This is a genomic window from Polaromonas sp. Polasp52 (genome assembly GCF_059491565.1).
In genome coordinates, this window is record NZ_CP168513.1 from 445428 (window position 1) to 668706 (window position 223279).

216 protein-coding genes and 1 pseudogene (2 of these 217 only partly in view) are annotated in these 223279 nt (G+C 65.7%); 138 read left to right on the plus strand and 79 right to left on the minus strand.

From position 1 onward, the window contains the following. The 6 genes from tpiA to ACEN9P_RS02215 all read right to left on the minus strand — a co-directional run. A protein-coding gene (tpiA, locus tag ACEN9P_RS02190; protein WP_495622124.1) for a triose-phosphate isomerase crosses the window boundary here: on the minus strand, positions 1 to 281 show its start. 448 nt of this gene lie to the left of the window's left edge; 281 of the gene's 729 nt are visible here — the first part of the coding sequence; it begins with the start codon at positions 279 to 281; the stop codon falls past the left edge of the window. A 37-nt stretch (positions 282 to 318) separates the two neighbouring features. Beyond that, the gene (locus tag ACEN9P_RS02195) at positions 319 to 1305 is read right to left on the minus strand and encodes an NAD(P)H-quinone oxidoreductase (RefSeq protein ID WP_495620951.1); all 987 of its coding nucleotides are present in this window, start codon (positions 1303 to 1305) and stop codon (positions 319 to 321) included. Between the two features lie 76 nt (positions 1306 to 1381). Further along, positions 1382 to 3499, minus strand: a complete 2118-nt coding sequence (gene pnp / locus ACEN9P_RS02200; RefSeq protein WP_007864483.1) for a polyribonucleotide nucleotidyltransferase — start codon at positions 3497 to 3499, stop codon at positions 1382 to 1384. A gap of 220 nt (positions 3500 to 3719) precedes the next feature. Then, on the minus strand, positions 3720 to 3986 hold the full coding sequence (gene rpsO / locus ACEN9P_RS02205) for a 30S ribosomal protein S15 (protein WP_007864491.1): 267 nt from the start codon (positions 3984 to 3986) through the stop codon (positions 3720 to 3722). Positions 3987 to 4148: 162 nt separating this feature from the next. Further along, positions 4149 to 5339: a pyridoxal phosphate-dependent aminotransferase gene (locus ACEN9P_RS02210; RefSeq protein ID WP_495622125.1), complete on the minus strand. Its 1191-nt coding sequence runs from the start codon at positions 5337 to 5339 to the stop codon at positions 4149 to 4151. Between the two features lie 58 nt (positions 5340 to 5397). Continuing rightward, positions 5398 to 6675: a branched-chain amino acid ABC transporter substrate-binding protein gene (locus ACEN9P_RS02215; RefSeq protein ID WP_477662548.1), complete on the minus strand. Its 1278-nt coding sequence runs from the start codon at positions 6673 to 6675 to the stop codon at positions 5398 to 5400. A 141-nt stretch (positions 6676 to 6816) separates the two neighbouring features. Here ACEN9P_RS02215 and ACEN9P_RS02220 point away from each other — a divergent pair, with 141 nt between their 5' ends. After that, on the plus strand, positions 6817 to 7218 hold the full coding sequence (locus ACEN9P_RS02220; protein WP_495620952.1) for an Hsp20/alpha crystallin family protein: 402 nt from the start codon (positions 6817 to 6819) through the stop codon (positions 7216 to 7218). A 16-nt stretch (positions 7219 to 7234) separates the two neighbouring features. Here the strand turns inward: ACEN9P_RS02220 and tsaD are convergent, their stop codons facing one another. Then, positions 7235 to 8278, minus strand: coding sequence for a tRNA (adenosine(37)-N6)-threonylcarbamoyltransferase complex transferase subunit TsaD (gene tsaD / locus ACEN9P_RS02225; RefSeq protein WP_495620953.1), 1044 nt, complete (start codon positions 8276 to 8278; stop codon positions 7235 to 7237). 86 nt (positions 8279 to 8364) lie between these two features. Between tsaD and ACEN9P_RS02230 the strand changes: the two genes are divergently transcribed. From ACEN9P_RS02230 to ACEN9P_RS02265, 8 genes are all read left to right on the plus strand, one after another. Further along, positions 8365 to 8997, plus strand: a complete 633-nt coding sequence (locus ACEN9P_RS02230; protein ID WP_074577098.1) for an ANTAR domain-containing response regulator — start codon at positions 8365 to 8367, stop codon at positions 8995 to 8997. A 364-nt stretch (positions 8998 to 9361) separates the two neighbouring features. After that, positions 9362 to 10606, plus strand: a complete 1245-nt coding sequence (locus ACEN9P_RS02235) for a CmpA/NrtA family ABC transporter substrate-binding protein (protein WP_477662551.1) — start codon at positions 9362 to 9364, stop codon at positions 10604 to 10606. Between the two features lie 60 nt (positions 10607 to 10666). Continuing rightward, positions 10667 to 11632 carry a nitrate ABC transporter permease gene (gene ntrB, locus ACEN9P_RS02240; protein ID WP_495620954.1) on the plus strand — a complete coding sequence of 322 codons (966 nt, stop codon included), beginning with the start codon at positions 10667 to 10669 and terminating at the stop codon, positions 11630 to 11632. 18 nt (positions 11633 to 11650) lie between these two features. Continuing rightward, the gene (locus ACEN9P_RS02245) at positions 11651 to 12460 is read left to right on the plus strand and encodes an ABC transporter ATP-binding protein (RefSeq protein WP_495620955.1); all 810 of its coding nucleotides are present in this window, start codon (positions 11651 to 11653) and stop codon (positions 12458 to 12460) included. A gap of 95 nt (positions 12461 to 12555) precedes the next feature. Continuing rightward, the gene (locus tag ACEN9P_RS02250; protein ID WP_495620956.1) at positions 12556 to 14679 is read left to right on the plus strand and encodes an ATP-binding protein; all 2124 of its coding nucleotides are present in this window, start codon (positions 12556 to 12558) and stop codon (positions 14677 to 14679) included. 72 nt (positions 14680 to 14751) lie between these two features. Beyond that, complete coding sequence (locus ACEN9P_RS02255; RefSeq protein WP_477662555.1) at positions 14752 to 15123, plus strand: response regulator transcription factor; 372 nt, start codon at positions 14752 to 14754, stop codon at positions 15121 to 15123. A gap of 11 nt (positions 15124 to 15134) precedes the next feature. After that, complete coding sequence (locus ACEN9P_RS02260; protein WP_007864517.1) at positions 15135 to 15593, plus strand: chemotaxis protein CheX; 459 nt, start codon at positions 15135 to 15137, stop codon at positions 15591 to 15593. Between the two features lie 161 nt (positions 15594 to 15754). Next, positions 15755 to 16969: an MFS transporter gene (locus ACEN9P_RS02265; protein WP_477701178.1), complete on the plus strand. Its 1215-nt coding sequence runs from the start codon at positions 15755 to 15757 to the stop codon at positions 16967 to 16969. Between the two features lie 726 nt (positions 16970 to 17695). On the opposite strand, the gene ACEN9P_RS02270 is transcribed toward ACEN9P_RS02265, so the two are convergent. Together ACEN9P_RS02270 and ACEN9P_RS02275 are read right to left on the minus strand one after the other, a co-directional pair. Then, complete coding sequence (locus ACEN9P_RS02270; RefSeq protein WP_495620957.1) at positions 17696 to 19444, minus strand: bifunctional protein-serine/threonine kinase/phosphatase; 1749 nt, start codon at positions 19442 to 19444, stop codon at positions 17696 to 17698. Positions 19445 to 19508: 64 nt separating this feature from the next. Next, entirely contained in the window at positions 19509 to 20792 is a 1284-nt protein-coding gene (locus tag ACEN9P_RS02275; RefSeq protein WP_495620958.1) for a type IV pili methyl-accepting chemotaxis transducer N-terminal domain-containing protein, read from the minus strand. 391 nt (positions 20793 to 21183) lie between these two features. Here ACEN9P_RS02275 and nirB point away from each other — a divergent pair, with 391 nt between their 5' ends. The 7 genes from nirB to ACEN9P_RS02310 all read left to right on the plus strand — a co-directional run bounded on the left by nirB (position 21184) and on the right by ACEN9P_RS02310 (position 30990). After that, positions 21184 to 23619, plus strand: a complete 2436-nt coding sequence (gene nirB / locus ACEN9P_RS02280) for a nitrite reductase large subunit NirB (RefSeq protein ID WP_477662560.1) — start codon at positions 21184 to 21186, stop codon at positions 23617 to 23619. A 14-nt stretch (positions 23620 to 23633) separates the two neighbouring features. Further along, positions 23634 to 24020 (plus strand): nitrite reductase small subunit NirD, encoded by a 387-nt coding sequence (gene nirD, locus ACEN9P_RS02285; protein ID WP_477662561.1) that lies wholly within the window; start codon positions 23634 to 23636, stop codon positions 24018 to 24020. Between the two features lie 29 nt (positions 24021 to 24049). After that, on the plus strand, positions 24050 to 26983 hold the full coding sequence (locus ACEN9P_RS02290) for a nitrate reductase (RefSeq protein WP_495622126.1): 2934 nt from the start codon (positions 24050 to 24052) through the stop codon (positions 26981 to 26983). 43 nt (positions 26984 to 27026) lie between these two features. Next, the gene (gene ybiB / locus ACEN9P_RS02295) at positions 27027 to 27935 is read left to right on the plus strand and encodes a DNA-binding protein YbiB (protein WP_477662562.1); all 909 of its coding nucleotides are present in this window, start codon (positions 27027 to 27029) and stop codon (positions 27933 to 27935) included. 5 nt (positions 27936 to 27940) lie between these two features. Beyond that, positions 27941 to 28708 (plus strand): uroporphyrinogen-III C-methyltransferase, encoded by a 768-nt coding sequence (gene cobA, locus ACEN9P_RS02300; RefSeq protein ID WP_495620959.1) that lies wholly within the window; start codon positions 27941 to 27943, stop codon positions 28706 to 28708. Positions 28709 to 28776: 68 nt separating this feature from the next. Further along, positions 28777 to 29769, plus strand: a complete 993-nt coding sequence (locus ACEN9P_RS02305) for a hypothetical protein (RefSeq protein WP_495620960.1) — start codon at positions 28777 to 28779, stop codon at positions 29767 to 29769. A gap of 96 nt (positions 29770 to 29865) precedes the next feature. Further along, on the plus strand, positions 29866 to 30990 hold the full coding sequence (locus ACEN9P_RS02310; RefSeq protein WP_477701176.1) for a sterol desaturase family protein: 1125 nt from the start codon (positions 29866 to 29868) through the stop codon (positions 30988 to 30990). A 49-nt stretch (positions 30991 to 31039) separates the two neighbouring features. Here the strand turns inward: ACEN9P_RS02310 and ACEN9P_RS02315 are convergent, their stop codons facing one another. Continuing rightward, positions 31040 to 34753: a M48 family metallopeptidase gene (locus ACEN9P_RS02315; RefSeq protein WP_495620961.1), complete on the minus strand. Its 3714-nt coding sequence runs from the start codon at positions 34751 to 34753 to the stop codon at positions 31040 to 31042. 278 nt (positions 34754 to 35031) lie between these two features. Between ACEN9P_RS02315 and ACEN9P_RS02320 the strand changes: the two genes are divergently transcribed. Beyond that, positions 35032 to 36264, plus strand: a complete 1233-nt coding sequence (locus tag ACEN9P_RS02320; protein WP_495620962.1) for a BaiN/RdsA family NAD(P)/FAD-dependent oxidoreductase — start codon at positions 35032 to 35034, stop codon at positions 36262 to 36264. Here the strand turns inward: ACEN9P_RS02320 and ACEN9P_RS02325 are convergent. After that, positions 36261 to 37049 (minus strand): cupin domain-containing protein, encoded by a 789-nt coding sequence (locus ACEN9P_RS02325; RefSeq protein ID WP_495620963.1) that lies wholly within the window; start codon positions 37047 to 37049, stop codon positions 36261 to 36263. The two genes, ACEN9P_RS02320 and ACEN9P_RS02325, sit on opposite strands and share 4 nt — an antisense overlap. Before the next feature lie 163 nt (positions 37050 to 37212). On the opposite strand from ACEN9P_RS02325, the gene ACEN9P_RS02330 reads away from it, so the two are divergent. The 3 genes from ACEN9P_RS02330 to ACEN9P_RS02340 all read left to right on the plus strand — a co-directional run bounded on the left by ACEN9P_RS02330 (position 37213) and on the right by ACEN9P_RS02340 (position 39262). Beyond that, on the plus strand, positions 37213 to 38157 hold the full coding sequence (locus tag ACEN9P_RS02330; protein WP_495620964.1) for an alpha/beta fold hydrolase: 945 nt from the start codon (positions 37213 to 37215) through the stop codon (positions 38155 to 38157). A 321-nt stretch (positions 38158 to 38478) separates the two neighbouring features. After that, positions 38479 to 38691, plus strand: coding sequence for a 30S ribosomal protein S21 (gene rpsU, locus ACEN9P_RS02335; RefSeq protein ID WP_007872347.1), 213 nt, complete (start codon positions 38479 to 38481; stop codon positions 38689 to 38691). A gap of 121 nt (positions 38692 to 38812) precedes the next feature. After that, the gene (locus tag ACEN9P_RS02340; RefSeq protein ID WP_477663828.1) at positions 38813 to 39262 is read left to right on the plus strand and encodes a GatB/YqeY domain-containing protein; all 450 of its coding nucleotides are present in this window, start codon (positions 38813 to 38815) and stop codon (positions 39260 to 39262) included. A gap of 15 nt (positions 39263 to 39277) precedes the next feature. Here the strand turns inward: ACEN9P_RS02340 and ACEN9P_RS02345 are convergent, their stop codons facing one another. Both ACEN9P_RS02345 and pmbA read right to left on the minus strand, forming a co-directional pair. Beyond that, on the minus strand, positions 39278 to 40177 hold the full coding sequence (locus ACEN9P_RS02345) for a DMT family transporter (protein ID WP_477663829.1): 900 nt from the start codon (positions 40175 to 40177) through the stop codon (positions 39278 to 39280). Between the two features lie 8 nt (positions 40178 to 40185). Beyond that, positions 40186 to 41601 carry a metalloprotease PmbA gene (pmbA, locus tag ACEN9P_RS02350; protein ID WP_477663830.1) on the minus strand — a complete coding sequence of 472 codons (1416 nt, stop codon included), beginning with the start codon at positions 41599 to 41601 and terminating at the stop codon, positions 40186 to 40188. A gap of 25 nt (positions 41602 to 41626) precedes the next feature. On the opposite strand from pmbA, the gene yjgA reads away from it, so the two are divergent. The 3 genes from yjgA to ACEN9P_RS02365 all read left to right on the plus strand — a co-directional run bounded on the left by yjgA (position 41627) and on the right by ACEN9P_RS02365 (position 43239). Next, positions 41627 to 42235: a ribosome biogenesis factor YjgA gene (gene yjgA, locus ACEN9P_RS02355; protein WP_477663831.1), complete on the plus strand. Its 609-nt coding sequence runs from the start codon at positions 41627 to 41629 to the stop codon at positions 42233 to 42235. Continuing rightward, entirely contained in the window at positions 42232 to 42825 is a 594-nt protein-coding gene (gene mog, locus ACEN9P_RS02360; RefSeq protein ID WP_477663832.1) for a molybdopterin adenylyltransferase, read from the plus strand. The genes yjgA and mog overlap by 4 nt, the downstream gene beginning before the upstream one ends. Before the next feature lie 75 nt (positions 42826 to 42900). After that, complete coding sequence (locus ACEN9P_RS02365) at positions 42901 to 43239, plus strand: DUF4870 domain-containing protein (protein ID WP_477663833.1); 339 nt, start codon at positions 42901 to 42903, stop codon at positions 43237 to 43239. Positions 43240 to 43303: 64 nt separating this feature from the next. Here the strand turns inward: ACEN9P_RS02365 and cysE are convergent, their stop codons facing one another. Continuing rightward, a complete protein-coding gene (gene cysE, locus ACEN9P_RS02370; protein WP_477663834.1) occupies positions 43304 to 44077 on the minus strand; it encodes a serine O-acetyltransferase in 774 nt (257 codons plus the stop codon). 9 nt (positions 44078 to 44086) lie between these two features. Continuing rightward, positions 44087 to 44887 carry an RNA methyltransferase gene (locus ACEN9P_RS02375; RefSeq protein ID WP_477663835.1) on the minus strand — a complete coding sequence of 267 codons (801 nt, stop codon included), beginning with the start codon at positions 44885 to 44887 and terminating at the stop codon, positions 44087 to 44089. Positions 44888 to 45028: 141 nt separating this feature from the next. On the opposite strand from ACEN9P_RS02375, the gene ACEN9P_RS02380 reads away from it, so the two are divergent. The 14 genes and pseudogenes from ACEN9P_RS02380 (at position 45029) to fabG (ending at position 59887) form a co-directional block, all read left to right on the plus strand. Further along, positions 45029 to 46015 carry an inositol monophosphatase family protein gene (locus ACEN9P_RS02380; RefSeq protein WP_477663836.1) on the plus strand — a complete coding sequence of 329 codons (987 nt, stop codon included), beginning with the start codon at positions 45029 to 45031 and terminating at the stop codon, positions 46013 to 46015. 73 nt (positions 46016 to 46088) lie between these two features. Beyond that, complete coding sequence (locus tag ACEN9P_RS02385; RefSeq protein WP_495620965.1) at positions 46089 to 48374, plus strand: FUSC family protein; 2286 nt, start codon at positions 46089 to 46091, stop codon at positions 48372 to 48374. Positions 48375 to 48503: 129 nt separating this feature from the next. Further along, positions 48504 to 48800 (plus strand): phosphopantetheine-binding protein, encoded by a 297-nt coding sequence (locus tag ACEN9P_RS02390; RefSeq protein WP_074577154.1) that lies wholly within the window; start codon positions 48504 to 48506, stop codon positions 48798 to 48800. Then, the gene (locus tag ACEN9P_RS02395; protein WP_495620966.1) at positions 48797 to 49465 is read left to right on the plus strand and encodes a COG4648 family protein; all 669 of its coding nucleotides are present in this window, start codon (positions 48797 to 48799) and stop codon (positions 49463 to 49465) included. The genes ACEN9P_RS02390 and ACEN9P_RS02395 overlap by 4 nt, the downstream gene beginning before the upstream one ends. Next, positions 49462 to 51124, plus strand: a pseudogene (locus ACEN9P_RS02400) (AMP-binding protein). The gene ACEN9P_RS02395 and the pseudogene ACEN9P_RS02400 overlap by 4 nt, the downstream one beginning before the upstream one ends. Further along, complete coding sequence (locus ACEN9P_RS02405; protein WP_495620967.1) at positions 51121 to 52089, plus strand: lysophospholipid acyltransferase family protein; 969 nt, start codon at positions 51121 to 51123, stop codon at positions 52087 to 52089. The pseudogene ACEN9P_RS02400 and the gene ACEN9P_RS02405 overlap by 4 nt, the downstream one beginning before the upstream one ends. Positions 52090 to 52096: 7 nt before the next feature. Continuing rightward, positions 52097 to 52717 carry a LolA-related protein gene (locus ACEN9P_RS02410; protein ID WP_495620968.1) on the plus strand — a complete coding sequence of 207 codons (621 nt, stop codon included), beginning with the start codon at positions 52097 to 52099 and terminating at the stop codon, positions 52715 to 52717. A 23-nt stretch (positions 52718 to 52740) separates the two neighbouring features. Beyond that, complete coding sequence (locus ACEN9P_RS02415) at positions 52741 to 55059, plus strand: MMPL family transporter (RefSeq protein WP_495622127.1); 2319 nt, start codon at positions 52741 to 52743, stop codon at positions 55057 to 55059. Beyond that, entirely contained in the window at positions 55052 to 55861 is an 810-nt protein-coding gene (locus ACEN9P_RS02420; RefSeq protein WP_495620969.1) for a polysaccharide deacetylase family protein, read from the plus strand. The genes ACEN9P_RS02415 and ACEN9P_RS02420 overlap by 8 nt, the downstream gene beginning before the upstream one ends. After that, complete coding sequence (locus tag ACEN9P_RS02425; protein ID WP_495620970.1) at positions 55858 to 56529, plus strand: phosphatase PAP2 family protein; 672 nt, start codon at positions 55858 to 55860, stop codon at positions 56527 to 56529. The genes ACEN9P_RS02420 and ACEN9P_RS02425 overlap by 4 nt, the downstream gene beginning before the upstream one ends. 81 nt (positions 56530 to 56610) lie before the next feature. Next, positions 56611 to 57804: a beta-ketoacyl-[acyl-carrier-protein] synthase family protein gene (locus tag ACEN9P_RS02430; protein WP_477701210.1), complete on the plus strand. Its 1194-nt coding sequence runs from the start codon at positions 56611 to 56613 to the stop codon at positions 57802 to 57804. An 8-nt stretch (positions 57805 to 57812) separates the two neighbouring features. Then, positions 57813 to 58640 (plus strand): beta-ketoacyl synthase chain length factor, encoded by an 828-nt coding sequence (locus ACEN9P_RS02435; protein ID WP_495620971.1) that lies wholly within the window; start codon positions 57813 to 57815, stop codon positions 58638 to 58640. Between the two features lie 18 nt (positions 58641 to 58658). After that, positions 58659 to 59156 (plus strand): hotdog family protein, encoded by a 498-nt coding sequence (locus tag ACEN9P_RS02440; RefSeq protein ID WP_495620972.1) that lies wholly within the window; start codon positions 58659 to 58661, stop codon positions 59154 to 59156. Continuing rightward, positions 59153 to 59887 carry a 3-oxoacyl-ACP reductase FabG gene (gene fabG, locus ACEN9P_RS02445; RefSeq protein WP_477663845.1) on the plus strand — a complete coding sequence of 245 codons (735 nt, stop codon included), beginning with the start codon at positions 59153 to 59155 and terminating at the stop codon, positions 59885 to 59887. Before ACEN9P_RS02440 ends, fabG begins: the two co-directional genes overlap by 4 nt. Here fabG and ACEN9P_RS02450 read toward each other — a convergent pair. Both ACEN9P_RS02450 and ACEN9P_RS02455 read right to left on the minus strand, forming a co-directional pair. After that, positions 59884 to 60657, minus strand: a complete 774-nt coding sequence (locus ACEN9P_RS02450) for a glycosyltransferase family 2 protein (RefSeq protein ID WP_495620973.1) — start codon at positions 60655 to 60657, stop codon at positions 59884 to 59886. The two genes, fabG and ACEN9P_RS02450, sit on opposite strands and share 4 nt — an antisense overlap. A 53-nt stretch (positions 60658 to 60710) precedes the next feature. Then, complete coding sequence (locus tag ACEN9P_RS02455) at positions 60711 to 61523, minus strand: lysophospholipid acyltransferase family protein (protein ID WP_495620974.1); 813 nt, start codon at positions 61521 to 61523, stop codon at positions 60711 to 60713. Between the two features lie 414 nt (positions 61524 to 61937). Between ACEN9P_RS02455 and mutS the strand changes: the two genes are divergently transcribed. Genes mutS through ACEN9P_RS02470 form a run of 3 tightly spaced genes read left to right on the plus strand, consistent with a single transcriptional unit; the run spans position 61938 to position 66262 of the window. Further along, positions 61938 to 64547: a DNA mismatch repair protein MutS gene (mutS, locus tag ACEN9P_RS02460; RefSeq protein WP_495620975.1), complete on the plus strand. Its 2610-nt coding sequence runs from the start codon at positions 61938 to 61940 to the stop codon at positions 64545 to 64547. Positions 64548 to 64588: 41 nt separating this feature from the next. Further along, on the plus strand, positions 64589 to 65416 hold the full coding sequence (locus ACEN9P_RS02465; RefSeq protein ID WP_007872287.1) for a proteasome-type protease: 828 nt from the start codon (positions 64589 to 64591) through the stop codon (positions 65414 to 65416). 3 nt (positions 65417 to 65419) lie between these two features. Next, on the plus strand, positions 65420 to 66262 hold the full coding sequence (locus ACEN9P_RS02470; RefSeq protein WP_477663850.1) for an alpha/beta fold hydrolase: 843 nt from the start codon (positions 65420 to 65422) through the stop codon (positions 66260 to 66262). Between the two features lie 9 nt (positions 66263 to 66271). Here ACEN9P_RS02470 and ACEN9P_RS02475 read toward each other — a convergent pair whose 3' ends face one another. The 3 genes from ACEN9P_RS02475 to ACEN9P_RS02485 are packed head-to-tail and all read right to left on the minus strand — an operon-like array spanning position 66272 to position 68353. After that, complete coding sequence (locus ACEN9P_RS02475; protein WP_495620976.1) at positions 66272 to 67078, minus strand: IclR family transcriptional regulator; 807 nt, start codon at positions 67076 to 67078, stop codon at positions 66272 to 66274. Continuing rightward, positions 67078 to 67797: an SDR family NAD(P)-dependent oxidoreductase gene (locus tag ACEN9P_RS02480; protein ID WP_495620977.1), complete on the minus strand. Its 720-nt coding sequence runs from the start codon at positions 67795 to 67797 to the stop codon at positions 67078 to 67080. Before ACEN9P_RS02480 ends, ACEN9P_RS02475 begins: the two co-directional genes overlap by 1 nt. Before the next feature lie 28 nt (positions 67798 to 67825). Continuing rightward, positions 67826 to 68353 (minus strand): 2,4'-dihydroxyacetophenone dioxygenase family protein, encoded by a 528-nt coding sequence (locus ACEN9P_RS02485; RefSeq protein ID WP_007874999.1) that lies wholly within the window; start codon positions 68351 to 68353, stop codon positions 67826 to 67828. Between the two features lie 174 nt (positions 68354 to 68527). On the opposite strand from ACEN9P_RS02485, the gene ACEN9P_RS02490 reads away from it, so the two are divergent. Together ACEN9P_RS02490 and ACEN9P_RS02495 are read left to right on the plus strand one after the other, a co-directional pair. Next, positions 68528 to 69808: an MASE1 domain-containing protein gene (locus ACEN9P_RS02490; protein WP_495620978.1), complete on the plus strand. Its 1281-nt coding sequence runs from the start codon at positions 68528 to 68530 to the stop codon at positions 69806 to 69808. A gap of 1 nt (position 69809) precedes the next feature. Further along, entirely contained in the window at positions 69810 to 71306 is a 1497-nt protein-coding gene (locus ACEN9P_RS02495; RefSeq protein WP_495620979.1) for an acyl-CoA-binding protein, read from the plus strand. 323 nt (positions 71307 to 71629) lie between these two features. Here the strand turns inward: ACEN9P_RS02495 and ACEN9P_RS02500 are convergent, their stop codons facing one another. The 3 genes from ACEN9P_RS02500 to ACEN9P_RS02510 all read right to left on the minus strand — a co-directional run bounded on the left by ACEN9P_RS02500 (position 71630) and on the right by ACEN9P_RS02510 (position 74178). Continuing rightward, positions 71630 to 72025: a DUF3597 domain-containing protein gene (locus tag ACEN9P_RS02500; RefSeq protein WP_495620980.1), complete on the minus strand. Its 396-nt coding sequence runs from the start codon at positions 72023 to 72025 to the stop codon at positions 71630 to 71632. 93 nt (positions 72026 to 72118) lie between these two features. Next, on the minus strand, positions 72119 to 73330 hold the full coding sequence (locus ACEN9P_RS02505) for a dienelactone hydrolase family protein (protein ID WP_495620981.1): 1212 nt from the start codon (positions 73328 to 73330) through the stop codon (positions 72119 to 72121). A 14-nt stretch (positions 73331 to 73344) separates the two neighbouring features. Further along, positions 73345 to 74178, minus strand: a complete 834-nt coding sequence (locus ACEN9P_RS02510; RefSeq protein ID WP_477663858.1) for an undecaprenyl-diphosphate phosphatase — start codon at positions 74176 to 74178, stop codon at positions 73345 to 73347. A 233-nt stretch (positions 74179 to 74411) separates the two neighbouring features. On the opposite strand from ACEN9P_RS02510, the gene ACEN9P_RS02515 reads away from it, so the two are divergent. The 7 genes from ACEN9P_RS02515 (at position 74412) to ACEN9P_RS02545 (ending at position 80251) form a co-directional block, all read left to right on the plus strand. After that, positions 74412 to 74822 (plus strand): DUF2306 domain-containing protein, encoded by a 411-nt coding sequence (locus ACEN9P_RS02515; protein ID WP_477663859.1) that lies wholly within the window; start codon positions 74412 to 74414, stop codon positions 74820 to 74822. Between the two features lie 36 nt (positions 74823 to 74858). Further along, positions 74859 to 75884 (plus strand): alpha/beta hydrolase family protein, encoded by a 1026-nt coding sequence (locus tag ACEN9P_RS02520; protein ID WP_495620982.1) that lies wholly within the window; start codon positions 74859 to 74861, stop codon positions 75882 to 75884. Positions 75885 to 76114: 230 nt separating this feature from the next. Then, positions 76115 to 77278, plus strand: a complete 1164-nt coding sequence (locus ACEN9P_RS02525; RefSeq protein ID WP_495620983.1) for a branched-chain amino acid ABC transporter substrate-binding protein — start codon at positions 76115 to 76117, stop codon at positions 77276 to 77278. 18 nt (positions 77279 to 77296) lie between these two features. After that, entirely contained in the window at positions 77297 to 77941 is a 645-nt protein-coding gene (locus ACEN9P_RS02530) for a DUF924 family protein (protein WP_495620984.1), read from the plus strand. Between the two features lie 141 nt (positions 77942 to 78082). After that, positions 78083 to 78634, plus strand: coding sequence for a DUF3455 domain-containing protein (locus ACEN9P_RS02535; protein ID WP_477663875.1), 552 nt, complete (start codon positions 78083 to 78085; stop codon positions 78632 to 78634). 235 nt (positions 78635 to 78869) lie between these two features. Then, positions 78870 to 79460: a DUF3455 domain-containing protein gene (locus tag ACEN9P_RS02540; RefSeq protein ID WP_477663863.1), complete on the plus strand. Its 591-nt coding sequence runs from the start codon at positions 78870 to 78872 to the stop codon at positions 79458 to 79460. A 209-nt stretch (positions 79461 to 79669) separates the two neighbouring features. Then, positions 79670 to 80251: a DUF3455 domain-containing protein gene (locus tag ACEN9P_RS02545; RefSeq protein WP_495620985.1), complete on the plus strand. Its 582-nt coding sequence runs from the start codon at positions 79670 to 79672 to the stop codon at positions 80249 to 80251. Between the two features lie 61 nt (positions 80252 to 80312). Here ACEN9P_RS02545 and ACEN9P_RS02550 read toward each other — a convergent pair whose 3' ends face one another. Continuing rightward, positions 80313 to 80711 (minus strand): hypothetical protein, encoded by a 399-nt coding sequence (locus ACEN9P_RS02550; RefSeq protein WP_477663865.1) that lies wholly within the window; start codon positions 80709 to 80711, stop codon positions 80313 to 80315. Positions 80712 to 80844: 133 nt separating this feature from the next. On the opposite strand from ACEN9P_RS02550, the gene ACEN9P_RS02555 reads away from it, so the two are divergent. The 6 genes from ACEN9P_RS02555 (at position 80845) to ACEN9P_RS02580 (ending at position 90639) form a co-directional block, all read left to right on the plus strand. Beyond that, positions 80845 to 82686 carry a glutamine--tRNA ligase/YqeY domain fusion protein gene (locus ACEN9P_RS02555; RefSeq protein ID WP_495620986.1) on the plus strand — a complete coding sequence of 614 codons (1842 nt, stop codon included), beginning with the start codon at positions 80845 to 80847 and terminating at the stop codon, positions 82684 to 82686. A gap of 168 nt (positions 82687 to 82854) precedes the next feature. Beyond that, on the plus strand, positions 82855 to 84765 hold the full coding sequence (locus tag ACEN9P_RS02560) for a hypothetical protein (protein ID WP_495620987.1): 1911 nt from the start codon (positions 82855 to 82857) through the stop codon (positions 84763 to 84765). 107 nt (positions 84766 to 84872) lie between these two features. Continuing rightward, the gene (locus tag ACEN9P_RS02565) at positions 84873 to 85850 is read left to right on the plus strand and encodes an alpha/beta hydrolase family protein (protein ID WP_495620988.1); all 978 of its coding nucleotides are present in this window, start codon (positions 84873 to 84875) and stop codon (positions 85848 to 85850) included. 307 nt (positions 85851 to 86157) lie between these two features. Then, the gene (locus ACEN9P_RS02570) at positions 86158 to 87318 is read left to right on the plus strand and encodes a hypothetical protein (protein WP_495620989.1); all 1161 of its coding nucleotides are present in this window, start codon (positions 86158 to 86160) and stop codon (positions 87316 to 87318) included. Next, positions 87319 to 88152, plus strand: coding sequence for a hypothetical protein (locus ACEN9P_RS02575; RefSeq protein WP_495620990.1), 834 nt, complete (start codon positions 87319 to 87321; stop codon positions 88150 to 88152). Positions 88153 to 88767: 615 nt separating this feature from the next. After that, positions 88768 to 90639 carry a M48 family metallopeptidase gene (locus ACEN9P_RS02580; protein WP_495620991.1) on the plus strand — a complete coding sequence of 624 codons (1872 nt, stop codon included), beginning with the start codon at positions 88768 to 88770 and terminating at the stop codon, positions 90637 to 90639. A gap of 53 nt (positions 90640 to 90692) precedes the next feature. Here ACEN9P_RS02580 and ACEN9P_RS02585 read toward each other — a convergent pair whose 3' ends face one another. Then, positions 90693 to 91550 (minus strand): helix-turn-helix transcriptional regulator, encoded by an 858-nt coding sequence (locus tag ACEN9P_RS02585; protein WP_495620992.1) that lies wholly within the window; start codon positions 91548 to 91550, stop codon positions 90693 to 90695. Positions 91551 to 91625: 75 nt separating this feature from the next. On the opposite strand from ACEN9P_RS02585, the gene ACEN9P_RS02590 reads away from it, so the two are divergent. From ACEN9P_RS02590 to ACEN9P_RS02610, 5 genes are all read left to right on the plus strand, one after another. Beyond that, positions 91626 to 92516, plus strand: coding sequence for an SDR family oxidoreductase (locus tag ACEN9P_RS02590; RefSeq protein WP_495620993.1), 891 nt, complete (start codon positions 91626 to 91628; stop codon positions 92514 to 92516). 40 nt (positions 92517 to 92556) lie between these two features. Next, the gene (locus ACEN9P_RS02595; RefSeq protein ID WP_495620994.1) at positions 92557 to 93165 is read left to right on the plus strand and encodes a DUF938 domain-containing protein; all 609 of its coding nucleotides are present in this window, start codon (positions 92557 to 92559) and stop codon (positions 93163 to 93165) included. Between the two features lie 247 nt (positions 93166 to 93412). Further along, a complete protein-coding gene (locus ACEN9P_RS02600) occupies positions 93413 to 93814 on the plus strand; it encodes a GreA/GreB family elongation factor (protein WP_495620995.1) in 402 nt (133 codons plus the stop codon). 51 nt (positions 93815 to 93865) lie between these two features. Further along, positions 93866 to 94261 (plus strand): universal stress protein, encoded by a 396-nt coding sequence (locus ACEN9P_RS02605; protein WP_495620996.1) that lies wholly within the window; start codon positions 93866 to 93868, stop codon positions 94259 to 94261. Further along, positions 94236 to 94832 (plus strand): universal stress protein, encoded by a 597-nt coding sequence (locus ACEN9P_RS02610; protein WP_495620997.1) that lies wholly within the window; start codon positions 94236 to 94238, stop codon positions 94830 to 94832. Before ACEN9P_RS02605 ends, ACEN9P_RS02610 begins: the two co-directional genes overlap by 26 nt. An 87-nt stretch (positions 94833 to 94919) precedes the next feature. Here the strand turns inward: ACEN9P_RS02610 and ACEN9P_RS02615 are convergent, their stop codons facing one another. From ACEN9P_RS02615 to ACEN9P_RS02625, 3 genes are read right to left on the minus strand one after another with little or no spacing between them, the layout of a single operon-like run. Then, a complete protein-coding gene (locus tag ACEN9P_RS02615) occupies positions 94920 to 95270 on the minus strand; it encodes a DUF2200 domain-containing protein (RefSeq protein WP_495620998.1) in 351 nt (116 codons plus the stop codon). Positions 95271 to 95272: 2 nt separating this feature from the next. Then, the gene (locus ACEN9P_RS02620) at positions 95273 to 95647 is read right to left on the minus strand and encodes an ArsR/SmtB family transcription factor (RefSeq protein WP_495620999.1); all 375 of its coding nucleotides are present in this window, start codon (positions 95645 to 95647) and stop codon (positions 95273 to 95275) included. Further along, on the minus strand, positions 95631 to 96092 hold the full coding sequence (locus ACEN9P_RS02625; protein WP_495621000.1) for an SRPBCC family protein: 462 nt from the start codon (positions 96090 to 96092) through the stop codon (positions 95631 to 95633). Before ACEN9P_RS02625 ends, ACEN9P_RS02620 begins: the two co-directional genes overlap by 17 nt. A 224-nt stretch (positions 96093 to 96316) precedes the next feature. Here ACEN9P_RS02625 and ACEN9P_RS02630 point away from each other — a divergent pair, with 224 nt between their 5' ends. The 3 genes from ACEN9P_RS02630 to ACEN9P_RS02640 all read left to right on the plus strand — a co-directional run bounded on the left by ACEN9P_RS02630 (position 96317) and on the right by ACEN9P_RS02640 (position 98080). After that, positions 96317 to 96535, plus strand: a complete 219-nt coding sequence (locus ACEN9P_RS02630) for a hypothetical protein (RefSeq protein WP_074577239.1) — start codon at positions 96317 to 96319, stop codon at positions 96533 to 96535. A gap of 7 nt (positions 96536 to 96542) precedes the next feature. After that, positions 96543 to 97430, plus strand: coding sequence for a peptidoglycan DD-metalloendopeptidase family protein (locus tag ACEN9P_RS02635; protein ID WP_495621001.1), 888 nt, complete (start codon positions 96543 to 96545; stop codon positions 97428 to 97430). A gap of 137 nt (positions 97431 to 97567) precedes the next feature. Next, positions 97568 to 98080, plus strand: a complete 513-nt coding sequence (locus ACEN9P_RS02640) for a hypothetical protein (protein WP_477663489.1) — start codon at positions 97568 to 97570, stop codon at positions 98078 to 98080. 72 nt (positions 98081 to 98152) lie between these two features. Here the strand turns inward: ACEN9P_RS02640 and ACEN9P_RS02645 are convergent, their stop codons facing one another. From ACEN9P_RS02645 to ACEN9P_RS02655, 3 genes are all read right to left on the minus strand, one after another. Continuing rightward, the gene (locus ACEN9P_RS02645; protein ID WP_495621002.1) at positions 98153 to 98809 is read right to left on the minus strand and encodes a hypothetical protein; all 657 of its coding nucleotides are present in this window, start codon (positions 98807 to 98809) and stop codon (positions 98153 to 98155) included. A gap of 240 nt (positions 98810 to 99049) precedes the next feature. Next, complete coding sequence (locus ACEN9P_RS02650; protein WP_477663538.1) at positions 99050 to 99610, minus strand: DUF2242 domain-containing protein; 561 nt, start codon at positions 99608 to 99610, stop codon at positions 99050 to 99052. A gap of 85 nt (positions 99611 to 99695) precedes the next feature. After that, positions 99696 to 100076 carry an RcnB family protein gene (locus ACEN9P_RS02655; protein ID WP_495621003.1) on the minus strand — a complete coding sequence of 127 codons (381 nt, stop codon included), beginning with the start codon at positions 100074 to 100076 and terminating at the stop codon, positions 99696 to 99698. 183 nt (positions 100077 to 100259) lie between these two features. Between ACEN9P_RS02655 and trxC the strand changes: the two genes are divergently transcribed. Both trxC and ACEN9P_RS02665 read left to right on the plus strand, forming a co-directional pair. Beyond that, positions 100260 to 100697 carry a thioredoxin TrxC gene (gene trxC / locus ACEN9P_RS02660; RefSeq protein WP_495621004.1) on the plus strand — a complete coding sequence of 146 codons (438 nt, stop codon included), beginning with the start codon at positions 100260 to 100262 and terminating at the stop codon, positions 100695 to 100697. Between the two features lie 55 nt (positions 100698 to 100752). Beyond that, a complete protein-coding gene (locus ACEN9P_RS02665; protein WP_495621005.1) occupies positions 100753 to 102093 on the plus strand; it encodes a TAXI family TRAP transporter solute-binding subunit in 1341 nt (446 codons plus the stop codon). Positions 102094 to 102106: 13 nt separating this feature from the next. Here the strand turns inward: ACEN9P_RS02665 and ACEN9P_RS02670 are convergent, their stop codons facing one another. Further along, positions 102107 to 102913 (minus strand): oxygen-binding di-iron domain-containing protein, encoded by an 807-nt coding sequence (locus tag ACEN9P_RS02670; RefSeq protein ID WP_495621006.1) that lies wholly within the window; start codon positions 102911 to 102913, stop codon positions 102107 to 102109. Between the two features lie 134 nt (positions 102914 to 103047). Here ACEN9P_RS02670 and ACEN9P_RS02675 point away from each other — a divergent pair, with 134 nt between their 5' ends. Next, positions 103048 to 103716, plus strand: a complete 669-nt coding sequence (locus ACEN9P_RS02675) for a GDSL-type esterase/lipase family protein (RefSeq protein ID WP_495621007.1) — start codon at positions 103048 to 103050, stop codon at positions 103714 to 103716. Between the two features lie 715 nt (positions 103717 to 104431). On the opposite strand, the gene ACEN9P_RS02680 is transcribed toward ACEN9P_RS02675, so the two are convergent. From ACEN9P_RS02680 to ylqF, 3 genes are all read right to left on the minus strand, one after another. Next, complete coding sequence (locus tag ACEN9P_RS02680; RefSeq protein WP_495621008.1) at positions 104432 to 105046, minus strand: hypothetical protein; 615 nt, start codon at positions 105044 to 105046, stop codon at positions 104432 to 104434. 246 nt (positions 105047 to 105292) lie between these two features. Then, positions 105293 to 105823 (minus strand): hemerythrin domain-containing protein, encoded by a 531-nt coding sequence (locus ACEN9P_RS02685; protein ID WP_495622128.1) that lies wholly within the window; start codon positions 105821 to 105823, stop codon positions 105293 to 105295. A gap of 152 nt (positions 105824 to 105975) precedes the next feature. Next, on the minus strand, positions 105976 to 106944 hold the full coding sequence (ylqF, locus tag ACEN9P_RS02690) for a ribosome biogenesis GTPase YlqF (protein ID WP_495621009.1): 969 nt from the start codon (positions 106942 to 106944) through the stop codon (positions 105976 to 105978). Between the two features lie 343 nt (positions 106945 to 107287). Here ylqF and ACEN9P_RS02695 point away from each other — a divergent pair, with 343 nt between their 5' ends. Beyond that, positions 107288 to 107953 (plus strand): response regulator transcription factor, encoded by a 666-nt coding sequence (locus tag ACEN9P_RS02695; RefSeq protein ID WP_477663499.1) that lies wholly within the window; start codon positions 107288 to 107290, stop codon positions 107951 to 107953. Further along, the gene (locus ACEN9P_RS02700; protein WP_477663500.1) at positions 107950 to 109386 is read left to right on the plus strand and encodes an ATP-binding protein; all 1437 of its coding nucleotides are present in this window, start codon (positions 107950 to 107952) and stop codon (positions 109384 to 109386) included. Before ACEN9P_RS02695 ends, ACEN9P_RS02700 begins: the two co-directional genes overlap by 4 nt. 162 nt (positions 109387 to 109548) lie before the next feature. On the opposite strand, the gene ACEN9P_RS02705 is transcribed toward ACEN9P_RS02700, so the two are convergent. Next, positions 109549 to 110403: a MipA/OmpV family protein gene (locus ACEN9P_RS02705; protein ID WP_495621010.1), complete on the minus strand. Its 855-nt coding sequence runs from the start codon at positions 110401 to 110403 to the stop codon at positions 109549 to 109551. A gap of 229 nt (positions 110404 to 110632) precedes the next feature. Between ACEN9P_RS02705 and ACEN9P_RS02710 the strand changes: the two genes are divergently transcribed. Continuing rightward, entirely contained in the window at positions 110633 to 110908 is a 276-nt protein-coding gene (locus ACEN9P_RS02710; RefSeq protein ID WP_495621011.1) for a hypothetical protein, read from the plus strand. Positions 110909 to 110929: 21 nt separating this feature from the next. Further along, positions 110930 to 111136, plus strand: coding sequence for an oxidoreductase-like domain-containing protein (locus tag ACEN9P_RS02715; protein ID WP_495621012.1), 207 nt, complete (start codon positions 110930 to 110932; stop codon positions 111134 to 111136). A gap of 31 nt (positions 111137 to 111167) precedes the next feature. Here ACEN9P_RS02715 and gshA read toward each other — a convergent pair whose 3' ends face one another. Further along, positions 111168 to 112739, minus strand: coding sequence for a glutamate--cysteine ligase (gene gshA / locus ACEN9P_RS02720; RefSeq protein ID WP_495621013.1), 1572 nt, complete (start codon positions 112737 to 112739; stop codon positions 111168 to 111170). Positions 112740 to 113098: 359 nt separating this feature from the next. On the opposite strand from gshA, the gene ACEN9P_RS02725 reads away from it, so the two are divergent. The 3 genes from ACEN9P_RS02725 to ACEN9P_RS02735 all read left to right on the plus strand — a co-directional run bounded on the left by ACEN9P_RS02725 (position 113099) and on the right by ACEN9P_RS02735 (position 116120). After that, the gene (locus tag ACEN9P_RS02725) at positions 113099 to 113890 is read left to right on the plus strand and encodes a hypothetical protein (RefSeq protein ID WP_495621014.1); all 792 of its coding nucleotides are present in this window, start codon (positions 113099 to 113101) and stop codon (positions 113888 to 113890) included. 198 nt (positions 113891 to 114088) lie between these two features. Further along, entirely contained in the window at positions 114089 to 114781 is a 693-nt protein-coding gene (locus ACEN9P_RS02730) for a GspH/FimT family pseudopilin (RefSeq protein WP_477663507.1), read from the plus strand. 49 nt (positions 114782 to 114830) lie between these two features. Further along, positions 114831 to 116120 (plus strand): MFS transporter, encoded by a 1290-nt coding sequence (locus tag ACEN9P_RS02735; protein WP_477663508.1) that lies wholly within the window; start codon positions 114831 to 114833, stop codon positions 116118 to 116120. Between the two features lie 9 nt (positions 116121 to 116129). On the opposite strand, the gene ACEN9P_RS02740 is transcribed toward ACEN9P_RS02735, so the two are convergent. Then, the gene (locus ACEN9P_RS02740; RefSeq protein WP_477663509.1) at positions 116130 to 116792 is read right to left on the minus strand and encodes an alpha/beta hydrolase; all 663 of its coding nucleotides are present in this window, start codon (positions 116790 to 116792) and stop codon (positions 116130 to 116132) included. Between the two features lie 215 nt (positions 116793 to 117007). On the opposite strand from ACEN9P_RS02740, the gene petA reads away from it, so the two are divergent. The 6 genes from petA to ACEN9P_RS02770 all read left to right on the plus strand — a co-directional run bounded on the left by petA (position 117008) and on the right by ACEN9P_RS02770 (position 121636). Further along, a complete protein-coding gene (petA, locus tag ACEN9P_RS02745) occupies positions 117008 to 117616 on the plus strand; it encodes a ubiquinol-cytochrome c reductase iron-sulfur subunit (protein ID WP_477713655.1) in 609 nt (202 codons plus the stop codon). A gap of 85 nt (positions 117617 to 117701) precedes the next feature. Further along, the gene (locus tag ACEN9P_RS02750) at positions 117702 to 117938 is read left to right on the plus strand and encodes a PA2433 domain-containing protein (protein ID WP_413330853.1); all 237 of its coding nucleotides are present in this window, start codon (positions 117702 to 117704) and stop codon (positions 117936 to 117938) included. A gap of 70 nt (positions 117939 to 118008) precedes the next feature. After that, a complete protein-coding gene (locus ACEN9P_RS02755; RefSeq protein WP_495621015.1) occupies positions 118009 to 118881 on the plus strand; it encodes a PhzF family phenazine biosynthesis protein in 873 nt (290 codons plus the stop codon). A 119-nt stretch (positions 118882 to 119000) separates the two neighbouring features. Then, a complete protein-coding gene (locus ACEN9P_RS02760; protein WP_477663512.1) occupies positions 119001 to 119456 on the plus strand; it encodes a DUF4864 domain-containing protein in 456 nt (151 codons plus the stop codon). A gap of 216 nt (positions 119457 to 119672) precedes the next feature. Next, positions 119673 to 120728: a class I SAM-dependent methyltransferase gene (locus ACEN9P_RS02765; protein ID WP_477663513.1), complete on the plus strand. Its 1056-nt coding sequence runs from the start codon at positions 119673 to 119675 to the stop codon at positions 120726 to 120728. A gap of 323 nt (positions 120729 to 121051) precedes the next feature. Beyond that, positions 121052 to 121636 (plus strand): hypothetical protein, encoded by a 585-nt coding sequence (locus tag ACEN9P_RS02770; RefSeq protein WP_495621016.1) that lies wholly within the window; start codon positions 121052 to 121054, stop codon positions 121634 to 121636. A gap of 39 nt (positions 121637 to 121675) precedes the next feature. On the opposite strand, the gene ACEN9P_RS02775 is transcribed toward ACEN9P_RS02770, so the two are convergent. Beyond that, a complete protein-coding gene (locus ACEN9P_RS02775) occupies positions 121676 to 122185 on the minus strand; it encodes a DUF1993 domain-containing protein (protein WP_477713660.1) in 510 nt (169 codons plus the stop codon). 267 nt (positions 122186 to 122452) lie between these two features. On the opposite strand from ACEN9P_RS02775, the gene ACEN9P_RS02780 reads away from it, so the two are divergent. The 10 genes from ACEN9P_RS02780 (at position 122453) to ACEN9P_RS02825 (ending at position 133602) form a co-directional block, all read left to right on the plus strand. Beyond that, positions 122453 to 123154, plus strand: coding sequence for a hypothetical protein (locus ACEN9P_RS02780; protein ID WP_495621017.1), 702 nt, complete (start codon positions 122453 to 122455; stop codon positions 123152 to 123154). 189 nt (positions 123155 to 123343) lie between these two features. Continuing rightward, positions 123344 to 124564 (plus strand): acetylornithine deacetylase, encoded by a 1221-nt coding sequence (gene argE, locus ACEN9P_RS02785; RefSeq protein ID WP_495621018.1) that lies wholly within the window; start codon positions 123344 to 123346, stop codon positions 124562 to 124564. A 44-nt stretch (positions 124565 to 124608) separates the two neighbouring features. Then, positions 124609 to 125568 (plus strand): tripartite tricarboxylate transporter substrate binding protein, encoded by a 960-nt coding sequence (locus ACEN9P_RS02790; RefSeq protein ID WP_495621019.1) that lies wholly within the window; start codon positions 124609 to 124611, stop codon positions 125566 to 125568. Positions 125569 to 125728: 160 nt separating this feature from the next. After that, positions 125729 to 126448, plus strand: coding sequence for a DUF1028 domain-containing protein (locus ACEN9P_RS02795; protein ID WP_495621020.1), 720 nt, complete (start codon positions 125729 to 125731; stop codon positions 126446 to 126448). Next, positions 126445 to 127473 carry an ABC transporter ATP-binding protein gene (locus ACEN9P_RS02800; protein WP_495621021.1) on the plus strand — a complete coding sequence of 343 codons (1029 nt, stop codon included), beginning with the start codon at positions 126445 to 126447 and terminating at the stop codon, positions 127471 to 127473. Before ACEN9P_RS02795 ends, ACEN9P_RS02800 begins: the two co-directional genes overlap by 4 nt. Further along, positions 127470 to 128519: an ABC transporter ATP-binding protein gene (locus ACEN9P_RS02805; RefSeq protein ID WP_495621022.1), complete on the plus strand. Its 1050-nt coding sequence runs from the start codon at positions 127470 to 127472 to the stop codon at positions 128517 to 128519. Before ACEN9P_RS02800 ends, ACEN9P_RS02805 begins: the two co-directional genes overlap by 4 nt. An 85-nt stretch (positions 128520 to 128604) precedes the next feature. Next, a complete protein-coding gene (locus tag ACEN9P_RS02810; protein ID WP_495621023.1) occupies positions 128605 to 130104 on the plus strand; it encodes an ABC transporter substrate-binding protein in 1500 nt (499 codons plus the stop codon). Positions 130105 to 130141: 37 nt separating this feature from the next. Continuing rightward, positions 130142 to 131083 carry an ABC transporter permease gene (locus tag ACEN9P_RS02815; RefSeq protein WP_495621024.1) on the plus strand — a complete coding sequence of 314 codons (942 nt, stop codon included), beginning with the start codon at positions 130142 to 130144 and terminating at the stop codon, positions 131081 to 131083. 4 nt (positions 131084 to 131087) lie between these two features. After that, positions 131088 to 131960 carry an ABC transporter permease gene (locus tag ACEN9P_RS02820; protein ID WP_495621025.1) on the plus strand — a complete coding sequence of 291 codons (873 nt, stop codon included), beginning with the start codon at positions 131088 to 131090 and terminating at the stop codon, positions 131958 to 131960. Between the two features lie 34 nt (positions 131961 to 131994). Further along, positions 131995 to 133602, plus strand: coding sequence for a gamma-glutamyltransferase family protein (locus ACEN9P_RS02825; protein WP_495621026.1), 1608 nt, complete (start codon positions 131995 to 131997; stop codon positions 133600 to 133602). A 12-nt stretch (positions 133603 to 133614) separates the two neighbouring features. On the opposite strand, the gene ACEN9P_RS02830 is transcribed toward ACEN9P_RS02825, so the two are convergent. Further along, positions 133615 to 136038 carry a cellulase family glycosylhydrolase gene (locus ACEN9P_RS02830; protein ID WP_495621027.1) on the minus strand — a complete coding sequence of 808 codons (2424 nt, stop codon included), beginning with the start codon at positions 136036 to 136038 and terminating at the stop codon, positions 133615 to 133617. Positions 136039 to 136336: 298 nt separating this feature from the next. Between ACEN9P_RS02830 and ACEN9P_RS02835 the strand changes: the two genes are divergently transcribed. Beyond that, complete coding sequence (locus tag ACEN9P_RS02835; RefSeq protein WP_495621028.1) at positions 136337 to 137542, plus strand: multidrug effflux MFS transporter; 1206 nt, start codon at positions 136337 to 136339, stop codon at positions 137540 to 137542. A gap of 21 nt (positions 137543 to 137563) precedes the next feature. On the opposite strand, the gene ACEN9P_RS02840 is transcribed toward ACEN9P_RS02835, so the two are convergent. Continuing rightward, positions 137564 to 138580 carry a tRNA dihydrouridine synthase gene (locus ACEN9P_RS02840; RefSeq protein WP_495621029.1) on the minus strand — a complete coding sequence of 339 codons (1017 nt, stop codon included), beginning with the start codon at positions 138578 to 138580 and terminating at the stop codon, positions 137564 to 137566. A gap of 6 nt (positions 138581 to 138586) precedes the next feature. After that, the gene (locus tag ACEN9P_RS02845; protein WP_495621030.1) at positions 138587 to 139846 is read right to left on the minus strand and encodes a methyltransferase; all 1260 of its coding nucleotides are present in this window, start codon (positions 139844 to 139846) and stop codon (positions 138587 to 138589) included. 305 nt (positions 139847 to 140151) lie between these two features. On the opposite strand from ACEN9P_RS02845, the gene ACEN9P_RS02850 reads away from it, so the two are divergent. Next, positions 140152 to 140610: a hypothetical protein gene (locus ACEN9P_RS02850; RefSeq protein WP_495621031.1), complete on the plus strand. Its 459-nt coding sequence runs from the start codon at positions 140152 to 140154 to the stop codon at positions 140608 to 140610. A 133-nt stretch (positions 140611 to 140743) separates the two neighbouring features. Here the strand turns inward: ACEN9P_RS02850 and ACEN9P_RS02855 are convergent, their stop codons facing one another. From ACEN9P_RS02855 to ACEN9P_RS02870, 4 genes are all read right to left on the minus strand, one after another. Further along, the gene (locus ACEN9P_RS02855; protein WP_495621032.1) at positions 140744 to 142150 is read right to left on the minus strand and encodes an efflux transporter outer membrane subunit; all 1407 of its coding nucleotides are present in this window, start codon (positions 142148 to 142150) and stop codon (positions 140744 to 140746) included. 27 nt (positions 142151 to 142177) lie between these two features. Beyond that, the gene (locus tag ACEN9P_RS02860; RefSeq protein ID WP_495621033.1) at positions 142178 to 145411 is read right to left on the minus strand and encodes an efflux RND transporter permease subunit; all 3234 of its coding nucleotides are present in this window, start codon (positions 145409 to 145411) and stop codon (positions 142178 to 142180) included. Between the two features lie 32 nt (positions 145412 to 145443). Beyond that, the gene (locus tag ACEN9P_RS02865; protein ID WP_074577332.1) at positions 145444 to 146673 is read right to left on the minus strand and encodes an efflux RND transporter periplasmic adaptor subunit; all 1230 of its coding nucleotides are present in this window, start codon (positions 146671 to 146673) and stop codon (positions 145444 to 145446) included. Positions 146674 to 146929: 256 nt separating this feature from the next. Further along, positions 146930 to 147802, minus strand: a complete 873-nt coding sequence (locus ACEN9P_RS02870; RefSeq protein ID WP_477663533.1) for an alpha/beta hydrolase — start codon at positions 147800 to 147802, stop codon at positions 146930 to 146932. A gap of 474 nt (positions 147803 to 148276) precedes the next feature. Here ACEN9P_RS02870 and ACEN9P_RS02875 point away from each other — a divergent pair, with 474 nt between their 5' ends. Together ACEN9P_RS02875 and ACEN9P_RS02880 are read left to right on the plus strand one after the other, a co-directional pair. Then, positions 148277 to 149248 (plus strand): LysR family transcriptional regulator, encoded by a 972-nt coding sequence (locus tag ACEN9P_RS02875; protein WP_477663534.1) that lies wholly within the window; start codon positions 148277 to 148279, stop codon positions 149246 to 149248. Between the two features lie 135 nt (positions 149249 to 149383). Continuing rightward, entirely contained in the window at positions 149384 to 149590 is a 207-nt protein-coding gene (locus ACEN9P_RS02880) for a hypothetical protein (protein WP_495621034.1), read from the plus strand. Between the two features lies 1 nt (position 149591). On the opposite strand, the gene ACEN9P_RS02885 is transcribed toward ACEN9P_RS02880, so the two are convergent. After that, entirely contained in the window at positions 149592 to 150527 is a 936-nt protein-coding gene (locus tag ACEN9P_RS02885) for a DUF808 domain-containing protein (RefSeq protein ID WP_477663536.1), read from the minus strand. A gap of 173 nt (positions 150528 to 150700) precedes the next feature. Further along, positions 150701 to 151036, minus strand: a complete 336-nt coding sequence (locus ACEN9P_RS02890; RefSeq protein WP_074577752.1) for an ElaB/YgaM/YqjD family protein — start codon at positions 151034 to 151036, stop codon at positions 150701 to 150703. Between the two features lie 283 nt (positions 151037 to 151319). On the opposite strand from ACEN9P_RS02890, the gene ACEN9P_RS02895 reads away from it, so the two are divergent. Further along, positions 151320 to 151496 (plus strand): hypothetical protein, encoded by a 177-nt coding sequence (locus ACEN9P_RS02895; RefSeq protein ID WP_477663537.1) that lies wholly within the window; start codon positions 151320 to 151322, stop codon positions 151494 to 151496. Between the two features lie 822 nt (positions 151497 to 152318). Here ACEN9P_RS02895 and ACEN9P_RS02900 read toward each other — a convergent pair. Beyond that, the gene (locus ACEN9P_RS02900; protein WP_495621035.1) at positions 152319 to 152840 is read right to left on the minus strand and encodes a GNAT family N-acetyltransferase; all 522 of its coding nucleotides are present in this window, start codon (positions 152838 to 152840) and stop codon (positions 152319 to 152321) included. A 171-nt stretch (positions 152841 to 153011) separates the two neighbouring features. Between ACEN9P_RS02900 and ACEN9P_RS02905 the strand changes: the two genes are divergently transcribed. Further along, a complete protein-coding gene (locus ACEN9P_RS02905; protein WP_495621036.1) occupies positions 153012 to 153320 on the plus strand; it encodes a 2Fe-2S iron-sulfur cluster-binding protein in 309 nt (102 codons plus the stop codon). Here ACEN9P_RS02905 and ACEN9P_RS02910 read toward each other — a convergent pair. Beyond that, entirely contained in the window at positions 153260 to 153826 is a 567-nt protein-coding gene (locus tag ACEN9P_RS02910; protein WP_477701073.1) for a GNAT family N-acetyltransferase, read from the minus strand. The genes ACEN9P_RS02905 and ACEN9P_RS02910 overlap by 61 nt on opposite strands. 163 nt (positions 153827 to 153989) lie before the next feature. On the opposite strand from ACEN9P_RS02910, the gene ACEN9P_RS02915 reads away from it, so the two are divergent. The 4 genes from ACEN9P_RS02915 to ACEN9P_RS02930 all read left to right on the plus strand — a co-directional run bounded on the left by ACEN9P_RS02915 (position 153990) and on the right by ACEN9P_RS02930 (position 157341). After that, entirely contained in the window at positions 153990 to 154874 is an 885-nt protein-coding gene (locus ACEN9P_RS02915; protein WP_495621037.1) for a LysR family transcriptional regulator, read from the plus strand. A gap of 70 nt (positions 154875 to 154944) precedes the next feature. Beyond that, a complete protein-coding gene (locus ACEN9P_RS02920; RefSeq protein ID WP_495621038.1) occupies positions 154945 to 156045 on the plus strand; it encodes a M14 family zinc carboxypeptidase in 1101 nt (366 codons plus the stop codon). After that, the gene (locus ACEN9P_RS02925) at positions 156042 to 156803 is read left to right on the plus strand and encodes an alpha/beta fold hydrolase (RefSeq protein WP_495621039.1); all 762 of its coding nucleotides are present in this window, start codon (positions 156042 to 156044) and stop codon (positions 156801 to 156803) included. Before ACEN9P_RS02920 ends, ACEN9P_RS02925 begins: the two co-directional genes overlap by 4 nt. A 124-nt stretch (positions 156804 to 156927) precedes the next feature. Next, positions 156928 to 157341 carry a hypothetical protein gene (locus ACEN9P_RS02930; RefSeq protein ID WP_477661777.1) on the plus strand — a complete coding sequence of 138 codons (414 nt, stop codon included), beginning with the start codon at positions 156928 to 156930 and terminating at the stop codon, positions 157339 to 157341. A 15-nt stretch (positions 157342 to 157356) separates the two neighbouring features. On the opposite strand, the gene ACEN9P_RS02935 is transcribed toward ACEN9P_RS02930, so the two are convergent. Beyond that, positions 157357 to 158811, minus strand: a complete 1455-nt coding sequence (locus ACEN9P_RS02935; RefSeq protein WP_495621040.1) for an aminotransferase-like domain-containing protein — start codon at positions 158809 to 158811, stop codon at positions 157357 to 157359. Positions 158812 to 158954: 143 nt separating this feature from the next. On the opposite strand from ACEN9P_RS02935, the gene ACEN9P_RS02940 reads away from it, so the two are divergent. The 5 genes from ACEN9P_RS02940 to ACEN9P_RS02960 all read left to right on the plus strand — a co-directional run bounded on the left by ACEN9P_RS02940 (position 158955) and on the right by ACEN9P_RS02960 (position 162850). Beyond that, a complete protein-coding gene (locus ACEN9P_RS02940; RefSeq protein WP_495621041.1) occupies positions 158955 to 159725 on the plus strand; it encodes a c-type cytochrome in 771 nt (256 codons plus the stop codon). Next, entirely contained in the window at positions 159722 to 161008 is a 1287-nt protein-coding gene (locus ACEN9P_RS02945; RefSeq protein WP_495621042.1) for a c-type cytochrome, read from the plus strand. Before ACEN9P_RS02940 ends, ACEN9P_RS02945 begins: the two co-directional genes overlap by 4 nt. A gap of 164 nt (positions 161009 to 161172) precedes the next feature. After that, entirely contained in the window at positions 161173 to 161616 is a 444-nt protein-coding gene (locus ACEN9P_RS02950; RefSeq protein ID WP_477661781.1) for a hypothetical protein, read from the plus strand. Between the two features lie 11 nt (positions 161617 to 161627). Further along, the gene (locus ACEN9P_RS02955; protein ID WP_477661782.1) at positions 161628 to 162407 is read left to right on the plus strand and encodes a hypothetical protein; all 780 of its coding nucleotides are present in this window, start codon (positions 161628 to 161630) and stop codon (positions 162405 to 162407) included. Between the two features lie 50 nt (positions 162408 to 162457). Then, complete coding sequence (locus ACEN9P_RS02960) at positions 162458 to 162850, plus strand: hypothetical protein (protein WP_477661783.1); 393 nt, start codon at positions 162458 to 162460, stop codon at positions 162848 to 162850. 5 nt (positions 162851 to 162855) lie between these two features. Here the strand turns inward: ACEN9P_RS02960 and ACEN9P_RS02965 are convergent, their stop codons facing one another. Further along, positions 162856 to 164103, minus strand: a complete 1248-nt coding sequence (locus ACEN9P_RS02965) for an MFS transporter (protein ID WP_477661784.1) — start codon at positions 164101 to 164103, stop codon at positions 162856 to 162858. A gap of 256 nt (positions 164104 to 164359) precedes the next feature. Between ACEN9P_RS02965 and ACEN9P_RS02970 the strand changes: the two genes are divergently transcribed. From ACEN9P_RS02970 to ACEN9P_RS02980, 3 genes are read left to right on the plus strand one after another with little or no spacing between them, the layout of a single operon-like run. Beyond that, positions 164360 to 165682: an NAD(P)/FAD-dependent oxidoreductase gene (locus tag ACEN9P_RS02970; protein ID WP_477661785.1), complete on the plus strand. Its 1323-nt coding sequence runs from the start codon at positions 164360 to 164362 to the stop codon at positions 165680 to 165682. Between the two features lie 41 nt (positions 165683 to 165723). Beyond that, positions 165724 to 165867: a hypothetical protein gene (locus ACEN9P_RS02975; protein ID WP_175456107.1), complete on the plus strand. Its 144-nt coding sequence runs from the start codon at positions 165724 to 165726 to the stop codon at positions 165865 to 165867. Positions 165868 to 165870: 3 nt separating this feature from the next. Beyond that, a complete protein-coding gene (locus ACEN9P_RS02980; protein ID WP_495621043.1) occupies positions 165871 to 166185 on the plus strand; it encodes a VF530 family protein in 315 nt (104 codons plus the stop codon). Between the two features lie 133 nt (positions 166186 to 166318). Here the strand turns inward: ACEN9P_RS02980 and atpE are convergent, their stop codons facing one another. Continuing rightward, positions 166319 to 166555 carry a F0F1 ATP synthase subunit C gene (gene atpE, locus ACEN9P_RS02985; RefSeq protein ID WP_007868318.1) on the minus strand — a complete coding sequence of 79 codons (237 nt, stop codon included), beginning with the start codon at positions 166553 to 166555 and terminating at the stop codon, positions 166319 to 166321. A gap of 41 nt (positions 166556 to 166596) precedes the next feature. Here atpE and ACEN9P_RS02990 point away from each other — a divergent pair, with 41 nt between their 5' ends. Both ACEN9P_RS02990 and ACEN9P_RS02995 read left to right on the plus strand, forming a co-directional pair. After that, the gene (locus tag ACEN9P_RS02990; RefSeq protein WP_495621044.1) at positions 166597 to 167295 is read left to right on the plus strand and encodes an RluA family pseudouridine synthase; all 699 of its coding nucleotides are present in this window, start codon (positions 166597 to 166599) and stop codon (positions 167293 to 167295) included. Positions 167296 to 167336: 41 nt separating this feature from the next. Then, positions 167337 to 168092, plus strand: coding sequence for an SDR family NAD(P)-dependent oxidoreductase (locus ACEN9P_RS02995; RefSeq protein WP_495621045.1), 756 nt, complete (start codon positions 167337 to 167339; stop codon positions 168090 to 168092). Between the two features lie 92 nt (positions 168093 to 168184). Here ACEN9P_RS02995 and ppk2 read toward each other — a convergent pair whose 3' ends face one another. From ppk2 to ACEN9P_RS03045, 10 genes are all read right to left on the minus strand, one after another. Then, the gene (gene ppk2 / locus ACEN9P_RS03000; RefSeq protein ID WP_495622129.1) at positions 168185 to 169087 is read right to left on the minus strand and encodes a polyphosphate kinase 2; all 903 of its coding nucleotides are present in this window, start codon (positions 169085 to 169087) and stop codon (positions 168185 to 168187) included. Positions 169088 to 169222: 135 nt separating this feature from the next. Next, positions 169223 to 169462 carry an HP1242/YdcH family protein gene (locus tag ACEN9P_RS03005; protein WP_074577371.1) on the minus strand — a complete coding sequence of 80 codons (240 nt, stop codon included), beginning with the start codon at positions 169460 to 169462 and terminating at the stop codon, positions 169223 to 169225. A gap of 62 nt (positions 169463 to 169524) precedes the next feature. After that, positions 169525 to 169962, minus strand: coding sequence for a universal stress protein (locus ACEN9P_RS03010; protein WP_477661789.1), 438 nt, complete (start codon positions 169960 to 169962; stop codon positions 169525 to 169527). A gap of 160 nt (positions 169963 to 170122) precedes the next feature. Then, the gene (locus ACEN9P_RS03015) at positions 170123 to 171097 is read right to left on the minus strand and encodes a Bug family tripartite tricarboxylate transporter substrate binding protein (RefSeq protein ID WP_495621046.1); all 975 of its coding nucleotides are present in this window, start codon (positions 171095 to 171097) and stop codon (positions 170123 to 170125) included. 44 nt (positions 171098 to 171141) lie between these two features. Further along, positions 171142 to 171858 (minus strand): class II aldolase/adducin family protein, encoded by a 717-nt coding sequence (locus tag ACEN9P_RS03020; RefSeq protein WP_477661791.1) that lies wholly within the window; start codon positions 171856 to 171858, stop codon positions 171142 to 171144. Positions 171859 to 172016: 158 nt separating this feature from the next. Further along, entirely contained in the window at positions 172017 to 172298 is a 282-nt protein-coding gene (locus ACEN9P_RS03025) for a DUF427 domain-containing protein (RefSeq protein WP_477661792.1), read from the minus strand. Between the two features lie 162 nt (positions 172299 to 172460). Continuing rightward, positions 172461 to 172889, minus strand: a complete 429-nt coding sequence (locus ACEN9P_RS03030; RefSeq protein WP_495621047.1) for a hypothetical protein — start codon at positions 172887 to 172889, stop codon at positions 172461 to 172463. 230 nt (positions 172890 to 173119) lie between these two features. Continuing rightward, positions 173120 to 173767, minus strand: coding sequence for a glycine zipper 2TM domain-containing protein (locus ACEN9P_RS03035; protein ID WP_477661794.1), 648 nt, complete (start codon positions 173765 to 173767; stop codon positions 173120 to 173122). A gap of 181 nt (positions 173768 to 173948) precedes the next feature. Continuing rightward, complete coding sequence (locus ACEN9P_RS03040; RefSeq protein ID WP_074577379.1) at positions 173949 to 174503, minus strand: cupin domain-containing protein; 555 nt, start codon at positions 174501 to 174503, stop codon at positions 173949 to 173951. 28 nt (positions 174504 to 174531) lie between these two features. Next, positions 174532 to 175635: a DUF2855 family protein gene (locus tag ACEN9P_RS03045; protein WP_477661796.1), complete on the minus strand. Its 1104-nt coding sequence runs from the start codon at positions 175633 to 175635 to the stop codon at positions 174532 to 174534. Between the two features lie 37 nt (positions 175636 to 175672). Here ACEN9P_RS03045 and ACEN9P_RS03050 point away from each other — a divergent pair, with 37 nt between their 5' ends. Next, a complete protein-coding gene (locus ACEN9P_RS03050) occupies positions 175673 to 176320 on the plus strand; it encodes a TetR/AcrR family transcriptional regulator (protein WP_495621048.1) in 648 nt (215 codons plus the stop codon). Between the two features lie 3 nt (positions 176321 to 176323). On the opposite strand, the gene ACEN9P_RS03055 is transcribed toward ACEN9P_RS03050, so the two are convergent. Together ACEN9P_RS03055 and ACEN9P_RS03060 are read right to left on the minus strand one after the other, a co-directional pair. Next, complete coding sequence (locus ACEN9P_RS03055; protein WP_477661798.1) at positions 176324 to 177367, minus strand: methionine synthase; 1044 nt, start codon at positions 177365 to 177367, stop codon at positions 176324 to 176326. A 47-nt stretch (positions 177368 to 177414) separates the two neighbouring features. Continuing rightward, positions 177415 to 178413, minus strand: coding sequence for an LLM class flavin-dependent oxidoreductase (locus ACEN9P_RS03060; protein WP_495621049.1), 999 nt, complete (start codon positions 178411 to 178413; stop codon positions 177415 to 177417). Positions 178414 to 178537: 124 nt separating this feature from the next. On the opposite strand from ACEN9P_RS03060, the gene ACEN9P_RS03065 reads away from it, so the two are divergent. Then, positions 178538 to 179095, plus strand: coding sequence for a YaeQ family protein (locus ACEN9P_RS03065; protein ID WP_477661800.1), 558 nt, complete (start codon positions 178538 to 178540; stop codon positions 179093 to 179095). A gap of 12 nt (positions 179096 to 179107) precedes the next feature. On the opposite strand, the gene ACEN9P_RS03070 is transcribed toward ACEN9P_RS03065, so the two are convergent. Genes ACEN9P_RS03070 through ACEN9P_RS03080 form a run of 3 tightly spaced genes read right to left on the minus strand, consistent with a single transcriptional unit; the run spans position 179108 to position 182954 of the window. Next, positions 179108 to 180007 (minus strand): ion transporter, encoded by a 900-nt coding sequence (locus tag ACEN9P_RS03070; protein ID WP_495621050.1) that lies wholly within the window; start codon positions 180005 to 180007, stop codon positions 179108 to 179110. A 28-nt stretch (positions 180008 to 180035) separates the two neighbouring features. Continuing rightward, positions 180036 to 181148 carry a mandelate racemase/muconate lactonizing enzyme family protein gene (locus ACEN9P_RS03075; protein WP_495621051.1) on the minus strand — a complete coding sequence of 371 codons (1113 nt, stop codon included), beginning with the start codon at positions 181146 to 181148 and terminating at the stop codon, positions 180036 to 180038. A 39-nt stretch (positions 181149 to 181187) separates the two neighbouring features. Next, complete coding sequence (locus tag ACEN9P_RS03080; RefSeq protein WP_495621052.1) at positions 181188 to 182954, minus strand: long-chain fatty acid--CoA ligase; 1767 nt, start codon at positions 182952 to 182954, stop codon at positions 181188 to 181190. 180 nt (positions 182955 to 183134) lie between these two features. Between ACEN9P_RS03080 and ACEN9P_RS03085 the strand changes: the two genes are divergently transcribed. The 19 genes from ACEN9P_RS03085 to ACEN9P_RS03175 all read left to right on the plus strand — a co-directional run bounded on the left by ACEN9P_RS03085 (position 183135) and on the right by ACEN9P_RS03175 (position 203133). Further along, positions 183135 to 184115, plus strand: a complete 981-nt coding sequence (locus ACEN9P_RS03085) for a Bug family tripartite tricarboxylate transporter substrate binding protein (protein WP_477661804.1) — start codon at positions 183135 to 183137, stop codon at positions 184113 to 184115. Between the two features lie 372 nt (positions 184116 to 184487). Then, positions 184488 to 185279 carry a transporter substrate-binding domain-containing protein gene (locus ACEN9P_RS03090; RefSeq protein WP_074577399.1) on the plus strand — a complete coding sequence of 264 codons (792 nt, stop codon included), beginning with the start codon at positions 184488 to 184490 and terminating at the stop codon, positions 185277 to 185279. Positions 185280 to 185378: 99 nt separating this feature from the next. Then, positions 185379 to 186158: a GntR family transcriptional regulator gene (locus ACEN9P_RS03095; RefSeq protein ID WP_477661805.1), complete on the plus strand. Its 780-nt coding sequence runs from the start codon at positions 185379 to 185381 to the stop codon at positions 186156 to 186158. Beyond that, positions 186155 to 186946 carry a transporter substrate-binding domain-containing protein gene (locus tag ACEN9P_RS03100; protein ID WP_477661806.1) on the plus strand — a complete coding sequence of 264 codons (792 nt, stop codon included), beginning with the start codon at positions 186155 to 186157 and terminating at the stop codon, positions 186944 to 186946. Before ACEN9P_RS03095 ends, ACEN9P_RS03100 begins: the two co-directional genes overlap by 4 nt. Before the next feature lie 138 nt (positions 186947 to 187084). Then, a complete protein-coding gene (locus ACEN9P_RS03105) occupies positions 187085 to 187747 on the plus strand; it encodes an amino acid ABC transporter permease (RefSeq protein ID WP_477661807.1) in 663 nt (220 codons plus the stop codon). A gap of 21 nt (positions 187748 to 187768) precedes the next feature. After that, positions 187769 to 188449, plus strand: a complete 681-nt coding sequence (locus tag ACEN9P_RS03110) for an amino acid ABC transporter permease (protein ID WP_477661808.1) — start codon at positions 187769 to 187771, stop codon at positions 188447 to 188449. Further along, positions 188439 to 189209 (plus strand): amino acid ABC transporter ATP-binding protein, encoded by a 771-nt coding sequence (locus tag ACEN9P_RS03115; protein WP_495621053.1) that lies wholly within the window; start codon positions 188439 to 188441, stop codon positions 189207 to 189209. The genes ACEN9P_RS03110 and ACEN9P_RS03115 overlap by 11 nt, the downstream gene beginning before the upstream one ends. 245 nt (positions 189210 to 189454) lie before the next feature. Further along, entirely contained in the window at positions 189455 to 190621 is a 1167-nt protein-coding gene (locus ACEN9P_RS03120) for an MFS transporter (protein ID WP_477661810.1), read from the plus strand. A 15-nt stretch (positions 190622 to 190636) separates the two neighbouring features. After that, complete coding sequence (locus ACEN9P_RS03125; RefSeq protein ID WP_495621054.1) at positions 190637 to 190915, plus strand: hypothetical protein; 279 nt, start codon at positions 190637 to 190639, stop codon at positions 190913 to 190915. Between the two features lie 159 nt (positions 190916 to 191074). Further along, on the plus strand, positions 191075 to 192463 hold the full coding sequence (locus ACEN9P_RS03130; RefSeq protein ID WP_495621055.1) for a TAXI family TRAP transporter solute-binding subunit: 1389 nt from the start codon (positions 191075 to 191077) through the stop codon (positions 192461 to 192463). A 186-nt stretch (positions 192464 to 192649) separates the two neighbouring features. After that, positions 192650 to 193630 (plus strand): ABC transporter permease, encoded by a 981-nt coding sequence (locus ACEN9P_RS03135; protein WP_477661820.1) that lies wholly within the window; start codon positions 192650 to 192652, stop codon positions 193628 to 193630. 79 nt (positions 193631 to 193709) lie between these two features. Further along, positions 193710 to 195293: an ABC transporter substrate-binding protein gene (locus tag ACEN9P_RS03140; protein WP_495621056.1), complete on the plus strand. Its 1584-nt coding sequence runs from the start codon at positions 193710 to 193712 to the stop codon at positions 195291 to 195293. A 144-nt stretch (positions 195294 to 195437) separates the two neighbouring features. Further along, complete coding sequence (locus tag ACEN9P_RS03145; protein ID WP_477661822.1) at positions 195438 to 196355, plus strand: ABC transporter permease; 918 nt, start codon at positions 195438 to 195440, stop codon at positions 196353 to 196355. A 14-nt stretch (positions 196356 to 196369) separates the two neighbouring features. Further along, positions 196370 to 197347 carry an ABC transporter ATP-binding protein gene (locus ACEN9P_RS03150; RefSeq protein WP_495621057.1) on the plus strand — a complete coding sequence of 326 codons (978 nt, stop codon included), beginning with the start codon at positions 196370 to 196372 and terminating at the stop codon, positions 197345 to 197347. Further along, a complete protein-coding gene (locus ACEN9P_RS03155) occupies positions 197344 to 198360 on the plus strand; it encodes an ABC transporter ATP-binding protein (RefSeq protein WP_495621058.1) in 1017 nt (338 codons plus the stop codon). The genes ACEN9P_RS03150 and ACEN9P_RS03155 overlap by 4 nt, the downstream gene beginning before the upstream one ends. 102 nt (positions 198361 to 198462) lie before the next feature. Further along, complete coding sequence (locus tag ACEN9P_RS03160) at positions 198463 to 199671, plus strand: M20 aminoacylase family protein (protein WP_495621059.1); 1209 nt, start codon at positions 198463 to 198465, stop codon at positions 199669 to 199671. A 23-nt stretch (positions 199672 to 199694) separates the two neighbouring features. Further along, positions 199695 to 200792: a M14 family metallopeptidase gene (locus ACEN9P_RS03165; RefSeq protein ID WP_477661826.1), complete on the plus strand. Its 1098-nt coding sequence runs from the start codon at positions 199695 to 199697 to the stop codon at positions 200790 to 200792. A gap of 71 nt (positions 200793 to 200863) precedes the next feature. After that, positions 200864 to 202627 (plus strand): sensor histidine kinase, encoded by a 1764-nt coding sequence (locus ACEN9P_RS03170; protein ID WP_495621060.1) that lies wholly within the window; start codon positions 200864 to 200866, stop codon positions 202625 to 202627. Positions 202628 to 202767: 140 nt separating this feature from the next. Then, complete coding sequence (locus ACEN9P_RS03175) at positions 202768 to 203133, plus strand: response regulator (RefSeq protein ID WP_495621061.1); 366 nt, start codon at positions 202768 to 202770, stop codon at positions 203131 to 203133. A gap of 18 nt (positions 203134 to 203151) precedes the next feature. On the opposite strand, the gene ACEN9P_RS03180 is transcribed toward ACEN9P_RS03175, so the two are convergent. Both ACEN9P_RS03180 and ettA read right to left on the minus strand, forming a co-directional pair. Next, a complete protein-coding gene (locus ACEN9P_RS03180) occupies positions 203152 to 203688 on the minus strand; it encodes a DUF1415 domain-containing protein (RefSeq protein ID WP_495621062.1) in 537 nt (178 codons plus the stop codon). 17 nt (positions 203689 to 203705) lie between these two features. Further along, a complete protein-coding gene (gene ettA / locus ACEN9P_RS03185; protein WP_413326071.1) occupies positions 203706 to 205367 on the minus strand; it encodes an energy-dependent translational throttle protein EttA in 1662 nt (553 codons plus the stop codon). A gap of 366 nt (positions 205368 to 205733) precedes the next feature. Here ettA and ACEN9P_RS03190 point away from each other — a divergent pair, with 366 nt between their 5' ends. Then, the gene (locus ACEN9P_RS03190) at positions 205734 to 207455 is read left to right on the plus strand and encodes a DEAD/DEAH box helicase (protein WP_477661830.1); all 1722 of its coding nucleotides are present in this window, start codon (positions 205734 to 205736) and stop codon (positions 207453 to 207455) included. Positions 207456 to 207477: 22 nt separating this feature from the next. Then, positions 207478 to 208023, plus strand: coding sequence for a Rossmann-fold NAD(P)-binding domain-containing protein (locus ACEN9P_RS03195; RefSeq protein WP_495621063.1), 546 nt, complete (start codon positions 207478 to 207480; stop codon positions 208021 to 208023). Positions 208024 to 208042: 19 nt separating this feature from the next. Here ACEN9P_RS03195 and ACEN9P_RS03200 read toward each other — a convergent pair whose 3' ends face one another. The 9 genes from ACEN9P_RS03200 to ACEN9P_RS03240 all read right to left on the minus strand — a co-directional run bounded on the left by ACEN9P_RS03200 (position 208043) and on the right by ACEN9P_RS03240 (position 216454). Then, positions 208043 to 208795, minus strand: coding sequence for a FadR/GntR family transcriptional regulator (locus ACEN9P_RS03200; RefSeq protein WP_477661832.1), 753 nt, complete (start codon positions 208793 to 208795; stop codon positions 208043 to 208045). A gap of 9 nt (positions 208796 to 208804) precedes the next feature. Continuing rightward, on the minus strand, positions 208805 to 209188 hold the full coding sequence (locus tag ACEN9P_RS03205) for a cupin domain-containing protein (RefSeq protein WP_413326065.1): 384 nt from the start codon (positions 209186 to 209188) through the stop codon (positions 208805 to 208807). 37 nt (positions 209189 to 209225) lie between these two features. Continuing rightward, complete coding sequence (locus ACEN9P_RS03210) at positions 209226 to 210272, minus strand: L-idonate 5-dehydrogenase (RefSeq protein ID WP_477661833.1); 1047 nt, start codon at positions 210270 to 210272, stop codon at positions 209226 to 209228. A gap of 33 nt (positions 210273 to 210305) precedes the next feature. Then, a complete protein-coding gene (locus ACEN9P_RS03215) occupies positions 210306 to 211073 on the minus strand; it encodes an SDR family oxidoreductase (protein ID WP_495621064.1) in 768 nt (255 codons plus the stop codon). A gap of 8 nt (positions 211074 to 211081) precedes the next feature. Further along, positions 211082 to 212152 carry an ABC transporter ATP-binding protein gene (locus ACEN9P_RS03220; RefSeq protein WP_477661835.1) on the minus strand — a complete coding sequence of 357 codons (1071 nt, stop codon included), beginning with the start codon at positions 212150 to 212152 and terminating at the stop codon, positions 211082 to 211084. Between the two features lie 15 nt (positions 212153 to 212167). Then, a complete protein-coding gene (locus tag ACEN9P_RS03225) occupies positions 212168 to 213019 on the minus strand; it encodes a carbohydrate ABC transporter permease (RefSeq protein WP_074577461.1) in 852 nt (283 codons plus the stop codon). Beyond that, the gene (locus tag ACEN9P_RS03230; protein ID WP_074577463.1) at positions 213016 to 213888 is read right to left on the minus strand and encodes a carbohydrate ABC transporter permease; all 873 of its coding nucleotides are present in this window, start codon (positions 213886 to 213888) and stop codon (positions 213016 to 213018) included. The genes ACEN9P_RS03225 and ACEN9P_RS03230 overlap by 4 nt, the downstream gene beginning before the upstream one ends. 75 nt (positions 213889 to 213963) lie before the next feature. Further along, on the minus strand, positions 213964 to 215340 hold the full coding sequence (locus ACEN9P_RS03235; protein WP_495621065.1) for an ABC transporter substrate-binding protein: 1377 nt from the start codon (positions 215338 to 215340) through the stop codon (positions 213964 to 213966). A 151-nt stretch (positions 215341 to 215491) separates the two neighbouring features. Further along, complete coding sequence (locus ACEN9P_RS03240; RefSeq protein WP_477661838.1) at positions 215492 to 216454, minus strand: 2-hydroxyacid dehydrogenase; 963 nt, start codon at positions 216452 to 216454, stop codon at positions 215492 to 215494. A gap of 90 nt (positions 216455 to 216544) precedes the next feature. Between ACEN9P_RS03240 and ACEN9P_RS03245 the strand changes: the two genes are divergently transcribed. The 6 genes from ACEN9P_RS03245 to ACEN9P_RS03270 all read left to right on the plus strand — a co-directional run. Beyond that, positions 216545 to 218284 (plus strand): IlvD/Edd family dehydratase, encoded by a 1740-nt coding sequence (locus tag ACEN9P_RS03245; RefSeq protein WP_477661839.1) that lies wholly within the window; start codon positions 216545 to 216547, stop codon positions 218282 to 218284. 144 nt (positions 218285 to 218428) lie between these two features. Then, the gene (locus ACEN9P_RS03250) at positions 218429 to 219361 is read left to right on the plus strand and encodes a sugar kinase (RefSeq protein WP_477661840.1); all 933 of its coding nucleotides are present in this window, start codon (positions 218429 to 218431) and stop codon (positions 219359 to 219361) included. Further along, a complete protein-coding gene (locus ACEN9P_RS03255; protein WP_495621066.1) occupies positions 219358 to 220239 on the plus strand; it encodes a 2-dehydro-3-deoxygalactonokinase in 882 nt (293 codons plus the stop codon). The genes ACEN9P_RS03250 and ACEN9P_RS03255 overlap by 4 nt, the downstream gene beginning before the upstream one ends. Before the next feature lie 26 nt (positions 220240 to 220265). Next, on the plus strand, positions 220266 to 220907 hold the full coding sequence (locus ACEN9P_RS03260; RefSeq protein ID WP_477661842.1) for a 2-dehydro-3-deoxy-6-phosphogalactonate aldolase: 642 nt from the start codon (positions 220266 to 220268) through the stop codon (positions 220905 to 220907). Next, a complete protein-coding gene (locus tag ACEN9P_RS03265) occupies positions 220904 to 221698 on the plus strand; it encodes an SDR family NAD(P)-dependent oxidoreductase (protein ID WP_477661843.1) in 795 nt (264 codons plus the stop codon). The genes ACEN9P_RS03260 and ACEN9P_RS03265 overlap by 4 nt, the downstream gene beginning before the upstream one ends. 256 nt (positions 221699 to 221954) lie before the next feature. Continuing rightward, on the plus strand, positions 221955 to 223279 hold the 5' portion of the coding sequence (locus ACEN9P_RS03270) for a heavy metal translocating P-type ATPase (protein ID WP_477661924.1). Its footprint extends 994 nt past the window's final position; the window shows 1325 of its 2319 coding nt (coding positions 1-1325); it begins with the start codon at positions 221955 to 221957; the stop codon falls past the right edge of the window.

Here is a 223279-nt window from a genome sequence, read left to right on the forward strand (position 1 = left end):
TACTGGCGGCGCTCCGAATGGCCGACGATGGCAAAACGGCAGCCGAAGTCCTTGAGCATGGCGGCGCTCACCTCGCCCGTGTAGGCACCCGAGGCCTGCGCCGAGACATCCTGCGCGCCGAGTTCGATGGCCGCGAGGCCGGCCTGCGCGGAACGCATGGCCTGCACCTGCCCCAGGTAGGGCGCGGGAACACAAACGGCGACCTCGCAGGCCGGCGCGCGGTCCAGGCCTTGCGCCAGCGTGTCCAGCAAGGCCGCATTGGCCGCCAGGCTGCCGTTCATCTTCCAGTTTCCTGCAATGAGTTTTTTCATCTTTGGCTTACCAGGTCAAAACAATTTTGCCGATATGCGAATTCGACTCCATCAGCGCATGGGCCCTGGCCGCGTCGGCTGCCGCAAAAGTGCTGTGGATCACCGGCTTGACGGCGCCGCGGGCCATCAGCGGCCAGACTTTTTCTTTCAGCGCTTTTGCGATCGCCGCCTTGAACTCGACGGAACGCGGGCGCAAGGTCGAGCCGGTGATGGTCAGTCGCTTGCGCAGCACCAGGCCGGCGTTGACCTCGGCCTTGACGCCGCCCTGCACCGCGATGATGGCGAGGCGGCCGTCCTCGGCCAGGCATTCGACTTCACGCGCGACATAGCTGCCCGCCACCATGTCGAGAATGACGTTGACGCCCTGCCCGTTCGTGAGCCGCTTCACCTCTTCGGCGAAGTCGCTGCTCTTGTAGTTGATGGCGTGGTCCGCTCCCAGGGCGACGCAGGCCGCGCACTTGTCGTCGCTGCCGGCCGTGACCAGCACCGTGGCGCCCAGGGCCTTGGCGATCTGGATGGCCGTCACACCTATGCCGCTGGAGCCGCCCTGGATCAGCAGGGTTTCACCGGGCTGCAGGCGGGCGCGCTCGAACACATTGCTCCAGACCGTGAAGAAGGTCTCGGGCAGCGAAGCCGCCTCGACGTCGCTGAAGCCCTCGGGCACCGGCAGGCATTGCCCGACGGGCGCGACGCACAGCTCGGCATAACCGCCGCCGGCGACCAGCGCGCAGACGCGGTCGCCGGGCTTCAGCCCGGCCGCGGCCATGGCCTTGGTGTCGCCGGAGACGATCACGCCGGCCACTTCGAGGCCCGGGATATCGGACGCGCCCGGCGGCACCGGGTAGTGGCCCATGCGCTGCAGTACGTCAGGGCGGTTCACGCCGCTGGCGTTCACGCGGATCACCACCTCGCCCGGGCCGTCGATGGGTGCCGGGCGCGCGCCCAGACGCAACACCTCGGGCCCGCCGTAGGAGGTAATTTCAACAGCTTTCATGGGGTATGCAATTCGTTTGCACCGCCGGCGCCCGGCATCCGGGCGCAAGCGGCGCAACAGCCATGGCCGGTGCGGATCAGCCCCGGTCCTGGTCCTGGGCAGGACGGTCCAGCAAGGCCTTCATCGACAGCTTGACGCGGCCTTTTTCGTCGGTCTCAAGAACCTTGACCTTGACGATCTGGCCTTCGCTCAGGTAGTCGGTGACCTTCTCGACGCGCTCGTGGGCGATCTGGCTGATGTGCAGCAGGCCGTCCTTGCCGGGCAGCAGGTTGATCAGCGCGCCGAAGTCCAGGATCTTGGTGACCGGGCCTTCGTAGACCTTGCCGATTTCGACTTCAGCGGTGATCTCGGCGATGCGGCGCTTGGCTTCATCGGCCTTGGCGCTGTCGTTCGAGGCGATGGTGATGGTGCCGTCTTCCTCGATGTTGATCTGCGTGCCGGTTTCTTCGGTCAGCGCGCGGATGACGGCGCCGCCCTTGCCGATCACGTCGCGGATCTTCTCGGGGTTGATCTTCATGACGTAGAGGCGGGGCGCGAAATCGGAGACCTCGGCCTTGGCCTCGCCCATGGCTTCCTGCATCTTGCCCAGGATGTGCATGCGGGCTTCCTTGGCCTGGGCCAGCGCGACCTGCATGATTTCCTTGGTGATGCCCTGGATCTTGATGTCCATCTGCAGCGCGGTGATGCCGAAGGTGGTGCCCGCGACCTTGAAGTCCATGTCGCCCAGGTGATCTTCGTCGCCCAGGATGTCGGTCAGCACGGCAAAACGGTTGTCTTCCTTGATCAGGCCCATGGCGATGCCGGCCACGTGGGCCTTCATCGGAACGCCCGCGTCCATCAGCGAGAGGCAGCCGCCGCAGACCGAAGCCATCGACGAGGAACCATTGGATTCGGTGATTTCAGACACCACACGCATGGTGTAGGGGAACTCTTCCTTGGTGGGCAGCACCGCGACCAGCGCGCGCTTGGCCAGGCGGCCGTGGCCGATTTCGCGGCGTTTCGGGCTGCCGACACGGCCGGTTTCGCCGGTGGCGAACGGAGGCATGTTGTAGTGCAGCATGAAGCGGTCTTCGTAGTCGCCGGACAGCGCGTCGATGCGCTGCGCGTCGCGTTCGGTGCCCAGCGTGGTCACGACCAGCGCCTGGGTTTCGCCGCGCGTGAACAGGGCCGAGCCGTGGGTGCGGGGCAGCACGCTGTTGCGGATTTCAATGGCGCGCACGGTGCGGGTGTCGCGGCCGTCGATGCGGGGCTCGCCGGCCAGGATCTGGCTGCGCACGATCTTGGCTTCGATGTCGAACAGCATGCCTTCCACGGCAACGCTGTCGAATTCCACGCCGTCGGCCTTCAGGGCAGCCATCACGTCGGAAGTCACCACGCGGCAGGCTTGCGTACGCGCCTGCTTGGCGCGGATCTGGTAGGCGGCCTGCAGCTTGGCGCCGGCGAGTTCATTGACCTTGGCGATCAGCGGCTCGTTCTTGGCGGGGGCTTGCCAGTCCCAGACCGGCTTGCCGGCGTCGCGCACGAGTTCGTGGATCGCGTTGATCGCGATATTGCCCTGCTCATGGCCGAACACCACGGCGCCGAGCATGATCTCTTCGGACAGCTGCTGGGCTTCGGACTCGACCATCAGCACGGCGGCTTCGGTGCCGGCCACGACGAGGTCCATCTTCGAATCCTTGAGCTGGGTCTTGCCGGGGTTCAGCACGTACTGGCCGTCGATGTAGGCCACGCGCGCGGCGCCGATGGGGCCGTTGAAGGGGATGCCGGAGATCGACAGGGCGGCGCTCGAGGCGATCAGCGCGGGGATGTCGCCTTCGACTTCAGGGTTCAGCGACAGCACGTGGATCACGACCTGCACTTCGTTGAAGAAGCCTTCGGGGAACAGCGGGCGGATGGGGCGGTCGATCAGGCGGGAGGTCAGCGTTTCGAATTCGCTGGGGCGGCCTTCGCGCTTGAAGAAGCTGCCGGGGATGCGGCCGGCGGCATAGGTTTTTTCGAGGTAATCGACGGTCAGGGGGAAGAAATCCTGGCCGGGCTTGGCATCGGACTTGGCGACCACGGTGGCCAGCACCACGGTGCCGTCCATGTCGACGACGACGGCGCCGCTGGACTGGCGGGCGATTTCGCCGGTTTCCATCGTGACCTTGTGCTGGCCCCATTGGAAGGACTTGGTGACTTTGTTGAAAATGCTCATGTTCTTATCTCCACTAAATTCACACGCTTGAGGCAGCGCGGGAGGCCCGGAGCGGCGGCTGGCTGAACACGATGCCATTCCACAAAATGCCTGGGCTCAGCGGCTTGCCCAGGGCTTTTTTTGTGGAATGACACAGCGCGTGCTCGTTTTGCCTTGCTCCGAAGTAAAAAGCGCCTGAGCTAGTGAACTAACTCAGGCGCTTTCAAATCGTTGTTACCGATTACTTGCGCAGGCCAAGCTTGGCGATCAGCGCGGTGTAACGGTCGGCGTCTTTGGACTTCAGGTAGTCCAGCAGCTTGCGGCGGCGGCTCACCATGCGCAGCAGGCCGCGGCGGCCGTGGTGATCCTTGGCGTTGGCCTTGAAATGGGGGGTCAGTTCGTTGATGCGGCCGGTCAGCAGCGCCACTTGAACTTCAGGGCTGCCGGTGTCGCCGGCGGCACGTGCGTTGGCCTGGACGATTTCGGCCTTGACGGATTTTGCAATCATGTTTTCTCTTTCTTGCACCGAGGTGCGCTTGCGAGCGAAGCAGCGTTCCCGACATGGGAGATGGATAAACCGCTTTCGTCGTGTTCCGGCATGAAAAAGGCCCCAAAAAGGCCTCAAACTGCGCAGAGCCTTGGATTATAGCCTGAAGACCGGGAACTGGTTCTAGAGCCAGCCCCTCAGCCGTTCCACCCCCTGCCCCAGCCTGGCCAGGTCCTGGCTGGCGAAACACCAGCGCAGCCAGCCCTGGGCCTCGGGCCCGGGCTTGACCATAAAGGCGTTGCCGGGCGCCAGGCCCAGGCCGGCCTCCACGACCAGGCGTTTGGCCGTTTCCAGCGAGTCGCCAAAGCGCGCGGGGTCTGCGGGGTCTTGCAGCCGGAAAAAGGCGTACATGCCCCCTTTGGCCGGGGCCAGCTGCACGCCGGGCACGGCCTGCAGCAGGGGCACCAGGGTGTCGCGGCAGGTTTTCAGGTGGGCCACCACCCGCGGCGTGATGTCGGCCGTGCGGTTTATGGCCGCCAGCCCGGCCCGCTGCACGAACACCGGCGCGCAGGAGGTGTTGAACTCCACCAGCTTGCCCATGTGCGGCGTCATCGTGGCCGGCATCACCAGCCAGCCCAGGCGCCAGCCTGTCATCAAAAAGCTCTTGGAAAAACTGTGGACCACCACCAGCAGGTCTTCGGGCGCCGCGATATCCAGGAAACTGGGAGCGCAGCCATTCGGGGTGGGCTCGTAATACAGCCGCTCATACACCTCGTCGGCCAGTATCCAGGTCCCGGTTTGGCGGCAATGCGCCAGGATGGCCTCCTGCTCGGCGCGCGCCAGGGTCCAGCCTGTGGGGTTGTTGGGTGCGTTGACGATCAGCAGCTTGGTTTGGGGCGTGATGGCGGCCAGCAGTTCGGCCAGGTCCAGCCGCCATTCACCCGCCACCGGCTTGAGGCTCACGCAGCGCACCTGCGCGCCCATGATGGCCGGCTGGGCCGTCAGGTTGGGCCAGACCGGCGTGACGGCAACCACTTCGTCGCCGGCATCCACCAGCGCCTGCACGGCCAGCATCAAGGCATTGACGCCGCCCGAGGTGACCGCAATGCGCTCCGCCGTGATGGGGGCGGCGCCCGGGCAGCGCAGGCCCGTGGCATAGCCGGCGATCGCCTCGCGCAGCTCGGGCAGGCCCAGGTTATGGGCATAAAAGGTCTCGCCCTGCTGCAGCGAAGCGGCGGCCGCGTCGCGGATAAAGGCCGGCGTGACCTCGTCGCTTTCGCCAAACCAGAACTTGAGCACGTCGCTGCGCCCCATGCCGGCATTGGCGACCTGGCGGATCATGGATTCTTCAAGGTTTAAAACAGCCTGTCTCAGGGTCATGGGAATGTTCGATCTGCCTGCCGGCGTTCGTCAAAAACAAAAGAATTGAAACTCAGGGCCGGACCATCTTGCAGCTGCTCGGCTGCTCGGCCCGTTCGGGCGAGATCGTCTTGATCACGCGAAAGCCGTAGCCCGAACCTTCCACGTCGAACTTCACGCCCGGCGAGCCCTGCTTGCCCATCAGCGCCACCAGCAGCGGCTGCTGGAACTGGTGGTCCTGCGCGCGCATGGCGCCCTGGTGGCCCGCGAAATTGACGGCACCGCGCTCGAGTTGCGCCGCCACCGCGCCGGCCTCGGCGCTGCCGGCCTTGTCCAGGCTTTGGGCCAGCGCCTCGACCATGAGCTGCATGCGCATGTGCACATAGTCGTCCTGCGGCTTCGGGAAACGCTGGCGGAAGGACTGGTAAAAAGCCTCGGACTGCGCGCCCGCCTCGTTGGGGAACCAGTCGGCCACGGCGACCACCTTGCCCACGCCGGCCTCACCCAGCGCGCCCGGCACGCCCAGCGCATTGCCGTAGAAGGTGTAGAACTTGCCCTCGTAGCCCACTTCCCTGGCCGCCTTGATCAGCAAGGTCAGGTCGTTGCCCCAGTTGCCCGTGAGCACTGCCTGCGCACCGCTGGCCTTGATCTTCGCGGCGTAGGGGATGAAATCCTTGACGCGGCCCAGCGCGTGCAACTCGTCGCCCACGATCTGCACGTCGGGACGCTGCGCACCCAGCTGCTTGCGGGCCTCGCGCAACACGGCCTGGCCGAAGCTGTAGTCCTGGCCTATCAGGTAAATGCTTTTGAGCGCCTTGTCGTCCTTGAGCACGTCCATGAGCGCGGCCATGCGCATGTCGGCGTGCGCATCGAAACGGAAATGCCAGTAGCTGCACTTTTCATTCGTCAGGATGGGATCGACCGCCGAGTAGTTCAGGAACAGCACGCGCTTTTTCGGTTCGCGCTCGTTGTGTTTGTTGATGGCGTCTATGAGCACTGCCGCGATGGCCGACGAATTGCCCTGCGCGATGATGGTCACGCCGTCGTCGATGGCCGAGCGCAGGGCCGCCAGCGCTTCTTCGTTCTGGCCCTTGCTGTCGTAGCGCTCGACCACCAGGTTGCGCGGCCCGCCGGCCAGCTTCACGCCGCCGCGTGCGTTGACCCGCTCGGTGGCCCAGACCAGGTTGCGGAACACCGCCTCGCCGGTGTTGGCGAAGGCGCCCGACAGGCTTTCAATCAGGGCAATACGAACAGGTGCAGCTACCGGCGGCTGGCCGGCCGTCTGCGCGCCGGCCCCCATGGAAGCGCAAAGACATAGGGCCGTGAAAAGGCGTTTCAAGTGTTGGCGCATAAAAAAAGAACTCCCTGTTTTTTGCTGGATCTGGCTTGAATAAACCGGCTGCACACCTAACTGGTGTGCATGCGGCAATCACGGTGAACGCCGCGCAGTGTAAGGGGAAACCGCCCCTTGTTAACCCTTCAAGGAACAGCCATGTTTTACTCTCTCGCCCATCGCCCCGCCCGCGCCTTTCATCGCCACTACGCGCCCGTCGTGAGCAACGGCGCCCTGGAAAAATTCCTCAACGACACCTTCTCCTCGCTCTCTGATGCCGGCGCCGCCAAGCCCGCCAGCGTGGAAGACCAGGAAAAAGCCTACACCCTGCAACTCGACGTCCCGGGTCTCGCCCGCGAGCACCTGGACATCGGCATCGAGGGTGACGTGGTCCGCGTGGCCAGCAAGGATGACGCACCCCGCAAGGTCAAAGCCGCCTGGCGCTTCCCGCTGGAAATCGACACCGCCAACAGCTCGGCCAAGCTCGAGAACGGCGTGCTGACCCTGACGCTGGGCAAGAAGATCCCGGTGAGCAACGTCACGCACCTCGATATTCAATAACCGGGTGGTCCAGGGTTCAGGCTGCTTCAGCCTGCAGCTCTGCCAGGTTCCAGCGCGGCTTTACGTCAAAGGTGTAGCCGCGCTGAAGCGTTTCCAGCCCCGCCTGCAGCCGCATGCCGGCCGCCAGCGCAATCATCGCGCCGTTGTCGGTGCACAAATGCAATTCGGGGTAATGCACGCGAATACCGCGTTGTTTGCACACGGCATTGAGCTGGCTGCGCAGCAGCGCATTGGCGCCCACACCGCCGGCCACCACCAGGCGCTTGAGCCCGGTTTGGGCCATCGCGGCCAGTGATTTTTTGACCAGCACCTCCACAATCGCCGCCTGCGTGGCAGCCGCGAGGTCGGCCTTGCGGCTTTCCAGGTCGGGCCCCAGTTTTTTGGCCTGCGTCAGCACCGCGGTCTTCAGCCCGGCGAATGAAAAATCGAGATCGCCGCTGTGCAGCAAGGGCCGCGGCAGCTTGAAAGCCGCGCCGTCGCCCCCCTCGGCCAGTTTCGACAGGTGCGGGCCGCCCGGATAAAGCAGGCCCATGAGCTTGGCCGACTTGTCGAAAGCCTCGCCGGCCGCATCGTCAATGGTTTCACCGAGCAGCTCGTAGCTGCCTACCCGGTCCACCCGCATCAGCTGGGTGTGGCCGCCCGACACCAGCAGCGCCACAAAAGGAAACTCGGGTGGGTCGGCGCTCAGGAAGGGCGAGAGCAAATGGCCTTCCAGATGGTGCACCCCCATGGCCGGCTTGCCCAGTGCCGCCGCCAGCGAGCAAGCCACCCCGGCCCCCACCAGAAGTGCGCCGGCCAATCCGGGACCGCGCGTGTAAGCCACCACATCCACTTGCGCCAGGCTGCTACCCGCCTCCGCCATCACCTGCTGCGTCAGGGGCAATACACGGCGTATGTGGTCGCGGCTGGCCAGCTCAGGCACCACGCCGCCATAGGCCTGGTGCATGGCGATCTGGCTGTACAGCGCATGCGACAGCAGGCGCGGCACGCCAGCGCCGCTGGCATCCACCAGCGCCACGCCGGTTTCATCACAACTCGATTCGATACCTAAGACTCTCATCTTCGAAGTGTAAGGTTTGGAGAGAACTCCCCACATCAGCAGGGCCGCAGAGCCGTCAGGGGCACGGTTCTTGCACGAAACCACGCATGACGCCGTCACAATCCCTGCGCCTGGTCATCATCGCACCGGACCTCCTGGAGTCCGCGTCCGCTGACGACCATGCGCGGGAGCTCGCCGAGCGCTCGCGCCAGCTGCGCATAGGACTGCTCGAAAACGGTTACAACATCGTCGCGGTGCTGCCGGCCGACACCTTTCTGGACGAGCGCCTGGCGCAGCTGCAGCCCGACATGATCATCGTGGACGCTGAAAGCGAGGCCCGCGACTCCCTGGAACATGTGGTGATGGCGACGCGGGACGCGCGGCGGCCCATCGTGCTGTTCACCAATGACAACGACACCAGCCACGTCAAGGACGCCGTCGCGGCCGGCGTATCGGCTTACGTGGTGGCCGGGCTCTCGCCAGACCGTATCCGCCCCATCCTGGACGTGGCCATGGCGCGCTTTGAGCATGAGCAAGGCCTGCGAAAAGAGCTGGCGCATGCCAAGACCGAGCTGCACGAGCGAAAAGTCATAGACCGGGCCAAAGGCATGCTGATGCAGCGCCAGGGGCTGTCCGAACAGGCCGCCTACGAAAAGCTGCGCAAGGCCGCCATGGACAAAGGCCTGCGCCTGGGCGAGGTGGCCCAGCGCATGCTGGACGCCCTGGACCTGCTGGGCTGATCCGCCCACCCTCAATTGGTGCAGCGCACAAATTAGGTGCGGACAACAAGCCCCACCGTTCTGGCGCCCCGCCCCGCGGCGACTCTTCAGGGCGCTCGACCTGGGGGCGCACAAAGGGGAGCTCCCCCGGCGTCCCCACTCTGTAGAACAAGGCTTTCGGCAACGCTAGGCGCCCCTGGCACAGCTTTTGCAATGCCCTAAGCACTGGCCAAGGATGGCCATACGGCACAGCACTTCAACGACGAAGTGTGTGGTGCCCCAAGGAACAAAGGCGTTCGCACCCTGCATCACGTTCAACGTGTTGCCCGGGTCGAGCGCCTTTTTTGTTTTTGTCTTTTGTTTTTACTTAGCTGGAGCCGCTCACATGACTGAACTGCTGAAATCTTCGCTGACACGCCGCACCGTGCTGCAGGCCGCGGCCGTGGGCGCCGTGGGCATCAACCCCGCCCTGCGCGCCGCCGTGTACGCCCAGGGATCGGACGCGCCGGAAAAAAAGGAAGTCAAGATCGGCTTCATTCCCCTGACCGATTGCGCCTCGGTGGTGATGGCCTCGGTGCTGGGCATAGACCAGAAGTATGGCGTCAAGATCATCCCGACCAAGGAAGCCAGCTGGGCCGGCGTGCGCGACAAGCTGGTCAACGGCGAACTGGACTTCGCCCACGTGCTCTATGGCCTGGTCTACGGCGTGCACATGGGCACGGCCGGCCCCAAGAAAGACATGGCCGTGCTGATGACGCTCAACAACAACGGCCAGGCCATCACGCTGTCCAAGAAGCTCGCCGACAAGGGCGCGGTGGACGGCCCCGGCCTGGCCAAGCTGATGGCCAGCGACAAACGCGAATACACCTTTGCCCAGACCTTTCCCACCGGCACGCACGCCATGTGGCTTTATTACTGGCTGGCTGCCAACGGCATCAATCCGATGAAGGACGCCAAGGTCATCACCGTGCCGCCGCCGCAAATGGTGGCCAATATGCGCGTGGGCAATATGGACGGCTACTGCGTGGGCGAGCCCTGGGGCCACCGCGCCATCATCGACGGCATTGGCGTGACCGCCGTGACCACCCAGGACATCTGGAAGGACCACCCCGAAAAGGTGCTGGGCACCACCGCGGAATTCGTGCAGAAATACCCCAACACGGCGCGCGCCGTGACCGCCGCCATCATCGAGGCCGGCAAGTGGATTGACGCCAGCCTCACCAACAAGAACAAGATGGCCGAAACCGTGGCCGACAAGAGCTACGTCAACACCAGCGTCGACGCGATCAACCAGCGCATCCTGGGCCGCTACCAGAACGGCATGGGCAAGACCTGGGACGACCCCAACTACATGAAGTTCTACAACGACGGCGCGGTGAATTTCCCCTACCTCTCCGACGGCATGTGGTTCCTCACGCAGCACAAGCGCTGGGGCCTGATCAAGGAGCACCCGGACTACCTGGGCATCGCCAAAAAGATCAACCAGATCGATGTCTACAAACAGGCCGCCACCGCCGCCAAGGCCAGCGTTCCCAAGGATGTCATGCGCAGCAGCAAGCTGATGGACGGCGCAGTCTGGGACGGCAAGGACCCGAAAAAGTACGCCGACAGCTTCAAGCTCCAGGCCTGAGCCCGCGCCCCGCCCCACCTCATCCACAGAACCTTCCACCCCACGCAAAGAGGTCACGCCATGGTCAGTGCCGTATTCCACAACCCGCTTGAGGCCGCGCCCGCGGCCCGCGGCGGCGACAAGCCCAAAGCCAGGGATGCCGGCCCTGCCCCATTGGCGGCTCCCCACAACATGACACACCCCACCACCACTCCCGCCGCGGCGCAGGCGGCCGCTCCCACCGCGCCGGCCCGCGCGCCCTGGGATGCCTCGTTTCTCTGGCTGGCCGTGCTGCCGCCGCTGCTGGGCCTGGGCCTGCTGGCGCTGGTCTGGGAGCTGGTGTTCATGGGCACGGGCGGCAGCATCCCGTCTCCCAAGGACACCCTCGCCCAGGCGGTGCAGATCTTCAGCGACCCGTTCTACAGCAAAGGCCCCAACGACCAGGGTGTGGGCTGGAACGTGCTGTCCTCGCTCAAGCGCGTGGCCATGGGCTTCGGCATGGCGGCCGTCGTCGGCATCCCCGTCGGCTTCATGATAGGCCGCTTCAATTTCCTGAGCCGCATGTTCAACCCGCTGATCAGCCTGCTGCGCCCGGTCTCGCCGCTGGCCTGGCTGCCGATAGGGCTGCTGGTCTTCAAGGGCGCCAACCCGGCCGCCATCTGGACCATCTTCATCTGCTCGATCTGGCCCATGATCATCAACACCGCCGTCGGCGTGCAGCGCGTGCCGCAGGACTACATGAACGTGGCGCGCGTGCTCAATCTCAGCGAATGGAAGATCGTCACCAAGATCCTCTTCCCCGCCGTGCTGCCCTACATGCTGACCGGCGTGCGCCTGGCCGTGGGCACCGCCTGGCTGGTGATCGTCGCGGCCGAGATGCTGACCGGCGGCGTCGGCATCGGCTTCTGGGTCTGGGACGAGTGGAACAACCTCAACGTCAAGAACATCATCATCGCGATCTTCGTGATCGGCATCGTCGGCCTGGTGCTGGAGTTCGCGCTGATCAAGCTGGCCACGGCCTTCACCTTCGAAGAAGTCAAGAACTAAGCCCCCAGGAGCCCCGCCATGACATCCTTCACCACCAAGTACATCGAAATCCAGGGCGTCGAGCAGACCTTCAAGACCCGCAAGGGGCCGTTCCGCGCGCTGCAGAACATCAACCTGACGGTCGCCAAGGGCGAGTTCGTCGCGCTGATTGGCCACTCGGGCTGCGGCAAGTCCACCCTGCTGAACCTGATCGCCGGACTGACGACGCCCACCGAGGGCAGCCTGCTGTGCGCCAACCGCGAAATCGCCGGGCCCGGCCCGGAGCGCGCCGTGGTGTTCCAGAACCACTCGCTGCTGCCCTGGCTGACCTGCTTTGAAAACGTCTACCTGGCCGTCGAGCGCGTGTTCTCAGCCACCGAAAGCAAGGCCCGGCTCTTGGCCCGCACCGACGCGGCGCTGGCCATGGTCGGGCTGAGCGCGGCGGCACAAAAGCGCCCCGGCGAAATCTCGGGCGGCATGAAGCAGCGTGTCGGCATCGCGCGCGCGCTGTCCATGGAACCCAAGGTGCTGCTGCTCGACGAACCCTTCGGCGCGCTGGACGCGCTGACCCGCGCCAAGCTGCAGGACGAGCTGCTGCAGATCGTTGCCACCACGCAAAGCACGGTGGTCATGGTGACCCACGACGTCGATGAGGCGGTGCTGCTGTCCGACCGCATCGTGATGATGACCAACGGCCCCTCGGCCACGATCGGCGAGGTGCTGCAGGTCGAGTTGCCGCGGCCCCGCTCGCGCGTGGCGCTGGCCGAGGACATCCGCTACCTGGGTTACCGCAAGGCCGTAATCGATTTTCTCTATACGCGCCAGGGCCACGTCGAAAAAGCGGCCTGAGGCAGGGCCGCCGAGGGGCCGGAAAACCGGCAGGCGGCCGCATCGCAAGAAAACGGGATAAACCGTTCCGCAAGTTCGCACAAGGGAGGTTTGCTATGTCTGCAGTTTTGCCAGTCCAAGGCGCCGACAGGATCGCGGCCGCCCGGCCCACACGCAAAGCCGGCCCGGGCCTGTTCGGCAAGTACCGCGAAATCATCATCGCGGTGGCCTTCTTTCTCCTGTTCGACCTCGGGGTGCTGGTGTTGAATTTCTACACCTCGTTCAAGATCGACCAGGACACCGTGACCATCAACCTGTCGGGCCGCCAGCGTTATGTGTCGCAGCGCGTCGCGCGCACCCTGCTGGAGCTTGACGCCATGCGCGCCGCCGGGCTTTTCTACAAGCCCGAAACCCTGGCGGAGCTGCGCTCGGGCGCCAAGATATTCCAGATCTCTCAGGTCGCTTTTCGCGAAGGCGGAACGATTCCCGGCGGCGACGGCAAGCCCGTCTACCTGCACCCCGTGACATCCAGCCGCGGCCGCGAGCTTGAAGACAAGGTGGAAGTCCTTTGGAAACCCTACTTCGCCCTGCTCCAGCCCTTGCTGAGCGGCGACAACTTCACGCAGCAGGAACTGGCCGCCGCGCTGGCCTACAGCCAGGCCCACAACAGCGAGCTGCTCAGCGCGGCCAACGACTTCGTGACCGAAACACAGCAGATAGGCGCGTCGCGCGCCAGCGTGCTGCGCATGGTGCAAACCGGTGGCATCGTGCTGGCCCTGCTGAATTTCGCCTTCATCCTGTTCAAGTTTTTGCGTCGGCTGAAGACCTCCGACGCCGCGATTGAAGCGGCGACCGAAGAAAACCGCGAAATCCTCGCCAGCGTGCGCGAAGGCCTGTTCCTGCTCACGCCGGGGCACCAGCTGGGCTCACAGCTGTCCCGCTCCACCCACGCGCTGTTCGGCAAAACGCTGGCGCCGGGGCAGAATTTTTTCGAGGTACTGTCCACGATGGTGTCCCTCAAGGCCCTCACCGACGCGCGCGATTATGTGGAGCTGCTGTTCTCCCCTCATGTGAAGGAGCAGCTGGTCCAGGGCATCAACCCGCTTTCGGAAGTGGAGCTCACCGTTGCCAACCGCCTGGGCCAGCAGACGACCCGCTACCTATCCTTCCATTTCAACCGGGTGCAGGACGGCGCCACCGTGCGGCACCTGCTGGTCACCGTGCAGGACATCACGCAAAAGGTCGAACTGCAGGCCAGGCTCGCCGGCGAACGCCAGCGCTCGCAAAAAGAGCTGTCCATGATGCTCAAGGCCTTCGAGACCGAACCGGCCATGATGCGGGCCTTCGTCGAGCGCGCCGAGGCTTCGCTGCTCGAGGTCAACGACCTGCTGCGCAGCACCTCCTCGGCCGCCTCCGAGATCCAGGTGCTCAAGGCGGTGGACGGCGCCTACCGCCGCATCCACGCCTTCAAGGGTGACGCCGCTTCCCTGGGCCTGGAAATCCTGGCCACGCTGGCCCACCAGTTCGAGAGCGAATTGCAAAAACTCAAGGACAGCGGCGCAGCCACCGGTGACGCCCTGCTGGCCCTGCCGCTGCCGCTGGAAGACCTGCTCTCCAAGGTAGGCGCCTTCAAAGCCCTGGGCCAGAGGCGTTCGGGCGAAGGCGCGTCATCCCGGCAAGGCGATTCGCCGCAAGACCTCCATGCCGCGCTCACCCGGCTGGCCACCGAGGTGGCCACGGACTGCGGCAAACGCGTGAAGGCCGATGTGCGCATGGCCGGCGCGCCGGAGATTGCGCCGGCCAAGCTGGGCCTGGTGCGCGAGATCGCCATCCAGCTGCTGCGCAATGCCGTGGTGCACGGCGTGGAAACGCCGGCCGCGCGGCAGGCCGCCGGCAAACCCGCCGAAGGCCAGCTCAGCGTGGCGCTGGGCCCTGACGAAGCCGGCCAATGGCAGCTCACGGTTCGCGACGACGGTGCCGGCCTGAAGGCTGCCGACGTGCGCTGCCGCCTGCTGGAGCTGGGCTGGTACAACGCCGAGCAGTTGCAGAGTTTCAGCGACAAGCAGATCGTCGCGAACATCTTCAAGCCCGGTTTTTCCACCGCCGCCGCGACGTCGCGGCATGCCGGCCGCGGTGTCGGCCTGGACCTGGTGCAGGCCAATGTGCAAAGCCTGGGTGCGCGCCTGCTGCTGTCGAGCACACCCGGCCAGCACACCGAATTCCGGGTCGTGTTTTCCTGAGGCCGCCCCACATGACCAATTTCCAGACATGCCAGACATCCCAACCATCCCCAACCCCGAAGGAGGCTCACCATGCGACTGCTGATTGTTGACGACTCCAACATGATCCGCACCCGCATCTCGCGCGTGGTGCAAAACGGCGGCATCAAGGGCATCGTGCTCGCGGGCCTGGCCAGGAACGGCAACGAGGCCGTGCGGCTGGCCCGGGCAACCCGGCCCGAAGTCGTCACCATGGACCTGACCATGCCCGAGATGGACGGCATCGAATGCATCTCCGCGCTGCTCAAGCTGGATCCGGCCGTCAAGATACTGGTGGTCAGCGCGCTCAGCGACAAGTCGACGGCCATCCAGGCGCTCAAGCTGGGCGCGCGCGGCTTCGTCGCCAAACCCTTCACCGATGAAGAGCTGCAGATGGCATTGCTCGACATCGCCGACATGCGCTAAGGAGGGCTGCCATGGCCACACTCAACGAAAACGACCTCAAGCTGTTTGTCGACTCGATCCGGCATTACCTGAAAGTCACCACCCGGCAGGAGCCGCAAATCACCTCGGCCTACCTCGGCTCGGGCGATATCGAGGGTTTTGAATTCAACGGCATCGTGGCCTTTTCGGGCAGCCACAACGGCCATGTGATGGTCTCCATGCCGGGCAAGCTGGTGCGTGAAATTTTGCTGCTGCAGCATGAAACCGACCTCAGCGACGGCAACCTGCTGGACGCTGTGGGCGAGATCGCCAACACGCTGGCCGGCAATGCGCGCAAGGCCCTGGGTTCCGAACTGCAGATTTCGGTGCCCGTCAAGATGCAGGGCACCCAGGGCATGAAGGCCCGGGTGCGCACCCGCCCCTATGTCATCACGCTGCGCTGGAACCACTATTCGGCCATGGTCTGCGTCGACATGGACCGCAAAAACTGAGCTGAGCCCCCGCCGAGGTGCACGTATTTTGTGCGGCGCACCAAAAGAAACCGGCAAACGGGCTGAAACCGCGCCGTGAGGGTGCGTTTTGCACGCCCCAAGGTGGCACGCTTTTCGCACTGATTCTGTGAGTCAACCATCTCACAGAAAGAGTTTGCACCATGGCGGGGTTCCGTAATTTTCTCAAGGCCGGTCACGCACCCACGCTGGGCGCGGCGTTTTTTTACTTCGCCTTCTCGTGTTGCATCTGGGTCATGAACGGGGCCATGGCACCCTTCATCTCGGAAACCTACAACCTTTCGCCCACCCAGAAGGGCGTGATGCTCTCGGTGCCCATCTTCGCCGGCGCGCTGATGCGCTTTCCGCTGGGCGTGCTGGCCCAGTACATAGGCCGCAAGAATGCCACGCTGGTGGAAATGGGCCTGATCATGGTGGCCCTGCTGTTCGGCTACTTTGTGGTCGACTCCTACAGCAGCCTGCTGGCCATGGGCGTGCTGCTGGGCATTGCCGGCGCCAGCTTCGGTGTCGCGCTGAGCCTGGGTTCGGGCTCCTTTCCGCCGCGCTACAAGGGTTTGGCCATGGGCCTGGTCGGCGCCGGCAACGTGGGCACCGCCGTCTCGGTGCTGGTGGCGCCCGCGCTGGCCCAGCGCTTTGGCTGGCAGTCGGTCTACGGCATTGCCGCTGTGGCCATGCTGTTGCCCATGATCGCGATGATTCTTTTTGCCAAAGAGCCCGACGACGTGGACAGCCACGCCACGCTGCGTGAGCACGTCGCCTGCCTGTTCGAGAAAGACGGCTGGGCCTTCAGCCTGATCTACGCCGTGAGTTTCGGCGGCTTCATCGGCCTGGCCACGTTTTTGCCCTCCTACTACTACGACCAGTTCGGCGTCAGCAAGGTGCAGGCGGGCCAGCTGTCCATGCTGGCGGCCTTCATGGGCGCGGCGCTGCGCATCTTCGGCGGCTGGATTTCCGACCGCTGGGGCGGCGTCAACACCCTGAGCGTGGTGCTGCTCACCATCGCCGGCACGCTGATCGCCTGCGGCCTGGCCGGCGGCTCCCTGGCCGGCACGACGCTGCTGGTGATGCTGTGCTTTGCCGCCCTGGGCGCAGGCAACGGCGCCCTCTTCCAGCTCGTACCCCTGCGCTGGCCCCTGGCCACCGCGGTCGCCGGCTCCATGATCGGCGAGATAGGCGCCCTGGGCGGCGGCCTGGTACCCAACGCCATGGGCATCTCCAAACAATATGCCGGGACCTATATGTGGGGGTTCTTCTTTTTTGCGGCTTTGGCTTTGGGGATGTTGGTGATGCTTCGGGTTATGCAGATTCGGTGGACGCGGACATGGGCTGAAAAGGGGGGTCGTGCTCGCGGCGCGTGAGAGGGCCGGTTCTTGCTCCGGCTTGTGCGCTTCCTGCTGAGAGCTGCTGGCCGGGGTTGCCCGGCGGCAACTCACTTTTCTTTGCTTCGCCAAAGAAAAGTAAGCAAAAGAAAAGGCGACCCTGGTTGCTGCGTCCCTCCGCTTCGCTACGGGCAACCTGCGGTGCTCGGTCCAGCCGGGGTCTGGCTAAACTCGCTACGCTCAGACAACGCCAGCCCTTATCCGTCTGGCCCTCCGCTCCTCGGCGCATACACAAGGGGTGGGAGAAAAAATACCAACACCAAAAACCACAAGGACACGCCATGGCGTGTCCTTGTTTGTATTGGTATTGGTTTTCTTGTATTCGGACTTCCCCGTCCTGGCTGGGCCGAGCAGCGCAGACGGAGGAGGGATAAGGGCTGGCGTTGTTTGAGCGAAGCGCAGCGTAGCGAGTTTAGCCAGACCCCCTCCGCAGTCGAGCAGCGCAGGTTGCCCGCAGCGCAGCGGAGGGACCCAGACTGCGGGTCGCCTTTCTTTTGGGTACTTTTGGTGTTTGCGTAACTTCGCTGCGCGAAGTGAGCAAACCCCGCGCGCGTAGCGCGCCTTTGGCGAACAAAGAAAACCCGCTTTGCGGGTTTCGATAAAAGTGCCTCGCCCGCCGGGGGGAGACCCGGCCAGCCGCACTCAGCAGAGGAAGGAGGAGGATGAAGAGGACGAGCGCGCCTGCCGGAGCAAGACCCGGCCCCCTTACCGAGGCAAAAACAAAACCCAATAAATCAACAAAACATTCACCACCACACTAATCCCCAACAACAACTTCCACAGCATCACCGGATCCCGCTCAATCAAGGGCGTCCCCTGCGGCGCAGTCAGCGGGCGCGAAGCACCCCGCTCCAGCGCCAGCAGCAGCTCTTCGGCAGTTTCAAAACGGCGGCGCTTGTCGCGGGACACGGCCTTGAGCACCACGTGGTCCAGCCAGATCGGCACTTCGGGATTGATGCGGCTGGGCGCCACCGGGTCTCGGTAGTAGCGGCCGGCCTGGTAAGGCAGCACCTCGCCGTAGGGCAGCCTGGCGGTCAGCAGCTGGTACAGGGTGACGCCCAGCGCGAACAGGTCGCTTTGCGCGTCGGGCAATTCCTCGGGCCCGTCGCTGCCTGTGGCGCTGAAGCCCCATTGTTCGGGATTGATGAAGCTGGGGGTGCCGGCGTGCAGCTTGCGCATGGCTTCGGGCTCGCGCCCGCTGAGGGCCACGCCAAGGTCCAGCAGGCGCAGCACGCCGTCTTCACCCTGGTGCAGGTTGGCGGGCTTGACGTCGCGGTGGATCACGCACTGGCGGTGCAGCCGGCCCAGCGCGCGCGCCGCCTGGGTGGCCGCGCCCAGCACCTGTTCCACGCTGAATTTGTGGCCGCGTTCCAGCAGCTGCTGCAGCGTCTCGCCGCTGTGCCAGTCGTACAGCAGGTAAAAAGCGCTGCGCTCATGGCCGGCCGGCGGGCTTTCGTGAAGCCTGACCAGATGCCCCGCCGCCGGGCCCGACTGCATGCGCAGGGCCAGCCAGGCCTCGTGCGCCAGCATGGCGCGCTCCTCGCCATCGTGGGACCTCGCGGGGTTCAGCGCCTTGAGGGCGTACAGAACACGCGTGGCCGGGTCGCGCACCTGGTACAGCACATGGATTTCGTTGTCGGCCACTTTTGCGGTCACCACCAGGCCGTCGATCACATCGCCGACCTTGAGCCTGGGCGGCACCGGCAGGGTCTGGGCAATGCGGCTCACGTCCTGCAGGGTGGCGTCCAGCAGGCCGCGCACGCGCACCACGACGGCCGTCAGGTTGTCGTTGCTGCCGGCGGCCAGGGCGGCGTCGACCAGTCCCTGGCTGGCCAGTTGGGAGCCGCCCGCTTCCTGCAGGCCGGCAAAATCCCGCAGCCGCGCATCGCGCAGCACGCCGTGCACGCCGTCGGTGACGAGCACAAACACGTCGCCCACCTGCAGGTCGCCCTGCATGTAGTCGACCACCACATGGTCTTCAGCGCCCACCGAGCGCAGCAGCTGGTGCCTGAAGTCGGGATGGTTGACCGCATGGTCGTGCGTGAGCTGCTGCAAAGTGCCGCCGCGCAGCAGATAAGCCCGTGAATCGCCCACATGCGCCAGGGTGTAGGACTGCCCGCGCAGCACCAGCGCCGTGAGGGTGGTCAGGCCCACGGCCGGCCGGCGCCGGCGGTTGATGCCGGCCAGCCAGGCGTTCTGCGCGCCGATGATGCGGTCCAGCGCCACCGTGGTGTCCCAGGTTTCGGGCGTGCCGTAGTAGTCGCGGACCAGGCTGGTGACCGTGGTTTGCGCGGCTTCCCGGCCCATGCCGCCGGTGCTCACGCCGTCGGCCACCGCCACGATGGAGCCCATGCCCTCTTGCCCCGGTTCGGGCAGCATGGCCGCGCAGAAGTCCTCGTTGCTGTTTTTGCGGCCCGCCAGCGTGGCGAAGCCAATGTCCAGATCAAATGCCATGCACCAATGTAAGCAAGTTCAATGCCCGATATTGGTGCATTGCAGCAATGCACTGCGCCAGGGCTTAGCCCACCAGCATCTGCATGCTGCGCTCGTACTGCACCGAGAGCTGCTCAAACACGTCCAGCAGGTCTTCGCTGGCGGTGGCCAGGCCTTCCAGGCGCTTGGCATCCTTGCCCTTGGCGATGCCCGCGGCGCCAGTGCGCATCTGTGCCCAGCCTGCGGCGGCCTTGTCCAGGGACTCGCGGATCTCTCTGCTGGTCAGCGGAATGTCGTTGAGGTATTGCAGCGCCTTCTCAAAAGCCGCCTGCGACTCGGCCATGCCCACTTCACTGCGCTGCGAGGCCGTGCCGCCCAGGACTTGCAGCAAGGCGTATTTCGCGAAGCGCTGGCTCAGCATGCGCTGGCGGCCGGCCAGGTTGAGCATCTGCAGCGGCGGCATGGCACCGGCGCTTTCGAGGATGGCGGTCATGCGCTCGGCTTCCTGCAGCAGCAGCTCGGCGAGCTCGTCCAGGTGCGCCATCTCGCCGGCCGCCCGGTTTTCCTCCAGGGCGGGCTTCAGGCGCGCCCAGGTCAGGCTCACCTGCCCCAGCAGGTCGCCAAACGTGGGCTTGGACAGGCTTTTGCCGAGGGCGGCAATGTTGGCGTCTATGCGCTGCACCGACTCCGCGAGCAGCTGCGCCACGCGCCCGGGCTGCACGCCCGCCAGCCGCAGCAGCGCCAGCTTGACCAGGCGCTGCGACAGCATGCGCAGCTGGCCCGAGCGGTTGACGTCTTCGGCGAAACGGGCTGAATGGATGATGTGCTGCGACACCTGGCCCAGGCGCTGGTTGGTGTGCATGGAGGCAGTGCGCAGAATCTGGAAGGCGTCGTCGTCGGACATCTGGCGGGCGCGCATCAGGATGCCCTTGGCGCGGTCCACCACCTTGCGCTCTTCCAGGCGGCCGGCAATGTCCCGCATCTCGCCCTGCAGGGCCTGCTCGCGCCTGAAGCGGGCCTGGGCCAGGTGGATCAGCGGCCGCAGGCGCTGTGGGCTGTAGCCGTTGACCACATAGGCATGGACCCCGACCTCGGTGGCGCGTGTGATTTTTTCCGCATCGCTGTCGCTGGTGAACACCAGGACGGGGCAAGGCGCGGTCTCGCCGACCACCTGCAAGAGCTTGAACAAGGCCTCATCGGGCAGCGCATCGTGGCAAACCAGCACGTCGGGCGCCTGCCGCAGTGCCTCCTGCACCAGTTTGCTGCGCTCGTGGAGCACCCCCAGGACCTGGATGCCGGCCGCCTCAAGGTCGGAGACCAGCGGGTTGGCACCGGCGGGGCCGTTCAGGTTTACCAATGCGGAAGTCATACAAATCAATAGCTTGGGAGGGAAATAAGGCTGGCAAGGATGCAAGTCGCGCGCCACGCGCCGGCTGCGGATTCCGGGCGCGGCTTGCAGGCCAATGATATGGCACAAGTTTTGCATTAGCTATCGCGGGCGTAACGACGCGCCCGACCTTAGCGAATGCACTGCGGGTCCTGCGCACAACGACGTGCGTAATGGTGTGCCTCATACCGGGTCAACGACCCGGATCCCTGTTGACCGGGAGAGAGCATCATGAATTTCATCCTGTTTCCGGCAAGCCAGACCGGCTTGCACCCCCTGACAAGCCGCGTGGACGCGTGCATGCGCGACCTGCGCGGCACGGCCGTGGCATGACGTTTGCACCTAGACACATTGAATCCCCTGGAGTAGCCCCATGAAAAAATCAAAACTGGTAATGGTCGGAAACGGCATGGCCGGCGTGCGCACCCTGGAAGAACTGATCAAGGTCGCGCCCGACCTGTACGACATCACGGTCTTCGGCGCCGAGCCCCATCCCAACTACAACCGCATCCTGCTGTCGCCCGTGCTGGCCGGGGAGCAGACGCTGGATGAGATCGTGCTGAACTCCTGGGACTGGTACAAGGACAACCACATCACGCTGCATGCCGGCAAAAAAGTGGTGGAAGTCGACCGCGTCAAGCGCATCGTGCGCGCCGAGGACGGCACCGAAGAGGAATACGACCGCCTGCTGATGTGCACCGGCTCCAACCCCTTCATCCTGCCGGTGCCGGGCAAGGACTTGGCAGGCGTGATCGCCTACCGCGACATCGCCGACACCAACGCAATGATCGAAGCCTCCGAGAAATACAAGAAGGCAGTCGTCATCGGCGGCGGCCTGCTGGGCCTGGAAGCGGCCAACGGCCTGATGCTGCGCGGCATGGAAGTCACCGTGGTGCACGTCATGCCCTGGCTGATGGAGCGGCAGCTCGACGACGTGGCGGGCAAGCTGCTGCAGAAATCGCTGGAAGACCGCGGCCTCAAGTTCCTGATCGGCGCGCAGACCCAGGAGCTCACCGGCAACGAAGAAGGCCGCGTGAAGTCCATCAAGTTCAAGGACGGCAGCGAAGTGGCCACCGACCTCGTGGTCATGGCGGTGGGCATACGCCCCAACACCCAGCTGGCCGAATCCATGCGCCTGCACTGCAACAAGGGCATCGTCGTCAACGACACCATGCAGACTGTCACCGACGCGCGCATCTACTCGGTGGGCGAATGCGCGGCGCACCGCGGCATCGCCTACGGCCTGGTGGCGCCGCTGTTTGAACAGGCCAAGGTGGCGGCCAACCACCTGGCGCAGTTCGGCATAGGCCGCTATTCGGGCTCGCTGACCTCCACCAAGCTCAAGGTCACGGGCATAGACCTGTTCAGCGCCGGCGAGTTCATGGGCAGCGACGGCGCCGAGGAAATCGTGATGAGCGACCCCTTCGGCGGCGTCTACAAAAAGCTGGTGATCAAGGACGACAAGCTGGTCGGCGCCTGCCTCTATGGCGACACGGTGGACGGCAGCTACTACTTCAAGCTGCTGCGCGACGGCCGCAGCGTGGCCGACATCCGCGACAAGCTGATCTTCGGCGAGTCCAATCTCGGCGACACAGGCCATGAAGGCCACAACAAGGCCGCCACCATGCCCGACGACGCCGAGGTCTGCGGCTGCAACGGCGTCAACAAGGGCACCATCTGCAAGGCCATCAAGGAAAAGGGCCTGTTCACGCTCGACGAGGTGAAGAAGCACACCAAGGCCAGCGCCTCCTGCGGCTCCTGCACCGGCCTGGTCGAGCAGATCCTGATGTTCACGGCCGGCGGCGACTACTCGGCCACGCCCAAACTCAAGGCCATGTGCGGCTGCACCGACCACGGCCACCAGGCGGTGCGTGATGCGATACGCGCCAACAAGCTGCTGACGATCTCCGAGGTCTACAAGTTCATGGAATGGAAGACGCCCAACGGCTGCGCCAGCTGCCGCCCGGCCGTCAACTACTACGTGACCAGCACCTGGCCCAAGGAGGCGAAGGACGACCCGCAAAGCCGCTTCATCAACGAACGCAGCCACGCCAACATCCAGAAGGACGGCACCTACAGCGTCATCCCGCGCATGTGGGGCGGCGAGACCACGGCCAGCGAACTGCGCCGCATCGCCGACGCGGTGGACAAGTACAAGATACCGACCGTCAAGGTCACCGGCGGCCAACGCATCGATTTGCTGGGCGTGAAAAAAGAGGACCTGCAAAACGTCTGGAAGGACATCGGCATGCCCTCCGGCCACGCCTATGCCAAGGCCCTGCGCACGGTGAAGACCTGCGTGGGCAGCGAATGGTGCCGCATGGGCACCCAGGACAGCACCCAGATGGGCAAGGACCTGGAGCGCGCGATGTGGCGCATGTACGCGCCGCACAAGGTGAAATTCGCCGTCAGCGGCTGCCCGCGCAACTGCGCCGAGGCCGGCATCAAGGACGTCGGCATCATAGGCGTCGATTCGGGCTGGGAGATGTACATCGCCGGCAACGGCGGCATCAAGACGGAAGTGGCCCACTTCTTCACCAAGCTCAAGACCGCCGAGGAAGTGCTGGAATACACCGGCGCCTTCTGCGAGCTCTACCGCCAGGAAGGCTGGTACCTGGAGCGCACGGTGCACTACGTGAACCGCGTGGGCCTGGATTACGTCAAAAAGCGCATCCTGGAAGACCACGAAGGCCGCAAGGCGCTGTGGGAACGCCTGCAGTTCGCGCTCGACGGCGAGCCCGATCCCTGGTTCGACTTCAAGGAAGCCGCGGTCGACACCCGGCAGTTTGAAAAACTCACGCCCGCCTGAATTGAGAGATCACTATGTCTGAATGGAAAAAAATCTGCCTGGTCACCGACATCCCGGTGCTGGGTTCGCGCCGCGTGGCGCGTGAGCGCGGCATCGACGTCGCGGTGTTCCGCAACGATGAAGACGGCGTGTTCGCACTGCTGGACCGCTGCCCGCACAAGGGCGGCCCGCTGAGCCAGGGCATTGTGTTCGGCACCAGCGTGGCCTGCCCGCTGCACAACTGGACCATAGACCTGGAAGGCGGCTGCGCCAAGGCGCCCGACGAAGGCTGCACGCAGAAATTCAGCGTGCGCGTCGAGGACGGCGCCGTGCACCTCGATGCCACCGAACTGGCGACGCTGGCACTGGACTTGCAACCCGTGGTGGCCGGCCCCGCGGCCAAAGAACTGACCAACGCCTGAACGCCCCAATGACCCTTGTTGATGCAGGATTGAAGGAAACCCGCTCGACCTGCCCTTACTGCGGCGTGGGATGCGGGGTGGTGATCGAATCGCAAGGCAACCAGATCACGGGAGTCAGGGGCGACCCCGACCACCCGGCCAACTTCGGCCGGCTCTGCACCAAGGGCTCGACGCTGGCGCTGACGGCTTCGGCCGCCGTCACGCGGCAAACGCGGCTGCTGCAGCCCTTGCGGCGCGAGCACCGCCATGAAGCGGCCAAGCCGGTGTCCTGGGACAGCGCGCTGGGTTTTGCCAGCGAAAGTTTTGCGCAGATCATCCGCGACCACGGCCCCGACGCGGTGGGCTTCTACATCTCAGGCCAGCTGCTGACCGAGGACTATTACGTCTTCAACAAGCTGGCCAAGGGCCTGATAGGCACCAACAACGTAGACACCAATTCGCGCCTGTGCATGAGCAGCGCGGTGGCCGGCTACAAGCAGACGCTGGGCGCCGACGCGCCGCCCGCCTGCTACGACGACGTGAACCATGCGCAGTGCATCTTCATCGTCGGCAGCAACACGGCCTATGCGCACCCCATCCTGTTCCGGCGCATCGAGGACGCCAAGGCCGCCAACCCGGCGCTCAAGATCATTTTTTGCGATCCGCGCCGCACCGACACGGCCGAGATCGCCGACCTCTACCTGCCGATACAGCCGGGCACCGACGTGTCGCTCTTCAACGGCATGCTGCACATCATGCTGTGGGAGGGCTGGACCGACGCGGCCTACATCGCCGCGCACACCACGGGCTTTGACGCGCTCAAGGCCACGGTGCGCGACTACACGCCCGACCTGGTGGCCGAGACCTGCGGCATCAAAAAGGAAGACCTGCTCGCCGCAGCGAAACTCTTCGCCACCTCGGCCGCCACGCTGAGCCTGTATTGCCAGGGCCTGAACCAGTCCAGCAGCGGCACGGCCAAGAACGCCGCCCTGATCAACCTGCACCTGGCCACCGGCCAGATCGGCAAGCCCGGCGCCGGGCCGTTTTCGCTGACGGGCCAGCCCAATGCCATGGGCGGGCGCGAGGTGGGCGGCCTGGCCAATTTGCTGAGCGCGCACCGCGACCTGGCCAACCCCGCACACCGCGCGGAAATCGCGGCCCTGTGGGGCGTGCCCTCGGTGCCGGAGAAACCCGGCAAGACCGCCGTCGAGATGTTCCAGGCCGCCGCCGACGGCGAGATCAAGGCTTTGTGGATTGCCTGCACCAACCCGGCCCAGTCCATGCCCGACCAGGCCACGGTGCGCCGCGCGCTGGAGCGCGCCGAACTGGTCATCGTGCAGGAAGCCTTTGCCACCACCTCGAGCTGCGACTATGCCGACCTGCTGCTGCCGGCTACCACCTGGGGCGAAAAAACCGGCACGGTGACCAACAGCGAGCGCCGCATCAGCCGCGTGCGCCCGGCCGTGGCCGCGCCCGGCGAAACGCGCCATGACTGGGCCATCGTGGTGGACTTCGCGCAGCGGCTGGAAAAACTGCTGAAGGCGGGCGACCAGGCATCCACCTCCGAGGCAGCCATACCTAAGGGTCCCCCCTCCCTCCCCCGGACTACCCTCTTCCCCTACCCCCTGGGCGACGCCGCCCTGGGCGCGGAAGTCATCTGGAACGAGCACCGCGAATCCACACGCGGCCGCGACCTGGACATCACCGGCCTGAGCTACGAACTGCTCGAAGAAGCGCCGCGGCAGTGGCCCTTCAAGCCCGGCGACAGCGCGGGCAAGGCCCGGCTCTATGAAGACGGCGTATTCCCCACCGCCGACGGCAAGGCGCGTTTTGCCAACACCGTCTACAAGCCGGTGGCCGAGCCGCGCGAGTCGCGCTTCCCGTTTTCGCTGACCACCGGCCGGCTGCGCGACCAGTGGCACGGCATGAGCCGCACCGGCACCCTGGGCCGGCTGTTCGGCCACGTGGCCGAGCCGTCCGTGCAGATGAATGCCCAGGACATGGCGCGCCGCCTGCTGAAAGACGGCGACCTGGTCTACGTGACATCCAAGCGCGGCTCCATCGTCGTGCCGCTGCAGGCCTCGCCCGAGGTGGCGGTGAGCCAGGCCTTTATCGCCATGCACTGGGGCGAGGAATACCTGAGCGGGCAGTCCACCAGCGGCGCCACGCTGGCCGGCGTCAACGCGATCACCACCTCGGCCTACTGCCCGAGCTCCAAGCAGCCCGAACTCAAACATGCCGCGGTCAAGATCCTCAAGGCCGACATGCCCTGGACGCTGCTGGCCATGGCCTGGCTGCCGGGCGGCGAGGTGCTGGCCGCGCGCGAGCAGCTCAAGCCGCTGATGGCGGCCTTTCCCTTCACCAGCTGCGTGCCTTTTTCCAACAACACCGCACTGGCCGACCACGGCCGCGAGCGCTCCGGCCTGCTGTTCCGCGCGGCCGGCCACGAAGCCCCGCCCGATGAATTGCTGGCCAGGCTGGAGGCCATCCTCGGCCTGGACGGCGCCGACGTGCTGCGCTACGCCGACCGCAAAAAAGGCCAGCGGCGCACCGTGCGGCTGCTGCGCAAGGGCGAGGCGGCCGAGCTTGCCGGCTTTGTGCTGGCCGGCGACACCAGCGCCCAGGCCTGGATCAAGACCCTGCTGCAGGACGAACTGCCGGCGCAGGCCTACGGCCGGCTGCTGCTGCTGCCCGGCGCCAAGCCGCCGGTGGCGGTGCAGTCGCGCGGCAAGCTGGTCTGCACCTGCCTCAATGTCAGCGACACGGCCATCGACGAACACCTGGCGCTGGTGGCCGGTGGCGGGGGCGGCGGCGGCCACCTGCACACCGACGAAGAGCGGCTGGCTTCGCTGCAGGCGGCGCTCAAATGCGGCACCAATTGCGGCTCCTGCGTGCCCGAACTCAAGCGCCGCGTGCGTTCGGCGCGCAGCGAGGTACAAGCCGCCGCACCACGTACCGTGATCCCGATCCGCCAAGTGGCTTAAGCTCATAACAAGAAGTCATCTGCATTCGCAGACAATCACGCTTATGGGCATTAGCCAATACATCAAGGAAATCGGCCGCGGCAAGGACGGCGCCCGCGCCCTGACGCGCGAGCAGGCCGCCGACCTGCTGGGCCAGGTGCTGGATGGCGCCGTCACCGACCTGGAAATCGGCGGCTTTTGCCTGGCCATGCGTATCAAGGGCGAAACACCCGAAGAAATGGCAGGCTTCCTCGAGGCGCTGCAGCAGCGCCTGGCGCATTTCCCCGCCGGCGAGACCCCCACCGTGGTGCTGCCCAGCTACAACGGTGCGCGCAAGCTGCCCGTGCTCACGCCGCTGCTGGCCCTGCTCCTGGCGCGCGAGGGCGTGCCGGTCCTGGTGCACGGCACGCCCACCGAAACCAGCCGGGTGTTTGCCTCGGAAGTGCTGCAGGCCCTGGGCATCCACGCGCTGGCGGCGGTGCGCAAAATCGGAAGCGGCGAAGCCGTCTTCGCGCCCACCGAGCTGCTGCTGCCGTCGCTGAAGCGCCTGCTCGACGTGCGCCGCGCCGTGGGCCTGCGCAACCCGGCGCACAGCCTGGTCAAGATCATGAGCCCCTGCCTGGGCAAAAGCCTGGTGGTGAGCAGCTACACACACCCGGAATACGCCATCTCGATGGCCCAGACCTTCGAGCTGACAGGCGCGAACGCCATGCTGCTGCGCGGCACCGAGGGCGAAGGCGTGGCCGATGCGCGCCGCATGCCGCAAATGGAGGCTTTCATAGGCGGAAAACGCTCGCTGCTGCAGGAAACCCAGGCCGGCACGCTGGCCACCTTGCCCGAGCTGCCCAGGACGGTGGACGCCGCCGCCACCGCGGCCTATATTCAATCGGTGCTGGCCGGCGACAAACCCGTGCCGCCGTCGATTGCGCGGCAGGTGGAACATATCTTGCACTTGTTGCCCCAAATCAAATGACCACGATGAACCACGGAAAAGTCACCCTCGTAGGCGCCGGCCCCGGCGACCCGGAACTGCTGACCCTCAAGGCCCTGAAGGCGATACAGCGCGCGACCGTGCTGCTGGTGGACGACCTCGTGAGCGACGAGATCGTGGCTTTCGCGCGGCCCGAGGCGCGCATCGTCTACGTGGGCAAACGCGGCGGCTGCAAGTCCACGCCCCAGGCCTTTATTGAAAAACTCATGCTGATGGCCGCCCGCGAGGGCGAGGACGTGGTGCGGCTCAAGGGTGGCGACCCCTTTATCTTCGGCCGCGGCGGCGAAGAGGTCGAGCACCTGCGCGAGGCCGGCATTGAGGTGGAAGTCGTCAACGGCATCACCGCGGGCCTGGCCGCCGTCACCTCGCTGGGCGTGCCGCTCACGCACCGCCACCATGCGCACGGCGTGGTCTTCGTCACCGGCCATGCCAAGCCCGGCGACAGCGGCACCGACTGGAAGGCCCTGGCCGCCACCGCGCACAGCGCACGCCTCACGCTGGTGATTTACATGGGCGTCAGCGGCGCCGAGCGCATCCAGGACGAACTGATGTCTGGCCTGCCGGCCGCCACGCCGGTCGCCGTGGTCCAGAGTGCCTCGCTGGCGGCGCAGCGCCACATCACCACCACGCTGGGCCAGCTGGCAAGCGCGATACGCGAGGCCGGCATGGCCAGCCCCTCGATCATCGTCGTGGGCGATGTGATCAGCGGCGTGGCCCTCGCGGCCGCGCACCCCGAAGCCGTACGCGCGGCCTGAAGCCGCGCCGGTGTCACGGCGCTGTCACGCAAGCGCCCTAAGCTCCCGGTCTTTCGACTGGAGCAAAGATGTCCCAACGTTTTCTGGCCGGCGCGCTGCTGGCGCTCGGCATGGCCTGCGCGCAGGCGCAAAGTTTTTCATTCGGCCTGTGGGGCGACATGCCCTACCAAAAAGCCGGCGACGACCCGAAAATTCCCGCGCTGCTCAAAAGCATCAACCAGTCGGACATCGCCTTCTCGATCTACGACGGCGACATCAAGAACGGCAGCTCCAAATGCACCGAGGACATTTATGCCTCGGCGCTGGCCATGTTCGGCGAGCTGAAAAAGCCCGTGGTCTACGTGCCCGGCGACAACGAATGGACGGACTGCCACCGCCTCAACAACGGCGGCTACGACGCCCTGGAGCGCCTGGCCTACCTGCGCAAGACCATGTTTCCCACTACCCGCAGCCTGGGCAAACGCAGCATGGCGCTGGTCCACCAGGCCCCGCTGGGCGAAAAATTCGTCGAGAACACCCGGTTTGTCCACCAGGGCATCGTGTTCGCGACGCTGAACGTGCCGGGCAGCAACAACAACAAAATCCTGGACGAAAAAGACTGCACCCAGAAAAGCGCGCGCACCGCGGCCCAGTGCGAGGCCTCCAACGCCGAATACCTGGAGCGCGACGCGGCCAATGTGCGCTGGATGCAGGAGGCCTTCTCCCAGGCAAAGGCCGGCAAGGCGCGCGGCATTGTTCTGGTGATCCAGGCCGACCCGGGCTTTGACTTGCCGGAAACCGAAGGTGTTGACGAAAGCCAGGCGGCTGGGGTCAGCGGCTACCGCAATTTCATCAGCCATGTCATCACTGAAACGGAACAGTTCGCCGGGCAAGTGCTGCTGGTGCACGGCGACACGCACTTCTTCAAGGTCGACAAGCCGCTCTACAGCCCCACCAGGCTGCTGGCCAACCTCACGCGCCTGCAGACCTTTGGCAGCCCGTTGATCCACTGGGTGCGCGTCAGCGTGGAGCCCAAAAACCCCAATGTGTTCACGGTCCAGCCCGTCATCGTGAAACAGTGACAAGGCCGCGGGACGGCCGGCGAGGGCCGGCGCCCCGAATCCGGCGTGCGCGGCTACACTCCCGATGTCAAAAACAACAGCAGAGGGAAAGACGCGATGCTAGACAAACTCAACGAACTGACGGAAAGCCACGGCGAACTGCGCCCCGGCAGCGGCATCATGAGCGGCGTGATCGCGCTGAGCCTGGGCGTGCTGTGCTTTCTGGGCGTGCTGGCTTTTCACTTCCCCGAATACCTGACCACGCCCGAGCTGCGCAAAAGCTACAACGTCGACGTGATCCGCATCGTGATGTTCATCTCGCTGGTGATTGCCGGCGGCATCTCGCTGGTCAACATCATCTTCAACCGCTCGCGCTGGCTGGCCGGCGCGGCCTTCTTGCTGGTCGCGGCCACGGCGCTGCTGGGCGGCCATAAGGTGCCGGTGAACGATTTCGCGGACAACACGCCCTACATCGGCCTGGACTGGTTCATCCTGGACCTGCTGGGTTCCTCGCTGATCTTCATCTTCATTGAAAAGCTGTTCGCGCTGCGCAAGGACCAGCCGGTGTTCCGCGCCGAATGGCAGACCGACCTCCACCACTTCATCGTCAACCACATGATCGTGGGCTTTGTGCTGCTGGCCACCAACCTGCTGGTGCACAAGTTCTTCGGCTGGGCCGCCAACGACGGCATACGCGGCTGGGTGCAGGGCCTGCCCTTCTGGGCCGGGGTGCTGCTGATCGTGCTGGTGGCCGACCTGGTGCAGTATTGGACGCACCGGGCCTACCACGAGGTGCCCGTGCTGTGGCGCCTGCATGCGGTGCACCACAGCGCCAAAAGCATGGACTGGCTGGCCGGTTCGCGCCAGCACATCCTGGAACTGCTGCTGACCCGCACGCTGATCCTGGCGCCCATTTATGTGCTGGGCTTTTCCAAGGAAGTCATAGACGCCTACATCGTGATCGTCGGCTTCCAGGCGGTGTTCAACCATGCCAATGTGAGCGTGCGCCTGGGCCCGCTGCGCTACCTGATCGTCACGCCCAACTTCCACCACTGGCACCACAGCCAGGACCAGGAAGCACTGGACCGCAACTACTCGGCGCACTACGCCTTCATCGACTACCTGTTCGGCACCGCCGTCAAAAGCACCAAGCTCTGGCCCGAGCGCTACGGCGTGCTGGGCGACTATGTGCCCAACGGCTTCCTGAAACAGCTCAAGTTCCCCTTCACCTGGAAACCCTGAGGCTTCGCTGCCACGGGCTCCTGGCGCAGGGCGCCAGGAGCCGGGACCACTAGAGCAGGTAGGGCCGTTCGGTGGTAAACAACGCACGCTTGGCATAGTCGCGCCAAGGGGCCGGCGCGGCCTTGCCCATCACGATGGCGCCCATAACGTAAGCCTGTCCCTTGAGCCCGGGCCAGATAAATTGCACCGCCTCCTCGGCTTTTTTGACATCGCGGCCGTTTTCGAGCGCATCGATGAAGCGCAGCATGGCCGCGCCCTGCTCGGAAGGCAGTTGCCTGACAAGCTGAAGCAGGTCCGCCGTCTTGCGCTTATGCCTGATCGCCAGGCCCACAGCACTCCACAAGGATTCCTGGTCTATGCCTTCGGTCGCGGGCAAAGCCAGGCTGCGCTGAACCAGGTCGTCAGGCGCGCCGTCGGACGCTGCCATGAAACGCAGCATGCGGGAATAGCCCTGTCCGCCGTTGCCCATTGCCGCGCGGGCAACATCGATATGGCCCAGCGCCAGTTCCGAATAAAAAAGGTCCTGGCCCTGCAGCTTTGCTCCGTTGGGCTTATCAAGCGCCAGAATCATGCGCAATCCCTCGGAACGAGGCGCCAGGTCGCCAAGGCCGGCGTTCTCGCCCGACTGCAGCCTGCGCACGCGGGCAAGCTCCAGCGCACTCCGGTCGGCCAGCGGCGCAAACTTCAGCGCTGCGCCAAATGCGTGCTCGGCGGCGAGCCACTGCCCGGCTGCCGACAATGAAAAGCCCGAGGCGTAACCAAACCAGGGATTGGCAGGCGCCTCCCTGTGCCCGGCAACAAACGCCGCATCGCGCGGTGGCCCGTCGGGCATACAGCGCACCAGCAGGTACTTCAGGTCTGCATTGGCGGGATGCTGCGCGGCCAGTTGCCGATCGCGTTCGCACGCCGCGGTCGGCTTGCCGGACGGCGGCACGTCCTGCTCCACGCGCAGCACCGCCATGTCCAGCGGGTCGGCGGCCAGGCGCTGGCGGAAAATTTCCTCCCCTTCGGGATATGCCGCCGCCAGACCCAGCCAGTCGAGCAGATTTGCCGACCCCGCCGCGTCCCAGCGGGCATGCATCAGGATCACCGTCTTGCGCGCGTTTGCATCAGTCGTGAGGCCAAGGTTCTCACGCATCGACCGTGTCGAGGCGGACGTCAGAACACTGCGGGTTCCACCCTTGCCCTTTGTGGATATCTGCTCAGGCGGTTTTTCAAGGATGGCATCCACACGCGTCTGCAGCCACCGCGGCGCACCCAGCGGCCGTTCAGGAATTTGCGCGGCGCTGCCGTAGGATGCCGTCCACTCCAGCAAAGGCGACGCCGAAGCCACGTTGTACACATACTCGGTGCCGATGGCATCGGCCTTCGCTTCGAAGGATTCGATGGGTACCCCTTCCGCGGTCCTGGCTGAAATCGCCAGAGGCTGGTCGGCCGGCACGGACAACCGGCTCTTCTGCCCCGGCTGGAGATTCACCTTTTCACCGCCTAGCTGTGCCACCACGGTGCGGTCCAGGCCATTGAACACGGTGACGGAAGCGTTGCCGAAACTGCCGTCCAGGCCCATCAAACCGACGATGATGCCGCCGGCGGCCGCAAAACGCACCGCTCCGGGAACCCAGCCGTCCGCCGTCTGGAAACGCGACCACCAGTCGAGCTTTTTCTGGCGCGGACGCTCGTCACCGGACAGAAAGGTCTTGTAGTCCAGCGGCACCTGCGCCGCGGCCGGTGCAGCGGGCAGTGATTCGCCTTTGGCGGCCGCATCCACAAGCCGCGCTTCAGTGACAAGAAGCTGGTCCAGCGCGGCGCGCCGCAACCTGGAAAGTGCGCCCACCACCTGGCCGTGCCAGCCATCGATCACATTGAGCCAGCTGGCCAAGTTCTCGGTGCCGGGCGCGCCCAGTCCCCACTCGCCGAGCACCTGCGGCCAGCCAGGCTGGCCCAGCAGTGCCATCGTGCCGGCATCGGGCACCAGTTTTTCGCGGCTGCTGTTCACCTGGGACAGCAGCAGGTAAAGCTGCGCGGCGCTGCCGAGGATGCGATCCACGCCTTTCTGGTTGACCTTGCGCCCGGCGGTCAGCATGGCCACGATGTTGGCCAGGCTGCCATGCGCATCGACAATGTCGGCCTGGACATGCTCGCTGTAATGCAGCAGCGCCAGCAGACCGGACCAGTACGCTTCCCAGCCATTGCCCTGGGCAAACGCCAACGCGCGGGCATGCGAACGGCAAAGGCGATCGTGCGCATCGAGTTCATCTTCGACCAGCGAAATTTCGCGCTCCACGGCTTGCAGGGCGGCCGGCAGCTCCTTGCGCTGAAGCTGTTTGCCACGGTGCTCCAGGCCGTTTTGCGCCGCTTGCGCCGCACCTTCGATCACGGCGTTCAGCCTGGCCTTTTCGCCAAGCAGCGTCTCAAGCTGTTTCAACGCGTCGGACAGGGACGCCGGATAACGCGCAGTTGCCGCCGCCTCATGGCGGACGTCAAACAGCGCTTCAATGCTGCCGTAGCGGCGCGTCAGCTGGCGCGACAGGTAAACGCCGCGGTACAGAGGTTTGTACGATTCGCGGCCATAGGCCCCCTCCAGGGCCGCCAGGGATTGCTCGCGGCTGGCGACTGCGGGTTGCGGGGAAACATGGCTGCACAAGCCGGCACTGACGGCCTGCCGCAACCCTTCAGCATCACGCAACAGCGTCCAGGCGGGCCTGTCATCCAGAGGCACGCCAAGGTAGAGTCTCTTGGCATTGTCTTCCCGTTCATGGTTGAAGGGGTGCGTTGACCACATGCGCGACGGCGTCACCATTTCGCGCTTGAAGACACGGTGCGCCGAAGGCTCGGCCGCCGTGCGCGCCGGCGGTGCGGCAAAGGAGGGGTCGTCGAGGATGCTTTCCAGCCGGTTGATGATGAGGCTCTGGATTTCAAACAGGTCAGCCGTCGCAAAACCACGCGCGATCTCGTCATTGGCAAATGCCAGAGCGCGGTCCCAGGCCTGGTCCGCGGCACGGCAGCGGTAAAGCGCATGGATCAGCGCATCGCTGCCGGCCAGGCACACCGACACACGGTCCGCCTGGAACTCCATCTCGCGCGACAGCGCCCTATCGGCCAGGAGCACCAGCCGAAAGAAGGTATCCACCACGGAGCGTATGGACCAGATCACCAGCGACAGGACCCAGCCGACCCAGGCAATGCGGACATCAAAGCGGGACAAGGCCCGCAAGAAGCTGTCCAGCCCGTCGCGTTTGGAAACGATGTGGCCGGCAACCTGCTGCGCGATATACACCCAGCGGCCGACTGCCATGCTGCGCTGGGCGAAGTGGCCAAACTCGTGCGCCAGCACCGCCTTGAATTCAGACAGGCTCAAAACGTTGACCAGCGCCAGGCCGATTTCCAGGTTCTTTTTAGAAGGGAACAAGAGGTTGAGCGGCGAGAGGTCGTAAAACACCGCCGCATTCACACGCGCCGAGACAAACACCTTGCGCGGCCGCGGGGCACCGGCCTCGTCAGCCAGCCGGTACAGGAAGGCAAACAGCGCCGGCTGCTCAGTTGCCGTGATCTCCGTGAGGCCGCCAAGGTCTCCGCGGCGAATGAACACCAGCGCCTTGAGCATGAAAACCGCGAGCAAAGCAGCCGCCACCCCGGCCAGAAAGAGCCAGACGCCCTGGGTGGAGGCACCATAAACACCGGCATAGATGAGCTTGTAGCCCTTCCATGCGAACCAGCCCGACAGGGCGAGGTAGAAGGCCACGAAGGCCAGCAGCGCCAGCATGGCGAGCCAGGCCTGCCGTTTGTAGGAAGGCGCGGCCTGGGTGAGGGACGCGGGAAAACTCGCCGGACCCGGCGGGTAAATATCTTGCATGGAATCCTCCTCGTGCCCTCTCAAGGGTCTGGCTGTTATTTTCAAAAATTATAATAAGCGGCTATATATTGCCGTAGCTCGGTATGTTGCCGTGCCAATGCAAAAACCAGCAGCGGCGTCCTCCCCCGCAAAGCCTGCGACATGCTTGCCGGCATTCCTCACTCACCCACAGCGCTTCAGGCCTTGTTTTGACACATCAATTTGACGCCATCGTGATAGGCGCAGGCGCCGCCGGCCTGTTCTGCGCAGCCCAGGCGGGCCAGCGCGGCCTCAAGGTGCTGTTGCTGGACCATAGCGAAAAAGTTGCCGAAAAAATCCGCATCTCGGGCGGCGGCCGCTGCAATTTCACGAACCGCGATACCACGCCCGCGCAGTTCCTGAGCGAGAACCCGCACTTTTGCCGCTCGGCGCTGTCGCGCTACACGCCGCAGGACTTCATCGCCCTGCTGCAGCGCCACAACATCCCTTTCCACGAAAAGCACAAGGGCCAGCTGTTTTGCGACCGCTCGGCCGAAGACGTGATCAACATGCTGCTGGCCGAATGCGAAGCCGGCGGGGTCACGCGCTGGCAGCCCTGCGGCATCCAGGGCCTCAAAGGCCCCCAGGAGGCGGGCGGCAACTACGAGCTTCAGAGCGATCGCGGCCTGATCACGGCGCCGCAGGTGGTCATCGCCACCGGCGGCCTGTCGATTCCCAAGATAGGCGCCACCGATTTCGGCTACCGCATCGCCAAACAGTTCGGCCTGCGCCTGGTGGAGCCGCGCGCTGCACTGGTGCCGCTGACCTTCGACGGCCAAGGCTGGGCGCCCTATGCCCAGCTGGCCGGCCTGGCGCTGCCGGTGCTGATAGAAACCAGCCCGGCGGACGCCACGCCCAAACAGCGCAAAAAAGCCGTGGTGTTCTCGGAAGACCTGCTGTTCACCCACCGCGGCCTGAGCGGCCCGGCCGTACTGCAGATTTCCAGCTTCTGGCGCGAAGGCCAGCCCATACACATCAACCTCGCGCCCGGCGTGGACCTGCCGGCGCTGCTGCTGCGCGCCAAGGCCACGTCCAGAAAACTGATCGCCAACGAACTCGCGGCCCTGGTGCCCAGCCGCCTGGCCGACGCCTGGATCAGCACCGACCCGGCGCTGCAAAAACCCGTCAGCGAGGCGACCGACAAAGCGCTGCTGGCCCTGGCCCAGCGCCTGGCCGACTGGGAGCTCATCCCCAACGGCTCCGAAGGCTACAAAAAAGCCGAAGTGACCGTGGGCGGCGTAGACACCCGCGACCTGTCCTCCCAGACCCTGGAATCCAGGCAGCCGGGCCTGTATTTCATAGGCGAAGTCGTCGACGTCACCGGCTGGCTGGGTGGCTACAACTTCCAGTGGGCCTGGGCCTCCGCCCATGCCTGTGCGCAGGCGCTGGCACCGGCGCGCTAGGCCTGCTGGGCCAGCTTCCACTCGCGCGGTGACTGGCCGCTTTGCGCCTTGAAGGCGCGCGACAGCGCCGCTTCGCTGCCGTAGCCGACGTCTGCGGCGATGAGCTTGAGCGGCTGTCCCCGCCGCAATGCCTGCTGCGCCAGGCCCACCCGCCAGCGTTGCAGGTACACCCCCGGCGTACAGCCGACCGCGTCGCGAAACTGGTTGGCAAATACGCTGCGAGACATGCCCGCGCGATCAGCCAAGGCCTCCAGGCTCCATTCCTGCGCGGGGTGCTGGTGCATCGCGACAATGGCGTTGCGAAGGCGCGGATGCGAAAGCCCCGCCAGCATGCCGGAGCGCGTTTCGCCGTTTTCCATGAGGTGGCGCAACACCTGGATCAGCACCACGTCAAACAGCCGGTCCAGCAGCGCCTGCCGCCCGCAGCGCCGCTCGAATGCCTCTTCGAACAGCAGTTGCAGCACGCCGGCGGCGCCTTCGACCTGCGCCAGCGGCAGATGCACAAAGGCCGGCAAAGCGGCCGCGATCGGATTGGCCGCCCCGCCCTCAAAGCGCAAGTGTGCGCAGACGAAATCAGCGCCATGGGCCGCATCGGTGATAAACCGATGCGCCAACGGCCTGGGGTAAAGCAGCAGGCAGGGGCCGCTGACGCGCACGACTTCGGCGCCGCCATGGCTGACGCCAACTTCCCCGCTGCGCACCAGGTGCAGTTGCCCAGCGCCCTCCTCCTCGCCGAGCTCGTTCACGCCGCAGAGCGCGCCCGAATGAAAAACGTTCGCGCTCACCGAGAAATGCCTCAACAAAGTCTCAAGTCGATCAACCAATGAAATTCTCCATTTGATACTTTTGATCAATTTTTTAAGATTATTAAATACTTATCGTATTTTTCAAAGCGTAAAGTTCGTACTGTCGATTCCGACTTGACTTCAACCACCGCAAAGGACAGACATGAACGCCCTTACCCGCATCGCCGCCGCAGCAGCATTGGCCACCGCCGCCCTCACCGCCAGCCCGGCCATGGCCGCTGGCGAACCGCAGCAGCCCGCTTCCGCGGCGCGCAGCGCCAGCTACATCACCACCTCCGACGGCGTGCAGATTTATTACAAGGACTGGGGCCCGAAGAATGGCCCCGTGGTGAGCTTCAGCCACGGCTGGCCGCTCAACTCGGACAGCTGGGAATCTCAGATGATTTTCCTGGCCTCCAAGGGCTTTCGCGTGATCGCCCATGACCGGCGCGGCCACGGCCGTTCCAGCCAGCCCTGGGACGGCAACGACATGGACCACTATGCGGCCGACCTGGCGGCGGTGATCGACTCGCTGGGCGTCAAGGACGTGACCCTGGTTGGCTTCTCGACCGGCGGCGGTGAAGTCGCCCGCTACATCGGCCGCTACGGCACGGCAAAGGTCAAAAAAGCGGTGCTGGTCAGCGCCGTGCCGCCCCTGATGCTGAAGACGACGGCCAACCCGGGCGGCCTGCCGATCGAGGTGTTCGACGGCATTCGCCAGGGCGAACTGGCCAATCGTTCGCAGCTTTACCTGGACATCGCCTCGGGCCCGTTTTTCGGCTTCAACCGTCCCGGCGCCAAGGTCTCGCAGGGTTTGATCCAGTCGTTCTGGGTGCAGGGCATGCAGGCGGGCCACAAGAACACCTATGACTCGATCGCGGCCTTCTCGGCCACCGACTTCACCGAGGACCTCAAGCGCTTTAACGTGCCGACCCTGGTGATCCACGGCGACGACGACCAGATCGTGCCGATCGACGCCTCCGGCCGCGCCGCCGCGAAACTCGTGAAAACCGCCAGGTTGATCGTCTACCCCGGCGCGCCGCACGGCCTGACCGATACCCACAAGGAGCGGCTCAACCAGGATTTGCTGAATTTCATCAGTGAATAGGCCCACCCCCGTCCAGGCTCACTGCGTGTAGCCTGTTCCCCCCTCGAGGGGGCGGCGCCTGCGGTCTGGCAAAGCCAGTCCCGCGGCCCCCACTGGTGAAATACCCCGCATACGCCCTGAATTCTTAAGGCCAGCAGGGGCCGCGGAACCGGCTTTGCCGGGCCGCAGGCGGGCGGCCCCCTCGGGGGGCAGGGAGCTACACGCAGTGAGCGACCGTGGGGGCCACGTCCAGTGCTATAATCTCAGGCTTTGCTAGCAAACCCGCGCCTGGCCTGATCCTGATCAGATCATTTAGGGCGCACCTTTTGGATCAATTGAACAATGACCACCATCCGTGTAAAAGACAATGAGCCCTTCGACGTGGCTCTGCGCCGTTTCAAGCGCACCATTGAAAAACTCGGCCTGCTGACCGACCTGCGCGCCCGCGAGTTTTACGAAAAGCCAACGGCAGAGCGCAAGCGCAAGAAGGCAGCCGCCGTCAAACGCAACTACAAGCGCATCCGCTCGATGCAGTTGCCCAAGAAGCTGTACTAATCCTTTAGTACCGCCTCACGGCAACAAAAAGCCCGCACGAGGACGCTCTGCGGGCTTTTGTGCTTTTTGGCACCCGCCGCGCCGTCCTCTCCCCTCTATTCCCGCCCCTCAGGAGCCCCGAATGTCAGCCCTCAAAGACAAAATCACCGAAGACATGAAGACCGCCATGCGCGCCAAGGACAGCGAGCGCCTGGGCACCATACGCCTGCTGCTGGCGGCCCTCAAGCAAAAAGAGGTCGATGAGCGCGTGGTGCTGGACGACGCGGCCGTGATCGCCATCGTCGACAAGCTGATCAAGCAGCGCAAGGACTCGCTGGAAGCCTTCCAGAAGGCCGAGCGCAAGGACCTGGCCGACAAGGAAGCCGCTGAACTGACCGTGCTGCAGGCCTACCTGCCGGCGCGCCTGAGCGCCGACGAAGTGGCGGCCGCCGTGAAGGCCATCGTGGCCGAGCTGGGCGCCAGCGGCCCCGGCGACATGGGCAAGGTCATGGGCGCGGTAAAGGCCAAACTGGCCGGCAAGGCCGATATGGGCCAGGTTTCGGCCGCCGTCAAGGCCGCGCTGGCCGGCTAAATCCCGCTCGCGCCTTCAGTGGCGCAACAAAATTAAGGCGCAGCCTGCGGCCGTCAGCAAGGCGCCGCACCAGCCGCCCAGGGCGGGCCGGCGGCGATACACCCACCACAGCAAGGGCAACAGCAGCACCGGCGTCACGGACGACAGCATGCCCACCATGCCGGCGCTGCCGTTTTGCAGCGCCTTGAGGATCAGCGTCATACCCAAAGTCATGCCCAGCGCAGCGCTGGCGAAGGTATAGCCCAGATCCACCCAGCGCGGCGACTGCGTGGCCTGCACCACGCGCCAGCCGCTGAACAGCAGCACGGCATGGGCCGCCAAGCCGCTGCTCATGCGCACCGCCGAGGCCGCCACCGGGTCCATGCCGCTTTGCATCAGCGGCTTGAGCATCAGCGTGGCCACCGACTGGCCCAGCGCCGCCACCAGGCCCAGGGCAATGCCCACGGCCAGCCGCCCTTTGGTGGACTCCCAGTGGTGCAGCTCGGTTTCGCGCCGGCCGAAGGCAATCGCCGTCATCACGCCGGCCACCAGCAAGGCGCTCCCCAGCAAACCCCATCCCGACAAAGTCTCACCGAGGAAAAGCCAGGCCAGCACCGCGGAAAACAGCGCATGCGTGGCAAACAAGATGCCGGAGCGCCGCGGCCCCAGCCGGCCCATGCAGGCGAACAGCGCCGTGTCGCCGACAAATATGCCGATCACGCCCGACAGGGCCAGCACGCCTGCGCCGTTCAGCTGCAGGCCGCGCCAGCTGCCGGTGGCGAAGGCCAGGGCCCAGAGCATCGCGCAGGCAAACGCCAGGCGCCAGCGGCTGAAGGCAAAAGCCCCCATGCGGGCGACGGCGGAGGCCGACAGCAGGCTGGAGCAGGCCCAGGTGGCCGCCGCGGCCAGCGCCAGGGTCTCGGCGGGCAGGATCATCGGGGAGGCTAGCTGCCCGCCACCTTCATGCGGTTGACCAGGATGGAGCCCACGGTTTTGGCGCCGTAGTTGTAGGCGTCCGATCCCACGGCCTCAATGCCCATGAGCATGTCCTTGAGGTTGCCGGCGATGGTGATTTCCTCGACCGGGAAGGCGATGCGGCCGTTTTCGACCCAGAAGCCCGAGGCGCCGCGCGAGTAGTCGCCGGTCACGTAGTTCACGCCCTGCCCCATCAGTTCGGTCACAAAAAGGCCGCGGCCCAGCTTGCGCAGCATGGCGTCCAGGTCGTCGCCCGGGCGCGTGTGCCGGCTGGTCAGTATCAGGTTGTGCGAGCCGCCGGCGTTGCCGGTGGTGCGCATGCCCAGCTTGCGGGCCGAATAGGTGCTCAGGAAATAACCCTCGACACGGCCGCCGGCCACCACCTTGCGCGCCTGGGTCTTCACGCCTTCCTCGTCAAAAGGCGCGCTGCCCTTGCCTTTGCGCAGGTGCGGGTCTTCGGCGACGTCGATGTGTTTGGGGAAAGCCGGCTTGCCCAGGCTGTCGGCCAGGAAGGTGCTTTTGCGGTACAGCGCGCCGCCGCTCACGGCCTGCACAAAGCCGCCCAGCAGGCCCGCGGCCAGCGGCGACTCGAACAGCACCGGGCACTGCGTGGTCGGAATCTTGCGGCTTTTCAGGCGCGCCAGCGCGCGCTCGGCGGCATAACGGCCCACGGCCTCGGGGCGCGCCAGTTCAGCCGCATCGCGCATCGAGCTGTACCAGGCATCGCGCTGCATCTGGTCGCCTTTGCCGGCGATGGGCGCCACCGAGATGCTGTGGCGCGAGCTGGCATAACCGCCGCGAAAGCCCTTGGTGTGGGCGCTGAAGAAATGGCTTTGCTGGGCCGACACGCCCGCGCCTTCGCTGTTGGTGATCAGGCGGCTGGTGCCCAGGGCTGCGGCCTCGCACTGCAGGGCCAGCTGCGCGGCCTGTTCGGAGTCTATGGCCCAGGGGTGGAACAGGTCCAGCTCGGGGTGCACGCGCGCGATGTCGCGCTCGTCGGGCAGGCCCGAGGTTTCGTCTTCGGCCGTGAAGCGCGCGATGTCGTAGGCCGCTTTCACGGTCTGCTCTATGGCCGCCTTGGAGAAATCGCTGGTCGCGGCATTGCCGCGCTTTTTGCCGATGTAGACGGTGATGCCCAGGGACTTGTCGCGGTTGCGCTCGACGTTTTCCAGCTCGCCCTTGCGCACGCTGACCGACAGGCCGCAGCCTTCGGAAGCCTCGGCCGCGGCATCCGTGGCGCCCAGTTTTTTGGCGTGCCCCAGGGCGGTGTCGACGAGGTCCTCGAAAAAATCGCGGTGGTAGCTGAAGCCGCTTTCAGGCTGTTGGGAGGGCCGGGATGCGCCGCGTTTGGCGCCGCTGGCGCGAGAGGAAGCTTTTTGGGTCATATGGGTAGCTATGATACTGACTGCCATGAACAACAAGACTCCCAAGGCCATCAAGGGCTACTGGTCCAACGGCCGCTTCGTCAAACCCGAGGAAATCGCGCTCGAGGAAGCCGGCCCGCCCAGCAAAACCCAGCTCAAGGCCGAGGCCGACGAAAAACAGGCGCTCGGTGAAGCGCTGCTGACCCTGCGTGCCGACCTGATGGCGCGCCTGGACCTGCCCGACAAACTGCGCGACGCGATCGCCGACGCCAAAAAGATCACCAATTTCGAGGGCAAGCGCCGCCAGATGCAGTTCATCGGCAAGCTGATGCGCCCGCTGGACCCTGAACCCATTCGCGAGGCGATCAACGAACAGCTCAACGGCTCAGCCGACCTGACGCTGGCCTTGCACCTGGCCGAGCAGTGGCGCGACAAGCTGATCGCCGACGACGCCACGCTGGGCGACTGGCTGCGGGAATATCCCGGCACCGATTCGCAACAACTGCGCGCGCTGGTGCGCCAGGCCCGCAAGGACGCCAAGCCCGAAAAACCCGGTGAAGCGCCGCGCCACGGCAAGTCCTACCGCGAAATCTTCCAGCTGGTACGCCAGGCCATGGCCCAGGGGCCGGGAGAGCCCGAGGAGCCCCAGGCATGAGCCAGGCTTTTGACGCCGTCAGGATCGGCATCGTCTCGGTCAGCGACCGGGCTTCGGCCGGCGTCTACGTCGACAAAGGCCTGCCGGCGCTTAAAGAGTGGCTCACGCGCGCGCTGCGCAACCCCATCACCTTTGAAGAACGCCTGATTCCCGACGAGCAGGCCGGCATCAGTGCCGCGCTGATCGCGCTGGTCGACGCCGGCTGCTCGCTGGTGCTGACCACGGGCGGCACCGGCCCCGCGCCGCGCGACGTGACGCCCGAGGCCACGCTGGCCGTGGCCCACAAGGAAATGCCCGGTTTCGGCGAACAGATGCGGCAGATCAGCCTGAAATTTGTGCCCACGGCCATCCTGTCGCGCCAGTGCGCGGTCATTCGCGACAAAAGCCTGATCCTGAACCTTCCCGGCCAGCCCAAATCGATCGCTGAAACGCTGGAGGGGCTGAAAAACCCCGACGGTTCGCAGGCCGTGGCGGGCATTTTTGCCGCCGTTCCCTATTGCATAGACCTGATAGGCGGCCCTTACCTGGAAACCGACGAGGCCGTGTGCCAGGCCTTCAGGCCCAAAAGCGCCCAGCGCCCGCCGCGCTGAGCCTTGCCGCCGCGGGTTTTCGGCCCGCCGGTTTTTCTCACGTAGTATTCGGGCTTTACAACGCGAGGAGCTGAGATGGACGAGCTGATTGAAACGCCGGGCAAGGACTCGAAAAACACCGCCGTGCTGATCTGGATAGGAACCCTGTTCCTGGGCTTTATCCCGGGCCTGATCGTTTACCTGGTGAAAAAGGACGACGCCTATATCCTGGACCAGTCCAAGGAGGCGCTGAACTGGTCCATCACGGCGGCCATAGGTTATGTGGCGGCGATGATCCTCACCTTTGTGCTGATCGGCTTCCTGGTGTTTGTGGCACTGGGCATTTGCCACCTGGTGTTCTGCGTCATGGGCGCGATAGGCGCCTCCAACGGCAAAACCTTTCGTGTGCCCTTCGCGCTGCGCCTGATCAACTGATGCGCTGACCGCCCCGGGGCGAAAAAACAAAAAAGGAAGGGCCACCCCTTCCTTTTTTTTGGCCCTACTTGCCAACCAGCTGGTTGAGCTTGTCGGCCTCGAAGGTTTCCGTGAGCGCCGCGTCCTTGGGCACGCAGTCCTTGCTCATGGCGGTTTGCGGGCCGGAGAGCTTTTCAATCGCCTGCCACAGCAGGGCGATCTGGTGCTCCTGGCCGGCCGCGGTGTCGATCAGGCCGTGCATGGCCTGGGACAGCGGGTCGTCTTCCAGCGTGATGCCGTAGGCCGAAAACGGGGTGGGCGTGACGTCGGCGCTTTCGCCGGTCTTGGACGGAATGATGCGCGCCGGGATGCCCACGGCCGTGGCCCCGGCCGGCACGGGCTTGATCACCACCGCATTGCTGCCTATCTTGGCGCCGTCGCCGACCACAAAGCCGCCCAGCACCTTGGCGCCGGCGCTCACCACCACGTCCTTGCCCAGGGTCGGGTGCCGCTTGGTGCCCTTGTAGAGCGAGGTGCCGCCCAGCGTCACGCCCTGGTAAATCGTGCAGCCGTCGCCGATCTCGGCGGTTTCGCCGACGACAACGCCCATGGCGTGGTCAAAAAACACCCGCTCGCCGATTTTGGCGCCGGGGTGGATTTCAATGCCCGTCATCCAGCGCGAAACATGCGAGATAAAGCGGCCCAGCCACTTGAAGCCGTGGTTCCAGCACCAGTGTGCCCGGCGGTGCAGCACCAGGGCATGCAGCCCCGGGTAGCAGGTCAGCGCTTCCCAGGCCGTGCGGGCGGCGGGATCGCGATCGAGGATGCACTGGATGTCGGAGCGGAGTCGGGAAAACATGGTGGGAGTTTAGTGGCCGTCCGCAGACCGTGCTGGCGTGCTGTCTTTAGGCGGCATTTGGGCGGCCATGGCAGCGTTTTGCAGCATGGCCTTGGCCACGCCGCGCAGGATGTGGATTTCCTCGGGGCTCAGCTGGGCGCGGTTGAACAGCTGGTTGAGCCGGGGCATCAGCTTTTTAGGCGAGGCCGGGTCCAGAAAGCCTATGCCGGCCAGCGCCTCCTCCCAGTGTCTGAGCATGCCGGCCACCGCCGCCGCGTCGGCCTGCGTGGGTTCGGTCGTCGCCGGCTGCACGCTGAAGCCGCCCAGCGCCTGGCGCCAGTCGTAGGCGATGAGCTGCACGGCCGCACCCAAGTTCAGCGAGCCGAATTTCGGGTCGGTCGGGATGCTCAGCGCCACATGGCAGCGGTAGACATCCTCGTTCTGCATGCCGAAGCGCTCGGAGCCGAACAAAAAAGCCACTGACTCGGGCCTGGCGGGGGCTGTACCTTGGGGCAGGCCACCGCCCAGCAAGGCCGTGAAGTGCTCGCGCGGCGCGCGCGTGGGCGGGCCGAAGTCGCGCGGCGTCATGGCAGTGGCGCACAGGTGGGCCATGCCGTCCAGCGCCTCGTCCAGCGTGGCGACGATGCGGGCGTTTTTGAGCACATCGAGCGCGCCGCTGGCGCGCTGTATGGTTTCCTCGCGGTTCAGCACATTGGCCCAGCGCGGCGCGACCAGCACCAGGTCGTCAAAACCCATGGTTTTCATGGCGCGGGCGGTGGCGCCGACATTGCCGGCATGGCTGGTGTTGATCAGGACAAATCGGGTACGCATGGGCTGGATTGTCCTAGAAGCGCCTGCCGGCCCGGCCCGGCGGGCCAAAAACCGGGGGAAATCCCATTTATGGGAAAATAGCCCCCGTTGCCCGCCGCCCGCATCGCCGGCGCCGGTTTATCCCGTTCTTCCCTACAAGTTATGTCCAGCAATCTCCATCCCATGCTCAACGTGGCCATCAAGGCTGCGCGCGCTGCCGGCGCCATCATCAACCGCGCGGCCCTTGACGTCGAGGCGGTCCGCGTCTCGGTCAAGCAGACCAACGATTTCGTCACCGAGGTCGACCAGGCCGCCGAGGCCGCCATCATCGAAACCCTGCTGAGCGCCTACCCCGGCCACGGCATCCTGGCCGAGGAATCGGGCAGCGAGCATGGCGCCAAGGACTCCGACTACGTCTGGATCATCGATCCGCTGGACGGCACCACCAACTTCATTCACGGCTTCCCGGTCTATTGCGTCAGCATCGCGCTGGCCGTCAAGGGCAAGGTCGAGCAGGCCGTGGTCTATGACCCCACCCGCAACGACATCTTCTGCGCCACCAAGGGCCGCGGCGCCTACATGAACGACCGCCGCATCCGCGTGGCCAAACGCACGCGCCTGCAGGAATGCCTGATTTCCACCGGTTTCCCCTACCGCCCCGGCGACAAGCTCAAGGCCTACCTCAACATGCTGGGCGAAGTCATGAGCCAGAGCGCCGGCGTGCGCCGCCCCGGCGCCGCGGCGCTGGACCTGGCCTATGTGGCCGCCGGCTTCAGCGACGGCTTTTTTGAAGCCAACCTCAAGCCCTGGGACGTGGCGGCCGGCTCGCTGCTGGTGACCGAGGCCGGCGGCCTGATCGGCAACTTCACCGGCGAAGCCGACTTCATGGACCACGGCGAATGTGTGGCCGGCAACCCGCGCGTCTACGGCCAGCTGGTGGCCACCCTGGGCAAATACAGCAAGTTCGCCGGCGCCGGCGACAAGGCCGTGGTGCGCCAGGCCCTGCAGGACACGCCCGCGGCACAGGAAGCCGAGGAAGGCGCCGAGGAAAGCGCGGCGCCCGCCGCCCCGGCCGAAAAGCCCACGCTCAAAGCCAAGCGCATCAAGGCCGGCGATACCGCCCCCAAGGCGCCGGACGCGCCTTTCTAAACAAAGCCCGCTTCGCGGGCTTTTTCTTTTGGGAAAGGTTCATGCGTTTCGTTAAAGTGTGCTCTGGCACACCATGAACCGGCCCGACCTTACCCCCCCAGCCACGCTGGCGACCCGCCTGCAGCGCCGGGTGCGGGGCTGGCTGCACAAAAGCCTGCACGTGCTGCTGAGCCAGTACGTCGCCAACGGCCTGACGGTGTCGCTGGGCCTGGTGCTCATCATGCTGGCCATCTTCGAGGCCGCCGGGCTGGCCGCCGCCTCCACCGCCGCCGTCGGCGTGATGATCACCAGCCTGCCCGACGTGCCGGCGCCGCGCCGGCGCAAGATCATGCAGATGCTGCCGGCGCCGCTGCTGGGCGCGCCGCTCTTCACGCTGGTGCAGCTGGTGCGCCACGACGAGCTGCTGCTGGGCATCGTGGTCGCAGCCGCCACTTTCCTGGCCGTGATGATGATGGCCTGGGGCAAGCGCGGCGGGCCCATCTGTTTTTCACTGCTGTTTTCCACGCTGTTTTCCATGGCCGCGCCGCCGGCCGCCTCGCTGCAGCAGATCGCGCTGCACGGCGCCTGGTTTGTCGCCGGCGCCGGGCTTTACCTGCTGTGGGCGGTGTTCACCACCCATGTGCTCAACCGGCGCTTTCGCGCGCAGCTGCTGGCCGAATGCCTGCACAGCTTCGCGCAGATTTTGCGCACCCAGTCCCAGCGCTTCGGCCCGCGGCCCGACCACAACGCGCTGCTGGCGCGCATGCTGCAGCAGCAGGCCGCGCTGGCCGACCACCTGCAGAACACGCGCGACCTGGTGCTGGAGTCGCCCACCACGCCGGAGCGCCAGCGCCTGGCGGCCATGCTGCTGAGCTTGCTGGAGGCGCGCGACCACCAGCTCGCCTGCGACCTGGACCTGGATTTTTTGCTGGAGCACAGCGCCGCCGTGGCCGTGCTGCCCGCCCTGCAGCTGGCGCTGGACAGCACCGCCGCGCGGCTCGAAACCCTGGGCATGGACTTGCTGCTGGGCCGGCGCGGCGCGGCGGTCGCCGCCATCACCGACCTGCGGCCCGAACTCGCCGGCGCGCTGCCGCCGCGCACCAAACGCGCCGACCCTCTGGCACCCGACCCGCTGCTGGTCGACACCACCGACCCGCTGGCGCTGCTGCACAACATGGCCGACCGCATAGGCCACATCAACGATGAGGCCGTGAAGATGGCGGCGCTGGCGCGCGGCGACATCCCGCCCGGGCTGTCGGCCGTGCGCACCCAGTGGCAGCTCTTCGTCAGCACCGTGCACTGGTCCTGGAAGCCGCTGCTGGGCCAGCTGAGCTGGAGCGCCCCCATCCTGCGCTACGCCCTGCGCTGCACGCTGGCCGTGGCGGCCGGCTATGCGGTGGCGCTGCGCCTGCCCTGGGTGGCGCATGAATACTGGATCTTGCTGACCATCGTGGTGGTGATGCGCGGCAACCTGGCGCAGACCGTGCAGCGCCGCAATGCGCGCGTGGCCGGCACGCTGCTGGGCTGCGCGCTGGTCATGGCCGTGCTGGCGCCGCACCCGGGCGCCCGCACCCTGTTCGGCGTGATCGCGCTGAGCATGGGCCTGGCGCATGCCTTCGCGCTGCGGCGCTACCTTTTCACCTCCATCGCGGCCACCGTGGCCGGCCTGCTGCAGGCGCATTTGCTGCTGTCCGGCGTGGAGCCCGGTTTCGCCATGGCCGAGCGCCTGGCCGACACCCTGCTGGGCGCGCTGATCGCCTGGCTGTTCAGCTACGTGCTGCCGGCCTGGGAGCGCAAACAGCTTCCGGCACTGGTGCTGCGCAGCACCGGCGCCCAGGCCAGGCACGCGCAGCTGGCGCTCGCGCTGCTCGACGAGGCCCGGGCGTCCGACCTGCCCTGGCGGCTGGCGCGGCGCGAGGCCTACAACAGCCTGTCCGATCTCACCCTGGCCGCCCAGCGCAGCCTGGCCGAACCCCACAAGGTACGCCCGGCGCTGGAGCCGCTCGAGGCCCTGCAGGCGCGCAGCTACCAGCTGCTGGCTCAGCTCACGGCCGTCAAATCGCTGCTGCTGCTGCACCGTGCCCAGCTCAACCTCGCGGTGGTCAGGCCCGCGCTGGCGCGGGCCGCCGGCTGCATAGAGGCCGAGCTCTCGGGCGCCGGGGCCGCCGCGCCCGAAGCCGGCCCGGCCGTCGCCGGCCAGCCTTTCCAGCCCCGGCCCGATCCGCTGATGATCCTGGACCTCACGCCCTGGCTGCTGCGCCGGCTCGACCTGGCCTGCGCCATGGCGCGGGAACTGCGCCTGACCCAGGCCCGCGTGCTGGCCTGGGGTTCGGGCCCCGCGGCCGCGGCGCAAGCGCCCATCCAGCGCCAGGTGCTGTAGGCAAAGGCCGCGACAAGCCGCGAAGAGGGTTTCGCCCCTGTCGCCTCGGCTAAAATTTCTGGTTCAAGCAGGGCGGCGCGTGCGCGGCGCCCCTGTCCTCCAGACCCTTCCCCGTACCTAGCGAGCACCATGCCTGAATCCATTGTCAAAGCCTCTGTCGCGTCGGCCGACGCAGCCCTGCTGCGCGAAGTCGCGGAACTGGTGGTGAGCGCCTTGAACCTGGAAGTCAGCGCCGATGAGATCCAGCCCGACGAGCCCCTGTATGGCGACGGCCTGGGACTGGACTCCATCGACATCCTGGAGATCGCGCTGGTGGTTTCCAAGCACTACGGCCTTCAGCTCAGGGCCGACCACGAAGACAACCACGCCATCTTCCACTCGCTGCGCAGCCTGGGCGACCATATCGCCGCCTGGCGAACCCAGTGAACAGCAGCGGGGCGGCGCGGTTTGGCCAGGCCTGGCGCTGGGGCGGCGCGCTGGCCCTGGGCATAGGCTACGCCCTGGCCTCCCACCTGGCCGCCACCTCGGCCACGCCGGGCCTGCTGCAGGCATCGGTCGCCGTGCTGCCCCTGCTGGCGCTGGCCCTGCTGCTGGCCTGGCGTTCACCGCAGCGCCCGGCCATGCTGGCCCTGTGCGCGCTGGCCTGCCTTGGGTTTTACGCCGCCAGGGACTGGCTGCTCTCGCACTACGGCTGGGTGTTTTTTCTGGAGCACGCAGGCAGCTACACACTGCTGGGCGCCACCTTCGGCCGCACGCTGGCGCGCGGCCGAACCCCCATGATTTCGCAGTTCGCCCGCATCGTGCACGGAGAGCTCACACCGGCGATCAGCGCCTACACCCGCTCCGCCACCTGGGCTTGGACCCTGTATTTCGCCGGCATCGCGGGGATGTCCCTGCTGCTGTTCTGGTTCGCGCCCATGGCGGTCTGGTCCACCTTTGCCTACCTGCTGGGCATTCCGCTGCTGGGGCTGATGTTTGCCGCGGAATACGCCGCGCGCTGCTACGTCCTGCCCCCGGGGGAGCGCGCCGGCCCGCTGGAGGCGATCCGGGCCTACCGGCAGGCTTCACAGCGCCACGCGCCCCGGCCATGACCAGCCTGCCGCTGCTGGCCCACACCCGCGAGCAGGACCTGCTGGCCCTGCGCCACGGCCAGCCCGTCAGCGCCGGGCAATTTCTGGCCGACGCCAGGCAGCTGGCCGCGGCCTTGCCGGCGGGCCGGCATGTGCTGAACGCCTGCGCGGACCGCTACCGTTTTGCCGTCGGCATGGCGGCCGCGCTGCTGGCCGACAAGCTCAGCCTGCTGCCGCCCACGCTGACGCCGGAAATGGTCAGGCAGATCCAGGCCTTTGCGCCCGACGTCTTCTGCCTGTCGGACCAGGCCCAGTCGCTGGCGCTGCCGCAACTGGCCTGGGCCGAGGCGATGGCGGGCGCCGCGCCGCAAGCGCAGGCCCAGGGCGGCGCATGGGAAGTCCCGCAGATTCCCGCCTCGCGTGTCGCGGCCATCATGTTCACCTCCGGCTCCACCGGCGTGCCGGTGGCGCACCGCAAAAGCTGGGGCAGCCTGGTGCGCGGCGCCCGGGCCGAAGCCGGCCGCCTCAGCCTGCTCGGCGAGCAGCGGCACAGCATCGTGGCCACCGTGCCGCCCCAGCACATGTACGGCTTCGAATCCACCGTGCTGCTGCCTCTGCAGGGTGGCGGCGTGCTCGGCGCGGGCCACCCGTTTTACCCGGCCGACATCTGCGCCGCGCTGGCCGAGGCGGCGCGCCCGCGCATGCTGGTGACCACGCCGGTGCACCTGAAGGCCTTGCTCGCTTCGGGCCTGGACATCCCGCCCATAGACCTGCTGCTGTCCGCCACCGCCGCCCTGCCGCCGCAGCTGGCGCTGGCCGCCGAAACCCGGCTGCAGGCCCCGCTGCTTGAAATCTACGGATCGACCGAAACCGGGCAGATCGCCACCCGGCGCCTGAGCCAGGGCCAGGCCTGGACGCTGTTCCCGGACGTAGCGCTCAGCGCCAGCCTGGGCCAAACCTGGGCGGCGGGCGGCCATGTCGAGCAGGCCACACCCCTGGCCGACGAGCTCGAAGTGCTGCCCGAAGGCCGCTTCCTGCTGCACGGCCGGACCGCCGACCTGGTCAACATCGCCGGCAAACGAAGCTCGCTGGGCTACCTGAACCACCAGCTGGCCGCCATACCGGGCGTGCTCGACGGCGCCTTCTTCATGCCGGACGAGCAGGACGGCGACAGCGTGGTGCGGCTGATGGCTTTTGTGGTGGCGCCCGGCCTGGCGGCACCCGCCCTGCTGGCGGCGCTGAGGGAGCGCATAGACGCCATCTTCATTCCCCGGCCGCTGGTGCTGCTGGAGGCCTTGCCGCGCAACAGCACCGGCAAACTGCCGCGCGAGGCCCTGCTGGCCCTGGCGCGCGAGCATCTTCGCAAAAGGCCCGGCCATGAACGCTGAAACGAGTTTTGTGGTGCCGGCCGACCACCCGGCCTTTGCCGGGCATTTCCCCGGTAACCCCATCGTGCCGGGCGTGCTGCTGCTCGACGCCGCCGTGCATGCGCTGCAGCAATCGGACGCGGCCGCGCAGGCCTGCCAGATCAGCGCGGCGAAATTCCTCAGCCCCGTGGGCCCCGGCGAAACCCTCACGATGACCTGCACGGCCGGCGCCCGCGGCGGCACGCATTTCGAGATCCGCAGCGGCGCGCGAAAAGTCGCCACCGGCACCCTGCTGCCGCTGCCCCCGCCATGAACGCGCCGCAGCCGGACACCCAGGCATCGGCGGCCGAATGGCGGCGCCAGCCTGAGCGCAGCAGCGTCTTCATGCTGCGCGTGATGACGCTGATCTCCCTGGGCCTGGGCCGCCGCGCCAGCCGCGCCATCCTGTACGGCATCGCGGCCTACTTCCTGGCTTTCGCGCCCACGGCACGCCGCATGTCGCGCAACTACCTGCGCCGCGTGCTCGAGCTATCCTCGCCCGCCGCCGTCGGCTGGCGCCACCTGTTCCGGCATTTCCTGAGTTTCGCCTCGGCCGTGCACGACCGCGTCTTCCTGCTCAACGACCGCTTCGACCTGTTCGACATCCGGGTGCACAACCAGGCGCTGATCGACGAGGCGGTGGCCGGCGGGAAAGGCGTCTTCCTCATAGGCGCCCACCTGGGGAGTTTTGAAGTGCTGCGCGCCATCGGGCGACGCCAGCCCGGGCTGCGCATCGCCATGGCGATGTACGAGGACAACGCGCGCAAGATCAACGCCGCGATGGGTGCCATCAATCCCCAGGCGCAGATGGACGTGATAGCGCTGGGGCACATCGACTCCATGATCCGCGTGCACGCCCTGCTGGACCAGGGCGCCGTGGTCGGCATGCTGGGCGACCGCACACTGGGCACTGACGATACCTATCCGGTCGACTTCCTGGGTGCCCCGGCCGAATTGCCGCTGGGGCCTTTTCGCATGGCCGCCGTGCTCAAGCGCCCGGTGCTGTTCATGGCGGGGCTGTACCGCGGCGGCAACCGCTACGACGTCCACTTCGAGGCGCTCGCGGACTTCTCCGCGCTGCCGCCGCGCGGCCGCACGCAGGCGGTGCATGAGGCCGTGACGCGCTATGCTGCACTGCTGGCGCGGCATTGCCGCAGCGCACCCTACAACTGGTTCAATTTTTTCGATTTCTGGCACGCCGCGCCGCCGCAGGCCGGCCGTCCCGGACAACAGCCCTGAGCAGCGCATGACCCATCCTCTTTCGCCCACTACACCGGCCCCCGCATCGTCCCTGGCAGCGCGGCTGGCAGCCGTCCTGGCGGGCCTGGCCCTGGCCGTGTGGAGCTCCGGCGCACTGGCCGCCTGGGACTTGCAGCAGCTGATGGACACCTTGGCGCAAACCAAGTCGGGCCGCGCCACCTTCATCGAGAAAAAGCACATCGCGCTGCTCAACCAGCCGGTGGAGTCGTCCGGGGAACTGCTCTACACCGCGCCCGACCGGCTCGAAAAACGCACGCTCAAGCCCAAGCCCGAATCCATGGTCGTCAACGGCGGCGAACTGGTGATAGAACGCGGCCGGCAGAAATACCAGCTGCAGCTGCAGGCCTACCCCGAGCTGGCCGCCTTCATCGACAGCATACGCGGCACGCTGGCCGGCGACCGCGGCGCGCTCGAGCGCAGCTACCGGCTCAGCCTGGAAGGCAGCGCCGAGCGCTGGACCCTGCAACTGCAGCCGCTGGACCCCAAGATGCAGGCGGTGATCCAGCGCATCCGCATCAGCGGCGTGCGCAACCAGGTGCGCGCCATAGACATCGCCCAGGCCGACGGCGACAGCTCCAGCATGGCCATCGAACAGGCGGCGCCGTGACGGCAGCCGCGACGCGCGGCCGCATGGCCGCCATCGCGCTGTGGCTGGTGTTCCTGGCCGGCTGCGCGCTGGTCATCAGCCGCACCCACTTCACCACCGACCTCTCGGCATTTTTGCCGCGCACGCCCACGCCCGAGCAGCAGTTGCTCAAGGACCAGATCACCGAAGGCCTGGCCTCGCGCCTGGTGCTGGTGGGCATAGAGGGCGCCGATGCCCCAACCCGGGCCCGGCTGTCGCACCAGCTCGCGCAGCAGCTGCGCGCCGACTCTGCCTTCGCCAGCGTCTCCAACGGCGAGCCCGTCAACACCGCGCGCGACCGCGACTTCCTGCTGGCCAACCGCTATGCGCTGAGCCCCGCCGTCACGCCCGAGCGCTTCAGCGAAGCCGGGCTGCACGCGGCCCTGGGCGAGAGCATAGACCTGCTCGCCTCGCCCGCGGGCCTGATGGCCAAGGCCCTGCTGCCGCGCGACCCCACCGGTGAAATGCTGCAGCTGCTGGGGCAGTTCAACGCCGGCAGCCAGCCGAGGCAGGTCGAAGGCGCCTGGGCCTCGCGCGACGGCCGGCGCGCGCTGATGCTGCTGCAAACCCGCGCGGCGGGCTCGGACACCGACGCCCAGCAGCAGGCCATGGCCGCGGTCCGCAAGGCCTTCGACGCGGCCGCCGGCCAGAGCGGCGCCTCGCTGGTCATGACCGGCCCCGGCGTGTTCTCCGTCACCTCGCGCGAGGCCATCCAGAGCCAGGTCAGCCTGCTTTCCATGATCAGCGTGGCGCTGATCGCGGGCCTGCTGCTGCTGGTCTACCGCTCCGTCGGCGCGCTGGTCCTGGGTTTCCTGCCCGTCATCAGCGGCGCACTGGCCGGCATTGCCGCGGTGAGCCTGGGCTTCGGCTCGGTGCACGGCATCACGCTGGGTTTCGGCACGGCCCTGATCGGCGAGGCGGTGGACTATTCCATCTACCTGTTCGTGCAGTCCGAGGATGCCGGCGCGGACCCGCAGCACTGGGTCAGGCGCTTCTGGCCCACGGTGCGGCTGGGCGTGCTGACCTCCATCGCCGGTTTTGCCTCGCTGCTGCTGTCCGGCTTTCCGGGCCTGGCGCAGCTGGGCCTGTATTCGATCGCCGGCCTGGTCACGGCCGCCGCGGTCACCCGCTATGTGCTGCCGCATTTGCTGCCGGCGGGCTTTCGCATCCATGACGTCTCGGCCATCGGGCGTGTGCTGCAGGCGCTGGCCGGGCGCGCGCCCGCCCTGCGCTGGCCGGCCGCGGCCCTGCTGCTGGCCGCCTGCGCCGTCCTGGCCGGCAACCATGCCAGCCTGTTCAACGACAAGATCTCCTCGCTGAGCCCGGTGTCACAAGCCGATGTAGCGCTCGACGAAAGCCTGCGCGCCGACATGGGCGCGCCGGATGTGCGTTATGTGGTGGTGGTCTCCGCCGGCAGCCGGGAAGCCGTGCTGCAAACCGCCGAGCGGGTGTCCGGCGTACTGCAGGCGCAGGTCGAGCGCGGCCAGATCGCCGGCTTTGACAGCCCCAGCCGCTACCTTCCCAGCCTGGCCGCACAAAGCGCCCGCCAGGCCAGCCTGCCGCCGCCCGAACAGCTGCAGGCGCGGCTGGCCCGGGCGGTGCAGGGCCTGCCGGTGCGCGCCGAAGTCTTCGCGCCCTTTCTGGCCGACGTCGCCGCGGCCCGCGGCCGTCCCCCGCTGCAGCCGGCCGACCTGGAAAAAACCTCCATGGCCATGGGCCTGGACGCCCTGCTGCTCGGAAAAGCCGAACGCTGGAACGCCCTGCTGCCGCTGACCGCGCCCAAGGGCGGCAACATCCAGGCCGCCGACATCCGCGCCGCCCTGGCGGCCGCCGCCCTGCCCGGCGTGCTGTTTGTCGACCTGAAAGCAGAATCAGACCGCCTGTACGCGGGCTACCTGCACGAGGCCATCGTGCTGTCGCTGGGCGGGCTGGCCATCATCGTGGTGCTGCTGCTGGCGGTGTTCCGCTCGCCGGCCCGCGTGCTGCGCATCCTGGCACCGCTGGCCGCCGCGGTCGTCACGGTCACGGCCGGCCTGGCGCTGCTGGGCCAGCAATTGATCATCCTGCACCTGGTCGGCCTGCTGCTGGTGGTGGCCGTCGGCTCCAACTACGCGCTGTTCTTTGACCGGCCCGACCCGGCCACGCCGATCGCGCCGCGCACCCTGGCCTCCATGCTGCTGGCCAACCTGACCACGGTGGCGGGCTTTGGGCTGCTGGCGTTTTCCAAGGTCTCCATCCTGCAGGCCATGGGCGCCACGGTCGCGCCCGGCGTCATCCTGGCACTGCTGTATGCGGCGATTTTTGCGCGGAGGGCGCATGCCTGAGCCAGTCACTGTGTGGAAACCCGGCGCCCTGCTGCGCGCCAGCGCCGGCGTGCACCTGCTGGCGCTGGCGGCCATTGTTTTGAAGATAAGCCTCTGGCCCTGGGCGCTTGCGGCCCTGGTGCTCAACCACGCGCTGATCGCCTTTGCGGGCCTGTGGCCGCGCAGCCATTGGCTGGGCCCGAACTGGACGCGCCTGCCCGCCGCGGCCGAGGCACGGCGCGAAATCGCGCTGACCATAGACGACGGGCCCGACCCCGACGTGACTCCCCTGGTGCTGGACCTGCTGGACCGCTACGCGGTGCGCGCCACGTTTTTCTGTGTCGGCGAAAAAGCCGCGCGCCATCCCGAGCTGTGCCGCGAGATGGTGCGGCGCGGCCATGCCGTCGAAAACCACAGCCAGCACCACCGCCACCATTTTTCCGTGACCGGCCCGCGCAGCATGCTGCGCGAGCTGCAGGCCGCGCAGGATACGCTGGCCGGCGCCAGCGGCCAGCGCCCGCTGTTCTTTCGCGCGCCGGCCGGCCTGCGCAACCCTTTCCTCGACCCGGTGCTGGCCCGGCTGGGCCTGAAGCTCGCCAGCTGGTCGGTGCGCGGTTTCGACACGCGCACCGGCGACGCCGCGCGCGTGCTGCGCAGGCTTCAGGCCGGGCTGCGTCCCGGCGCCATCGTGCTGCTGCATGATGGCAACGCGGCGCGCACGCCCCAAGGCGTTCCTGTCGTGCTCGAGGTGCTGCCGCCCCTGCTCGAATCCATCAAGGCGGCCGGGCTGCGCACCGTGACCCTGCGCCAGGCCCTCGCATGAAGCCGCCGCAAGCCCAACCCACCGCGTGGTCCCGCATGGCCGAAGCCATTTCGCGGCACTTCTTCCTCAAGGGCGTGGGGACGATGCTGTTCATCGCCCTGTTTTTCGGCGCCTATTTCTACCTGCTCAAGTACCCGGCCTTTCCCCTCACCGTGATGCCGCGGACCTGGGCCGACCATCTGGTCGGCTTTGCGCCGCTGGCCCTGCCGGTCTACCTGTCGCTGTGGGTCTATGTGTCGCTGCCGCCGCTGTTCTTCAGCGACAGGCGCGAGCTGCTGCACTACGGCCTGGCGATGGCGCTGACCTGCCTCTTAGGCCTGGCGGTGTTTTTTGTCTGGCCCACGGCCGCCCCGCCGGCCGACGTCGACTGGCTGAAATACCCCGATATGCAATTCCTGAAAAACATCGACGCGGCGGGCAACGCCTGCCCTTCGCTGCATGTGGCGACGGCTGTTTTTTCGGGCCTGTGGCTGCACCGCCTGTTGCGCGGATTTTCCGCACCGTCCTGGCTGCTGTGGCTGAACGCCCTGTGGTGCGCCGGCATCGCCTACTCGACACTGGCCACGCGCCAGCACGTCGCGGTGGACGTCGCCGCCGGCATCGTCTTGGGCGGGCTCGCGGCCTGGCTGTCCCTGCGCCTGCACCGGCAACGCGGGGGACGCGCGTGAGCACCGGCCCGCGGCGCGGCATGCGGCCGCCCCTGTTGGCGGTTTGCTAAAGTGTCTTTTTCTTCAGAGAGGCCCTCTCCCCTGTCCCCCCTTTGGCTTTCCCATTTCACCGCGACCAGCAGCATGGGCCGCGGCCTGGCGCAGACCCTGGACGCGCTGCGCGCGCGGCGCGGCGGGCTGGCGCCCTGCGGCTTCGACACGGTCGACCTGCCCACCTTTGTCGGCGAGGTGCAAGGCGTGGACGAGGTCGTGCTTCCCGCGCCCTGGGCCGCTTTTGACTGCCGCAACAACCGGCTCGCCCTGCTGGGGCTGCGGCAGGACGGCTTTGAGGCCGCCGTGGCCGCCGCGGCCGGGCGCCACGGCGTGCAGCGCGTGGGTGTCTTTATCGGCACCAGCACCTCGGGCATCCTGCAAACCGAACTGGCCTACCGCCGGCGCGATCCGCACAGCGGCGCGCTGCCCGCGGACTTCCACTACAACACCACCCACAACACCTTTTCGGTGGCCGACTTCACGCGCCAGTACCTGGGCCTGGCCGGCCCGGCCGTCGTGGTCTCGTCGGCCTGCTCGTCCAGCGCCAAGGTCTTCGCCTCGGCGCAAAGAATGATGCGCGCCGGCCTGATCGACGCGGCGGTGGTGGGCGGTGTGGACTCGCTGTGCCTGACCACCTTGTACGGCTTCAATTCGCTGGGCCTGATTTCAGCGCAGGCCTGCCGCCCCTTCGACGCCGCGCGCGACGGCATCTCCATCGGCGAGGCCGCCGCCTTTGCGCTGCTCGAACGCGCGCCGGCGCGGCCCCGGCCCGGCGACGTGCTGCTGCTGGGCGTGGGCGAATCCAGCGACGCGCACCATATGTCCTCGCCGCATCCCGAGGGCCTGGGCGCGCGCCTGGCCATGGAGCAGGCCCTGGCCGCGGCCGGCCTGGGTGCGGCCGACATCGACTACATCAACCTGCACGGCACCGCGACACAAAGCAACGACGCCGCCGAAGCCAAGGCGGTGGCGGCGCTGTTTGGCGCGCGCGTTCCCTGCAGTTCCACCAAGGGCGCGACCGGCCACACCCTGGGCGCCGCCGGCGGCCTGGAGGCCGTGGTCTGCGCGCTGGCGCTGCAGCACGGCCTGCTGCCCGGCGGCCTCAACACCCGCACGCCCGACCCGGCGTTGCCGGTCCACTACCTGGTGGACAACCAGGAAGCGGCGCCGCGCCACGTGCTCAGCAATTCCTTCGGCTTCGGCGGCACCAACTGCAGCCTGCTGCTGGGCCGCGCCGGCTAAAGCTCCACATGACGCAGACATCCCCTACTCCGGCCCCGGACCTCACCGTGTTTGTGCAAGGCATAGGCCTGCTGGGCCCGGGCCTGGCGAACTGGGCGCAGGGCCGCGAATGCCTGCTGGGCGCCGCGCCTTACCAGTCCGCGCGCTGCGTGCTGCCCCCGCCCATGGCCTTGCCGCAGGCCGAGCGCCGCCGCGCCGGCGCGGTGGTCAAGGTGTCGCTGGCGGTCGGCGAGGAAGCCGTGGCGGCCTCGGGCCTGCGGGCGGCCGCGCTGGCCTCGGTGTTTTCGTCCTCCAGCGGCGACGCCGTCAACTGCCATGAGATCTGCAGCACGCTGGCCTCCAGCGACAGGCTGATCTCCCCCACGCGCTTTCACAACTCGGTGCACAACGCCGCGGCCGGTTACTGGAGCATTTCCAGCGGCGCCATGGCGACCTCGTCGGTGCTGTGCGCGCGCGATGCCAGTTTTGCCGCCGGCCTGCTCGAGGCCATGACCCAGGTGGCGGTGGAGCAGGTGCCCGTGCTGCTGATCGCCTATGACACCGACTACCCGGAGCCGCTGTACAGCGCGCGCGCCATTCCCGACAGCTTCGGTGTGGCCCTGGTGCTGGCGCCCGGCCGCGGCGAACACAGCCTGGCGCAATGGACGCTGAAGGCCGACTACCTGAGCCGCCTGCCCGCCGACCGGCTGGACGAGCCCGCGCTCGAGAAGCTGCGCCAGGACATTCCGGCGGCGCGCTGCCTGCCCCTGCTGCACGGCATCGCGAGCCGGCAGTCGGGCCGCGTCGTGCTCGACTACCTGGAGGGCTTGCAGCTGGCCCTGCAGGTCGCGCCCTGAGCTTTGCGAGCCCCGGCCATGCCCTTCGCCGCCACCCCGCCCGCCAGCCTGGACCGCGAGGAGATCGCGCGCCGCATTCCGCACCAGGGCAGCATGTGCCTGCTCGAGCGCGTGAGCGCGTGGGACAGCCTGCGGATCCGCTGCGAAGCCACCAGCCACCTGGACCCAAACAACCCGCTGCGCGCCCACGGGCGGCTGGGCGCGGCCTGCGGCATTGAATACGCGGCCCAGGCCATGGCCGTGCACGGGGCGCTGGTCGCCGAAATGCAGGCCAACGCGCCGGATGAAGCGCCCAAGGCCGGCTACCTGGTCAGCGTGCGCGGCGTGAGCCTGCATGTCGCGAGGCTGGACGATGTGGGCGCGGTGCTGGCCGTGCGCGCCGAACGCGGCAGCGGCAACGCCGGCAGCGTCCTCTACGACTTCAGCGTGCATGCGGGAGACGCGCTGCTGCTGTCGGGCCGCGCCGTGGTGATGCTGGATGCAACCACCGCCATAACCCCCAAGGAGACCCCATGACCGCCCCTTCACCCAAACGCGCGCTGGTCACAGGCGGCAGCGGCGCCATCGGCTCGGCGATTTGCCGCCAGCTGGCCGCCGACGGTTTTTATGTCCTGGTGCACGGCAACCGCAGCCTGGACGCCGCCTCGGCCGTGGTGGCGGACATCCAGGCCGCGGGCGGCCAGGCCGAGGCCGTGGCCTTCGACGTCACGGATGCCGCGGCGACCGGCGCGGCGCTGGAGGCGCTGCTGGTGCAGGGGCCGGTGCAGGTGGTGGTGAACAACGCGGGCATCCATGACGACGCGGTCTTCCCGGGCATGCAGCTGCGGCAATGGCAGCAGGTGATCGACGTCTCGCTCAACGGCTTCTTCCACGTGACCCAGCCCCTGATGATGCCCATGATCCGCACGCGCTGGGGGCGCATCATCAACATCACCTCGGTGGCCGCCGTGGCCGGCAACCGCGGCCAGGTGAATTACGCGGCGGCCAAGGGCGCGCTGCATTCGGCCACCAAATCGCTGGCGCTGGAAGTGGCCAGCCGCGGCATCACCGTCAACGCGGTCGCGCCCGGCATCATCGCCACACCCATGAGCCAGGACAGTTTTGATGCGACCGAGATTGCCCGGCTGGTGCCCATGAAACGCGCCGGCCAGCCCCAGGAGGTGGCCGACCTGGTCAGTTTCCTGGCCTCGGAACGTGCGGCCTACATCAGTGGGCAGGTGATTTCGATCAACGGCGGGATGATCTAAGTCCCACGGATCCTGCGCGCCAGCAGCAAGGGCAGGCGCAGCAAAAAGCCCAGCAGCAGGCGGCCGTGCATCCAGCTGAGCAGCAGGTTGTCGCGCAGGTAGTTGAAGTGCGACACGCCGCCCTCGTCGGGGCGGAAATACCGGACGGTGGCCGGCAGGTTGATGGGCTTGACGCCGAGCCAGCACATGCGCACCACCGCCTCCGGGTCGAAATCGAAACGGCGCATCCAGCGCTGCCCGGTCATGACTTCGCGCAGCGGCGCTATCGGGTAGACACGAAAGCCGAACAGCGAATCGCCTATGCCGGCCCACAGGGTTTCCAGGTCGGCCCAGCCGTTGGACAGCTTGCGGCCGTTGACGCGCAGGCGCGGCGCGTCGGCGGCGAACACGGGCACGCCCAGCACCATGGCGCCGGGCTGGGCCTGCGAAGCGGCCATGAACTCCGGGATTAAATGGGCCGGGTGCTGGCCGTCGGAGTCCATGGTCAGCACGTGCGTGAAGCCCTGCGCCGCGGCCAGCTCGATGCCGTGCAGCACCGCCGCGCCCTTGCCGACATTGCGCGGCAACACCAGCACGCGCAGCCTGTCGTCGCCCTCGGCCATCGCCTGCAGGCGCGCGGCGCTGCCGTCGGTGCTGCCGTCGACCACCACCCAGACCGGCACCCACTGCGCCAGCGCGCCGCGCACGGTTTCGTCGAGCTTGACGCCGGGGTTGTAGCTGGGAATCAAGACCAGGTGCGTGACGGAGGCGGCGCGAGGGGGATTGTTCATCGAGATGGAGGGATCAAGGGGGGCGGAAACCGGTCGCCAGGCGTGCGCCGGCCCTAGGCCGGCGGCGCCGCGGCGATGGACGAAAGCTGGGACCGTTGCAATTCGGCCTCGAAGTAGCGCTCCAGCTCCGCCGTGAACTGCGCGGTGTCGCCGGCGGGTTCAAAGCGCCTGCCCAGGCGCACACGGTAGGTGACGGGCATTTTCGGCGTCCACAGCAGGGACCAGCCCTTGCCCAGGAAAGCCGAGTCGGTTTCGATGAAGACGGCCTGCACCGGAACGCCCGCATGTTTGGAAATCAGGCCGGTCGTGCCCTGCATGCGGCCGACGGGAAAACGCCGGGTGCGCGTGCCCTCGGGAAACAGCAGCAGGCTGCTGCCCTGGCGCAGGTCGGCCACCGACAGCTGCACCATGGTGCGCAGCGGCATGTTGCGGATGTAGCCGACCAGGCGCGCGCCGGCGCCGAAAAAGACGCTGTTGACGATGTCGGCCTTCATGATGCAGGTGGCGTCCGGCAGGCGGGACAGGATCATGATGGCGTCCAGCAGCGAGGGGTGGTTGGGCGCGATGATCAGCGGCGGGCCGTCCCGCAGCGTGTCCAGCGCCGCCAGGTCGAAGCGGCAGGCACCCATGAGCTCCAGCAGGCGCAGGTAGCCGCGAAAGCTCCCCGCCGCGAGCTTGCGCCCCCAGCGCCGGCTCAGCGCCCGCGGCAGCAGCGCGCGCATGGCGACGGCCAGCACCGAGACGCTCAGGCACAGGGCCACCAGCAGCGCATAACCCAGGCCCAGCCGCACCGTCTCATGCAGGGCCCTGCGGCCCGTGTTCAGCACGGGCGCTTCGGCAAGCAAGGCGTCGGATTTGTTGTCCATGGAGCGGTTTCGCAGGGTGGCTTTTGGTTATTGGCTTGCGGTGTTTTTGCTGCTCTCGGCGACCCGGATGTTGGCCTTGCGTAGGGTTGTGGAGCCCGGCGCGGGCGGGTGCCCGCCGGCTGGACGGTGCTGGAATGGAAGAATTCCAGCGAGTCTACCTCTGCGCGACAGCCGTTTTCCGGCCGATTGCCGGTTTGCAGCGTCAGGTTTCACGCCGTCCGGTGGCTGCCCGCCGGCTTTTCGGGCGCAAGCAGGCCGAACGCCGCAAGTGCCCGGGATTGCCCGGGAGTACGCGGGAGTACGCGGGAGTAAAGGACAATCGGGGCCTGCGGGGATGGCGAGGCCTCCCCCTAAGATAGCGGCTTGAGTGAAAAAAATGCCAAATAAAGGGGGCGCCGGCGCGCCGGTTCATTGATGCAAAAGGAAACAATTCGGGGCAAAAATTCCGCAACGGGGGCCGAAGACACCCCCATGATGACGCAGTACAAGCGCATCAAGGCGGACTATCCCGACACACTGGTTTTTTACCGCATGGGCGACTTCTATGAAGTGTTCTTCGCCGACGCGGAGAAAGCCTCACGCCTGCTCGACATCACGCTGACGCGGCGCGGCCAGTCGGCCGGCGAGCCGGTGGTCATGGCCGGTGTGCCCTTCCACTCGCTCGAAGGTTACCTGGCCAAGCTGATCAAGCTCGGCGAATCGGTGGCGATCTGCGAGCAGGTCGGCGACGTCGCCACCAGCAAGGGGCCGGTCGAGCGCAAGGTGGTGCGCGTGGTCACGCCCGGCACGCTGACCGACACCGAGCTGCTCAGCGACAAGACCGAATCCATTTTGCTGGCCGTGCACCAGGGCGCGCGCAACACCTGCGGCCTGGCCTGGCTCAGCGTGACGCAGGGCGAGATCCATCTGGCGCATTGCGCGAATGACGAACTCGAGGCCTGGCTGGCGCGCGTGGCGCCCAGCGAGCTGCTCTACAACATCGACGTGACGCCGGCCTTCGAGCAGCGGATCAAGGCCCAGCGCTGCGCCAGCACCGCCCGCCCGGCCTGGCAGTTCGACGCCGCCCTGGGCGCGCGCCGCCTGCTGGACCAGCTCAAGGTCGCCTCCCTGGCTTCCTGGAACGCCGAGGCATTGAACGAAGCCCATGCCGCCGCCTCGGCGCTGCTCGGCTATGCCGAACACACACAGGGCCGGGCGCTGTCGCATGTGCAGGGCCTGCAGGTGGTGCGATCCGGCGAGCTCATCGAGCTGCCGCAAAGCACGCGCCGCAACCTCGAACTCATACAAACCCTGCGCGGCGAGGACTCGCCCACGCTGTTTTCGCTGCTGGACACCTGCACCACCGGCATGGGCAGCCGCGCGCTCAAGAGCTGGCTGCTCACGCCGCGCCGCGACCGCGCCCAGGCCGCCGCGCGGCTGGACGCCATCACGCATTTGCGCGGCGGCTCACAGCAAAGCCTGCGCACCAAACTCAAGGGCTGCAGCGACGTGGAACGCATCACCGCCCGCATCGCGCTGCGCCAGGTGCGGCCGCGCGAGCTGGTGGCCCTCAAGGACACGCTGCAAAAAGCCGAGCTGGCCGCGCCCGCGGGCAGCGATTTGCCGGAGCTGCTGACCCGCATTTTTGAAGACCTGCAGCCGCCGGCCGGCTGCGCCGCGCTGCTGGGCCGCTATGTGCTCGACGAGCCGGCCGCGCTGATACGCGACGGCGGCGTCATCAACCACGGCTGCGACGCGGACCTCGACGAGCTGCGCGCCATCCAGACCAATTGCGACAGCTTTTTGCTGGACCTGGAAGTGCGCGAAAAAGCCCGCACCGGCATCGCCAACCTGCGCGTGCAGTTCAACAAGGTGCACGGCTTTTACATCGAGGTCACGCAGGGCCAGGTCGACAAGGTGCCCGACGACTACCGCCGCCGCCAGACGCTCAAAAACGCCGAGCGCTACATCACGCCCGAACTCAAGGCCTTTGAGGACAAGGCCCTGTCGGCGCAGGAGCGCGCGCTGGCGCGCGAAAAATGGCTGTACGAACAGCTGCTGGACCAGCTGCAGGACTTCATCCCCGCGCTGAGCCGGCTGGCGCGCGCCCTGGCCTCTCTGGACGCGCTGTGCGCGCTGGCTGAACGCTCGCTCACGCTGAACTGGGCCGCGCCGGTGTTTGTGCGCGAGCCCTGCATAGACATCGTCCAGGGCCGGCACCCGGTGGTGGAGGCGCGCCTGGCCGAAACCGGCGGCGGCTCCTTTATCGCCAACGACAGTGTGATGAGCGGCAAGCACCGCATGCAGGTCATCACCGGCCCCAACATGGGCGGTAAGTCGACCTATATGCGCCAGGTGGCCCTGATCGTGCTGCTGGCCAGCGTGGGCTCCTATGTACCGGCAGCCAGCTGCCGGCTCGGGCCCATAGACGCCATCCACACCCGCATAGGCGCGGCCGACGACGTGGCCAATGCGCAGTCGACCTTCATGCTCGAGATGACCGAGGCCGCGCAGATACTCCACGCCGCCACACCGCACTCGCTGGTGCTGATGGACGAGATAGGCCGCGGCACCTCGACCTTCGACGGCCTGGCGCTGGCCGGCGGCATTGCCGCCTACCTGCACAACAAGACGCAGGCCTTCACGCTGTTCGCCACGCACTATTTCGAGCTCACCGAATTCCCGGCCCAGCACCACGGCGCCATCAATGTGCACGTGAGCGCGGTCGAGTCCGGCGCCGACATCGTGTTTTTGCACCACATCGAGCCCGGCCCCGCCAGCAAGAGCTACGGGATTGCCGTGGCCAAGCTGGCCGGCGTGCCCGCCGCCGTGGTCAACCACGCCCGCCATGCGCTCAGTGCGCTGGAGGCCCACCAGAACGAAGCGCGCGCCCAGGTCGACCTGTTCGCCGCGCCGCCCGAGGCCGCCGTGCCCGAACAAAGCGCGGTGGACAAGGCATTGGGTACCATAGACCCTGATGCACTGACGCCACGCGAGGCGCTGGACGCCCTGTACCGCCTCAAAAAGATGTCCGCCTCGCCGTGAACCAGCGCAAACCGACCTCCCCCACACCCCAAAGCCATCTCATGACCTACTGCGTCGCCGCCAAACTCAACGCCGGGCTGGTGTTTTTGTCAGACTCCCGCACCAACGCGGGCCTGGACCACATCAGCACCTTCCGCAAGATGATCGTCTATGAAAAAGCGGGCGACCGCTTCATGGTGCTGCTGTCGGCCGGCAACCTGTCGATCTCCCAGTCGATACGCGAGATCCTGCAGGTCGAGCAGCTCAAGGACCATGAAGGCGGCGAACCCATCACCATCTGGAACGCCAAAAGCATGTTCGACGCCGCGCGCGTGCTGGGCTCGGCCATCCGCCGCGTCTACGACCGTGACGCCGAGGCGCTCAAGAACGCCGACGTGGACTTCAACGTCTCGCTGGTTTTCGGCGGCCAGATCCGCGGCGAGAACATGCGCCTGTTCCAGATGTATTCGGCCGGCAACTTCATTGAAGCCACGGACGAGACGCCCTACTTCCAGGTCGGCGAGTCCAAATACGGCAAACCCGTGCTGGACCGCGTGCTGACCCCCGCCACGCCGCTGGCCGAGGCCGCCAAATGTGTGCTGGTGTCCATGGACTCGACCATGAAGTCCAACCTCTCGGTGGGCCTGCCGCTGGACCTGGTGGTCTACGAGGCCGACACCTACAAAAGCGACAAGATCGTCTGCATCGACAACGACAACCCCTACTACCGCATGATGCACAGCAGCTGGGGCCAGAAGCTGCGCGAGGTCTTCGACAGCATCGAGGACCCGGTCTGGGACGACGCGCACACCGACATCCCGCTGAAGATGCCGGCCACGCGCCACGAGCCTCTGAAAAAAATCAGCACGCCCGACGAGAAACTGATTTAAGCCGTGCCAGCCAACGCCAAACCGCTGGTCATTTTTTCCCACGGCAACAGCTTCCCGGCCGGCACTTACAGCGCGGTTTTTAATAGCCTGAAAGCCCGCGGCTTCCAGGTCAAGGCGGTTGACAAATTCGGCCACGACCCGCGCTACCCGGTCACCAGCAACTGGCCGCACCTGGTGCAGCAGCTGGCCGACTTCACGGCCCGCGAGGTTGAAAAAGCCGGCCAGCCGGCCTTCCTGGTCGGCCATTCGCTGGGCGGTTTTTTAAGCCTGATGTGCGCTGCCCGCAACCCGCAGCTGGGCGGCCAGCCCGTCAAGGGCGTGGTACTCGTCGACTCGCCCATCCTGGGCGGCTGGCGCGCGCGCGCCCTCAGCGTCGCCAAACGCGCACAGCTGGTCGGCGCCATCTCGCCCGGCGCCATCAGCCGCAAGCGCAAAAACCAGTGGCTGGGCAAGGATGAGGTGTTCGAGCACTTCCGCGGCAAAAAAGCCTTTGCCGCCTGGGACGAGCAGGTGCTGCGCGACTACATCGCGCACGGCACCTATGAAGGCACGGGCGAGGACGAAGGCAAGCAGCTGCTGAGCTTTGACCGCGACGTGGAAACCGCGATCTACAACACGCTGCCCGACAACCTCGAAGGCCTGCTCAAGCGCCATCCCCTGAAATGCCCCGTCGCCTTTATAGGCGGGCGCCAGTCGGCCGAGATGAAGCAGGTCGGCATGGGGATGACAGAGAAAGTCACCAAGGGGCGGATCATGATGCTGGATGGCAGCCACCTGTTCCCCATGGAAAAGCCTTTGATGACGGCGGCGGCCATCGAGGCGGCCTTGCGGAATTTCCTGGACTGATCCAGGCGCCTACAACACCTCCGCCGACGACAAGGCTGGCGTCTCGGCGATTCGCGCCGAAATGGCCCGGCAAGCCTCCAGCAGCGGCGCCACATAGGCCTGCTCGGGGTTGTCCTTCTGCCGGAACATCAAAGTGCTGACGCTGATGGCGGCCACCGGCGCGCCCCCTCCGCCGCGTATCACCGCGCCGTAGCAAAAAATCCCCGCCTCGTGTTCTTCGCCGTCAACCGACCAGCCGCGTTCACGCGTGATCTGCAGCTGCTTGCGCAAGTCGGGCAGCTTCACCAAAGTGTTGCCGGTGTAGCGCGGCAAGGGCAGCCCCTGCAGCAGCGGCTCCAGCACAGCAGGCTCCAGCGCCGCCATATAAGCCTTGCCGACCGCCGTCGCGTGCAGCGCCACGCTGCTACCTATGCGGGAGGCCATGCGCACGGCGCTCGGGCTTTCGAGTTTTTCGATATAGACCATGGCGCTGCCGTTGGGCACGGCCAGGTGAACGGTCTCGCCGGTGATATCGCGCAGGCGCTTGAGTTCATCGACCGCGGCCAGGCGCAGGTCCGAGCGGCCCCAGCTGCGGCTGGCCAGCTGGATCAGGCGCGGACCCAGGGCCAGCAGCGCGCCGCGCTCGTTCTCGACGAGCAGGCGCTCGGCCACCAGGGCCGCGACGATGCGGTGCACCGTGGGCCTGGGGTAGCCGCTGGCCTTGACCAGTGCGCCTACGTTGAGCGGCTGCTCCGAGTCGGCCACCAGCTGCAGCACGTGCATGAATTTGGAAAACGCGGCCGTGCCGGCCACCTGCGACGTGCTGGGCGACGCCATCACGACACCATGTAGCCGCCGTCCACCGGCAGGATCACGCCGGTCATAAAGGCGGCGGCCGGTGTGCAAAGAAACATCGCGGCTTCGGCCACATCCTTGGGTGTGCCCCAGCGGCCCATGGGCGTGCGCGCCAGGATGGGGCCGGCGCGCGCCGGGTCGTCCTGCAGGGCTTGTGTGAGCGGCGTGGCGATCCAGCCTGGCGCGATGGCGTTCACGCGTATGCCATCGGGCGCATAGGCGATTGCCAGCGACTTGGTGAGCTGGGCGACGCCGCCCTTGCTGGCCGCATAACCGGGCACCAGGCCGCCGCCGAAAAAGCTCAGCATGGAGGCCGTGTTGACGATGCAGCCGCGGCTGGCCTTGAGGCGCTCACGCGTGGCGGTGCACACGCGCATGGTGCCGCTCAGGTTGACGGCCAGCACTTTTTCGAAGACCTCGATGTCGTGCTCGGCGCCGCGCTGGATGATGCCGGCGCAGTTGAACACAATGTCCAGCGTGGCAATGCCGGCCAGCGCCGCATCCAGGCTGGTAGCCGAGGTCACGTCGGCCTGGCGCACCTCTACAGCCGCCTCCAGCGTGCCATCGCCGCCGCCCAGCCCCAGGGCCGTGACCTCGGCGCCCAGCGCCGCGAGGTGGTTGGCGATGACGGCGCCTATGCCCTGGGTCGCGCCGGCGACCAGCGCGCGTTTGCCTTTAAAGAGTCCGGCCTGGTAGGTCATGAATAAGCCCTGGAAGATACGTCCGCACTCAGCGGATAAATTGTTGTGTGTAATCGGCGCCCAGGCCGACGGCTTCGAAGTGCTTGTTGCACATCTCGATCTTGGTGAACACGTCCTCATAACCCATGCCCTTGCCATAGGGGTCGGTGTAGTACATGACACCATTGACCTGGAAGTAGGTGATCATTTCCTCGACGTCCTCGGGCACATACAGCGTGTGGGTTTCGCCGGGCGGCTCGAACACATAGCTGCCCTCGGTGGCTTCCCAGTCGTGCTCCAGGTAGCGCCAGCGGCCCTTGAGCACAAAGCCATGCACCGCCTGCGGATGGCGGTGCCGGCTCAGCACGCCGGACTTGCGCACCCGCAGCAAATTCATCCAGTAGCCCTGGCTGGCGTTCAGGCACAGCGGCCGGAACCAGACGTTCTCGGCCTGCGGCACCCAGAGCCGTTCATCGGTCGGGATGGCGTGCTGCACCACGATTTCCGGCCTGGCGTCGGGCGGGTTGGGGTACTGGTAGGGCATCAGCGGCGTCTGGTCGGGGGTGTCTACAGGCATGGGATTTGTCCATATTGTGGATACATGTCCATATTATAGAAAGCCAATAGCCCGAAGGCGCGGGGATTTACCCCTAAGCGCGCAAGCCGTCATTTGCAACAGACTGGATAAACTACGCCAACCATCCGGCGCCTGCGCCGAGTAATAACACGCGACTCTCCGAGGAGAACCCCCATGGCCCTGCCCCTTATCGTCACCCTCGCCGTGACCTTTCTTGCCTGGGCCGTCGCGGCCATCGTGTCCCAGAGCATGGGCGATGCGATGACGCTGAGCGCTTCCGTCTGGCTGGCCACCGGGGTGACTTTTGGCGCGCTGCTGGTGGTCAAGCCGGCCAAACGTTTTGCCGTGCTGGCAGGCGCCGCGCTGGCGGCCATCCTGCTGTCGCTGCTGGACGGCCTGGCGCTGTTGCCAGCGCTCGCCTTCGGCGCCAACGAGGCGCTGGCGGCCGGCCTGGGCGCCTGGGTGGCGCGCCTGCTGCGCGCGCCCCGTCCCGACGGCCGCATCGAGCCGGGCAAGGCCTATGCCGGCTTGCTGGTCGGCGCGCTGCTGACTTCCGCGCTGGGCGCCAGCATCGCCATCGTGCTCTGGAGCTGGGCCCTGCCCCAGCCCATCCCCCTGCTGACCGAGTGGCGTGTCTGGGCCTGCACGACCTTTGTCGGCATCCTGCTGGTCGCGCCGCTCATCACTTCCTTCGCGGGCTTCAAGGTCAAGCGTTCGGGCGGCATGGCCAGCAGCCAGTTTCTTGCGGGCGCCGGCACCTTTGTGCTGTTCTTTGTGGTGGCGGCGCTGATTTTTTCGAGCGATGTGTCCGACCGTTTCGGCGCCTCGCTGGGCCCCACGCTGGCCTACCTGCCGCTGCCCTTTATGGTGGTCACCGCCATCCTGTGGAAGGAACGCGGCGCCACGCTGGCCACGCTGCTGGGCGCGCTGGCGCTGATCGCCTGGACCAACAGCGGCGGCGGGCCTTTCGCCGAGGTCGAGGGCTTTCCGGGCGAGGCGGTGATCGAGGTCCAGGGTTATGTGGCCGTGATGGCGCTGCTGGTGGGCGTGGTCAACGCGCTGGGTGCCACCGCCGCGCAGGCGCTCGCGCTGGCGCAGGACTGGCGCACCCGCTACCGCCAGGTGCTGGAATCGAACCGCACGGTGGTCGCCAATTTCGACGCCAGGACCGGCGCGGCCGAATGGGGCGAAGGCGCCAGCGACCTGCTGCGCACCGATGCCGCAGGCCTGCTGACGGTGCAGGACTTCATCACCCACGCCGACCCGCAGGAGCAGCCCGCGCTGCAGGCCGACTGGCGCGACCTCACGCAGGGCCAGCGCGAGCACGTGCTGTGGAAAAACACCCTGCGCTGGAGCGACGGCCGCGTGGCCGCCGTGAGCGCGCGCCTGTCGGGCGTGCGCGGTGCCGACGGCCAGGTCGAACAGGTGGCCGTGCTGCTGGAAGTCGAGGCCTGACGTGGCAGCGGACACGCCCATCACACCCACGGCCGAAGCGGCCGTGGACAAAAGCACGCCCGCCGTCTTCCTGATCCACGGCCTGGGCGGCACGCAATACGACCTGGGCTCCATGCACAAGCGGCTGAAAAACGCCGGCTTCGTCACGCACTCGCTGACCCTGCCCGGCCACGGCACCACGCCCGAGGACCTGGTCCAGGTCACGGCCGAGCAATGGATGGAGGCCGTGACGGCCAAGTACCACGAGGTGGCCGCGCAGCACGACAACTTCCACATCATGGGCATGTGCATGGGCGCGCTGCTGGCCACCGAGCTGGCCAAGCGCCAGAAACACACGCGCGGCAAACTGATCGCGCTGGCGCCGCCGATTTACATCGACGGCTGGGCCACCGCCTGGTACACACCGGCGCGCCACCTGATGTATTACGTGCCCGGCGTTTCTGCGCGCATGCGGGTGGAAGAGGAAGACCCTTTCGGCATCAAGAACGAGCAGCTGCGCGCCATCGTCAAGGCCAAGTTCGCGCGCGGCGAAAACTTCCACTACCGCTGGGTGCCGCTGGCCTGCATACGGCAGGTGGACCGCCTGCGCCGCTGGGTCATGGCCGACCTCAAAAACATGGCCAGCGAAACCCTGGTGATCCATGCGCGCGAAGACGAGCTCACCAGCCTGGCCTCGGCCAACTACCTGGTCGAACAGATAGGCGGCGCCAAGGCGCGCATGGTGGTGCTGGAGAACAGCTACCACATGATCTGCGTCGACAACGACCGCGAGCAGGTGGCGCGCAACGTGCTGGAGTTTTTCGGCGCCAGCAGCGCCGCCTCGCTGGGCATGGCGGTGGACGACCCCAAGATGGGCGCCGACGCCCTGCAGGCTTTCGCGCAATCGCTGCGCGCGGCGCTGGAGGCCGGCGACTTCAGCGGCGTCTTTGCCCGGGGCGCTTCCGACATGGGCTGGTTCCAGCCCGGCAGCAACCGCGCCAGCGGCATCTACCGCGGCAACAAGGGCCTGCAGGCCATGCTGCCCTGGGCTACCGGCGTGAAGTTCACCGCCTTCGGCCAGCCGGTGTTCAATGCCGGCATCGCGGTGCTGCCCGCCACGCTCACGGCTTCAGGCCTGATGTCGCAAGGCGTGCTGGCCTTTGCCGTGCGTTCGGGCCGGCTGCTGGACGCGCGCTGGTTCCCCGACGACGTGGCACTGGAAGACGCCCACTTCGGCGCGCCGCCGGCGCCTTCCGGCTCCAGCGAGGCCGAACGCGCTTTCGAGGCCGCCGGCATTGCCGTCAAGACGCTGGCCAAGCCGCCCGGCAACGAAGAGCTGCTGGCGCTCTACGCGCTCTACAAGCAGGCCACGGTGGGCGACGCGACGGGCGAGCGCCCCGGCATGATGGACGTGACCGGCCGCGCCAAATTCGACGCCTGGGCCGGGCGCAAGGGCATGGCCCGCGAAGAAGCGATGGCGGCTTATGCCGCGCTGGTGGAGAAACTCAAGACGCTTTGATCAAGCAAATAGCTGCTCACAAAACCCCAGCAAAGCGATCACGGCCCACACGGCCACGACCGGTGCGTCATCTGAATGTATTTATCTGTGGAAATCTGCGTAATCTGCGGATAAATGAATTCATCCGCCGATTGAAGACGAGACATTTGTACTCAGCATTGAACATGACCGCGATCTCTATCTCCATACGCTGGCCGCAGGGCTTTGCACCATGATTTTTTATCGCGTCATCTGTGGATAAAAGAATTCATCCGCAGATTACGCAGATTTACGCAGATTGAAGGCAAAGCGTCTGCGGCTATGGCGGCTCTTCGCCCAGACTTCTAGTCCTTGAGCTCAGCAGGCACCTTGCCGCCGTTGGCGGCCAGCTTGTTCATGACCTGCTTGTGCAGCCAGATGTTCATGGCCGCGCTGTCATTCATGTCGCCCGTGTAGCCCAGCTCCTTCGCGAGCTCCTTGCGTTCGCCGAGGCTGCTGTCCAGGTGCAACAGCTTCATCAGGTCGACGATGGAGGTCTTCCAGTTGAGTTTTTCCGGGTTCTTGCTGGCCATGCCGTTGAGCAGGGCTTCGACGTCAACCTGCTGCATGGGCGGCGTTGCGGGCGCCGGGGCGGGTGCTGCGGGCGCCGCGCCAGCGGGAGCGGCGGCGACCGGCGGCGCGGTGTCGGGCGTTTGCAGCGAGGGGAATATCTTGCCGAAAATTTTTCCGAGAATACTCATGGTGCGCCTCAGGGTGGAGTTAAAAAAACCAGCCTAACACCGGGATATGACGGTTTTTGTCGGACGTCACGCCAATCGCAGAAATTGCAGCGCTCAGCGGGCTGGCGCACCCACGCGCTTGAGGCCCGCTTCGCCCGCCCGCGCCGCGACATCCGGCTGCCACACGACCTGGTCGTCCACGGCATAGAGCCAGCACCTGGATTTCGCCCTCGCGCATTGCTGGAAGGTCGTGGCCATGGCCTCGGGTTCGCCGGCGTTGAAATACCAGCCGCCTTTTTCCGTCACCGCAAAGGCCTTGGGCGGGGGCAGGCCGCGAAAGTGGGCATAACGCGCCTTGCCGGCATCGCTGAGCGGCACGGCGGCCAAATCATCGGCTGCCGCGAAACCCGAGGCCGGCGGAAGCACATAGTGGTGGCCCTTGAAACGCTGGGCGTGCGACAGCAGCAAAGGCTGGCCCAGCTGCGCCGAAAGAAACTCGAACATGCGTATATGCGAGGCCTCGCGCGCCGCGGGGTTGCCGCCCACCATGGCCTTGCCGGTCTTGGTGTTGCCCAGGCCTTCCATCTGCTTCACAGGGCCGGTGCCGTCAAAGCCGTGGTAGCTGCCCGGGTAGACCACCAGGTCCACGGGCGCGTTGGCCTTGTTCTTTCGCAGGCGCTCCTGCAGCGTCACGCATTCGCCGGCCAGCGTCCAGTCGTCGAGCTCGCCGATCATGATCAGCAGCGGCGTGTGGACTTCATAGTTCCACATCTTGTTGTTCACCAGGCAGCCGGGATAAAAAGCCACGGCGGCGCGCGGCCGCACTTTCTGCGCCTGCACGTATTTGTCGGTGGCGTCCACCGTGCTCAGCACGGTCTGGGCGCCGTGCGACCAACCCATGACCACGATGCGCGAGGCATCCACCGAGGGCTGCTTCACCAGCCAGGCGATGGCGGCGAACACGTCTTCCCGGCGTTCGGCTTCATGGATGGTGCGAAGCTTGTTCGGTGTCTCGCAGATCGACTTGTGGCCGCGCGGCGTGAAGCTGTCCAGCGGCAGGAAATGGATGCGCTCGGCGTTGAAATAACCCGCGTAGCGGAAAAAGCGCTCGGCAAAATTGCCCTTGCTGTCCAGCCCGCCGCCGCAGCCGTGCAAGCCGATGATGACGGGCCTGGGCTCGCCGTCGCCCACGTCAAACCAGTAGCCCGGGATCTCCAGCTTGCCGTCCAGCGAGGGGATGCTCACCGGTCCGGCCGCATGCGAGAGCTGGCCCGCCAGCAGCAGCAGCCCCGCGAGCAGCGAAAAAAACCGAAAGGCCCAGCCCATGCGCGCGGCCCGCATTATTCGGCCCAGACCACCAGGCCGCTCCAGGCCGTGGCCAGCACCACGATGCCGAAGGCGATGCGGTACCAGGCGAAAGGCACAAAGCTGTTGCTCGAGATATAGCGCAGCAGCCAGCGCACGCACAGCCAGGCGCTCAGGAAGGAGAACACCAGGCCCACCCCGAACAGCGGCAGGTCGGCCATGGACAGCAGCGCGCGCTCCTTGTAGAGGCTGTAGACACCCGCGCCTATCAGCGTGGGCATGGCCAGGAAGAAAGAAAAGTCGGTGGCCGCCTTGCGCGACAGCCCCAGCAGCATGCCGCCTATGATGGTCGCGCCGCTGCGGCTGGTGCCCGGGATCATCGCCAGGCACTGCACCAGGCCGACCTTGACCGCGTCCATCACGGTCATGGCCTCCACTTCCTGGACGCGCGCGGCGGCCGGGTTGTTCTGCTGGCGCTTTTCGGCCCAGAGGATGATGAAGCCGCCGATGATGAAGGTGCTGGCCACCACGACCGGCGTGAACAGATGGGCCTTGATGGCCTTGCCGAACAGCAGGCCCAGTACCACGGCCGGCACAAAAGCCACCAGCACGTTGAGCACAAACTGTTGCGCCTGTTTCTCGGTCGGCAGCGCCACCACGGTCGCGCGAATCTTCTGCCAGTAGACCAGGATCACCGCAAAGATGGCGCCGGTCTGGATCGCGATGTCGAAGACCTTGGCCTTGTCGTCGTCAAAACCGAGCAGCGCGCCCGCAAGAATGAGGTGGCCTGTCGAGGAGATGGGAAGGAATTCAGTCAGGCCCTCGACGATGCCCATGATGGCGGCCTTGATCAACAGTGCGATATCCAATGCTGGCTCCAGAAATTAGGTGGAGTGATTATGGCCGTAGCTGTTGGCCCGTCCCTTGCGCAGCGAAAGGCCGCAGCGCCCGGGGGTCCGTACCAGCAGGGGCCGCGGGACTGGCTTTGCCAGACCGCAGGCGCCGGTCCCCTTGAGGGGAGAACAGGCTACACGCAGTGAGCCTGGACAGGGGTGGGCGATATGTGCACAATTTGTTACCCCCATCGCCAGTCGCCACCGCCATGCAACTGACACCGCTGATCGCCATTCACCTGTTTGCCGCCAGCGCGGCCATCGTCATCGGGCCGGTCGCGCTGTGGGCGCGCAAGGGACGCGTTCAGCGGCCCAAGCTGCACCGGGCTTTTGGTTATGCCTTCGTCACCATGATGCTGGTCACCGCCGCGACGGCGGTTTTCATCCGTGACTACGACTATCCCAATATCGCCGGCTACACCCCCATCCACTTGCTGGTGCCCTTCGCGCTGTTCAGCATGACGGGCGCGTTCTGGCATCTGAGCCGCGGCAACATCGCGGGCCACCGCGGCGCCATGCAGGCCCTCTACATAGGCGCATGCCTTGTCGCAGGCGTGTTCACGCTGATGCCCGACCGCTACCTGGGCAAGCTGCTGTGGGGGCAGCTGGGCCTGCTCTAATCAAGGGAGGACAAAAAAGGGAAAGAGGAAGAGCCCATGAACCGATATCTGCTGAGCAGCCTGCTGCTGCTCGCCGCCGCGGCCGCGCAGGCCGGCATGGGCTTTACCGAGCTGCCGGGCCAGCAGGACGACAGCCCCGTCAGCGTCTTCTATCCTTCCGCCGGCGAAGACCGCCCCATGCAGGTCGGCGCCTATTCCCTCAAAGTCGACAAAGACGGCCAGCCCGTGCGCGGCAATACCCGCCTGGTCGTCATCTCGCACGGCTCGGGCGGCTCCCCCTGGACCTATACCGACCTGGCACGCCGCCTGGTCGAGGACGGCTTTGTCGTCGCCTTTCCCCTGCACCGCGGCGACAACGCCAGGGACCCTTCTTCCCCCGGCCCCGACAGCTGGAAGCAGCGGCCCGCCGAAGTGTCGCGCACCATCGATGCGGTCGCGCGCGAGCCGCGCTTCGCATCACTGCTGTCGCTCGACAAGGTCGGCCTGTACGGCATGTCGGCCGGCGGCCATACCGCGCTGACCCTGGCCGGCGGGCGCTGGTCGCCGGCGCTGCTCACCCGGCATTGCGAGGCCCACATCGCCGAGGACTTCCAGACCTGCGCCGGGCTGAGCACCCGGCTCACGGGCGGCCTGCTGGACGGACTGAAAAAAACCGTGGTGCTGGCCGTCATACGCCAGCGATTCAGCGACGCTACCTGGCAAAGCCACCACGATGCGCGCATCCAGGCCGTGGTGGCCGGCGTGCCGCTGGCCGCCGATTTCGACATGGCCTCGCTGGCCTCGCCGGCGGTGCCGCTTGCCCTCGTCACGGCCCGGCAAGACCACTGGCTGGTGCCGCGTTTTCACAGCGACGCGGTGCTCGCGGCCTGCAAGCGCTGCGAGCTTCTGGCCGACTTGCCTGACGGCGGCCATGGCGCGCTGCTCTCGCCACCACCGCCCGCCGAGGCCATGTCCAGCCTGGCCAAAGACCTGCTGCTGGACCCGCCCGGCTTCGACCGCGGCCAGCTGCCGGCCCTGGACGGCAAGATCAGCGCCTTCCTGCGCAAACAACTACTGCCCTGAAACCCCGGCCAAAGGCCGGACGGGCGGCCGCCGGCACGCCCTGCGCGAGCGCGCGCCAATCCGGCCCGCAAACAAACCATTTCGGTGCGTTTTGCAGGTGAAACGAAGCAATTCGAACCATTAGTAAAACTTATCTACTCAGACATTCATTCAAAAGTAGGTCAAACCCACTACCGCTCGGTGACGGTGAAACATACATTCAGTTACACCATTCAACTCGAGGTTTTACGATGACCCACACCGCCACCCGCCGCCTTACCATGGCCGCCCTGACCGTTGCTGTTGCCGCAGGCTCCGCCCTGCTGTCCGGCTGCGACAACCCGCCCGACACCATCAAGATCGGCGTCGCCCAGCCCCTGTCGGGCAACCTCGCCGCCCTGGGCCAGGACCTGCACAACGGCGTGAAGATGGCCGTGGACGAGCTCAACAAGGAAGGCTTCCAGATCAAGGGCAAGACGGTCAAGATCGAAATCGTCGCCATGGACGACCGCTCCGACCCCAAGGCCGGCGTTGACGTCGCCAAGCAGCTGGTCGATGCCGGCGTGGTCGCCGTGATCGGCAACCTCAACTCCGGCGTCAGCATCCCGGCCGCACCGGTCTATGCCGAAAAGCACATCGCCCAGCTGGCCATCTCGACCAACCCCAAGTTCACCGAACTCGGCCTGGACACCACCTTCCGCCTGGTCGCCAACGACAACCTGCAGGCCCGCGCCATAGGCTCCTTCGCCGCCAACCAGCTCAATGCCAGCAAGTTCGCCGTGGTCGACGATGGCACCACCTACGGCAAGGGCCTGGCCGCCGGCGCGTCTGCCGAGCTGAAGAAGGCCAACAAGCAAGTCGTCGTCAGCTATTCGTCGGACGACAAGACCACCAAATTTGACGAGCTGGCCGGCAAGATCAAGGATGGCGGTGTCGAGGTGGTCGTGTCGACACAGGGCGACTTCCAGATCCTGGCGCTGATCGAAGCCCTCAAAAAGATCGACTACAACCAGCAGATCAGCATCCTGGGCGGCGACACCATCAAGACCACCGACATGCTCAAGGGCAGCGACACGGTCAAGGGCCTGTACGCCACCTCGCCCATTCTGGACGCCAAAGAATTCGTCAATGGCAAGGCCTTCCTGACCAAGTACCAGGAAATCTTCAAGCGGGAGCCGGCCTATGGCGGCCACTACACCTATGACGCGATGTACATCCTGGCCGGCGCGATGAAGCGCGCCAACTCCGTCAAGCCCGAAAAAATCACCCAGACCCTGCGCAGCTTTGACGGCTACGCGCCCATCACCGGCTCCATGAAATGGGACGCCGTGGGCGAGCAGCGCTACGGCGTGGTCGGTGTCTATGCCGTGCGCAAGGGTGTTTGGGACCTGCAGCTGCGCTCCGACCGCTGGTAGGCTAAGCTCGCGGTCGCCATGACCAAAGCCGCCCCCACTTCCACCACCATCGCGCCCTCCATCGCCACACCCGGCCAGGTGCTTGATTTCTGGCTGGGCGACGGCATTACCCAGGACTGGCCCACGCAGGACCTCGGCAAACGCTGGTTCAGCGGTGGCGCCGAACTCGATACAGAGATACGCGCGCGCTTCGGTGCAGCCGTCGATGAGGCACTGGCCGGCGGCCTGCGGGACTGGGAGCAGCCTCCCCTGCACCGCCTGGCGCTGGTCATCCTGCTCGACCAGTTCACGCGCAACATCTTTCGCGGCACTGCCCGCGCCTTTGCCGGCGATGCCCGCGCCCAGCAGCTGGTGCGGCAGACCGTCGCCGCCGGTGAAGACCTGCAACTGCCCTGGGCGGCGCGGCTCTTTCTCTACATGCCGCTGATGCACGCCGAAAGCCCGGCGCTGCAGGACGAATGTGTGGCGCGTTTCACCCGGCTGGTCGCCGACGCGCCCCAGGCGCTCAAGCAGCGCCTGCAGGGCAACCTGGACTACGCCCACCAGCACCGCGACATCATTGCCCTCTTCGGGCGCTTTCCTTACCGCAATGCGGTCCTGGGACGTGCTGACACCCCGGAAGAAAAAGATTTCCTACTCAAGGGCCCGCGTTTCGGGCAGTAGCTCAGCCGCTTGAATCCAGCGCCCGTCCCGCCGCGTACCAGCAGCAGGACGCGCCGCGCCATGGCTTCACAACACAGGCCGGTGCGTCTTGCCATGCCGGCCCCCTTGGCCGGTCCACCACCACCGAGGAGTTACACCATGATGCCGCGCCCCTTCACCGCTTTCGCTTCCCTGCTTGCCGTTTCCGTGCTCGCCGCCTGCGGCGGCATGCCGCCCATGAAGCCCATGTATTCGCAGGCCCAGTTGCCCGCCGCCGTCCAGGTGCCGGCCGGCCACACGGTCGCCATGGAAACCGTGGGCGTGGGCGAGATCACCTACCAGTGCAGCCCCAAAAAAGACATGGCCGGCCAGTTTGAATGGGTGTTTGTCGGCCCCGACGCCAGGCTGAACGACCGCGGCGGCAAACAGGTCGGCAAGTACTACGGCCCGCCCGCCACCTGGGAAAGCCTGGACGGCTCCAGAATCACCGCCACCCAGCTCGCCGTGGCCCCCAACGGCGCCGGCAACATTCCCACCCAGCTCGTCAAGGCCAACCCGGCCATGGGCAGCGGCGCCATGAGCGGTGTCAGCTACATCCAGCGCGTGGACACCCGCGGCGGCGTCGCCCCCGCCATGCCCTGCGCCGCCGGCAATGCGGGCGCCAGACAGGTGGTGCAGTACCAGGCCGACTACATCTTCTACAAGGCAATGTAAGGCGGACATCCCCGATGAGCGCAAGCAGCCGGCCCTGAACGTCAGGCGGGGCTGGTTTTTTCAGTCCCACAGGCTGGCCCTGTGGGCCTTTTTGCGCCCGCCCGGGCCGCTTCCGCCGCGCCTTCAGGCCCTGCGGGAACGCGCTGGCAACAAGCCTGCGCGGCGTCCTACAGCACTTGCACACACCCCGCGTTTTACTGGCAAGCGACAACGACACAACAAGCGGAGGATATTCATGAAAAGCACGCACAACATCCTGTGGGCCTACAGCAAAAGCGCAGCCGTCACCGTGGCCATGGTCACCGGCACCGCCGCGCTCATGGTCGCATGCTCCGGCGTTGCGCCCCTGCCCAAGGAATACACCCAGGACCAGCTTGACGCCACCATCACGGTCCCGCCCGGCAACGTCGTCGCGCTGGAAACCACCGCCAGCGGCCTGCTGCACTACGAGTGCAAGGCCAATGCCACCACCGCCGGCACCATAGGCTGGGTGCTGGTACGGCCCGAAGCCGAGCTGCTGGACCGCACGGGCAAGACCGTCGCCCGCTATTCCGGCCCGCCCGCCACCTGGACGCATATTGACGGCTCCAGCGTCGTCGGCACCCAGGTTGCGCTGGCCCCGCGCGTGGGCGCCACCAACCTGCCGCAGCAGCTGTCCACCGGCGCACCCGGCGCCGCGCCCGGCGTGCTGCAGAACATCACCTACATCCAGCGCATCAAGACCAAGGGCGGCCAGGACCTCAGCAAGGCCTGCACCCAGGCCGATATCGGCGACAAGCTCACCAACTCCTACCAGGCCGATTACATTTTCTGGAAAGCTGCTTAAGGCAGCCCCTCCGGGCACGCCTGTGAAGGCGCGCCTCTCCATGGTGGCCAAGCCGCCATGGAGCCCAAGCCCGCAGGCTCCGGCCTGCGGGCTTTTCTGTTGTTGCCGATGTTTCCCCGCACACGCTCCCCCTGGCCGCCTACAGATGGCCCGCCGCACCAGGGATTTACTGGGGGTGACACCACCGTCCGCCGCCACTGGAGCCCGCCGTGAAAACTCCCACCAACGCCTTTCGTCCCTTCCCCGGCCTGCTGCGAAGCACGCTGCTGCTGGCTGCCGTGGCTGCGCTGGGCGCCTGCGGCCTGCGCCAGGCCAATCCCTACCTCGCCCAGCAGGCCATGCCGGAAACCTTGCGTGTGCCCGCGGGCTACGCCGCGGTGCTCGAAGCGCAAGGCCGCGGTGAGCTGCTCTACGAATGCCAGGCCGTCAAACGCGCGCCCTATGAATACGCCTGGCTGCTGCTGTCCCGCGGCATCCGCCTGGCGGACGGCGCAGGCAGCACCGTGACCTACTACCCCGGCGCCCGCGCGCGCTGGGAGCACAGCGACGGCTCCAAGGTGAGCGCGCAGGAACTCGTCGAAGTGCCCGGCGACCCCCGGAACCTGCCCCTGCAGCGGGCCATGGTCGGCCCCTCCGACACCCCGGGCGCGCTCGCCAACATCCGCTACATCCAGGGCCGCCGCACCGTCGCCGGCGTGGTGGCCAACCCGCCTTGCACCTCCGCCACCCTGGGCATGCGCGTCTCCGTGCCCTACGAGGCCGACTACGTCTTCTGGCGGCCGGCCGCCTGAGCTTTCACACCGCCCATAAAAAAGCCCGCGGGATGCGGGCTTTTTCTTGCCTCAGGCGGGCTTAGCGCTGGTAATAAACCGGTGCCGGGCGATAGCCGGGGCCGTAACCATAGCCGGGCGCCTGCACATAGTAGCCACCATGGTGCCTGTGGCCGTGGCGCGGGCCGTAGTACACGGGCTGCGGGTAGTACACCGGTGCCGGCTGCACATACACGGGGCGCGGGTAATAAACCGGTGCCGGCTGCACATAAACCGGAGCAGGCTGTACATACACGGGTTGCTGGTACACCGGGTAGGCATTGGTCACACCCACCGCCACACCCGGAACGCCTATGCCCACAGAAAACGACACGTTGTCGCGGGCCTGGGCAGCCCCTGCAAAGCCCAGGGCGGCCACGGCCAGGGTGGCGGCGGCGCCTGCCAGGGCGAGGGAGCGGTTTGCTTTGATGGCTGTCTTCATATGGTTCTCCTTAAGCAGGGCAGGAAATGCCCATGTGCTTATTAAACGCAGGGCACCTGTAATGGCATACCGCATGCCCCGTGAAGAGAGTAGCCAAACGTAACCCATTCGAGTAAGCCCCTAAAATCAGCCAATGACCTCCCCAGCTCCTGCCGACAAAGAAATCCACAAGCCCAGCAACTTCCTGCGCCAGATCATCGAAAAAGACCTGGCCGAGGGCACGTATGCCAGCCGCCGCTGGGGCGGCAGCCCCGGGGATGCCGCCCACCATGCCGCCGGCCAGCCCGACCCGGCCAAGGTGCGCCTGCGCTTCCCGCCCGAGCCCAACGGCTATTTGCATGTGGGCCACGCCAAAAGCATTTGCCTGAACTTCGGCCTGGCGCGCGACTACGGCGGCGTCTGCCACCTGCGCTTTGACGACACCAACCCCGAAAAAGAAGACACCGAATACGTCGACAGCATCGTCGACGCCGTCAAATGGCTGGGCTATGACTGGACGCAGATGGGCGCAGACAAGGGCGACGCCAGGCCTTACCAGGCCAGCGACTACTTCGACTTCATGTACCGCGCGGCTGAATACCTGATCGAAAGCGGCAACGCCTACGTCGACGAACAAAGCGCCGAGGAAATGCGCCAGAACCGCGGCGACTTCGGCCACCCCGGCACCAACAGCCCCTTCCGCGGCCGCACCCCCGCCGAGAACCTGGCGCGCTTTCGCGAAATGCGCGACGGCAAGCTCGCCGACGGCGCCGCCGTGCTGCGCGCCAAGATCGACATGGCCTCGCCCAACATCAATATGCGCGACCCGGCCATCTACCGCATACGCCGCGCCCACCACCACAACACCGGCGACAAATGGTGCATCTACCCCATGTACACCTTTGCCCACCCGGTCGAAGACGCGCTCGAGCAGATCACCCACAGCATCTGCACCCTGGAGTTTGAAGACCAGCGCCCCTTTTACGACTGGCTGCTCGACCGCCTGGCCGAAGGCAAGCTCATCGCCACGCCGCACCCACGCCAGTATGAATTCGCCCGCCTCAACCTCACCTATGTGCTCACCAGCAAACGCAAGCTGGCCCAGCTCGTCAATGAAAACCGCGTCAGCGGCTGGGACGACCCGCGCATGCCCACCATCGTCGGCCTGCGCCGCCGCGGCTACACGCCCGAGGCCCTGCAGCTGTTTGCCGAACGCATAGGCGTCACCAAAAGCGACAGCTGGATCGACTACAGCACCCTCGAAGGCGCGCTGCGCGACACCCTGGACCCGATTGCCCCGCGCGCCATGGCCGTGCTGGACCCGGTCAAGCTGGTGCTCACCAACTGGGATGAAGTCATGGGCGCAGGCAAGCTCGACGATTGTTCAGCGCCCGTGCACCCCCACCATGAAGAGATGGGCAAACGCAACTTCAAGATAGGCAAGGAAGTCTGGATTGAACGCACAGACTACGAAGAAACCCCGCCCAAGGGCTTCTTCCGCTTGTTCCCGCCCCACGTCAACGCCAGCAAGCAGGCGATTGCCGGCAGCAAGGTGCGCCTCAAATACGGCCACGTGATCGAATGCACAGGCGCAGTGAAAGACGCCAACGGCAAGGTCACCGAAGTCCACGCCACCCTGATCCCCGACACCAAAAGCGGCACGCCCGGCTCCGACGCCATCAAGGTCAAGGGCGTCATCACCTGGGTGGGCGTGAGCGATGCCGTCCAGGCCGAGGTGCGCCTTTACGACCGCCTGTTCAGCGTGGAGCACCCCGGCACCGGCGACAAGGACTTCCTCGATGAGCTCAACACCAACAGCCTCAAGACCGTGACGGCCTATGTCGAGCCATCACTCGCCAAGGTGCCCGCCGGCACGCGCTTCCAGTTTGAGCGGCATGGCTACTTTGTGACGGACTTCCAAGATCATCAGATTAGAGGAGAGGGTAAGCCCGTCTTCAATCGCGTGACGGGTATGAAAGACTCCTTCAGCAAATAGCACCCGCAGCCCGATGGTGTGAAAGCGGGATAGTCCTTTTCCACGGGTGCCGGCCCGCGCGGCATCCGCCGGTTTGAGCAGAACAAGAAATTGAGGGAACAAATGATCCGTTTAGCGTGCTTGCTGGCTCTTTCGATGGCCTTGACCGGATGCGACCAGATCCGCACCGTGCTTTTATCCAAGGCAGACAAAGTCAACCTGGCATTTCCCATGGCCGAGGACCTCGTCGTCGCGCAGAACAGCTTGTTTGCCTCGTTGGAGGATGGAAGTTCCAGGTCGGCGCTTGCCGAGCAGCACGCGGCCTTGCTCAAGATCAGGGGCCTGACTTGCAGCGGCACCGCGTCCATAGGCTTCTTCGACACCAGCGCCGCCATCAAGGCAAAAATCTCCGATACGGCCTGCTTTAAAGACCAGGATGCCAAACTGGCGGAATGGGTCGGCATACAGCGCTTTGTCGCCGCCGTGCAAAAACCGGCGCTGGTCCCCTTGTCACCCTTGCAAGGCAGGGCGGTTATCGTGACGCTTCCGGAGTCGGCCGCCGGCGTCGTCGCGGCCCGAAACGCGAACGTGATTGTCCTGCGGGGCCAGCGCGCCAAATTCATGACCGTGCAGGTGCCCAACGGGAAAATCATCAACAGCTTTGATGCCCCCGCGGAAGCCTATCGCCCGCAAACCCTGTCTCCCAATGGGCGTGTACTCGCAGTCCCCGCCAGCAACAACGCCCTGTGGATGATGGATGCCGAGACCGGCGCCACGCTCTGGAAAACCACGAAGTTCAGCGATGTCGTCGCCTGGCTGCCCGAGGTTGGCGCCACCGTCCTGAACAGCACGGGCAACGCCGCCCCCATGCTGCTGGACCACACCAAGGCCACCATGGAGCCCTACCCGGTGACGGTGCAGAGGCCCACCTGGTCCGTGGCCCTGGCACCGGCCACGGCCCGTTATGCGGTAGGCAACGGCCGAAACGTGGCGATCGTCGACCACGCACGCAGCGCGGAAGGTGCGGTCACTGTGTCGCTGCTGAAACAGATGACGCTCACCGGTCAGGGTGTCACGTCGTCGGCGCCGGTGCTCATGGGAAACGGCAAGAAACTCGTTTTTGTCTCCATGCGCGACCTGGGCTGGCTCAACGTCGACACAGGCGCGCAGGGCGTCTGGACCACGTCCTTTCTCGGCTCCACCCTCAACAACGGGCCGGCCAAGGTATCTGAAACCGCCATTTACCTCGATGTGAACCTGCCGGGCACAAGCACCGCGGCCCGGCTGTTTGACATCGAAAAAGAAACGATTTCAGCCGTGCAAGGGGGTGACCCCAATGAAGGATTGCTGCTCTCGCTTGCGCCCCGGCAAGGTTATTTCCGCCGGGGCTCTCCGGCGGTTGTCATCGGCAGCGAGGTTGTGCCCGAGGGAGAACCCCAGGCGCTTGAAAAAATAGTCAATGATGCGCAGCTCGCCCAGCAGTTGGCCAGAATGAATGCGGAGACGCAGCAGCAGCAAATGCAGCAGCAACAGCAGCAGATGCAAAACCCGCAGCTGGCCTCCTTGCCGCCGGCCGTCCGCGAGCGCTACATCGAACATCTGCTGCGCCAGGGGCGCGACCCCAACCAGTCGGCCGTGGCAGCGGCTGCGGCGGCCGCCGCCATCAAGGGCCCGGCAACCGGCATCAAACCCCTGCTGACCGACGTGCCCGCCAACGCCAAGGTGTCGTTCATCGGTGTGTACGAAGCCGCGGTGACGACCCCGACGACGGCCGGTGGCGGCAGCCGGATCGGCGGCATACGGGTCAACGTCACGCCGGGCAGCACCCCGCTCGTGCTGGTGCTGACCAGCTACGAGCCCGTGCGCTGGACCATCAACGCCAGCAATCGCAAGATTTCGGCCATCCTTCTGTCGGGCAATGCCCAGTCCTCGGTCATCAGCCCGGACAACACGCAGGTGCTGAAGATCGGTCCGGCCTACGCCTACAAAATGGACGGCCCCGAGTACGCCCGCGTGAAGCAGGACGTCGCCCGCTATGTGTCCAACCCGGTGCAGGCTTTCCAGGGTGGCTACAAGGGGCAGGATTTTTCGGTGAATTGAGGGTCTCCCGCGCGCCTGGAATGAAACAGGCCCGGGGGTAAGCCGCCTTCAACCGGGAGGCGAGCGTGAAAGACTTGTCCAGCAGATAAGGTTTCATCAGGCTAGATATGCGCCCATTCTTCCGCCACAGGGGTTTTAACAAGGTTCTGGTGATGGGGTGCCTGGTGCCAGCCCTGCTCGCGCCGGCCGCCAGCCATGCACAGTTCGGCCGCGCCGAATTCAGCGATGCGGGCGACTTCTCCGAATCGGCCATCCTGAGCGGCGTCAAGGCCACCCAGGCCCAGTGCGCGGCCGCGGCCAACACCGTCTGGGCCGCCACGGCGCACTCGGGTGCCGAATGCCTCAAATACTGGAAGGCCGGCTTTGGCGACCAGCCCGTCAAGCGCGCCCTGGTCTTCTTTCACGGCGATGTCTTTGTCGGCGTCGGCAAGACCAGCAAAGCCTACCTGGATTTGACCAATGCCCAGCTGCAAAAGAGCGCCGACGACTGGGCCAAAAAACTGGGCGTGCCCTATCTCTTTATGGGCCGGCCCGGCACGCATGGATCGTCAGGCGACCACATGCAGCGCAGGCGCGTGGATGAGTCCATCATCATTTCCGCCGCCCTCGACGAATTGAAGAAACGCCACGGCATTGAAGAATGGGTGATCGCCGGCCAGAGCGGTGGCGGCCATGTGACCGCCTCACTGATCACCGAGCGCGCTGACATCGTCTGCGCCGTGCCCACCTCGGCCCCCTCCTCGCCCCGCATACGCTGGGAAATGATGGGCCGCAGCAAGGACACCACCAACTACGCCGACTCCTACGAACCCTGGAAGTTTGTCGCCAAGGACAAGGTCAACCCCCAGCTGCGCGTTTTTGTGCTCGGCAACCCCCAGGACAAAAACGTCTTCTGGGCGTCACAGACCGTGATGGCCGATGCGCTGCAAAAAGCGCAGATCCCGGTTCAGGTTCTGGAGGGCGAAGGCAGCGGCCCTGACGCGCATGGCTTGTCGAATTCGTCGCGCATTGTGGCCGGGTGGTGTGCGCGGGATATGCGGACGGAGGAGATGGTGGTGCGGGCGGGTAAGGGGCTTAAGGGGTAACCATAGGTACAGTCGTTGAAGAACGAGCTAGGCTGCTGTTCTTAAGTAGGGATACAAGCGCTCCGGTGCTGGCTTCAATCATCTTTCCACGGCCTTGGGATCATGGCCGCCTGCGTTAAGCTCCCATTGATCGAAGCACCCGGTGGCACACGCTTTCAGCTTGAATGCATGAGTACTTTGTCACAGACATTGCTGACCACAAGAACGGCAAAGTCGTGTTCAATCGGGTGACGGGGATGAAGGATTCGTTTAGTAAGTAACGGCCAACCACCAATCTCACTTGCAAACGCACATTTAGGAGATCGTTTTGACGAACTTGGCATCAAAGAAAACGGGGCAATCGAACAAATCTCGAATGATTTTGCCAGTCACAAAAAATGAAGCTACGGCATTTGACTTCACCGCTTCAGAGGTGAAATTGGATCGTTTGCTTTTAGATCCCAATAACTATAGGTTCTGGGATCATAAAAAGTTCAAACGCAAGGTCAACAACAGATTTCATGAACCAAAGGTTCAAGCTGCGACACTCGAAAATCTTGAGCACCACTATCAACTTGAGGAACTAAAAAATTCCATTCTTGTGAATGGGTATGTTCCGATGGAAAGAATCATTGTCACGCCTTACCCTCACGCGCCTAACTTTTTTGTGGTCGTCGAGGGGAACCGAAGAGTAGCGGCGCTGAAATCCCTACTCAAGGAAGCGAACGACGGGGTCATTGCACTCTCCGAGAAGCAAATAGAGTCTTATTCTGAAATTCCTTGCGCCATTCTCAAATCAAAAGGAAAAGACCTAAGACATGCAGAGCGGGTCATTATGGGCATTCGACACATTGCCGGCCCCAAAGAATGGGGTGCTTATCAGCAGGCGTTGCTAGTCTCAGAGCTCAAAGATGATGAAGGCTTGGACTTCAAGGAGATTGGCAGCATGCTTGGCATCTCTTCGGTGGAAGCAGCACGAAGATATCGAGCGGTATCTGCTCTAAAGTTTATGGAGAAAGATGAACTTTATGGCAGCAAATCCGAACCCGACTTCTACCGACTATTTCATGAAATGGTCTCGTCACCAGAAGTCAGGACCCGATTCGGATGGTCGCATGAACAAAACACGTTTGTGGATATAGAGCGCGCAAGAGAGTTCTTTCAACTCATAACAGACGATGGCAAGACCGAACCTAAATTGACCACTTTTGGTGACGTTAGGCGGTTACGTCTTATTGTCGCCAATCCGTTAGCAGTGGAAGCGCTTCTTGACCCCGATCAGTCCTTTCTAGAAGCAATTCGAATCGCGGAAGACAACAAATTTGACGCGTCACCATCAGGTATTTTGCAAGACGCTAAGCGGGCAATATCGAAGATTAGTGTTGCCTCTGCAAAAACTCTTACACCAGCAGACATCAAAATCATTGATGAAATTCTAGACACCTTAGATGGTTTTAAAAGTTTAGTAAAAGCCAAACCAAAAAAGTAAATGAGCGATCTTTTAGTTCGAATGGAGGACGAACTTACCTCATATTTTCTATGTGAATACAGTCCGATCGCACCGAAGAAAAAGCTCATCGAAATTGTTCGCACTCAGGCAACAAAAACCTACTCCTCTGAAACCGTTGAAATCTACATCGAGAAACGGCTTGATGCACTAAGGTCATTTTTAGTTGATGAATTTAATCACCGCAATTCTTCCGGTCGAGCGCTTCGCTTTGAGATTGTGGATACTCGAGGGGAAGGTCATGTGTTACGTGGGTATAAAGATCGCCTCGATGACGCAAGGATAAGTTTTCAGGATGCACTGAACTTACTCGCTCCGGATAGTTTTGAAACGCTTTCCGCGATTGTTCTCAAACGCCTACATTGTGATGCCGTATTTCTGACTCCTCAATCTCACGACCAAGGGGTTGACGCGTTTGGATATCGAAAAATATTCCCATCTCTCTCGCGCGCAGTCACACACAATTTGATCTGGATTGCCCAAGCTAAACACTATGTGACCCACGGGGTAAGCACAGTGGCAATTAGAGAATTAGTCGGCACTAACGAATTGTTAATCAGTAAGATTTTCTCTACAGTGGACCAGCGATACAAAGAACTGAGTCTGCCTCCCTACGCACCCACTTCTTTGCTCTTAATGACAACTCATGAAATGCCAAGCACTGTGCGCAGGTTAGCGGAGAGAGCCGGAGTTTTTGTACTAGAAGCCTCTGATCTCTATGATCTTTTTAAAGACGACTTCACGAATCCCGTTACCAAGCTAGAGCTTGAGCGATTCGTTTCGGATGAATCGACTGGTATTCCAACTCTTCAGTAATAGTCCGCGCTTTTGATCTAGAGGTCTCCAACAATTCGCTAGCGACCTCAAATACGAAGAACAATCCGTCAAAAGGGACATGACCAAGGGTGTGCATTGTGGCTAGCCTCTACTACCCAAAGTGCAGCACTGAATTGCAAGTGAATCGCGAAGACGAATTGGAATATGCTGCCGGCAGTATGCAGTTGTCCGTAGCGCTAACCCGCCGGTTCAGAGAGTGCCATCACCAACGTTCGCGAACCTAACTCGAAGCCTCAAAACTCTCCGCTGGAGGTGTTTGGTTCTGTCCGGGTTACGCTTGCGCCATACCAGAAGAGTAAAGAGAATTTACGTTATCCGAGCTGCCAGAAGCAGCTGGCGGAATTCGTCCACGCGCTTGTCGAGTTTCACCCTCACCATGCCATCAAGAGCGTCTAGCCCTTCGATCCAGCAGACGCGCCTGACACATCGAACGACGTGCCACTGATGGGTGGATTCGAGGGCCGGCGAGGTCTTTGGAAACAAACTGAAACAGCACTAGTTTTGGTGAATTGTTGCCCTCCAATTCGACCGCCAAACGCATGGCCGCCCGTATGATCGGCCGGTTCAAATTCAAAACTCAAAAGGACGTTCCCCATGGCTGCTGCGCGCACGGTCCACGCCGACCTCTGGCGGGTTTTTCTGCTGACCCTGGCATCGCTCTTTCTCATTCCGGCGGTCACGCTGGTTTTCACGCACTACGCGCTGCAGTCTGAGGACAAAGACTTCCTCCAGCGCGTCAATTCCCAAATCAGCGCCGCCACAAACCTGACGCCGGCGCAGAAGGCGGACGAAATCGCGTTTTACGACACGCACAGGCTGTCGATGGCCTGCGCCGCCACCGGGCCGGAGAACCAGGTCTTTCACGACAAGGTGTGCAGCACGTATTCCATGCACTGGTGGTTTCACTGGGCCGAGCGTGCCGCGTTCTGGACCTTGATCCTCGGAGCCGCGCTGCTGGTGGCGGCCGGCGTGCTGGGCGCGCTGGCCTTTGTCAACCGCGGCCTGCGTTATGCGAGCTTTGTGGCGGGTTGGCGGCTGATGACGTTTTCCAGCGCGGTGGAGGTCAGCTTGCAAAGCGCCATGCTGGTGTGGCTGTCATTCTGGCTCACGGCTTATTTCTGGCACAGCTACTACATCAAGCTGGTGGGCCTGGCCGGCATCATGGCGGCCCTGGCGGTTTTTTATGCCATCTACACGCTCTTCAAAAAATTGCCATGGGGCAACACCATTGAAGGCGAGCTGCTGCTTGAGGCCGACGCCCCGCGCCTGTGGGATCGCATTCGCCAGCTGGCGGGCCGCGTCAAGACATCCCCGCCGGACCAGATCATTGCGGGCATCGACAACAACTTTTTCGTGACCGAAGCCCCCTGCACGGTGGCCGGGCAGACCCTGACGGGCCGCACGCTGTTTGTGAGCATTCCGCTGCTGCGGGTGCTGGACACCGCCGAGGCCGATGCCGTGCTGGCGCACGAGCTGGCCCACCTGGGCGGCGGCGACACGCGCAGCAGCGCGGCGCTGGGCCCCAAGCTCAACCAGTTTGACCTGTACACCTGGGAAATGCGCAGCGGCGGCTTGACCATCGTGGCGCACTACCTGCTGCGCCTGTACCGCATGGTGTTTGAGTTCGCACTGGCGCGCGACAGCCGCGAGCGCGAGTACACCGCCGACCGGGTGGCCGCGAAGCTGACGGCGCCGCAGTCCATCGTGCAGTCGCTCATCAAGATCTCTGCCTACTCCAGCTACCGCAACACCGTGGAACGCAAGCTGTTTGAGCAGGAGCAACAGCACAGCGGCGCGCTGGGCATTGCCGGCTTTGTGGCTGAAGGCCTGCACCCTTATGCCCGCTCGGGTGAATTTGTGACGGCCATGAAAACCGCCGCCGTGCCGCACCCCTACGACACGCACCCGCCGCTGGCCGAACGCATGCGCAATGTGAAGCACAAGGTGGATGAGGGCAGCTACGCCGCCATTGTGACCACCGTGCCTCAAACCACCTGGGCCGATGACATATCGACCGCCGCCGCCATCGAGCAGCGGCTGTGGACAGACTACGAGCAGCGTTTTGCCGCCGCGCATGAGCAAAGCCTGGCCTACCGCTATGAGCCGGCCACCGAAGAAGAGCGCGCCGTCGTGCTGCGCTACTTTCCGCCGGTGTCGTTTGACCTGGGCAAGGACAGGCGCATTGACATCACCTATGAGGGCGTGCATGCCACGGCGGACGGCGGCGCGCCGCTGTCATGGGACGAGGTCAAGGGCATGACCTTCAACAACAGCAGTTTTGGCAACACGCTCACCGTCACCCACTTCGACAAGGGCATGCTGGGCGCGCGCACCAGCACGATCAAGCTCAAAGGCCTGGGCAAGCAGGAAGAGCACTTCAAGGCGGTGCTGGGGAGCTACTGGCAGCGCCACCAGATCATGCGGGCCCAGCAAAAAACCCGCGCCGCTGAAACCGAAACGGCCTGAAACACAGGTGAGATTGAAGGGCCGGCGAAAGCCGGCTGGCGATTCACCGGCTTTCAGCGCTTTTCTTTTTTCAAGCGCCCGGCCCTGTCCGACATCAGCAAGGCCACGGCCGCCACATCCGCCTGCGTCACCGGCGTAAACACCATCAGGCTCAGCCCGGGCGAGCTGTCGATGGCCAAGGCCTGGTACTCCAGCGTGATGGCCCCGACGCCGGGCCGCTCAATCTGTTTGCGGCCTATCCAGTGGTTGCGCATCTCGTTCTCGGCCCAGAGGCGGCGAAAGTCCGCGCTGCTGGCCTGGAGTTCGGCCGCGAGGGCGGCGGCTTCCGGGCAGTCGCCGGCGCGTGCCGCGTCGATGCGAAAGGATGCGACGGCGTAGCGTGCGTCGGTTTCCCAGTCGGGCAAGCCTTTGCGCACGCGGGCGGTGCAGAACAAGCGCCTCAGCAAATTGCGTTCGCCGGGCTCCAGCGCGGGGTAGTCGGCCAGCACGGCCAGGGCTGCCGCATTCCAGGCCACGATGTCCCAGGCCGGCGTCTTCACGATGGCCGGGCTGGTGGGCATGGCATCGAGCACGCGCTGCAGCGCGGGTGTGACCGCCGCTGAAGACCTGGGCTTGAGCGGCGGCGGGCGCTGCTGGGCCAGCAGGAACATGAACTCGCGGCCGGCGCTGTCCAGCTCAAGCGCGCGGGCCAGGCGCTCCAGCACTTCGTCCGAAGGCGGGCCGCCGCGCCCTTGTTCCAGCCAGGTGTACCAGGTGACACTGACGTTGGCGCGCGTGGCGACTTCCTCGCGCCTGAGGCCGGGCGTGCGGCGCCGGCTTGCGGCTTCGGGCGTGGGCAGCAGGCGCGCACGGCGGTCTCGCAGGAAGCCGCCCAGGGTGAGAGGCTGGGCCGGCAGGGTGTTAGTGCTCATACCTGTATACGCTCACGGCTTTTGCAAATTCGATGAAGAGCGGATTATCGGGACTCATTTTTTCAGGAGTTCAGTATGCGTGTTTTTGTGACGGGAGCGACGGGTTTTGTGGGGTCCGCGATTGTGCGTGAATTGCTTTGCGCGGGGCACCAGGTGCTGGGGCTGGCGCGCAGCGACGCGGCGGCCGATGCCCTGCTGAAAGCGGGTGCGGCGGCACACAGGGGCGAGCTGGCGGACACGGCCAGCCTGGCGGTTGGCGCGCAGGCCTGCGACGGTGTGATCCACACGGCCTTTCACCACGATTTTTCAGCCCACGCTGCGGCAGCCGAGATGGACAGGCGGGCGATCAAGGCACTGGCCGGCGTGCTGGAAGGCTCGGGCAGGCCTTTTGTGTCGACCTCGGTCACCATGCTGCTGGCCCACGCGCGCCCCGCGACCGAAGACACAGCGGTTCCCGCGGACTCGCCGAACCCGCGCGCCGGCGCGGAGGCCCTGATGGGGGCCGCTGCCGGCCGCGGTGTGCGCGCGAGTGTGGTGCGGCTGCCGCCTTCGGTGCATGGCGCGGGGGACTATGGTTTTGTGCCGGCGCTGGTGGCGATTGCGCGCCGCAAGGGCTTCTCGGCGTATATCGGCGAGGGCGCGAACCGCTGGCCGGCGGTGCACCGGCTGGACGCGGCACGCCTCTTCCGGCTGGCGCTGGAAAGCGCCCTGCCCGGCGCGCACCTGCATGCCGTGGCCGAGGAAGGCCTCGCGCTGCGCACGATTGCCGAAGCCGTGGGCGCGGGGCTGGGTGTGCCGGTGCGCAGCATCAGCGCCGATGAAGCACCGGCCCACTTCGAGTGGCTGACGCGCTTTGTTGCGGCCGACAACCCGGCGTCGAGCGCGCTGACGCGCCGTTCGCTGGGATGGCAGCCGCAGGAGGCGGAACTGCTGGCGGACATACGGGACGGCGGCTACTTCGCTTGAGAGGACGCCAAGAGAAAGAGGCCTGGGGTTTAATCACCCCATGCCACAACCCAATTTCAGCCCCGCGGCAGACCGCAACAAACAGCCCATCCTTGATGTCCTGCTCAAGGTCCTGCCCGCGCAAGGCAAGGCCCTCGAAATCGCCTCAGGCACAGGCCAGCATGTCGCCTGGTTTGCCGCGGGCCTGCCGCAATGGACATGGCAGCCCACGGATGCCATGCCGGCCGCGCCGAATTCGATTGCGGCCTGGGTGGCCGAGCAGGGTTTGCACAATGTGCGCCCTGCCCTGGTGCTTGACGTGATGGCACCCGAATGGCTGCCGGGCGATGCGACGTTTGACCTGATCTATTGCGCGAACATGCTGCATATCTCGCCCTGGGCGACTTGCGCCGCGCTGATGCAAGGCAGCGCGCACCACCTGGCGGACGGCGGTGTACTGGTGACTTATGGGCCGTATCTGGAAGACGATGTACCCACGTCGGAAGGCAATCTCTCATTCGACCAAAGCCTGCGCGCGCAAGACCCGGCCTGGGGAATCCGCCGCAGGGAAGATGTGGAGCAGCAGGCCGCGCGCGCCGGCCTGCGCTTACTGGAGCGGCATGCGATGCCGGCCAATAATTTGCTGCTGGTCTGGGGCCGAAGTTCGTAAGGGAGCCACACATCGGCCCCTGGCCGGCTTCAATCTGGCAAGAAGTGTGCGGTTATTGCCTGCGGCCTAAAATCCACACATGACCCGCCTCTTCATTTGCTCCTTGCGTCGCCAGCAGACGCCAGCACTTTCCTAAGCCCGGCGGTCCGCTCCCTCCTTTTCAGCGCAACCATCCACCGCCGGGCACCCGCCCAGCGCGTTCGCGAACGCCTTTCACAGCCGGCGTCCGCATTGATGGAGTGCAGCCATGCATGCAATGGTTCACGGCGAGCGCACGCTTACCGAGATTGATTACGCCCGCCTCAGCAAGCTGCTGAGCCAGCAGCGCCCCGGCCACCTGGCCGATTGGTTCGAAAGTGCGGAGGTGACAAGCGCCCGCGCCGCGCCCGGCGACCTGGTGACGATGAATTCGCGCGTGGAAATCGTGGATGCGCACACGCATCACCGCCAGGTCCTCACCATCTGCTACCCCGGCGACGCCGAGCCCGCCGCCGGCCTGATCTCCGTGCTGTCGCCCGTGGGCAGCAGCCTGCTGGGCTTGAGGGCCGGCGACACCGCCAGGTGGCTCACGCCCCACGGCGAGGGCTGCGCCGCGCAGATCGCGGCCATCCAGTACCAACCCGAAGCTAGCGGCGACTACACCCGCTGATCCATTCACACCCGCCATCCGCTGTTTCTCAAAAAAGAAAGGAGTTCCCCCATGTCCCCTCGTTTCATTCTCGCCGTCACCGACTTCTCGCATCAGGGAACCCATGCGATGGACCGGGCGGCGCTGCTGAGCGCCGAGCACGGCGCCGTGCTCACCCTGGCCTACCTGGGCCATCCCAAAGAAACGCCAGCGGCCGATGCGGCAAACCGGCTTGAGCAGCACGCACGGCAGCTTGCGCAGGTGCACGGCATCAAGGTGCGTGCCGTGAGCCGCCTTTCCCACACCGTCCAGGAGCTTTTGCCCGAGGCCAGCGCTGCCGACCTGGTGGTGTGGAGCGCCGCGCGGGTGCGCAGCCTGCGGGCCTTCTTCCTGGGCCAGCCCGTCGATGAACTGCTGCGCAGCGCCCAGCGCCCAGCGCCCGGTGCTGCTGGCGCGCCGCTGCGCTGAGCATCCTTACCGCAAGCTGCTTGTCGCGGTCGATTTCTCGCCAGCCTCCCGTTCCCTGGTGGACGTGGGCTGCGCAATCAGCAAGACAGCGCCGGTCGAACTCTTCCACGCGATCAACACGATCAACGAACGCAAGTTGAGGCAGGCCGAAGTTTCGGAGCGCGACATCAGGGTCTACCGCGAGCAGTGCCTGGGCTACGCACGGGACCGGATGGTGTGGCTCACCGACTCCTACGACGCGCGACGCAACCGCGTGCGGTCGGCCATCGGGCGCGGAGACCCTTCGTTGCAGGCTCTGGTGCAACAGCAGCGCAGCGGCTCGGATTTGATCGTTGTGGGCAAGCACCCGGCCTCTGCTTTCTCCGACCTGATGTTCGAGAGCGTCTCAGCCCGGATCGTGAGCTTCTCGGCCGGCGATGACGCGCGCAGCGATGTGTTGATCGTGCCGCACGGCTGGCAACCCGCGCTGGGCACATCGGCGGCCGGGCAAGCCGGCGTGCGACGGATCCGGGCCGGCGCACCGAAGGCCCCTGCCGGGCCCAACCCGGCGGCGCTGCAAGCCGGTGCCTGACGGCCCGGTGAGGCGGCAAACATCCTGCCGCCACCAGGTCGGCGTACCGATTCGAGCGCTCCTGCGGTGGCTGGTGTGGGGCCGGCCCTAGGCCCGCAGGATTTTTTCCATCGCTTTTCCTTTGGCAAGCTCGTCCACCAGCTTGTCCAGGTAGCGTATTTTTTGCATCAACGGGTCCGCGACTTCTTCGACACGGACGCCGCAGACCACGCCCTTGATCAGCGAGGCATTCGGGTGCATGGCGGGGGCCTGGGCAAAAAAGGTTTCGAAATCGTTTTGCTGGTCAAGCTGCCGGCGCAAGCCGTTTTTGTCATAGCCCGTCAGCCAGCAAATGATTTGATCGACTTCTTCTTTGCTGCGGCCTTTGCGTTCCGCCTTCTGGACATAGAGCGGATACACCTTGGCAAACGCCATCTTGAAAATCTTGTGCGCGGGCATGGTCATGTCTCCTCGGCTTCCAGCGACGCTTTCAACCTGCCCAGCGCCTGGTCCCATTGCTGGGCAATCAGGTCCAGCGAGCGGCGGGCTTCGTCGAGCTGCTGCGGGTCGAACTGCCACAGCCGCTCGCGCCCCACTTTCACATGGTGTACCAGACCCGCGTCGGCCAGCACATGCAGGTGTTTGGTCACGGCCTGGCGCGTGATGTCGGTGGTGGCGGTCAGCTGCGAAATCGAGACCGCGCCGCCCACACAGAGCACGGCGACCAGGCGCAAACGGGTTTCATCACCCAGGGCGGCGAACACGCCCGCGGGGCCGGGCTGTGGCGAGGGCGGTGTTTCGGCGGGCCTGGAACTGCTTTTAGGACGAGCTGACATATTTCTCGATGTTAGCCATCTGGCCTTGCCAGCCGCCGTCGTTCATGCGGAAGGCCTGGTCGCGGCGCGCCACGGGGATCTTGTCAAAGCCGGATTCAACCACGCGGAGCAAGGTGCCGTCGCCCACCGCCTTGAGGGTGAATTCCACAAGGGTTGTGGGCTCTTTGGAATAGTCGACAGCCGGGTCGACCGCATAGGGGTGCCAGCGGTAGGAAAAAAGTGTTTCAGGCTCCACACGTTCAATGAACACATCGAACAGCACATGTTCATAGCCCGCGATGGTGATGTGGCCCTGCACCTGCTGGCCGGCGGTAAAACTCTTGCCCTTGAGCGCCACGCCGAACCAGCTGCCGAATTCCTCGGCATTGGTAAGCGCCTTCCAGACCCTGGAGGGCGCGGCCTTGATGTGGACGCTGCGTTCGATGCGGTCGGTGGATGAAGTCATATGCAATCTCCTGGTTGCGTTTATTCTGCACTGGGAAATCCGTTTATGCAACATATTGGTTGCGTGATTTTGTCCCCAATTGCAAGCAATTGCAGCCGCCGTGGCGCAAAGTGGTTGTTCGCCTACAAGAGCCTGGGGAAATCGCTGCTCAAATCAAAGCGTACGGGCTTGTTTTGTGTTTGTGACCGCCCGCTTTCCCAAACCCACCCATCCAGGAGACAGCCATGCCCCAGTTCGCCATGATTACCGGTGACGTGACCTACACACCGGGTGACGGTGCACCGATTGAAATCCCGCGTGTGCGCATTGAAGTCGCGCTGGAACCCGACAGCGCCACCCTGAGCTGGGACGCCGGCGACGGCGTGGCCGCGGTGACGGCGATCCCGCGCATCCAGTTCGACGACTATGTGCGCGAGGGAAAAATCACCATGACGCCGCAATAATGGCGCCATGCATTTCCCCTCTTCACCGATCACGATTCCTTCACACCTGAGCCGCCGCGCCGTGCTGCTGGCCGCCGCGGCCGGCTGTGCCCGGCCCGCCTCCTTGCTGGCCCAGGCGGCACCCTCACCCGACGGCCCCTGGCCGCGCGCCTCGCAGGTGCCTGGCGGCGTGGCATGGCTGCCGCTGGGCCCGGCCGCGCAGCGGCCCCTGGCTTTTGCGGGTGAGCTGCCTTTGCTGGTGCTGGGCGATGCGGCCGGATGGACGGCGCTGCTAGGCATAGCGCTTTCGGCCGCGCCCGGCGAAGCCAGCATCACGGTGCAGGCCGCCGACGGCAGCCGGCGCGATATCGCTTACACCATTGCGCCCAAGCGCTACAGCGAACAGCATCTCAAGGTCGAGCCGCGCACGGTGGACCTGTCACCCGAAGATTTGGCGCGCTACGAGCGCGAACGCGCGCACCAGGAGGCCGTGATGGCCACCTTCAGCGAGCCGCTGCCGCAAGGCCCGCTGCGCATGCGGGTGCCGGTGCCAGGGCGGCGCTCCAGCTCCTTCGGCCTGCGCCGCGTGTTCAACGGCCAGCCGCGCAACCCGCACAGCGGCATGGACATCGCGGCCGCCACCGGCACGCCGGTGCTGGCGCCGCTGCCGGCCCGGGTGATAGACACGGGTGACTATTTTTTTAACGGCAATACGGTGTGGCTGGACCATGGCGGGGGCTTGCTGTGCATGATGTGCCACCTGAGCGCGATTGACGTGAAGCCGGGGGACACCCTCAAAACCGGTGAGCGGCTTGGCGCGGTGGGGGCGACTGGCCGGGTGACCGGGCCGCATCTGCATTGGGGTGTGATGCTGAACCGTGCCATGGTTGATCCGGCCTTGTTTTTGCCGGCCTGAGCGCCAGGTCCCTCGCCCAGAGGGAGAGGGGGAGAGGGAGTCATTCTGGATACCCCTCTCTAACCAACTAGGTCGCCCTCACTAGCCAAACCCGGCAAGATAAACCCATCGTTAAAGCCCTAAACAAGGAAAACACCATGAGCGCCAAAAACCTCTCCACCGTTGCCAACGACCTGATCGAGTCCTACGGCAATACCGCCCTCAACGTCATCCAGGCCTACCGCGCCGGCGGTGAGCGTGTGGTCAGCCTGCTGGAGCAGCGCTGGAACCAGGCCCTGAAACAATCGCGTACCGAACTGACGGCTGAAACGGCGAAGAACGCTTCGGCCGCGCAGGCCGCCTTCAGCGCCTACTACACCAAAGGCTTGCTGCTGACGACCAGCGGCGCCGAACAAGTCGTGAGCCAGCTTGTGAAAGTGGCCGAAGCCGGTGTGGAACGCGCCGCCGCCAACGCCAGCCTGTTTGAAGAAAAAACCGGCGTGACCACGCTGAACACCCTGGCCCAGGCCACCGCACCTGGCGCGCTGGCTTTGAGCAAGCTGGCTGCACAGATCGAACAAAAGAGCGCCGAACTGGTGGGCAAGATTGCCGGCGATAGCAAGCCCTCTGCCAAGCGCAGCTCGGCTTTCCGCCGCGCCAAGGCAGCCTGATCACTTTCCGCACTTCCATCAAAAAAGGCCAGCGCATGCGCTGGCCTTTTTTCTTCTTGCGGCTTCGAGAATTTAACCGCGCGGGTTGATCAGCCGCTCGACTTCATCGCGCAGGGCACCCAGCTGGGCACGCAGGTCGCGGCGTTCCTGCGGGGTCACCACACCGTCGGAACGGTAGGCGGCTTCGCGGTTTTCAATCGCCTGCTCGCGCGCCTGCAAGCGACCGGCTTCGCGCAGGCTCAGGCGGTGGCTGCGCACGCCTTCGTCAATGCGCTGGCGGATGTTGAACTCCTGGCTGTCGATGGCGCCCAGCCTGTCGGCCGGGTAAGCGACGGCCACGGTACGGTTGTTGGCAATGGCGCGCTCAACTTCGGCACTGAGCTGGGCCATGTCGGCGCGCAGCTGCTGGCGCTCCTGCGGCGTGACGCGGCCGTCGGCCTTGTAGGCAGCTTCACGGTTCTGTATCTCGCTGTCGCGGCGGTACAGCACACGTGCTTCCGAGGGCGTGATACGGCCGGACTGCAAGCCCTCGCGTATGCGCTCGCTGACGGCCTGCTGCGCCCTGTCTATGCCCGGCGTCTGCGGAGCCGGCGCATAGACCACCTGGGGTGGGTAAGAAGGCGCAGAAGAGCCGTAAGGGCCTTGCGGCTGCGCCATGGCCGGCGCGGCGGCCAGGCCTGCGGCCAGCGCGGTGGCCAGAAGTGATGCGGTCAAGAGTTTCGATGTCATGGGGTCTCCTTTGCTCGATGAATGAACCGGCAAGCCCTGAGGAGGAAACTTGCTTTCCGAAGCACCGGCCCGGAGGGGCTTTTGGTGCTTCAGTGCTTTCATCGTGGAGGCCCAAGGTCAAGGCCGTGTAATGCGCAGGTAGGGCGGATGTAATGAAGCCGGGGTTTTACTTCTTGTTTACCTCGCCGCAAGCCGGGGTATCAGGATGTAGCAGCGCTTACAGGTCGCGCGACATATCGCCTACTGGCTCAGCGGCAAATCATCGACCGTCGCCAGGTAGCGGCTGACCAGCTCAAAAAAGCTGTCGTAAAACGCGTCCGATGAAATCGTGACGCTGCCGACTTTGACCATGGACTCGTTGCTCGACGAGAAAGGCAGGGACACCGAACCTATGGCGCCCACGCCCAGGCTGGCGGAGTTGTTGCTCTTTTTGAGCTGGTAGCTGTCCTGCAGCGCGGTGACAAAACCCAGGCTGATCTTGCCGTCGGCGCTTTCGGGTGCGCAGACCACGCGTATCACCATCTGCAGATGCGCCTCGGCCTCGGGCTGGAAGCTCTTCTGGCCCTCGACCAGGTCGGCCCTGGCGGTGTTGATGATGTAGCCCTGGCTCAACAGCGCGCGGCGCGCGGCCTCGCAGGTCTGCTCGGGCCTGGCGTCGAAGAGGCGCGAATAGGTGGCGGTGGAGCCGAACTTTTCCTGCAGCGGGAAGGACTTGACGGTGCTGACGCAGGCCGTGAGCAGGCAGGCAAGGCCCAGCACCCCCACAAGCAGGGCTGCACGCGGAAAAGCCTGGCGATGCATCTGTGGCGGTTTCAAATTCAGTACGCTCCTTGCAACTTGAAACAGGGCCGGACGCCGGCCCCTCCTGCTTTAGTTTAGCGGCCTGTCACTGGCCCAGGTAGATCTGGAAAATGATCCCGGTGTTATTGGCAACCAGCACATAGTCGCCGCCGGTTTGCACCCAGTGGTAGCCGGGTGGCGGCGCGCTCAGGCGGTGGCCGCGCCAGTCGTCCACCCAGTAGCCGCGGTCGCGGTACTGCACGGGCAGGCGGCCGCCGCGGTAGAAATTATGGGCGGGGCCCGCGCCGCGCCCGCCGGCCTGCGCGTGCGGCGGCGGGCCGTGGCGATGGTGCTTGTCGGCCTTGTGGTGGCCATGCCCGCGCCCGCCTTTGTTGCCGTGGTCGTCGCCATGGTCTTTGGCCATCGCAAGCCCGCCGAAGGCGAGGGACGCCGCAGCCAGTGCGGCCATCAAGGTTTTGTTGATCATGGCAATCTTTCGTGGTGAAGAGTTTCGATTGTTCTCCCGCGAAAAGCCGGCGCGCGTAGGCGAAGCACCCGTCTTGAGGCACAGCTTCCCAGCCTTTACCCGCGGTTGGCCATGGTTTTTCCAGGGTGCGGGCCAGCACGCGCGACGCTTGAAATGCCCTACGCCCATCCCCAATTGCAGAAAATGCCCGACCCACTCCACATCGTCTGTCCCCATTGCCACACCACCAACCGCGTGCGCGAGGACCAGTTGGCCAGCGACCCGAACTGCGGCAGCTGCAAAAAAGCGCTGTTTGTGGCCCATTCAGCCGCGCTCGACGAAGCGGCTTTTGACAAACACATCAGCCGCAACCAGATCCCGGTGCTGATCGATTTCTGGGCGCCCTGGTGCGGGCCCTGCCGGCAGATGGCGCCGGCCTACGAACAGGCCGCCGCGCAGCTGGAGCCGCAGGTGCGCCTGGCCAAGGTCGACACCGAGGCCGTGCCCAATCTTGGCGCGCGCTTTAACATCCGCAGCATTCCCACACTGGCGCTGTTCCAGAACGGCCGCGAGGTGGCGCGCCAGGCGGGCGCGATGGGAGCGGCGGATATTGTGCGATGGGTCAAGGCGAATCTGCGTTAGGCCTGGGCTCGCCCTTCGTCCTTGCGGCGTGCAGTCTGTTGGTTAGACTGCAGCCATGCTGATCATCCCTTCGCTGAGCCGCAAACAGACCTTTTTGATCGCCGTGGCCATCGTCGCCGGGCTCGCGGTCATCCTCTCGATGTTCTCGCGCTCGCTGCTGCCCGCACCGCCGCGGCAGGTGCAGATGACGACGGGCGCGGTGGAGGGCGCGGCGCACCAGTTCGCGCTCAAGTACCAAAGCTATTTAAATGCCAACGGCGTGACGCTGGAGCTCATGCCCTCGACAGGCGCGGTGCAAAACCTGGAGCGCCTCAACGCGGGCACGCCTGTGGGTTTTGTGCAGGGCGGGCTGGGCCTGCTGCAGCTGGATTCGCAGGAGCCGGAGTCGAGCACGCCGCTGCGTTCGCTGGGCGTGGTGGGTTACGAGCCGGTCTGGATGTTCGCTTCGCCAGCCTTGGCCAAAACATTGAGCAAGGGCCTGGGCCCGCTGGCGGGTAAAAAGATCGCCATCGGCGTGGAAGGCAGCGGCACACGCAAGGTATCACTCGAGTTGCTGCAAACCTACGGCGTCACGCCGGCCAATGCCTCGCTGGGCACGGGCGGCGGGGTGGCCGCGGCCAAGGCGCTGCTGGCGCGCGAGATCGACGCGCTTTTCCTGATAGGCGCGCCGCAAACACCGGCAGTGCAGATGCTGCTGGGCAAACAGGATGAGGCCCACCTGGTGTCGATTGAGCATGCCGAGGGCCTCACGCGGCGCCTGCCCTATCTGTCGCTGGTCACGCTCAAGGCCGGCTCGGTGAACCCGGCGCAGGACCGCCCACGCCAGGACATCACCTTGCTGACGACCACGGCCAACCTGGTGATCCACAAGGACCTGCACCCGGCCCTGGCCTATCTGCTGCTGGAAGCCGCGCGCGAGGTGCACCGGGGCCCCACGCTGCTGAACAAGCCGGGCGAGTTCCCGAACCCGCGGGCCACGGAGTTTCCGCTGGCCGACGAGGCGGCGCGTTATTACAAGGACGGCCGGCCGTTTTTGCAGCGCTACCTGCCCTACTGGGCGGCGAACGCCTTGCAGCGCCTGCTGCTGGTGCTGCTGCCACTGGTGGCGATCGCGATCCCGGTGTTTCGCGTTGTGCCCAGGCTGTTTGAGTTCAAGGAAAAGAACCGCCTCTACCGCCGCTACGGCGCGCTGCTGGAGATGGAGCGCGACCTCACCTCACGCCGGCTCAATGCCGCGGAGATCGCCGAGGCCACCGCCAGGCTGGACAAGATAGAACACGATGTGAGCCACATGAAGTTCGCGCTGGATTTCTCGGACCGGGTCTATACGCTGCGCCAGCATGTGGACTATGTGCGCCGCCAGCTGCAGGCCCATGGCGAACCTCCGCCGGCGTAGCGGCAGGCTTTTTTTAGGCCGTGCTCACCGCGCGGTCCGGCACCGGGATGGCGGTGGTCGGCAACTGGTAATGCCTGTCGTCAAACAGGTCTATGCCGCACATCAGCGATTCGGCCCAATCGAAGAACTGGCCTATGGCCGGCCCCTCCAGCGGCGCGCCGTGCTGCGGCACCAGCATGCGGATGTCGAGCTGGCGCGCCATGCGCACCCACAGGCGCAGCACCTTGTTGGACACCATGTAGCGGCGGTGAAAACCCTCCATCAGGCGCAAATGCTCCTTGAGGTCACTCACCGGTACCTGGGCGTCCCGGCCCGAAGTCATGGAAACGCCCAGGTCGCCCGTGAAAAGAATGCGGCTGACGGGGTCGTAGAAATGGAAGTTGCCTTCGGAATGCAGGAAGTGGGCGGGCAGCAGCCACAGCTCGTTGCGGCCCAGCGGCAATCGCCCCCCGCCGTCGGCCACGCCGATCACGCGCTGGTCGGTCTTGCCGACCTTGGTGAAATGCGGCACAAAGCGCTCCCACACGCGCGAGATCACCAGTTGCGCCGGCGTGGAGGTCAGCCACCGGTCCAGCGAGGCAATGATGTCGGGGTCGGCATGCGAGGCGATGATGTAGGACAGCTTTTGCGGGCTGAAGTGGCGCGACATGCCGAGGAAAAGCTCATTGAAGGCCAGGTTGCCGCCCGGGTCTATCACGGCGCCGGTGCCGTTGTCCACGATGAGGAACTGGTTGGCCTGCACGGCCTGGTTGTCCTCTTCGACGAGGTCGGTGAACATCAGGCAGGCGTGGCGGCTGTCGCGGTAGAGTTCAATGGGCATGGGATAGAAAGAGAAAGGCCGGCGCAGCGCCGCGTTGGGAAAACCCCGGACTTTAAAAGGCCTGGGCGTGTGCGCGCTTGATGCAGGTCAAGCGCTGGCAGAATCCGCGTATCACCGCCGCACCAGGGAAGTTCATGCCCACTCCTCACCCCTCCTCTTTCATGCTTCAACGCCGGCTGCTGCTGGCCGGCACGGCCTCGGCGCTCGCGCTGGCGGCCGGCTGCTCCAAAAAAGCCAAACCGCAAGGCAAGACCCTGCCCAAGGAAGCCGTGCTGCTGTGCCTGGGCGATTCCTTGACCTTTGGCTACGGCGCCGCGGTGGGCACCGGTTACCCGCAGCAGCTCGAACAGCTGACCGGCTACGTGACCAAGAACGCGGGCGTCAACGGCGACACGGCCGAGGGCGCGCTGGCGCGCCTGCCCGGCTTGCTACAGGAGAACGCGCCCGGCCTGGTGTTGATATCGATAGGCGGCAATGATTTCCTGCGTGGCCTGCCGCTGGAGCGCACGCGCGCCGCGCTCAAAAGCCTGGTACAGACGGCGGCCGCCGGCGCCCAGGTGGTGCTGATCGCCCAGCCCAAACCGGCGTTCATCGCAGCCGCCACGAATTCGCTGAGCGACCATGAGGTGTATGCCGAGGTGGCAAAGGAAACCGGCACGCCGCTGTACAGCGGCGGCTGGTCCTATGTGCTGTCGCGCAGCGAGCTGCGGTCGGACCAGATCCATGCGAATGCCGAGGGGTATAAGGTTTTTGCCGAACGCTTGGCGGCTTGGCTTAGGGAAATGAAGTTTTTGGCCTCTTAAGGCCGGGGTGGAGGCCGGGTCTTGCTCCGGCTGAGTGCGCTCTTCCTCCTCTTTCCTCTTTCCTCTTTCCTCTTTCCTCTTTCCTCTGCTGAGAGCTGCTGGCCGGGGGTTGCCCGGCGGCAACTCACTTTCTTTTGCTTCGCCAAAAGAAAGTAAGCAAAGAAAAGGCGACCCTGGTGTCTGCGTCCCCTACGCTGCGCTACGGGGCAACCTGCGGTGCTCGGTTCAGGCGGGGTCTCGCTAAACTCGCTTCGCTCAAACAACGCGATCCCTGATCCGCCTGAACCTCCGCTCCTCGGCGCATACACAAGGGGTGGGAGAAAAATACCAATACCTAAAACCACAAGGACACGCCATGGCGTGTCCTTGTTTATATTGATTTTTTCTTTGGTCTTTGTCTTCTGTCCCCGCTCCCGATTGCCCCGTCCTGGCTGGGCCGAGGAGCGCAGAGACAAGCGGATAAGGGCTGGCGTTGTTTGAGCGGAGTGAAACGCAGCGAGTTTAGCCAGACCCCGCTTGGCTCGAGCACCGCAGGTTGCCCGTAGCGAAGCGTAGGGACCCAGACTGCGGGTCGCCTTTTCTTTGGTGACTTTCTTTTGGCGAAGCAAAAGAAAGTTACTGGCCGCCGGGCCACTCCCGGCCAGCTGAACTAAGAAGAGGGCAAGAGGGAAGAGCGCGCAAGGCCGGCGCAAGACCCAGCCTCTTCTACCGGCGCCTAGCCGCGCCCTCGGCGATCACCCCGCATCATCCGCTCCACCTGGTCGCGCAAAGCGGCTACCTCATTGCGCAGTTGGCGGCGTTCCTGTTTGGTCACCACGCCGTCGGACTTGAAATTGGCTTCGTGGCGCTCAATCATGCGTTCACGGCCGTGCAGCCTGCGCGCCTCGCGCTCGCTGATGCGACCGGTGCGCACGCCTTCGTCAATGCGCTGGCTGATGTTGAGCTGGCTGTTGTCCACGCCGGGAGTGTTTGGGTTGTGGCCCGGCTGGCCGACGACCACGTTGTTGGCGATCTTGCGCTCGACTTCGGCTTTCAGGCCTTCCAGGTCGGCCCGCAGTTGCTGGCGCTCCTGGGGCGTGGCATTGCCGTCGGACTTGTAACGGCTCTCGCGCATGGAAATGTCGCGGTCGCGCGCGTACAGCTCCTGCGCCTCGGACGGTGTGATGCGGCCGGCCTGCATGCCTTGCTGGATGCGCGCGCTGATGGCCTGCTGGGTGTTGTCAATACCCGGTGTGTTGGTGCTTTGCGCCATGGCCACGGTCGGGGCCATGCCCAGGCCGGCCAGCAAGGCGCTCGCCAATAAAGAGGCGTTCAACAGTTTTGATGTCATGGGGTTCTCCTGCTTTCTGGTGGAATGGCCAGCAACCCTGAGGGCTGCTTGCGGTGGCCGAAGTGCCATCCCAGGGTCGGGCAAGCGGCTCCCGGAGCTGCTCTGCTGAAGCGCTGCCTTTCAAGGGCTGTTATGCGATCCAGTGCACAAAGTGTTCACCCGCGCAGGGGCGCGCCGTGTAAGGCAATCGAACATTTAACCGGTACGGATGTCGCGTCCGCGAGCGCGGACAGGCGCCGGACGGCCTCAGGCCTCACCCAGCCCTATGGGCGCCGGTGCCTCCATGACGATGCGCGAGAAGAGCCGGTCATACACCGGATCCACCCCATGCCGGCCGCCGAGCGGGTCGCGGTTTTCCAGGAAGGCCGCGTCCAGTTCCTTCCAGTCGGCCTCACTGAGCACCTTTTCCGCTTCCGGCAGGATGACCGATTCTTCCAGACGCATGTGTTCCAGGTAGAAGTCCACATACCGTTTGCAATGCAGCTCAAAGTCTGCTTTGCGCGGCTCGCCCAGCAGTTCCCAGGCGAGCAGCAGGTGTTGCAGTTCACGCACGGCCTTCTCGCCGTTCATGTGGTCGCGCTCGAGCCGCTCCACAACAGGCATGACTCTAGGCGCCAGGCGGACCACGCGCGGAAACAGCAGGTTCGATTCTTTGGGGTGGTGCAGGCGCTCGGGGAACTCGTCGATGTAAAACAGCATGGCCCGCAGCACGTCAAAAAACTTCTGCGCATGGTCGCCCGGGCCGCGCGCCACCATCATGGGCATGGAACGCAGCATGGCGGAAAGGGAGGCGTGCTCATCGAGGATGATTTGCACGCAGGCATGTTTGTGAATGGCGGCCTCCGGTGGGTGATTACCGCCAAGCATGCCTGCCGGCACCGCCGCCGGCCTTGACGAAGATCAAGCCCGGCGCATGCCGCCGGTGAATCTCAGGATTCGCCGGGCTCGCGGTTTTTGTCGGGCCGCGGGATTTTCTTGAACTTGATGAGCCGGTTGGTCTCTATCTTGTCTTTTTTCACTTGCCGCTCGGCGTCCAGCAGGCGGCCCGCCGCCAGCCATTCGGCGAACTCGGCGGGCGTCTCCAGCGTGATGCGGCCCAGGGTGGCGGCGCGGAATTCGTGGATCACGATTTCGGCGGCTTTTTGCAGGTTGACGCGGCCCTTGGCCAGCACCGCGCCGCGCTTGCGGCCTATCGCCTCCAGCAGTTGCTCGTCGGTGATGCCGGGCGCCACTTCCACTTTGTAACGCGCCTCCAGCAGGCCGGGGTAGTGCTTGATCAGGTAGTCGAGCAGCTCCAGCCCAACCTCTTCCTCGTCAAAGGCGTTGCGGCCTATGGCACCGCTGGCGGCGAGGTTGTAGCCGCTTTTGGCGACGATGATGCGCGGCCACAGCATGCCGGGCGTGTCCCACAAATAAAAGCCGTCGGCCAGCACCAGGCGCTGCTCGACCTTGGTGATGCCGGCCTCGTCGCCGGTCTTGGTGGCGCGCTTGCCGGTCAGGGTGTTGATGAGTGTGGACTTGCCGACGTTGGGAATGCCGCAAATCAGCACGCGCATGGGCTTGACCATGCTGCCGCGCGTGGGCGCGAGCGCGTGGCAGGCGTCGATGAGGCGGCGCGCGGGCGTGGTTTCGCTGGCGTCGAGCTCGATGGCGCGGGTGTTGGGCAGGTTGTTGTAGTGCTCCAGCCACAGCGGCGTGCGCGCGGGGTCGGCCAGGTCGCGCTTGTTGAGCACCTTGAGCGCGGGCTTGCCACTGGTGAGTTCGGCCAGCATGGGATTGGCGCTGGAGCCGGGCAGGCGCGCGTCCAGCAGCTCAATGACCACATCAATTTCCTTGATGCGCTCTTGAATGGCTTTTTTGGTCAGATGCATGTGACCGGGAAACCACTGGATGGCCATCGGGAATCTCTCTTTTTGTTTGCTTGTTTGCGGGTTCAGGGCCAGGGGCCTCCAGGCCCCTGCAATCCCCCAATTGTCGCCGCTGCGGCCCCGGAGGCCGCCGTGCCGCAAAATAGGCGGCCCCCACCCCTCCATTTAAAAATCAGTGGGGGCCGCGGGACTGGCTTTGCCAGATCGCAGGCGCCGTCCCCTCGAGGGGGGAACAGGCTACACGCAGTGAGCCTGGACGGGGGTGCTTGTTAATAACTGCTTAATCAGCTCCCGGCACGATAGCTGCTTGGGACAAGCGGGCCAGGGGCAACCAGGCCAGCCACAACAACAGCGACCGAAAGAGGCTATTCCTGTGCACCTGCTGCTGGTAGAAGATGACACCATGCTGGCCGAAGCGGTGTGCGACGCCGCGCGCCAGATCGCCTGGACGGTGGACCATGTGGGCGACGCCCCCTCCGCCCGGCTGGCGCTGGCCGACCATGTGTATGAGGCCGTGCTGCTGGACCTGGGGCTGCCCGGCGATTCGGGGCTGACGGTGCTGCGGGCCCTGCGCGGGCGCTACGACGTGACGCCGGTGCTGATCCTGACGGCGCGCGGCCAGCTCAGCGAGCGCATCCAGGGGCTGGATGCGGGCGCCGACGATTACCTCGTGAAACCCTTCCAGGTCGACGAACTCTGGGCGCGGGTGCGCGCCGTGATGCGCCGCAGCCAGGGCAAGGTGGTGCCGGTGCACACCTACGGCGACATCAGCCTGGACCGCAGCAAGCGCGCAGTGACGCGTGCCGGCGTGCGCGTGGCCCTGAGCGCGCATGAATACCGCACGCTGCTGGCGCTGCTGGAGCGGCCCGGCCATGTGGTCACGCGCGACCACCTGGAGGACGTGGTCTACGGCAACACCACGGCAATCGAGAGCAACACCATCGCGGTGTTCATCCACCAGCTGCGGCGCAAGCTGGGCGAGCACCTGATCACCACGGTGCACGGCCAGGGTTACATGATCGGCGAGGCCAAGCCGTGAGCTGCCGGTTCGTCAGGTCGCTCAAGGGCCGCGTGCTGCTGGTGCTGGGCATCACCATCACGCTGTGCTGGGCCGGTGCGCTCACCGTGCTGGTGGTGTACACCCTGAGCGGCCAGAGCAGCCACTGGGACAGCAAGCTGCAGGCCATAGGCACCAAGATACTGCTGGCCATCCCCAGCGGCGCGAAGCTCAAGCCCTCCTTCAGCCACAGCCTGCAATTGCGCGACGACTCCATTTCGCGCGACGTCAACCTGACCTTCCAGGTGTGGACGGAGCGCAAGAACCTGATCGTGCGGGCGCCGGATTCGCCGCGTGTCCCGCTGCTGCCGTCCTTCACCGACGGTTTTACCAGCGCCACCGTCGACGGCGAGCGCTGGCGCATCTTCTCGGTGTCCGACAGCACGGGCGAGGTCAGCGTGCAGGTGGCCATGCGCCACAGCGTGATCGACCAGGAAATACGCCACAAGATCTTCGGCGCGCTGGGCTTCGTGACCGCCTTGCTGGGCGTCGCCGGCCTGCTGATGTGGTTTGCCATGGGCAAGTCGCTGCAGCCCCTGACGGCGATCCAGGCGGCGGTGCGCCGGCGGCGCAAGTTCGACCTCACGCCGCTGCCGGTGGCGCAGCTGCCCGCCGAGATCAGGCCGCTGGTCGAGTCCTTCAACCACCTGCTGGACCAGCTGGACCAGGCCATGCAGGGCGAGCGGCGTTTTATCGGCGACGCGGCCCATGAGCTGCGCACGCCCTTGTCGGCGCTGCAGGCGCAGGCCCAGGTCGCCTTGCGCGCCACCACGCTGGAGGGCAAGGACGCCGCCCTGGTCAAGCTGCTGGCCGTGGCCGAACGCAGCACGCGCCTGTCGGACCAGCTGCTGGACCTGGCGCGCATGGACGCGGGCGTGCACGCGCCGCAAAAAAGCCTGGCCGAGCTCAGCGAGCTGATCCTGCACGTGAGCCAGGAGTTCGACATGCAGGCGCAGCAGCAGCGCCGCGCCATCATCCTGGCGCTCACGCCCTGCCCTATCGAATGCGACGTGGACGAAATCGGCATCCTGCTGCGCAACCTGCTGGACAACGCACTGCGCTACACCACCGAGGGCGGGCGCGTGAAGCTCAGCTGCGGCTACCGCGAGGATGCTGAGGGGGCCGGCACGCGCCGCGTCTGCCTGGAAGTGGCCGACGACGGCCCGGGCGTGCCCGAGGCCGAGCACCAGGCTATCTTCCGGCGCTTTCACCGCGTCGCGGGCAACGGCGGGCGCGGCAGCGGCATAGGCCTGTCCCTGGTGGCCGGCATCGCGCAGTTGCACGAGGCCGCCATCGAGACCGGGACCGGCCTGGACGGCAAGGGTTTCAGCGTGCGGGTGCTGTTTCCGCTGCCCGCGGCAGGCGCGGAGCCGGCCTCAGGCGTGCAGGACGTGATGCCTGCGCAGCCAGCTTAAGCCTCGTATCCAGCTGCGCCAGACGATTTTCCGGATCAGGTAGCCCACGTCGGTGGATTCTGCGGTTTGCATGGCTCATGGCTCCTTCTGCTTGTCCGGGCCGCCAGGGATTGACATGCAGGGCCGCGGCCCGGTATGGGCCCCGCAAGGTTTCGCCGCGCCTTAGAAGCGGTAGAGGTAGCCGACACGCACACCACTCTGGCTGGAGCGGTCGACCAGCGGGCTGTCCTTGATGCTGGAACCGAGCCTGGTGGTGCTCAGGTCCAGGAACAGGCTCTGGTTCGGTGCCAGCGCATAGCCCACACGCAGCCCGGCTTCCAGGTTGACGGCCGAACCGCCCTGGTAAAAGGGCCGGCCGGCGCGCACCTCGGAGGCATTCACGCCGTAGTAATAAGAGACGTATTTGTCGTCGAGCCGGGTCGCGGCCAGGCGCGGCGTGATGTCGAAGCTGCCCGCCTGGAAGCGGCGGTCCACCATCAGCCTCAACTTCGTGCCCTTGCTGTTGCCCGAGGCGTCGCCCAGCAGCTCGGCCGAGAGATTGGCGATGTCGTTGCGCCAGATGGCGGCGCCGCCCAGCCAGATGCCGTCCTTGCGCTCATCCATGCCGGCCAGGAAAGGCGAGTCCGAGGCATCGTAGCCGTCCATCGAGTAGCGCGCGCGCAGGCGGAAGGACACCGGGCCGGCCGAGGGCAGCTTCACATCCAGGCCAAGGCCGGCGACGCTGATCCATTTGTTTTCGTAGCTGAGCAGCGGGAGCAGCCGGGTCTTGTTGTCAAAGTCGCGATAGGGTTTGCGCTCCATGCCGACCCCCAGGCCCAGGCCCCAGGAGGACTCACCCTCGGCCTGCGCGGGCTGGGGCTGGGCGGCGGCCGGCTGCTGCGCCAGGGCCGCGAACAGGAACAGCGAAAACAGCGGCAGCGAGGCCTTGGCCGCTGCCGCGCCGGGGCGGGCCGGCGCCGATCTCGCGGCGGGTTTGGCGGCGGGTTTGGCGGCAGGACGCGGTGGGCGAGATGTCATCTTCAGGTTCTCCAGGTGGTTAGGCTGGAGCGGATGATGCCGACGCGAATTTAAGGACTTCTTAGGGGTATTAAGGAATCATTAAGGGCGGCCAGACCCGCCTCGCCCCTCCCCCGGGCGCGATGGAGGACAATCGGGGTATCGCGGCTGCGGGCCCACCGGAACGCAGCGACGCACACCGGGGCCGCAAGCAAGCCGCCCCGCAACCCACCCACACATCGAGCCCCCCATGCCCTTACCCGCCGCCCCTGAACAAAAACCCGTGGTTCCCGCCCGCCGCCAGGCCGCCGCCGACCTCAAGGCCAACAACGAGGTGCTGATCAAAGGCATTCTCTGCACGCTGATAGGTTTGGGCGTGCTGGTCTCGCCCTACGTCATCACCTCACCGGGCATGCAGGGCATCGTCGCCAAGTCCTCACTGGTGGGCTGGTTTGCGCTGGTGCTGGGCTGTGCCTTTATCGGCCTGTATCTGCGCCGGCGGATGGCGACGCCCGTCAAGGCCTGACACCCCGCTTCCCCCGGGCCCATGCCGGACAACACCGACCGCGACGCCGCGCTGGCGATGTTTGCTGCTTTACAGCAGCGCGCGGCCGCCGCCGGCATCACGCTGCGGCAACCACCTTCGGAGCCCGACAGCTGCTGCGGCCGCGGCTGCAACGGCTGCGTCTGGGAAGGCTGGTATGAGGCGGTGGACTACTGGCGCGAAGAGGCGCTGCTCAAGCTCGCGGACTGAGCGCAAGGCGCCAGGCCGCGGCCAGGGGGTATCAGATCGCCACGGCCTCGCGGCCGGGCATGCCCAGGCGTTCGGCTGACACATATTGCTGGCGGTAAATCTCGAAGGGCATGGTGTCCGAGGCTTCGATTTTCTTTTGCGCCTGGATGGACTCCTCGGTCAGCGCCGCGAAGTGCGCGAGCTCGTCCGCGCCCAGGGGCAGCGCCTGCAGCAGGGCCTGGGTTTTCTGGGACTGCGCGCGCGCGAATCCGACGAAAGAGTTGCCGTGCTCGCCGGCCATGGCCGCCAGCACCCGGGCCGAGGGCAAGGTGGACGGGTCGAGCAAGGCGGCGCTGGCGGCCGTCAGCGTATCGCTGTACTGCGTGCCGCCGTGCGCGGCGTCCAGCGCAGCGGCAATGGGCGCGCATTGCGCCAGCACCTCGGCGCCCCAGCCTGTCAACAGAACGTCCTGCCCGCCGCGCTTGAGTTTGAGGCCGGGCTCGCGGCCGCGCGCCGCCGTCTGGTGCTGGTTGTGCTTGAGTTCGGCGATTTCCTGCGGCGTGTCGTTCGGGCTGTCGCTGAGCAGGCAGTGCAGCAAAAACACGTCGAGAAAGCGCATGGTCTGCGCATTGATGCCGACCGGCTCGAAAGGGTCCAGGTCCATCAGGCGCACCTCGATGTACTCGACGCCGCGCTCGCGCAGCGCATGCAGCGGGCGCTCGCCGGGATAAATCACACGCTTGGGGCGTATGGTGCCGTAGAACTCGTTTTCGATCTGCAGCAGCGTGGTGGCCAGCTGGTTGTAGTCGCCGCCGGGGTTGCGGATGCCGACTGCTTCGTAAGCCGGGTAAGGCCGGGTCAGCGCGTCCTGCAGCGAGGCGCCGTAGCCGTCCAGGCTGTTGTAGCTCACGGCCAGCGAGGCCTGCGCATCGCTCTGGTAGCCCAGGCGCCCCATGCGCAGCGAGGTGCCGTGGGGCATGTACATGGTGCTGCCGCTCAGGGTCTGCAGCTCATGCTGGCGGCCCTCGACAAAGCTCGAACACACGGCGGGCGAGGCGCCGAACAGGTAAAGCAGCAAAAACGCCTGGCGGCGGAAGTTGCGGATCAGCGCGAAATACTGCTCGCTGCTCACATCGGGCAGCGACCAGTTGTAGTGGATGCCCGAGATCGTCTGCATGCGCCGGCCGTAGCGGTGCGACAGGCCCATGCGGTAGACGCTTTTGGCGCGCCCCACATTGGACGAGCCGAAACGCGCGATGGGAATGGTTTCGTCGGTCGGCAGGCCGCAGGGCATGCTGGAGACCCAGAGCATTTCGTCGCCCAGCGCCTTCATGGTGCGGTAGGTGAACTGGTGCAGCCGCGTAAGCTCCTGCAGCGCGGCTTCGGGGTTTTTGTGCGCGCCCGTGACCAGTTCCACCTGTGACTCGCTGAAGTCGGTGGTGATGGTCGGGTGCGTGAGGGCCGAACCCAGGGCGACAGGATGCGGCGTCAGGGCCAGGCCGCCGCCGGGCTGGGCGCGCAGGCTTTCCTTTTCGATGCCGCGGCGCATGCCCTTGAGCCGGTCCGGGGTCAGCGCTTTCAGGCGGCCCTGTAGCGCGCCCGCGGGCGCCTGCAACTTGGTCATATCGTCATTCCCCCAGGTTCTTGAAACTGGCTGGAAGTTATCACAGCCCGCCGCTTTGCGCTGGCCCGCGCGGGCTTGCCAGCACAGGCCGGGTGGGGTCTGGCGGCCTGGCCGGCAGGCCGGCCGGATTTCAGACAGGCACGCTGCGCGTTTGCGGCACAAATACACACTTTAGCCATTTGAATGTGGAAAGCGAGCGACGCGGCCAGGCTTGGCTGTCGAAACTTCCTTGACTTGTTGGTCAAGCTGGACGACGATAAAAAACATTCAGTAACACCTATGTTTCAGATCACAAACCTCCAAAAATCTTTGATTCTTCGAGGGAAATTCTCCTGAAACTGCGACGAGTGCGCGCCAAAATGAAAAAATTGATAACTTCGCTGTTTGGCGGATCACGCCATGGGAATGCGGCCAAACACACACCCGCCTCGAACCGGGACAACCCGCTGACCATTGAGGACGGTTCGGACAACGCCACGCGCCGCCAGCTGGTGCAGGTGCTGCTGCGCGATGCGCTGCGCAAATACGGCATACCGCCGCGCTGGATCGACTGCCAGATGCTGCTGGTGAACAGCCGCAGCAAGGGCCAGGGCATGTATGTGCGCCTGGTCGTGCGCGAATGGGACGAGCGCCTGATGGACTATGCCTACGCCTTCCAGAATGCGCTCATGGTCGAGATCACCCGTTTTGAACCCCAGGCGGCCCATTGGCTGCACGGCATTTCATGGCAGCTGGACATCGCGGACACCTGCCCCTACCGCAGCATGCCCGACAAATCCTACTGGGCCGACCCGGTCGCCGCCAAGCCCGCTCCCCGCGTGGCGCCGCCGCGTGCCGGCCAGCCCCTGATCCAGCCCGTCGCCGCGGCCAGTACGCCGATGAGCGCGGCCGCCGCGGCAGCCGCCGCCGCGCCCATCCTCGCGTCGCTGGCCCAGGCCCAGCCGCCGCAAACGCCGCAAACGCCGCAAACGCCGCAGACGCCGCAAGCGGAGCAAGCCGCGCTGGTCGCGGCCGCACCCACGGCTCCCGACGGCGATGCCATGAAGGACCTGGAACGCCTGTTTCGCATCCGCGACCAGGAACTGGGCATCAAGGCCGATGGCGCCATCGGCCCTGTCGGCTACGAAGCCACCCAGCCTTCGCCGCTGTAAGGCTGCCAGGCCGCTCCTGATAAAAACACGGCTGCCACGCCCTGTGGCCGCCCGCGCGAAGCCGCCCTCGCTTCGCGCCGCATGACATCGCGCACGATTTCCAGCAATCAAAGTCCGGCAGCGGACAATTGACCCTCGCCGGCGCGGCGGCCTCCAGTACGGTCCGGATGTTCTCCCCAAACATCCGGACCAGCCGCCATGAATTTGCAGCACCAGGCCGCAGCCGCCCCTGCCGCGACCAAGCCCAAGCGCCTTCACAACACCCCCTCACAAACCACCCCACCGGCCGGCGCGCGCCGCCTGCCAGTCCGACCGCGGCCGCGCGGAATCACCTTGATCGAACTGCTGGTGGCCCTGGCCATCATCGCGATTGTTGCGGGCTTTGCGATTCCTTCCTTCCTGGGACTGGTCGCGAGCACCCGTATCTCCTGGACCGTCAACGCCTTTGTGCTGGACACCCGCTATGCCCGCGGCGAAGCCATGCGGCGCGGAAAAACCGTCACCATCTGCCGAAGCGCCGATCCGGCGGCGAACCCGCCCAAATGCTCCAGCGGCAACGGCGCGGCCGTCGGCGGCTGGCGCGAGGGCTGGTTTGTTTTTACCGACGAGGGCGGCGACGGCGCCTTCGACAGTGGCGCCGACAGCGTGGTGCGCATCCAGGACGCCTTCGCGCACACCGGGAGTTTTCTGGCGGTCAACAACGCGGGCAGCCCCGTCAACAACCGCAATCACATCAGCTTTGACGCCAACGGCCGCGCCGTGGGCCTGCAAAGCCGCTGGCTGGTGCAGGCGGCGGGCGCCCTGGCCAGCAACAGCAGCTACACCCGCACCCTGTGCATGAATATGGTGGGCCGGGTGCGCGTGCAGGTCGGCGAGGCCTCCTGCGCCTAGCCCGCCACGGCCCTGCAGCGCGCCGGCGGCTGGTGTACGCTTGGGGCCAATGAGCCCTCCACCTGCATCCACCGCCTCCACACAAGCCCACCCCCAGGATTCCTCGTCACTCGTTGACTCGCGTTATGCCGTGATGCGGCTGATGGTCACGCTGGCCCTGATGACCGTGGGCGCCTGCGGCATGTATGGGGTGGCCGTGGTGCTGCCGGCGGTGCAAGCCGAATTCGGCGTCACGCGCGCCGATGCCTCCATTCCCTACACCTTGCTGATGATAGGTTTCGGCGTGGGCGGCGTGATGATGGGCCGGCTGGCCGACCGCTTCGGCGTGATGGTGCCGCTGCTGATAGGCGCGACGGGCCTGGGCCTGGGTTTCGCGCTGGCGGCCATGGCCGGCAATGTGTGGATGTTCTCGCTGGCGCATGGGCTGCTGATCGGCTTTCTCGGGTCGGCCGCCACCTTCGCGCCGCTGCTGGCCGACACCTCCCTGTGGTTTGTGCGCCGGCGCGGTTTCGCCGTGGCGGTATGCGCCAGCGGCAACTACGTGGGTGGCGCGATCTGGCCGCCCATCGTGCAGCATTTTGTGGAAAGCGTGGGCTGGCGGCAGACCTACCTGGGCCTGGGCATTTTCAGCTTTGTGGCCATGGCCGGACTGGCGCTGCTGATGCGCAAACGCCCGCCGGTGGCCGTGGCCTCCAGTGTCGGCAGCAGCGGCCTGCCGGCCACCGCCAGCAGCATGCCTTTCGGCTTGAGCCCGGGCGCGGCGCAGACGCTGCTGTGCGTGGCCAGCGTGGCCTGCTGCGTGGCCATGGCCATGCCCCAGGTGCACATCGTGTCTTACTGCACCGACCTGGGCTACGGCGCGGCGCGCGGCGCCGAAATGCTGTCACTGATGCTGGCCTGCGGCGTGGTCAGCCGCCTGGTGTCTGGCGCGATCTGCGACCGCATAGGCGGGCTGCGCACCTTGATACTGGGCTCGGTGCTGCAGGGCATCGCGCTGCTGCTGTTTTTGCCTTTTGACGGGCTGGTGTCGCTGTACGTCATCGCCGCGCTGTTCGGCCTGTTCCAGGGCGGCCTCGTGCCGGCCTACGCCATCATCGTGCGCGAATACTTCGAGCCGGCCGAGGCCGGCGCGCGCGTGGGCACGGTCATCATGGCGTCCCTGCTGGGCATGGCGCTGGGCGGCTGGATGTCAGGCAAGGTGTTTGACCTGACCGGCTCCTACCACGCGGCGTTTCTCAATGGCGTGGCCTGGAACCTGCTGAACTTCAGCATCGCGTTTTTCCTGCTGTGGCGCGCGCGGCGCATGGCGCGCGATGCGCGGACGGCCCAGCCGGCTTGAGCCACTGCCTCAGGCCAGGACCTTTAACAGCCACTTTTCGAGGTCGACAATCTCCTGCGGGCACACCGAGTGCTCCATCGGGTACTCATGCCACTCGACCGGGTAGCCCATGGCCGTGAGCGCATCACGCGTGGCGCTGGCGCGCGGCAGCACGACCACGCCGTCATAGCTGCCATGGGCCAGGAAGATGGGCACATCCCGGTTGGCGGCACTGCGCTCACCAGCGGTCTTGTCGGCCAGCGGCAAATAACCCGACAACCCCGCGATGCCGGCCAGCCGCTCGCCGTGGCGCAGGCCCGTCATCAGCGCCATGGCGCAGCCCTGCGAGAAACCCGCGACCACGATGCGGCTGGCGGGAATGCCGCGCGATGTTTCATGGGCGATCAGCGCCTCGATATCGGCCTGCGACTTGCGCAGACCGGCCTCGTCCTGCCGGCTCACCAGGTCGGCGCCCAGCAGGTCATACCAGGCCGGCATGACGTAGCCGCCGTTGATGGTCACGGGAATCGACGGCGCGCTCGGGAACAGGAAGCGCACAGGGCCCACGCTGGAGAGATTGAGCTGCTCGGCGATCGGCACAAAGTCGCGCCCGTCCGCCCCCAGGCCGTGCATGATGAGGATGGTGGCGACGGGGTTGTCGCCCGTCTGGGCTTCAAGGACTTCGAGTGGCATGGGGTGATGGATCCAGGTGGTTCAAGGTTCAAGTAACAGCTGCCGGGAATTTTAGGCGCGTCCGCCCGCCCACCCTCTTTTCGTTTAAGTCCAGCCTAAGCTGACCCGCGAACAATGGTTTCCAGCCGCACTGAACACCTGGCGCCTGAAGCCTGCTACGGTGTGATGGCAACATGAAACAGTGCGTCCACTTGCCACCCTGAAAAAGCCCAACCATGCTGACCGTCACCGAACTGATCCACGCGATTGACGAAGGGACCCTGCAGGACGCCGACAGGCGAAGTTTGCTGGCGGCCGCGACCGGCATTGCCGCCGGCGCCGGCCTGCTGGCCGCCGCCTATCCCTTTGCCGCCAGCCTGGCGCCCTCTGAGGCGGCGCGCGCCGAAGGCGGCCCGGTGCTCGCGGATATTTCCACGCTGGCGACGGGCGAGCTGCGCACGGTGGCCTGGCGCGGCAAACCCGTCTGGCTGATGCGCCGCAGCGACGAGATGGTGCGCGCGCTGCAACAGGCCAACCCGGCCCTGGCGGACCCGCAGTCCAGGCGCTCCGAGCAGCCCAAATCCTGCGCCAACGCGACCCGTTCCGAGCGCCCTGCAATCCTGGTGGCGGTGGGGGTGTGCACCCACCTGGGCTGCTCACCGTCCCTGCGCCTGGACGACAGCGCCCTCAATGCCGAGCTGCACGCGCCCGGCGGATTTTTTTGCCCCTGCCACGGTTCCCGCTTCGACCTGGCCGGCCGCGTGGTGAAAAACGTGCCGGCGCCAACCAACCTGGAGATTCCGCCCTACCAGTTCATCGGCGATTCCCAGCTGCAGATTGGTTAGGCCCTACGGGCAAGCGCCCTTGTGAGCAGCCCCGCGGCTTGCTAGTATTTCCCGTCAGCATTTTCTGACGAAGGTGGAGATTCCCATGAAGCTCATCATTGCCGCCGTGGCGCTTGCCACATCCTCACTGGCTTTGGCCCACAACTGCCCCAACGAAATGAAAGCCATAGACGCCAAGTTGATGACCAACCCCAAGCTGTCGCCCGCCGACATGAGCAAGGTCAAGGAACTGCGCGCCGACGGCGAAAAATTCCACAAGGAAGGAAAACACGACGACTCGATGAAGGCGCTGGGCAGCGCCAAGAAGATTCTCGGCATCTAAGATCCTGTTCCTGGCCCCGCGATAATTCCCCTGCAGGCCGCCGTCACGCGCGGCCTCCAGGAGAAACAGCATGACTTCCTTGACGGGCCTGGGCTACTACCAGGTCGACGTGTTCACCCATGAAGCGCTGGCCGGCAACGGCCTGTCGGTCTTCCTGCCCGAGAGCCCGCTGCCGGCGCGCACCATGCAGCGCCTGACGGTGGAGATGCGGCAGTTTGAAAGCATTTTCCTCACACCCGCCGGCCCCGGCCGCCGCTTTGAGGCGCGCATCTTCACGATGGAGGAAGAGCTCGATTTCGCGGGCCACCCGCTGCTGGGCGCGGCCGGCCTGCTGCACCACCTGCATGCCGCCGGGCAGCCGTCCGCCGACTGGACCCTGATGCTGGGCACGCGCGCGGTCGCGCTGTCCACCACGCGGCTGGAAGGCACGGCGGCCACCTACGACGCCCGCATGAACCAGGGCAAAGCCTCCTTGCAGCCGCCGCTGGGCCGCGCCGAAAGCCAGGCCTTTCTGGCGGCGCTCAACCTCGACGCCTCCCAGCTGGACATCCGCTTTCCGCTGCAGGTGGTGTCCACCGGCCTGCCCTACCTACTGGTGCCCGCGGCCGGCGGCCTGGACCGGGCGCGCGTCGTGCACCCGGCCTTCGAGGCGCTGCTGGCCACGGTGGGCGCCAAGTTCGCCTACGTGTTCGACGTCGCGGCGCGCGAAGGCCGCACCTGGGACAACGCCGGGCTGGTCGAAGACATCGCGACCGGCAGCGCGGCCGGCCCCGTGGGCGCCTATTTGATGCAGCATGGCGCGGCGGCGGCCGGCGAGCTCATCACGCTGAAGCAGGGGCGCTTTGTCGGACGCCCCAGCAAGATCATGGTGCAGGCCGATGCGGCCGGCGACATCATGGTCAGCGGCGGCGTCGTGGTGCTGGCGCGCGGCGAACTGGTTTAGCGCCGCGCATCCGCGGCAGCGCCGGCCGCGTACCCGCTGCAAGGCTGCTTGCGGCATGATGCGGCAAGGCGTTGGTTTTTGCGCGGCGGTCGCACGCCGTCGGCAACAGAGGAGCAAGCATGAAGACGCATTCACACCCGGCCCTGGCGCAATGGCGCCGCCTGCTGGCCGCTTTCGCGGCGGCCGTGCTGCTGTGCGGCGCGGCCCATGCCGACCCGCTGGCGCCCGCCGACGAGAAAGGCGTGCGCGCCGCCGTGGAGGGGCAGCTAGCGGCCTTTGCCAAAGATGACGCGGCCAAGGCGTTTTCATTTGCCGCGCCCAATGTCCGCAAAACCCTGGGAACGGCCCAGGCCTTCATGGCCATGGTGCGCCGCGACTACCCGGTGGTCTACCGCCCGGCATCGGTCGCCTTCCTCAAACCCGACGGCAAGGACGACCAGGCGGTCCAGCGCGTGCAGATGGCGGACAGCAGCGGTGTTTCATGGCTCGCGGTTTACAGCCTGGAACGGCAAAGCAACAAAGCGTGGCGCATCACGGGCTGCGTGGTGGTCGAAAACAGGGGCCGCATGGCCTGAGGCATGGGCGCCGACTGGGTGCCCCGCTCCCCGCTCCGGGGGAAAGTCGCGGCAAAGCCTTGCCAGCCAAGGCTGCCGCACGCGAAGAAACCGGCGCCACGGGCAGCGGCCCCAAGGCAGGAAGCCGATACATGGATTACAGCGGGTTACCGCGCGCGCCCCACCAGCGGCTAAGGTGGCTGGTACTGCTGCGTTGCGGCGCTTCGGAACCCACCCATGAACATGATGCCTGCCAGCCCTTCGCTGGAATTCCCGCGCCTGCCGGTTGAACCGGCTTCCCCGTCCCGCAGGCAAGACCTGCCGGCACCGCGCCAGGCGCGCGCGTTTGAAGGCGCCACGGCGCCGCGCGAATCGTCCTTGAAGACCAGGACCTGCTGCCCCGCCTGCCTTTCAAGCGCGCTGGCCGTGGTCTACCAGGAGCCCTACACCGGCGCAAGCATGCAGGCCTATCTGGCAAGGCACTATGAAGGCCATGCGTCCAGGACGGCCGAGGCGGGCGTCTATGCCCTCGCGCGCTGCGAGGACTGCGGCATGGTCTTCCAGCAGCAGGTGCCCGACGACGCCTTGCTGGGCGAGATCTATAACGACTGGGTTCCGGGCACCGAGCTGGAGCGCGAACACCGCAACTACAGCCTGGACGAATACCGCTACCTTGCCGAACAGGTGCAGTTCATGATCCAGTACTTCGGCCTGCCGCCCGGCGAGCTGGATGCGCTGGACTTCGGTTTTGGCTGGGCGCACTGGTCCAGGATGGCCATGGGCTTCGGCTGCAATGTGTGGGGCGTGGAGCTGTCCGAAGAGCGCGCCGAGTACGGGAGGTCCGTGGGCTTGCGCGTCGTCGGCCTGGCCGACCTGCCGCCCAGGCGCTTTCGTTTCATCAACACCGAACAGGTCTTTGAACACCTGACCGAACCCCGGAAGGTGCTCGAAAAGCTGCGCGACGCGCTGTCGGGTGACGGCGTCATCAAGATCAGCGTGCCCAACGCGGCGGCCGCGCTGAAAAAAATCGGCCGGGGAAAAAATTTCGGCGCGCTGTCTGCCAATGAGCAGATGCCGATTGCCCCGCTGGAGCACATCAACGCCTTCAGCCACGACTCGCTGGTCGCCTTCGGAAAAGAGTTTGGCCTCAAGCCGCTGCGGCCCAGCCTTTACCGGCTGTACAACAGCGCCTCGGGCCTGCTACAGGCCAGGAACCTGGCGCGGGCGATTGCCAGGCCGGTGTACCGGCATATTTTTCCGCGCACCACCTTTGTGTACTTTGTGCGGGCCTAGGAACGGCTCGCGTACCGCCTGCCGCCCTCGCGCGGCGTGCTGCGGCAGGGACCTGTGCCTTTACCGGTCAAATTACAAGCATTTACATTTACCTTCTTCAAGCTGCCTTTAGGCGAGTTGCATGCTTTTTCATTCTTAAAGCCACGTAAATAGATTTTTTTACAAGACTCTTTCATGAAAAAGTTCCGCTTTTGAGAAGCTGCTCGCTTGACTTGTCAAAGCCACAAGAGGAGCATACAAAACACTTTGTAACATTTACCATTCCCGCGGGTGAATGGAACAAACAAGACGATTTCGGCTTGAGCGGGATGAGGGGAAGCAACATGAACATACGGCACTTATTCGGCCTCAACGGCCACCCAAAAACCGCCCCCGCCAGCACCCGGCCCGCGCATGAGGGTCCCTCCACGATCGAGGACGGCTCCGCCAATGCATTGCGCCGCCAGCTGATCCAGGTCTTGCTGAAAGACTCCATGCGCCGGCATGGTATTCCGGCCGGATGGCTGGACTGCCAGATGCTGCTGATCTCCAGCCGCAGCCGCGGCGAGGGCATGTATTTGCGCATCATCATCAAGCACTGGGACATACGCCTCTTGACCTACGCGCTGGCCTTCCAGAAATCCTTGATGGTGGACATCACCCGCTTCGAGCCGCATGCCGAGCAGTGGCTGTACGGGATTTCGTGGCAAATCGACTGCGGCGACAGTTGCCCCTATACCTCGCTGCCCGACCGCCATGTGTGGGAAAGCCCCACGGCGCACCCGATGGCGGCGGGCGGCGACATCAAGCAGGACATCGCGCACATCTTCGCGATCCGCGATGCCGACATGCTGGTGCGCGGCGCGGACGCCGCCTATCCCCCCAGCATCTACGACAAGACGCAGCCGCAGAACCTGCGCAGGCACTGAGCCGCCGCGGCCCGCCGGCCGCTCACGGCTCCCCACGGCTCAATAGCTGCCGATGTAATCCTTTTTGCCCACTTCCACGCCGTTGTGGCGCAGGATGGCATAGGCCGTGGTGGTGTGGAAGAAGAAGTGCGGCAGGCCGTAATTGAGCAGGTAGGACTGGCCCGTGAAACGCTTTTCCTTGGGCGTGCCGGCCTGCGTGACGATCTCGCGCACGGCGGCATCGTCGAACTTCGCCGCGCCCAGCCCCTCGATAAAGGCCAGTATGGTGTCTATGCGCGCCTGCAGCTCGGCAAACGTGGTTTCCTTGTCCTCGATCTTGGGCACTTCGACGCCGGCCAGCCGGGCCGACACGCCCTTGGCGAAGTCGCTGGCCACCTGCACCTGGCGCAGCAGGGGGAACATGTCGGGATAGAGGCGCGCCTGCAGCAAGGCATTGGGGTCTATGTTTTTGGCGGCGGCATGGGCTTCGGCCTTGGCCAGGACGCCCTTCAGGCCGCCCAGCATCTGCTTGAAGACGGGAACGGAGGTGGTGTACATGCTGCTGGTCATGGGGAATGCTTTCTGTGTGGAATGAAAAGTGGTGGCGCGATGCCGCGAGACGCATTCTCGCCGGCTTCGGTGACGGGCGCCGGCCGCCCCGCCAATTCCGCCCAACGTTTTGCGCCTACTCTTACATTTCAGCGCAGCCCTTCTCTTTTATGCTGATGGCCGCGTAGGACGCCACCGCAATACGCGCTGTGCGTGCGCCGGAAGCCCTAATATCAAAAAGCCACGGCCGCATTCCGCGGCCGGCGCAGTCATCGTGAGGTAGCCATCATGTTCACCCTCCCCAAAACCCTGATCGCCGTTGCGGCCGGCAGTGCCGCGTTGCTGTGCGGCGGCCTGCTCCAGGCACAAACCGCCAAGGCCGGCGCGACAAGCACTGCCGCCGGCAACACCGAAGGCGCCCGGCTGGCGGCCAATTACAGCGCCTTTGCCGGCTCCCCGGAAAATGCCCGCGCCCTCGTTGACGGGCTTCGCACCAGCACCCCCATCACGCTGGGGCCCAGCCTGACCGGCCCCAACGCGACGGCGCCCGCAGCCAGCCTGTCACCCGCGACGGGCAAGATGGGCTACGGCAATATCAACATCGCGCTCTCGCTCACCAAAACCTCGCTGGCCAAACAGGGCATCAGCAATCCGACGCCGGCGCAGCTCTCGGCCGCGCTGGGCGGCGTGCTGGGCCAAAGAAGCCAGGGCCTGGGCTGGGGGCAGATCGCCAAAGGCATGGGCGTGTCGCTGGGCTCGGTCGTCAGCGCTTCACACACCGACAAGAGCGGCAAAAAAACCGACCATGCCAAAACAGACACTGTCGCCAAAGCCGACATCGCGGGCAAGGGCCTGGGCGCCGGCAAGGACTCCGGCCATGGCGGCAAAGGCAGCGGCAATGCGGGCGGTAATGGCAATGGCGGCGGCAACGCGGGTGGGAACGGTGGCGGCAATGGAGGCGGCGCCGGTGGTGGTGGCGGGAAAAAATAGCGCCACCGCAGTCGCTTAAGCCCGCCCCGCATCCCTGCGGGCATCAAGAGCCGCCGGAGTCCTCGGATTCCGGCGGCTTTTTGATTCCGGCCGACGCACGCCCTGGCGGGGCGGCGCGCGCGGCTCGCCGCAAAATAGTATGCTGTCATACAATTTTCGCCGCCCCGCCCGTCCTTCAAAGGTCTTGCCATGAACGCCCCCCTCCCCAGCTCCGCCCGCCAGTCCATCCAGGCCGCCGACCTCGCCGCCCTGCCGCTGATTGAGAAATGGGTGTCCTTTGCCTCCGTCTCGCGCGACAGCAACCTGCCCCTGCTCGACTGGACGCAGGCGCGGCTCGAAGCACTGGGCATTGAATGCCGGCGCACCTATGACGACAGCGGCAAGAAGGCCAACCTCTGGGCCACCCTGCCCGCGGAAAACGGCGAAACCAGGCTGGGCGGCCTGGTGCTCTCGGGCCATACCGACGTGGTGCCTGTGGACGGCCAGCCCTGGGACACCGACCCCTTCACCGCGCAGGTCATAGGCGACAAGCTCTACGGCCGCGGCGTGACCGACATGAAAAGCTACGGCGCGACCGCGCTCATGATGGTGCCCGAGCTGCTCAAGCGCAAACTCAAGCGCCCGGTGCACCTGGCCTTCAGCTATGACGAGGAAGTCGGCTGCATAGGCGTGCGCCGCCTGATCGCCGACATGGTGGAGCAGGGCTACAAACCCGCGGGCTGCATCGTCGGCGAGCCCACCGGCATGCAGGTGGTGATCGCGCACAAGGGCAAGCATGCCTACAAGACTTCGGTGCGCGGCTTCGAGGCCCACTCCTCGCTCACACCGCTGGGCGTCAATGCGGTGGAGATCGCCTGCGAGTTCGTCGCCCACCTCAAGTCCATGCACCGCCGCCTGGTGGCGCAGGGCCCCTTCGATCCGATCTACGACGTGCCGCACACCACCATCCACACCGGCGTGATCGCCGGCGGCACCGCGCTCAACATCATCCCGCGCGACTGCGACGTGACCTGGGAGATACGCCACCACCACATGAATTCGCCGGTCGAGCTGTTCAACGAAGCCAAGGCCTTTGCCGACAGCCTGGTGCCGGCCATGCAGGCCGTGGCGGCGGACACCGGCATCAGCCACAAGCTCAACTCGGTGCTGCCCGGTTTCGCGACGGACGCCGGCAGCGAGATCGCCCGGCTGTGCTTCAAATGCGCGGATGTGGATGCCAACTCGGGCGCCGGCAAGGTGTCCTTTGGCACGGAAGCTGCATTGTTTCACCAGGCCGGTGTGCCGACCATCGTGTGCGGCCCCGGCCACATCGCGCAGGCACACCAGCCCAATGAATGGGTCACGCTGGACCAGCTCGCCTGGTGCGAACGCTTCATGCGCCGCCTGGCCGACGAGATCTGCGTGAACTGAAAACCCGACCCGCAACCGCACCCCTCACCGAAAGAAAACATTCCATGATGCAACGCCGAGATTTCCTGGGCACCGGCCTGGCCCTGGCCGCGGGCAGCGCCCTCGCCCAGTCCAATACCAAAATCGTGCGCATCGTGGTGCCCTTCGCGCCGGGCGGCGTGCAGGACTTGCTGGCGCGCGCCATGTCCACCGAGCTCGGTACGGCGCTGGGCCAGACCGTCATCATCGAGAACCGGCCCGGCGCGGGCGGCACCGTGGGCACGGGTTATGTCGCCAAGTCGGCGCCCGACAGCGGCACCATGGTGCTGGGCGCAGCCAGCCACAACATCGCCGGCACGCTGTACACCAAGCTCAGCTACGACCCGCAAAAAGACTTCGCACCCATGGCGCACATAGGCACGGCCGACTACGTGCTGATGATCCATCCCGACGTACCCGCCAGGACCGCGGCCGAGTACATACGCTATGCCAAGGCCAACCCCGGCAAGCTCAACTACGCGACCGCCGGCATCGGCAGCGCCACCCACCTGTCCATGGCCTACTTCAACGGCCTGGCCGGCATCGATGTGGTGCATGTGCCGCTCAAGGCCACGGGCGAGGCGATCAACGAGGTGATCTCGGGCCGCGCGCAGGCCGTGATCGCCGCCAGCATAGGCGCGCTGGCCTTCGCCAGGGACAGCCGCATACGCCTGATAGGCGTGACCTCGCCCAAGCGCTCCAAGTACCTGCCCGAGGTGCCGACCATCGCCGAAAGCGGCCTGCCCGGTTACCAGTTCGATTCCTGGTTCGGCCTGCTGGGCCCCGCCGCCACGCCGGCGGCCGAGGTCAGCCGCGTCAACGCGGCCATGGCCAAGGTCCTCAAGGACCCCGTGGTGCTGGAGCGCCTGGACAAGCAGGGCATTGAACCGCTGGCCATGAGCAATGCCGACTTCGCGAAGCTGCTGGCGGTCGACTACAAACGCATGGCGGAAGTTGTAAGGGCCTCGGGCGCCAAAGTCGAATAGACAGCGAAGTGGTGCCCTGGGTGGCAGGCACAGTCCGCCGAAGCGTGGCATGATAAATGCGTCATCCGTTCGCTGTTTGAAAGTCGCTTCATGCGGCTTTTTGTTTGCGGGGAGCACGAGATGCCTTACCAAGGGCGCAGTTGCGATGAAAGTCTGATACATGACCTGGTCCCTCATCGCGCGCGATTCATCGGGCGCGTTTGGCGTGGCGGTTGCCAGCAAATTTTTTGCCGTGGGCGCGCTGTGTCCGCACGCTCGCAGCGGCGTGGGCGCCCTGGCCACGCAGGCGCTGGTCAATCCCTTGTATGCCGCACCGGCGCTGGACGGCCTGGCCTTCGGCCAGTCTCCCGACTACATCATCAAGCGCCTGACCTCGGCCGACGAAGGCCGTGACCACCGCCAGTTACACCTGATAGGCGCAAACGGCCAGGCCGCCGGCTATACCGGCAGCGCCTGCATAGACTGGTGCGGCCACAGGGCGGGCGTCGGCTATTCGGTCGCCGGCAACATGCTGGCCGGCCCGCAGGTAATCGAAGCCACGGCTCTCGCCTATGAAGCCAATGCCCAACTCCCGTTTGCCGAACGCCTGATCGCCGCGCTCGCCGCCGGCGAAGCCGCGGGCGGCGACAAGCGCGGCAAGCAGGCCGCGGCCCTGCTGATCTTCACCACCGAAGACTACTGCGCGCTGGACATCCGCGTGGACGACCATGCCGAGCCCCTGCAGGAACTGCGCCGCCTCTACGACAAGAGCCTGGAGCGCTACCAGCCTTTCAGCGCCTGCCTGCCCTCGCGCCGCAGCCCGGCGGGCGTCACCGACCGTGCGGTGATCGAGGCCGAGATCACGCGCTTTCACGCCCGGCGCAGCGGAGCCGCCGAATGACGGCTTTGCTGGAAGTCAGCGGCTTGCGCACCAGCTTCAAGCTCGAAGGCGGCGGTGAATTCACCGCCGTGGACGGCATCAGTTTTTCCGTGAATTCGGGCCGCACGCTGGGCATCGTCGGCGAATCGGGCTGCGGCAAAAGCGTGACCTCGCTGTCCATCATGGGCCTGCTGCCCAAGGGCCAGGGACGCGTCTCGGCGGGCTCCATCCGCCTTGAAGGCACCGACCTGGCGACGCTGGGACCGGAGGCCATGCGCGCGCTGCGCGGCAACCGCATGGCCATGATCTTCCAGGAACCCATGACCTCGCTGAACCCGGCCTTCACGATTGGCGACCAGCTCATTGAGGGCATACGCTGCCACCGGGACATCAGCGCGGCCGAGGCCAGGGCCCACGCCATTGACATGCTGCGCCGCGTGCGCATCCCCTCGCCCGAGCAGCGCATCGACGAATACCCGCACAAGCTCTCGGGCGGCATGCGCCAGCGCGTGATGATCGCCATGGCGCTGGCTTGCGAGCCGCAGCTGCTGATCGCCGACGAACCGACCACCGCGCTGGACGTCACCATCCAGGCCCAGGTGCTGGACCTGATGCGCACGCTGCGCGAGGAAACCGGCACCGCCATCATCCTGATCACCCACGACCTGGGCGTGATCGCCGAACTGGCCGACGACGTTGCCGTGATGTATGCCGGCAGGATCGTCGAGCGCGCGCCCGTGGCGCGGCTGTTCGCCGAGCCGCAGCACCCCTACACCATAGGGCTGCTGGGCTCCATCCCCAAGCTGCACCTGGCGCAGGAGCGGCTCAACGCCATTGAAGGCCAGGTGCCCACGCCCATGACACGCATGGACGGCTGCCGCTTCGCGCCGCGCTGCCCTTTCGCCGTCGACAAGTGTTTGCAGGAGGTGCCGCCTTTGATGGACATGGGTGGGGGCCACGAGGCCGCCTGCTGGCGCGCGCCGCTGGACGCGAATACATCAACCCGGCGCGTCACGAATGCCACGCCCAGCGAGGTGACGCCATGAGCGCGCTGCTGAAAGTCGAAAACCTGGTCAAGCATTTCCCGGTGCGCCCGCACCTGTTCAGCCGCTCCAAAGCGGTGGTGCATGCGGTCGACGGGCTGAACTTCGAGCTGAACGCCGGCGAGACCATGGCGCTGGTGGGCGAGTCAGGCTGCGGAAAATCCACCGTGGGCCGGCTGGTGCTGCGGCTGCTGGACGCGACCTCGGGCCAGGTCTGGTTTGACGGCGAGGACCTGATGGCGCTGCCGGCCGGCCGCCTGCGCGCCAAGCGCCGCGAACTGCAGATGATTTTCCAGGACCCGTATTCATCGCTGAACCCGCGCATGACGGTGGAGCAGGCCCTGGCCGAGCCGCTGGCCCTGCACGGCCTGGCGCGCGGGCGGCACCGCGAGCGCGCCGCCGAACTGCTGGACCTGGTCGGCCTGGCACCTCAATATCTGCAGCGCTATCCGCATGAGTTTTCCGGCGGGCAGCGCCAGCGCATAGGCATTGCCCGCGCACTGGCGGTCGAGCCGCGGCTCATCGTCTGCGATGAGGCGGTGTCGGCGCTGGACGTGTCCATCCAGGCGCAGGTGGTCAACCTGCTGCAGGACCTGCAGCGGCGCCTGGGCCTGGCTTATGTGTTCATCGCGCACGACCTCGCGGTGGTCAAGCACATCGCCTCGCACGTGGCCGTGATGTACCTCGGGCAGATCGTCGAATACGCCGACAAGCAAAGCCTGTTCGCGCAGCCCCGCCATCCGTATACACAAGCCCTGCTGTCGGCGATCCCGGTGCCCGAACCGGGCCTCAAGCGCGAACGCACGCTGCTGCAGGGCGACGTGCCCAACCCCATCACCCCGCCCTCGGGTTGCCGCTTCAGGACGCGCTGCCCGCATGCGCGCGAACGCTGCGCCGAGGAAGTGCCCGCGCTGCGCTCGCAAGGCGGCCACGCCGTGGCCTGCCATTTCTGGGAAGAGATCAAGGCGCCCGCCGGCATCACGGGCGGCGCCGTCGTGAACGAGAGGCTGCTCCGGCTCCAGGCGGCTTTTCATGCGCAAGCGGCCTGATGGAGACCACGATGCTCACCACCCCGGCGCAAGGCAGCCCCTCAAGCAAATCATCATCGCAACCGACAACCGTGAAGGAATAACCATGAGCAAGAAAATCCTGCTGAGCCTGGCGCTGGCCGCCACCGCCTGCGTGGCGCAAGCCCAAACCCTGCGCATAGGCCTGGCCGAAGACCCGGATGTGCTGGACCCGACGCTGGCGCGCAGCTTCGTGAGCCGCATTGTGTTTTCCTCGCTGTGCGACAAGCTGGTCGACATCGATGAAAAGCTCAACATCGTGCCGCAACTGGCCACGTCCTACCAATGGTCGGCCGACAACAAGGCCTTGACCCTGAAGCTGCGCAGCGGCGTGACTTTCCATGACGGCGAGAAGTTCGACGCGGCCGCGGTGAAGTTCAACATAGACCGCCACAAAAACCTCGCGGGCTCGAATCGCCGCGGCGAACTCGCGCCTGTGACCACGGTTGACGTGGTCGACGATCTCACCGTGAAGATCAACCTGAGCGCGCCCTTCTCGCCGCTGCTCAGCGTGCTGGCCGACCGCGCCGGCATGATGGTCTCGCCCAAGGCCGCGCAGGCCGCGCCCACCAACTTCGGCACCAGGCCGGTGTGCTCGGGCCCCTTCAAGTTCACCGAACGCGTGGCGCAGGACCGCATCGTGCTGGAGCGCTATGCCGGCTACTGGGACAAGGCCAACATCCACTTCGACAAGGTCGTGTTCCTGCCCATCGTGGACGCCACCGTGCGCCTGGCCAACCTGCGCTCCGGCCAGCTGGACTTCATCGAGCGTGTGGCGCCGTCGGACATCGCCTCCATCAAGGCCGACAAAAAACTCGCCTTCACGCGCATCACCGAGCTGGGCTACCAGGGCATCACCATCAACACCGGCAAGAGCGAGCAGGCCCAGAAGAACCCGCTGGGCCGCGACCCGCGCGTGCGCGAGGCCTTTGAGCTGTCGCTGGACCGCGCTGGCATCGTGCAGGTCGCGATGGACGGCGAAGCCACGCCGGGCAACCAGTGGGTGCCGCCGGCCAACAGTTTCTACGCCAGGAACGTGCCCATTCCCAAGCGCGACATCGCGCGCGCCAAGCAGTTGCTCAAGGAGGCGGGTGTACCCAACCCGAGCTTCACGCTGATGACGCCCACCACTTCCGATGCCCAACGCGTGGCCCAGGTGGTGCAGGCCATGGCCAAGGAGGCGGGCTTTGACGTGAAGATACAGTCCACCGAGTTCGCCACCTCGCTTAACCTGGCCGACAAGGGCCAGTTCGACGCCTACGTGCTGGCCTGGAGCGGCCGCGCCGACCCGGACGGCAACCTGTTCAGCTTCTACGGCTGCAAGCAGCCGCTGAACTACAGCGGCGAATGCCGGCCGCAGTGGGACGAGTTGCTGAACCGCTCGCGCAATACGCTGGACACGGCGGGACGCATCAAGGTCTTTGCCACCCTGGCCGCCGAGGCCGAGAAGGTCAAGCCCGTGATCTACCTGTTCCATCGCAACTGGCTGTGGGCCTACAACAAGAAGATCACCGGCATGCGCGCCGTGCCTGACGGCCTGGTGCGGCCCCAGGGCCTGAAGATGTAAAGACGTGACGAGATAAAGCAGGCAGCCACCACCTTTCATGCTCCAGTACTTTCTCAAGCGGCTTGCCGCGATCATCCCGACGGTGTTTTTTGTCACCGTCATCATCTTCGGGCTGCAACAACTGCTGCCCGGTGATGCCGCGTCGGTCCTGGCCGGCGAAAACCAGGATCCGGAAGTGATCGCCTACCTGCAAAAGAAGATGCACCTCGACGAGCCGCTGCCGATGCGCTACGCCTACTGGATCTCCGGCGTGTTCCACGGCGACCTGGGCGAATCCATGCGCATCCAGCAGCCGGTGCTGGACCTGATCAAGGAAAAGCTGCCGGTCACGCTGCAGCTGGCGGCCATGGCCATGCTCATCGCGCTGCTGATCGGCATCCCGGCCGGCATTGTCTCGGCCGTGGGCAAGGACTCGGCCTGGGATTACCTGGCCAATGTGATCGCGCTGTGGGGCCTGTCCACACCCAACTTCTGGCTGGGCATTTTGATGATCCTGGTGTTCTCGGTGCAGCTGGGCTGGCTGCCGGCCTCGGGCTACGTCAGCCCTTTTGAGGACCTCGGGGCCAACCTGGCGGCCATGATCATGCCGGCCTTTGTGCTGGGCAATGCGATTGCCGCCGTTCTCATGCGCCATACGCGCAGCGCCATGCTGCAGGTGCTCAATGCCGACTACGTGCGCACCGCGCGCGCCAAGGGCCTGAACGAGCGCCGCGTGGTGCTCAAGCACGCGCTGCGCAATGCGCTCACGCCCATCATCACGCTGGGCGCGCTCGAGTTCGGCACGCTGCTGTCGGGCGCGGTGCTGACCGAGCAGGTGTTTTCGATTCCCGGTTTCGGCAAGCTGATCGTGGACGCGGTGTTCAACCGCGACTACGCGGTCGTGCAGGGCGTGGCGCTGTTCACCTCCAGCGTCTATATCCTGCTCAACCTGCTGGCCGACCTGGCCTACTTCGTGGTCAACCCGCGGCTGAGGGGCTGAAAGCATGAGCGCAGTCCTTCCCGCCGCCCTTTCGCGCGAGGCCACGCCGGCGCGCCGCGCGCTGCGCCGCCTGATGCGCCGCCGCGGCGCCATGCTGGGCCTGGCCATCGTGGTGATGTTTGTGGTGCTGGCGCTGTTCGCCCCGTGGATCGCGCCCTACGACCCCGTCGCCACCAGCTGGAGCGCGGTGCGCAAGCCGCCCAGCCTGCAATACCTGTTCGGCACCGACGAGATCGGCCGCGACGTGCTCTCGCGCGTGGTGTGGGGCGCGCGCGCCTCGCTGCTGGCGGGCCTGGTGTCGGTCTGCATCTCGATGGCGCTGGGCGTGCCCATAGGCCTGCTGGCGGCCTACGTAGGCGGCTGGACGGACAGCCTGATCTCGCGCTTTACCGACGCCATGCTGGCCGTGCCCTTTTTGATCCTGGCCATCGCACTGGCCGCCTTCCTGGGCCCCAGCCTGAGCAACGCGATGATCGCCATCGGCGTGTCGGCCACGCCCATCTTCATACGCCTGACGCGCGCCCAGGTGCTGGCCATGAAGGTGGAGGATTTTGTCGAAGCGGCGCGCGCCGTGGGCAACCCGCACTGGCGCATCGCGCTGCGCCACATCCTGCCCAATGTGCTGCCGCCGCTGATCGTGCAGGCCTCGCTCGCCATTGCCGCGGCCATCATCGCCGAGGCCAGCCTGTCCTTCCTGGGCCTGGGCCAGCAGCCGCCGGCGCCCAGCTGGGGCAGCATGCTTAACACCGCCAAGAATTACGTGGACAATGCACCGTGGATGGCGATCTGGCCCGGCCTTTCCATCTTTTTGCTGGTGTTGTCCTTCAACCTGCTGGGCGATGGACTGCGCGACGCGCTGGATCCCAAGCACAAATAATTCGCGCCGCAAGGCGCCCACTTCCTCATTGACCATGCCGACTTTCGACGCCCTCCACTACCCTTATGCCTCCCGCCGCAACGTGGTTTATGCCAGCAAGGGCATGGTCGCCACCTCGCAGCCGCTGGCCGCGCAGGCGGGCCTGCAGGTGCTGCAGGCCGGCGGCAACGCGATCGACGCGGCGATTGCCACGGCCGCAGCGCTCACGGTGGTGGAACCGAATGCCAACGGCATAGGCGGCGATACCTTCGCGCTGGTCTGGCACGGCGGCAAGCTGCACGGCCTGAACGCCAGCGGCCCGGCGCCGCGCGCCATCACCCTCGACAAACTCACCAGCCAGGGATTGACCGAAGTGCCCAAGTACGGCCCGCTGCCCGTGACGGTGCCGGGCACACCCGCCGCCTGGGCGGCATTGGCGCAGCGCTTCGGAAAACTGCCCCTCAAGACCTCGATGGCACGCGCTGTGGAACTGGCACGCGAAGGCTTTCCGGTTTCGCCCACCGTGGCCTCCGCCTGGCAGCAGGCCACGGCGCTGTTCCGTGAAAAATTCAAGGAAGCGTATTTCAAATCCTGGTTCGACACCTTCGCGCCCGAACGCGCGCCACGGCCCGGCGAGCTCTGGCGCTCCGCCGCGCATGCCGACACCCTGCAGTCGATTGCCGACACCGCCGCCGAAAGTTTTTACCGCGGCCCGCTGGCCGAACGCATCGCGGCCTTTGTGCAGTCTGCCGGTGGCTACCTGGCGAAGGAAGACCTGGCCGCCTTCCAGGTCGACTGGTGCGACCCGATCAGCGTCAACTACCGCGGCTACGACGTCTGGGAAATTCCGCCCAACGGCCACGGCCTGGTGGCCCTGATGGCGCTCAACATCCTCAAGGCCTTTGATTTCAGCGAACGCGACAGCCTGCGCACCCACCACCTGCAGATCGAGGCCATGAAGCTGGCTTTTGCCGACGGCCTGGCGCACATCGCCGACCCGGCGCACATGCGTGTCTCAGTTGCCGACCTGCTGTCGGACGGCTATGCGGCCGAACGCCGCGCGCTGATAGGCGAGCGCGCCCTGCAGCCCATGCCGGGCGAACCCTCACGCGGCGGCACAGTCTATCTGAGCACGGCCGATGGCGAAGGCAATATGGTCTCGCTGATCCAGAGCAACTACATGGGCTTCGGCTCGGGCATGGTGGTGCCGGGCACCGGTATCGCGCTGCACAACCGCGGCAACAATTTTTCGCTGGACGCCAAGCACCCCAACTGCCTGGCGCCGGGCAAGCGGCCCTATCACACCATCATCCCCGGCTTTTTGACCAGGGACGGCAAGGCGGTCGGCCCCTTCGGGGTGATGGGCGGCTTTATGCAGCCGCAAGGCCATGTACAGATGGTGATGAACACCGTGGACTTCGGCCTGAACCCGCAGGCCTCGCTGGACGCGCCGCGCTGGGAATGGGAAAGCGGCAAGCGCGTAAGCATTGAGCGCTCCACGCCCGAACACCTCTTCCACGGCCTCGCGGGCCTGGGCCATCAGGTGGTGTGGTCCGGCAACCGCATGGGCTTCGGCCGCGGGCAGATCATCTGGCGCAATGCCGAGGGCGTGCTGTGCGGCGGCACTGAACCGCGGGCAGACGGCGCCATCGCGGCCTGGTAAAGCCCCCGGCGCTCAGGGGAGCGTCATACCGGCCGTGCCGGCCAGGTAGCGCTCCAGCACCGCCAGCTCGGCCAGCGTGGGTGCGCCCTTGCCCGCGATGACGGCATACAGGTTGCCGCGAAAGCCCTCGCGCGGGTAGTAGCTGATGTAGCCGCAGCCCATCAGCATCTGGGTGAAGGCGCTGGGCGCGAAGGTCGCGGCGGCGCTGCCGATTTCAGCGGAATTGAGGCGCAGCTTTTGCGCGCCCGGCACCGATGCCAGCGCCAGTACCGCCGGCGTGTTGACCGCCAGCCTGCTTGGAGCCAGCAACTGCACCGTCTGGCCTTTTGAGTCAATCCACCTGGCGCGCGGCTGGCCGTTGAGAAACCCCAGCTCCGAGGTCTGCGGGTCTTCCGCCTTGGAGGCCTGGAACACCACGCCGGTGTTGGCAGCCGCAGGCACGCTGAGGGCCGCGACGGCGAAATGCGCATCTTCCAGGTTGTAGGGCACGCGGTTGCGCGGATTGGGCTGAACGCCCGCCACGCGGGCGGATTTTTTGCACCAGAAGCCGAAGGACTCGGGCACGCTGTGGTCGGAGTTCTTTTTGCCGTTGGTCACGCGCATCACCGGCACCGACATGGGCCCGGCGGCGCCGCCGTCCTTGTTCATCCAGTTGATCATCTCCATGGCATTGCCCGGGCTGGAGCCATAGCCCGAATCCGACACGGCGCGCACCACCTGGCCGGCGGCGGCGGGCGCGCCCAGCAGGTAGTCGGTGTAGCCGTCGGCCAGTTCCCACTTGCAGGCGCCGTATTTGGCGATGATGGCCAGCGCGGCATCCGCGAGGCTGGTCGCGGCATAGGCCACCGGGTCGGTAAGCGAAAACACCTTGCGCGGCGGCGGTACCTGGCCTGACAGCTGCCCGTCGCTGGTGTAACTCAGCGTGGCGACCTGGTTGGCCGCGGGTGTGTAGGTGAAGCTGTCCTGCCCGTTGGCGCCGGCCGGAATCGTCAGGCGCGACTTGCTCAGCGTGCCGCCCTTGTTGGAGGCCACCGTGAGCACCACCGGCTGGGCCAGGTTGCCGCGCGCATAGACGGTGATGGTGAGCGGCGTGCCCGCCGGCGCATAACCCGGCCCGTCGTCGAACAGGCTCGCCTGCACGATGCCGGTCGCGGCCTTGAGCACACCCGAGACCGCCGGCTCCAGCGTCTTGCTCTGGTGCCAGCCGGGCACGTGGTTGATGGCGTAGTTGTGGATGGGCCAGTGGTTGCCGCCCATCCAGGTGTAGACCTCGCAGCCCGACTGCGCGGCATAGACCGCCGCCTGCGCGAACATGGCTTCCCAGCGCGGGTCGTCTATGGGCATGCCGACCTCGGTGAGCGCCAGCTTCACACCTTTGGCTGCGGCCCAGTCGACGGCGATTTTGAGGCGGTCCGCGCCGGTGGAGGCCTTGATCGGGCCGGTACCAAAACCGGCGCTGTAGTTTTTGGCGACCTCGGTGTCGTAGTCAAAAAAGGCGCCGTTGCTGAAGGCGTCCAGGTACATATGGACTTCGTAGACCAGGTTGGCACCGTTCAGTGGGAAACCGGGGTTTTTGGTGCCTATGTACATGGCCGAGTCATACAGGTTGCCGGCCACGTAAATGGGATTGACGGTGTCGACCGCGCGTATGGCCTGGATGGCGGCCTGCGCGAAGGTGGGCCATATCGTGAGGTCTTCGCCGCCCTTCACCGCTTCCTCGTTCGACGCGATGACACCGCCGGGCTTGGGCATGTCGTGCGGCTCGTTCATGAGGCCGTAGCCGCCAAAGCCCGGGTGGCTCTTCCACTTGGTCGCCGCGCGCGTCCAGAAGTCGGTGAAGTGCGCCATCCTGAGCGTGGCGCCAGGCGCCAGCGAAAAAATCCGCGACTGGATCTGCACCGCGTCGGTCGTGTAGGGCCTCAAGGGAGCGGGCGGCACGGTCAGGCCTATCACCGAGCCGTCGGGCTGGAAGCGGAAATCCTGGTAGCGGCCGTAGTTGTGGTTGTCGATGATGCAGCGCGTGCCTGCGGCGGCATGGGCATCGAGCACGCCGGTGATAAAGGCCTCATAGCCCGCGTGGAAGGCGCCCGGGTTGCCTATGGCCGCTTTCGCGGCCGCATTGGCCACCGTGTCGTGCAGCATGGGCTGCAGCAACTCCCACTGGATGGGCAGCCGGTTCTTGAGAAAGCCGCAGGCCGCCAGGTAGGCCACGTCGGCCTTGCGCGGCACGGTGAAATGCAGGTTGGGCGCCGAGCTGGTATTGGCCCGCAAGCCGGGCTTGGCCCATTCCATGCCCGAGAGGTTGGTACCCATGGGGGGCATGCCGGCCGCGGCGCGCGCCACGGCGGCCTGCGCCTGGCGGCTCACGGTGAGGGGCCCCAGGGCCGCAAGGGCGCCTGCGGCCAGGGCGGCCTGTGAAAATTCGCGTCTTTGCATGAAAACCCTTTCCTGAAGCGTTCAGGTTAAGGCCCAATTCAGCGCTTCATTACAGTTTGACGCAGCAGCCAGGGGCTGCTTACATTTCAGGTCCGTTCGGCCCTGTCAGGCCTGACAGGGCACCCGATTGGGCCGCACCCAGGCCACCCGTCAGCGCGATGGTCCGAGGTCGGCGACAATAGCGCCAGGTATTTTTTGCAGCCACGGCAGCGGCCCTGGCCGCTTTCACAAAACCGCTTTCGTGCAAGGGCCCAGCCCTCGGTTTTTAACGCACGGGCGGCCTGATCCACTTCCTTTCATGACCAAAAGTTTCTACCGGGCAGCCCTGGTGCTGGGTTTGCTGTCCGCCATCGGCCCCTTCGCCATCGACATGTATTTGCCCGCCCTGCCCTCCATAGGGCAGACCCTGGGCGCGTCCATGGGCGCGGTGCAGGCCAGCCTGATGGCCTTTTTCATCTCGCTGGGCATAGGCCAGATTGTTTACGGCCCGGTGTCCGACATGGTGGGCCGCAAGGCGCCGCTGTACTTCGGCCTGCTGCTGTTTGCCGCGGGCAGCATAGGCTGCGCGCTGGCGCCGGACATCCACACGCTGGTGGTGCTGCGTTTCATCCAGGGCCTGGGCGCCTGCGCCGGCATGGTGGTGCCGCGCGCCGTGGTGCGCGACCTGCACACCGGCCACGACGCGGCGCGGCTGATGTCGCTGCTGATGCTGGTCTTCAGCGTCTCGCCCATCCTGGCGCCGCTGGCCGGCAGCCTGCTGATCGAAGCCTTCGGCTGGCGCAGCGTGTTCTGGGCCGTCACCGTGGCCGCCGCCGCCGGCCTTCTGCTGGTGGGCTTCACCCTGCCCGAGACACGCCCGCCCGAGCAGCGCGTGGACAGCAGCTTCGGCAGCGCGATCAAAGCCTACGGCGTGTTGCTGCGGGACCGCCATTTCATGGGCCTGGTGTTCATAGGCGCTTTCGGCATCTCGAGCTTCTTCGCCTACCTGGCCAACTCATCCTTTGTGCTGATAGACCACTACGGCCTCACGCCGCGCCAGTACAGCATCGCCTTCGCGGTCAACGCGGCCTCCTTCATCGGTGTCTCGCAGTTCACCGGCAAGCTCGCGGCGCGCTTCGGCCTGGTACCCATCGTGAAGGTGGCGGTCACCGGCTATGCGGCCGTGATGGCGCTGCTGCTGGTCGTCAACCTGGCCGGCATTGAACGGCTGGACGTGATGATCGCCCTGCTGCTGGTGGGTTACGGCTTCCTGGGCCTGGTGGTGCCGACCACCGCCGTGCTTGCGCTCGAAGAGCATGGCGCGATTGCCGGCACGGCCTCGGCCCTGATGGGCACCCTGCAGTTCGTCACCGGCGCGCTGGTGATGGCGCTGGTCGGCGTGTTTGCAGACGGCAGCGCCCTGCCCATGGTGGCCGGTATCGCGGGCTGCGCGCTGCTGGCCTATGCGATGGCGCGCGGCACGCTGGGCGGTGCGCGCGCCGCGTCGGCCGCGACGCCTCGATAGTCAGCCGCCGGCACCCACCCCTCAAACGGTTTCTGGCACGCGCGGGTACATAGCAGGCTCATCAAGGACCCTGCCCCGCAGCGCCTGTACCAGCCAGGCCTCGACCAGCACCGGGTCATTGACCGTCTTGATCGCCTGGTAAGCCTCCTCGGCTTCCGGGAAACGCCGCCGCAAAAAATTCAGCCACTGCTTGAGCCGGCCCGCTCGCGCGCGCGGCTCAATCCGTGAGCAGACGATGCGCCAGAAATCGGCGACCAGCGGCAGCAAAGCCGGCCAGTCCACGGCGGCCCGCATGCCCAGCCGGTCCGCCTTGATCGCCAGGCCCAGGCCAGGGTCGCGCACCGCGCCGCGGCCGATCATCAACGTGTCGCAGCCCGAGAGTTCGCGGCAGCGCCGCGCGTCCTCCACCGTCCAGATCTCGCCGTTGGCCACCACCGGAATCTTCACCGCGGCGCGTATGTCGGAAATACGCTCCCAGTAAGCCGGCGGCCTGTAGGCCTGGGCCTTGGTGCGGCCGTGCACCACCAGCTCGCCCGCGCCGCCCGCTTCGATCGCGAGCGCGCATTCGACGGCGCGTGTGTCGTCCTCATAGCCCAGGCGCATCTTGGCAGACACCGGCATGTGGGCCGGGACCGCGCGGCGCACCGCGCCGACCACCGCCGTCAGGGTTTCGGGTTCCCTGAGCAGGGAGGCCCCGCCGCCATGGCGGTTGACGACGGCCGCCGGGCAGCCGAAGTTGAGGTCAATGCCGTCCGGCCCCAGGCCCGCGAGCCGCGCGGCATTCTCGGCCATGCAGCCGGGGTCCGAGCCCAGCAGCTGCGCGCGCACCGGCACGCCGGCCAAGGTGCGGCCGCCGTGATGCAGTTCGGGCACGATGCGAAAGAACACGCGCTCGGGCAGCAACTGGTCGGTGATGCGGATGAATTCGGAGACGCAGCGGTCTATGCCGCCCACCCGCGTGAGGATGTCGCGCAGCACAAAGTCCAGCAGCCCCTCCATGGGAGCCAGCAGGACGGTGGCGTGCGCCTCAGCCTTCATCGCGCCTCAGTGCGGTTTGGCGCCCAATCGCCACAGCGAGGTCACTTCGGCCGCACGCGCCGCATGCAGCGCGTCATCCGCGTCGGAGGCCTTGGGATGCTGCGGCTGGGCGTCAAGGTGGCCTATGACTTTGAGGCCCGCGGCGTCTATCGCCTCCATGAGCCAGGCGCGTGTGCGCAGGCCCAGGTGCTCGGCCAGGTCCGACAGGATCAGCCAGCCCTCGCCCCCGGGTTCCAGGTGCGCGGCCAGACCCTTGAGGAAACCCAGCAGCATGCGGCTGTCTTCGTCGTACACCGCATGCTCGACCGGCGAGCCGGGGCGCGCGGGCAGCCAGGGCGGGTTGCAGACGACGATGTGGGCACGGCCTTCGGGAAACAGGTCGGCCTGGCGCACCTCGACCTGCGGAAAGCCCAGGCGCTTGAGGTTGTCGCGCGCGCAGGCCAGCGCGCGCGGATCCAGGTCGGTGGCGACCACGCGCTGCACGCCGCTGCGCAAAGCCAGCACGGCGGCCAGCACGCCGGTGCCCGTGCCTATGTCAAAACCCAGCAGATCGGCCGTGCCCTCGGGCACGGGTGCCTGGGCCACCAGGTCTATGTATTCGCCGCGCACCGGCGAGAACACGCCGTAATGCGGATGGATGCGGTTGTGCGGCCCGTCTTCGCCAAGCGCGGGAATCGGCACGCCCTTGCGCCGCCATTCATGCGCGCTGATAAAGCCCATGAGTTCACGCAGCGATGCCACGGAAGAATCCGCACCTTCCTTGGCGGGACCCCAGGCTTCGGCGCACGCTTTTTTTGCATCGGGCGCGCGGCGCAATGGAATGCCGTAATCCGCGTCAAACGGAACCAGCACCATGCCCAGCACGCGGGCACGCTGCGCCTGGGCCTGGCGGTGCAGGTGAAACGCTTGCGGAAATACCGGCACTGTTGCCGGGGCCGGCGTGCCGGCCTCTACGGGCTCCCCGGCCTTTTGGGCTTTGACGCGCTTGTCGCGCTTGGGCTTGGCCGGTTTGTCGACACGGCGCGCCAGCGCCTGCACCAGCATGCGGGCATTCTGGAAATCGCCGCGCCACAGCAGCCCCGTGCCCTCGCAGGCCAGGCGGTAGGCCGCGTCGGCGCTCATGCTGTCGTCGGCCAGCACCACGCGCTTGGGCGGCGCCGCGCCGCGCTCGGAGCGCCAGCGCGCGGAACACGCCTCGCCGCTCTCCGTCCAGTGGATCAGAACGGGTTCGGACGATGAGACAGAAACGGGAGTTGAAACAGGCATCAGGGGCAAACACAGCAAAGGGAGCCAAGTGTTTTAACAGATGCGGCCGCCTGTTTGGACGGAATGCCCTTAAAACCGCCCGCCAATGCTGAAAATCGCCGCTTTTCGGGTCGAACTTCCGTAAAAGTTCAGGTCGCGCCAGCTGTCGTGCATGCAGTGTCCCAAACCGGCATACGGCATCTATTTTCAAAAATCCGGCGTCAATGTTCCACGCACGGACATTCAAGGCCAACGCCAGCCGCGAAAGCTCCTATGGTGCGGCTTCTGGAGAGGACAGGCCGCTGTCAGGCCTGTCAAAAAACACCATGCCATTTGAAATCAAGCCCATCAACCAGGAGGCTTTTGACGCGGTCTACACACCGGAACTCACGCAGCAGCTGATGGGTCTTGTCCACCCCACACGGGACCGGTTTGACCTGAGCCGCCGCAGCTGGGCCGTGGACCCGGGCCGCGACGCCTATTTTCTGGAGGTCAGCCTCATCAACGGCAAGGACTGGTCCTTCAGCTACCTGCTGATCCAAGGCAGGGAGTTCGCCCTGGTCGAGTCGGAAGGCCACTGCCGCTACTCCTTCGTGAGGCTCTCCCCGGGCTTTGCCTGGCGGCCTGAGGAAGCCGAAAGCCTGGTGGCGCAAGCGCTGCGCGTGGGCGGGGTCTTCCTCGATGGCTGCTACAACCTGCCGCCCGGCTTCGGCATGAACCTGCCCAATATCAACGCCGTCCCCCACGCGGAATTCATCCCGCGCAAAACACACAAGGTCAATTGAGCACGGCCGCCCCGGCGCGCCTGCTTTTACAAGCAGGGGCCGCGGAACTGGCATTGCCAGGCCGCAAGCGCCGTCCCCAGCAAGGGGAAAGGGCGCTACACGAAGTGAGCGCCAATAGGGGTGTGCTTATTTTTCAAGTATTCCAGCCGCCGCCCAAAGCCCGGATGAGCCCCACCGTCGCCAGGTACTGCGAGGTTTTCACCTGCAGCGCCTGGCGCCGGTTGCGCAGCTCGCTGCGCTGGGCGTCCAGCAGCTCGAGCTGGCTGACAAAGCCGTTGCGGTAGCGTGAATCCGACAGCACCGTGGCGCGCGTGGCCGAGGCCACGGAGCGCGACTGCGCTTCGGATTGCTCGGCCAGCAGGCGTATGGCCACGAGCTGGTCTTCCACGTCCTTGAAGGCGACGAGGATCTGCTCGCGGTAGTTGGCCAGAGCGATGTCGAGTTCGGCATTCGCGTTTTGCACGCCCGCCTGGCGGCGGCCGCCGTCAAAGATCGGCAGCGACAGCAAAGCGCCCACACCCCAGGCCTGGCTTGAGACCTTGAACAGGTCCTTGATTTCGGGCGCGGCATAACCGGCGTTGCCGGTCAGCGAGAAGGTCGGGAACCAGGCGGCCTTGGCAACGCCCACGCGGGCCTGCGCGGCCTGCATGCTGCTTTGCGCGGCGGCAACGTCGGGGCGGCGCTCCAGCACCGTGCTGGGCACGCCAGCCGGGATGACCGGCAGCGCCGTCGACCACTCCGTGGGCGCGACGGCAAAATTCGAAGCCACCTCACCGACCAGCACGGCCAGCGCATGCTCCAGTTCGGCGCGGCGGCGGTCCAGCGCCAGCGCTTCCGATTCAGTGGCGGCCACCTCGGTGCGCACACGGGCCACGTCCAGCTCGGCCACGTCGCCTTCCTTGAAGCGCACTTCCGTCAGGCGCAGCGTGTTGCGGTAGGCCTGCAGCGTGTCGCGCACCAGGGTGCGCTCGGTATCGAGCGAACGCAGGTTGAGGTAGGTTTGCGCCACATCGGCCTGCACCAGCAGTTGCGTGCTGCGCAGCAGGGCTTCGCGGGACTTCGCGTCCAGCGAGGCGGCGTCGGAGTTGAGCGACAACTTGCCGATCAGGTCGACTTCATACGAAAAATTGGCGGCGGCCGTGACTGTGGTTTGCGCCACGCGATTCGTGGTGATGTTGCTCTGGCGCACCGCGCCGCCGCTCAAACCCACTTGCGGCAGGCGGTCGGCGTCGGTGTTGCGCAAAATCGCGCGGGCCTGCGCCAGGCGGCCCGCGGCCACCTTGACGCTGTTGTTGTTCTGGCCGGCCTGCTCGACCAGCCGGTCCAACACCGGGTCGGCAAACACCTTCCACCAGGCGCCTTGTGATTGCGGGGCCGTTGCCGTGGCAACAGCCGCCGCACCGGCGTTTTCCTTGTAAGCCGCGGGCGCGGCGGGAATGCTGGCCGGGTCTACCGAGGCGCTGGTGGCGCAGCCGGCCAGCACCAGGGCGGCCAGCAGAGGCAGCAGTGCGCTGCGCAGTTTTGTGGATGTGTGGTTCATGATGAACTCCTTATTGCTTGTTTCTTGTTATTCGTGAAGCTTGACGGGCGCGGCCGGCTGGGCATGCGCGCCTGCACCGCCGCTGCCCGCGAAGGCCTCGAGATGCGGCACCTCGCCGTGCAGCTTGAGCGGGCGGTTGCCCGTGAGGCGGCGCAAGGTCACGTAGAACACCGGCGTGAGGAAGAGGCCGAAGGCCGTGACGCCAATCATTCCCGAGAACACCGCGACACCCATGGCATGGCGCATTTCGGCGCCGGCGCCGGTCGACAGCACCAGGGGCAGCACGCCCATGATGAAGGCCAGCGAGGTCATCAGGATGGGGCGCAGGCGCAGGCGGCTGGCTTCAATCGCGGCCTGCAGCGGCGTGCGCCCGGCAAACTCCAGTTCGCGTGCGAACTCCACGATCAGGATGGCGTTCTTCGCCGACAGCCCCACCAGCACGATCAAGCCGATCTGCGTGAAGATGTTGTTGTCACCGCCGGTCAGCTTCACGCCCAGCATGGCGGCCAGCAGGCCCATGGGCACGATCAGCACGATGGCGATCGGCAGGGTCAGGCTTTCATACTGCGCGGCCAGCACCAGGAAGACCAGCAGCAGCGCCAGCGGGAACACCCACATGGCCGAGTTGCCGGCGATGATTTCCTGGTAGGTCAGGTCGGTCCACTCGTAGCTGATGCCGGGCGGCAGGGTTTCGGCCGCGATGCGGGCAACCGCATCCTGCGCCTGGCCCGACGAATAGCCGGGGGCGGCGCCGCCGTTGATGTCGGCCGACAGGAAGCCGTTGTAGCGCATGGCGCGTTCCGGGCCGAAGCTGGGCGTGACCTTCATCAGCGCCGACAGCGGCACCATCTCGCCGGTGGCCGAGCGCACCTTGAGCAGGCCGATGTCTTCGGCGCGGGCGCGGTAAGGCGCATCGGCCTGGACCCGCACGGAATAGGTGCGGCCGAACTTGTTGAAGTCGTTGGCGTACAGGCTGCCCAGGTAGATCTGCATGGTGTCGAACACGTCGGTCACCGGCACGCCGAGCTGGCGCGCCTTGGTGCGGTCGATGTCGGCATACAGCTGCGGCACGTTGACCTGGAAGCTCGAGAACAGGCCGGCCAGTTCGGGCGTCTGGTAGGCCTTGGCCATGAAGTCCTTGGTGGCCTTGTCCAGCGCGGCGTAGCCGAGCGAGCCGCGGTCTTCCAGCTGCAGCTTGAAGCCGCCGGTGGTGCCCAGGCCCTGCACGGGCGGCGGCGGGAACATCGCGATAAACGCTTCCTGAATACCGCTGAACTTGCCGTTGAGCTGGCCGGCGATGGCGCCCGCGCTCAAGTCAGCGCTCTTGCGCTCGTCAAAGGGCTTGAGCGAGAGAAACACGATGCCGGAGTTGGAGCTGTTGGTAAAGCCGTTGATCGACAGGCCGGGGAAGGCAATCGCGTGCTCCACGCCGGGCTGCTTCATCGCGATGTCGCTGATGCGGCGGATCACGTCTTCGGTACGGTCCAGCGTGGCGCCGTCGGGCAGCTGCGCGAAGCCGATCAGGTACTGCTTGTCCTGGCCGGGCACAAAGCCGCTGGGCACGGCCTTGAACAGGCCCGTGGTCGCCAGCACCAGCACCAGGTAGACGCCCAGCATGATGGCCTTGCGCGAGATCGCGCCCTTGACGCCGCGGCTGTAGTTCTCGGAACCGCGGCTGAAGGCCTTGTTGAAGGCGCCGAAGAAGCGGCCGAAGACCTTGTCCATGCCGCGGGTCAGCGCGTCCTTGGGCGCGTCGTGGCCCTTGAGCAGCATGGCGGCCAGCGCCGGCGACAGGGTCAGCGAGTTGACGGCCGAAATCACGGTCGAGATGGCGATGGTGAGCGCGAACTGCTTGTAAAACTGGCCCGACAGGCCGGTGATGAAAGCCAACGGCACGAACACGGCGATCAGCACCAGGGCAATCGCGATGATGGGCCCGGACACCTCGCGCATGGCGCGGTAGGTGGCGTCGCGCGGACTCAGCCCCGCCTCGATGTTGCGCTCCACGTTCTCCACCACCACGATGGCGTCGTCCACCACAATGCCGATGGCCAGCACCAGCCCGAACAGGCTGAGCGCGTTGATCGAGAAACCGAAGAGATGCATCACCGCGAAGGTGCCGATGACGGAAATGGGCACGGCCAGCAGCGGAATGACCGAAGCGCGCCAGGTCTGCAGGAAGATGATCACGACCAGCACCACCAGTGCCACGGCCTCAAGCAGCGTGTGCACCACGGCTTCGATGGAGGAACGCACGAACTGCGTGGTGTCGTAGACGATCTCGTAGTCCACGCCTTCGGGCATGTTCTTCTTGAGCTCTTTCATCACGGCCTGCACGTCATCCGAAATCTGGATGGCGTTGGAGCCCGGCGCGGCGAACACCGGCACGGCCACGGCCTGCTTGTTGTCCAGTAGCGAACGCAGCGCGTAATCGGAAGCGCCCAGTTCCAGGCGGGAAATATCGCGCAGGCGCGTCACGGCGCCGTTCCTGTCGGTCTTGACGATGATGTCGCCGAACTCCTCTTCACTTTGCAGGCGGCCCTGGGCGTTGATGGACAGCTGCATGTCCACGCCAGGCAGGCCGGGCGAAGCACCCACCACGCCGGCGGCGGCCTGGATGTTCTGCTCGCGGATGGCGCGCACCACGTCGCCGGCGGAAAGACCCCGCTCGGCCACCTTCTGCGGGTCCAGCCAGACGCGCATCGAGTAGTCGCCCGAACCGAAGAGCTGCACCTGGCCCACGCCGTTGATGCGCGCCAGGCGGTCCTTGACGTTGAGCACCGCGTAGTTGCGCAGGTAGGTCATGTCGTAGCGGTCGTTGGGCGAGAGCAAATGCACCACCATGGTGAGGTCGGGCGAGCTCTTGATGGTGGTGATGCCCAGTCGGCGCACCTCCTCGGGCAGGCGCGGCTCGGCCTGCGAGACGCGGTTCTGCACCAGCTGCTGCGCCTTGTCCGGATCGGTGCCCAGCTTGAAGGTGACGTTGAGCGTCATCAGGCCGTCAGTGGTGGCCTGGCTGCTCATGTAGAGCATGCCGTCCACGCCGTTGATGGATTCCTCCAGCGGCGTGGCCACGGTTTCGGCGATCACCTTGGGGTTGGCGCCCGGGTAGTTGGCGCGCACCACCACCGTGGGCGGCACCACGTCGGGGTACTCGGCGATCGGCAGCGAGCGCAGCGCGATCAGTCCGGCGATGAACATCAGCAGCGACAGCACGCCGGCAAAGATGGGCCGGTCAATAAAAAACTTGGATAGATTCATGGCGATTCTTCTTGTTCAGGTGAAGGGGCGGCTCAGGACTTGGCCGCGACCTTGACGGCTTTTTCGGTGAGTTCGGCCTTGGCGGACATTTCCACCGTTTGCGGCGCGACCAGCGCGCCGGGGCGTATGCGCTGCAGGCCGTTGACGACGATGCGTTCGTTGGCGGCGAGCCCACCCTTGACCACGCGCAGGCCGTTGACGGCGGCGCCCAGCGTGACCTCGCGGTAGACCGCCTTGTTGTCGGCGCCCACCACCAGCACAAACTTCTTGTTCTGGTCGGTGCCGACGGCGCGTTCGTTGATCAGCAATGCCGTGCCCTTGGTGGCCTGGCCCATGCGGATGCGCGCGAACTGGCCGGGCATCAGCTGGCCGTCCTTGTTGTCGAAGACGGCGCGGGCGCGCACGGTGCCGCTCTTGGCATCGACCTGGTTGTCGACCAGTTGCAGCTTGCCTTCGAAGGGCGTGTCGGTGCTGGCGGCGGTGCCCATCTGCACGGGAATGCGCTCGAGGTTGCGGCTGGCCGGGCCACCATTGCCGCCCACGTCCTTCAAGGCCTTGGTGACGACCTGCTCGTCGGCATCAAAACTCGCATAGATCGGGCTCACCGACACCAGCGTGGTCAGCACGGGAGCGCCCGGGCCGGCGGCGACCAGGTTGCCCACGGTCACTTCGAGCTTGCCGACGCGGCCCGAGACCGGCGCGCGCACCTGGGTGTAACCCAGGCTCAGCTGCGCCGTCTGCAGGGCCGCCTGCGCGGCGCGCAGATTGGCCTCGGCCTCGCCCTTGCCGTTGGTGCGTTCGTCGAATTCACGCTTGGAAATCGCCTGTTCGCTCCACAGGCGCTGCGAACGCTCCTGCTCGCCCTTGGCCTGGGTGACCCGGGCCTGGGCGGCGGCGACCTGCGCATCGGCGCGTTCCACGTCGGCGGCATAAGGCGCCGGGTCTATGGTCAGCAGCAGGTCGCCCTTCTTGACCAGCGCGCCTTCGCGAAAGTGCACGGACTGGATGGTCCCTGCCACGCGCGAACGGACGTCCACGCGCTCGACCGCCTCCAGCCGGCCCGAGAACTCGTCCCAGGCGGACACATCGCTCTGCACCACGGTGGCGACCGAGACGGGGGTGGCTTGCGGTGCGGCGGGACCGGACTGGGCGCGGGTGCCGGAGACGCCGAACACGGCGGCGGAAATGCCGGTCACGGCCAGCACGGCGAGGGCCACGGCCAGCAGGCGGCGCTTGGGGGTATGCAGTTGTATGGATGGCATGTCAATTCTCTCGAAGATGGGATGGATGAAGAAAACGGGTAAACGAAAAAATAATTGGGAGATAAGAGGTCGGGCAAACCGGCGACTCTAAAACCTCAACTTAAGTTGAGGTCAAGCGCGCAGCGCCTGACACGCTGCCCGTGCAGGGACATCAAGCCGCGGCCTTGCGCGCGGCGCTGATCGGTATCCGGATGAATCAATGGCATGGTGAACTCCCTCAAAGAAAAAATTGAAGCGATAAAACAGGCGATAAAACTCAGGCCACCGCGCCGTGTGCGGCGGTCCGCGCATCCAGCGCGGTGGCAAAAAATCGGCCAAAGCGCTCACGCAGCAGCGGCCCCCAGGCCTTTTTGGGGTCGGCCGGTTCCAGGTAGCTGCAGGGCCAGCCGGTGGGAACCGGCAACACCGTGTCGAGCGCGACCAGGCCGGCGGCGCGCAGGCGCGCGGCATAGGCCAGCGTCTCGTCGCGCAGCGGGTCGTCCTGCGCCGTGATCAGCAGCGTGGGCGGCAGGCCGGCCAGGCGAAAGGCCGAACCGGGCGCGGCATAGGGATGGCTGGCGTCTTCCAGGCGCGGCAGGTAGTTGTGCCAGCCGTCGGCCCAGGTGCAGCCGACCGGGCCGGCTTCGGCGTCGCGCAACGAAGCCGTGGCCAGGCAAGGGTCCAGCATGGGCGACAGCAATATCTGCCCGGCCAGCGCCGGCTCCTGCAGGTCGCGCGCCATCAGCGCCACGGCCGCGGCGATATTGCCGCCGGCTTCCTCGCCGGCCACAAACACCGGCGCACCGGCGCCGGCCAGCTTGTGGCGGGCCTTGAAAGCCCACTCCAGGGCGGCGTAGCCCATTTCAACAGCACTGGGAAACGGATGCTCGGGCGCCAGCGGATAGTCCAGCGACATCACCACGGCGCCGGCATCGGCCAGCAGCCCGGCCACGCAGGAGCCGCCTTCCAGCGAGCCGCCCACAAAGGCACCCGCGTGGAAATGCAGCACCAGTGGCGACACGCCCGCGCTGCCGCGGCGGCCGTAGAAACGCACGTCCAGCGGCTTTTTCAGCGCAAGCTGGATCTGCTTTTCGACCCACGGGGGGCTGGTTTTGTCGGCGCCTGTCGTGGCGGGCTGCTGGCTTTTCATCGTCGTGACCGCGTAGGGCCTCCGGTTTGTTGCAATGCAGCAGAAGATACGCCCGGGGTGTCACTTAATAAATAGCCTTTCCGTTTATTCTTTATTTCACCAGTGCAACAATCGGGGGTATGCCTGAGCTCCCCACGCTGTGATACCGGGCTGTTTGCCACGCAAGCCCCTGCCTCCTTCATCGCCACGGCTTGGGACGCGAAGTGTGGGCCTTGCCCCCATGGCAGGGTCCACAGACTCCGGGAAAACCCGGACAGGACCAAGGGCTATTTGGCGGCCGTCACGGGAAGCCGCCATGATGGTCACAATCGCCCCTCGCAGTTTCTCCGCGAACTTCCCTTCGCGGATCTCCCCGGCTTTCCCCAGGACCCCCGCGGCCACCCGCCGACAGGGGATGAGGCAGCAGGCCCACCGGCCCGCGGCGCCTCAGGTGCATTGACAGACCCTTACCAGGACCACAGGACAGGACTTTTCATGGACAAGTTTTCCGCAATGCAGGCCTTTGTACGGGTCGTGGAAGCCGGCACCTTCACCAAGGCCGCCGACTCCATGGGCATGCCCAAGCCGACCGTGACCCGGCTGATCCAGACGCTGGAGCAGTCGCTGGACACCAAGCTGCTCAACCGCACCACACGCAAGGTCACGGTCACGGCCGACGGCGCGGCGTATTACGAACGCGCCGGCCGCCTGCTCGGCGAGATGGAAGAACTCGAATCGAGCATGTCGCGCGCCAAGGCCAGCCCGCGCGGCCGGCTCAAGGTGGACATCCCCTCTTCCCTGGGTATGGCGGTGGTGATCCCGGCCCTGCCGGATTTTTATGCGCGCTACCCCGACATCCAGCTGGAGCTGGGCGTGAGCGACCGGCCCATAGACATCCTGGCCGAAAACGTGGACTGCGTGATACGCGGAGGCGAGATCACCGACCAGTCGCTGGTGGCTCGCCGCATCGGCGAGTTCTATTTGATGTCCTGCGCCTCGCCGGCTTACCTCAAGCGCCATGGAACACCGCAACATCCGCAGGAACTCGCGCATGGGCACAGGCTGATCCGCTATGTTTCGCCGCGCGACGGCAAGCTCTACGGCGTGACGCTGCACAAGGACGGCGAAAGTGTGGAGGTCGAGGGCTACCACCAGCTCTCTGTCAACGACTCGAACGCCGGCGTGGCGGCGGCGCTGGCCGGGCTGGGCATCCTGCAGACGGTCACCTTCCTGGTACAGCAGCACATCAGCAGCGGCGCGCTGGAGCCGCTGTTCAACGGCTGGTGCTCCGCGGCCAAGCCGATTCACGTGGTCTACCCGCCGAACCGCCACCTGAGCAACAAGGTGCGCGTCTTTGTCGACTGGATCGCCGACCTGTTCGCCCGGCACGACCTGATCCAGCGCAAAAGCAGCCTGCCGGGCCGCGCCGTTCGCGCGCAGCTCCTTGCCGAAGCACTGGTCGAGTAGCCGCCACCGGCCCGGCATCTCCTACAGCCGGCGTCACTGACAGCCTACAGGGCGAGCGGCATTCGCCGATTAAGGTGAAGGCCTGTCCGATCCGTCCTCCTGGATTCGTCCTGTACTGCCTGCGAAAGACCTCACATGCCAAGATTAAAAGCCCCCGCGCCCGATGCCGAAAGCCGCAGGGCCCTGGAGCAGCGGGCACGGGAAGCCGTGCTGCCTACGCCGCCCCGGCAAAAAGGGCGCTGGCCTTTTCCGGTGAACGACGAACAGCCCGCGGGCGAAGCCGGCGACGGCCAGCGCGAATCGCCGGACGACAAACCGGCCCGCAAATCCGGGGACCAGTAGCCTAGGCGCGCGGCCGCAGGCGTTTGGCCAGGCCGACCAGCAGCAGCACCAGCGCACCCGCCACCAGGCCGACCAGCGCATCCATCAGCAGCGGCGTGAGCGCGGCCAGGAATGCGCCGGCACCGGTTGCCACTTGCTGTGTGAGCGTTTCAATCAGGTGGTGCAGGGGCGCGAAGCCGTGCGTGAGTATGCCGCCGCCCACCAGGAACATCGCGGCCGTGCCGGCCAGCGACAACCCCTTCATGAGCCAGGGCGCGGCCCACAGGATGGCCTCGCCCCCGCTGCGCTGCAGGCGCGGCCAGGCGCCCTCGCCCGTGCGCCGGCTCAGGTAAAGCCCGCCGTCGTCGAGCTTGACGATGCCCGCCACCAGGCCGTAAACACCGACCGTCATGGCCACGGCAATGCCGCAAAGCACCGCGACCTGGGTCACAAAGGGGCTGGCCTGCACCGTGCCCAGCGTGATCGCGATGATCTCGGCCGACAGGATGAAGTCGGTGCGCACTGCGCCCTTGATCTTGTCCTTTTCCAGCGCCACCAGGTCGACGGCGGGATTGGACAGCGCGGCGGCCAGCGCCTCGTGCTCGGCCGCCTGCTCATGTGCGCTGTGTAGAAATTTGTGCGCGAGTTTTTCAAAACCCTCGTAGCAAAGAAAGGCACCACCCACCATCAGCAACGGCGTCACCGCCCAGGGCGCAAAGGCACTGATGGCCAGCGCCGCCGGCACCAGGATGGCCTTGTTGATGAAGGAGCCCTTGGCTACGGCCCAGACCACCGGCAGTTCGCGATCGGCCCTGACGCCGGCAACCTGCTGGGCATTGAGCGCCAGGTCGTCGCCGAGTACGCCGGCGGTTTTTTTGGCGGCGACTTTGGAGAGCAGCGCCACGTCGTCGAGCACGGTGGCAATGTCGTCAATCAATGCAAGCAGGCTGCTGGCCATGGTGTTCTTTTTCGTCAGGGCCGCGGCGTCAGGCCGCAGCAGTGTGGGAAAGGCATCCGGCGCATGGCGTTGTACTTTTGGCGCACCGAGGAAGAGCCGCCACTTTACCTAACTTCCATGGCGGCAAAAGAAAAGCCGCCCGCAGGCGGCTTTTCCGGGCAGGGAGCGCAGACTCAGCGCGCGGTCAATCGTCCCAGGATAAAGCCCAGGGCCAGGGCTGCACCCACGGCTTCCAGCGGCCTTTCCTGCACCCAGGATTTCGAGACTTCCAGCGCGTGCGCCGGTGCTTCGCTGATGCGGCGCGTCTGGTCGGCGAAACGGTCGGCCACATGGCTGGCGGTGCCGGCCAATTTGTCGACGCCCTGGTGCGCCGCCGAGGAAGCGCGGTCCACCGCGCTGCGCGCCGGATCGGCCACCTTGTCGATGCCGCTGTGAAGCGCCGCGCCGGCGGACTCGACGCCGCGCTGGATGGGATTGCCGCCGGCGGGCGATGCTGTGGTTTTGTCCATGGTGCTTCTTTCAAAAAAATTCCACAAAATACGGATGTCGCGTTGCCGGTGCCAAAGGCCATCGAAAGATCATCCGGCAAGTCCGACCACTGTAGGCACAACCCAGACAGCGGGCTGTGCGCGGCCGGACTGGCTGCATGTAGGACAAGAGAGTGTTGCAAGGCCCGGCCGGCTGTCGGACCGGACTGACAGGAGAACGGTCACTTGGCTTGGCAGGCCGCGCCGCACAGACCTCCATCATCAAGGCCTGACCAAAACCTCATCCGGACCCAAGGAGAGTTTCATGTCCAGGAATGCAAAACGCACCCCAAAATCCCGCCTGAGCGACAACGGCCAGCCCCGCTACGGCCCACCCGAAGAAGCCGCGGAAGACGATGAAGGCCTGGAGTTGCCGGTGGAGCCCGATGAGGGGACCCCGCTCATTCCGGATGATGAGCGGGTTGTGAATGTTCCTTCTTGAGGCCGGGTCTTGCTCCGGCCGAGCGCGCTCTCCCCCGTCTCTCCTTCTCCTCTCTTCGTCTTTCTGTTTTCTCTGCTGAGGCTTGCTGGCCGGGGTTGCCCGGCGGCAACTCACTTTTCTTTGCTTCGCCAAAAGGCGCGCTACGCGCGCGGGGTTTGCTCACTTCGCGCAGCGAAGTTACGCAAACACCAAAAGTAAGCAAAAGAAAAGGCGACCCTGGTGTCTGCGTCCCTTCGCTTCGCTACGGGCAACCTGCGGTGCTCGGTCCAGCCGGGGTCTGGCTAAACTCGCTACGCTGCGCTTCGCTCAGACAACGCCAGCCCTGATCCGTCTGGCCCTGCGCTCCTCGGCGCATACACAAGGGGTGGGAGAAAAATACAAATACCAATACCGAATACCTGAAGAAACAAGGACACGCCATGGCGTGTCCTTGTTTGTATTGGTCTTCTTTGTCTTTTGGTATTCGGTTCCCGCTCCCGATTGCCCCGTCCTGGCTGGGCCGAGGAGCGCAGACGTAGGCGGATCAGGGATCGCGCTTGTTTGAGCCGAAGGCGAGTTTGCGCGAGACCCCGCCGTAGTCGAGCACCGCAGGTTGCCCCGCAGCGCAGCGGAGGGGACCCAGACTGCGGGTCGCCTTTTGGTATTCGCGTAACTTCGCTTCGCGAAGTGAGCGAATCCCCATTTCATGACCTTTGCTTACGTTCTTTTGGCGAAGCAAAAGAAAGTAAGTCGCCCGCCGGGGCGAGACCCGGCCAGCTGAACCAAGAAGAGGAAAGAGGAGGATGAGAAGGAAGAGCGCGAAAGCCGGAGCAAGACCCGGCCTCAATCCACTGCACGCTTGAGGCGAATCTCCTCAAGCTTCGCACTCCCAAACGCCACAGTTTTGAGGGAAGGCATCTCCCTCTTGAACCCCGCCGCATGCTCATAAAACGCCAGCGCACGTTCATTGCGCAACAGCACCCACAGCGTGACCTGCGTGCACCCCTCGTCCTTCAGGCCTTCGCGCGCGCCGTCCCAGAGGGCCAGGCCGGCGCCTTTGCGCCAGTGTTCGGGCTGCACATACAAGGCCCAGATTTCGCCTACGGTGGATTTGGTGCCGGCGTCGCGGGAGCGGTCGAAGCCGACAAAACCCACGACCTGTTCGCCTTCGGTGGCCACCAGCAGTTGGGGTTCGCTGAATTCGATGGCTTCGCGCCAGTAGGCCTGGCGTTTTTCGACGGTGATCTTGGCGAGGTAATCCTCGGGCAGGAGGTCCTTGTAGGCGGCTTGCCAGGTGGCGACATGGATTTCGGCGATGGCTTTGGCGTCGCGGGACGTGGCAGGACGGATGGAATAACTGGACATGAAAAATCGCTTGCTGGTGAATCGGTACGGAAAATATTCGGGGGGAGCGGAATTGTCGCGCAAATCGCGGCCTGTGCCGCTCTCCCGGCGGGCCTCTGGGCGCTTCTGGGGTAAATTCAGCGCTACTCCCGCCCTTTTCCGCCCGTTTTCACCCCCCAGGTTTCATCTCCCATGCCCACCAGCGGCCCAAAAGAAGAAGAACAAAGCCGGATCTTCAGCGCACGCATGGCGCCGGACGGCCCTGTGTTTGAGGCGCCGGCCATGCTGCCGCTGCTGGAGGCCGCCGAGCTGGCGGGGCTGGCGCCGGCCAGTTCCTGCCGCAACGGCACCTGCCGCACCTGCATACGCCGGCTGGCCGCCGGCAGCGTGCACTACCGCATCGAATGGCCGGGCCTGAGCGCCGAGGAAAAAAAAGCGGGCTATATCCTGCCCTGCGTGGCGTATCCGCTGTCGGACGTGGTGATCGCGCCGGCCGACTGAAGCGCCTGGGGCGGTGGCAGGCCACCGGGCGAGGCCGCGCCGTCGCCCAGCGCGCGCTGCATCAACACCGTGTCCACCCACTGGCCGAACTTGTAGCCCACGCAGCCCAGCGTGCCGACACGGACAAAACCCTGCGCCTCATGCACCCGCAGCGAGCCGGTGTTGGCGCTGTTGCCGACCACGGCCACCATCTGCCGGAAACCGCGCTGCTCGCACTCGCGGATCAGTTCGCGCAGCAAGGCGCTGCCGACGCCGGCCTGGCGCATGCCGGGTGCGACATAAATCGAATCCTCCACCGTATGCCGGTAGGCCGGCCGCGAACGGTAAGCACTGCCATAGGCATAACCCACGACCTCGCCATCGCGTAGCGCCACCAGGTAGGGATAAGCGCCGCGCAGGATGTCGGCGCGGCGCACACGCATCTGCTCCAGGCCGGGCGGCTCGAGTTCGAAGGTGGCCAGGTTGGTCGCCACATAGTGGGCATAGATGGCCTGGACCGCCGCCATGTCGCTCTCGGCGCAGGGTCGTATGGACAGCGCGCCGGCCCCGGGACTGGCGGAGGGTTCAAGAAGAGTCTGTGAAGAAAGATGCTGCATGCCGCCATGGTTGCGCAAGGTACAGCATAAGTAAATATATGGAAACTTATGATTTTCATTAGAATTTCTTTGCATGCTCAACCTTGACCACCTGCGTACCTACGCGCTCATCATCGAAACCGGCAGCTTTTCGGGCGCGGCCGAAAGGCTGGGCCTGTCGCAGCCGGCCATCAGCCTGCAGGTGCGGCAGCTGGAGCAGCGGCTGGGCGTGCGCCTGGTCGAGCGCGTGGCGCGCCGGGCCGCGCCCACGCCGGCGGGGCTGGACCTGCTGGCGCAGATCCGGCATGTGGATTCGGCGGTGGAAGGTGTGATGACGGCCATGGCCGCGCATTCGGCCGACGTCACCGGCCGCGTGACGCTGGGCACCGGCGCGACGGCCTGCCTCTACCTGCTGCCGCACATCCTGCGCTCCTTGCGGGTGCGCTTTCCCAATCTCAGCGTGCTGGTCAGCACCGGCAATACCGCCGACTTCGTCAAGGCGGTGGAAGGCAACACCATGGACATGGCGCTGGTGACCCTGCCCGTCAAGCGCCGCGCGCTGGTTACCACGCCGATGCTGAACGACGAGTTTGTGGCGGTCATTCCCAGGCGCGAGACGGGCTTGCCCGCCAGGATCACACCGGCCTTCCTCGCCAGACGCGAACTGGTGCTGTTCGAGCCGGCGGCCAATACCCGCGTGATCATCGACCAGTGGTTTCGCGATGCCGGCCATGCGCCCAGGCCCGTGATGGAACTGGGCAGCGTGGAGGCCATCAAGGAGATGGTGGCCGCCGGCCTGGGCTGCAGCATCCTGCCGGCCATGGCGGTGACCGGTCCGGGCCAGCACCCCGAACTGGCCGTGCACCCGCTCTACCCGCGGCTGCAAAGAACGCTGGCGCTGGTCATGCGCGGCGACAAGCCGGTCAACAAGGCCATGCGCCAGGTGATTTCCGCGATCGAGCAGCGAACCGGAAACTGAAGGGCATTCGATACAAAAAACCCGGCCGGCATGTAGCGCACTGTCAAACAACTGTGCCAGCATGTCAGGGATGGAAATCCCGCCGCCGACCGCCGCCGTGCAAAGCCCCCGCAGCCTGCACAGCCCCTACAGCCTGACGCCGGCGCGCGACGCGGCCGCGAGTTTTGCGGAGCTCGAGGAACTCAAGGCCATCCTGCTGGCGGGCAGCGCCCACTTCGACGTGGCGGTGGTGGCCGAGGCGCACACGGCCGGGCCCTCGTTCCCGCTCTACACGGCCTGCATAGGCTCGGCCGACCCGCAGGCGCCGGCCGTCGGTTTTTTCGGCGGCATCCACGGGCTGGAGCGCATAGGCACGCAGCTGATCCTGCACTACCTGCGCGCGCTGCTGTTTCGCCTGGAGTGGGACGAGCTGCTGCACCGCCAGCTCGAAAAAATCCGGCTGGTCTTCATGCCCATCGTGAACCCGGGCGGCATGTGGGCGCACAAGCGCGCCAATCCGCAGGGCGTGGACCTGATGCGCAACGCGCCGCAGCGAGCCGAAAGCCATGTACCCTTTCTCGCCGGCGGACAGACCATCAGCCCCCTGCTGCCCTGGTACTGCGGCCGGCCCGGCGCGCCCATGGAGGCCGACAGCGCGGCCTTGCTGCGGGTGGTGAGCGAGCAGCTGGCCAGCCGCCCCTTCAGCCTGGCGCTGGACTGCCATTCGGGCTACGGTTTTGACGACAGCCTGTGGTTTCCCTATGCCAAGACGCGCCGGCTGATGGCGCACCTGCCCGAGATGTTCGCGCTGCGGACCATGCTGGAGCAGTCGCACCCGCACCACGCCTACAGCTTCGAGCCGCAGAGCAACCAGTACCTGCTGCACGGCGACCTCTGGGACCATGCTTACGACCACTCGCCGCCGCGCCATGTGTTCCTGCCGATGACGCTGGAGCTGGGCTCCTGGCTGTGGATACGCAAGAACCCGCGCCAGCTGTTTTCGCGGCACGGCATCTTCAACCCCATGAAGGCGCACCGCACCAAACGCGTGCTGCGCCGCCATGCGGACTTGCTGGACTTCCTCACGCGCGCCGCCTTTGCCGCGCCGAACTGGCTGCCCTCGGACGAGCGGCGCACGCAGCTCGCGCGGCTGGCCACGGCGCACTGGCGGCCCAGGCGGGTGCTCGCATGAGCTGGGTGCTGCTCAGGGGCCTGACCCGCGAGGCGCGGCATTGGGGCGATTTCGCCGAGCGGCTGGCGCGCGCCTTGCCGGGCTCGGCCAGCGCCGCCACCCGCGTGCTGGCGCTGGACTTGCCGGGCAACGGCGCGTTCTGCCGCGAAGCCTCGCCGGCCACGGTGGGCGCCATGGCCGGCTTCGCGCGCGAACAGCTGCGCCAGCGCGGGATTGCGCCGCCCTACAGCCTGGTGGCGATGTCGCTGGGCGCCATGGTGGCCGCCGACTGGGCACAGCGTTATCCGCAGGAAATCGAGCGGCTGGTGCTGGTCAACACCAGCATGCGGCCGCTGGGCCGCGCGAGCGAACGCCTGCGCCCCGGCAACTGGCTGCCGCTGGCGCTGGTGGCGGTGCGCTGGGGCGACGCGGAGCATGCCGAGCGCGTGATCCACCGCATCACCTGCAACCGCGCGGCCTCGCTGGAGCAGGACATCGCCGCATGGACCCGCATCCGCCAGGATGCACCCGTGAGCATCGCCAACGCCTGGCGCCAGCTCAAGGCTGCGGCCGCCTTCAGCATGGCCGCACCGCCCGCCTGCCCGGCCCTGGTGCTGTCGTCGGCGGCCGACCACCTGGTGCACCCGCGCTGCTCGGCCCGGCTGGCCCAGGCCTGGCAGGCCGCCCACCACGTGCACCCCTGGGCCGGCCACGACCTGCCGCATGACGATGCGGACTGGGTCTGCAGGCGCATTGCCGGCTGGGTCGATGGCGGCTGAATCGCCCCTCTTTATTCGGCTGTCAACGCTTTCCTTGGCGCAAAACCGGGTTTTGCCGGCCCGGGCCGGCGCGGCCAGGCGACTCGGGCAGAATATTGCCTTGTCTATACAAGACATGCCGTCCATGAAGAATCCCTCCCCTCCCGAAACCCAACCCGCCGGCCCGCAGCCAGGCGACGGCGGCCAGGCTGCCGCCGCGCCGACGCGCAACAAGCGCCTGTGGGTGCTGGCGCTGGGCACGGCGGCGCTCTGGAACCTCGACCCGGCCTTTGGCGAAATGGCCGAGATGATTGGCATGATCGCCTGCGCCGGCAACAAGACCCTGGCCAAGGACGCCATCGCCCAGATGCGCAGCAAGGCAGACAGCCTGCGCGCGCAGATCCCTCCCTTGCCGGCCAGCGCCCTGACCAAGGTGGTGCGGCGCGCCGAAGCCGCCTGCGGCGCGGTGCTCGACAAAGGCGTGCGCGTCAAGGAAGTGCAGGCCAGCTGGGACCATTTTGTGGCCTGCGTGCGCGCCTTGCCGGACAAGCACCGCTAGGCAAGCCGCCAAAGCTCAGTTTGCGACCTGCGCGTAGGGACTCTGCCGCCGCGCCAGCATTCCCAGGCCTTGCATCGCCGCCTCAAAACGCTCGCTCCACGGATGGCCGTAATTGAGCCGCAGGCAGTGCCGGAAGTTGCGCCGCGCTGAAAACACCGGGCCCGGCGCCACGCCTATGCCCAGCTCCAGTGCCGCCTGGTGCAGGGCCAGCGCGTCGAAGCCCTCGGCGAATTCCACCCACACAAAATAGCCGCCCGCGGGGCGCGACACACGCACGTCCGCCGGGAAATGGCGGGCAATGGCGGCCAGCAGGCTGGAGAGCTGCGACTCCAAGGCATGCCGCAGCTTGCGCAGGTGTTTGTCGTAACCGCCGTGCTGCAGGTAGTCGGCAATCGCCAGCTGCGCGGGCAGGCTGGCCGACAGCGTGGTCATCAGCCTGAGCCGCTCTATCTGCTGGCCGAAGCGCCCGGGCGACACCCAGCCCACGCGGTAGCCGGGCGCCAGCGTCTTGCTGAAAGAGCCGCAGTGCATCACCAGGCCCTTGCGGTCAAAGGCCTTGGCCGGCAGCAAACCGCGGTGGCCGAAATACAGCTCGGCGTACACGTCGTCCTCGATCAGTGGAATGTCGCGCGCGGCCAGCAGCGCGACCAGCGCCTTCTTTTTCTCCAGCGACAGGCTGGCGCCCGTGGGGTTCTGGAAGGAAGTCATGAACCAGCAGGCCTTGACCGGGTGGCGCTGCAGCGCGTCGGCCAGCGCCGCCAGGTCCAACCCGTCCTGCGGGTGCACCGGGATTTCCAGCGCTTTCATCTTGAGTCGCTCCAGCGCCTGCAAGCTGGCGTAAAAGCCCGGCGACTCGACCGCAACCAGGTCGCCGGGCTGGGCCACGGCCGTCAGGCACAGGTTGAGCGCCTCCAGCGCGCCGTGCGTGACGATGAGCTCATCGGCCGGCTGCGCCAGCCCCAGGCCCAGGTAGCGCAGCGCGATCTGCCGGCGCAGGCCCTCGTCGCCGCGCGGCAGGCTGGCCACGGTGTCCGCACCCTGGATAAAACGCGCGCTGCGGGCCAGCGACTTGCCCAGCCGTTGCAGCGGAAACAGCCCAGGCACCGGGAAAGCCGAGCCCAGGGGCACGATGGCCGGGTCCTGCGCCGCACCCAGCACAGCAAATACGAGCTCGCTGACATCCGGCCGGGGCGCCACGCGGGCCGCCTTGCCGGTCCTGCTGTCGGCCGCGCCGCGCGCCGGTGCCGCGAGCTGCTGCATGGACGAGGCCGTCACGTAATAACCCGAACGCGGCTGTGCACGCACCAGGCCTTTTTCTTCCAGCCGGTAATAGGCCTTGAAAGCGGTGGAGGCGCTCAGGCCGTGCTGCGCGGTGATGCTGCGTATAGACGGCAAGCGCGTGCCGGGGGCCAGGCGCCCGCTGCGGATGTCGGTCGCCAGCAGTTCGACCAGTTGTTCGTAGCGTTTCATGAAGTGTGTAGTGGGTGCGCCCGGCTTGGGCCCGGCCAGCGCCCAATCTGATATTGCAATTTTCCGCTGTTTTTCATCTGATACGCTTTTTTCGTCGGCAACTGATGCTTACGCGGAATGCCCATGTGGGGCATGATCCCTTCATGCATGAGACCTGTTCTGGATATTCCTGGCTGCGTGCGCTGGCCCGGCATGCGCTGCCGGCCGCCCTGGCCTGGGCGGCAGCCGGCGCCGCCGTGGCGGCACCGCCCCCTTTTGAAGACAGCATCGCCCAGCGCGCCATGGCCTGCACCGCCTGCCATGGGCCGCAGGGCCGCGCCGCGCCCGACGGCTACTACCCGCGCCTGGCCGGCAAGCCGGCCGGCTACCTCTACAACCAGCTGCTCAATTTCCGCGACGGGCGCCGCCACTACGGCCTCATGACGCAGCTGATTGAACCGCTGAGCGACGCCTACCTGATGGAGATCGCCACCTATTTCTCGCAGCTCGAAGTGCCCTACCCGGCACCACTGCCCGCCGCCGCCGCGCCCGAGGTGTTGCGCCACGGCCGCCAGCTGGTGCTCGAAGGCGACGCCGCGCGCCAGCTGCCGGCCTGTGTGCAATGCCACGGCCAGGCCATGACCGGGGTGGCGCCCGGCATCCCGGGACTGCTGGGCCTGCCGCGCGACTACCTCAATGCACAGCTGGGCGCCTGGAAGGCCGGCCAGCGCCGCGCGCATGCGCCCGACTGCATGAAGGACGTGGTGAGCCGCCTGACCCTGGAAGACATCAATGCCGTGGCCAGCTGGGCGGCCGCGCAGCCTCTGCCCGCCAGCACCAAACCGGCTGCCAGCCTGCCCCCACTCCCCCCGGGTGCGAGCGCCATCACCTGCGGCAGCGCGACCCCGCCTGCGTCCACAAAGGCGCAGAAATGAAGAAGACCCTGAAATTCCTGCTCGCGCTGGTGGTGCTCGCCGTCGGCGCCACCGCCCTCGTGTGGGCCCTTAACGTGCGCGACGAAGTCGACGTGAAAGCGCCGGTGGCCGCCGCAGCGCCCAGCGAGGGCCTGGTCGCGCGTGGCGCCTACCTGGCGCGGGCCGGCAACTGCCAGACCTGCCACACCGCCCAGGGCGGCCAGGCCTTTGCGGGCGGGCGCGGCATCGCCACGCCCTTTGGCACGGTCTTCACCTCCAACCTCACGCCCGACGACAAGACCGGCCTGGGCGGATGGTCGGCCGCCCATTTCTGGCGTGCCATGCACAACGGCCGCTCCAAAGACGGCCGGCTGCTCTACCCGGCCTTTCCCTATACCAGCTACACCCAGGTCACGCGCGAGGACTCGGACGCGCTGTATGCCTACCTGCGCAGCCTGCCCCCGGTGGCGGCGCCCAACCTGCCGCACGCGCTGCGTTTTCCCTACCAGTCGCAGGCCGCGCTGGCGGTCTGGCGCGCGCTGTTCTTCAGCCCCGGCGTGTATGAGCCCGACACGGCGCGCAGCGCCGAGTGGAACCGCGGCGCCTACCTGGTCAAAGGCCTGGGCCACTGCGCGGCCTGCCACACGGCGCGCAACGCGCTGGGCGGCAGCGAGCAGGGCCTGGACCTGGCCGGCGGCCTGATCCCCATGCAGAACTGGTATGCGCCCTCGCTGGCTTCGCCTTATGAGGCCGGTGTGGGCGACTGGGACAAACAACACATCGTGAGCCTCTTGAAAAACGGCGTGTCGCCGCGTGCCTCGGTCACCGGCCCCATGGCCGAAGTCGTGCAGCGCAGCACCCAGTATTTAAGCGACGCCGACCTGGGCGCGATGGCGCAATTCCTGAAAGAGCTGCCCCCTTCGCACACAGCGCCCCCCGAACCGGCCGCCATCAAGACGCAGGGCGAGTCGGTGACGCGCGCCGCCAAGCTCTACGAGCAGCACTGCGCCCAGTGCCACGGCGCCAAAGGCGAAGGCATCGCCAATGCCTACCCGGCACTGGCCGGCAACCGCGCCGTCACCATGGGCCAGGCCTCCAACCTCGTGCAGATCGTGCTCAACGGCGGCTACGCGCCGGCCACCGAGGGCAACCCGCATCCCTTCGGCATGCCGCCCTTTGTGCTGGTGCTCAATGACGCCGACATGGCGCTGGTGCTCACACACATACGTCAGTCCTGGGGCAACCGGGCGAGCGAGATCACGCCGCTGGAAGTGAACCGGATACGGGCGAGTACGGGGCGCTAGGCGCAGGTTCATGGTCATGCGGGTGCTCCTTGGGGGAAGCGCTCATCGGATCAAGCACCGTTTTTCAAGGTTTCATTTCCGTGGTTCCAGCCGCGCTTGGGGTGGCGATCAATGCATACTTCGTCAATCCGTGGAAGATCCGAACCAGCTTGCAAGGGCGCCCAATGAAAATCACAGCCGATACGCGTAAACCAGTTGAAGACCTGAACACCGCCGACCTTGAGCTTTTCCCCGTTTGGCGATTTGTGGAGGATGACGGCAACGAAAACGACGATGAGGATGAGACATGGGTCCAGCCTGTCGCGTCGCCTGTAATACCGACCAACGGCATGGCCTTATGCATGGCCGCGGCAGCGCGGCTTCCTTGCGGCCTGGTCTATCCGGCCATCCTTTTTGGGGATAGCTCCGGCGGTGTGGCGGTCGACGGCATCGCACTCCTCACAACGCGGGGACGGGTGCTTTTGCACAAGAGCGACTCGCCCGCGGAAACCCGCACAGCGCTCAAACGCCTGGGCCTCTCACAGGCCCAGGTGCTTCCCCTTGAATTTGCAACAAGAGCAGCTCTGTCCAGTACCGGCGCCCCGGCATTCGGCCGATTCGGCGGGTGAAGCCCTCCTTTATGCCGGACACCAAGATCAAGCGTGACAGAATGCTCAATGACATCCGCTATTTTGAGTCGCCGTCTCTGCCCTCACATGAATTGCCCACGCCTCGTTACATGGGTGATTTTTTTGTCCAGCCAGCGTCGTCTGTTGCGTTCGGCCAGTTGATTGGCGGGAAATGCTTAGAAGCAAAGCTGACGATCCGGGGCGGGAGCGCCCTGTACATTCTCTTCACCCCCGTCATAGCTCAAGGGGAAATGCAGCGACTCGCGTACACCACTGAGGCATGGCAGACATGGCTGGCGTACGGGCTGAATGAATCATTCAATAAGCTCGGCCCGCAAGAGCAGTCCTCGCTGGTGCGCACAGCCACTTTCGCGGCGCTGCGCTTCCTGGCGCCTGACTTTCTTGCCGGCCTGCAAGACATGGAAGACAAATACCGGCAGCAGGGCAGCCTGCTTCGCGTCCGGTATGCCGAGAAGGTCGCGCGCGGCTACAGCTTCGTGGTTGCGGGCGAGGTTCGCCCCCTTCATGAGACCTCGCGCCTTTGGCTGGAAGTCACAGACCTGGCAAATGGCCGCCATGCGGAGCTTTGCCTGGTTTCACTGGAGAACTGGAATGACGGACCATTCCTGGCCCAAAAAATCACGACATCAAAAGAGGGCGTGGCCATTCATCCCTATACATCCGCGCAGGCCAATTACTACACGAAGAAGTACCGCACCCCGCTGCACGTCAGCTTCGACCAGTTGTCGTTCCAGCTTGTTCCGAAAGAGTTCGCACCTGCTCGCGATTGAGCGCCAAGCCGGATTTTTGACCAGAATGGACCTGAGAGACTGAGTGCCATATGCCTGCCGCAGCTTCCACACCCGAAAAGCTGACACTCACGCTAAGTGCGGCGGGCGTGCTGCTGCACCTGTACACCGCCGTCTTTCGGGCCGATGGCGGATTGAGCTGGTTTCTCCTCGGCCTGGTGCTGCTGTCCTGCCTTCCCTACGGGGTGGCGGTGGCTCTCACGCGCGCTCGCCGCGCCAGCCTGCTCGGCCTCGGCTGGGCCATCGCATCGCTGCTTGCCGACCTCTATATGCACTACTCTGTCTTCGTGGCGCCAAAAGGGTCAACCGCGGCTTTGGGGCTTCTGTTCATGCCGATCTGGAACCTTCTTGTGATCGGCCCTGCGGGTGCGGTAGTGGTATGGGGCTGCCACCGTTTGTTTGCGGGCGGTCGCCGCACGGCCTGAGGGCCTCAAGAACCGGGTGCCGGTGTGACCATCTTGTCCCGCCGCGACAGCGACGGAAACATCCTGAACCAGGCCGCCGCCACCAGCAGCGTGCCCACCCCGCCGGCCACCACCGAGCCCACAGGCCCCAGCAGTGCCGCCGTGGCGCCGGACTCAAACTCGCCCAGCTGGTTGGAAGCGCCTATGAACACCGAATTCACGGCGCTGACGCGGCCGCGCATCTCGTTGGGGGTTTCTATCTGCACCAGGGTCTGGCGCACCACCACGCTGACCATGTCGGCACCGCCCGAGACGGCCAGCACCAGCAGTGAGAGCACAAAGCTGGTCGACAGGCCGAACACCACCATGCACAGGCCGTAAACCGCCACCGCCGACAGCATGGTCGGCCCGACGCGGCGCTCCAGCGGCCAGCGCGTGAGCAGCGCCGACATCAGCAAAGCGCCCGCGGCGGGTGCGCCGCGCAGCAGGCCCAGGCCCCAGGGGCCGACGTGCAGGATGTCCTTGGCGAACATGGGCAGCAGCGCGGTGGCGCCGCCCAGCAGCACGGCAAACAGGTCCAGCGAGACGGCGCCCAGCAGGGCCTTGCGCTGCCAGACGAACTCCACGCCGGCCAGCAGCGTGCGCAAGGTCACGGGCTCGCGCGGCGGCGGTGCGTGGTCGTAGCGCAGCACGGCAATCAAGCCGCAACCGGTGGCGAACAGGCAGGCGCAGGTGGCATACACCGCCGTGGCGCCGGCCACAAAAATCACGCCGCCCAGCGCCGGCCCGCCTATCACCGCTGCCTGCATGCCGGCCGAGCTGAAGGCCATGGCGCGCGGCAGCATGGCGGGCGGCACCAGCACCGGGGTGAGCGCCTGCTGCGCCGGCATCTGGAAGGCGCGGGCCACACCCAGCAGGACCGATACCGCGAGCAGCAATTCGCGCGAAGCCCAGGCATGAGTCGCGCCCCAGCCCTGCGTGGCCGCCACCAGGATCATCGCCACCGTGGCCTGCGTGACCAGGCAGCCGGCGATGATGCGGCCGCGGTGCACCCTGTCCGCCACATGGCCCGCCACCAGCGTGAGCAGCAGCGCCGGCATGAACTGGTACAGGCCCACCAGGCCCAGGTCCCAGGCGCTGCCGGTCAGCTCATACATCTGCCAGCCCACGGCCACCATCAGCATCTGGTTGCCCGTGGTGCCGAAAATCCGCGCGAACCACATGCGCATATAAGCGCGCTGGCGGGTCAAATCCTTGAAAGTGTGTGTCGTCATGCGGGCGTGAAGCTTAACAGCGCCAGGTGAAGGCGGCGCCCCAGGGGATATTAGAAAGGGTGGATAGAACGATCTGCTCAAGAGCTGCTCACAAAACCCAGCGAAGCGGTCCTGGCTAGGCGCGCCGCCGCAGACAGTGCTGAAGGCACGGCAAGGCGGCGCAACAACGCCAGGAGGGTTTTTGAGCGGCTCCAGACGCCCCCGCCCGCCAGTTAACATGGAGGCATAACTACAGAGCAACACCCCAGGAGGTTTTATGCACCGCATCGTCATCGTTGGAGGGGGCGCCGGAGGGCTGGCGCTGGCTACGCAGCTGGGCAAGCGCCTGGGCAAAAAAGGCCTGGCCGAAATCACCCTGGTCGACGCCGCCCGCACCCATGTCTGGAAACCGCTGCTGCACCAGCTGGCCGCCGGCAGTTTCGACACGCACGCCGAGGAAATCGAATACCTGGCGCAGGCGCGCTGGAACCACTTCAAGTTCCGCCTGGGCAGCCTCACCGGCGTGGACCGGCAGAACAAGACGGTGCAGCTGGCCGCCAGCCATGACGAGGCCGGCCGCGAGATCACGCCGGCCCAGCAGCTGGCCTACGACACCCTGGTGATTGCCGTGGGCAGCCAGACCAATGATTTCGGCACGCCCGGCGCGGCCGAGCACACCATCAAGCTGGACAGCCCGCAGGCCGCCAAGCGTTTTAACGACAGGCTGATCAACGCCTGCCTGCGCGCGCAGACCGTGCCGCGCGTGGCCGGCAGCGGCCGCCTGACGGTGGCCATCGTGGGCGGCGGCGCCACCGGCGTCGAGCTGGCCGCCGAGCTGCATGCCGCGGCGCGGGTGCTGGCCAATTACGGCTTCGACCACATTCACCCCGAAAAAGACCTGCAGATCGTGCTGGTGGAAGCCTCGCCGCGCCTCTTGGCCCAGTTGCCCGAGCGCCTCAGCGAATCGGCCATGCGCGAGCTACGCAAGCTGGCCATCGAGGTGCACACCAATGAAAAAGTGGTCGAAGTCACCGCCGACAGCCTGAAAATGGCCAGCGGCAAGGTGGTGCCCGCCAGCATCACAGTATGGGCCGCCGGTGTGAAAGCGGCCGATTTTTTGCGCAGCCTGGGCGGCACACCCGAAGGCGGCCAGGCGCTGGAGACCAGCAAGCTCAACCAGCTGATGGTCAACGGCAACCTGCAGACTACGCGCGACACCAGCATTTACGCCTTCGGCGACTGCGCGGCCTGCCAGCAGCCTGACGGCACCTGGGTGCCCCCGCGCGCGCAGGCCGCCTACCAGCAGGCCATGTACCTGGCGCGCTCGCTGCAAGACCTGATCGCCGGCAAGCCGGTCGCGCCCTTTGTGTTCAAGGACCAGGGTTCGCTGGTCTCGCTGTCCGAGTATTCCTCGGTCGGCAGCCTGATGGGCAGCCTGACCAAGGGCAGCTTTTTTATCGAAGGCCAGCTGGCCAAATTCATGTACTGGGGCCTGCACAAGCAGCACCAGCTGGCCTTGGGCGGCTTCAAGAAAACCGCCTTGATCACGCTGTCTGAAATGCTGGACCGCACCCACCGCCCGCGCATCAAGTTGCATTGATAATCACAGCATCCCCTCTTATCAACCTGACGGAGAAAACCATGGCAAAAGGACAGCAAAACAACAACAAGATGGTCAAAAAGCCCAAGAAGGACAGCTCGCCGCCCAAGCCGGTCTCGCCCGACGCGGTGCGCCCGACCATCGTCACGCAGGTGATCCCGCGCGGCAAGATCAAGGACAAATAAGCCGTGGCAGCCGGCACCGGCGACCTGCCTGCGAATGCCCCGGTAGCACCCGTGCAGCCGGGCAATCCGCTGCATGGCGTGACGCTGGAGGCCATGGTCACCGCGCTTTCAGGCCACTACGGCTGGGAAGAGCTTGGGCGGCGCATCAACATACGCTGCTTCACCAGCGATCCCAGCGTGGCTTCCAGCCTCAAATTCCTGCGCAAGACGCCCTGGGCGCGCGAGAAGGTCGAAAGCCTTTACCTCTTCATGCTGCGGGAAGCCAAACGCAGCGGCCCCACGGTTCATAACTTTCCGCCACCCAAGCCCAAGGGCTGACCCCGCTTCACAGAGCTGCTCAAAGAGCTACTCAGAAAACCCAGCGAAGCGGTCCTGGCTAGGCGCGTCGCCGCAGACAGCGCACCGGCACGGCAAGGCGACGCAACAACGCCAGGAGGGCTTTATGAGTAGCTCAAAGCGGGTTGGCGAAGAGCAGCATCATGGCAATACCCACGCCAATCAGGAAGTTGGCGTCTATCAGGCCGGCCAGCAAAAACATCTTGACCTGCAGCGGCTCCATCATCTCGGGCTGGCGCACGGCGCCTTCCAGGAAGCGCCCACCCATCGCGCCTATGCCCAGGCAAGCACCTATGGCACCCAGGCCTATGATCAATCCACATGCAATGGCAATGGCACCTGCGTCAGTCATGCTTTCTCTCCTTGGTTAAAAACTTTGTTGATGGCTGAATCATGAAGGCCGGCACGCCGCCAAACAATGACCTCGCAGGTAATGGCGCAGCCGCCGCCGGCTTGGTCCTGCTGCATGCCGACGACCACCTGCTGGTGCTGGACAAGCCCACGGGCCTGCTCGCCGTGCCGGGGCGCGGCGAAGGCAAGCAGGACTGCCTGAGCGCGCGCGCGCAGGCGCTTTACCCCGATGCGCTGGTCGTGCACAGGCTGGACCAGGCCACCTCGGGCCTGATGCTGATGGCGCGCGGCGCGGCGATGCAGCGCGCGCTGAGCCAGGCCTTTGAAAGCCGCGAGGTCGGCAAGCGTTATGTGGCCGTGGTGGAAGGCCGCCTACCCTCGCCAGGCGGTGACGGCGGCTGGGGCCTGATAGACCTGCCCATCATCGTGGACTGGCCGAACCGCCCGCTGCGCATCATTGACGCCGAAAACGGCAAGCCCAGCCGGACGCGCTGGCGCGTGCTGGGATTTGACGCGGCGGCGAACACCACGCGCGTGGAACTTGAACCGGTCACCGGCCGCTCGCACCAGCTGCGCGTGCACCTGAAAGCCCTGGGCCATCCCATCCTGGGTGACGCCCTGTACGCCCCCGCCGAAGTGCAGACCAAGGCGCCGCGCTTGCTGCTGCATGCCGCAGCCTTGCGCTTCACGCATCCGGCCAGCGGCCTCCCCTTGTCGTTTGAAAGCGCTCCCGGCTTTTAGCGGTGCCGGCAGCCCAGGCTGGCCGGCGCTAACATGGGGCCATGAAACATCTCACCCTCCTCACAGGCGCGTCGCGCGGCATGGGCCTGTCCATGGCGCGCCAGTTGCTCTCCGCCGGCCACACAGTGCTTTGCATCTCCCGCACGTCGGTGCCCGAGCTGGGCGCGCATGCCAGGCATGTGGGCGCCACGGCGCTGCAATGGGAGCATGACCTGGCCGACAGCGGCTCCCTGGCCGGCAAGCTCGAAAGCTGGCTCAAGGATTCGCAAGCCGAGCAAACCTGGGCCAGTGCCACGCTGATCAACAACGCGGGCGTGATTCCGCAGATCGCCCCGCTGAGCGCCATAGGCGCCGACGACCTGGCGCGCGCGCTGCGTGTCGGGCTGGAAGCGCCCATGCAAATCACGGCCGCCTTCCTGCGTGCCACCGAAGACTGGAAAGCGCCGCGCAAGGTACTGAATATTTCGTCGGGGCTGGGGCGACGCGCCATGGCCTCGCAGGCCGCCTATTGCGCCGCCAAGGCCGGTATGGACCACTTCACGCGCAGCCTCGCCATGGATGAAGCCCTGAAGCCGCTGGGCGCGAAAGTCTGCTCGCTGGCGCCGGGGGTGATAGACACCGGCATGCAGGAGCAGTTGCGCGCCGCGCCGGCCGAGGCTTTTCCCGACCGGGCTTCGTTTGTGGGCCTGAAGACCGGTGGATCGCTGACCTCGCCGGATGATGCCGCAGCGCGCATCATTGCCTTCCTGGCACGCCCAGACTTCGGCGCAAACCCGGTCGCAGACGTCAGGGACTAAGAACCACCAGCAGGGGCCGCGGGTCCGGCTTCGCCGGCCCCAGGCGCCGCCCCGGGGGAACAGGCTACACGCAGTGAGCCTGGACGGGGGTGTTAGTAAACTTCCGGAACAACGATGTCCTGTGGAACGGGGTTGCGCACATAGTCCTCGTGCCGCACCCGCTCCGGCAGCACGATGGCCGGGTGTTCGGTTTCCTGGTAGGGCATCTGCTGCAGCAGGTGGTGTATGCAGTTCAGGCGCGCCTTTTTCTTGTCGACGGCCTGCACCACCCACCAGGGGGCTTCGGGAATGTGGGTGCGCTCCAGCATGATTTCCTTGGCCTTGGTGTATTCCTCCCAGCGCCGGCGCGACTCGAGGTCCATGGGGCTGAGCTTCCACTGCTTGAGCGGGTCGTGGATGCGGCCCAGGAAGCGCAGGTGCTGCTCTTCGTCGGAGATGGAGAACCAGTACTTGATCAGCTGTATGCCCGATCGCCCCAGCATTTTTTCAAATTCGGGCACGGTGCGGAAAAATTCCTCGTACTGCTCATCGGTGCAAAAGCCCATGACGCGCTCCACGCCGGCGCGGTTGTACCAGCTGCGGTCGAACAGCACGATCTCGCCGGCCGCCGGCAGGTGCGAAACATAACGCTGGAAGTACCACTGCGTGCGTTCGCGGTCATTGGGGGCCGGCAGCGCCGCCACGCGGCACACGCGCGGGTTGAGCCGCTGGGTGATGCGTTTGATGACGCCGCCCTTGCCGGCCGCATCGCGGCCTTCAAACAAAATCACGACCTTGTGGCCGGTGGCGACCACCCAGTCCTGCAGTTTCACCAGCTCGGCCTGCAGGCGAAACAGCTCGCGGAAATACTGGCGGCGGTATTCCTTGTCCCTGGCCGCGTCCTTGGTGCTGCGGCCGCGGTCCTCGCCCGCCAGCTCGTCCACCGTGCGGTCTTCGATCTCCATCTCCAGCTCTTCGTCGAGGCTGTCGAGCAGGTCATTGCGGATACGCCGCATCAACTCTTCGTCGCTTGAATTCAAGGGTCTCTCCCGCAAAAACCGAAAACCGGCAACACGCCAGCGTAGCGGGCTTCCGTGGCAGTTTGATGAAAAGCCCTGAGGGCTTTGCGCGGAGCCCGCGAAGGGCCAGTCTCAGGACTTCTTGAGGATCTGGTAAATCTCGTCCTTGACCTTGAGCCGCCTTTTCTTGAGGTCTTCCAGCGCCTCGTCGGTGATGGCGCCCACGCCCTGCTCATAGCGGGCGATGGCGTGGTTGTCGGTGTCGTACTGGGTGAAGAGGCTGGCAAAGTGCGGGTCGGACACCTTGAGGCTGCGCATTTTCTGCAGGTATTCCGGAAACTCGTGCGCCAGGTCGTGATTCAGCAAGTCCATGGGAAAGCTCCTTGTTTGGCCGGTGATTGCCGCGGGATTCTCGCGGGGAGGGAACGAACAGCTTAGTCCCTAACCACCAGCACCGGCAAGTGGGCATGCGACAGCACCTGGGCCGTGACGCTGCCCAGCACCAGCTTTTCAAGGCCGCGCCGGCCGTGCGAGCCCATGACGATGAGGTCGGCGTTGACCGACTCGGCGGTGTCCAGGATGCCGCGGTAGATCGCATGGCCTTCGACGACCGAGCCGGTGGCGGCGATGCCCACGCCCGCGAAAGCCTGCTTGGCGGCCTTGATGGCCTCGTTGGCCTCGGCCGTGGCCGCGCCCAGGTATTCGGCCTGGCCGTAGGCGAAGTCGGTGCCCACCCCGGTGAAGGCATAGGGGTCTATGACATAGATGATGGTCACCTCGGCCTTGAAGGCCTGCGCGATCGCCAGCGCGTTGCCTATGGCTTTTTGCGAGGTGGCCGAGCCATCCACCGGAACCAGAATGTGCTTGTACATGATGCGCTCCTTGAAAACCCTGGACAGATTCTCAGGCACCCGCCCCTGGCGGGTCAATGCCGGTCCGGCCGGCCCCTTGAAAGGCCAGCCTTGCATCATTTATAGATCAGGGCACCCGCGGATGCCGTCAGACAAGGCGCCGAAAACCGGCGGCCCCGGCTTACTCGGCCTTGATGTTGGCCGACTTGGCCAGTTGCGCGTAACGCGCGAGGTCGGCTTTGATCAGCCTGGACAATGCCGCGCCGTTGCCCGAGAGCGGCTCGACACCGGCGCCCGAGAGGTTTTCTTTCACGGCGGGTTCGGCCAGCACCTTCTGCACGTCGGCGTAAATCCTGGCGACCACTTCGGGCTTCATCTTGGCCGGGCCCATGAGCGCGTACCAGATGGAAAAATCCAGCGGCTTGAGGCCCTGCTCTTCAAACGTCGGCACCTGCGGCATCAGCTGGTAGCGTGTGGCGGTCGACACGCCGATGGCATTGAGCTTGCCGGTCTTGAGGTGCGGCGCGGCGAGGTTGGCGCTCAGGATGGCCAGTTGCACCTGGCCGCCCACCACGTCGGTCAGGGCCGGGGCGCAGCCCTTGTAACCCACATTGGTGGCGGCGACACCGGACTTCTGCTTGACCAGCTCCATCACAAAATGCTGGGGCGTTCCGACACCGCAGGAGCCGTAGCTCAGCCCCGTCGGGTTGGCCTTGGAATAGGCGACCAGTTCCTTGAGGTTGGTGATGTTGGTGCTCTGGTGCGAGACCAGCGCGATCGGCGTGAGGCCCAGCAGCATGATGGGCGTCAGGTCTTTTTCGGGGTCGTAGTTGAGCTTGCCGTTGACGGCCGGGTTGACCACCATGGTGCTGTTCTGCAGCAGCAGCGTGTAGCCGTCCGGCGGCGCATGCACCACGGCCTCGGTGCCTATGTTGCCGGAGGCGCCCGCGCGGTTGTCCACCGCGACGCCCTGCCCCCACATGGCCTGCAGGCGTGCGCCTATCTGCCGCGCCAGGATGTCGGAGCCGCCGCCCGTGCCGTAGGGCACGATGACGCGCACGGCGCGCGACGGGTAGTCCTGTGCCAGGGCCTGGCCGGCGCCCAGGCAGCTCAGGGACATCAGGGCGGCCAGCGCCAGCAGTCGGGGGAAGTTCATGGTGTGCCTTTTCGTTGACGGGTGGTGTTGCGGTGATGAAGGGATTACTCAACGGCCCCGACGGCCCGGCTCCACAGCTCCCAGGGCCGCATGACCTGGCCCTCGTTGGTGTTCATGGCCTTGTCGGCTTCTTCGGGCGTCAGGAATTCAATCGGGCCCAGCGCGCTGGCGCTGAGCTGCAGCTTGGCGTTTTCCTCGGCATAGACGGCGCGGTAAACCGCGCGTTCCAGCGAAGGCGCCACCACAGTGGAGCCGTGGCCGCGCATCAGCACGCAGCTATGCTGGCCCAGCGCCTTGGCCAGGTCCTTGCCCAGGCCCATGTCGCGGATCAGCAGGTCGGTGTTGCCGTTGGACTCGCGGATTTCATACAAGGAGGAACCGCTGCCCAGGAAACCGCTCATGTGGAAGATGGGGCGCAGGCGCTGGCCGGTCACGCCGAAGGGAATCACGCTGGGCGAATGGCTGTGCACCACCGCCATGACGTCGGGCCGCGCGCGGTAGATCTCGCCGTGGATGAAACGCTCGAGGTAGGAGCGCAGCGTGGACGGGACCACCAGGTCGCCGTTGAGGTCATACACCAGGATGTCGGCTTTTTTGACCAGGCCGGGCGCGCGGTTGCATGACAGCAGGAAGTGCTCCGGCGACTTGTCGTGGCGCACGCTCACATGGCCGAAACCGTCCACCACGCCCTGGCCGTAGAGGATGCGGTTGGCAACCACAAGTTTTTCGACGAGCGTGGGATCGGGAGCGGAAAGCGTCATGGAGTCTCCTTATCAGCAGCGGCCGGGGAGGTCGCTTTTAATAAGCATACATATTACATTCAGAACGTTCCAGGCAAATGGCGGAGAACAAAGGGTAAACCCGGTCTCCTCCATGAATCGCCGGCATCCCGGCTGTGGCTGCGCCTAAGAACAGGTTCTCAAGGCTCGATCTTGACGCCCTTCCAGAAGGCGACGTGGCCCTTGATGTTGTCGGCCTCGGGTTTGGGATCGGGGTAATACCAGGCGGCGTCGGTGTTCATCTCGCCGTTGACCAGCAGCGAGTAATAGCTGGCCTGCCCTTTCCAGGAGCACATGGTGTGGTGGTTGCTGAAGGTGATGTAGTCGCGGTTGAGCGAGCTCTCGGGGAAGTAGTGGTTGCCTTCCACCACCACGGTGTCGTCGCTTTGCGCAATCACTGCGCCGTTCCAGATGGCTTTCATGGGAATGTCTTTCTGCGGATGCGGGTCGGGGTCAACAGGGCCCCAATGCTACGCTCCCCGCGGCGGGCCCGCGAACCCCGGGGTTTATGCCCGCCCGGCGCGCAGAAAAAAGCCGGTGGCAGGCACCGGCTTTTTTAGCGGAGGCCGGGAAAGGTCCGGCCCTCAGTCGTGGCCATGGCCGTGCTTCCCGCCACGGCCCTGGTCATCGCCGTCCCCGCCCTTGTGCTTGTGCTTCTTGTGCTTGCCGCGTTCATAGTCCTCATCGCCCTGGACTCTCACAAAATACACCGGCTGGCCGCAGGCGTTGTACTTCGCGCAGTGCTTGGACCACTTCTTCGCATGGCCGGGAGGCACATGCAGGTACAGGGGCGGCTGCTGCACCACCACCGCCGGGCGCTGGATGATGACGGGCTGCGTGTAAATCACGGGCGGCGGCGGCGCGTTGCCAATTTCAATGCGGCCGTAAACGCCGGGCGACAACGCGCCTTCGACCGTGGCGGTCGCGTAGGGGCCGGTGGCCATGGCCGTGCCGGCCGACAAGGCCGCAGCCAGGGCAAAACCGGCCATCAGGAGCGGTTTGAGTGTTTTCATGGGGTGTCTTCTTTCTTGTGATGGACAGGTCGTGAACGACGCCACGCTCAATCCAGCATGAGCCGCGGGACTGGCTTTGCCAGACCGCAGGCGGGCGGCCCCGAGGGGCTGGAGCCTGCGGCTCCAAAGCTGCTTGAGCAGCTTTGGACAGGCGACAGAGGCGAAGCGTCTCGCGAGCCGCGGCCTGCAAGGCCTCGGGAGCTACACGCAGTGAGCGACCGTGGGGGCTTTTAGGCGGCGAGGCGAAGGTTCTTGCCTTCAACAATTACCTTGGCGCCCACGGCCACCGCGCTGGACAGCTCCATATTGCGCACCGAGCCGTCATCCATGCGCACGCGCACTTCGTACACGGTGACCTTCTTCATGTTCTTTTCGATCTGGTTGCCGGCAAAAGCGCCGCCGGCCACGCCCAGCACGGTCATGGCCGTCTTGCCGTTGCCGCCGCCCACCTGGTTGCCCAGCAGGCCGCCGACCACGCCGCCGGCGACGGTGCCCAGGCCTATGGTGGTGTTGCCGACGTCAACGCCATTGACCTTGCCCTGGCGCTGCACCGGGGTCACGGCTTCCACCGTGCCGCAGGTGGCGCAGGCATTGGCGCGCGGCGAAGCCTGGGCCACCACGGTAGGCGTGGTGTGCGGCTTGGTGGTATGTGGTTTGGACGTGTCCGCCGCGAGCTTGGCGGCTGTCGCGGGTTCATTGGCGGGGGCGTAAGCCGATACGCCGGGCTGCGCGTCGGAGCGGTTGACGACCAGTGCGGCGGCCAGCGCCATGACGGTCACGCCTAGCACGGCGACGAGGGCGACGAGGGCCTTGCTGTGCTGCAGGCGCTGGGCAAAGCCCGGTTGGGAAGCGGAAACAACTTGGTTTTGGGTATCCATGGTGGAACTCCTTTGTAGGGGGAGTCCCAGTTGTAACCACGCCCTTGGATACATCCTGTAGGACGAAGTGACATTCGTAAGGAAAGCTTTCCGCATCCCGCTGAAAGTGTGCGTTTATGCGCACATTCAACCGCCTTTATGCCGCCCTCACAAAGCCTTGACCCGCGCTTTACACGCCTTTTTAGACGCCTCCGTGGGGGTGGGTCGGGTCCACCCAGAGCACGGTGTCGGGTTTCTCGACCGGCTCGATCTCCAGGTTGACGGCCACCGCCTCGCCGTCGCTGCGGCACAGCACACACTCCAGTACCTCGGTCGGGCTGGCGTTGATTTCCTGGTGCGGAACATAAGGCGGTACGTAAATAAAGTCGCCCGGGCCCGCCTCGGCGGTGAATTCCAGGCGCTCGCCCCAGCGCATGCGGGCCTTGCCGCGTATCACGTAGATCACGCTCTCCAGGTGGCCGTGGTGGTGGGCGCCGGTCTTGGCGTCGGCATGGATGGTGACGGTGCCGGCCCACAGCTTTTGCGCGCCCACGCGGGCGAAGTTGATGGCGGCGCGCCTGTCCATGCCCGGTGTCTGCGCGGTGTTGCTGTCGAGCTGGTTGCCCGCGATCACACGCACGCCGTCATGTTTCCACGGCGGGTCGGCCTGGCCCTGGGCATGGGGATGTGTATGCCCGGGGCCATGGGAATGATCGTGGTCATGCGGGTGGTGCGGCAGCGTGGGGTCGGTACTCATGCCGCCAGCGTACACCAGCGCCCGGCATTCAGTCCAGCACCACCACATGTCCTTCCAGCGGGTCCATGCGCCCGCCGTGCATGTCGTCGATCAAGGTTTGCGCGGCCTCAAACCCGCGGTGCTCACGCACCAGCATCCAGGGATCCCGCGTATCGCTGACGCGGCGGATAAAGGCCAGCTGTGCTTCATTGAAGCGCTGGTTGACCACGGCATGGCCCCAGTCGGCATTGCGTTTGCGTATCTGCACCGGCGCGAAGTAAAACTTCGGCTCGGGGCCCGGCATGTCCAGCGGACGCAGGAACTGCGTGTTCTGCGCCGAGCCCGCATAGCAGTCGTAGACCAGCGATTCGCCGAAATGCATGTGCACCGCCATGCGCAAGCCCTCGTCGCCCGAAAAATCCACATACAGCGTGGGCGTGCTGCGGTCCAGATTCGGCAATTCCTCGTAGCTCGCCACTTCGCCGTAGCAGCCCAGCGCCTCGACAAAACCCCTGTTGCGCGCCGAGGTCAGCGCGACCCGCTTGACCTGCGCAAAGGCTTCCAGGCAAAAAGCCGTGCCATAGGCGGTCTTGCTCGATGCGCTGGAAAACACCAGCTGCCGCGCGCCGAAGAAGGCGTTGTCCTGCAAAAAATCCGCCAGCATGAAGGAGGTGATGAACAGCGGGCGCACCAGCATCTGGTAGTTTTCGTCCTCGGGGCGGTAAGCGGCGTCGGCGCTGCAGCGCATGTACTGGTTGTAAGCCGAGGTCAGGGCCTTGCGGTGGGCGGTGCCGTCGTAAAAGCCGCGCTGAGTGACGCGCTCGGGCCGCACACGCAAATGGCTCGCAAGCGGAAAGTAGCCGTAAAAGCGCTCACCCACTTCCACGCCCGGCACGCTGGAGCTTTCCACATCGGCAAAACCCCACACCGGCATATGGCCCCAGTCCGCCTCGCCGGTCGGGAAAAAATCCCAGTACTGCATGGCGTCGCCAAAGGCCGCATAGGTGATGTTGTTGGTGGTGACGGCCACACGGCGGATTTTCAGGACGGCTTCGCCCGGGGTGTCGCCTGCGGGCTGTTGCTGGTCCACCCGGGTGTGATTCAATGCATTTTTGCGCGTGAGCAGCCGCGTCAGCGGGGCCGGATTGTTCATGGTGCCTCTTTCATTCCTGATCGGTGAGTGATGACCAATGTATAGCCGCCGCCCTCCTCCCGGGTTCGGAAAACCGCCGGCCGCCAAGCCCCTGAAACGCCCCACGCAGGCGCGCGCGGTATTCACCGTGCAGGCCATTTATGACGCCTTTGTTCGGATTTGGCGTCGCGACGGCTGGGACGGCGTGAGCACGCGCGCGGTGGCCCTGGAAACCGGCATTTCCGTCGGCACGCTGTACGACTATTTCCCCAACAAGGCCGCACTGCTGTCGGGTTATGTGCGGCACTGCATGGAGCAATTGCTGCTGGCGATAGAGCAGCAGGCGGTCACGCCGCCCGGGCTCAGCACGGAACAAAGATTGCGCACGCTGGTCCGCCTGGCCTGCGGTGTGAAGACGCCCGAGCTGCCCTGGTTCGACGCCGGCATGCTGGCGCTGGAAGCCGGCATTGCCGAGAGCAAACACCACAGGCGCGTGCACGAGGAACTGCTGGCCGCCTGGACGCGGGTGGTCGACGCCTGCACCGACCTGCCGCAGCGGCCGCCGGCCGAAACCATCCAGGCCATGCACCTGGCGGTCTGGGGTGGGCGCCGCTACAGCCTGCTGATTGGCCTTGGTGACATCGAAAGCGCCGCATGGGCGCGGGAGATGGAACGGCTGTGCCTGGCGCTCATCAAACCTGAATAAGGTTTATTTGTAGCGCTCGCGCGCCAGCGCCGCACCCTGGGCCAGTGCCTGCAGTTTTTTAAGCGCCACATCGCGGTCCATGGGCGCCAGGCCGCAGTTGGTGCAAGGCAGCAGGCGGTTCTTGGGCACATACTGCAGCGCCTTGCCTATGGTGTCGGCCACCTGTTCGGGTGTTTCGATCTCGTCGCTGGCCACGTCGATCACGCCGACCATCACGTCCTTGCCTTCGAGCAGTGCCATCAGGTGCGGCGGCACATGGGAGTGGTAGCACTCCAGGCTCACCTGCTGGATGCTGCTTTTGGCCAGCGCCGGGAACACGGTTTCGTACTGCCGCCATTCCTCGCCCAGCGAGGCCTTCCAGTCGGTGTTGGCCTTGATGCCGTAGCCGTAGCAGATGTGCACGGCCGTCGTGCAGGTCAGGCCCCGGGCCGCGACTTCCAGCGCTTTCACGCCCCAGTCGGCGGCGTCCTTCATATAGACATTGAAGGCCGGCTCGTCGAACTGGATGATGTCCACGCCGTCGGCCTGCAAGGCCAGTGCTTCCTGGTTCAGCAGCTCGGCAAAAGCCATGGCCATCTTGACCTTGTCACCGTAAAACCGGTCGGCCACGGTGTCGACAATCGTCATGGGGCCGGGCAGGGTGAACTTGATCTTCTTGCCGGTGTGGGCGCGCAGCAGCCGGGCCTCGGCCGCATGCACGCGGCCCTTGAGCCGGAGCGCGGCCACCACCTGCGGCACCATGGCGTCGTAGCGGTTGTCGCGTATGCCCATCTTGACCTTGTGCTCGAAATCAATGCCTTCGACCTGCTCGAGAAAGCCGTGCACAAAATGCTGGCGCGACTGCTCACCGTCGCCTATCACGTCCAGGCCCGCGTCTTCCTGTGCCTTGATCCACAGCAGCGTGGCGTCGGCCTTGGCCTGCTTGAGCTCCTCGCCCTCGGCCTTCCATTGCGGCCAGAGTTTTTTGGTTTCAGACAGCCAGGCCGGTTTGGGCAGGCTGCCGGCGATGGTGGCGCTGAAAAGCGGGCTTGCGGAGGGTGTCGTCATGGGGGCTTGTTTCCTTGTCTCGATCATTTCTTGTTCACGGCCTGCGTTTAGAAAAACTCGCGGGCCAGCAGTTCGTAGGAGCGGCGGCGGGCGGCCGGGTCGTGGGCCCAGGTGATCACCACCAATTCCTCAACCTCCAGTGTATTAGCCAGGGCCCGCAGTTTGGCGGCGACCTGCGGGCCGCTGCCGACAAATGCATGGGCCCTGAGTTTGTCGGCCTCCAGCTGTTCGGCCGGCGTGTAGGGGCGCTGCGCCACCTCTTCGGGCGACGGCAGGGCCGCGAGCGCGCCGCGGTTGCGGTCTATCTTCCAGCGCTCCCGGCCCGAAAAATGGTGCCAGGCTTCGGCCTCGGTGTCGGCCGCCAGCGCCCAGACGCAGAGCACGGCCTGCGGCGCGGGATGGCGCGGGCTGGGCCGGTAATTGGCGCGGTAGAGTTCCAGCGCCTGGTCAGCGCCCTGGCCGTCGGTGATGAAATAAGCGAACGCATAAGGCAGGCCATAATGCGCCGCCAGCTGCGCGCCGTAGTCCGAACTGCCCAGCATCCACATCTCGGGCGTGCTCGGGCCCATGGGATTGGCCGTCACGCCGCGGCCCGGGTGGCCTTCTGGCAGGTCGACGCCGGCCAGCCAGGCCTGCAGCTCGCGCACCTGGATCGGAAAATTCTCGGCCGACTGGCGCGGGTCGCTGCTGAGCAGCCGCGCCGTGCGCATGTCCGAGCCCGGCGCGCGCCCCACGCCCAGGTCTATGCGGCCCGGCGCAATGGCCTCGAGCACGCGGAACTGCTCGGCCACCTTGAGCGCCGCATAGTGCGGCAGCATCACACCGGCGCTGCCCACGCGTATGCGGCTGGTGGTCGCGGCGATCGCAGCCATCAGCACTTCGGGCGCGGAGCCGACGATGGTCGGGTGGCTGTGGTGCTCGCTGACCCAGAAGCGACGGTAGCCCAGGGCCTCGCAATGGCGGGCCAGGGTCAGGGTTTCACGGATGGAGGCGTCTTCCGTGCGGCCGGTGACGGCGACGGACTGGTCGAGGACGGACAGTTGCATGGTCGGGCCACTATAGCCAGCAGCGATAAACCGCGCTTGCCGGGGGTTTCGCCGGCAAGCTCGCGCGCTCTGTTCCAATAGAGGGTTAGTTCCCGTCCAGACCCGAGATAAAGAAGCACACCCTATGGCACTCAAAGCCACCATTTACAAAGCCCAGCTGGCCCTGTCCGACATGGACCGCAATATCTACGCCGACCACAGCGTGACGATTGCGCGCCACCCGTCGGAGGCCGATGAGCGCATGATGATCCGCCTGCTGGCCTTCGCGCTCAATGTGCCGGCCGACGACAAAAAGGGCAACCTGGAGTTCGCCAAGGACCTCTGGGACGTGGACGAGGCCGCGCTCTGGCACAAGGACTACACCGAGCAGATCCTGCACTGGATAGACGTGGGCCAGCCCGACGACAAGCGCCTGATGAAGGCCGCGGGCCGGGCTGAGCGCGTCAGTGTCTACAGCTTTGCCAGCAGCACGCCGGTCTGGTGGAAAAACATCGAAAGCAAACTTACACGTGCCGCCAACCTGGTGGTCTGGCAAATCGACGCGGCCGAGAGCCAGGCGCTGGCCAGACTCGCCGAGCGCAGCATGCAACTGCAGGTGACGGTGCAGGACGGCACGGTCTGGATGAGCACGGCGCTGGGCTCGGTGGAGATCACGCCGCGGCGGCTGACGGCCGGCGAATAAAACCAGGGCCGGCTAGGAAGCTTCAGCCTTCGCCTCCCGGCGCTGGTAAAGCGGCAGCCTGGCGCCGCAGTGAAAGCAGAAATCCGCTTCCGGCAAATGGCCTTCGGCCAGGCATTCATGGCAGCTGCGTGTGGTCGGCAAGGGCAGGTGTTGCAGGCGCCGCTCGGCCGCCATCTCGGCCGTGACGATGCCGGTGGGCACGGCCAGGATGCCCCAGCCCAGCAGCATCATGAAAGACGAGATCAGCCGGCCCAGGTCGGTCTTGGGAGTGATGTCGCCGAAGCCCACGGTGGTGACGGTGCTGATGGCCCAGTAGACCGAGGTCGGGATGCTGGTAAAGCCGTTGGACGGCCCTTCGACCACATACATCACCGTGCCCATGACCAGAACCATCATCACCACGGCCGACAGGAACACCAAAATCTTGCGCCCGCTGGCGGCCAGCGCCCGCCCCAGGGACTGGTATTCGGCCACATAGGCCGCGAGCTTGAAGATGCGGAACACGCGCAAGAGCCGCAGCACACGCACGTCGATGAGGGCGTGCAGCTCGGGAAAGAACAGCGCCAAATAGGTCGGCAGCACCGCGACCAGGTCGATGATGCCGAAAAAGCTGGTCGCGTACTGCAGCGGCTTGCGCACGCAGGCCAGGCGCGCGAGGTACTCGGCGGTGAACAGCAGCGTGAAGACCCATTCGACCACCGAGAACAGCTTCCCGTGCGCGGCATGCACGGACTGCACGCTGTCGGCCATCACCACGGCAATGCTGACCAGGATCAGGGCGATCAGCGCCTTGTCGAACAGCCGGCCCGCGCGGGTGTCGGCCTCGAAGATGATGGTGTAAAGCCGCAGCCGCCAGCCGGCCAGCGGCTTGCCGCCAAAGTCATCCAGTGTGGGCGGAGTGGGTTTGGCCATGGATGGGTTGCAGTTGCGGCACCGGCAATCAGGCCGTGGCCTGGCGGAACTTTGCCCAGGCGGCCGGCGTTGGCGTGGTGCTGGCGCCCGGCTGCTGCGGCAGGCTGAAGTGGCCGTCCACCACCTGGGCCGGTTCAAGAAAGCAATCCTTGATCCAGGGAATGTATTCCAGCACCACGCAGGCCGGGTGCGCGTGGTTCAGGTGCACGTGCACCTGGCTCATGTCGCCCGCATGCGGCGCCACCGGCAGCCGGAAGGAATGCGCGGTGTCGCAGACGCGCAGCACCTCCGTGATGCCGCCCATGCGGGTCACATCGGGCTGCACCCAGTGAATCGCCTCCTGGTGGAAAAATTCAGCGAAGGCGTCGTGGGTATAGAGCTGCTCGCCCAGCGCGACAGGAATGCGGGTGCTGCGCGCGAGCTGGGCATGGCCTTTCACATCGTCATACCAGAGCGGCTCTTCAATCCAGTACAGGTCAAAGGCTTCGGCGGCGCGGCAAAAGCGCTGGCAGGTGGGCAAATCCCATTTGCCGTTGCCGTCGGTCGCCATCGTGATGGACGGGCCTATGGCACGGCGCACGGCTTCCAGGCGTTTCAAGTCGCGGTCCACGCTGGAGCCTATCTTGACCTTGATGCCGGTAAAACCCTCGTCGACGGCGCGCTTCGCGCCGGCCACCAGTTGCTCGTCGGGAATGCTGAGCCAGCCTATGTCGGTGTTGTAGGCCCGCACTTTTTCGCGCACCTGGCCGCCCAGCAGCTTCCACAGCGGAACGCCAGCGGCTTTCGCCTTGAGGTCCCACAGCGCGATGTCGATCGCCGCCTGCGACAGCGTGGTGATGCCGGCGCGCCCCACCCACTGCAGGGCCGGGTTGCGCGCGAGCTTGAGCCACAGGCGGTTGGTATCCAGCGCGTCCTCTCCGACCAGCAGTGGGGCGTGGCAGGTTTCTATGCAACGCGTGATCAGCTGGTCGCTGGGCAGATGGGCATGGGTGCCGGTAAACCCGTAACCGCTCAGCCCCGTGTCGGTGTCTATCTGCGCGCCCACCACCCCCCAGTGCGAGATGGTGTGTGTACTGTCGGCGATCTGGGAGCCCGTCACGGGCACATGCAGGATGAAGGGCTTGACCGAGGTGATTTTCAAACGGGTCTCCAGAAAACAGGGCCGCGGCGGCCGGCACGCTCAGGACCCGCGCTGCTCGGCTTCCTGCAGCGCGCGCCACATGACCTTGCCCGAGCCGCTCTTGGGCAGCGCGTCGACAAACTGCACCACGCGCGGGTATTTGTAAGCCGCCATGTTATCCCGGCACCAGTTGATGATGTCTTCCTCGCTGGTATTGCCTTTGGCGGCGGGACGCAGCACTACCACGGCTTTCACGGTTTCGCCGCGGTAGGCGTCACGGGTCGAGATGATGCAGGCTTCCTGGATGGCCGGGTGCTTGAACATCAGCGCCTCGACCTCCGCCGGCCAGACCTTGAAGCCCGAGGCGTTGATCATGCGCTTGAGCCTGTCGGTGATGAAAAAGTAGCCCTCCTCGTCCATGCGGCCCAGGTCACCCGAGCGGAAAAAGCGCTTGCCGTCGAGTTCGATAAAAGCCTGCTCCGTCGCGTCCGGGCGCTTCCAGTAGCCCTGGAATACCTGCGGCCCGCTCATGATGATTTCGCCCTGCTCGCCCTGGGGCACTTCCTTGAGCGTGAGCGGGTCTATCACGCGCGCGTCGCAGCTCATGAAGGGCACGCCCAGGCATTGCTGCTTCGTGGCGTCATAGGGATTGCTGTGCGAGGGTGCGGCGGTTTCCGTAAGGCCGTAACCTTCGGCAAAGCGCAGGCCGTACTGCTCCCACAGGCGCTGTGCCACGGCCTGCGGCATGGCCGCGCCGCCGCCGCCGATGTAGACGAGGCTGCTCAGGTCGAAGGCAGCGAAGTTGGGGCTGGCCAGCAGGTCTATCACCATGGTGGGGATGTTGGTCCAGTGCGTCACGCGCCAGTGCGAGATCAGCCGCCCGGCCAGCTCGCGGTCCCAGCGCGGCATGATGACCAGCGTCGCGCTACCGTAAATGGATGCGTGCATCACCGACACCATACCGGTGATATGGAACATGGGCACCACCGACAGCGTCACGTTTTCGAAAGTGCTGCCGCCCCATAAACAGCTGGCCACCGCGTTGTGCATGATGCTGGCGTGGGTGTGCATGCAGCCCTTGGGCAGGCCGGTGGTGCCACTGGTATAGGGCAGCACGGCCAGGTCTTGCGGCGTGGCGGTGTGCGGCGGCAGCTCGCCCGCCTCCAGCGCTTTACCCGACGTTGCGTCGGCCCAGGCCATCACGCCGCCGCCTTCGAGCGCCGGCAGCGCATGGCGCGTGCCCAGCCATTCGCGCCAGGCTGGCGGCATGGCGGCGTCGCCCTCGCCCTCGCCTTCCCCGGCCAGGTCGAAGGCGTCGCTGTAATGGGTGACCACCATGTGCGAAAGCCGCTCGCCGGACGCCAGCTGCGCATTGGCCCTGGCGAGTTCGGCCGCCAGGTCGGCCGCCGTGATGGCGACTTTCACATCGGGGTCGGTGATGTAGTGCTTGAGCTCCTCGGCCCGGTTCATGGGATTGACCGGCACCACCACCGCGTTGGCGCGCAGGATGGCAAAGTGCGCGATCACCCACTGCGGGCAGTTCTGCATGTCGAGCAGCACGCGGTCGCCGCTGCGCACACCCAGGCTGTGCAGGGTGGCGGCCAGGCGCTCGGCCTGGCGCATGACCTCGGCGTAGCTGAGCACGCGGTTGAAGAACACCAGCGCGGGTTTGTCGGGAAAGCGCAGCGCGCTGACCGCGAGGTTGTGCCACAAGGAGGTGGCCGGTGGCGTGATGCTGTGCGGCAGGCGCTTGGGCCAGACCTGGTGGTGCAAGGTATGCGAGGTCGCGGCGGGGACGGCCTGGCCGGTATCGGATTCAAGGGACAAGAAGGGCTCCAGGCAAGTGCTGACTTGGGGGCTTCAGCCTACCCCGAGTCCGCGGCGCCCACATCCGGGAAGCCCCCGATAAAACACTGTCACTTGAGCGACCGCTGCTCACTATGATCAAACAGCACCGCGCGGCCCGGGCGTCGCTTACACGCGGAAACAAGCACAACAGGAGACTTCATGAATCGCATTCTCGCCTTGCCCCGCAAAGCGCTCACACTGCTGGCCGTCGCCGCACTGGCTTGCTCCACCGCCATGGCGGCATTTCCCGACAAGCCCATACGCGTCGTCATCGGCTTTCCGGCCGGCGGCCCGCTGGACCAGCATGCACGCCTGCTGACCGAGCGCCTGCAAGCGGTGCTGGGCCAGCCCATCGTGATCGACTACAAGTCGGGCGCCGGCGGAACCGTGGGCGCCCAGGATGTCATGAAGGCCCCGCCCGACGGCTACACCCTGATGCTGGCCAACACCGGCGTGATGGTGATCAACCCCGCGCTGTACAGCAAGCTGCCCTACAACACGCTCAAAGACTTCACGCCGATCGCGCGCACCGCCATGCAGCCGCTGGCCCTGCTGGTCAACCCCAAGCTGCCGGTCAACAACCTGCAGGAATTCATCGCCTACACCAAGGCCAGGCCCGGCCAGGTCAACTACGGCTCGGCCGGCAACGGCGGCATCAGCCATCTCGTACCCGAGATGTTCAAGAACGCCACCGGGCTGTTCATGGTCCATATTCCCTACCGCGGAAGCGCGCCGGCCTTTACCGACCTGATGGCCGGCCAGGTGCAGTTCATGGGCGAATCCATTCCGCAGGCCGCCAACTACCACAAGCAGGGCAAGGTGCGCGCCCTGGCCGTGACCAGCAAGGAGCGCAACCCGGCCCTGCCCGACATCCCGACCGTCATCGAATCGGGCATCAAAGGTTTTGAAGTGGTCGGGTTTTACGGCTTCCTCGCACCGGCCGGCCTGCCCAGGGACGTGACCGCCAAGCTGAGCGACGCCTTCAAGCAGGTCATGAACAACCCGGACATCCGCAACCGCATGGTGGCCCAGGGCGCCGACCCGGCCTTTATGGGCAGCGAGGAGTTCACGCAGTTCCTGGCCGCTGAAATGCCGCGCTGGGCCCAGGCCGTCAAGGCTTCCGGTGCCAAGATGGACTGAGGGGCCGCGGGAAGGGCAATCCCCTTTCTGGTGCGGGCGGTTACCTGAAAAGCCGCATGCCGGTGCATAAGCACGCCAGACGGGTGCACATATCTTGTATACCAAATAGTGACAAATTCAACGAAATCACGCCGGAAAAGGGTAAATGCCGGATCCAAAAAATAAGAAGAAGGTATAGGCTGGCCAGGTCAACGGTTCAAGCCGATACGCCTGTCAGGAAACCGCGCAGGCCTTGCCAGCCCCTCTTTTTGCGCCGGAAACGGGACTCCCGTTTTTTTGGCCAAAGATTGGCACAAGACTTGCACGCAAGATTCCGGATTCAGGTCGCATCGGCGCAAATCGGTATGACTTTTTCAACCTACGGAGCGTGCCATGACCTCAAGTAAATTCCTGCTTTCGCTGAGCCTGACGGTTCTTTCACTCCTGTCGAGCTTTGGCGTCCATGCGCAAAGCGCCCTGGACACCATCCTCAAGAACAAAAAAATCACCATCGCGGTTCCGCCCGACTTTCCGCCTTATGGCTCCATGGGGGCGGACTTCAAGATCCAGGGCCTCGACGTCGACATGGCCAACTACATTGGCGCCAAATTGGGCGTGACGGTCGATGTGATTCCCGTCAGCAGTGCCAACCGCATTCCCTACCTGCAGACGAAAAAGGCGTCGCTGGTGATCGCGACCCTGGGCAAAAACCCCGACCGGGAAAAGCAGATTGACTTCGCCGGCGCGTATTCGCCCTTCTTCCAGGCCGTCTTTGGCCCAAGAACACTCAATATCAAGAGCTTCACCGACCTGGCGGGAAAAACCATTGGGGTGACGCGCGGCTCGGTCGAGGACGAGGAACTCAACAAGCTGGCCCCCTCGGGCACTGATATCCGCCGCTTTGACGACAACTTCAAGACGGTGAACGCCTTCACCGCCGGCCAGGTGCAGCTCATCGCCACGGGCGCTTCGGTGGCCGGCAACATCATGAGCAAGAGCCCGCAGCTGCGCACCGAGTACAAGCTGCTGCTCAAGGAAAGCCCCAACTTTATCGGCGTGCCCAAAGGGGAGGACACGCTTCGCCTGACCGTCAACGGCATCCTTGCGGAAGCCAAGAAAAACGGCGACCTGGACAAGATTTCGCTTAAATGGCTGGGACGCCCCGCGGGCGATTTGCCGCAATAAATGGATGCAGCCGGGAGGGTAGCCCCCTCCCGAGAAAATCCCGATGTGACACACCAATCTTGTATACAAATATTGAGTTAACTCCTCTACATTTGCACCATGGCCACCGCCCCCGACATCAGCAACCGCATCATCGAAGCCGTGATGGCGCAAAAGCTCGCACCCGGCTCGCGCCTGGGTGAGCAGCAGCTGGCCCTGCTGTTTGACTGCAGCCGCACCATCGTCCGCGAAGCCCTGACCCGGCTGGCGGTGCGCGGCATCGTCACCGTCAGCAGCCGGCGCGGCTGGTATGTCATAGAACCCTCCCAGGAGGAAGCGCGCGAGGCCTTCGAGGCGCGCCGCGTGATCGAGATGGGCCTGATCCGCTGCACCACCGACGTCAGCAAGGCCGCCATCAAGCAGCTCAAGAGCCACCTGACCCGCGAAAAAGCCGCCATCAAGGGCGACGACGTGGGCCTGCGCAGCTTTTTGCTGGGTGACTTCCATGTCTGCCTGGCCGAATGCCTGGGCAACAACCTGCTGGCCGACACCCTGCGCGACTTCACCGCGCGCACCACGCTGATCGCCATGCTGTACCAGTCCTCGCACGACGCGGCGCAGTCCTGCGAGGAGCATGTGCTCATCGTGCAGGCACTCGAAAAAGGCGACCTGGCCAAAGCCGAAAAACTCATGCAGGCGCATATCGGCAGCGTGCAGGCCGCGCTCAAGCTGCAGGCCGGCGCCGGCGATCCGCTGGCGCAACTGCGCAGCGCGCTGAGCCCGCTGGCCGCGCAGGACAGCAAACCGGCGTCTTCCGCGCCATCCCGTGTTCGCAAAACCGGCCGCACCGCGGCCAAACCCTCTGACGATTCCTCAACCTACCTTGGAGCCCTGCTATGAAGTCCAGCAAACGCGTTTTTTCTCTCGCCCTCGCCGCAGCCGCGGTGCTGGCCGCCACCGGCGCCCATGCGCAAACCGCGCTGGACGACATCATGAAGGCCAAGGAAATCAAGATCGCGATCCCGACCGACTTCCCGCCCTACGGCATGGTCGGCACCGACCTGAAGCCCCAGGGCCTGGATGTCGAGATGGCCGGCTACATCGCGCAAAAACTCGGCGTCAAGGTGGAACTGGTTCCCGTGACCAGCGCCAACCGTATCGCCTACCTGCAAACCAAAAAGGCCGACCTGGTGATCTCCACGCTGGGTAAAACCGCGGAGCGCGAAAAAGTCATCGACTTCACCGCCGCCTACACCCCCTTCTTCCAGGCCGTGTTCGGCCCCAAGAGCGTGAACGTGAAGTCCTTCGCCGACCTCAGCGGCAAAACCATCAGCGTGACGCGCGCCGCCCTGGAAGACCAGGAACTCACCAAGGTCGCCCCGGCCGGCACGGACATCAAGCGCTTTGAAGACAACAACACCACGGTCTCGGCCTACACCGCCGGCCAGGTGCAGCTGATCGCCACGGGCGCCTCGGTGGCCGGCAACATGATGGCCAAGAACCCGCAACTCAACACCGAGTACAAGCTGCTGCTCAAAGACTCCCCCAACTTCATCGGCGTGGCCAAGGGCGAAGACAAGCTGCGCGCCAAGGTCAATGAAGTGATTGCCGAAGCCAAGAAAAACGGCGACCTCGACAAACTGGCCCTCAAGTGGCTGGGCCGCCCCGCTGGCGATTTGCCGCAATAAACGTTGCACACCCCCGTTGCGCTTCGCTTCGCGTAAGCGCCTCCCCCCTTGCAGGGGGCGCCGCTTGCGGCCCGGCAAAGCCGGTTCCGCTGCGGCCGCTGGCCTGCAAGCAGCCCTCAATAACAGGAAGTGAATCAGATGCGTGTCGAGCTTGATTTCATGGCCGTGCTGTCGCAGTGGCCGCTGTTGGCCACCGGCGTCGTGTGGACGCTGGGCCTGACGGCAATCTCGTCTGTGGCCGGCGTGTTTGTGGGCATGGGCTTTGCCTGGGCGCGCGCGAGCGGCCCCAGCTGGCTGCGTTGGGTGGTGGGCACTTACGTCGAGCTGATACGCAACACGCCTTTTATCGTGCAGCTGTTTTTCATCTTTTTCGGCCTGCCGGCCCTGGGCTTCAAGCTCTCGCCCGAGATGGCCTCGGTGCTGGCCATGGTGATCAACCTCGCGGCCTATGCCACCGAGATCATCCGTGCCGGCGTTGAAGCCACGCCGCGCGGGCAGATCGAAGCGGCCGAAAGCCTGGCGCTCAACCGCGTGCAGATCTACACCCGCGTGGTGCTGCCGCCCGCGCTCAAGAAAGTCTGGCCCGCCATGGTGAGCCAGATCATCATCGTGATGCTGGGCTCGGCCGTTTGCGGCCAGATCTCGACGCAGGAGCTGTCTTACGCCGCCAACCTGATCCAGGGCCGCAACTTCCGCGCCTTTGAGGCCTTCATCGTTGCGACGTTGATTTACCTGGTGCTGTCCGTTGCCGTGCGCAAGCTGCTGAACTGGGCCGGCCCGAAATTTCTCTTCGGTCGGTAACAGGAAAGGCCGGGCAACACCATGATTGAATTTTCCATCTGGGACATCTTCCGCAACCTGCTGCTCGCGGCGCGCTGGACCGTCGTGCTCTCGCTGGTCGCCTTCATAGGCGGCGGCCTGGTCGGCGCGCTGCTGCTGGTGGGCCGGCTGTCGGCCGCGCGTTCGGCGCCGGGCGCGCAAAAAGCCGCCCGCATGGTGCGCCGCGCGCTGGACGGCTATGTGCTGCTGTTCCAGGGCACGCCGCTGCTGATGCAGCTTTTTCTGGCCTACTTCGGCCTGGCGCTTTTCGGCATCAATGTGCCGGCCTGGGTGGCGGCCGGGGTGGCGCTCACGCTGTACACCAGCGCCTACCTGGCCGAGATCTGGCGCGGCTGCGTCGACGCGATCCCCAAGGGCCAGTGGGAGGCCGCGCAAAGCCTGGCGCTCAATTTCGGCGAACAGCTGCGCTACATCGTGCTGCCCCAGGCGGTGCGCATCGCCGTGCCGCCCACCGTGGGTTTCCTGGTGCAGGTCATCAAGGGCACGGCGCTGGCCTCGGTGATCGGCTTTATCGAGCTGACCAAGGCCGGCACCATGATCACCAACGCCACCTTCAAACCCTTTGTGGTCTACAGCTGTGTGGCGCTGATGTACTTCGCGCTGTGTTTCCCCGTGTCCCTGTATGCCCGCAAGCTTGAGAGGAAAGCCCGCCATGGACGTTAACATCACCCCATCCCCCGCAACGGCCGACAGGACTTTGGTCGAGATCAACCAGCTGCGCAAGAGCTTCGGCGCCAACGAGGTGCTCAAAGGCATAGACCTGGAGGTCAAGGCCGGCGAAGTGATCGCCATCATCGGCAAAAGCGGTTCGGGCAAAAGCACGCTGCTGCGCTGCATCAACGGCCTGGAAGTATTCCAGAGCGGCACGCTGCGCGTGGACGGCAAACACCTGCTGCACGACAACCCGCAGGTCATGCGCGAGCTGCGCCAGCGCGTGGGCATGATCTTCCAGAGCTTCAACCTGTTCCCGCACCTGACCGTCGGCAAGAACATCATGCTGGCTCCCACCCTGGTCAAGAAGACGGCCGGCGCGCCCGCGGCCGAGCATGCACGCGCGCTGCTGCAGCGCGTGGGCCTGGCCGAGAAATTCGATGCCTGGCCCGACCAGCTCTCCGGCGGGCAGCAGCAGCGCGTGGCGATCGCGCGCGCGCTGGCCATGCAGCCTTCGGTGTTGCTGTGCGATGAAATCACCTCGGCGCTGGACCCGGAACTGGTGGGCGAGGTGCTGCAGGTGGTGGAAAGCCTGGCCGCCGAAGGCATGACCTTGCTGATGGTCACGCACGAGATGAGCTTCGCCCGCAAGGTCTGCGACCGCGTGGTCTTTATGCACCAGGGCCGCGTGCACGAAATCGGCCCACCCGACGAAGTATTCTCGAATCCGCAGACCGCCGAGCTCAAGCAGTTCCTCGGCATGATCCAGTAAGCGCGGGCGGCAAGCGCGTCCCGGCCGGTCCAGGGATTGCGCAAAACGCACCAAAGCTGCGCATCCATAGGCTGTGGCCGGCCCGGGCCTGGCTTTTTTTTGGCGCCGGCTTGCCCCCCGGACCTGCAGGGGCGCACGGCTTCCCGCACAATGGCGGAGTTGAACCTGCCCCGCTCTTGATGGGATAGCTGCCGCCGCCCGCCCCTGGGCGGCTTGCGCCGTCCCCGCTACCCGACGCCGCCTTCATGAACACCATGCCTCCCATCCTGTATTTCTTCGCGCTGTGCAACCTGGTCATAGGCAGCGGCGCCTTTGTGCTGGGCGGCATCCTGCAACCCATGAGCGCGTCGCTGGGCATCAGCGTGGCGGCGGCCGGCCAGGCCATGACGGCCTATGCGGTGGCCACCGCCTTGCTGGCGCCGCTGCTCATCATCCTCACGGCCCGCTGGCCGCGCAAGCGCGCCGTGCAGCTGGCGCTGGCGCTGTTCACCATGGGTTGCCTGGTGTGCGCCCTCGCGCCAAACCTGCCGCTGCTGCTGCTGGGCCGCGTGCTGATGGGCGCGGGCGCGATGTTCACCGCGGCGGCCTCGGCGCTGGCCGTCAGCATGGTGGTGCCCGCGCTGCGCGGCCGGGCGCTGTCCATCACCTTCCTGGGCATGAGCATCAGCTATGCCGTGGGCCTGCCCATAGGTGCCTGGCTGGGTTTTGAATTCGGCTGGCGCGTGCCGGTGTGGCTGTCGGCGGCCGCCAGCGGCGCGGCGCTGGTCGCGGCCAGCTGGCTGATTCCCGCCAACATGGCCAGCGCCGGCACCAGCTTCGCGGGCTTTCAGGCGGCCGCGCGCCAGGGCGCGGTGCTGCGCGTATGGGGCCGCACCCTGCTGTATTTCATCGCCATCTTCAGCGTCTTTGCCTATGTCGGGCCGGTGCTGCACGCACTCAACCCCATGAATTCGGCGCAGCTTTCGGCCACGCTGGCCGTCTTCGGCCTGGCCGGCGTGGGCGGCACGCTGATGGGTGGCTGGGCTACCGACCGCTTCGGCGCGCTGCGCACCCTGCGCGTGCAGCTGGCCGTGCTGGTCGCAATGATGTGCCTGCTGCCGCTCACGCGCGGCAGTGTGCCGGCCACCATGGCCGTACTGGTGCTGTGGGGCATCGCCGGCTTCGGCCTGATGGCGCCGCAGCAAAGCCGGCTGGCCAGCCTCTCGCCGGCACAGGCACCCTTGCTGCTGAGCCTCAACGGCTCCATGCTGTATGTGGGCACGGCACTGGGCGCGGTGATCAGCGGCGCGTTGCTGGACCAGGTGGGCTTCGCGCAGCTGGGCTGGGTGGGTGTTCCCTTCGGACTGCTGGCCATGCTGACCCTGGTGTTTGACCGCAGGACCACGCGCATACCGGCCTCGGCCGCCGCATAAGCTTGACACCACACCATGACGACACAAGACCAGCTCGACAGCCTGCAAACCGCTCTCCAGCAGTTGCGCGACGACACACTCAGCGTGGCGGCTTTTTCGCAAGCCGCGATACAGCAGCAAAGCCTGGCGGCGGCCCTGCCCGAGCGATTTAACGAGGTGCTCTCGCAGCTGCTGAACCGGCTCGAGTCGAGCGCGCTGTTCACCGAGGAAAGCTGCTCCTTCAGCCAGCAGGATTTGCTGGACAGCCTGCAACTGTGGCTGGACAAGGCGCGGCTGCAGCTTCAGAAAGCCTGACACCTGCCGCAAGCCCTCAACGGCCGTCGGTATGGCCATGGCGATGGTGGGGCGTCCGGGCAGCGCGCATGGCTGTGGCGCCAGCAAGCCGACATCCATGGCAATCGCCGTTTGGCCCCCTGCCCGGCAGCAGCGCCCCCGCCATGCTAAGGTTGGCGTATGCCCAAAGCCATACGCTACACCCTGCTGTCGCTGCGCGACCTGGCCGCTTCGGCCGGGCCTTTTATCGTGCTGGCCCTTGCCTTGCTGGCGCTGGCCTACTGGTGGCTGGACCCGAACCCGCCCAAGCGCGTGACGCTGGCCACCGGCCCGGCGCAAAGCGCGTATGAGGAGTTCGGCAAACGCTACGCCAAGGCGCTGGCGGCCGAGGGCATAGAGGTGGTGCTCCGGCCCTCCGAAGGCTCGGCCGCCAATCTGCAGCTGCTGCGCGAAGGCAAGGTCGACGTGGGTTTTGTCCAGGGCGGCACCAGCGACTACACCGAGCAGGACGAAGAGGACCTGGCCTCGCTCGGCAGCCTTTTTGTGGAGCCGCTCTGGCTGTTTTACCGCGAGGACGCCGCGCGCAAGGTGGCCGCAGCGGCACGGACCGCCAAAAAACCGGCCGGCAAGGCCGACCCTGCGCAAGACGCCAGCCTGGACTCGCTCACGCAGCTGCAGGGCCTGCGCGTCAACACCGGCACGCCCGGCAGCGGGGTTCCCAGCCTGATGGCCAAACTGCTGGAAAGCAACCATGTTGACCCGGCGTCGCTGAAGATATCCCGGCTGGAGCAGACGCCCGCCACCGTGGCCTTCCTGGGCGGCGAGCTGGACGCCATCGTGTTCGCCTCCGCGCCCGAATCGCTGATGGTGCAGATGTTGCTGCAGACTCCGGGCGTCAAGCTGATGAACTTCGCCCAGAGCGAGGCCTATTCCAGGCGCTTCGCCTTCCTGACGCCCACGCGCCTGCCGCGCGGCGTGGTGGACCTGGCCGCCAACGTCCCGCCCGACGACGTGCGGCTGGTGGCCTCCACCACCTCGCTGATCACACGCACCACCACCCACCCCGCCCTGCAGCAGTTGCTGGCCCAGGCCGGCAACGAGATCCACGGCGGGGCCGGCTGGTTCAAGAGCGCCCGCGAATACCCGAATCGCGACAACAGCGAGCTGCCCATCGCCAAGGAGGCCGAACGCGCCATCAAGAACGGCACGCCGGTGCTGCAGCGCTACCTGCGCTTCTGGGTGGCCAACCTGGTGGAGCGCATGTGGCTGGTGATGGGCATCATCATCGCCATCATGCTGCCGCTGTCGCGCATCATCCCGCCGCTGTATGCCTTTCGCGTGCGCTCGCGCATCTTCCGCTGGTACGGCCGGCTGCGCGACATCGAGAACCGTGTGGAAAACAGCGGCGACAGCGACCGCAACAGCGAAAAAAACAAGGCGCTGTTAGAAGAACTCAACGACCTGGAACGCCGGGCCGAAAAAATCACGGTGCCGCTGTCCTATACCGACGAGCTGTACGCGCTGCGCGGCAATATTCACCTGGTGCGCAAGAAGCTGCAGCGGCTTTAACGGCCGGCCCGCCGTTGCGGGGCGGGCAGCACCTAAAAAGGGCGCACTGGGGCCCTATTTGGGGCGGTAACCGGGTCGAGGAAAGCATTTCCAGGCCCTCAGTTGTTTCTTTAACCCTAAAGTAAACCCCTGTGTCGGCATATCATTTGCTCTGCTAGTATCGCCCGATACTTTTTTCTTTGGCCGATGCTTGCTTTTATTCTGCGCCGCCTGATCCAGGCCGTGATCGTGATGGTCGTGGTCGCCCTGATCGCCTTCATGCTGTTCCAGTATGTCGGCGACCCGGTGGTATTCCTGCTGGGGCAAGACGCCTCGCCCGCTCAAATTACCCAGCTGCGCGCCGACCTGGGCCTGGACAAGCCCTTCATCGTGCAGTTCTGGCACTTCCTCATGAACGCCGTGCAAGGTGAGTTCGGCTTGAGCCTGCGCCAGGGCGCCAAGGTCTCGCGCCTGATCGCCGAGCGCTTTCCGGCCACGCTGGAGCTGGCCCTGGTGGCAGCTTTCATGGCGCTGCTGGTCGGCATCCCCATGGGCGTGTATTCGGCGCTGCGCCGCGGCACCTTCCTGAGCCAGGTGTTCATGACCCTCTCGCTGCTGGGCGTGTCGCTGCCGACCTTCCTGATCGGCATCCTGCTGATCCTGGTATTCGCCGTGGGCCTGGGCTGGTTCCCGAGCTTCGGCCGCGGCGAGACGGTGCAAATAGGCTGGTGGAGCACCGGCCTCTTCAAGGCCGACGGCTGGCACCACATCGTGCTGCCGGCCGTGACGCTGGCGGTGTTCCAGCTCACGCTGATCATGCGGCTGGTGCGCGCCGAAATGCTGGAAGTGCTGCGCACCGACTACATCAAGTTCGCGCGCGCCCGCGGCCTGCCCGACCGCGCCATCCACTTCGGCCACGCACTCAAGAACACGCTGGTGCCGGTGATGACCATCACCGGCCTGCAGCTGGGCGGGCTGATCGCCTTCGCCATCATCACCGAGACCGTGTTCCAGTGGCCCGGCATGGGCCTGCTGTTCATCCAGGCCGTGACCTTCGCCGACATCCCGGTGATGGCGGCCTACCTGTGCCTGATCGCGCTGATTTTTGTCGTGATCAACCTGGTGGTCGACCTGCTGTACTTCGCGGTGGACCCCAGGCTGCGCGTAGGCAACGGCGCGGGCCACTAAGGTCCCCTTTTCCTTTTTTTTCTCCTGTTTTCTTCCTTTTTACCCAGCCAGCCCTCATCCCTTCCACAAGGAGCTTTTGATGAAATTCAAGTCCACCCTGCTCTCGGCCAGTATCCTGTGCGCCTTCGCGGCCACCCCTTTTGTCGCGTCCGCGCAGACCCTGAGGGTCGCCAACCAGGGCGACTCGCTGTCCATGGACCCGCACTCGCTCAATGAATCGCTGCAGCTCAGCGTGACCGGCAACGCCTATGAGGGCCTGGTCATCCGCAACAAGGACCTGAGCCTGGCGCCCGGCCTGGCCACCTCGTGGAAACAGACCTCGCCGACCGTGTGGCGCTTCGAGCTGCGCAAGGGCGTGCAGTTCCATGACGGCACGCCGTTCACGGCCGACGACGTGGTCTTCAGCTTCCAGCGCACGCAGGCCGAGGGCTCGGACATGAAGAGCTACACCAATGACTTCAAGGAAGTACGCAAGATCAACGACCACGTGGTCGAGATCGAAACCAAGACACCCTTCCCCATCCTGCCCGACGTGATTTCGCTGGTCTACATGATGAGCAAGAAATGGTGCGAAACCAACCAGGCGACCCGGCCGGTGGACCGCCGCAAGGGCATAGAGAACGCGGCTTCCTTCCGAGCCAACGGCACCGGCCCTTACCGCGTGCGCGAGCGCCAGCCCAATGTCCGCACCACCTTTGTCCGCAACGGCAACTACTGGGGCAAGATCGAAGGCAACGTCCAGGAAGTGATCTACACGCCCATCGGCAATGACGCGACCCGGGTCGCCGCTCTGCTGTCGGGCGAGGTCGACGTGATGGAACCCGTGCCGGTGCAGGACATAGACCGCGTCAACGGCAACGCCGGCACCAAGGTGCTGGTCGGGGCCGAGCTGCGCACCATCTTCCTGGGCATGGACCAGAAACGCGACGAGCTGCTGTACTCGAACATCAAGGGCAAGAACCCCTTCAAGGACAAGCGCGTGCGCCAGGCCTTCTACCAGGCCATCGACATCGACGGCATCAAGAAAACCGTGATGCGCGGCGCTTCCAGCCCGACAGCGCTGCTGATAGGCCCCGGCATCAACGGTTTCCAGCAAGAGCAGAACAAACGCCTGCCCTATGACCCGGAAGCCGCGAAAAAGCTGATGGCCGACGCCGGCTACCCGAACGGCTTTGAAGTGTCCATGAACTGCCCGAATGACCGCTATGTGAACGACAGCCGCATCTGCCAGGCGGTGGCGGCCAACCTCTCGCGCATCAACGTGAAGATCAACCTGCAGGCCGAAACCAAGGGCACCTACTTCCCCAAAATCCTGCGCCGCGACACCAGCTTTTACATGCTGGGCTGGACGCCGGCCACCTACGACGCCCACAACGCCCTCAATGCGCTGGTCGCCTGCGTGGACGACAAGGGCGCTGGCCAGTTCAACCTGGGCGCGTATTGCAACCCCAAGGTCGACGAGCTGACCAAAAAGATCCAGTCGGAAACCGACAAGACCAAGCGCAACGCGCTGATCAAGGAAGCCTTCGACATCCATGGCGCAGACATCGGCCACCTGCCGCTGCACCAGCAGTCGCTGGCCTGGGGCACGAGCAAAAAGGTCGAGCTGGTCCAGCTGGCCGACAACTTCATGTTCTTCAAGTGGATGACAATAAAAAAGTGACCCCCCTGTTGCCTTCTCGCTTCGCGTAGCGGCCTCTCCCCCCAGGGGGACAACAGCTGCAGCCCGGCAAAGCCGGTTCTGCGCTGTTGCTGGCACAAGCTTTGCTGCGCTCGCTCTGGATAACACGGACTCCACTTTCTCCCGATGAAAAGAACTCTTGCGCGCTGGCTTGACAGTGATGTGGGCCACAGCTTTCGCACTTCGCCGGTGGCGATGGTGGCGGCTGCCATTGCCCTGGTCTGCATTTTTTGCTCGGTGTTCGCCGGCTGGGTGGCGCCGCACGACCCCTTCAACTTGAGCACGCTGGAGCTAGGCGACGCGCGGCTGCCGCCGGCCTGGTATGCGCAGGGCAGCTCCAAATACCTGCTGGGCACCGACGACCAGGGGCGCGACATCCTGTCGGCGCTGATGTATGGCGCGCGCATCTCACTGGTGGTGGGCCTGGCCTCGGTCATCCTGTCCATGCTGGCCGGTGTGTCGCTGGGCTTGATTGCGGGGTTCAGGGGCGGCTGGATCGACTCGGCCCTGATGCGGGTTTGCGACGTGATGTCCTCGTTCCCGCCCATCCTGGTCGCGCTGCTGATCGCGGGCGTGGGCCGCGCGGTGTTTCCCAATGCCAGCCAGCTGCTGGCCATGGGCGTGCTGATCCTGTCGATCTCCATGGGGCAGTCGGGCTGGGTGCAGTACGCGCGCACGGTGCGCGGCTCCACCATGGTGGAGCGCGGCAAGGAATATGTGCAGGCCGCCCGCGTCACCGGCGTGGCGCCGCTGCGCATCATGCGCCGCCATGTGCTGCCCAATGTGATGGGGCCGGTGCTGGTGCTGGCGACCATCCAGGTGGCCACCGCCATCATCACCGAAGCCACGCTGTCCTTCCTGGGCGTTGGCGCGCCGCCGACCTCGCCCTCGCTGGGCACGCTGATCCGCGTGGGCAACGACTACCTGTTTTCGGGCGAATGGTGGATCACCGTGTTCCCGGGCCTGATGCTGGTGCTGATTGCCTTGAGCGTGAACCTGCTGGGCGACTGGCTGCGTGATGCGCTCAACCCGCGCCTCAGGTAAGGACGAGTTAGAAAATGAGTCTTCTGCAAATCAAGAACCTGGTGGTCGAGTTCCCCGGCCGGCGCGGCACGCTGCGCGCGCTGGACGACATTTCCTTTGACATCGCGCCCGGTGAAATTCTCGGCGTAGTGGGCGAATCGGGCGCAGGCAAGTCGCTGACCGGCGCGGCCATCATCGGCCTGCTGGAGCCGCCCGGGCGCGTGGCCGGCGGCCAGATCCTGCTCGAGGGCGAGCGCATCGACAACCTGCCCCATGAGCGCATGCGCCACATCCGCGGGCGCAAGATAGGCGCAATCTTCCAGGATCCGCTGACCTCGCTGAACCCGCTTTACACCATAGGCCGGCAGCTGGTGGAAACCATCAGGGCCCACCTGCCGGTGACGGCCCATGAGGCCCGCCTGCGCGCCATCGAGCTGCTCAGCGACACCGGCATACCGGCGGCCGCGCAGCGCATAGACCATTACCCACACCAGTTCTCGGGCGGCATGCGCCAGCGCGTGGTGATCGCCCTGGCGCTGGCGGCCGAGCCCAAGCTGATCGTGGCCGATGAGCCGACGACCGCGCTCGACGTGTCCATCCAGGCGCAGATCATCACCTTGCTCAAAAACATCTGCAAACAGCGCGGTGCCGCCGTGATGCTGATCACCCACGACATGGGCGTGATCGCCGAGACCTGCGACCGCGTGGCCGTGATGTATGCCGGGCGCATCGCCGAAATCGGCCCGGTGCACCAGGTGATCAACCACCCCTCACACCCCTATACCGCGGGCCTGATGGCTGCGATTCCCGACATCACGGTGGAGCGCGAGCGCCTCTACCAGATCGACGGCGCCATGCCGCGCCTGAACGCCATCCCGCAGGGCTGCGCCTTCAACCCGCGCTGCCCCAAGGCTTTTGACCGCTGCCGCCAGGACAGGCCGGACCTGATGCCGGCAGGCGCCACGCGGGCCGCCTGCTGGCTGCATGATGCGCATGCAGGGGTGGCGGCATGAGCGGCACCGCAAAAAACGTGGAGGCTCCGCTGGTCCGGGCGCATGACCTGGCCAAGACCTTTGACGTGTCGCCGCCCTGGCTGAATCGCGTGCTGGAGCGCAAGCCCCGGCTGCTGCTCAAAGCCGTCGACGGCGTGAGTTTCGAGATCGAAAAAGGCAAGACACTGGCGCTGGTCGGCGAATCGGGTTGCGGCAAAAGCACCGTGGCCCGCCTGCTGGTGGGCCTGTATGAGCCCACGCGCGGCGGCCTGACCTTCGACGGCCAGGACGCGCACGCGGTGTTCAAGACGCCGGCCGGCCGGCAGCTGCGCAGCCGCATCCAGATGATCTTCCAGGATCCTTATGCCAGCCTCAACCCGCGCTGGACGATTGAGGACATCATCGCCGAGCCGCTGCGTGAGCACGGCATCCTGGAGGGCGGCCCCGCGCTCAAGGAACGCGTGGGCGAACTGCTCAAGTCGGTGGGCCTGTCACCGCTGGACATGGTCAAGTACCCGCACCAGTTCTCGGGCGGGCAGCGCCAGCGCATCTCCATCGCGCGCGCGCTGGCCACCGAACCCGAATTCCTGGTCTGCGACGAGCCCACCTCGGCGCTCGACGTGAGCGTGCAGGCGCAGGTGCTCAACATCATGAAGGACCTGCAGCGCACGCGGGGCCTGACCTACCTCTTCATCTCGCACAACCTGGCGGTGGTGCGCCATGTCAGCGACCAGGTCGGCGTGATGTACCTGGGGCGCCTGGTGGAGCTGGCCGACAAGCACAGCCTGTTCGACAGGCCGCGCCACCCCTACACGCGCATGCTGCTGGACGCCATCCCCAAGATGCATGACACCGGCCGTGCCCGCACGCCGGTCTCGGGTGAGGTGCCCAATCCGCTGAACCCGCCCGGCGGCTGCACCTTCCACCCGCGCTGCCCGCATGCCAATGAGCGCTGCAGGACCGAGCGGCCCGAGTTCCTTCAGTTTCAAGGCGTTCGCGTGGCCTGCCATGCGGTCGAAGAAGGCCGGATCTAGGAATCTGTTTGCGGGATTGTGAATATTTCGGAATTTGAAGATCACGCGGCGCCTGCAAATCGGGGCGAGCTTGGTTACCATGAACCTTTAACGGAGAACGCCGTGAAAATCATTGAATCCATCCTGGCCGGGGCGGCCGACATCGCGGCCGTGCGCCGCGACATCCACGCCCACCCTGAACTGTGTTTCCAGGAAGTGCGCACCGCCGACGTGGTCGCGAAAAAACTCGAATCCTGGGGCATCCCCATCCACCGCGGCATGGGCACCACCGGCGTGGTGGGCATCGTGCATGGGCGCGACGGCGGCGCCTCGGGCCGCGCCGTGGGCCTGCGCGCCGACATGGACGCCCTGCCCATGCAGGAATTCAACACCTTCGCCCACGCCAGCACGCAGCCGGGCAAGATGCACGCCTGCGGCCATGACGGCCACACCGCCATGCTGCTGGCCGCGGCGCGCCACTTCTCGCAGAACCGCGATTTTGACGGCACGGTCTACCTGATCTTCCAGCCGGCCGAGGAAGGCGGCGGCGGCGCGCGCGAGATGATCAAGGACGGCCTCTTCGAGAAGTTCCCCATGGAAGCCGTCTTCGGCATGCACAACTGGCCCGGCGCGCCGGTGGGCACCTTCGCGGTCAGCGCAGGGCCGGTGATGGCGTCGAGCAACGAATTCAAGATCACCATACGCGGCAGGGGCAGCCACGCCGCCATGCCGCACAACGGCATAGACCCGGTGCCTGTGGCCTGCCAGATGGTGCAGGGCTTCCAGAACATCATCAGCCGCAACAAAAAACCCGTGGACGCGGGCGTCATCTCGGTGACCATGATCCACGCCGGCGAAGCCACCAACGTGGTACCCGACTCCTGCGAACTGCAGGGCACGGTACGCACCTTCAGCATCGAAGTGCTGGACCTGATTGAAAGACGCATGAAGGAAGTCGCCGAACACACCTGCGCCGCCTTCGAGGCGCGCTGCGAGTTCAAATTCCATCGCAATTACCCGCCCACCGTGAACAGCGCCGCCGAGGCCGATTTCGCGCGCCGGGTCATGAGCGACATCGTGGGGCCGGCCAACGTGCTGGCGCAGGAGCCCACCATGGGCGCCGAAGACTTCGCCTACATGCTGCAGGCCAAGCCCGGCGCCTACTGCTTTATCTCCAACGGCGACGGCGCGCACCGGGACATGGGCCACGGCGAAGGCCCCTGCACACTGCACAACCCGAGCTACGACTTCAACGACGACCTCATTCCCCTGGGCGGTACCTACTGGGTCCAGCTGGCCACACGCTGGCTGGGCACGGCCGCCGGGGCCTGAATCCTGACCACGTCAATATCACCATGAATCCACACGCGGCTTTTTCGGCCAGCTACGCGGCTGCGCGCGCCAAATTCCTCGAGGCGGCCGGCGCCGCAGGCATGGCGCTTCGCGCCTACGAACACCCGCTCAAAGGCCGCGACGGCGAAACCCTGGCCATGGACGTGGCCCTGGACGGTTCGCCCGACGCCGAGCACCTCTTCATCGTCAGCAGCGCCTGCCACGGCGTCGAAGGCTATTGCGGCTCGGGCGTGCAGGTGTATGCCGCGCGCGACGCCGAGTGGCGCGCCAAGGCCCGCGCCGGCGGCGTGGCGGTGCTCTACATCCATGCGCTCAATCCCCACGGCTTCTCGTACACGCGGCGCACCACCCACGAAAACGTGGACCTGAACCGCAACTTCCACGACTTCAGCCGGCCCCTGCCCGTCAACGAGGCTTACCGTGAGGTCCACGACCTGCTGCTGCCCGCGCAGTGGCCGCCCACGGACGACAACCACGCCGCCATCGCGGCCTACATCGACACCCACGGCGTGACCCGCTACCAGGCGGCGGTGTCGCAAGGGCAGCATGAATACGCCGACGGCATGTTTTTCGGCGGCACCGCGCCGAGCTGGAGCAACCAGACCCTGCGCGAGGTGCTGCGCACCTTCGGGCAGCGGGCCCGCCGCATCGCCTGGATGGACCTGCACACGGGCCTGGGGCCCAGCGGCCTGGGCGAGCGCATTTTTGCCTGCGAAGACGACGCCAAGGCCCTGGCCCGCGCACGCGCCTGGTGGGACGGCGATGGCGCCACGCCCGTGACTTCCTTCTACGACGGCTCGTCCAGCTCGGCCCGCCTGACGGGCCTGCTGTGGAGCGCCGTGTACGACGAATGCCCGCAGGCCGAGTACACCGGCATGGCCATGGAATACGGCACCCTGCCCATCCTCGACATGATCGCCGCCCTGCGCGCCGACCACTGGCTACACAAACACCCCGAGACGCAGCCCGAAGTGCAAGCGGCCATCAAGCGCCAGATGATGAACGCCTTTTATGTCGATACCGATGAATGGCGCACGCAGATCATCGCGCAGGCGCGCCAGGCGATGTTCCAGACGGTGGACGGGCTGGGTTCGGCCTGAAGGCCACATAATGAGGCGTGGCGGCCCCGGCCCGGGCGGCCGTCTTTCCACCCGAGCACGAAAGCCGCGCCATGCCGTCTGACGCCGACCTGCACCGCCAGCTCCAGCAGCTGCAACAGCAATACCAGGCGCTGCAGGCCGACTACCGGGACCTGCAGCTTGAAAAGCAGAAGCAGGAAACCTCGGCCACCCTGTGGCTGGAGCAGCGCACCCGCGAGCTGCAGGCCGAAGCACGGGAGCAGAAAAAGGCCGAAACCCTGCAGCGGGTGTTTTACCGCATCGCCGAACGGGCGGCGGCGGACCTCTCCTTCTACGATTTCCTGCAGTCGGTGCACGGCCTGCTGGGCGAGCTGCTGTACGCGAAGAACTGCTACGTGTGCCTTTACGACGCGCAAAAGCAGCGCAAGGATTTTCCCTATTACGTGGACGAACGCGACGGCGACACGCTGCAGCGCAGCAATGTGCCCTACCGGCGCGGGCTGACCGAGTTCGTGCTGAGCACCGGCCGGCCGCAGATCATCGACGCCGCGCGGCTCAAGCTGCTGGAAGCCGGCGGCCAGGTGACCGAAGGCAGCGGCGACATGACCTTCAGTTCCTGGCTGGGCGTGCCCATGCACATACGCGGCGCCATAGGCGGCGTGCTGGCGGTGCAGGGCTATGAACCGGGCGTGGCTTACAGCGACACGGACGCCGACATCCTTTCCTTTGTCGCCAACCATGTGAGCAGCGCGATCGAGCGCTACCAGGCGCTGGACGAGCTGCGCAAATCCGAAGAGCGCTACCGCACGGTGATTGAAAACGTCGGTGTCGGCGTGGTGGTGGTGCAGGACGACCGCATGGTGTTCGTCAACCCCAGCCTGGAGCGCATCGTGGGCCACCCGCGCGAGTACCTGCTGTCCCAGCCCTACACGGCGACGGTCCACCCCGAGGACTTGCCGGTGATGCGCGAGCGCCATGAACGGCGCCTGCGCGGCGACGAGGTGGACTCGATGTACAGCTTTCGCGTCATCACCCAGTCCGGCGAGGTGCGCTCGCTGGAGCTTTCCGCCGTGAAGATCGAATGGGGCAAGCGCGAGGCGACGCTGATCTTCGTGGTGGACGCCACGGCCCGCCTGCAGGCTGAACTCACGCAGCGCCAGACCCTGCAGCGGCAGACCGAACTCAACGACATGAAATCGCGCTTCATTTCGGTGGCCTCGCATGAATTCCGCACGCCGCTGGCCTTCATCCTGTCGTCGGCGGAGCTGCTCAAGCACTACGGCGACCGCCTGCCCGGGCCCGAAAAAGCCGATGTCATCGCCACCATAGAAACCGGCGTGCGGCGCATGACCCAGATGCTGGACCGCGTGCTGCTGCTGGGCAAGGTGGAGGCGCAGATGCTGGAGTTCCAGCCGGCCCAGGTCAACCTCCAGGTACTGTGCCAGGACCTGGTCGAGGACGCCCGCATCCAGCATTCGGAGGCGGGCTGCGAGCTGGCCCTGGAATTCGAGGCCTGGCCGGCGGTCGGGCTTTTTGACGAAAAGCTGCTGCGCCATATTTTCGGCAACCTGCTGTCCAACGCCATCAAATACTCGCCACAAGGCGGGAAAATCCTGTTTCGGGTCTCTTCGTCGCAGGGACGGGTGGCCTTCGAGGTGTCGGACCAGGGCATAGGCATTCCGGCCGAAGAGCTTCCCCACCTGTTCGAGTGGTTCCACCGGGCCAGCAATGTCGGGGAGATCCAGGGCACGGGCCTGGGGCTGGCCATCGTGAAAAACTCCGTCGACCTGCACGGCGGCCGCATCGAGGTTGCCAGCGTCGTGGGCCAGAGCACGCGCTTCACCGTCACGATTTAAGGCGGCAAAAACCGGCCCAAAACCGGGGCAAGGCTATAAGATGGGCATCAGGCCAGGCCAGCGGTGCAGCCCGCGGCCTGGCGGCTCAGGGAAATCCGCCCCCTAACAATGACAGCCGGGGCCTTCGCTACGAAAGAACAATGGCGCGCATTCTGGTGATTGAAGACGAGTCCCATATCCGGGATAACCTGCTGCGCTTCGTCCGGCTCGAGGGCCACGAAGGCCTGGGAGCGGCGGACGGCGGCGCCGGCCTGCAGCTGGCCCGCGAGCAGCGGCCGGACCTGATTTTCTGCGACGTGATGATGCCGCAGATGAGCGGCATTGAGGTGCTGGCCGCGCTGCAGGCGGAACCCGCGCTCAGCCGGGTGCCTCTGGTGTTCCTGTCGGCCAGTGCCGAGTCGGAGCGGCTCGAGGAAGCCCTGCGCCTGGGCGCCAGCGCCTATGTGACCAAGCCCTTTAATTTCGCCCAGCTGCAGGCGGTGCTCAAGCAGTACCTGCCCAAATAGCCGGCTGTTCCCGCAAGGCTAAAGGCCCAGCGCCTTCCAGCCCTGGTGGCCCAGTTTTTCGAGCACCGCGATGTTCTGCTCGAAAATCGCTTCGGCCTCGGGAAAGGCCTCCACGGCCCGTTCCACGCTCTCCTCGCGCAGCAAATGCAGGATGGCGAAAGGCGCGCGGTTGGTGTAGTTGCCGATATCGTCGGGCTCGGTGCCCTCAAACTGGAAGCGCGGGTGAAAGCTGGCCAGCTGGATCACGCCCTCCAGGCCATGCTCGTCCACCACGCCCTCGGCAATCTCCAGGAAGTCGTTGAAGTCCAGGAAGTCCTCGAACAGCGTGGGATGGATCAGCAGCGTGGTGTCGACCTCTTCGGCCGGCGTGGCGGCCAGCAGGTCCAGCTCGCGGTCCAGTTCTTCCAGCAGGTCATCCGCATGCCGGGCATGGCTGACCACCAGGCGCACCTGGTTCTTGACGTAGACCGCCTTGGCAAACGGGCACAGGTTGAGCCCGATCACGGCTTTTTCGAGCCACAAGCGGGTTTTGTCCAGAACCTCCTGGTCTGTCATGGCCACGCTCCCCAAGCCTAGTGCAGAGCCTTGAAGCGCACGCGTTTGGGTTTCGCACCCTCTTCACCGAGGCGCTTCTTCTTGTCGGCTTCGTATTCCTGGTAGTTGCCGTTGAAGAAGGTCCACTGGCTGTCGCCTTCGGCGGCCAGGATGTGGGTCGCGATGCGGTCCAGGAACCAGCGGTCATGGCTGATCACCAGCACCGAGCCGGCGAATTCGAGCAAGGCGTCTTCGAGCGCGCGCAGGGTTTCCACGTCCAGGTCGTTCGAGGGTTCGTCCAGCATCAGCACGTTGCCGCCCGCGATCAGGGTTTTGGCCAGGTGCAGACGCCCGCGCTCGCCGCCCGACAGCATGCCGACGCGTTTTTGCTGGTCGGCGCCGTTGAAGTTGAAACGGCCGGCGTAGGCGCGGCTGGGCATGGTGAACTTGCCGACGGTCAGCATGTCCAGGCCGCCGGAAATGTCTTCCCAGACGGTTTTGTCATTGGCCAGGTCGTCGCGGTGCTGGTCGACGAAGGCCATGCGCGCGGTCTTGCCGATGGCGACTTCGCCGCTGTCGGGCTGCTCCTTGCCGGCGATCAGCTTGAACAGCGTGGACTTGCCCGCGCCGTTGGGGCCGATGATGCCGACGATGGCGCCCGCGGGCACCTGAAAGCTCAGGTTGTCGATCAGCAGGCGGTCGCCGAAGGACTTGCTGACGTTCTTGAACTCGATGACCTCGTTGCCCAGGCGCTCGGCCACGGGAATGAAGATTTCCTGGGTTTCGTTGCGCTGCTGGTATTCGTAGTCGGACAGTTCCTCGAAACGGGCCAGGCGCGACTTGCTCTTGGCCTGGCGCGCTTTCGGGTTCTGGCGCGACCATTCGAGTTCCTTCTTCAGGGCCTTGGCGCGGGCTTCCTCGCCCTTTTGCTCCTGCGCCAGGCGCTCGCCCTTCTGGTCCAGCCAGCTGCTGTAGTTGCCCTTCCAGGGAATGCCGTGGCCGCGGTCCAGTTCCAGGATCCACTCGGCGGCGTTGTCCAGGAAGTAGCGGTCGTGGGTGATGGCCACCACGGTGCCCGAAAAGCGCTGCAGGAACTGCTCCAGCCAGTCCACCGATTCGGCGTCCAGGTGGTTGGTCGGTTCGTCGAGCAGCAGCATGTCGGGCTTGGACAGCAGCAGGCTGCACAGGGCCACGCGGCGTTTTTCACCACCCGAGAGCACACCGATCTTGGCGTCCCAGGGCGGCAGGCGCAGCGCATCGGCGGCGATCTCGAGCTGGTGCTCCGAATCGGTGCCGGCGGTGGCGATGATGGCTTCCAGGCGGGCCTGCTCGGCCGCCAGTGCGTCGAAATCGGCATCGGGCTCGCCGTAGGCCGTGTACACGGCTTCGAGCTGCGCCTTGGCGGCAAACACCGCGCCCATGCCGGCTTCCACGCTCTCGCGCACCGTGTGCTCGGGGTCCAGCTTGGGCTCCTGCGGCAGGTAGCCGATGTTCAGGCCCGGCATGGGGGTGGCTTCACCCTCGATTTCCTTGTCCAGGCCGGCCATGATCTTGAGCAGCGTGGACTTGCCGGAACCGTTGGTGCCCAGCACGCCGATCTTGGCGCCCGGGAAGAAGCTGAGCGACACCTCCTTGAGGATATGGCGCTTGGGCGGCACGATTTTGCCGACCTTGTTCATGGTAAATACGTACTGAGCCATCGGGATTTACTTTGATAAAAATGAAAAAAACATTGCGGGAAACGGGCTGCCTGCGGCCTGTAAACGCTATTTTTACGGGCTGCCGGCAGTTTCCTGCGAGCTGGAACGACACGCCGCGCCGGGGCGCCAACGCCTTTTGAAGGGGCGTGTTTTTCTGCGTGAATGCCCCATTATCGTTGCTGTGCGACAATACAGGGGTTGCTGGCTCCAGTTGCCTTCAACATTTGGGCACATCCGGGTACCGCTTCAAGTGGCTATTTCGATGTTTTCGGCCCGACTTTCTGACCCCATCTGCCTTTGACTGGCGGGTTGCCTTCCAACAGGGCGCCCAACAGGCCGATCCAAAGCGCCCCACGGCGCCACATCATGACATTTGAAGAATTGAACCTGGCCCCGGCCATTCTGAAGGCCGTGCTCGAGCAGGGCTACGACACCCCCACCCCCATCCAGGCCCAGGCCATCCCCGCCGTGCTCAAGGGTGTGGACCTGCTGGGCGGCGCCCAGACCGGCACCGGCAAAACCGCGGCTTTCACGCTGCCCCTGCTGCAGCGCCTGTCCACCGAAGCGCGCCTGACCAACCGCCGCGGCGTCAACGCCGTGCGCGCCCTGATCATGACCCCCACCCGCGAACTCGCGGCCCAGGTCGAGGAAAGCGTGCGCACCTACGGCAAATACACCGACCTCACCTCCATGGTGATGTTCGGTGGCGTCGGCATGGGCGCCCAGATTGAAAAACTGCGCCGCGGCGTGGACATCCTGGTCGCCACCCCCGGCCGCCTGCTGGACCACGCGAGCCAGGGCACGCTGGACCTGAGCCAGGTGCAGATCCTGGTGCTGGACGAAGCCGACCGCATGCTCGACATGGGCTTCATCCACGACATCAAGAAGGTGCTGGCCCTGGTGCCCAAACAAAAGCAGTCGCTGCTGTTCAGCGCGACCTTCAGCGATGAAATCCGCGAACTGGCCAACGGCCTGCTCAAGAACCCCGAATCCATCCAGGTCACGCCGCGCAACACCACGGTGCAGCGCATCACGCAGACCATACACCCCGTGGGCCGCAGCAAGAAGAAAGCGCTGCTGACCCACATCATCAACGAACACAACTGGAGCCAGGTGCTGGTGTTCACGCGCACCAAGTTCGGCGCCAACAACGTGGCCGAGCACCTGACCAAGCACGGCATCCCCGCGATGGCGCTGCACGGCAACAAGAGCCAGACCGCCCGCACGCAGGCGCTGGCCGACTTCAAGAGTGGCACGATACGCGCGCTGGTGGCCACCGACATCGCCGCCCGCGGCATCGACATTGACGAGCTGCCGCACGTGGTCAACTACGAAATCCCCAACGTCAGCGAAGACTATGTGCACCGCATAGGCCGCACCGGCCGCGCGGGCAACAGCGGCGAAGCCGTCAGCCTGGTCTGCCTCGATGAGGAAGGCTTCATGCAGGACATCGAGCGCTTCACCAAGCAGAGCATCGAAAAAATCATCGTCCCCGGTTTTGAAGCCGAGCCCGGCGAACGCGCCGAGCCACTGGCCATGGGCCGCCAGACCATCTGGGGCGGCCTGGGCAAGCCGCCCAGCCGCGAAGTGATGCAGGCCGCCGCCAAGGCTGCCCGCACCGAGATGATGCAGCGCATCCGCGACAGCAAGGGCGCCCAGCCCGCGCGCGGCGGCAACGGCGGCGGCAACAACGGTGGCGGCCGCAGTCGCGGCCCCGCCGGCGGTGGCAACGGTGGTGGCGGCAATGGCAGCGGCCGCGGCCCGCGCACCCCCAACCCCGGCCAGCCACGCCAGGCTTCAGGTTATTCTCAGAACGGCCAGCCGCCGCGGCAGGCCCAGGCGCCACGCCAGCGCGATGAGCAGCAGCCGCGCGCCCCCCGCAACGAGTCCAGGGAGCCACGCAATGACTTCGACGACCGCCAACCCGCCAGCCACGCCTCCTCAGGCTTCCCCTCCTCCGGCCAGCCCACGGGCGGCAACCGGGGCAACTACCGTGGCAACCGCTCCGGCGGCGGCGCGGGTGGCTCTGGTGGCCGGGGCAACGGGCCTCGTCGGCCGGGCGGTCCTGGACCTTTTACTGGCCGATAAACGCTATTCGGCGGTCCACTGCGTGGGCCGCCGCGCACCGGCCCGGCATGACAGCCGGCTGGCCGTGCACCTGGTCGATTCTTTTTCCGGTTTCAAGGCGCCGCCGGTGGACGATGTCTTCATCGCGCTGGGAACCACCATCAAGACGGCAGGCAGCCGCGCGGCCTTCAGGGCGGTGGATTTCGACGCCGTGCTGGCCGTGGCCCGTGCCGGCCGCGATGCCGGCGCCACGCGCCTGGGCCTGGTCAGCGCCATGGGCGCCGACCCGCATTCCATACTCTTTTACACCCGCGTCAAGGGCGAGGCCGAGCAGGCGCTCTCGCAGCTGGGTTTTGCCACGCTGGTGGTGGTGCGGCCGTCTTTTCTGGCGGGCGACCGGGAGTCGCTGGGCCAGCCCTTGCGCGGCGGTGAAGAACTGGCGATCAATCTTTCAAAACGCCTCAGCCGCGTGATACCGCTGAACTACCAGTCCATTTCGGCGGACAGCGTTGCGCGCACGCTGGTTGAAGAAGTGGCGGTTCGCCAGGGACACCACGTGATTCTGTCCGGCGACATGCAGCGCCGCTAAGACGCTAAGAAAAAGACGCTCAGGCCGCCGCTTTAAGCTGCTTGGCCGGATTACTCAATTTAGGCAGCCGCCGCCGCGAGCCGAGCACCAGCTCGATATCCTCGTGCGCGCCGTCGATCAATACCAGAATCGCTTTTTCGGCCTTGGCCGGGTTGCGGGCGATCACCGCGTCCAGCACCGCCCGGTGCAGCGGCAAAGAGCGTTTGGGGCCGTCCTTGCGGATGGTGGAAATTTCAAAGCTGGTGCGCAGCAAGGCACTCAGCGCCTTGCTCATCTGGATCAGCATGCGGTTGTGCGCGGAGCGCAGCAGGCCCTGGTGAAAACGCAGGTCGTAGGTGACGTAGTCGCCGCCGCCTTCCACGGCGCGCTTCATGCCGGCATAGGCGTCCTCGATCTCGGCAATCTCTTGCGCGGTGGCGCGCTCGGCGGCCATGCGCACGGCGGCGGGCTCCACCAGGCGCCGCAGCTCCAGCAAGTCACGCAAAAATTCGGGTGTGATGCCGGCCTTGGCCTTCCAGGCGATGACGTCGGGGTCGAACCAGTTCCAGTGCTCCTCGGTCAGCACACGGGTACCGACCTTGGGGCCGGTGGTGACAAGGCCCTTGGCGATCAACGACTTGACCGCTTCGCGCACCACCGTGCGGCTCACGCCCAGTTCCTCGCAGAGCACCGGCTCCGGCGGCATGGACATGCCGGCGGCATAACGGCCCGCGACGATGGCTTCACCGATATGGTCTACCGTGTTGCCGTGGACGTTTTTCATGGTGGCCATGGCGTGCTTTCAGCCCCGCACAAACAGCGTGACCAGCGGGTCCGGCCCCACCTGGCGGCTCCAGTGGCCGTGCAGGGCCGGGTCGAAGGTGGCGCCGGCCGGCAGCACGTCGGCCGAGTAGAAATGCTGGCCCGGCTTGAAGATGCGCGAGACCCCGCCCTGCAGGCCGATTTCCATCTCGCCGCCCAGGATGAACACCCACTGCGGATTCGGCGTGCAATGGAACTGGCTGCGAAAGCCCAAAGGGCTGTGGCGCAACTGGTAGCCGCCCGAAGCGAACACTTCGGACAGCATGGCCTGCGGTGAACCTTCACCCAGCGGGACGGCCTCTTCGCGGAATCTGGCCCGGCCATCGGTATCGGTGTAAAGAATGACTTTGGAAAAAACGGTCACAAAGGACTCCGGTGAATGGCTGTGAAAAGCGGGCGCCTCATGAAGTTTCGCCGCCAAAGGCGATCTGCACCTTCATGGATTGGCGCTTGTCGCCGGCGAGTGTAAAGGCATGCGTGGCCTGCTCGAAGGCGACGATGTCGGTGATGACGGGCCGGCCGTCTATCAGGCGCTGGTTCAGGAAAGCCACCGCCACGGCGAATTCGGGGTGAAAGCGGAAGGTGCCGCGCAGCTCCAGCTCCTTGGCGACCAGGGTGTTGAGCGGCAGCGAGACATGGCCGCCCAGGCCCACCGTCACGATGACGCCGCGCGGCGCCACCACATCCAGGCCGGCGACCAGGGCTTTTTCATTGCCCGAGGCCTCGAACATCACGTCGAACTGCCCCTTGCCGGCGGCAAAGGCCGCCAGGCCGTCCGGCTCCTGGGCCAGGTTGATGGTCTGGTCGGCGCCCATTTTTTTGGCGCAGGCCAGGGGAAGCTCGGCGATATCGGCCGCCACGATGCGGGCCGCGCCAGCGCGGCGCAGGCCGGCGATCAGCAAGGCGCCTATGGGGCCGCAGCCGGTGACCAGCACCTGTTTGCCGAACACCGAGCCGGCCCGCGAAATCGCGTGCAGGCCCACCGACAAAGGCTCGGCCAACGCGGCCTCGGACAGCGGCAGGTCGTCGGCCACGGGATGCGCCTGGGCGGCCTCGATAACCAGGGTTTCGCGGAAAGCGCCCTGGATGTGCGGAAAGCGCATCGCGCTGCCGTAAAACCGCATGTCCATGCAGTGGTTGTGCAGGCCCTGCTGGCAGAAGCGGCAGGCGCCGCAAGGCCGCGAGGGCGAAATCGCGATGCGCTGGCCGGCGCGCAGGCCGCTGACCTCGCTGCCCACGGCCTCGACCACGCCCGACACCTCATGGCCCAGCACCATGGGCTCCTTGATACGCACCGTGCCGAAGCCGCCGTGCTGAAAATAATGCAGGTCGGAGCCGCAAATGCCGCCGTAGGCCACCCGCACACGCAGCTGCTGCGGGCCCAGGGTTTCGGTATCCAGCGCGTCAAGGCGCAGGTCTAAGGGCGCATGACAGACAAGTCCACGCATGATGTTTCTCCCTGGTTGCGCGGGACGGCGGCGTCACAAAGTCGCCGTCACCCCGCCGTCGACATATAAAACATGGCCATTGACAAAGCTGGAGGCATCGCTGGCCAGAAACACGGCCGCGCCGGCCAGCTCGGCCACCTCGCCCCAGCGCCTGCTGGGCGTGCGCCCCGTGAGCCAGGCGCTGAACTGTTCGTCGGCCACCAGTTTTTCCGTGAGTTCGGTCTTGAAGTAGCCGGGCCCGAGGCCGTTGACCTGGATGCCGTAGGGCCCCCAGTCGATCGCCATGCCCTTGGTCAGCATCTTGACCGCGCCCTTGCTGGCCATATAGGGCGCGATGTTGGGACGCCCCAACTCGCTCTGCACCGAGCAGATGTTGATGATCTTGCCCTTGCCGCGCGTGATCATTTTCCGGGCGACCGCCTGCCCGACAAAAAAGACGCTGTCGACATTGGTACGCATCAGCTCATGCCAGTCCTGCGCGGGGAAATCCTGCAGGGCCATGCGCCTTTGCATGCCGGCGTTGTTGACGAGGATGTCTATGCCGCCCAGCGTGCCTTCGATGTCCTCCACCGCCGCCTGCACCGAAGCGGCATCGGTGACATCAAAACCGCGTGTGTGGACCGCCAGGCCCTCCTCGCGCAGCACGCCGGCTGCGCGCTCCAGCTTGGCGCCATCGCGGCCGTTGAGCACCAGGGTGGCTCCCGCCTGCCCCAGGCCGCGCGCCAACGCGAAACCAATGCCGCCCGAAGAGCCGGTCACCAGCGCAAGGCGCCCGTCAAGCCTGAAAGAGTTCACAACCATGGATGGACTCAATCCAGGCGAACGCCGCTGGCATCGTCAAACACATGGGTCTTGCCGGCCGCGATGTCCAGGTGCACGATGTCGTCCGGGCGCACCGCCGTGCGGCCATGCATCACCACGATGACCTTGGCGCCACCCACCTCGAGCAGCAACTCGGTCTCGGCGCCGGTGGGCTCGACCACAATGACCTTGGCCGGAATGCCCTGCCCCGTGGCGGACAGCGACAGATCGCCGGGCCGCACGCCGTAGTGCACGGGCTGGCCGTCCTGCGCCTGGGCAATCTGGCCTATGGGCCACTGGTGGCCCTCGGCTTCGACCCAGGCACGGCCGCCCTCCTTGCGCAAAACGCCCTTGAGGACGTTCATGGCGGGCGAGCCTATGAATTGCGCGACAAACAGGTTGCCGGGCCGGTCAAACAGCTCCAGCGGCGTGCCTATCTGCTCGATGATGCCGTCGTGCATGACCACGATGCGGTCGGCCATGGTCATGGCCTCGATCTGGTCGTGCGTGACGTAGACCGTGGTGGTTTTCAGGCGCTGGTGCAGGGCCTTGATTTCGGCGCGCATGGCCACGCGCAGCTTGGCGTCCAGGTTGGACAGCGGCTCGTCGAACAGGAAGACCTTGGGGTCGCGCACGATGGCCCGCCCCATGGCCACGCGCTGGCGCTGCCCGCCCGAGAGCTCACGCGGGAAGCGGTCCAGTAGAGGGTCCAGGTTCAGGATGCGGGCGGCGTCGCCCACGCGCTTGTTGGTGAGTTCGGCATCGGCCTTGCGCAGCTTCAGGCTGAAAGCCATGTTGTCGCGCACCGTCATGTGCGGATAAAGCGCATAGCTCTGGAACACCATCGCGATGTCGCGGTCCTTGGAGTCGAGTTCGTTGATGACCTTGCCGTCGATCGACATCTCGCCACCGCTGATTTCCTCCAGCCCGGCCAGCATGCGCAGCAGCGTGGACTTGCCGCAACCCGAGGGCCCCACCAGCACGACAAATTCGCCGTCGGAGATGTCAAAGCTGATGCCGTGAATGATCTTGACCTTGCCGAAGGCCTTTTCAATATTGCGAAACGATACAGAAGCCATGTGGTATTTCCCGGGTCAACTTTTCACGGCACCGGCTGTGAGGCCCGACACCATATAGCGTTTGAAAGCGTAATAAATTGCCGCCGGAGGCAGCGCGTAAATCAGGCCGGTGGCCATCAGCAGTTCCCACGGCGAGTCGTCGGCGGCGAGGAAATTGCCCAGTGCCACCGCCAGCGTCACGCTGGTGTCCCTGGACAGCAGCAGGAAGGCGTAGAGGTATTCGTTCCAGGCCAGCAGCAGCGCATAGGTGCCGACCGCCACCAGCGAGGGCACCATCAGCGGCAGGTAGACCAGCCGGAACAGCTGCATGGCCGTGGCGCCGTCCATGCGGGCTGCCTCATCAAGCTCGTAAGGCAGCTTGTCGGAGGCCTGCTTGAGCACCCAGATGCAATAGGGCGAAGCGATGGTCACCATGGCCAGGATCAGCGACCACTGGTGGTTCAGCATGCCGTAGTTGCCCATGGTCTTGTACATGGGAACGGCCAGGAACGCGGCGGGGATGAAGTAGGTGAACAGCGCCATGTTCATCACCGTGCGGCCGCCGCGCACCTTGAGCCGGCTGATGGCAAAGGCCGCGGTGGTGGAAACCACCAGTGTCAGCACCCCCACCGACAGCGCGATCACCAGCGAGTTGCCCAGTTGCACCCAGAAGTGGTCGAGGTAAAAATGCTTTTGCCAGAACACCGTCTCGAAATTGTCCAGTGTGGGTTTTTTGGGCCAGAGCCGCCCCGTCGTGGCTTCGTTGCGCGGCGAGATCGCGAACAGCACCATGTGGTAGATCGGGATCAGCGTCCACAGCAGGACCGGGATGCCGACCAGCAGCAGCCTGGCCTCCCGGGTGACTGAACGCAGTGTGACGCGGCTCATTTGGACAACCTTTTCATCATGAAATACACCAGCGGCAGCACCAGGGGCAGGGCCACGACGATGGAGGCCAGGGACAGGTCGACCTGGTCCAGGCGCAGGTAGCGGATGCCCAGCGTGGCCAGCACGTGCGTGAGGTCGGCCGGCCCGCCGCCTGTCAGCAGGTAGACGCTGTTGAAGTCGCCCAGCGTCCAGATCATGGACAGGATGGTCGAGGTCAGGTACAGCGAGCGCATGGACGGCCAGGTAATGAAGCGGAATTTCTGCCAGACCGTGGCGCCGTCCACCGAGGCCGCTTCATACTGCTCGGCCGGTATGGCCATGCGTCCTGCCAGCAGGATCAGCGTCCAGAAGGGCAAAGACTTCCAGATGTGCGCCAGCATAGAGAAAGACAGCGCCAGCGTCGGGTCATTGAGCCAGTTGGGGCCGTCTATGCCCGTGGCCTTGAAAATCAGGGTGTTGATGACGCCCCACTCGGGGTTGAGCATGAAGCGCATCGACAGAATGGTCGGGATCGAGGGCACGGCCCAGGGCAGGATAAAAATCACCGACAGCGCCTTGATCCACCAGCGTGTGTTCAGGAAAAATCCCGACAGGAACAGCGCCACCACCATCTTGAGGTTCACCGCCACGACGATGAACACCACCGTGTTGATCAGCGAGCGGAAAAAGATCGGGTCGGCAAACAGCCTGACATAGCTGTCCGGATGGCGTGCCAGCCACAGGCCGTAGCCCACGGGGTAGATCACGAAAACCAGGAAGATCAGCAGGTAGGGAACGACCAGCGCGAGTCCCCACTTCTCCCACGAAGTCATGGCGGCGCGCTCGGCGCGCACCGAAGGGGCGGCCTGTTGGATGGTTGCAGTGCTCATGCTTTGCTTTGTTGACGCGCGCCGCCACCCCGGAAATCGGGGCGGGCGGCGCGGCTTTCTTCAGTCGGTCAGCGCTCAGTTCGCCACGGTCTTGATGCGGGCGATCATTTCGTCAACGGCCTTGTCCACCGGCATCTTTTCATTGATCACGCGGTTGGCCGCCTTGGCCCAGACGTTCTCGTTGTTCAGGATGGTGAACTTGTAGTTCTTGGTGAACTCGAAGTTGACGGTTCCGGCGGTGAACTGGTTGTAGACCGACAGCCTGTGCGCGTCGGCTTTCCAGAACGGACGCTGCTGCGCGGTCTTGGTCACCGGGAACCAGCGGCCCAGCGAGCCTTCCACATAAGGCGTGAGGTTCTCTTCCTGCATCAGGAAGGACACGAACTCCTTGGCGCGGGCCTTGTTCTTGGCCTGGTTGAACACCACACCCACCTTGACAGCGGCGCGGTACACCATCTTGCTGCCGTCGGGCTTGTTCGGGAAGCCCGCCGTGCGAATGCGCTCGGTGTAGTTCTTTTTCGCGGTCTCGCGGTCCTCCGGCTTGAGCGACGCGTTGTTCATGTCGTCCAGCCATTTCGCGGCGATGGAGATCGTCGCGTTATGGGTCAGGATGGTGGTCTTGTTGTGGAAGGCGACGTTGTTGTCCGGGTCCTTCCAGCTGGTGGACGAAGGCGGCGTGCAGCCCTTGGCGTAGGGCTGGGTGTAGTCCGTCAGTGCGCTGATCAGGCCCGCACGCACCTGCGGATCGTCGACCAGCAGCTTGCCGCTATCGCTCACCAGCTTGACGTTGTAGGCGTCCATAAAGGTCAGGAAGGAATAGAAGGAGTCGCTGGAATCCACGCCCAGCGGCTGGCCTATGCCGAAAGTACGGTTGCCGGTTTTCTGGCGGTGCGCGGGCTGCACCTTGTCGCACCAGAAGGACCAGTAGTCCTTCCAGGCCGTGGGAATGTCGGATTCCTTGAAGCCGGCCTCATTGAGCATGTCCACCCAGTACTCGATGTGCATGGTCTGCTGCTTCGTCGGGAAGGCGTAATAGGCCCGGGTCTTGGTGGCGTCGTTGTAGAGGAAGGCGGTCTCCACCGTGTTGGGCGCAAAACGCGCGCGCATGGGGTTGATCACGCTGCTGATGTCTTCAAGCTTGCCGTCGAAGGCCCACTTGCCGGCGACCTGGAAGTCATAGACGTCGGCATAGGCCACGTCGGGCGGGCTGCCGGAGTCGAGCGCCGCGACGGTTTTCGGGATCATGTCCTGCACCGGGTACTGCGAAAGCTCGACCTTCACGCCCTTGTGTTTTTCCTCGTACTTCTTGATCGCGGCGAAGAGCGCATCGTCTTCGGCTTTGTAAAAGCCCTTGACCCACCAGACGGTGAGCTTTTCCTGGGCGGAGGCCTGCCCCGCCGATATGAGGCCGGCCGCGACCATCGCGGCGGCCAGGATTGTCTTGAGTCTCATTTGTCTTGTCTCCTCTGCGGGTGGGTTGTTGAACTGCAAAAACTCGTCGCCATGCGCTCTTGGACGCATTGTTATCATATGATGATTAACCCCCTGGTCTTTTATGGAAAACCCGGAGCATTCCTGCCCCGGAACCAAGCCCAGGATGGATTCAATGCCATTCCGGCACCGGGGTAAAGAGGGCTTGCCCGGCAAAATGCGCGCGCAGGTTGTCGACAGCCAGTTTGGCCATGGCGTGGCGCGTCTGCACCGTGCCGCTGGCCATGTGCGGCGTCAGCACCACGTTCTCCATGGACCAGAGCGCCTCGCTGGGGTGCGGCTCTTTTTCGAACACATCGAGCGCCGCGCCGGCGATCACGCCCCGCTGCAGCGCATCAACCAAAGCCGCCTCGTCGACCACCGAACCGCGCGCCACATTGATCAGGTAGCCCTCAGGCCCCAGGGCCTTGAGCACTTCGGCATTGATCAGGTGGTGCGTGCCGGCGCCGCCCGGCGTGATCACGATGAGGAAATCCACCTGCGCGGCCAGCGCCTGTGCCGTGGGGTAAAAGGTGTAAGCGAGTTCCGCCTTGGCGCTGCGGCCGGTGTACGCAATCGACATGCCGAAGGCCTCGGCCCGGCTCGCGATGGCCTGGCCTATGCGGCCCAGGCCGACGATGCCCAGGCGCGCGCCCGAGACCTTGCGCGCCAGCGGCATGGGCCCTTCCTTGGCCCAGCGCCCGGCACGCACATAACGGTCCGCCAGCGGGATGCGCCGCGCCACCGACAGCATCAGGCCAATGGCCAGGTCCGCCACCTCGTCGTTGAGCACGCCGGGCGTGTGGGTAACCGGAACGCGCCGCTGCAGCGCGGCGGCGACGTCCACGCCGTCATAACCCACCCCCATGATGGAAACGATTTCCAGCGCGGGCAACTGGTCCATCAACGAGCGCGGAACCTTGGACTCCCCACCCCCGGCGATGCCGCGCACCAGCGGCGCGACCTTGGCAAAGGCCGCGGGATCGCTCTCATGCAGCCTGTCATGGACCTCATAAGCCGCCTGCAGCGGCTCCATCAGGAAGGGCGGGAGCTTGGCGACGGTGAGGATGTGCGGGCGGCTGGACGGGACGGACACGGGGCGGGCTCCTGCGGTCATGGTTTTCACTAAGATAGTCAGGTCAATGGTATGACGATAATATGTTTGACGAATTAAGGACTTTCCCGCATGAGCACACCACCCAAGAAAAAACCCGCCCACGAACTCCGCAGCCAGCAGTGGTTCGGCCGCCAGGACCGCGACGGCTTTGCCTACCGCAGCTGGGTCAAGGGCAAGGGCGTTCCGCACGACCAGTTCGACGGCCGGCCGGTCATCGGCATCTGCAACACCTTCAGCGAACTGACGCCCTGCAACTCGCATTTCCGCACGATTGCCGAGCAGGTCAAGATAGGCGTCTACGAGGCCGGCGGCTTCCCGCTCGAGTTCCCGGTGATGTCGCTGGGTGAAACCCTGCTGCGCCCCACCGCCATGCTGTACCGCAACCTGGCCAGCATGGACGTGGAAGAAAGCATACGCGGCAACCCGATCGACGGCGTGGTGCTGCTGATGGGCTGCGACAAGACCACCCCCGCCCTCGTCATGGGCGCCTCCAGCGTGGACCTGCCCACGGTGGGCGTCAGCGGCGGCCCCATGCTGAGCGGCAAATGGCGCGGCCAGGAGCTGGGCTCGGGCACCGGCGTCTGGAGCATGAGCGAGCAGGTGCGCGCCGGCACCCTGAAACTCCAGGAATTTTTCGAAGCCGAGAGCTGCATGCACCGCAGCCACGGCCACTGCATGACCATGGGCACGGCCTCGACCATGGCCAGCATGGTCGAAGCGCTGGGCATAGGCCTGCCGGGCAACGCCGCCTACCCCGCGGTCGACGGCAGGCGCAATGTGCTGGCCCGCATGGCCGGCCGCCGCGCCGTCGAGATGGTGCATGAAGACCTCACGCTGTCGAAAATCCTCACGCGCCAGGCGTTTGAAAACGCCATCAAGACATTGGCGGCGATTGGCGGCTCGACCAACGCGGTCATCCACCTGATCGCGATCGCCAGGCGCATAGGCGTGGAGCTCACGGTGGACGACTTCGACCGTCTCGCCAGCGAGCTGCCCTGCCTGGTCAACCTGCAGCCCTCGGGAAAATACCTGATGGAAGACTTCTGCTACGCCGGCGGCCTGCCGGTGGTCATGAAGGAAATCGCGCAGCACCTGCATACCGGCGCCATCACCGCCAACGGCAAGACCATTGGTGAAAACATCGCCGACGCGGAAAACTTCAACACCGAGGTGATCAAGCCGCTGTCCGCGCCCTTCAAGGACAAGGCCGGCATCGCCGTGCTGCGCGGCAACCTGTCGCCGCGCGGCGCCGTCATCAAGCCCAGCGCGGCTACGCCCGCGCTCATGGTGCACAAGGGCCGGGCCGTGGTGTTTGAAACCATTGAAGACTTCCACGCGCGCATTGACGACGAGAATCTGGACATCGATGAAAACTGCGTGATGGTGCTCAAGAACTGCGGGCCCAAGGGCTATCCCGGCATGGCCGAGGTCGGCAACATGCCGCTGCCGCCCAAGGTGCTGCGCAAGGGCATTACCGACATGGTGCGCATCAGCGATGCGCGCATGAGCGGCACGGCCTACGGCACCGTGGTGCTGCACACCGCGCCCGAAGCCGCCGCCGGCGGCCCGCTAGCCCTGGTGCAGAACGGCGACATCATCGAGCTCGACGTGCCGAATCGCCGCCTGCACCTGCATGTGAGCGACGAGGAGCTGGCAAAACGCATGGCCGGCTGGACGCCGCCCCAGCCACCGCTGAATTCGGGCTACTGGAAGCTCTACATCGACCATGTGCTGCAGGCCGATGAAGGCGTGGACCTGGATTTCCTGGTCGGCAAGCGCGGCGCTTTTGTGCCGCGCGATAACCACTGAGCCGGGTACAAGGCGGGTACCGGGCCGCGCGCAGGCGGCGGGTACCATAGTGGTTTGAGGCGCGGCCTGCTTTTCCCGGTTTTTCTTCCCTGAAAAGCCCCGCGCCGGGATGCCCGAAGACGGCGCAAGAAGCCAGGAAACCCAATGCAAGCCAGAAAATTCGATGTCGTCGCGCTCGGCGAAGCCATGGTGGAGTTCAACCAGACCAGCGCCGGCCAGCCCAACTACCTGCAGGGCTTTGGCGGCGACACCAGCAATGCCGTGATCGCCGCCGCGCGCGCCGGCGCCAGCACCGCCTACCTGACCCGCCTGGGCGGCGACACTTTCGGCCAGTCGCTGATGGCCTTGTGGGCCGCCGAAAACGTCTCCACGCAAGCCGTCCAGCAGGACAGCGAGGCCAGCACCGGCCTTTACTTCGTCACCCACGGCCCCAAGGGGCATGAGTTCAGCTACCTGCGCGCGGGCTCCGCCGCCAGCCGCATGACACCGGCCTGGCTGCGGGAGGCCGGCGCGGCCGAGGCGGTGCGCCAGGCCAGGGTGCTGCATGTCTCGGGCATCTCGCTGGCGATTTCCGCAAGCGCCTGCGACACGGCCTTCGCCGCGATGAAGATCGCCAAAGAGGCCGGCACGCTTGTCTCGTTTGACTCCAACCTGCGGCTCAAGCTCTGGCCGCTGGACCGCGCGCTGGCATGCACCCGCCACGCCGTGTCGCTGTGCGACATCTTCCTGCCCAGCCTGGAAGACATCACCACCCTCAACGGCATGACGGACCCCGACCAGGTGGTGGACTGGGGCCACGGCCTGGGCGCCAAAACCGTGGTGCTCAAGCTGGGCGGCGAGGGCGCGCTGGTCAGCGACGGCACGCGGCGCGAACGCGTGCCCGTGCACCGCGTCAAGCTGGTGGATGCCACCGGCGCGGGCGACTGCTTTTGCGGCAACCTGCTGGCACGCATCGCCCAGGGCGACACGGTGTTCGACGCCACACGCTACGCCAATGCGGCGGCCGCCCTCACGGTGCAGGGCTATGGCGCCGTGGCGCCGCTGCCGCGCCCCGAACAGGTCAGGGCCCTGCTGTGAGCCGCCTGCTGGCCGTCGACTGGGGCAGCTCGTCGCTGCGCGGCGCGCTGCTGGGCGCGGATGGCGCGGCGCTGGAAGAACGCGCCTTCCCGCGCGGCATCCTGACAGTGGAGGCCGGCAGTTTTCCCGAGGTTTTTCAAGGCTGCTTCGGCGACTGGATGACGCCCGGCACGCTGTGCCTGATCTCCGGCATGGCCGGCAGCAAGCAGGGCTGGCGCGAAGCGCCCTACTGCGCCTGCCCCGCGGGCTTTGACGCGATTGCCGCCGCGCTTGAGTGGGTGGAGCCGGGCCGCATCGCCATCGTGCCCGGCCTGAGCATTGACAAGGCCGGCGTGCCCGACGTGATGCGCGGCGAGGAAACGCAGGTCTTCGGCGCCCTGCAGTTGCTGGGCCTCAACCATGCCCGGCTGGTGCTGCCCGGCACGCACAGCAAATGGGTGAGCGTGACGGACCGCAAGGTGAAGGATTTTTCGACCTGGATGACCGGCGAGCTGTATGCCCTGCTGCGCCGCCATTCCATACTCGCGCGCATGCTGCCGGAGGACGAACCCGCGCTGGACAGCGCCGCCTTTGACCGGGGCGTGGCCCATGCGCTGGCCGGCCCCGGCCTGCTGAACACGGCTTTCAGCACGCGCACGCTGTCGCTGTTCAACCGCATGGATACCGCAGCCCTGCCCAGCTACCTCTCGGGCCTGGTCATAGGCGAAGAACTCAAGTCGCAAACGCTGCCGCGCGGCGAGCCCGTGGTGGTCATGGGCGCCGAAGCGCTCACGGCCCGCTACGAACAGGCGCTGGCCCAGCTCGGTGTGCCCGTCCAGCGCGTGGGCGCGGGCGCCACCTGGCGCGGCCTGCGCGCGATTGCCGACACGCTGGGCTGACCCCGCGAACCCATTGATAGAACACCATGAACACCGCACACCTCAAATTTTCCCAAGCCCTGGCCACCCTCCCCCTGGTCGCCATCTTGCGCGGGCTCACGCCGGCAGAGGCCCTGCCCGTGGGCCAGGCGCTGGTCTCCACGGGCTGGACGCTGATCGAGATCCCGCTCAACTCGCCGCAGCCGCTGGAGAGCATCGCCGCCATGGCGAGCGCCTACCCCGAGGCCTTGATAGGCGCGGGCACGGTGCTGACGCCCGAAGACGTGCGCAATGTGCAGGCCGCGGGCGGCCAGCTCATCGTCTCGCCCAACTTCAACCCGGCCGTGGTGCGCGAAGCCGCGCGCCTGGGCATGGTCTGCCTGCCCGGCGTGATCACCCCCAGCGAGGCCTTTGGCGCGCTTGAAGCGGGTGCCACCGGCCTCAAGCTGTTCCCGGCCGAGATGATCACGCCGGCCGTGGTGAAGGCCTTGCGCGCCGTGCTGCCGGCGACGGTCCCTGTCATGCCGGTGGGCGGCGTCACGCCGGCCAATATGGGCGCCTACCTCGCGGCAGGCGCCAGCGGCTTCGGCATAGGCTCGGCACTGTACAAACCCGGCATGACGGCCGCCCAGGTGGCCGACAGCGCAAAAAACTTCATCGCAGCCTACACGGGTAGCATGCGGGCATGAACATCCCCACGTCCGCGCCTGCATCCACCATCTCCTTTGGCCTGGCCGGCCGCGTCTGCATCGTCACCGGCGGTGCCCAAGGCATAGGCGAGGCCTGCGCGCGTCGCTTTGCGCGTGAGGCCGCCCATGTGGTGATTGCCGACATAGACGACGCGCGCGGCGCGGCGCTGGCCAAGGAGCTGGGCGGCCTCTATGTGCATTGCGACGTGGGCGACAAGGCCCAGGTCGATGCGCTGGTCGCGCAAACCGTGGCCGCACACGGCCGCATCGACGTGCTCGTCAACAACGCCGGCATCTTCAGGGCGGCCGAATTCCTCGAGGTGACGGAAGCCGACTTCGACGCCGTGCTGCGCATCAACCTCAAGGGCTCTTTCCTGGTGGGCCAGGCCGTGGCGCGCGTGATGGCGGCCGCCGGCAAGGGCAGCATCGTCAACATGAGTTCGGTCAACGGCGTGCTCGCGATTCCCACGATCGCCAGCTACAACGTCAGCAAGGGCGGCATCAACCAGCTCACGCGCGTGATGGCACTGTCACTGGCTGGCCAGGGCGTGCGCGTCAATGCCGTCGCGCCCGGCACCATCGCCACCGAGCTGGCCGCCAGGGCCGTGCTGACCAGCGACGAGGCCAAAGCCAAGATCATGAGCCGCACACCCATGAAGCGCCTGGGCGAACCCTCAGAGATCGCCGACACCGTGGCCTACCTGGCCAGCGATGCGTCCAGCTACATCACCGGCGAGATCGTGGTGGTAGACGGTGGACGCATGACTTTGAACTACACCGTGCCCGTGTAGCCCGGCATGCACGCGCAGGCGTGCCGGTTTTACGCCTTCGGTTGATATGGATCAGGTCCTCCACCACGGCAGGCCTTGAAGATCCCTCTCGCCGCCCATGGCAAATACCCCTCACATCCATGAGGCTTGACCTTCCCACGGGGGGAAGGTCTACGCTTGTCCGTGGGCCTGGTCCAGGTCTGCAGAATGGAAAAGGAAACCCGCCATGAATCACACACACCACGCCGCGCCGGGAGGCGTACACGGCACAGGCCACATGCCGCCCGCGGCACCAGCCGGGCTGAAGGATCCCGTCTGCGGCATGAACGTCAGCACGGCGTCCGCGCACCACCTTGAGCACGAGGGAAGGCCTTACTACTTCTGCAGCGCCGGCTGCCTGGCCAAATTCTCAGCCGACCCGGCGGCCTACGCCGGTGCGCCCAAGGCGGCACCCACGCCCGCTGCGGCGCGCGAGCCTGATATGGGCCAGGGTGGCGAAACCCTTTACACCTGCCCCATGCACCCGGAAATCCGGCAGGACCATCCAGGTAACTGCCCGATCTGCGGTATGACACTGGAGCCCGTCATGCCCAGTCTGGATGACGATGAGAATCCGGAGCTCAAATCCTTCACCCGCCGTTTCTGGTGGACCTTGCCGCTCAGCGTGGTGGTCACGGTACTGGCCATGTTCGGCCACCAGCTCGGCTGGTTCAACATGGCCGTGCAGAGCTGGATAGAGCTGGTGCTGAGCCTGCCGGTCGTGCTGTGGGCAGGCTGGCCCTTCTTTGTGCGCGGCGCGCAATCGGTGGCCCACCGCAGCCCCAATATGTGGACCCTGATCAGCCTGGGCACGGGCGCCGCTTTTGCCTACAGCGTGGTTGCCGCTCTCGCGCCCGGGGTGTTCCCGGATTCGTTTGTTTCCATGGGCCGTGTGGCGGTCTACTTTGAAGCCGCGGACGTGATCATCTCGCTGACGCTGCTCGGCCAGATGCTGGAGCTGAAGGCGCGTTCGCAGACCTCCGCTGCGATCAAATCGCTTTTAGGCCTGGCGCCCAAAACCGCGCGGCGCATCAAGGCCGACGGCAGCGAGGAAGACGTGCCGCTGACCCATGTGCACGTGGGCGACAGCCTGCGCGTGCGCCCCGGTGAGAAGGTGCCGGTCGACGGCGTCGTCACCGAAGGCGGCAGCGCGGTCGATGAATCCATGCTGACCGGCGAGCCTCTGCCCGTGAGCAAACGCCCCGGCGACAAGCTGATAGGCGCCACGCTCAACACCAGCGGCGCCCTGGTGATGCGCTCCGAGCGCGTCGGCGCGCAAACCATGCTGTCGCAAATCGTGCAGATGGTGGCGCAGGCCCAACGCTCCAAGGCGCCCCTGCAGCGCATGGCCGACCAGGTGGCCGGCTGGTTTGTGCTGGCCGTGGTGGCCGTGGCCGTGCTGACTTTTCTGGGCTGGGGATTTTTCGGCCCACAGCCGAGCTGGGTCTACGGCCTGATCAACGCGGTGGCGGTGCTCATCATCGCCTGCCCCTGCGCTCTGGGCCTGGCCACGCCGATGTCCATCATGGTCGCCACCGGCAAGGCGGCCGGCCAGGGCATTCT

Bases quoted from the DNA above. Each gene is read 5' to 3' on its own strand.
- ACEN9P_RS02195 (WP_495620951.1), bottom strand. From the start codon at position 1,305: ATGAAAGCTGTTGAAATTACCTCCTACGGCGGGCCCGAGGTGTTGCGT.
- pnp (WP_007864483.1), bottom strand. From the start codon at position 3,499: ATGAGCATTTTCAACAAAGTCACCAAGTCCTTCCAATGGGGCCAGCAC.
- rpsO (WP_007864491.1), bottom strand. From the start codon at position 3,986: ATGATTGCAAAATCCGTCAAGGCCGAAATCGTCCAGGCCAACGCACGT.
- ACEN9P_RS02215 (WP_477662548.1), bottom strand. From the start codon at position 6,675: ATGCGCCAACACTTGAAACGCCTTTTCACGGCCCTATGTCTTTGCGCT.
- ACEN9P_RS02220 (WP_495620952.1), top strand. From the start codon at position 6,817: ATGTTTTACTCTCTCGCCCATCGCCCCGCCCGCGCCTTTCATCGCCAC.
- tsaD (WP_495620953.1), bottom strand. From the start codon at position 8,278: ATGAGAGTCTTAGGTATCGAATCGAGTTGTGATGAAACCGGCGTGGCG.
- ACEN9P_RS02230 (WP_074577098.1), top strand. From the start codon at position 8,365: ATGACGCCGTCACAATCCCTGCGCCTGGTCATCATCGCACCGGACCTC.
- ACEN9P_RS02235 (WP_477662551.1), top strand. From the start codon at position 9,362: ATGACTGAACTGCTGAAATCTTCGCTGACACGCCGCACCGTGCTGCAG.
- ntrB (WP_495620954.1), top strand. From the start codon at position 10,667: ATGGTCAGTGCCGTATTCCACAACCCGCTTGAGGCCGCGCCCGCGGCC.
- ACEN9P_RS02245 (WP_495620955.1), top strand. From the start codon at position 11,651: ATGACATCCTTCACCACCAAGTACATCGAAATCCAGGGCGTCGAGCAG.
- ACEN9P_RS02250 (WP_495620956.1), top strand. From the start codon at position 12,556: ATGTCTGCAGTTTTGCCAGTCCAAGGCGCCGACAGGATCGCGGCCGCC.
- ACEN9P_RS02255 (WP_477662555.1), top strand. From the start codon at position 14,752: ATGCGACTGCTGATTGTTGACGACTCCAACATGATCCGCACCCGCATC.
- ACEN9P_RS02260 (WP_007864517.1), top strand. From the start codon at position 15,135: ATGGCCACACTCAACGAAAACGACCTCAAGCTGTTTGTCGACTCGATC.
- ACEN9P_RS02265 (WP_477701178.1), top strand. From the start codon at position 15,755: ATGGCGGGGTTCCGTAATTTTCTCAAGGCCGGTCACGCACCCACGCTG.
- ACEN9P_RS02270 (WP_495620957.1), bottom strand. From the start codon at position 19,444: ATGGCATTTGATCTGGACATTGGCTTCGCCACGCTGGCGGGCCGCAAA.
- ACEN9P_RS02275 (WP_495620958.1), bottom strand. From the start codon at position 20,792: ATGACTTCCGCATTGGTAAACCTGAACGGCCCCGCCGGTGCCAACCCG.
- nirB (WP_477662560.1), top strand. From the start codon at position 21,184: ATGAAAAAATCAAAACTGGTAATGGTCGGAAACGGCATGGCCGGCGTG.
- nirD (WP_477662561.1), top strand. From the start codon at position 23,634: ATGTCTGAATGGAAAAAAATCTGCCTGGTCACCGACATCCCGGTGCTG.
- ybiB (WP_477662562.1), top strand. From the start codon at position 27,027: ATGGGCATTAGCCAATACATCAAGGAAATCGGCCGCGGCAAGGACGGC.
- cobA (WP_495620959.1), top strand. From the start codon at position 27,941: ATGAACCACGGAAAAGTCACCCTCGTAGGCGCCGGCCCCGGCGACCCG.
- ACEN9P_RS02305 (WP_495620960.1), top strand. From the start codon at position 28,777: ATGTCCCAACGTTTTCTGGCCGGCGCGCTGCTGGCGCTCGGCATGGCC.
- ACEN9P_RS02310 (WP_477701176.1), top strand. From the start codon at position 29,866: ATGCTAGACAAACTCAACGAACTGACGGAAAGCCACGGCGAACTGCGC.
- ACEN9P_RS02315 (WP_495620961.1), bottom strand. From the start codon at position 34,753: ATGCTGGCGCTGCTGGCCTTCGTGGCCTTCTACCTCGCCCTGTCGGGC.
- ACEN9P_RS02330 (WP_495620964.1), top strand. From the start codon at position 37,213: ATGAACGCCCTTACCCGCATCGCCGCCGCAGCAGCATTGGCCACCGCC.
- rpsU (WP_007872347.1), top strand. From the start codon at position 38,479: ATGACCACCATCCGTGTAAAAGACAATGAGCCCTTCGACGTGGCTCTG.
- ACEN9P_RS02340 (WP_477663828.1), top strand. From the start codon at position 38,813: ATGTCAGCCCTCAAAGACAAAATCACCGAAGACATGAAGACCGCCATG.
- ACEN9P_RS02345 (WP_477663829.1), bottom strand. From the start codon at position 40,177: ATGATCCTGCCCGCCGAGACCCTGGCGCTGGCCGCGGCGGCCACCTGG.
- pmbA (WP_477663830.1), bottom strand. From the start codon at position 41,601: ATGACCCAAAAAGCTTCCTCTCGCGCCAGCGGCGCCAAACGCGGCGCA.
- yjgA (WP_477663831.1), top strand. From the start codon at position 41,627: ATGAACAACAAGACTCCCAAGGCCATCAAGGGCTACTGGTCCAACGGC.
- mog (WP_477663832.1), top strand. From the start codon at position 42,232: ATGAGCCAGGCTTTTGACGCCGTCAGGATCGGCATCGTCTCGGTCAGC.
- ACEN9P_RS02365 (WP_477663833.1), top strand. From the start codon at position 42,901: ATGGACGAGCTGATTGAAACGCCGGGCAAGGACTCGAAAAACACCGCC.
- cysE (WP_477663834.1), bottom strand. From the start codon at position 44,077: ATGTTTTCCCGACTCCGCTCCGACATCCAGTGCATCCTCGATCGCGAT.
- ACEN9P_RS02375 (WP_477663835.1), bottom strand. From the start codon at position 44,887: ATGCGTACCCGATTTGTCCTGATCAACACCAGCCATGCCGGCAATGTC.
- ACEN9P_RS02380 (WP_477663836.1), top strand. From the start codon at position 45,029: ATGTCCAGCAATCTCCATCCCATGCTCAACGTGGCCATCAAGGCTGCG.
- ACEN9P_RS02385 (WP_495620965.1), top strand. From the start codon at position 46,089: ATGAACCGGCCCGACCTTACCCCCCCAGCCACGCTGGCGACCCGCCTG.
- ACEN9P_RS02390 (WP_074577154.1), top strand. From the start codon at position 48,504: ATGCCTGAATCCATTGTCAAAGCCTCTGTCGCGTCGGCCGACGCAGCC.
- ACEN9P_RS02405 (WP_495620967.1), top strand. From the start codon at position 51,121: ATGAACGCGCCGCAGCCGGACACCCAGGCATCGGCGGCCGAATGGCGG.
- ACEN9P_RS02410 (WP_495620968.1), top strand. From the start codon at position 52,097: ATGACCCATCCTCTTTCGCCCACTACACCGGCCCCCGCATCGTCCCTG.
- ACEN9P_RS02415 (WP_495622127.1), top strand. From the start codon at position 52,741: ATGGCCGCCATCGCGCTGTGGCTGGTGTTCCTGGCCGGCTGCGCGCTG.
- ACEN9P_RS02420 (WP_495620969.1), top strand. From the start codon at position 55,052: ATGCCTGAGCCAGTCACTGTGTGGAAACCCGGCGCCCTGCTGCGCGCC.
- ACEN9P_RS02425 (WP_495620970.1), top strand. From the start codon at position 55,858: ATGAAGCCGCCGCAAGCCCAACCCACCGCGTGGTCCCGCATGGCCGAA.
- ACEN9P_RS02435 (WP_495620971.1), top strand. From the start codon at position 57,813: ATGACGCAGACATCCCCTACTCCGGCCCCGGACCTCACCGTGTTTGTG.
- ACEN9P_RS02440 (WP_495620972.1), top strand. From the start codon at position 58,659: ATGCCCTTCGCCGCCACCCCGCCCGCCAGCCTGGACCGCGAGGAGATC.
- fabG (WP_477663845.1), top strand. From the start codon at position 59,153: ATGACCGCCCCTTCACCCAAACGCGCGCTGGTCACAGGCGGCAGCGGC.
- ACEN9P_RS02450 (WP_495620973.1), bottom strand. From the start codon at position 60,657: ATGAACAATCCCCCTCGCGCCGCCTCCGTCACGCACCTGGTCTTGATT.
- ACEN9P_RS02455 (WP_495620974.1), bottom strand. From the start codon at position 61,523: ATGGACAACAAATCCGACGCCTTGCTTGCCGAAGCGCCCGTGCTGAAC.
- mutS (WP_495620975.1), top strand. From the start codon at position 61,938: ATGCAAAAGGAAACAATTCGGGGCAAAAATTCCGCAACGGGGGCCGAA.
- ACEN9P_RS02465 (WP_007872287.1), top strand. From the start codon at position 64,589: ATGACCTACTGCGTCGCCGCCAAACTCAACGCCGGGCTGGTGTTTTTG.
- ACEN9P_RS02475 (WP_495620976.1), bottom strand. From the start codon at position 67,078: ATGGCGTCGCCCAGCACGTCGCAGGTGGCCGGCACGGCCGCGTTTTCC.
- ACEN9P_RS02480 (WP_495620977.1), bottom strand. From the start codon at position 67,797: ATGACCTACCAGGCCGGACTCTTTAAAGGCAAACGCGCGCTGGTCGCC.
- ACEN9P_RS02485 (WP_007874999.1), bottom strand. From the start codon at position 68,353: ATGCCTGTAGACACCCCCGACCAGACGCCGCTGATGCCCTACCAGTAC.
- ACEN9P_RS02490 (WP_495620978.1), top strand. From the start codon at position 68,528: ATGGCCCTGCCCCTTATCGTCACCCTCGCCGTGACCTTTCTTGCCTGG.
- ACEN9P_RS02500 (WP_495620980.1), bottom strand. From the start codon at position 72,025: ATGAGTATTCTCGGAAAAATTTTCGGCAAGATATTCCCCTCGCTGCAA.
- ACEN9P_RS02505 (WP_495620981.1), bottom strand. From the start codon at position 73,330: ATGGGCTGGGCCTTTCGGTTTTTTTCGCTGCTCGCGGGGCTGCTGCTG.
- ACEN9P_RS02515 (WP_477663859.1), top strand. From the start codon at position 74,412: ATGCAACTGACACCGCTGATCGCCATTCACCTGTTTGCCGCCAGCGCG.
- ACEN9P_RS02520 (WP_495620982.1), top strand. From the start codon at position 74,859: ATGAACCGATATCTGCTGAGCAGCCTGCTGCTGCTCGCCGCCGCGGCC.
- ACEN9P_RS02525 (WP_495620983.1), top strand. From the start codon at position 76,115: ATGACCCACACCGCCACCCGCCGCCTTACCATGGCCGCCCTGACCGTT.
- ACEN9P_RS02530 (WP_495620984.1), top strand. From the start codon at position 77,297: ATGACCAAAGCCGCCCCCACTTCCACCACCATCGCGCCCTCCATCGCC.
- ACEN9P_RS02535 (WP_477663875.1), top strand. From the start codon at position 78,083: ATGCCGCGCCCCTTCACCGCTTTCGCTTCCCTGCTTGCCGTTTCCGTG.
- ACEN9P_RS02540 (WP_477663863.1), top strand. From the start codon at position 78,870: ATGAAAAGCACGCACAACATCCTGTGGGCCTACAGCAAAAGCGCAGCC.
- ACEN9P_RS02550 (WP_477663865.1), bottom strand. From the start codon at position 80,711: ATGAAGACAGCCATCAAAGCAAACCGCTCCCTCGCCCTGGCAGGCGCC.
- ACEN9P_RS02555 (WP_495620986.1), top strand. From the start codon at position 80,845: ATGACCTCCCCAGCTCCTGCCGACAAAGAAATCCACAAGCCCAGCAAC.
- ACEN9P_RS02565 (WP_495620988.1), top strand. From the start codon at position 84,873: ATGCGCCCATTCTTCCGCCACAGGGGTTTTAACAAGGTTCTGGTGATG.
- ACEN9P_RS02575 (WP_495620990.1), top strand. From the start codon at position 87,319: ATGAGCGATCTTTTAGTTCGAATGGAGGACGAACTTACCTCATATTTT.
- ACEN9P_RS02580 (WP_495620991.1), top strand. From the start codon at position 88,768: ATGGCTGCTGCGCGCACGGTCCACGCCGACCTCTGGCGGGTTTTTCTG.
- ACEN9P_RS02585 (WP_495620992.1), bottom strand. From the start codon at position 91,550: ATGAGCACTAACACCCTGCCGGCCCAGCCTCTCACCCTGGGCGGCTTC.
- ACEN9P_RS02590 (WP_495620993.1), top strand. From the start codon at position 91,626: ATGCGTGTTTTTGTGACGGGAGCGACGGGTTTTGTGGGGTCCGCGATT.
- ACEN9P_RS02595 (WP_495620994.1), top strand. From the start codon at position 92,557: ATGCCACAACCCAATTTCAGCCCCGCGGCAGACCGCAACAAACAGCCC.
- ACEN9P_RS02600 (WP_495620995.1), top strand. From the start codon at position 93,413: ATGCATGCAATGGTTCACGGCGAGCGCACGCTTACCGAGATTGATTAC.
- ACEN9P_RS02605 (WP_495620996.1), top strand. From the start codon at position 93,866: ATGTCCCCTCGTTTCATTCTCGCCGTCACCGACTTCTCGCATCAGGGA.
- ACEN9P_RS02615 (WP_495620998.1), bottom strand. From the start codon at position 95,270: ATGCCCGCGCACAAGATTTTCAAGATGGCGTTTGCCAAGGTGTATCCG.
- ACEN9P_RS02620 (WP_495620999.1), bottom strand. From the start codon at position 95,647: ATGTCAGCTCGTCCTAAAAGCAGTTCCAGGCCCGCCGAAACACCGCCC.
- ACEN9P_RS02625 (WP_495621000.1), bottom strand. From the start codon at position 96,092: ATGACTTCATCCACCGACCGCATCGAACGCAGCGTCCACATCAAGGCC.
- ACEN9P_RS02630 (WP_074577239.1), top strand. From the start codon at position 96,317: ATGCCCCAGTTCGCCATGATTACCGGTGACGTGACCTACACACCGGGT.
- ACEN9P_RS02635 (WP_495621001.1), top strand. From the start codon at position 96,543: ATGCATTTCCCCTCTTCACCGATCACGATTCCTTCACACCTGAGCCGC.
- ACEN9P_RS02640 (WP_477663489.1), top strand. From the start codon at position 97,568: ATGAGCGCCAAAAACCTCTCCACCGTTGCCAACGACCTGATCGAGTCC.
- ACEN9P_RS02645 (WP_495621002.1), bottom strand. From the start codon at position 98,809: ATGACATCGAAACTCTTGACCGCATCACTTCTGGCCACCGCGCTGGCC.
- ACEN9P_RS02650 (WP_477663538.1), bottom strand. From the start codon at position 99,610: ATGCATCGCCAGGCTTTTCCGCGTGCAGCCCTGCTTGTGGGGGTGCTG.
- ACEN9P_RS02655 (WP_495621003.1), bottom strand. From the start codon at position 100,076: ATGATCAACAAAACCTTGATGGCCGCACTGGCTGCGGCGTCCCTCGCC.
- trxC (WP_495621004.1), top strand. From the start codon at position 100,260: ATGCCCGACCCACTCCACATCGTCTGTCCCCATTGCCACACCACCAAC.
- ACEN9P_RS02665 (WP_495621005.1), top strand. From the start codon at position 100,753: ATGCTGATCATCCCTTCGCTGAGCCGCAAACAGACCTTTTTGATCGCC.
- ACEN9P_RS02670 (WP_495621006.1), bottom strand. From the start codon at position 102,913: ATGCCCATTGAACTCTACCGCGACAGCCGCCACGCCTGCCTGATGTTC.
- ACEN9P_RS02675 (WP_495621007.1), top strand. From the start codon at position 103,048: ATGCCCACTCCTCACCCCTCCTCTTTCATGCTTCAACGCCGGCTGCTG.
- ACEN9P_RS02680 (WP_495621008.1), bottom strand. From the start codon at position 105,046: ATGACATCAAAACTGTTGAACGCCTCTTTATTGGCGAGCGCCTTGCTG.
- ACEN9P_RS02685 (WP_495622128.1), bottom strand. From the start codon at position 105,823: ATGCTGCGTTCCATGCCCATGATGGTGGCGCGCGGCCCGGGCGACCAT.
- ylqF (WP_495621009.1), bottom strand. From the start codon at position 106,944: ATGGCCATCCAGTGGTTTCCCGGTCACATGCATCTGACCAAAAAAGCC.
- ACEN9P_RS02705 (WP_495621010.1), bottom strand. From the start codon at position 110,403: ATGACATCTCGCCCACCGCGTCCTGCCGCCAAACCCGCCGCCAAACCC.
- ACEN9P_RS02710 (WP_495621011.1), top strand. From the start codon at position 110,633: ATGCCCTTACCCGCCGCCCCTGAACAAAAACCCGTGGTTCCCGCCCGC.
- ACEN9P_RS02715 (WP_495621012.1), top strand. From the start codon at position 110,930: ATGCCGGACAACACCGACCGCGACGCCGCGCTGGCGATGTTTGCTGCT.
- gshA (WP_495621013.1), bottom strand. From the start codon at position 112,739: ATGACCAAGTTGCAGGCGCCCGCGGGCGCGCTACAGGGCCGCCTGAAA.
- ACEN9P_RS02725 (WP_495621014.1), top strand. From the start codon at position 113,099: ATGAAAAAATTGATAACTTCGCTGTTTGGCGGATCACGCCATGGGAAT.
- ACEN9P_RS02730 (WP_477663507.1), top strand. From the start codon at position 114,089: ATGAATTTGCAGCACCAGGCCGCAGCCGCCCCTGCCGCGACCAAGCCC.
- ACEN9P_RS02735 (WP_477663508.1), top strand. From the start codon at position 114,831: ATGAGCCCTCCACCTGCATCCACCGCCTCCACACAAGCCCACCCCCAG.
- ACEN9P_RS02740 (WP_477663509.1), bottom strand. From the start codon at position 116,792: ATGCCACTCGAAGTCCTTGAAGCCCAGACGGGCGACAACCCCGTCGCC.
- petA (WP_477713655.1), top strand. From the start codon at position 117,008: ATGCTGACCGTCACCGAACTGATCCACGCGATTGACGAAGGGACCCTG.
- ACEN9P_RS02750 (WP_413330853.1), top strand. From the start codon at position 117,702: ATGAAGCTCATCATTGCCGCCGTGGCGCTTGCCACATCCTCACTGGCT.
- ACEN9P_RS02755 (WP_495621015.1), top strand. From the start codon at position 118,009: ATGACTTCCTTGACGGGCCTGGGCTACTACCAGGTCGACGTGTTCACC.
- ACEN9P_RS02760 (WP_477663512.1), top strand. From the start codon at position 119,001: ATGAAGACGCATTCACACCCGGCCCTGGCGCAATGGCGCCGCCTGCTG.
- ACEN9P_RS02765 (WP_477663513.1), top strand. From the start codon at position 119,673: ATGAACATGATGCCTGCCAGCCCTTCGCTGGAATTCCCGCGCCTGCCG.
- ACEN9P_RS02770 (WP_495621016.1), top strand. From the start codon at position 121,052: ATGAACATACGGCACTTATTCGGCCTCAACGGCCACCCAAAAACCGCC.
- ACEN9P_RS02775 (WP_477713660.1), bottom strand. From the start codon at position 122,185: ATGACCAGCAGCATGTACACCACCTCCGTTCCCGTCTTCAAGCAGATG.
- ACEN9P_RS02780 (WP_495621017.1), top strand. From the start codon at position 122,453: ATGTTCACCCTCCCCAAAACCCTGATCGCCGTTGCGGCCGGCAGTGCC.
- argE (WP_495621018.1), top strand. From the start codon at position 123,344: ATGAACGCCCCCCTCCCCAGCTCCGCCCGCCAGTCCATCCAGGCCGCC.
- ACEN9P_RS02790 (WP_495621019.1), top strand. From the start codon at position 124,609: ATGATGCAACGCCGAGATTTCCTGGGCACCGGCCTGGCCCTGGCCGCG.
- ACEN9P_RS02795 (WP_495621020.1), top strand. From the start codon at position 125,729: ATGACCTGGTCCCTCATCGCGCGCGATTCATCGGGCGCGTTTGGCGTG.
- ACEN9P_RS02800 (WP_495621021.1), top strand. From the start codon at position 126,445: ATGACGGCTTTGCTGGAAGTCAGCGGCTTGCGCACCAGCTTCAAGCTC.
- ACEN9P_RS02805 (WP_495621022.1), top strand. From the start codon at position 127,470: ATGAGCGCGCTGCTGAAAGTCGAAAACCTGGTCAAGCATTTCCCGGTG.
- ACEN9P_RS02810 (WP_495621023.1), top strand. From the start codon at position 128,605: ATGAGCAAGAAAATCCTGCTGAGCCTGGCGCTGGCCGCCACCGCCTGC.
- ACEN9P_RS02815 (WP_495621024.1), top strand. From the start codon at position 130,142: ATGCTCCAGTACTTTCTCAAGCGGCTTGCCGCGATCATCCCGACGGTG.
- ACEN9P_RS02820 (WP_495621025.1), top strand. From the start codon at position 131,088: ATGAGCGCAGTCCTTCCCGCCGCCCTTTCGCGCGAGGCCACGCCGGCG.
- ACEN9P_RS02825 (WP_495621026.1), top strand. From the start codon at position 131,995: ATGCCGACTTTCGACGCCCTCCACTACCCTTATGCCTCCCGCCGCAAC.
- ACEN9P_RS02830 (WP_495621027.1), bottom strand. From the start codon at position 136,038: ATGCAAAGACGCGAATTTTCACAGGCCGCCCTGGCCGCAGGCGCCCTT.
- ACEN9P_RS02835 (WP_495621028.1), top strand. From the start codon at position 136,337: ATGACCAAAAGTTTCTACCGGGCAGCCCTGGTGCTGGGTTTGCTGTCC.
- ACEN9P_RS02840 (WP_495621029.1), bottom strand. From the start codon at position 138,580: ATGAAGGCTGAGGCGCACGCCACCGTCCTGCTGGCTCCCATGGAGGGG.
- ACEN9P_RS02845 (WP_495621030.1), bottom strand. From the start codon at position 139,846: ATGCCTGTTTCAACTCCCGTTTCTGTCTCATCGTCCGAACCCGTTCTG.
- ACEN9P_RS02850 (WP_495621031.1), top strand. From the start codon at position 140,152: ATGCCATTTGAAATCAAGCCCATCAACCAGGAGGCTTTTGACGCGGTC.
- ACEN9P_RS02855 (WP_495621032.1), bottom strand. From the start codon at position 142,150: ATGAACCACACATCCACAAAACTGCGCAGCGCACTGCTGCCTCTGCTG.
- ACEN9P_RS02860 (WP_495621033.1), bottom strand. From the start codon at position 145,411: ATGAATCTATCCAAGTTTTTTATTGACCGGCCCATCTTTGCCGGCGTG.
- ACEN9P_RS02865 (WP_074577332.1), bottom strand. From the start codon at position 146,673: ATGCCATCCATACAACTGCATACCCCCAAGCGCCGCCTGCTGGCCGTG.
- ACEN9P_RS02870 (WP_477663533.1), bottom strand. From the start codon at position 147,802: ATGAAAAGCCAGCAGCCCGCCACGACAGGCGCCGACAAAACCAGCCCC.
- ACEN9P_RS02875 (WP_477663534.1), top strand. From the start codon at position 148,277: ATGGACAAGTTTTCCGCAATGCAGGCCTTTGTACGGGTCGTGGAAGCC.
- ACEN9P_RS02880 (WP_495621034.1), top strand. From the start codon at position 149,384: ATGCCAAGATTAAAAGCCCCCGCGCCCGATGCCGAAAGCCGCAGGGCC.
- ACEN9P_RS02885 (WP_477663536.1), bottom strand. From the start codon at position 150,527: ATGGCCAGCAGCCTGCTTGCATTGATTGACGACATTGCCACCGTGCTC.
- ACEN9P_RS02890 (WP_074577752.1), bottom strand. From the start codon at position 151,036: ATGGACAAAACCACAGCATCGCCCGCCGGCGGCAATCCCATCCAGCGC.
- ACEN9P_RS02895 (WP_477663537.1), top strand. From the start codon at position 151,320: ATGTCCAGGAATGCAAAACGCACCCCAAAATCCCGCCTGAGCGACAAC.
- ACEN9P_RS02900 (WP_495621035.1), bottom strand. From the start codon at position 152,840: ATGTCCAGTTATTCCATCCGTCCTGCCACGTCCCGCGACGCCAAAGCC.
- ACEN9P_RS02905 (WP_495621036.1), top strand. From the start codon at position 153,012: ATGCCCACCAGCGGCCCAAAAGAAGAAGAACAAAGCCGGATCTTCAGC.
- ACEN9P_RS02910 (WP_477701073.1), bottom strand. From the start codon at position 153,826: ATGGCGGCGGTCCAGGCCATCTATGCCCACTATGTGGCGACCAACCTG.
- ACEN9P_RS02915 (WP_495621037.1), top strand. From the start codon at position 153,990: ATGCTCAACCTTGACCACCTGCGTACCTACGCGCTCATCATCGAAACC.
- ACEN9P_RS02920 (WP_495621038.1), top strand. From the start codon at position 154,945: ATGGAAATCCCGCCGCCGACCGCCGCCGTGCAAAGCCCCCGCAGCCTG.
- ACEN9P_RS02925 (WP_495621039.1), top strand. From the start codon at position 156,042: ATGAGCTGGGTGCTGCTCAGGGGCCTGACCCGCGAGGCGCGGCATTGG.
- ACEN9P_RS02930 (WP_477661777.1), top strand. From the start codon at position 156,928: ATGAAGAATCCCTCCCCTCCCGAAACCCAACCCGCCGGCCCGCAGCCA.
- ACEN9P_RS02935 (WP_495621040.1), bottom strand. From the start codon at position 158,811: ATGAAACGCTACGAACAACTGGTCGAACTGCTGGCGACCGACATCCGC.
- ACEN9P_RS02940 (WP_495621041.1), top strand. From the start codon at position 158,955: ATGCATGAGACCTGTTCTGGATATTCCTGGCTGCGTGCGCTGGCCCGG.
- ACEN9P_RS02945 (WP_495621042.1), top strand. From the start codon at position 159,722: ATGAAGAAGACCCTGAAATTCCTGCTCGCGCTGGTGGTGCTCGCCGTC.
- ACEN9P_RS02950 (WP_477661781.1), top strand. From the start codon at position 161,173: ATGAAAATCACAGCCGATACGCGTAAACCAGTTGAAGACCTGAACACC.
- ACEN9P_RS02955 (WP_477661782.1), top strand. From the start codon at position 161,628: ATGCCGGACACCAAGATCAAGCGTGACAGAATGCTCAATGACATCCGC.
- ACEN9P_RS02960 (WP_477661783.1), top strand. From the start codon at position 162,458: ATGCCTGCCGCAGCTTCCACACCCGAAAAGCTGACACTCACGCTAAGT.
- ACEN9P_RS02965 (WP_477661784.1), bottom strand. From the start codon at position 164,103: ATGACGACACACACTTTCAAGGATTTGACCCGCCAGCGCGCTTATATG.
- ACEN9P_RS02970 (WP_477661785.1), top strand. From the start codon at position 164,360: ATGCACCGCATCGTCATCGTTGGAGGGGGCGCCGGAGGGCTGGCGCTG.
- ACEN9P_RS02975 (WP_175456107.1), top strand. From the start codon at position 165,724: ATGGCAAAAGGACAGCAAAACAACAACAAGATGGTCAAAAAGCCCAAG.
- atpE (WP_007868318.1), bottom strand. From the start codon at position 166,555: ATGACTGACGCAGGTGCCATTGCCATTGCATGTGGATTGATCATAGGC.
- ACEN9P_RS02990 (WP_495621044.1), top strand. From the start codon at position 166,597: ATGAAGGCCGGCACGCCGCCAAACAATGACCTCGCAGGTAATGGCGCA.
- ACEN9P_RS02995 (WP_495621045.1), top strand. From the start codon at position 167,337: ATGAAACATCTCACCCTCCTCACAGGCGCGTCGCGCGGCATGGGCCTG.
- ppk2 (WP_495622129.1), bottom strand. From the start codon at position 169,087: ATGCGGCGTATCCGCAATGACCTGCTCGACAGCCTCGACGAAGAGCTG.
- ACEN9P_RS03005 (WP_074577371.1), bottom strand. From the start codon at position 169,462: ATGGACTTGCTGAATCACGACCTGGCGCACGAGTTTCCGGAATACCTG.
- ACEN9P_RS03010 (WP_477661789.1), bottom strand. From the start codon at position 169,962: ATGTACAAGCACATTCTGGTTCCGGTGGATGGCTCGGCCACCTCGCAA.
- ACEN9P_RS03015 (WP_495621046.1), bottom strand. From the start codon at position 171,097: ATGAACTTCCCCCGACTGCTGGCGCTGGCCGCCCTGATGTCCCTGAGC.
- ACEN9P_RS03020 (WP_477661791.1), bottom strand. From the start codon at position 171,858: ATGACGCTTTCCGCTCCCGATCCCACGCTCGTCGAAAAACTTGTGGTT.
- ACEN9P_RS03025 (WP_477661792.1), bottom strand. From the start codon at position 172,298: ATGAAAGCCATCTGGAACGGCGCAGTGATTGCGCAAAGCGACGACACC.
- ACEN9P_RS03030 (WP_495621047.1), bottom strand. From the start codon at position 172,889: ATGAAAACACTCAAACCGCTCCTGATGGCCGGTTTTGCCCTGGCTGCG.
- ACEN9P_RS03035 (WP_477661794.1), bottom strand. From the start codon at position 173,767: ATGGATACCCAAAACCAAGTTGTTTCCGCTTCCCAACCGGGCTTTGCC.
- ACEN9P_RS03040 (WP_074577379.1), bottom strand. From the start codon at position 174,503: ATGAGTACCGACCCCACGCTGCCGCACCACCCGCATGACCACGATCAT.
- ACEN9P_RS03045 (WP_477661796.1), bottom strand. From the start codon at position 175,635: ATGAACAATCCGGCCCCGCTGACGCGGCTGCTCACGCGCAAAAATGCA.
- ACEN9P_RS03050 (WP_495621048.1), top strand. From the start codon at position 175,673: ATGTATAGCCGCCGCCCTCCTCCCGGGTTCGGAAAACCGCCGGCCGCC.
- ACEN9P_RS03055 (WP_477661798.1), bottom strand. From the start codon at position 177,367: ATGACGACACCCTCCGCAAGCCCGCTTTTCAGCGCCACCATCGCCGGC.
- ACEN9P_RS03060 (WP_495621049.1), bottom strand. From the start codon at position 178,413: ATGCAACTGTCCGTCCTCGACCAGTCCGTCGCCGTCACCGGCCGCACG.
- ACEN9P_RS03065 (WP_477661800.1), top strand. From the start codon at position 178,538: ATGGCACTCAAAGCCACCATTTACAAAGCCCAGCTGGCCCTGTCCGAC.
- ACEN9P_RS03070 (WP_495621050.1), bottom strand. From the start codon at position 180,007: ATGGCCAAACCCACTCCGCCCACACTGGATGACTTTGGCGGCAAGCCG.
- ACEN9P_RS03085 (WP_477661804.1), top strand. From the start codon at position 183,135: ATGAATCGCATTCTCGCCTTGCCCCGCAAAGCGCTCACACTGCTGGCC.
- ACEN9P_RS03090 (WP_074577399.1), top strand. From the start codon at position 184,488: ATGACCTCAAGTAAATTCCTGCTTTCGCTGAGCCTGACGGTTCTTTCA.
- ACEN9P_RS03095 (WP_477661805.1), top strand. From the start codon at position 185,379: ATGGCCACCGCCCCCGACATCAGCAACCGCATCATCGAAGCCGTGATG.
- ACEN9P_RS03100 (WP_477661806.1), top strand. From the start codon at position 186,155: ATGAAGTCCAGCAAACGCGTTTTTTCTCTCGCCCTCGCCGCAGCCGCG.
- ACEN9P_RS03105 (WP_477661807.1), top strand. From the start codon at position 187,085: ATGCGTGTCGAGCTTGATTTCATGGCCGTGCTGTCGCAGTGGCCGCTG.
- ACEN9P_RS03110 (WP_477661808.1), top strand. From the start codon at position 187,769: ATGATTGAATTTTCCATCTGGGACATCTTCCGCAACCTGCTGCTCGCG.
- ACEN9P_RS03115 (WP_495621053.1), top strand. From the start codon at position 188,439: ATGGACGTTAACATCACCCCATCCCCCGCAACGGCCGACAGGACTTTG.
- ACEN9P_RS03120 (WP_477661810.1), top strand. From the start codon at position 189,455: ATGAACACCATGCCTCCCATCCTGTATTTCTTCGCGCTGTGCAACCTG.
- ACEN9P_RS03125 (WP_495621054.1), top strand. From the start codon at position 190,637: ATGACGACACAAGACCAGCTCGACAGCCTGCAAACCGCTCTCCAGCAG.
- ACEN9P_RS03130 (WP_495621055.1), top strand. From the start codon at position 191,075: ATGCCCAAAGCCATACGCTACACCCTGCTGTCGCTGCGCGACCTGGCC.
- ACEN9P_RS03135 (WP_477661820.1), top strand. From the start codon at position 192,650: ATGCTTGCTTTTATTCTGCGCCGCCTGATCCAGGCCGTGATCGTGATG.
- ACEN9P_RS03140 (WP_495621056.1), top strand. From the start codon at position 193,710: ATGAAATTCAAGTCCACCCTGCTCTCGGCCAGTATCCTGTGCGCCTTC.
- ACEN9P_RS03145 (WP_477661822.1), top strand. From the start codon at position 195,438: ATGAAAAGAACTCTTGCGCGCTGGCTTGACAGTGATGTGGGCCACAGC.
- ACEN9P_RS03150 (WP_495621057.1), top strand. From the start codon at position 196,370: ATGAGTCTTCTGCAAATCAAGAACCTGGTGGTCGAGTTCCCCGGCCGG.
- ACEN9P_RS03155 (WP_495621058.1), top strand. From the start codon at position 197,344: ATGAGCGGCACCGCAAAAAACGTGGAGGCTCCGCTGGTCCGGGCGCAT.
- ACEN9P_RS03165 (WP_477661826.1), top strand. From the start codon at position 199,695: ATGAATCCACACGCGGCTTTTTCGGCCAGCTACGCGGCTGCGCGCGCC.
- ACEN9P_RS03170 (WP_495621060.1), top strand. From the start codon at position 200,864: ATGCCGTCTGACGCCGACCTGCACCGCCAGCTCCAGCAGCTGCAACAG.
- ACEN9P_RS03175 (WP_495621061.1), top strand. From the start codon at position 202,768: ATGGCGCGCATTCTGGTGATTGAAGACGAGTCCCATATCCGGGATAAC.
- ACEN9P_RS03180 (WP_495621062.1), bottom strand. From the start codon at position 203,688: ATGACAGACCAGGAGGTTCTGGACAAAACCCGCTTGTGGCTCGAAAAA.
- ettA (WP_413326071.1), bottom strand. From the start codon at position 205,367: ATGGCTCAGTACGTATTTACCATGAACAAGGTCGGCAAAATCGTGCCG.
- ACEN9P_RS03190 (WP_477661830.1), top strand. From the start codon at position 205,734: ATGACATTTGAAGAATTGAACCTGGCCCCGGCCATTCTGAAGGCCGTG.
- ACEN9P_RS03200 (WP_477661832.1), bottom strand. From the start codon at position 208,795: ATGGCCACCATGAAAAACGTCCACGGCAACACGGTAGACCATATCGGT.
- ACEN9P_RS03210 (WP_477661833.1), bottom strand. From the start codon at position 210,272: ATGCGTGGACTTGTCTGTCATGCGCCCTTAGACCTGCGCCTTGACGCG.
- ACEN9P_RS03215 (WP_495621064.1), bottom strand. From the start codon at position 211,073: ATGGTTGTGAACTCTTTCAGGCTTGACGGGCGCCTTGCGCTGGTGACC.
- ACEN9P_RS03220 (WP_477661835.1), bottom strand. From the start codon at position 212,152: ATGGCTTCTGTATCGTTTCGCAATATTGAAAAGGCCTTCGGCAAGGTC.
- ACEN9P_RS03225 (WP_074577461.1), bottom strand. From the start codon at position 213,019: ATGAGCCGCGTCACACTGCGTTCAGTCACCCGGGAGGCCAGGCTGCTG.
- ACEN9P_RS03230 (WP_074577463.1), bottom strand. From the start codon at position 213,888: ATGAGCACTGCAACCATCCAACAGGCCGCCCCTTCGGTGCGCGCCGAG.
- ACEN9P_RS03235 (WP_495621065.1), bottom strand. From the start codon at position 215,340: ATGAGACTCAAGACAATCCTGGCCGCCGCGATGGTCGCGGCCGGCCTC.
- ACEN9P_RS03245 (WP_477661839.1), top strand. From the start codon at position 216,545: ATGAGCACACCACCCAAGAAAAAACCCGCCCACGAACTCCGCAGCCAG.
- ACEN9P_RS03250 (WP_477661840.1), top strand. From the start codon at position 218,429: ATGCAAGCCAGAAAATTCGATGTCGTCGCGCTCGGCGAAGCCATGGTG.
- ACEN9P_RS03260 (WP_477661842.1), top strand. From the start codon at position 220,266: ATGAACACCGCACACCTCAAATTTTCCCAAGCCCTGGCCACCCTCCCC.
- ACEN9P_RS03265 (WP_477661843.1), top strand. From the start codon at position 220,904: ATGAACATCCCCACGTCCGCGCCTGCATCCACCATCTCCTTTGGCCTG.